This window comes from Chitinophaga lutea, assembly GCF_003813775.1.
GTDB lineage: Bacteria > Bacteroidota > Bacteroidia > Chitinophagales > Chitinophagaceae > Chitinophaga > Chitinophaga lutea.
Map to the genome: position 1 here is coordinate 634,388 of NZ_RPDH01000002.1, position 230,686 is coordinate 865,073.

A 230,686-nucleotide genomic window follows, 5' to 3' on the forward strand; every position below is an offset into this window, starting at 1 on the left:
CTGTACCTGTGCATTTCCATGCTGCTGAAAGGGCACACGAAATGGCAACTGCTGATTGGGCTGATATTGCTGGGACTTGCTCCATTGGTGAAAGACTATAGCACTTTTTACGATATCGCGTTGCACTATATTTTCTTTGCCATCGGCCAGGTCAGCTCAGCCTGGCTGCTGAATGCCGATGTCCAGGAAAAGTTGTCGCAGGGCCGGTTGCTGCTGATGCTGCTGCCCGTATTTGCAGCGTTGCAGTATTATTTTCTGCTGCACCAGGACATGAACCTCTATTTGTTTTTGATAGTGGCGGTTTTCGGAAGTCTCTTCGTGACCGTGCTCTCCCTTTTCCTGGTGAAGCACGGTTACCTGAAGTTCCTTCAGACCATCGGTAAGTATTCGCTTTATATCTACCTCCTGCATGTTTCCATTTCCTCTTTGCTCAGGCATATCCTGTACCGCACCGGGGCTTTTGGAAGCCTGACCACCAACACGCTGTTGCTGGTGTTGCTGATAGGTTTGTCCATTTATTTGTCCATTGTCGCTTACCGTTTGCTGATACGTCTGAAGTTCGGCTTCCTCTTCAAGGGGAGCCTGCCGGAACGCCGTTCAGCAAATCCAGCCAGTAATAAAGCCGATTGATGATGAAAAAAGAAAAAAAAGTAGTCAGCGAATCATTGCACCAGTTTCTCATTCTCCTGTTCATCGGGATGGTGATGATTTTTCTGGCTGTAAAAATCGTATTCCTGTAATATTCCGGGCATGCAACTGAGTAAAAAAAACATATTACCCGTACTGATCTTTTCCTTGCTGGCACTGCTGATACCGGCATTGACCTGGGTCGGTTCCATGGAACTGAAGTACAGCTTCATGGTACTGGGGGGCATCATGGGCGCCGCCACCTGCGTGGTATGCCTGACCAATTACCGCCTGGGATATTACATCGTCATCACGGTCTGCTTCACCATCCGGCTGCTGGAACGCATGGCCGGCGCTGAATTTCCGGTGGGGGTTATACAGGACGTGCTGCTGGGATGTACCCTGTTGGGCAGCATCTTCAGCAGGCGCCGCGACGAACTGGTGAAAGTTCCCCTGCTGCGTGATCCGCTGATCATCGTATTCACCATTTACGGCGCCTACCTGTTGCTGCAGTTCCTTAACCCGAACGCTATCACCACGGGTGGTACCCGGCTCTTTACGAGGGTTTACCTGCGCAATATGATCCTGGTGCTGCTTTCCATCAAAATGATCAATTCGATGCAGGACCTGCGCACCTTCTTTAAGTATTGGATCACCATGTGTACGCTGGCTGCCGTTTATGCATGTATCCAGGAATGGGTGGGACTGCTTCCGTTTGAAAGAAGGTATATATCCCTCTACCCGGACAAATTCAAGACCGTGGTCCTTTTAACGGGCACGCGTGTGTTCTCCTTTTTGTCGGACCCCGCTGTGCTCGGTATCATACTGGCCTGCTGCACAGCTATTATAGCGCCACTGCTCACGGCTTCCGCCAAAACCATTTCGGCCGGCAAAAAACTATTGCTTTTTGTGGCGCTGGTATTACAGATCCTGGCGCTCGGTTATTCCGGAACACGAACGGGGTACGTGATGGTGCCCATGGGGCTGCTGATCTTTTTCCTGGCCAACCTTCATAACCGTAATACGATCATCGGTGCAATGGTGTTCGGGCTTGCCTTCCTGGCTATCCTTTTCGGGCCCTTCCACAGCAACCCCACCATTGTGCGGGTGCGCACCGCATTTGTCGGTTCCAATTCCGACGAGTCGTTGAACGTGCGGGATGTGAACCGGCACCGCATACAACCTTACATCTACCAGCACCCCATCGGTGGCGGCCTGATGACCGCAGGTGTGGAGGGTGAAAAATACAACCCGGGGCACGTGCTGGCCGGCTTTCCGCCAGACAGCGGGTACCTCCGCACAGCCCTCGAACAAGGCTGGATAGGCCTCATCCTGACATGCCTCTATTTGTATATGATGCTCTGCTACGCCGTCAAGAACTATTTCAGGGCCAGGGAACAGATAGACAAATTGCTGCTCATCGGTGTGGCAGGTGCGCTGTTTGCCGGTGTGGTAGGGCAATACGCCCAGGAAACCACCGGGCTGTTCGAATCCGCCATCATGGTATATGCCTTTGCCGGCATTTCAATAAAAACCAAATATTTATTATCCACAAATACGAAAGCAACATGAAAAAAGTATGTTTCGTTCTGCTGCTCAGCGTTTGCGTTGGCAGCCTCGCACACGCACAACAAAAAAAGGACACCAGCATTCTGCTGGCGCTTCCCGCCGATGCACCTAATGTAGCCAGATTGAAAGTCCGTCTTGTAGAACTGGCGCTTGCCAACCCTGCCCTGCAGGAGCTCGATCTCCGGCAGGAACTGACCAAATACGAAGCCAACAGGGCCAAGGCCGCTTTGCTCGACATGGTGACCGCCGCAGGCAACCTGAATGAGTTCACGATTAACAGAAACGGCACCAACACCGGCAACAACAACCTGCTGTACCCCCGTTACAACTTCGGTATACTGGTACCGCTGGGCCGTTTCGTTTCAGTTCCCGCAGAGGTGAAGATCGCCAAGACCAACAAAAAGATCTTTGCCAAACAGAAAGAGCGTGAAGGACTGGAAATCAAAGCTGCCGTACTGCGCGCTTACGAAGAGTATTCCGCCAACAAGCAGATGCTGGAACTGCACCTCCCCTTGCTGGAAGATGCTTACACCAATTACAAAACAACGGAGGCCAAATTCTCCAAAGGCGAAACAGAGGCCACCGTGGAAGCCCTCAATGCTTCTTACCGCATTTACAACACCGAAATGGTGCGCAAGATCACGCTGGAACGCGACCTGCGCGAATCCAAACTGACGCTGGAAGGCATCATAGGCACCACTATGGAAGACGTTCTGATGAAATTATAAGCCGGACAAAAATGAAGCATTTCACAACTGCCCTCCTGCTACTGGCAGCGCAGGGAACAATGGCACAATCCAAAGCAAAAGCGGCCAAACAGGCCGCTCCGGTTACCCTGGCGCCTTTTCAGCGGATCGAGGTAAAAACGACGCCCTGGCACAAACGCCCGGCCGTGATTTATCTGCCGGAGGCAGCGAAGGGCGAAAGGTTACCCCTCATCCTTTGCATGCACGGCAAGAGTATTGCCGGCGACGACGTCAGCAAAGTATTCCGCCAGGGCGTTACCCGCCAGGTGCATGAAGGGAAAAAGATCGAAGCGGTGAACCCGAAAGACGGGAAGCGGTACAAGTTCATCATACTGGCGCCGCTCTCCGACAGCTGGGGGTTATCACCAGACCAGGTGAACAATGTGCTCGATGATGTGCTGAAACGGTACCCTATCGACTCCACCCGCATATATATTACCGGTTACAGCGCCGGCGGATGGGCTGTAGCGATGGCCGTAACAGACGCCAGGCTGTCCAAACGCCTGGCAGCGGCAGTGAATATGTCCCCTGCCGCAATTGAAGAGCCCAACATGAGCAGTTTCCGCAACACGGCCAAAGCCAATTTGCCTACCTGGTACTTTGCCGGCGCCCAGGAATCATTTTTTTACGACCGTACTAAAATGTACATCGACAGCACCAACAAATACAAACGCGGCCTTACAAGGCTGAGCGTTGGCGACCACGCGCATTGTTGCTGGGAAAAGTATTTCAACCCGGCCTTCCGCGAGAACGGGACCAGTATTTACGAATGGATGCTTCAATATAAACGATGAAACGTTTGCTCAGGCTTCTTCTTTACATATGCCTCGGCGCTGCCCTCACCGGCGCGGCTGTTTACTGGTATATTGCCCGTGGGCAGGAAACCGAGGAGCTGAATGCCGAAACGCGGAAAAACGCCCCAGGCAGCTTTTTACAGCTGGCCGAAGGTATGGTGCACTACCGCCTGATGGGGCCGGACACGGGCCAGCTCATCATCTTCGTTCATGGCGGCGGCACCACCGGGATGGAAGTATGGAAGTACACCGCGCCCTATTTCCTCGAGAGAGGCTACCGCATCCTTCTTTACGACCTGTATGGCAGGGGTTATTCCGACCGGCCGCGCGTGACCTATAACCCGGCCCTCTTCCGCCGCCAGCTGGAGCAATTGATCGACACCCTGCACATTAACACCCCCTTCGATGTGGTGGCCATGTCTATGGGGGGCTCCATTGCACTGGATTATGCGAATCTCCACCCTGGTAAGGTAAAAAGAATGGCGTTGCTGGCGCCCGCCGCCAGCGGTGACCTGCGGCCCAGTAAAGCGCTCGAAGTGCCCGTGCTCGCGCCGCTGCTGATGACAGGCTACTGGTATCCCCGCTCGGTCGAGAACCAGCGCAAAGAATTCGTAGACCAGTCCGCCTTCGATAAGTATGCCGAACGGCTGCGTTATTTCATGAACTTTGAAGGTTACAAATATATCACCCTCTCCACCTGGCAGCATATGCTGAACCAGGACCAGTTATTTCTGCTGGACAAGATAAGGCCGGATAATATTCTCCTTATTTACGGCAGGCAGGATCCCTTTTTCCCGGACGAAAATGTGCCGCGCTACCAGCAGCATTACCCCAGCTTGCTGGTGCAGACGGTAGACCGGGCCGGCCATATGCCGCATTACGAGCAACCGGCCCTCATTAATCCGATGGTGTACCGGTACCTCCGGAACGGCCGGGACAGTGTGGCGCAGTAGCATTATAACCTAACGTCAGCAACCTGACTAAAAATAATTAAAAAGGCCCCGGAGCAACTCCGGGGCCTTTTATGCGTTATATCTTGCCGGGCTTACAGACCGAAAGCCTGTTTCACTTTTTCTACGTAGTCGAGTTTCTCCCAGGTAAACAGTTCCACTTCCACTTTCTTCTCTGATTTTTTACCCGCGTTGAATACTTTGGTGATCACCTTGTTTTCGCGGCCCATGTGACCGTAAGCGGCCGTTTCAGCATACATCGGGTTGCGCAGTTTCAGGCGCTGTTCGATGGCGTACGGGCGGAGGTCGAAAATCGCTTCCACTTTGCGTGCGATCTCACCGTCGTTCAGTTTCACCTTGGCAGTACCGTAGGTATCCACGAACACGCCGCAGGGTTTCGCAACGCCGATGGCGTAAGATACCTGTACCAGCACTTCATCGCAAACACCGGCAGCTACCAGGTTTTTGGCAATGTGCCGGGTAGCGTATGCCGCAGAGCGGTCTACTTTGGAAGGATCTTTACCGGAAAATGCACCACCGCCGTGAGCGCCTTTACCACCGTAGGTATCTACGATGATCTTGCGGCCGGTGAGGCCGGTGTCGCCGTGCGGGCCACCGATCACGAATTTGCCGGTGGGGTTGATGTGGTAAGTGATTTTATCGGTGAACAGGGCCTGCAGTTCGGGCTTCAGGGAAGCTTTCACGCGGGGGATCAGGATGTTGATCATGTCCTGTTTGATTTTGTCGAGCATCTGCTGGTCGGCTGCGAAATCATCGTGCTGGGTGGAAATAACGATGGTATCGATGCGGATCGGCTGGTTGTCGTCAGAATATTCGATGGTTACCTGAGATTTCGCGTCGGGGCGCAAGTAAGTGATCTCTTTGTTCTCGCGGCGGAGTGCGGCCAGCTCAATGAGCAGCTTGTGCGCCAGGTCGAGCGCCAAAGGCATGTAGTTCTCGGTTTCTTTGGTAGCGTAACCGAACATCATCCCCTGGTCGCCGGCACCCTGTTCTTCCGGGTTCTTACGGTCAACACCCTGGTTGATGTCGGGCGATTGCTCGTGGATGGCGGAGAGGATACCGCAGGAATTCGCTTCAAACATGTATTCGCTCTTGGTGTAACCGATTTTACGGATTACTTCGCGGGCAATGTCCTGCACATCAAGGTAAGCATCTGATTTCACCTCACCTGCCAGTACTACCTGGCCGGTCGTTACCAGCGTTTCGCAGGCAACTTTCGAAGTCGTATCGTATGCCAGGAAGTTATCAATCAGCGCGTCGGAAATCTGGTCGGCAACTTTGTCGGGGTGTCCTTCTGAAACGGACTCGGACGTAAATAAATACGGCATAAGTAGAGAATTCTGATGATTATAGTTGAGTGTAAATGATTCTTAATTTCAGGTTGGCCGGCGGCACTGCATTGCCTCCACCCGCTTTAACTCTCCGCATGTCTATGTTGTACCTGTTAGAGAGCGGCTCCAGTTTCAGCACCGAATTCTCCAGCTTCTTATCCACGATGAACTGTAAATGCCGTGCAATATTAATCTTATATTGAACAACTTTTATGCCGCCTACGTCAGAAATGACGGTTCTATTACCACCGAAGTGAGCCAGGTCGGGCCTTTGCGGGTTACCGTAGTCGGCAATGAAACCAAGACTGTCGTGCGTCACATACCGGTACAGCATCAGCTGGGTCGGTTCTCCGAACAGATCGTCTTTCCCCTGCAACCCGCTCGATACTTCCGTAATGATCAGCTCAGCCGTATTGATCACGGCTTTGGGGAAGTTCTCCAGGCCCGGCAGCTGTACATTGGTGTAAGTACCGGGGGCTTCCTGCAGGAAGATGAGGCTGTCGCCTTCGGGTTTGTTGGTATTGAGGTATTTGGAAATCTCGGCGTTGTTGTGGTACCAGTTCCGCACGAAGTAGTTGCCGTGCGCGCTGCTGGACGCCTTGAAGGGGAATTCCGCCTTCAGGGAGTCGTTTTCGCTGTTCTTGTAATAAACCGTCAGGCGGGTCTGGCCATTGTTGAGGATGGGATACAGCATGGTGGTGCTGATCGTTGTATCTGGCACGATGGCCAGGCCGTTGAGAAATACCTTGAACGCGGAGTCGTTCAGGAAAGCCGCATCCGCCCGCTGTTGCAGCAGGGTATTACCGAACGCGTTGCTGAGCGGAATGCGCAGCACCGGCGGTTTCCGCTCCCCGTAAATATCCATCGAATCTTTCGGGTACACCGGGTAGGTGGAAAAATTCCCGATCATCTTGGTCTGATCGTAAGAAAGCGGTCTAGTATAAGTATAATAAGAGTCGATTTTGAAGTTGGGCTCGTTCATCTGGTACACCTTCAGGTTCATCAGCTTGTTCTCGCCGAACCAGGTGGTATCGGTACCCACGTAAAGCACCACGGAATCGAGGATGTGGCCGGTGCCGGCGAACGTGAACTTTTCTTCGGGAAGGCCCACCTGCAGGTACACAAGGCCGGATGATTTACCGAAAATGGGGTCGTTGGTGATGCTGCCCAGCGCTTTGGAATAGATATCGGCGCCGGTACGAAGGCCCGAATCCGCTTTGGCAATGTTGTGGGTGATCAGGCTGTTGATGGTGGTATCCTTAACATTCACTTTGTCCGGGCCGGGAATAAGGTCCTTCCCCAAAATGGTGGCCTCGTTACAACCCGTAAAAGCATATAATCCCGTAAAAACGGCTGCTGCGAAATAACCCAGGTTCCTGAAATTGATCTTCACGTGTTTGATTTGAATCGGTTTTGTTGTTGCGATGAAAGCACTGTTCCCAAAAAGAAAAAGTTAAAAATAAAAAGTTAATGGCCAATTCCCGCAGTTACTGACAATTTTAACTTTTCATTTTTAACGCTCCCGGTTATTTGGCGCCGAGTAACTGGTGATACAGTTGAAGGTAATCGGCCAGGTCGTCGTTATCCTTTTTATAAGGAATGATCACCTTGCCTTTCTCGGCTTTCAGTTCTTCCACCAGCTTTTTGTCTACCTTGTCGCTGCCCAGTACCACCGCATCGGCGTATTTGGCAGCGCCCCTGTTAAGGGCGGTGTTGGTGCCTTCTTTATATAATTCCAGGTCTTTTTCCTTAATCTGGTTGCTGATAATGGCTTTTTTCAGGAAGGAGGCGCCCAGTTTCTCTTTGAAAGAATTGGGTTCCAGTGAAAATACCGTTTTTGAATGGGCGAAAACGGGTTCTTTCTTATAAGCCGTTTTGAGGTATACGGGGATGAGGGAAGTCATCCAGCCGCTGCAATGAATAATGTCCGGAGGCCAGCCGAATTTCTTGACGGTCTCCAGCGCACCTTTGCAGAAAAATATCTCACGGGCTGCATTATCCTCGTAAAACTTGCCGTCGTCGTCCGCAAACACGGCCTTGCGCTTGAAATAATCTTCATTGTCCAGGAAATAAACCTGCAGCCTTGCATTCGGCAGCGATGCCACTTTGATGATCAGCGGGTAATCGTCCCCGTCAATCACAATATTGATACCCGAAAGGCGGACCACTTCATGAAGGCGGTGCCTTCTTTCATTGATATTGCCAAACCTCGGCATGATAACCCTTACTTCAAGACCGGCCTCGTTAGATTTGATCGCCATTTTATTCACCATTGCCGCATAATCACTCAACTCCAGGTACGGCGACATCTCTTGGGCAATAAAAAGAATTCTTTTCTTTGTGGACATTTAAAGCTGATTATTAATGCAGTTATTTTTAATTTGGCTTGCAAAACTACGAAATTTTTAGGTAAAAAGGGCCAATTTGTCACTTTTAACATCCTTTTAAGCAAAGGTTTATGTATCTATTCAAACAGCGTGTGGCGCTTCAGGACCACCTGGAGCAGGTAAAAAAGGCAGGGAAACGGGTTGGATTTGTACCCACGATGGGCGCCCTTCATGAAGGGCATATTTCACTGATAGAGACTGCCAGAGCGGCGGCGGATGTGGTGGTATGCAGCATTTTTGTCAACCCTACCCAGTTCAACGACCCGAAAGACTTCGAAAAGTATCCCATTACAATAAACGATGATATCATCAAACTGACGGCCGCCGGTACGGATATTCTTTTTTTACCCTCCGTGTCGGAAATGTACCCCGAAGGGGTGAACGGGCAACATCCTCATTACGACTTCGGGTATGTGGAAACGGTGCTCGAAGGCGCCCACCGCCCGAACCACTTTCAGGGTGTAGGCATCATCGTCCACAAACTGCTCGATATTGTACAGCCGGACTCCCTGTTTATGGGACAAAAGGATTTTCAGCAATGCATGATTATCAAGCGCCTCCTCGAAATCACCGGCATCCCTACCGCCCTGCACATCTGCCCCACCCTCCGGGAAACCGGCGGACTGGCCATGAGCAGCCGGAACATGCGCCTCAGCCCGGAACAAAGGCAAACCGCCATACAGATCAGCCGCACCCTCACGGAAATCAAAGAAAAGGCCCGGCTATTACCCTTCCCCGCGTTGAAGGAGAACGCCCGCAACCAACTCCAAAACGCTGGTTTCCAGGTGGATTATGTGGAAATAGCCGATGCAGGCAACCTGAAATTGCTTGAAACAGCCATTCCCGGGCAGATGGTGGCGCTGACCGCCGCCAAACTGGGGGAAATACGGCTGATCGACAATATGCTGATCTGATGCATGGCCTCCCGGTAGCAAAAGCATACCAAAAGCATAGATGAAGCATACCAAGAGCATACCAGGAGCATAGATACCCTCAGTTGCCGGGCGAATTGTCCCGGTCGGTAATTAGGACAACCTTCAGCCTGTTTATGCATTAAAACCTGGCTCATCCCAAGGTCATGGCAAGGTAACAACCATTTCGTCATAACAAATTCATAAAACTGGCCCGGTCTTCTTTCTAATATATAAAATTCCTCTACCTTTGCGGACTACACCAGAAATATGCTGATCGAAGTACTCAAATCCAAGATTCACAGAGCGGTTATTACGGAAGCCAATCTGAATTACGTAGGGAGCATCACCATCGATGAGGACCTGATGGACGCCGCCAACCTCATCACAAACGAAAAAGTGCAGGTGGTGAACGTAAACAACGGCGAACGTCTTGAAACCTACGTAATCAAAGGCAAGCGCGGCTCCGGCGTCATCTGCATGAACGGTCCCGCTGCCCGCCTCGTGGCAGTCGGCGATGTGGTGATTATCATCTCCTACGCCACCATGGATTTCGAAGAAGCTAAAAAATTCACGCCCATCGCCATCTTCCCGAAGGAAGGCAATAAATTGTAATTCTGTCAACAGTCCACATGCCCAAAGCGCTTAAAAACGTTCTCAAATTCCTGGCCTTTTTAAGCATCGGCTTGCTCATGATATGGCTGGCCCTGAAGGACATGACGCCGAAGGACTATGCGGACGTGAAGGACGCCTTCCTGAGCGGTAACTACTGGCTGGTGGTCCCTGCCTTCATCATCGGCATCGGCAGCCATCTTTCCCGCGCCCTGCGCTGGCGGATCCTTATCGACACCCAGCACTACAAACCAGGCGTGCTCAATACTTTTTTTGCCGTCATGGTGGGTTATCTCGTGAATATGGGGGTGCCCAGGCTGGGAGAAATCGCCCGGTGCGGGGTACTGGCCAATTACGAAAAAATCCCGGCCGACAAACTCATCGGCACCATGATCGCCGAACGGGCGCTGGACCTGGTGTGCCTGGCCATTGTATTCCTGCTGTGTTTTTTGCTCCAGCTCGACATCGTGTCCGCCTACCTCTCCGCCGAAGTATGGCCCGCCCTCGAACAGAAGATCGCCAATGCCAACGTCACCCAGCTGCTGGTGCTGCTGGGCATCGTACTGGTCGTTATCGGTGTGGTCATCTACCTGCTGAAGCGTTTCGCCGCCTCCAAAGCCGCTATCAAACTCCGGGCGCTGCTGCGCGGCGTGATGGACGGTTTTTTGTCGATCGGGAAAATGGACGGCAGAAAACTCGGCTGGTTCCTGTTCCATACCCTGATGATCTGGGCGCAATACCTGGCCATGCTGTACGTCGGTTTTCTTTGCCTGCCCGCTACGCAGGAGCTCGGCCTCACCGCCGCGCTGACCGTACTGGCGCTGGGCAGTGTAGCCATGATCGTTAGCCCCGGCGGCATCGGCGTATACCCCTTCCTCGTACAGAAAACCCTTCTGCTGTACAATGTTGCCGGCCCCATCGGCATGGCGTTCGGCTGGATCATATGGGGCGCGCAGACCGTGCTGATCTGCATCCTGGGCCTCGTTTCCTTTATCTGGCTGCCCATTCACAACAAGAAATCGGCCGGAAAGTCGTAATTTAATGGAAAGTTAATACTACCGCTATAGGCTGGCAAGTTGTTTATGCTAACTTTTGCAGTTAGCGTGGGCGCGTTGTCGCGTTCCGGTTTAAATCATGTGTTTATGAGTATGGATATGAACGCCATCCCTATGTTGCCGGTTAAACATAAAAAAGTCCCGGTGAAAAAGACAGAGAAAACAGACAAAACAGGCACTACTACATTCAAGAAAAGGAAAACGATCGTCCGCGATATCAGCTGGCTCTCATTCAACGCCCGTGTATTACAGGAAGCCGCCGACACCACGGTGCCCCTCCTGGAACGCATCCGTTTCCTCGGTATTTTTTCCAATAACCTCGACGAGTTTTTCCGCGTGCGCGTGGCTACCCTCAAGCGCATGGGCGTGGTGGGCCGCAGCGCCAAGATGCACCTCGAAGAAAATCCCGACCAGATACTGGACGAGATCCAGCGCACCGTGATCAGCCAGCAGCAGGAATTTAACCGCATCTGGAAAGAGATCGAGGAAGAACTGAAAAAGGAAAAGATCAGCCTCCATACCGATAAGCAGCTGAACCGCGACCAGCAGAAGTTCGTGACCAATTATTTCAACGAGGAGGTGCGCACCAACATCATCCCCCTCATGATCGAAGGCATTCCGCAAATGCCTTTCCTGCGGGATAAGTCCATCTACCTGGCCGTGCTGCTGGCGAGGGAAGACAATTCCATCCGCCAGAAATTCGCGCTGATCGAAATCCCCACCACCGTGCTGCCGCGTTTCCTCATCCTGCCGTCCAAAGAAGGCGAGCACAGCATCATTCTGCTGGAGGACGTGATCCGCTTCAACCTGCCGCATATCTTTTCATTCTTCGGGTACGACAAGTTCTCGTCCTGGATCATCAAGGTGACCCGCGACGCCGAACTGGATATCGATAACGACATTGCCACCAGCCTCATCCACCAGATCGAAAAAGGCATCAAGGCCCGGCGGAAAGGCAAACCCGTAAGATTTATCTACGACCAGCAGATCGACCCCATCATTCTCGAATACCTGATGCGCCGCCTCGGTTTGTCTAAAAAAGATAACCTGATACCCGGCGGGCGGATCCATAATTTCAAGGACTTTATGGACTTCCCCGAAAAGGTGTTCACCCGCGAACGCACGCGCCGCAAAACCTTCATCCACCCCCTGTTCCAGAATGCCCCCAGCGTGATGCAGGTGATCGCCATGCAGGATGTGATGCTGCACTTCCCCTATCATTCCTTCGATACCATCATCGACCTCCTGCGCGAGGCCGCGATGGACCCGAACGTGACCACCATCAAAATCACCGCCTACCGCCTCGCCCGCAACAGCCGCATCATCAACGCCCTCATCAACGCCGTGCGCAACGGCAAACAGGTGGTGGTAGTGCTGGAGCTGCGCGCCCGCTTCGACGAAGAGGCTAACCTGCAGTGGAAAGAGCGGCTGGAAGAAGAAGGCGTGAAAGTGCTGTACGGCATCCCCGGTATGAAGGTGCACGCCAAACTCTGCGTGATCAAAAAACGTATCGGTGCCAAAACCGTGCAGTGCGGTTTTGTGAGCACCGGCAACCTCAACGAAAAAACCGCGCGGGTATATGGCGACCATTGCCTGCTGACGGCCAACCGCGGCATCATGGCCGATATCAACCGTATTTTCGCCTACCTCGAAAAACAGAGCCACGACGAAAAGCTGCTGATGGCCTGCAAAACACTCATTGTGAGCCCCTTCAACATGCGCCGGTTTTTCCTCCGCATGCTCGACCGCGAGATCCGCAACGCGCGCCGCAAAAAGCCCGCGGGCGTGATCATAAAAATGAACTCTTTGTCGGACGACGAGCTCATCGCCAAACTGTACGACGCCGCCAAAGCCGGCGTGGAAGTCAGGATGGTGATCCGCGGTATCTGCTGCGCCTATACGGAAAATAAAAAGTGGAAAAAAAATATCGAGGCCGTGAGCATCGTGGACGAGTATCTCGAACATGCCCGGGTATTCATTTTCCATAACAACGGCCATGAGAAGACCTTCATCGCCTCGTCCGACTGGATGGTGCGCAACCTCGACCACCGCGTGGAAACCGCAGTGCCCATCGAAAACAAAGTCATTCAGCAGGAACTGAGCGAGATCCTCAACATCCAGCTCAACAGCAACGTGAAGGTACGCATCCTCGACAACGAACAGCAGAACGCCTACAAACATAACAGCGGCAAGAAGATCCGCGCACAGGTCGAAATATTCAAATACCTCCACGAAAAAACATACCTTTGAGCCGTTAGGAAGCTATTAACGGGATATGAAGCTGGCAGCAATCGACATAGGCTCAAACGCCGCACGTTTGTTGATATCGGAGGCCTCTCCGAAGGCAAACGGCGAGATGGATTTTACCAAGGTGAACCTGGTGCGGGTACCGCTGCGTTTAGGGATAGACGTATTTTCAGGCGGCACGATCTCCGAAAAGCGGGCAGACAGCCTCGTCAATACCATCAAGGCATACAAGCTGCTGCTCGACGTATACGAGGTGAAATACCTCAAAACCGCGGCCACCTCGGCCATGCGCGATGCCTCCAACGGCCCGCAGATACTGGAGCGCGTGCGCCAGGAAACGGGCATGGACATACGGCTGATCACCGGCCAGGAAGAAGCGTCCTATATTTACGAGAACCACATCGCCGAGAACCTCGATAAAACCAAGAGTTACCTGTACATCGACGTAGGCGGCGGCAGCACCGAGCTTACCTTCTTCAGCGGCAACCGCCTTATTTTCAAGGAATCTTTCAACATCGGCACCATCCGCCTGCTCCAGAACCAGGTGACGGACGCCCACTGGCAGCAGATGAAAGACTTCGTCCGCCAGCAAATCCGTACGTCCGGCAGCGTGATCGCCATCGGGTCCGGCGGCAACATCAACAAAATATTCTCCCTGTCCAAGCGCAAGGAAGGCAAGCCCCTCTCCCTCGACCTGCTGAAGGATTATTACAAGGAATTCGGCAACTTCACCGTGGAAGAAAGGATCCACCTCTATAACCTGCGGGAAGACCGTGCGGACGTGATTGTGCCCGCCCTCCAGATTTATGTGAACGTGATGCGCTGGGCAGACATCGAGGAAATCTTCGTGCCCAAGATCGGCCTGGCCGACGGCCTCGTGCGCTCCCTGTATAACGAGATCACCCGCGTCTAGCCCCCGCCCTTAAAAAATACTTCAGAAATCCGATTTATATTCCAAACTTTGTGGTTTGCCGGTTCTCAACGGCCGGATTTGAATACGTATAACCGATTAGTAATGTCAGCTGTAAACAAAGAGATCAAGCGCATCACCACCCACATCCTGCAGAAGATGAAAGCAGATGGCGAGAAGATTTCCATGCTCACCGCCTACGACTTTTCCATGGCCAGGATACTGGACGATGCCGGCATAGATATATTGCTGGTGGGCGATTCCGCCTCCAACGTGATGGCCGGGCACGAAACTACCCTGCCCATCACGCTCGACCAGATGATCTACCACGCCTCTTCCGTGGTGCGGGCCATCCGCCGCGCCTTTGTGGTGGTAGACCTGCCTTTCGGCTCCTACCAGGGCAACTCCAAGGAAGCGCTCATTTCCACCATCCGCATCATGAAGGAAACCGGCGCCCACGGCGTAAAGATCGAAGGCGGCGAAGAAATCATCGAATCGGTGAAAAGGATCATCAGTGCGGGCGTGCCCGTCATGGGCCACCTGGGCCTCACCCCCCAGAGCATCTACAAATTCGGCACCTACGCCGTACGCGCCACGGAAGACGCCGAAGCGCAGAAGCTACTCAAAGACGCCCTCCTGCTGCAGGAAGCCGGCGCCTTCGCCATCGTGCTTGAAAAAATCCCCGCCCTGCTGGCCAAACAGGTGGCGGAACAACTCACCATCCCCGTGATCGGCATCGGGGCGGGCAAGTATGTAGACGGGCAGGTGCTCGTGATGCACGACATGCTCGGCATCAACAAAGAGTTCAAGCCCCGCTTCCTCCGCCGCTACCTCAACCTCTACGACGATATCTTCAATGCTACCCAGCAGTACATCAGCGATATCAAAACCAAAAGTTTTCCCAACGACCAGGAACAATATTAAGCGTTACGGGTTACCACCGGCCTGTCGGCGGTAACCCGTAAATTTCTTATATTCGTCCTGTGAACGCATTGTTGAACATACAACTGGCCCTTCTCTCCTTCCTGCGCAGCACCTGCTCGCATGTGCCATGACGGTTGCACCCGCCGTTGCCCCCTTTGCATGATTTACAACATCTAAAACTCCGCTATAAACATGACAACACTGGAAACAGTATTGGATGGATTAATGAGCCGCTACCAGGAGCGTGTGCCCGACGTGAGCGCCATTATCGACGCCATGATCGCCGAAGGCATCATCCTCCGGGCGTCCGACATAGAGAACGATCACATCGCGTTCCGCACATTGGGTGTGGAGCACCTCGGCATCCAGTCGCTCGAAAAAATATTCCTTCACTACGGATATACGAAAAAAGACTATTACCACTTCCCTGAAAAGAAACTCGACGCATACTGGTACGCGCCTCCCGCCGAAAAATACCCGCGTATTTTCATCAGCGAGCTGCGCGTGAAAGACTTGAGCGAACCGGCGCAGACCATCATTAAAAGTTATACGGGGGAAGTGAAAAGCGACCCGGTGAATGCGCTTGACCTCAACGACGGCACGGCCGTGGATCACTTCCTGCACAGCGCGCTCTGGCGTACGCCTACGTTGAGCGACTACCAGGTGCTGGCGGCCGAAAGCGAGTACGCGGCCTGGGTGATTTACAACCGGTATTACCTGAACCACTTCACCATCAGCGTGCATAATCTGAAACCGGGATATAATACGGTAGCGGATTTTAACGCGTTCCTGGAAAAGCGGGGCTTCCGCCTGAATGATTCAGGAGGCAAGATCAAAACCAGTCCCGATAAAGGTTTGCTGCAAAGTTCCACCGTGGCCCGCATGATCGAGGCCACCTTCGCCGGCGATGAAAAACATGCAATTGCGGGTTCTTACGTGGAATTTGCCGAAAGGCGTGTATTGCCGCAGTTCGCGCAGCTGCCGCCTTCCGAGATCCGCCGGGAGCACCGGCGCGAAGGGTTCGAGGCCAATAACGCCGACAAGATATTTGAGAGCACGTACGCGGCCCAAACGGGCAAACAATAACCCCGTACGGGATAGCGGTTTTCAGAAAGGGGGTATGATCCGGAAGGGTTATGCCCCCTGGCTTTTGTGGAATGAAAGGATGAAGCTCGTTCCCCGGCCCTCAATGGATTTCACGTTGATGCCCACGTTGTTCTCCCTCAGGATTTCGCAGGTGGTGGACAGGCCGATGCCCAACCCTCCAGGTTTATTCGTGAAGTAGGGCTCGAATATGTAAGACTGGATTGCTTTGCTGATCCCGCAGCCGTTATCTATGAACTGGACAATGAATTGATCGCCCGCTGATTTCGTAATGAGCTTCAATTCCCCTTTTTTTGTCCCCATCGCTTCAACGGCATTGATCACGATGTTCGTCATCGCTATTTTCATTCGCAGCCGGTCTGCATTCATCTTGAAATCATCCGGTGAATATTGCCTGCTGACGGTAATGTTTTTAAGGGTAAGCCGGTCGTCCGATATTTTAAGCACCTCCTCCAGCAACTGGTGAACGGAGTACTGCGCTTCCTGTTTTATTGCATGCCGGCCCTGCCGGAGGATCTCGGTGACCAGGTCGCTGATCCGGGCTGAGCTGCGCATAATGATATCCAGGTACATCTTAATATCTCCCTTGTCAACTGCCCCTTCCATCATACCGACCGATAGATTGATATCGGTCAGGGGGTTCCGGAGCTCATGCGCGAGAGCGGTCAACCGGCCGGTCTGGTCGTTTGATACGCGTGGTGCCGCCGGCGCCGGGGCCGGGTAATAGTTATTGTTGTTTACTGCGGAACTGACCTGCGAAGCAAAATCAATAAAGGATTCATGACAAGGAATACGGCGGGTGCCGCTGTAAACTGCAAGTGCTTTCATTGTAAGATTTTTGTGCGGGTATGGTCCATACGAAGTATGTATCATTCACGAAGGAGATATTACTCATATCCGCTTTTAATGACGGTCTGGATCATTTTGAAACGACCGTTCGGCCGGATGAAATTGGGTGAGTGTGCCGGTATGATGATTCCCTGACCGGACTCCAGGTAGTTGGATACATTGTCGATGACAATTTCTGCCCGGCCTTCGATAATCTGGGCGAAGGTGTCGAACGGGGAGGTTTTCTCCGTGAGCCCTTCCCCACTGTCGAACGACATGATGCTGATATTCCCGGTCGACTTCCGGATAATGGTTTTGATCACTACCGCATTGGCCATGTATTCGATGATTTCAACGATAATGTGCGTTTTGGCTTTTTCAAGGTCAGTGTTGCCTGCGCCTGTTGTTGTATGCCCGTTATCCATGATCTTTCGGTTTAGTGCGGCTGATGGGAATAACACAAAGATGCCGCTCTTTTAGCAGACCGGCATTACATCTCTCCGGCAAAAAGTTACATCATTCACACATCGTCGAGCATGGACCGTCTTTTCACCTTCAGCTGTTTGAAATGGGAAGGTGTGAGGCCCGTCACTTTCTTGAATTGATTGGAAAGGTGCGCCACACTGCTGTAGTGCATCAGGAACGCGATTTCGGTGAGATTCAGCTCGTTATACACGAGCAATTCCTTTACACGTTCGATTTTGTGGCTGATAATGAATTTTTCAATGGTAATTCCCTGCACCTCCGAGAAGAGGTTGGCAAGATAGGTATAGTCGTGGTTCAGTTTCTCGCTTAAAAAATCCGAAAAATTGATGTTTAACGGCTCTTCCGTATAATGCACCACTTCAACGATGACATTCTTTATTCGCTGAATGAGGATGCTCTTTTTATCGTCCATCACCTCAAGGCCCCATTTCAGCAGGCCCTGCCGGATGGCGGCGTATTGCGCGGCAGACAGTTCTTCCACAATATCCGCTTCTCCCAGTTCCACCGAGGTATAGTGCAATCCCAGCTTCGTCAGTTCCTCTTTCACCACCAACTTGCAGCGGATGCAAACCATATTTTTTATATACAGTTTCAAAGGTATTGTTCATCGGGGCGACGGATATTCTTCCACTTCATCATATTAAAAAGTATTCATACCTGGCGCCGGGTTTGCCGGCCACCACTGTCTAAATATACGTTATAATTGCCTACCGGAGCGCCGCATTAATGCGGGAGTTTCTCCCGGATCAGTCCGTACACCCAGGTGCCGGCAATCGCGCTGAGCAGGGTCACGATCACCACGGTGAATCCGCTCCCGACCTGGGCGAACAGCGGGCCCGGGCACGCGCCGGTGATGGCCCAGCCCAGCCCGAAGATGAGACCGCCGAAGATGTTGCCCTTCGTGAAAGGTTTTTTCGGTATCACGATGGTTTCGCCGGAGAGCGTGCGGATGCCCAGCTTGCGGATGAGCAGCACGCCCAGGATGCCCGTTATCACGGCACTGCCGATCACCCCGTACATGTGGAACGATTCGAGGCGGAACATTTCCTGGATGCGGAACCACGAAATCACTTCGGATTTGACGAGGATGATGCCGAAGAGCATGCCGATGAAAAGGTATTTCAGATTTTTCATGTTCGTTGTTGAGGATGATGATTAAAGCAGCAGCCAGCGCATGAGCGGCGGCAGGATGAGATTGATCATAGTAAAACCGCCCGCCATGAAACAAATGGTGGCCACTAACGACGGCCATTGCAGGGTAGACAGGCCCATGATGGAATGCCCGCTCGTGCAGCCGTTCGCATAACGGGTGCCGAAACCTACGAGGAATCCGCCGCAGATGAAGAAGATCAGCCCTACCGGGCTGGCGATGTTGCCCCAGTTAAAAATATCGCCCGGCATAAGTTCGTCGAACTCCTGGACGCCCTGCTGCTGTAGTGCGGCGATCGTATCGGGGTTCAGCTGCACCGGCTCGCCGTTGTGCAGAAAAAGCAGGGTGAACAGCGCGCCCAGTGCGATGCCGCCCACGAAAAATAAATTCCAGCTTTCTTTTTGCCAGTCATACTGAAAAAAAGGAATTTTGCCGGGAAAGCAGGCGGCGCAGATGTGCCGTAGCGACGATGAAATACCCAGCGCCTTGTTGCCGATGATCAGCAGCAGGGGCACCGTTAGCCCGATCAGCGGGCCAGCCACATACCAGGGCCAGGGTTGTTGGAACATACTCATATATTGAAATTACAAAATGCGAAGCAAACGATAAATTTATGCAAAAGATCTTAACCGGATTTAATATTCAGGCCGTGAACAGCGGCGTATCCACCGGCACTACCTGGCTGCCTGCCGCCGGAGAGCCCATCGTGTCTTCTTCGCCGGTAGACGGCAAAGACATCGCCACTGTAACCTCCGCCACCAGGGCCGATTACGACGCCGTGGTACAGAAAGCGGCGGAAGCCTTCGGGGCCTGGCGCCAGTGGCCGGCACCGCGCCGGGGCGAAGTGGTACGGCAGATCGGCGAGGCGCTCCGCACCCACAAAGAGGCCCTCGGCCGCCTTGTGAGCTATGAAATGGGCAAAAGCCTGCAGGAAGGTTATGGCGAGGTACAGGAAATGATCGACATCTGTGATTTTGCCGTAGGTCTTTCCCGCCAGCTGCACGGCCTCACTATGCACTCCGAAAGGCCCGGCCACCGGATGTACGAACAATGGCACCCCCTCGGCATCGCCGGCATTATTTCCGCGTTTAATTTCCCGGTAGCGGTGTGGAGCTGGAACTCCATGCTGGCATGGGTTTGCGGTGACGTGTGCATCTGGAAGCCTTCCGAAAAAACACCGCTTACGGCCCTCGCCTGCCAGCATATTGCCGCAACAGTATTCGCCGCCAACGGTGTGCCCGAAGGCGTATGCTGCCTGGTGACCGGCGGCCGCGAAGTGGGCGAATGGCTGGCCGCCGACACCCGCATACCGCTGGTATCCGCCACCGGCTCCACCCGCATGGGCAAAGCCGTGGGCGCCGCTGTAGGCGCACGTTTGGGCAGGGCCCTGCTCGAACTGGGCGGCAACAATGCCATCATCATCTCCAAAGACGCCGACCTCGATATGAGCCTCATCGGCTGCGTATTCGGCGCCGTGGGCACCGCCGGCCAACGCTGCACTTCCACCCGCCGCCTCATCATCCACGAAAGTGTGTACGAGACCTTCAAAACCAAGCTGGTGAACGCTTACAAACAGCTCCGCATCGGCGACCCGCTCGACGAACAACACCATGTAGGCCCGCTTATCGACCGCCAGGCGGTAGATATGTACCTGCAGGCCATCGAAAAATGCAAGGCCGAAGGCGGCAAATTCGTGGTGGAAGGTGGCGTGCTCGAAGGGAAAGGATATGAGTCCGGCTGCTACGTGAAACCCGCCATCGCAGAGGTGGAAAACGGCTTCAGCATCGTGCAGCACGAAACCTTCGCCCCCATCCTGTACCTCATCAAATACAGCCACATCGAAGAAGCCATCGCCTTGCAAAACGGCGTGCCGCAGGGGCTTTCGTCCGCCATCATGACGCTGAACCTCCGCGAGGCCGAACAGTTCCTCTCGCAGGCAGGCTCCGACTGCGGTATCGCGAACGTCAATATCGGCACATCCGGCGCCGAGATCGGCGGCGCGTTCGGCGGCGAAAAAGAAACCGGCGGTGGCCGCGAAAGCGGTTCCGATGCCTGGAAAGCCTATATGCGCAGGCAGACCAATACGATCAATTATACCGACAAACTGCCGCTGGCACAGGGTATTAAGTTCGATTTGTAAGGAAAAAAGAAGGAAGGATATTTTGAAAGTAGCGGGGTTGGAGAACCCCGCTTTTTCGTTAAACGGAAACCATGCTTATGAGAAAGAATACGTACAGAGAAGTACTGACTATTCTCTCCAGGTATAAATATTATACTTTTTTTTGAAAATTCATATTCAACTTTTGTGCTACTGCTTCACCTCCGTAAAAAACATTTACGATCAGAAGCTCCTCAAACAAGCCCAGACCGGGTTTCAGCTCTTTTTCCTTAATTCCAAGCAAGTTTGCCATTTTTAAAATACTTTTTGGCGGGGCGCAAATCACGATGGTTTTGCCCGTATGTTTCTTCAACATTTCCGATAATATGTGTTCCATCACGGCCGGATCGCTTTCGCAGGCATCCCTGAAATACCGCACTTCGGTGTTTTTGGAAGCCGCCAGCGGCGCTACCGTTTGTTTGAGGCAGCCCATGAACGGGGTATAGACCGCCTCCACCGGCTGGTCGCGCAGGAACTGAACGAGCTGATCGGCCTGGTCGTGCCCGGTACGGGTCAGCACCTGGCCGGCCGTTCCGTGCACCGTTTCGGCGCAATTCACAAATACGACCGTTGTGGCTGCGCCACCGGGCGGCTGCATGGAGCATACGATGCCCCAGAGCAGCATCAGGCATAAAGAAATTCGTAACATGGCGGAAAATTTAATTGGTAAAACAAATGTTAATGTCAATCCGGCATCCGGATTATTGGCAGATATTTGCCCCTTTTATCAAGGAAATGGGTAGCAGGGTTGACGATTAAAATTAGACCAAAAGGCAGGCAGGAAAAGGCCAAATGTGACGAAAGGGCCTGAATTTGCGATAAAACGGCAGAACAGGATAACTAAGGGGCTGAATTTTTCAAGTAAAAAAGGGACCAATAGTCAGGCGGGTTCACCACTCACCACATCCCAACCCTTGTTATAACGCATTTATCATATCTTTAACCAATTGTGGTATTTGAATTGTAATCTATAGGAAAATTGTATAAAATGAGATCTATCTGCAGAGAGCTGGCAATGGTAGCAAGTGTCATTTTGTTGATGTCTGCACAGGGTTTTAGCCAACAAAAAAGACCCGCTGTTCCGAAAAACTGGCAATTACTGGATTATGCAACCGACAGTGTATACGGCATAGGCGCTGAAAAAGCATATAAAGAACTGCTGAAAGACAGAAAAAGCAAAACAGTGATCGTAGCCGTGGTGGATTCCGGGATCGACACCACCCACGAAGACCTGAAGCCCATCCTCTGGCGCAACCCCAAAGAAATTCCCGGTAATAATATCGACGACGACGGCAACGGTTATGTGGACGATGTGTATGGCTGGAACTTCCTGGGCGCCAAAGATGGCGGCTCCGTAAAAGAGGATTCCGATGAAGCCACCCGCGAGTACTACCGTTACCTGAAATTATACAGCAATCCTGATTCGGCCCTCAAACCCGACAGCAAGGAATTCGCGTACTGGAAACGGCTGAAAGACCGTACCCAGCGCCCTTCCACCCAGGCCAAAACGGATTACAAAATGATGCTCAAAGTACAGGAAAACCTCCTGCGTTGCGAAAACATCCTCTCCGAATACTTCAAAACCACCGACTTCAGCAAACAGCAGCTCGATACCCTGCGCAGCGCCGACCAGGACCTGATGCTGGCCCGCAGTTTCGCCCTGCGCCTGCTCAGCAGCGCCGGTGATGAAACCATGACGTACCAGGGGCTCAAGGAAGACCTGAACGAGTATGTGAAAGAGCTGAAAAAGAAAGCCGAAAACACCGGCGGTGAGCCCAAAGATGCGCGTAACACCATCGTCGGCGACAACCTCGACGATATCAACGATAAATATTACGGCAACGGCGACGTGATGGGCCAGTTCGCCTTCCACGGCACCCACGTGGCGGGCATTATCGGCGCCATTCGCGGCAACAGCACCGGCATGGACGGTGTGGCCGACAACGTGCGCATTATGGCCGTAAAAGTGGTGCCTGAAGGCGATGAGCGCGATAAAGACGTGGCCCTCGGCATCCGCTACGCGGTAGACAACGGCGCCCAGATCATCAACATGAGCTTCGGCAAGGGTTTCTCCCCGCAGAAACAATGGGTCGACGACGCCATCCGTTACGCACAGTCCAAAGGCGTACTGCTCATACACGCAGCCGGCAACGACGGCGCCAATAACGACGAAACCGAAAACTACCCGAAAGACACGTATAACGACGGCTCCGAAGCCGACAACATGATCACCGTAGGGGCGCTCGGCAACGGCCGTACCGGTTCCAAAGTAGCCGGCTTCTCCAACTTCGGTAAAAAAGAAGTGGACGTGTTCGCCCCCGGCGTGCAGATCTACTCTACCGCCCCCGGCGGCAACAAATACCAGAGCGCCAGCGGCACCAGCATGGCATCGCCAGTAGTAGCCGGCGTAGCAGCGATGATCCTCTCCTACTACCCCGACCTGAGCGCCCGCCAGCTGAAAGCCATCATCGAAAAAACAGCCAGCCCCCTGCCCGATATGGAAGTGAACAAACCCGGCGCAAAAGATGAAACCATCAACTTCGCCGAACTGTCAAAATCCGGCGGCCTGGTGAATGCATACGAAGCGATCAAACTGGCGGCAAAAACCAAAGGCGAGAACGCGAAGAAAAATAAAGAGAAGATGAAGATGATGCCTTTGACGAAGGATTGATGTTTGATGGAACGATATAACCGGAAAGCCGCATCTGTTCGATGCGGCTTTTTTATTATTACGGGCGTTCCGGATATTAAAGCTTACCTTACAAGATGCCGGTGTTCCCGGCGGTTGATCTTTGATAATGCCGTTGAAGATTTAAGGAGGAGCGATTATGTGTTTTTCTGCAGAAGCCAGTTTTGGCGCCGGAGCCGTTCTCCTGGGAATTGGTATTATTTCCCTTGTAAAAGCGAAATCCATTCCATACAAAGTACTGGCATGTATCCCCCTGCTGTTTTCCATACAACAATTCGATGAAGGCATCATCTGGCTGTCGTTTGCGGACGCCGCATTCTCCCGATGGCAACCATACGCCATCTTCATATTCCTGCTGTTCGCACAGGTGATCTGGCCTGTTTTCCTGCCTTTCAGCATCCTGCAGATCGAAACCTCGCCATACCGGAAAAGGCTCCTCCGCATCATACTGGGCGCGGGTGTTTTATTGGCTGCCTACCTGCTCTACAGCATGTTCGCATATGATATCACCGCATCGGTAGCTGGCCAGCATATCCGGTACGACTTTTCATACCCCTATACGCAGAAGTGGTACAGCGGGCTGCTTTACCTGTTGCCGACCGTACTGGCGCCGCTGGCTTCCACACACTGGAAAATACGCGTGATCGGGGCGCTCATCCTGTTAACCTACCTGATCTCACGCCTCTTTTTCGGAGAATACCTCATATCGGTCTGGTGCTATTTTGCCACCATCATCAGTGTAGTGGTGCTGCTGGTCGTTATCGAATCAGACAACAGGGCCGGTGCTGAGGCCAGGTAAGCTGCCTCCTCCGCTGTCCAAATCCCCCCGCCTGAATGTCCACATAACGCCCGCCCTGCTATCCGGCAGCACGGTACCTTTACAGTAAAACAAGCCATATGACACCACAGGACTTCACTACAACCATACTGGTTGACCAAACGCCCCGACAGGCATTCGACGCCATCAACAACGTGCGCGGCTGGTGGTCTGAAAGCATCGACGGCAGTACGGACCGGCTTCACAGTGTTTTCAACTATAATTACAAAGACGTGCACCTCACCAAATTCGAAATCATCGAACTGGTGCCCGGCAAACGGGTGGTGTGGCTCGTGCTGGACAACTACTTCAATTTCACGGAAGACAAACACGAATGGAAAGGTACCAACGTGATATTCGACATCAGCAAGAAAAACGGCAAAACGGAAGTGTGCTTCACCCACCGGGGCCTCGTGCCGCAATATGAATGTTACAATGTATGTAACGAAGCATGGACACATTATATACAGGACAGCCTGCGCAGCCTGATCACCACCGGCAAAGGCGAACCCAACCCGCTGGAAACAGAAGGCTTCAACGCAACGATGGTTGAAAAATGGAAGCTGGCAAAATAAAATCAACGCCTGCATACCCGCAAAGCCTGCGTCCCGCCAAGGATGCAGGCTTTTTTGATGGCACTCTTCATATAATAATCTCTATTGCTGGTACTTTTTTATCCTTCGGGTAAGATTTCTTTGATCTTTTTGAGAATATATCTACTTTAGTTGAAGCGTCTTTATTGTTATTGATTGTTGTTGAAATTCCGTCGTTATTAAGTGCAGATTATTGTCCCGAGGCATTGGATTGAAGCGCGTCTATAGAAGCACCGTCTGACCAAAATCATATTTGTTTCACCATTAACTCTTTTTTGAATTCCGACGTTTAACAGACACTAGCTGAACGAAGAACATTTGTTTCACTGAATTTTTTATTGTTCACCAAATTCCAAATCCTTTTCAAAAGGCTGTTGCTGTATTGCTGTAAAGTAATACACCTGCCCTGCGCATGCATGGCCGGCATGGCGGAGCCATCGTTAAAACCAAAGTAAACAGTTCAACCAGATCACCTTTGCTGTATGGCCGTGGCTCACTGCATCCACGAGCAGTCCCCCGTATGCCCTGCAGTCATCGCTCATCTTTAACAAACCAATTTCTAACTCCTAACACGTTGTAGTATGCTAAAAAAGCTATGCTTCGGCTTTGCATTCTCCTGTATGCTCCTTTCTTTATGCCTCGTGTCTTCGTTAGCCCGTGCACAGAATAAAACTGCTGTGATCGGTAACGTTACAGACTCCGCGGGCATGCCGTTACCAGGCGTAAGTGTGATGCTGAGCACGAACAAATCGGTAGGCACCGCCACCGATGTGAACGGTAAATTTGTGCTGGAAGTACCAGCCGGCGCAGTATTGATTTTCCGGTACGTAGGGTTCAAAGACCAGTCCGTGACCGTTTCCGATCCGAAAAAAGTCATCAGCGTTGTACTGCTGTCGAGCGAAACAGTGCTGAAGGATTTTGTGGTGACGGCCTTCGGTAAAAAGCAGGTGAAGGAGGCTGTGGTAGGCTCTGTAGCCACCATTACGCCGGACAATCTGCGCACGTCCGCCAGTAACCTCACCAACGCGCTCGCAGGCCAGGTGGCGGGCATTATCGGTTATCAGCAAAGCGGGCAGCCGGGGTTGGACAACTCCAACTTTTTTATCCGCGGCGTCACGACGTTCGGATACCGGCAGAACCCGCTCATCCTGATAGACAACGTGGAGCTCACGGCCAACGACCTCGCCCGTCTGCAGGTAAACGACATCGCCAGTTTCTCTATCCTGAAAGACGCCAGCGCCACCGCGCTGTACGGCGCCAGGGGGGCAAACGGCGTAATCCTCGTAACCACCAAGGAGGGCAAGGCCGGGAAAACAAAGCTGAACCTGGTACTGGAAACCGCCATCTCGCAGCCCACCAAAACCCTCAAGCTGGCCGACCCCATCACGTACATGAAATTATACAACGAGGCCAGCACTACCCGCGATCCGCTTTCTCCCATCGTATTTGATGCGGATAAAATATACAACACGGAACAAACCCTCAAAAATGCGCCCGGCAGCAACCCGTATGTGTATCCGGCGGTGGATTGGCTGGACATGCTGTTCAAGAAAAACACCAACACACAAAGAGGGCACCTCAATATCAGCGGCGGCGGCGACGTGGCCCGCTATTCAGTATCCGGCTCTTTCAGCAACGACAACGGGATGCTCAAGAAAAGCCCGGCCAATAATTTCAACAACAACGTAAAATTCCGCAACTACCAGCTTCGCTCCAATGTGAACGTGAAACTGACGAAATCCACCGAACTGGTATTGCGCCTTTGGGGGAACTTCAACGATTACAGCGGCCCCCTTACGAACGATGCTTCTTTTTCTTCCGACCTGTACAGTGCAGCCGTACATACCAGCCCGGTGCTGTTCCCGGCATATTATGCGCCCGATACGGCTAACCGGCTGGTGCAGCACATCCTGTTCGGCAACTCCAGCCAGGGCGGCAGTACAGGCCCCTCTTCCGGCGTCGGGTATGCAAACCCCTATGCACAGATGCTGAGGGGATACAAACGGTTTTCCGAGTCCCGCATGTCCGCTACTGTGGAGCTGAACCAGGACTTTGAATCCATCATTCCGGGGTTGAAGTTCAACGGTTTCTTCAGCACGAACCGCTATTCGTACTTCGACAACACCATGGCCTACAACCCGTTTTATTATACGGTATCGCCGCAGGATTATAACCGCGCCACCAACACATACCGGCTCACCTGGCTGAATTCGCTGCCCGGCGGCGTATTCCAGGGCGGTCCCGGCTCCGGCAACAGCGGCGCGGCCACCGAATACCTCGTGTATTCGCCGGGCGGCAAAGACGCCAATACGTTTATCCATCTCCAGGCCATGCTGGATTACAACAAACAACTCGGCGATCACAGCATCCAGGCCTCGCTGATCGGTGTACGGCAGCAAAGGCTGGTGGCCAATGGCATAGATCCGGTAACGCGCGAGGCCAGCCTGCAGTATTCGCTGCCATACCGCAACCTCAACCTCGCAGGCAGGGCGGGCTATAACTACAAGAGCCGCTACTTCGCCGAGTTTAACTTCGGGTACAACGGCTCCGAACGTTTCGATGAAAACCATCGTTTCGGTTTCTTCCCCACCATCGGGGCTTCGTGGATGGTTTCGCGTGAAAAGTTCTGGACCGGCGGCCTCGCCAACGTGATCAGTTCCCTGAAATTAAGGGCCAGTTATGGCCTTAGCGGCAACGACGACATTGGCCAGCAACGGTTCTTTTACCTGTCAGACGTGAACCTCACCGGCGGTAACGGCGCTTCTTTCGGTGTCAACAACGAGTATAGCAGAAGCGGCGTGAGAATACGCAACTATGAAAACAAAAGCGTGACCTGGGAAACCGCCCGCATCCTGAACACCGGTATCGAAATGGATCTGTTCAAGGACATTCAGCTCATCGCCGAGTACTGGCAGCAAGACCGGCGCAACATCCTGATGGCCAGGAATATCCCGTCCAGCATGGGCCTGGAAGCAAGCATTCTCACCAATGTGGGCACCGTGAAAGTCAACGGGCTCGACCTGACGGCCAACTACAACCGGAGTTTTTCCCGCGACTTCAGGGTTGAGTTCATGTCCAACTTCACCTATTCGAAGGGAACATTCGGCACCTATGAAGAACCCGCATATGCTGAACCCTGGCGTTATGTTTCGGGTACCATGCTGCGGCAGCGGTTCGGCTACATCGCCGAGCGATTGTTTGTGGACGACAAGGAGGCCCAATCCTCTCCCACCCAGCAATTTGGCGGTAATGCCGTACGGGGTGGCGACATCAAGTACCGCGACCTGAATGGAGACGGCCGCATCACGGTAGCTGACATGGCGCCCATCGGGCTGCCCACCGTTCCACAGGTCATGTACGGTTTCGGTATTTCCCTTAATTACAAGGGAATTGAGCTGAACGCGCGTTTCCAGGGCCAGTCGAGGGTATCGCTCTTCATGGATCCCCGCTCGGTAAGCCCTTTCGTGGTTCCGCCCTCACCGCAAATCCAGAGCCAGTCGCAGGTGTTGCAGGCCTTTGCGGATAACCACTGGTCCGAAGACAACCAGGATCTGTACGCCCTCTATCCCCGGATGGGCGTGAGCGCGCAGGCCATAGAAAACAACCTGCAGTCGAGCACCTGGTGGATGCGCGATGGCAGCTTTCTGCGGCTGAAAACGGCGGAGATCGGTTACGCGCTGCCCGTAAAGCTGACCAAACGGCTGGGGCTCGGTTATACGCGCGTATACGTCAATGGTATGAACCTCTTTAATATCACCAAATTCGATCTCTGGGATCCGGAACTGGGCGGCAACGGCTTCAGCTACCCTATCCAGCGGGCTTACAATATTGGTATTAATGTCAACTTATAAACCGGGAAAAATGAAGATATCCAAAAAATATACGACCGCTAAGGCCATATGCGCATTGATGCTGTGCCTTGGTTCCGCAACGCTTTACAGTTGCAAAAAATACCTGGATGTTACACCGGAAAACGTCGGCACGATCGACTACGCTTTCCGCAACCGCAATGAAGCGGAAAACTACCTGTTTACGTGTTATAATACCCTGCAGGGAATGAGCAATGTGCTGAACGACCCCGGCTTTACAACGTCCGCGGAAATCGTTTATCCCAACGACCTCAGCGAAAGGCCCATCAACGACATCGGCTTCCAGCTGATCAGGGGCACGGTGCAGAACGTTTCCAGCCCGGCACTGAACGTGTGGGACGGCGGCTATTTCCAGGCCATCAGGCGCTGCAACATCATGCTCGAGAACATCGACAAGCCCATCGACCTGAGCGAAGGCGAAAAAGCGCAATGGATTGCCGAAACCAAATTCCTGAAAGCTTATTATCATTTTTCACTGGCAAAAATGTACGGGCCCATTCCCATCTACAGGGTCAACCAGCCGGTAACAGCGCCCATAGAAGAGATCAGGGTGAAAAGACAACCGGTGGATTCCGTTTTTGATTATGCGGTACAGCTGCTGGACGAGGCCATCCCCAACCTTCCCACGCAAATCGGGAACATACAGCAGGAGCTCGGCAGGGTCACCCGGTTGATCGCTCTTTCCGTGAAGGCGGAAATCCTGGCCACACAGGCCAGTCCCCTGTTCAACGGCAACCCGGACTATGCAAGGTTTAAAAACAAGGACGGACAGGCGCTCTTTTCCCAAACAGCCGACCCCGCCAAGTGGCAACGCGCGGCGGCAGCCTGCAAAGCCGCTATCGACGAAGCTGCCGGCCTGAACATGAAACTGTACACATTCATTCCGCCCGCCAATCTGCCGGCCGTCAACGATTCTATCAGGAAGGTGCTGACCATTCAGAATGCCGTTACGGAAAAGTGGGACCTCAACGCAGAACTGATCTGGGCGCTCAATCCCACCTTCGGTTACCAGAGTTACTGCATTCCGCGGCTGACCACCAAAGCAGTGGAAAACTCCACCGCAGCGGCAGGCAGCTTCACCGTCCCGATGTTCACCACCGATCTGTTCTATTCAGACAACGGCGTGCCCATCAACGAAGATAAAGTCTGGGATTACGCCCATCGGTTCGAATTACGGACGGGCGACAACGCCAACAGGTACTATGTCAAGAGCGGTTACACCACCATCAAAAACAACTTTTCCAGGGAACCGCGTTATTATGCCAACATCGGGTTCGACGGCGGCGTATGGTTCGGCAACGGCGTAACCGATCAGAACAATCCCCTCTACATCGAGGCCAAAGGCCCGGATTCAAAGGCCGGCCCTAAAGACCGGGTGCGTATCAACATGCTGGCCATCTGGCCCAAAAAACTGGTGAGCTACCAGACCGTTTTCAACGAAGGCGTGCAGCAGAACGCCTACCGCCTGCCCCGCATGCGCCTGGCGGATCTATACCTTCTGTACGCGGAATGCCTCAACGAGGCATCCGGCCCCGGCCCGGAGGTGTATCAATACATCGACCTGGTGCGGCAAAGAGCCGGCCTCAAGGGCGTGGTGGAATCCTGGGCGCAATATAGCTTCGCACCAGCCAAACCAACCACCAAGGACGGCCTCCGCGAAATCATCCACCGAGAGCGCCGCATCGAATTATGTTTTGAAGCAAAAGCCGGATGGGACCTCCGCCGCTGGAAAGAAATGCTGACGGTACTGGCAACCCCCATACAGGGCTGGAGCATCTTCCAGAAAACCAGCGAGAACTTCTATTCGCTGCAAACACTATTCATTCCGGCCATGACAGTAAGGGATTATTTCTGGCCGCTCTCGGACGGAGCGCTGTCGAACAACCCGAACCTTGTTCAAACCCTGTACTGGTAACTTCAAATCTTAACATTAAACCTGAATGGTTATGCATAGCAATCATATTTTCCGGCAGCCCCTCCCGTTATTGGTAGTGGCCGTATGCATGCTCTTTGCCTGCAGCAAAGTGGTAGACTACCGCGAGCCGGTATCGAACGATTTTACAAAGCCCGGCGTTATTTCCAATATCAAGGTGACGAACTTCAACGGCGGCGCGTACATCACGTATAATCTCCCCCAGTCGGCCAATATTCTCTACGTCAAGGCAGACTACCTGATCGACACGAAAACGGGTAAAAAAAGGCAGACCAAATCCAGCTATTACAGCGATACGATTACGGTGGAAGGATTTGCAGAAAAAAGTGAGTACGAAGTGAGCCTGCGGACGGTCAGCCGCTCCAACGTGGAATCCGACGCTGTGACCGTCAAGGTGTTCCCCGACACGCCGGTGTACAGGGTAGTTTCGAAAACCATCCGCATGCAGCCGGACTTCGGTGGCGTCAACGTACAAACCAGCAACGTCAATAAAAAACCGGTGGGCGCCATCCTGCTGTACAAACCGGCTGGTGCGGACAAGTATTCGATCTACGAGCAGAAGTTCAGCGATTTTGCTTTTAACAGTTTTTCTTCCCGTGGTTTCGATACCCTCCCCAAAAATTTCGCGGTATACATCACGGATCAATGGGGCAATAATTCCGACACCCTTTTTCAGACCATCAAGCCGTTGTTTGAAGAACAGCTGAGCAAAAGCAAGTTTTTCGAGAACCTGTTGCCCAGCGATGGTAAAATCGGTTTCGGCTGGGTGTTGAGCAATTTGTGGAACGGCAGAACAGACGGCAGCGGCTGGCACACCGTGCAGCAAAACATGCCGATGCCAATCAGTTGCACCTTCGGCCTCGGCGTATCCGCCAAGCTGAGCCGGTTCAAGCTCGATGGCCGCGCCGGCTACGAATTCGCGCACGGCAACCCGAAAGTGTTTTCCATATGGGGCTCCGATAAAGCTGCACCCGCGGACGCCGTGCTGCCACTCTCTGCGGAAGAAGGCGCACAACTGGGCGATTGGGTGAATATGGGCAATTATGTATGGCCCGGCCCGCCGTCAGGCGCCCTCGCCAGCGCGCCCACGGCTACAGACCGGGACGTGTTTAAGAGGGGCATGGAATTCAATTTCCCTTTTACCGCGCCAAGAGTAAGGTTCCTGCGGCTGTCGGTTTCCGAATCCTGGTCGGGCGCCACATTTGCGCATGCCATGGAAATCACGCTATTCGGCAACACGAAATAAATGCCCCCGGCACATCCGAAAACACGGTGCCTTTAAGGCCTGCCGCTATCTGCAGGCCCTCAAAGGCCCCACCACAAAACCAAACAGATGAAACAAACTATCATCCTGCTGCTATGCATGTCGTGCCTGTGCACCGCCTGCATGAAAGACGCCACCAAATACAAAGACCTGTTGCATAACAAGGAAATTGTTTACCCGGGTACGGTCAACAAATTCCGCGCATTCCCGGGAAACCTGCGGGTACGGCTGCAATGGCAGCCCAGCCCCGATCCCAGCATCACAAAATATCTCATCTACTGGAACAACAACGACGACTCTCTGTTGCTCGACGTATCCAACCGCAATACCGCGGATTCCGTGAATACCGTATTGACCGGTTTGGGGGAATACGTACAGAACTTCATACTGTATACGCTCGACGATAAGGGAAACAGGTCGATCGGCCAGTCCATTTCCGGCGTAAGGGTTTTCGGGCCTTTATTCATTTCCTCGCTGGTAAACCGGCAGATCGACGCTTCCAGGCCGCCGAAGGCGCTGAATAAATACACCTACCGGCTGTACCTCGCCAAAGCGGATACCGTTCTGAACATCAATACGCAGATCAGCTATCTCGACAGCCTCCAGCAGCCGCAAACGTTATGGGTGACTGCGAAAACCGATTCCGTACAGCTGGAGCTTGCAAAGGCAGGCACGAAAGTGGCGCTGCGCTCCTCTTATGTGCCCGTTCACCGGGCCATCGATACCTTCAGGGTAACGTATTCAGACACGGTGACGTTGAAATAGGCGCACCGGTGCCACAAAAAAAGGCTGCATCCTCTAAATGGATGCAGCCTTTTTTGACTGATACGAATTTTATTGCTTCACCTGCCCTGTCCGCCTTCAAGGCGAACAACCATCGGCCGGGTATGTTGCCTGTCAAAAACGGTAAAACCACCTGGTACAGCCTGTAAGCCGGATTCTGTGAACGTTTTGCAACGAACCGCTATCATTTATCTGCGGCGCCCATCACTGAGCGCCTGTATCTGCCTACCCTCGGTCTCGGGCGGGCAGCCCTCGAACGACCGTATACATGGCATTTCAGCACGCAAGGTTTACCCGTAATGCCGGTTACCCGGCCTTACCGTGGGCTCTTACCCCACATTTTCACCCTTTCCCCGGCTTGCGCCCGGGTGGTTATTTTCTGTGGCACTGTCTGTTCCCCCGCCTGCGCGGAGGCCCCACCCGTTAGGTGGTGCGTTGCCCTGTGCTGTCCGGACTTTCCTACCGCCTCCGTTGCCGGAAGCAGTCGATAGCACCGCTGTACCAGGTGGCTTTACCGGATGGCAAAATTACTTAAAATAAATTTCAGTAGCCCCGTAACCATAGAAAGGATGGTACTGGTTCACGAAAAACTTCACTTCCGGCGTGGTTTTGAGGATTTCATGCACCTCATCGCGGAGTTTGCCCGTACCGATGCCGTGGATGACGATGAGTTTGTCCTGCCGTTGTGTAATCGCCAGGTCCAGCTGGTGCTGGAACTCGTTCAGCTGGATGGCCAGCATTTCGAGGTTGCTGAGGCCCTTCCATTCGCTGGTAAGTTTGTCGATATGAAGGTCTACTTCCAGTTTGGCCGTTACGGGCGTGGTGTTTTTCACCGACTGTACGGAGGTAAGGGTGCTGAGTTTTTTCTTCTCCACCGGGCTGAAGCCATAGGCGTCGGTTTCCGCGCGCAGCGGGTATTTGTCGAACAGGGTGTAATTGATCGTGGCCTGCTGTTTCTGCTGCAATTCCCCCAGCTGCTGGAACAGCTGTTTCGCCTTCACCTTCCAGGTTTTCTGGTAGGTGGCGGCCAGGGTAAGGTCGCCGTCTTTGGGCGTGAACGTGAACTCGAACCGGGGGTTGTCGTTCAGCTGGTCAAAATCCAGGTCGGCCAGGTAGGTATGCTGGAAAGGATGGATTTCCTGTTTCAGCTCCAGGAACAGGGTGTTGTTCAGCCAGATTTCGAAATGGAAGCCGAATATTTTGTTGGTTTCGTTGAGCAGGTGGAATTTGAGGGTAGACACCACTTCGTCGTAGCCGTCCGATTCGAAAACCGGCAGCATGGTCAGGAACATGCCTTTTTCGGGCCTTTGCGGACCGGAAGGTCGTTCCCGGCGTATTTCCTCACCCGGCGTCCTTTGTTTGGGCAAAGGGGCCTTTTTCTGGGTAAAGCGGTGAAAATAAGGGAAATCAATCTGGTCGAGGTACACCGGGAAGCTGGTGCCGCCCACTTCCACCATCACCATTTTATCGTTGATGATATCCACCACCGTTCCTTCTTCCTTGGAATGGAGCATCAGGATCTTATCGCCTACTGTATATTTCATAGCAGGCAAAATTAGTATTAATTGGAGTATGTTATACCGGCGCGCCGCCGGGAATTTTGGGAACGGAAGCGGCTATGCTTCTTTTTTCTCCGGGTGCCGCCGCATGTATTCATCCACGGAAATGGGCCCGCTGCCTTCCACGAGGAAGAAACACAGCAGGAACAATACGACCAGCGATAGTATCATTTCGGAATGTACGGCAAAAAGATTGGTGGAAGAACCTACAAAAAATACCGCCCCGATCAGGATGGGCAGGTTGGCGATCACGCCTACACGGGTGAGCAGCCCCAGGGTGATAAAAAGACCGCCTACGAAGTGGGCGAAAACGATGATATGAGCCAGCCAGAAAGACATTGCCGTGAGGAAGGGATACCGGTCGATTTGCGCCGTCAGCAGGTCAATGTTATTGACGAACTGTACACCTTTCCATATAAGAACGAGGCCCAGCAAGATTCTCAAGCCATCGATCCATTTAGGATGATGCGTATCACCCCAGCGTTCTATACGATTCACGAGGTTCATAACGGTAGTTTTTAAGTTATCAAAGAGCGGTGTTACTGTAAGTTACGAAGATTTTCCCCCAACAAAAAATCCCGGTTGCCCGGGATTTTCGTGTATCTGGTCAGGATTGTTTCGCGAGTTTGCTCTTCCAGTAACCGTAGAGGAAATAAACGATCAGCCCCGCTCCCATCCATCCGAAGAACACCACCCAGCTGCGCACGGGAATTTCGATCATCAGGTACAAACAGCAGAGCATGCCCAGCACGGGAATGAGGGAATACCGCTTCACCGCCGTAGCCACGGTAATGAGGGCCGTCAGTATCAAAAAGATGAGGAACAGGACGCGCTCATGGGCGATGGTAGAGATGTTGACGAAGGTATCGCTGATCTTGTCGCGGAAAAAAAAGCAGAATATCAGGAACAGCGCCGGTACGATGAAACGCCCGTCGACGTACGGGAGGTTGAACTTCTTGGTGCCGGGCTCTGCCTTCGGCAGCAGCAATACGCCGCCGCATACCAGCACAAAGGCGAACAGGGTGCCGATGCTGGTGAGGTCGGTCACAATGCCGCTTTCCACGAACAGCGAGGGAATGGCCACGATGAAACCGGTCACGATGGTGGAAAATCCGGGCGTGTGGTATTTGGGATGCACTTTGGCGAACTTCTTCGGCAGCAGCCCGTCGCGGCTCATGCTCATCCAGATGCGGGGCTGCCCGATCTGGAACACGAGGATCACGCTGGTAGCGGCTACCACGGCGCTGATGGAGATCACATAGCCTATCTTTTCCATCTGCAGCTTATCGAATACGTATGCCAGCGGATCGGAAATGTGATTGAACTCGGAATAGTTCACCATGCCCGTGATCACGAGCGTCACCACAACATAGATCACGGTACAGATGATCAGGGAGTAGATCATGGCGCGGGGCATGTCGCGCTGCGGGTTGGCGCTTTCCTCCGCGGTGGTGGAAATCGCATCAAACCCGATATACGCAAAAAACACCGACGATACGCCTTTGAGCACGCCTTCGAATTTATTGGGCATGAAGGGCGTCCAGTTATCGGTATTGATATAAAACACGCCGATGAGTATCACCACCAGCAGCACCACGATCTTCAGGCCCACCATGGCGTTGGCGCTGCGCTTGCTTTCGCTGATGCCCACGTACGCCACGATGGTGATGAGCACCACGATGAGGAATGCGGGCACGTTCAGGATCACACGCCAGTTACCGAGCATGGGCGCGGTGGCGTAGGCCATCTGATCCACGGCCGTATTGTTTTTCACCGCCAGTTCGTAGGCGGCTTTGGCGGTCTGGTAGTCCGTAGTGAGCCAGGCGGGCAGATGCACGTTCATCCCCTCCAGCACGTTGTTAAAATAACTGCTCCAGGAAATAGCCACCACGATGTTGCCGATGGAATATTCGAGGATGAGCGCCCAGCCGATGATCCAGGCGGCCAGCTCCCCGAAGGTCACGTACGAATACGTATAGGCGCTGCCGGCTACGGGCACCCGCGAAGCGAACTCGGCATAACAGAGCGCGGTAAAGCCGCAGGTGACGGCGGTCAGAATAAAGAGGAAAATCACCCCTGGGCCGCCGTTGTAAGCAGCCTGGCCGATCGTCGAAAAGATACCGGCGCCGATCACGGCCGCCACCCCCATTAACGTGAGGTCGCGCACGTTCAGCACCTTTCTCAGCCCGCCGCCGTGCGCGTCGGAAGCACCCTCCCGGGCGTCGTTCATGATAGCGGCCAGTGACTTTTTCCTGAAAAGCGAATTAGACATCAGTCGTAGTTATAGGTTGATATTAAACAGGTTGATATTGCAATTAAATATAAGACTTCTATCGGATCAATGCTGCCGGGTTAAAAGAAAACCGGCGAGATCCTTGAGCGGTTCCTTGCGGGCGGACAATACGGCGATGGCGTCGAGGTGCTCGTAGGCGGCCTGGCTGAAACGTTCTTTTTCTTTTTCAGCCCATTCGTCCACACGGCAGTCGTGGAACACCTGCAGCACTTCCGCCACTTTATTGTCCGGGTTGGTATCCATCAGCTGGTGCAGGTGCGCTTTCTGTGCGGGGGAGCACAGTTCCAGCGCCTTGAGCAGCAGGAATGTTTTTTTGTTGATGAGGATGTCGCCGCCCTGCTGTTTGCCGAATTTCTCCGGGTCGCCGAAGGCGTCGAGGTAATCGTCCTGTATCTGGAAAGCGATACCGACGTTTTTACCGAACTCGTACAGATGATGCTGGTTGCCTTCGCTGCCCCCGCCGATGATGGCGCCGAGCTGGAGACTGGCGGCCAGCAGCACGGAGGTTTTCAGGGCGATCATGTTCACATAGTCCGCATAGTTCACCTGCTCCGGCAGCATCTGCTCCAGGTCCATATCCAGCTGCTGCCCTTCGCATACTTCGCGGGCGGCTTTGTTGAATACGTTCACGAGTTTCTGGCGGGTTTTGCTGTTGATTTTGTTCAGGTATTCGTAGCAGTGGATCAGCATCACGTCGCCGGCCAGGATGGCGGCGGCATCATTATATTTGGTATGCACGGTAGGCATGCCCCTGCGGAGGGGCGCCTTGTCCATGATATCGTCGTGTATCAAGGTAAAATTATGGAACAGCTCGATGGCGTTGGCGGCATTGTAAGCGTCGGGATGCAGCTCATCAAACAGTTCATTGCCCAGCAGGCACAATACGGGTCTCACCCTTTTACCACCGATGCCCAGGATGTATTGCGCCGGGTCGTATAAGTTGGCAGGTTTTTCCGGGAATTGTCTTTTTCCAAATTGTTGTTCGAACTTTTCCAGTAACTCTTTAAATGAATGCATGATAGCGGCTTATGGTTTACTTCTTTTTCTTCTTCCCTTTTGATTTGTCTGTTTTCGCCCCTTCGCGGCTGCCGGCCGGTTTGCGGCTTCCCTTTTTCGCGGCCCCGCCCCTGCGGTCCTCGCCGCGGGCTTTTGTTTTGGGCCGCGCGGCCGGTTTACGGACGGTGGTGGTATCATCGAGATCTTCTATCAGGTCGTAATCGAGCTGGCGTTTGGCCAGGTTGCCGGCTACCACGCGGATGGTCACCTTGTCGCCGATACGGATCTTGCGGCCGGTCTGCTGGCCCACGAGCGCATAGTCGGTCTCCGAATGCCGGAACTCTTCGTTCATGTTATGGATGCTCACCAGGCCTTCGCACTTGGTATCCACGGTTTCCACCCAGAACCCGAAATGCGCCACGCCGCTCACCACACCGTCGAACGTATCGCCGATGAACTGCTGCATGTATTCCACCTGCTTGTATTTGTTGCCCGCCCGTTCGGCTTCCATGGCCTTGCGTTCCATGTCTGACGAGTGTTTGCAGCGTTTCTCGAGCAGCTTGTCCGGCTTCACCTCACCGGCAAGGCACTGTTCCAGGATGCGATGCACCAGTACGTCAGGGTACCGGCGGATGGGCGATGTAAAGTGGCAATAATACGTAAAACCCAAACCATAGTGCCCGATATTTTCGGTGGTGTATACGGCCTTGGCCATGGTGCGGATGCCCAGCGTTTCCAGCACGTGCTGTTCGGGCTTGCCCTGCACCAGCTGCAGCATTTTATTGAAAGAGGTCGCAATGCTCTCGGGCGTGTTCACATCGAACTTGTACCCGAACTTGTTGGCGAACACGGCGAACACGTGCATCTTTTCTTCGTCCGGCGTATCATGCACGCGGTACGGGAACGGCACGGGCTGTTTATTGACTTTCTGTTTGCTGACATACTCCGCAACGGTGCGGTTGGCCAGCAGCATGAATTCCTCGATCAGTTGATGCGCTTCCTTGCTTTCCTTCACCACAACGCCGATGGGCTTGCCGTGTTCGTCGAGGCGGAAGCGTACTTCCTGCGACGAAAAGTTGATGGCCCCTTCCTTGAAGCGTTTTTTGCGCATGGTCTGCGCCAGGTTGTTGAGCAGCAGCACCTCGCCGTCGTACGGGCCTTCGCCGCTTTCGATGATGTCCTGCACCTCTTCATAAGTGAAGCGGTGCGCGGAATGGATCACGGTGCGGCCGAGCCAGAACTGTTTCACCACCGCCTTTTCGTCCATCTGGAACACGGCGGAGAAAGTGAGTTTGTCTTCATGCGGGCGGAGCGAACAAAGCTCGTTCGATATTTTTTCGGGGAGCATGGGCAACACCCTGTCCGGCAGGTACACGGAGGTAGCGCGGCGGTCCGCTTCCTTGTCGAGCGCGGTGCCGGGCAGCACGTACTGGCTTACATCGGCGATGTGCACCCCTATTTCGTACAAACCGTTTTTGAGTTTGCGGATAGAAAGGGCATCGTCGAAGTCTTTGGCGTCTACCGGGTCGATGGTGAAGGTGAGGATTTTGCGGAAATCTTTCCGCTGGCTGATTTCCTTCTCGGTGATCTCCTCCTTGATGGCGGCCAGTTCTTCCAGCACTTCGTCGGGGAATTGGAGCGGGAATCCGCTTTCGATGAGGATTTCCTTCATGGCCAGGTCGTTCGTATCGCTGGCGTCGAGGATTTCCACGATCTCGCCCACCGGCTTGCGTGTTTTTTCGCCCCAGGCCACGATGCGGACCACGGCTTTATCGCCGTCTTTGGCGCCTTTAAGGGAGTTTTCTGGGATATAGATATCGGGCAGGAAGGCCCCTTTTTCAGGCACCAGGAAAGCAAAGGTTTTGCTGAGCTGGATGGTGCCGGTGAATTCCGTTTTTTTGCGTTTCAGCACGTCTGTCACAAATCCTTCCATGCGGCCGACGTTTCTGCCCTGGTGGATAACGTCCACCAGCACCTCGTCGCCGTCCAGCGCCGTGTTGAGATTTTTCTGTTTTACCAGGATGTCGCTGGTGAGCCCTTCGACGGCCACAAACGCCATCCCGGAGCGGGTTACGTCTACAATGCCTTTATATGTTTTTTTCTGGCTGCTGTCTTTCTTCGGTTTTTTCTTCTTTGTCATTGATATGATTTTAGGGTGCTGCACCAGCCGCAATTGCTTCCGCTACATAATCAAAAATATGACTATTAAACGAACCGGCCGCGTCGAACAGGAAGCCGACCTCCACGGGCAGCACCATAAAAGGCAGCTGCATCGCCGTTATCCGTTCCTGCAACAGCTGCAGGCGAACGGCGTCTTTTTCCGTGGTGATGATCACTTTCCGTGCGCCGTCCAGTTGCTCCAGCTCCAGTTTCATTTTATCCAGGTCTTTCTGGGTATAGTAATAATGATCCGGGAATGCGAGCAGGTGCACGTTTGAATGCTTTTGCAGCAAATGCTGTACCATCGGCTCCGGCCGGGCGATGCCGCAGGCCACGAGCATGGCTGTATCCCGCGCCGGCTGCACCGGGCCGCCGGGCAGCAGGGGGTACGGTTCGCCGTACTGCAAAGTGGTGAAATAGACCTGCTGGTGTGGCAGCGGGGCTATTTCGCGTTCTATCGTTTCTTTTTCGGCCCGGGCCAGTGTGGCCGGGCATTTGGATACGATGATGATATCGGCCCGGTGATAGCCCTTCCTGCCCTCGCGCAGGCGCCCGACGGGCACCACATGATCGCGGGTGAACAGGCGGCTGTAATCGGTGACCATAATGTTCAGGCCGGGTTTGATGGAGCGGTGCTGAAAGGCGTCGTCGAGCAATATAACGGCCGTTTCGGGCTCGTCGCCCAGCAGTTGCGGCACGGCCAGCATGCGCTCTTCCCCCACGCACACCTTCACGTCCGGGAACTTCCGGTGGAACTGCATGGGCTCGTCGCCGATGTCGGCCGCCGTGCTTTGCGGCCCGGCCAGCAGATAACCTTTCGTTTTACGGTTGTACCCGCGGCTGAGGGTGGCCGTTTTATAGTGGTCTTTCAGCAGGCGGATAAGATATTCCACGTGGGGGGTTTTACCGGTGCCGCCTACCGACAGGTTGCCGACGGCGATCACGGGGAGGTCGAATTCCACCGACGTCAGCACCCCGTTATCGTACAGGCGGTTCCGTATCCACAACACCAGGCCGTACAGGAGGGAAAAAGGGTATAAAAGATAACTGAGATATTGCCACACAGGGTTTGTCTTTTGTTGTTAATCCTGGAAATAATATACCTGCGTCGGGGTCACCACGATGTTCATCGGCACGTCCCCTTCGTAGGCGTCTTCTATCAGCTCCGGCAGCGGCGGGAACAGGCTCAGGCCGATGGCCTTCACGTCTTTCCGGCACTGCTGCAAAAATTCGTCATACATGCCTTTGCCGTACCCGACGCGGTGGCCGGCCTCATCAAACGCCAGCATCGGCACAAACACCACATCTATTTCTTTCGGCGCCACGATGCGGCCGCTCTCCGGCTCCGGGATGCCGTAGGCGTTATGCACCAGGCGCGTCCGTTCGTCCCACAGGTAATGCTGCATGTTGCCGGTGGCGAGGTACGACCGTGAAAGCACCAGCTGTACGCCGGGATAGGTGCTGCGCAGCCATTCGGCCAGCGGGTAAGTGTCCACTTCCTTTTTGGCCGTGATGGGCAGAAAGAGATGCACGTACACCGGGCTGCCCAGGTGTAGTTCCCTGCAATGCCGCAGCAGTGCGGCGTTGAGGCGGGCCGCTTCTTCGTCCGCCAGTTCCAGCCGGCGTGCAAGATACGCCTTTCGTATATCCTTTTTGGTGAACGTCATGCCGTGAGCAGTGTTTGCAGATGCGGCCTCATCAACTCCGCCTGTACCTGTACAAAATCCCGGTTGAGCTTGCGCGCGCGCGGAATGCGGGTGATGCGGGGGTAATGGCTCCATTCCACCACATCGTCTTCGTTGGTATGATGATCGCCGTTAAAAATCCATCCTACGACCGGTATCCCGGCCTGTTTGAGCGCCATGGCCGTGAGCAGGCAATGGTTGATGCTGCCCAGGTAGTTCTGCGCCACCACGATCACTTTGGCTTCCAGCTTTTTGATCAGGTCGAGCATAAACACTTCGCCGTTCAGCGGCACCATCAGGCCGCCGGCCCCTTCCACCACCAGCGGATGGGCGGGGTCCTGGAGCTTGCGGGCCTGCTCCGCGATCCGGTCTTCAAAAATGGTGATGCCTTCGCGCCGCGCCGCCAGGTGCGGGGAAGCAGGCATCCGCAGCCGGTACAGTTCATCCCGCACCAGGGAAGGATTGCTCAGCAATGCCCGCACGGTTTGCGTATCGGTAGTGTCCTGAAGGCCCGCCTGTACGGGTTTCCAGTACTGCGCGCCCAGGGCTTCGGCCACACAGGCGGCCGCCACCGTTTTGCCCACGCCGGTACCTATACCGGTGATGAAGATGTTGTTCATAAAAGCAAATATAAACCATCATTCAACCAATTACCTTAATTTCGTTCATAAGCATCAAGATTATGAAGTACTGTGAAAATATACTGGAAACGATCGGCCACACGCCCCTCGTGAAGTTGCATCGTGTAACGGCCGAACTGCCCTGTACCGTGCTGGCCAAAGTGGAATTCTTCAACCCCGGCAACTCCATCAAAGACCGTATGGCGCTGAAAATGGTGGAAGAAGCGGAAAAGAAAGGCTACCTCAAACCCGGCGGCACCATCATCGAAGGCACGTCCGGCAATACCGGGATGGGCCTCGCGCTGGCGGCCGTGATCAAAGGGTACAAATGTATTTTCACCACCACCGATAAACAGTCGAAAGAAAAAGTGGACATCCTCAAAGCCGTTGGCGCCGAAGTGATCGTGTGCCCCACCAACGTGCTGCCGGACGATCCGAAATCATATTACTCCGTATCACGGCGGCTGAGCACCGAAGTGCCCAATTCGTTTTATGTGAACCAGTACGACAATCTCGCCAACCGCGACGCGCATTACGAGCAGACCGGCCCGGAGATCTGGGAACAGACCGGCGGGAAGATCACCCACCTCGTTGTGGCCACCGGCACCGGCGGCACCATCACCGGCACGGGCAAGTTCCTCAAAGAAAAGAACCCCGACATCCAGGTGTGGGCAATCGACAGCTACGGTTCGCTGCTGAAGAAGTTTTTCGAAACCGGCGAGCTGGACATGAATGAAGTATATCCTTACATCACCGAAGGCATCGGCGAAGATTTTGTGCCGCAGAACTACGATATGAGCGTGATCGATCACTTCGAAAAGGTGACCGATAAAGACGGCGCCGTGATGGCCCGCCGCATCGCCAAGGAAGAAGGCATTTTTGTGGGCTACTCCGCCGGCTCCGCCATCGCAGGGCTTGTACAGCTGAAAAGCCGCCTGAAGCCCGATGCCGTGGTGGTGGTGATTTTCCACGACCACGGCAGCCGTTATGTGGGCAAAGTGTATAACGACCAGTGGATGATGGAACGCGGGTTCCTGGATGTAAAAACGGTGAAAGACATCGTGAACAGCCGCCGCAACCTCCCGCTGGTGACCATTGCGCCCGACGAAAAAGTGACCGGTGCCATCGCCAAAATGAAAAAATTCGACATCGAGCACCTGCCGGTGATCAAGGACGATAAATTCGTGGGCGCCATCTCCGAAGGCGGCCTGTTCAGCAAACTGATCGACCAGCCCGACCTGAAGGAAGCGGCCGTTGAAACCGTGATGCACAAGGCATTCCCGGTAGTCAGCATGGAAACGCCGATCGAAAAACTCTCCGTGTATATCAACAAAGAAAACGGCGCCGTGCTCACGCACGACGAAAGCGGCAACTATCACATCGTCACCAAATACGACATCATCCAGGCGCTGGGCAGCTAATATGTTGTACAAAGACCAATTAGGCCGGGAGGTGGAGATCCCCTCTCCTCCCCAACGCATCATTTCGGTGGTACCGTCGCAAACGGAGCTGCTGTACGACCTCGGCGCGCAGGTGCTGGGCATCACCAAATTCTGCGTGCATCCCGACGCCTGGTTCCGCAGCATCACCCGCGTGGGCGGCACCAAACAGCTCAACCTGGAGCTGATCGCCTCCCTGCAGCCCGATCTCATCATTGCCAACAAGGAAGAAAACGAAAAGGCCCAGATCGAGGCCCTGGCGGCCCGTTTCCCGGTATGGACGAGCGACATCCGTCACCTCGCGGATGCCTGCGCGATGATCACCAGCCTCGGTGAGATACTTGAGCGCCGGCACTCCGCACAGCTCATCCGCCAGCGAATCGAAGAAGGCTTCGAGGCGTTGACGCCGCTTCCCGTAGCGGTGCCCACGGCCTATTTCATCTGGCGCGATCCCTGGATGGTGGCCGGAGGCGATACGTTCATCCACGAAATGATGGCGCGCTGCGGTTTCAGGAACGTGTTTGAGGACCTGCCCCGTTACCCCTCCATTTCCCTGCCGCAGCTGGCGGCCAGCGCCTGTAAACTCGTGCTGTTATCCAGCGAGCCCTACCCCTTTAAGGAAAAACACATCGCCGAAATACGGGAATACGTTCCCGATGCCGATGTGAGGTTGGTGGACGGTGAGATGTTCTCCTGGTATGGCAGCCGGCTGATGCATGCGCCGGCGTATTTTGAGGCGCTGATCAGGCAGGATGGTCAATGACTGGATTTAGCAGTATCCGGCCCCGGTTTGCACTGAAAACGCCGTTTAAAGGCTTCATAACCGGCTTCGAACTTCCTGCGTTTTGCCGTTCCGGGTTACCGGCAAACCTGTCTTTAAACTGGTCCGGCGTGGTGAAATCGTTGTTAGCTCTTTTCATGATTTTATAAGACCACAGTTCCCTTATAAAAATAACGTAAAGCTCCGTACGTCACTGGCTGAAACAACCGAAATTCTTCAATTTTTTTTCCAAAAAAGCAACCCGCCCGCCATATGCCCCGTACCCTATTCTGAAAAACGGGTTTCCTGTCAAATCTGAGTTAAAAACTAAACCACTCAATTATGGAAAGAAGAAACTTTTTGTCCAGCATGGGCATTACGATTGCTATTGCCTGTACGGGCGGGTTGGCAGCCTGCGGCGGAAAAGGAGACGACCCGGCGCCGAACCCCAATCCGAACCCGAACCCGGGCGGTGGCGCCAGGCTTACGGCGAACCTCTCCACCCAGATCCCGAACGTGGGCGATTCCATAATCAGCGGCGGTGTAGTACTGATCCGTATCGCCACAGGCAATGTGCCCGCTTCGTTTTCGGCTGTCACCAGCACCTGTACCCACCAGGGCTGCACCCTTTCCGGGGTGTCGGGCGGTAAAATCGAATGCGCCAGCGCATGCGGGCACGGCAGTAAGTTCAATTTCGACGGCACGGTCAGCAACGGCCCGGCCACTTCAGCATTAACCAAATACACCGTAGAGATCAGCGGCACAACGTTAACAGTGAAATAAGCGTTTGAATGGACAAAACCGCCGCGGCAACCATGCCGGGCGGTTTTTTTATGCGGTGAACGGGATGCGGTAGCGCCCTGCAAATGTTACCCGGCACCGAAGGCGGCGGGACAACCGGGCCGCGGGGCACAGGGCGTTTTTCCGTTGCCGGCGGCCCCCCGGCCGCACAAACCCGGCGGCGGAACGCAGGTTAAATAATTAAAATATTATAAAAACAACCCGAAATCTTGCAAAAAAGCAAATTTATTAATGCCTATATTTGCTTTCCTTTAAAAATAAAACATTTTAACGTCTATGGGAAAGTACAAAGCCGGCGTATTATTCGGTGAAGAGCTGGAAGCGCTCTATAAAGATGCCAAGGAAAATGAATTTGCCATGCCCGCTGTAAACGTGGTAGGCACGAACTCAGTGAACGCGGTACTGGAAACGGCTGCCAAGGTGAATTCACCGGTGATCATCCAGTTTTCTAACGGCGGCGCCCAATTCTTTGCCGGTAAAGGTATGCCCAACGATAAACTGCAGGCGAACATCGCAGGCGGTATCTCCGGCGCCAAACACGTACATGAGGTGGCCCAGTACTACGGTGTACCCGTGGTGTTGCACACCGACCATGCCGCCAAAAAATGGCTGCCCTGGATCGACGGCCTGCTCACTGCCGGCGAAAAATTCATGAAAGAGAACGGCCAGCCCCTCTACAGCTCGCATATGCTCGACCTGTCCGAGGAGCCCATCCACGAAAACATCGAAATCTCCAAAGCTTATTTCCAGCGTATGAATAAACTGGGGATGTCTATCGAAATCGAGCTCGGCGTAACAGGCGGCGAGGAAGACGGCGTAGACAACTCCGGCGTGGAAAACTCCCTGCTCTACACCCAGCCTGAAGACGTAGCCTATGCCTACGAACAGCTGAGCGAAGTAGGCCCCCGCTTCACCGTAGCCGCTGCCTTCGGCAACGTGCACGGCGTTTACAGCCCGGGCAACGTGGAGCTCCGCCCCGAAATCCTGAAAAACAGCCAGGATTTCATTCAGAAAAAACATAATACCGGCACCAAACCCGTTTACTACGTGTTCCACGGCGGTTCCGGCTCTCCCAAACACCAGATCAACGAAACCCTCGGCTACGGTGTGATCAAAATGAACATCGATACCGATATGCAGTGGGCTTTCTGGGAAGGCGTACTGGATTACTACAAAGCCAAAGAAGGCTATCTGCAGGCCCAGCTGGGCAACCCCGACGGGGCGGACAAGCCGAACAAAAAATACTACGATCCGCGCGTATGGCTGCGGAAAGGCGAAGAAACCTTCGTGAAACGCCTTGAAGAAGCCTTTACGGACCTGAATTGCATCAACCGAAACGCCTGATCCTAAAAAAATGTTAAAAGCCCCGGCCGCAACGCCGGGGCTTTTGATTTACGGAAAAGTTTAATTTTATCGTATCTTGCACCACTATTCTTTAATCTAATTTTAGTACAAAATCTAGTATGAGCTGGTTTAAGCGAATTAAACAGGGTATTTCCACCACTACCAGTGAGAAGAAAGAGGCGCCGGACGGTTTATGGCACAAATGCCCGAATTGTAAGAAAACGACCACCATGAAAGACCTGAAAGAACATTTGTACGTATGCGACAAGTGTAACTTTCATAACCGCATCAATTCACCTGAGTATTTTGAGATCATCTTTGATAATAACCAATTCGAAGAACTGTTTTCCAACATCTACCCGAAGGACCTCCTGGGTTTCAGCGATCTGAAACCTTACGATGCCAGGCTGAAGGAAGCGCAAAAGAAATCAGGTCTGACCGACGCGATGCGGGTAGGCTTCGGTGAAGTGAACGGCAACGGCCTTGTGGTGGCCTGTATGGATTTTAACTTCATCGGCGGTTCCATGGGTTCCGTGGTGGGTGAAAAAATCGCGCGGAGCATCGATCATTGCATCGCCAACAAGGTGCCCCTGCTGATCATTTCCAAATCCGGCGGCGCACGTATGATGGAAAGCGCCTTCTCACTGATGCAGATGGCCAAAACGTCCGCCAAGCTCACCCAGCTGGCCGATGCCGGCCTTCCCTATATTTCTTTGATGACTGACCCCACCACGGGCGGCGTTACCGCGTCGTATGCCATGCTGGGCGATATCAACACCGCCGAACCGGGTGCCCTCATCGGGTTTGCCGGCCCGCGCGTGATCAAGGAAACCATTAAAAAAGACCTTCCGGAAGGTTTCCAGAGCGCTGAGTTCCTGCTCGAGCACGGCTTCCTCGATTTCATCCTGGACCGTAAAGAGCTGAAAAACAGGCTGAGCACACTGCTGGAACTTTTCAAGAAATAAAGAACCTCTTCCGGGGCTGACTGAAAAAGGAGGTACCGGCCGCTTCACGCAGGCCCCGCCTCCCGGATTTTGGTCAGCCCCTTATATTTGTGCGAAATGGCAGAATTAAAAAACAGATCGGCTTATTACGAATTTGCGATAGAAGATAAATATATCGCCGGCATGGTATTGACAGGTACGGAAATCAAATCCATCCGTGGCGGTAAAGTGAGCTTTAACGATAGTTTCTGTTATTTCTCGAAAGGCGAACTGTACGTGAAAAGCCTGCACATCTCCGAATACTCCCACGGCACCTACGCCAATCATGATCCCCTCCGCGAACGCAAGCTCCTGCTGCAGAAAAAAGAGCTCCGCAAAATGGAGAAAAAGCTCCAGGAAAGAGGGTACACCATCGTGCCGCTGCGTATATTCATCAACGAAAAAGGCCTCGCCAAAATGGAAGTAGGCCTCGGCAAGGGTAAAAAACTGCACGACAAACGCGACAGTATCAAACAGCGCGAAGCCGACCGCGAACTGAGAAGGAATTTCAAATTATAAGCCCTGCAAAGGCGGCCTCCGGCCGCCTTTGCATTTTATTTATATTTCTGGCCCTACATTTGCCTGTACCATATTACAATCTATGAATATGTTCCGATACCTGCCCCTCCTGCTCATGCTTGTGCTCTTTTCCTGCAAGTCAGGAGAAAAACTCTACAACAAAGGCCGCTATGGCGAAGCCGTGGAAGCTTTCGTGAAGAAACTGCAACGCCGCCCGTCAGACGCCACCGCGCTGCAACTACTCCCACGGGCATACGAAGCCGCCATGGAGTACCACGAGGGCCGGGCCAAACAGGCCCTCGCAAGTAACAACGATCTGAAATGGGAATCCGTGCGGCTCGAATACCGCGCCATGCAGTCGCTCTACAACACCATCCGCAGCTCCCCCGCCGCCCTGGGCGTGGTGAAACCGAAAGACTATTCCGCCGCCATCACCGGCGCCCAGGAAAACGCCTCGGAAGCCCGCTATGCCAGAGGGGTGCAATTGCTCGAAGAAGGCAACAAACAGGCAGCCCGCGCGGCCTTCGAGGAATTCGACGCCGCCCTCCGCCTCACACCGAATTATAAAGACGCCGCCCGGCTCCGCGATCAGGCCTACCAGATCGGACTGATCAACGTGGTTGTCAGCGAAATAGACGTACGCTCACCCTACTTCCAGTTTTCGGCCGACCAGTTCCGGGACGCCCTCGTCCGCAACCTCGAAAACCGCCAGATCAACACCTTCGTGAAGTTTTACGACGAACGCAGGGTGCGCGGCGAACGGGATTTCCGCCCGGACCAGTACATGGAACTCCGGTTTATGGACTTCATGGTGGGCCAGACGTACGTAGACCGCTACCAGCGCGATGTATCGAAAGTGATTTCCGTACCGGGCAACCAGAAAGACTCCACCGGTAAAGTCATCATGGTCGACATCACCGTGCGGGCCACCCTCTTCATCACCAAAAAAACGGTCGCCTCCAGCGGCCTGCTCGATTATCGCATCACCGACGTGAACGATAGCCGGGTGCTGCGGCAGGACAGGGTGCCGGGCTCCTTCACCTGGCAGAACCAGTACGGCACATTCCGCGGCGACGAACGCGCGCTGAGCGATGCGGACCGGGCGCTGCTCGGCGGCCGCGACATCCCTCCGCCCCCGCCGCAGGACCTGTTCATGGAGCTTACACGCCCCATTTACGACCGGTTCGCCAGCGACCTCAGAAGTTTTTACAGCCAGTATTAACATTCCGGCATCCATATTGTTATAATGGAACTAAAACAATGAACATGAAAAAATACCTGGCCTTTTTTACCGCCCTTGCATTCGCAGCCGCCTGTAATGCCCCCAAACAGGCCGCCAGCAGCAACGAAGCCGACCTGTACAAAACCTGGCGGCTCGTGGAAGTGCAGGGCCAAGCGGTAGATACCACCAAACTGCAACGCCCCGCCGAATTCACCTTCGACAAAACGGAGCAGCGCATCAGCGGTTCCGCCGGCTGTAACAACATTTTCGGCAAGTTCACCGTAGCGGCCGACAAACTCACCTTCTCGCCCCTCGCCGCCACCAAAATGGCCTGCCAGGATATGAGCGTGGAATCAAAGTTCCTGTCGATCACAGACAAGGTGAACAACTGGAAAGTAACGGAAGGATTTCTGGTATTGAGCCAGGACGGCACGGCCCTGGCGAAGTTTATCGCGAAATAGGCTCACTCCTCATATGATTCGAATGAAAAAGGTGTAACAATATGTTACACCTTTTTTCTGCCCGTGTAGTCTGAATAAAAGCAGCATCCCCTGTAACTGATGCTGCACGAAGTTTATAACGGCATCGCCTGGTGGTGTTGCCAGAGTTTGGAATATACGGCGTTGTTGCCCAGCAGTTCCGGGTGAGTGCCTTCTTCGACGATCAGACCGTCCTGCAGCACTACGATCTTGTCTGCATGCATCACCGTGCTGAGGCGGTGGGCGATCACGATGATCGTTTTACCATCGTCGCGGAGCTGCTGCATGGTTTCCTGCACATACTGGTCGGACACGGAGTCGAGCGAGGAAGTAGCCTCGTCGAGAATGAGAATGTCCGGGTTGCGGTACAGTGCCCTCGCGATGGCGATACGCTGGCGCTGGCCACCGGAGAGGTTTACGCCGTGCTCGCCGAGCAGGGTATTGAATCCTTCCGGCAGTTTTTCGATGAAATGCAGAATGCCGAGCTGTGCGGAGATGCGGAGTATTTTCTGCATGTCCGGCTCAAACTCGCCGACCGCGATGTTTTCCAGCACCGTAGCGGCAAACAGGTCGATCTGCTGGGGCACCACGCTCACGCGGCGGCGCAGGCTTTCGTGATCGATATACCGGATGTCTACATTCCCGATCTGTATGCTGCCGGCCTGCAACGGGTAAATATTCTGCAGCAGCGCCATGAGCGTTGTTTTGCCCGAGCCGCTTTCTCCTACCACGGCCGTAATGCGGCCCTTGGGTATGCGCAGGGTGAAATTCCTGAACACTTCCACGCGTGTGCCGTAACGGAACGACACGTTGGTGAATTGTATATCCCCCACCTGCTCCGCTTCCAGCTTCACTTTATTGCCGGTTTCCTCCTGTTCGAGGTCCATGATTTCAAAAAGACGGTCGGCCGCGATGAGCGCGTCCTGCATGCTGCGGTTGGCCCCGATCAGCGACATGGCCGGGCCGGTGAAATAACCGATCAGCGCGTAAAAACTCAGCAGTTCGCCCGGGCTCAGCTGCCGGTCCATCACAAAATAGGAGCCCGCCCAGAGTAAAATCACCACGAACGCGCTGGTAAAAAAGCTGCCGGCAGTGCCGATGTAGAGATTGCTGATGGATGCCGAAAAAATGGATTTCAGCAGGCGGATGAAACGGGTCTCGGTTTTCAGGTTGGCGTATTCTTCCAGCCCGAAACGTTTGATGGTGGCCACGGAGTTCAGTGATTCCACCAGCTGGCTGCCCAGTTCCGCATTATCCTCCATCAGTTTGCGCTGCATCTTTTTGTTCACCTGGTTGCTGACCCAGTAAATCAGCGCGTAGATGGGCAATATGCTCAGCACGATCAGCGCGAGTTTCCAGTAATAGGTGAACATCAGGCAGAAAGAAAACAGCACGATGAATACGTTCACCACCAGCCCGATGGCCACATCGTTGATGAATATCCGGATCTTGACGGCGTCGTTGATGCGGGAGGTGATCTCCCCTACGCGCATGGTATCGAAAAACTGCTGCGGCAGGCGCAGGAGATGTTTGTAATACCCGAGTATCAGCTGCGCGTCTATCTGCTGGCCGGTTTTAAGGGCAAACACGCTTTTCAGCTGGCCGATGAACATCTGTAAAACGAGGATGAGCAGCATGATGATGCCCAGTAGGTTGAGGAGGTTTTTGTTGCCTTCCACCAGTACGTTATCGACGATTTTCTGCACATAAATGGAAGTGGAAAGGCCCAGCACGGTATAGATGATCGCGCCGAAAAGCGCCTGCAATACCACGCTCCGGTGCGGGCGCAGCAGGTACCAGAAACGCTGCAGGTGGGATACTTTTTCGTTGCCGGCGCGGAATTCATCGCCGGGCATCAGCAGCACCAGCACGTTGGTCCAGATGGATTTGAAGGCGGCGTGCGTGAGGTGATGGAACTGCCCGTCGGCCGGGTCCATTACCACTACATGCGTTTTGGTCACGCGGTAGATCACCACGAAGTGATGGAGTTTTTCCTGGATGATGACGTGGGCGATGGCGGGCTTGGGAATGTTGAAAAGCGCTTCGAACGGACCTTTCACGCCTTTGGCCTGGAAACCGATCTTGCCCGCGGCTTCCACCACGCCCAGCACGTTGGTGCCTTTGCTGTCGGTAGCGGCCAGCTGCCGGATGCGGGCAACAGGCAGCTGCAGGTTGTAATAGGCGGCCACGGATGCCAGGCAGGCGGCCCCGCAATCGCTGATGTCCCGCTGGCGGATGCGGGCGCTCTTTTTCAATCTGGCGGTGTGAGTGGACATGGTTTATTTTTTTCCGGCGGTATTAGGGTTCATCCAATCGTCTGTTTTATCATAGAGCAGCTGAAAGAGGCTGCGTTTGGTCAGGATAAAGCGGGCCTGCAGCGTCATGCCCTTTTTCAGCGTGCCTTTCACGCCACCGGCGGTATGCAGTTCCGTCGCATCAAACCGGCATTTCACCTTGAACACCGGCTGGTTCTCCACCAGGGTGAAATCGTTGTCCACGCTCTGCACCACCCCGTCTACCGTGCCCCATTCGTTATAGTTGAACGCGTCCACCTGGAACTTAACGGGCATGCCTGCACGCAGGTAGCCGATGTCTTTGGGCGATACGAGGCATTCGGCCACCAGGTTGGAATCCGGCGAAATGATCCCGATCATCTCCCCTACCTGGATGTAGCTGCCGGCGTAACGGCCGCTGAACTGCTGCAGGGTGCCGCTCACGGGCGCCTTGATGAGGTTCCATTCCTTCTGTTTTTCCAGCTGGTCGGCGTCTGCCTGGAGGCGGTTGCTTTCGAGGCGGTAGCGGCTCAGCTCTTCGGCCCATGCGCTGCGCTGCTGCTGTACGGCGAGGCTGTAAGAGGCTTTGGCTTTGTCGTATTCATATTGTTTGTCGCGCAGTTCTTTTTCGGCAATGACTTTATCGGCGAATAGTTTTTTATACATCTCCAGGTCGCTTTCCAGCTTGCGCATGGTGGCCTGCTGTTCGTTGAGGGTAGACACGAAGCGGCTGTATTGCTGCTGGTAAAGAGCCGATTGCAGGCCGCCGCCCCCGCCGCCGGATGCGAGCCGGGCCAGGTCGCTCACATAGGCTTCGCGCTGCCGAAGCTCGAAGGATGTCTGCATCAGTTTGCTGTTGCTGATATCTTCCTGCAGGCGCATGATGAGCTGGCCTTTTTCCACGTGCTGGCCTTCGGTGGCCGTCACTTCCGCGATGGTACCGGCCACGAAGCTGCGCAGCTCGTTCTTTTCCGTAACAGGGCGAACGATGCCGGCCGATTTTACCGAAACATCCACTTTAATGAAAGGCAGTGCGATGAGGCTGAGCAGCACTGCTACAAGAACCGTTGTGTAGATCACCTGTGTGCGCACCCGCACCCGTGGCAGCCACGTGAATGCAGATTGCTCGATGACCTCTACTGGAAATAGCTGAGGCATGAACAAATTTCAAAAATGAAAAATGATGCTTAACGGTTCAAATGGTTAACAATCAAATTGCTTAAAGACGTACAGCAATTTACAACTTATTATTCAATAATACCATATGGAATTTTTCAGCTACCGGCATTTTGTTCGTAGCCCACATCCTGCAACAGGTGGCCGCCGTCGGCCGCTTCCGTGGCCAGCTGGTCGCAGCGGTTGTTCTCGGGGTTGGTGGCATGCCCCTTCACCCACTGGAAACGGATGCGGTGACGTTTGAACAGGGGAATGAAACGCTCCCACAGGTCGCGGTTCTTTTTGTCTTTGAACCCGGTTTTCACCCAGTTCCACAACCAGCCTTTTTCAACGGAGTTCACCACGTACTGGCTGTCTGTATAAATGGTGATGGTAAGCCCTTCTTTGGTCAGCGCCTCGAGCGCAACGATCACGGCCAGCAGCTCCATCCGGTTGTTGGTGGTCATGCGGTAGCCCTGCGACAGTTCCTTGCGCACCGGCCCCCATATCAATACCACACCGTAACCGCCTCTTCCGGGATTTCCTCTTGCCGAACCGTCCGTATAAATGATCAATTGCTGATTTGCTGCCAATGCTGTCGATTTTAAGGCTGCAAAAATAAGGGAATAAAGCAGGAAAACTATACCTGTATCACGCCGGTGCGGAATACTTCATCCACGGGCGCCTGGTTGGCGGCTTTGAGGCATTCCGCCACGATCTGCCGCGTTTGCACGGGATCGATGATGGCGTCTACCCACAACCGCGCCGCGGCATAGTAAGGCGTGGTTTGCGCGTTGTATTTGTCGGTGATGTCTTTCAGGAGTTTTGTTTCATCTTCGGGCAAGATGGTTTCGCCTTTCGCCTTCAGCGACGCGACCTGTATCTGCAACAGGGTTTTGGCGGCCTGCTCGCCGCCCATCACCGCGATCTTCGCATTGGGCCAGGCGAAAATGAAACGCGGGTCGTACGCCTTGCCGCACATGGCGTAATTGCCGGCGCCGTAGGAGTTGCCGATGATCACAGTGATTTTGGGCACCACGGAATTGGCGACGGCATTCACCAGTTTGGCGCCGTCTTTAATGATGCCGGCGTGCTCGCTGCGGCTGCCGACCATAAAACCGGTCACGTCCTGCAAAAACAGCAGGGGTATCTTTTTCTGGTTGCAGTTCATGATGAAACGGGCGGCCTTGTCCGCACTGTCGTTGTAGATCACGCCGCCCATCTGCATCTCGCCTTTTTTGCTTTTGACGATCTTGCGCTGGTTGGCCACGATGCCCACGGCCCAGCCTTCGATGCGGGCGTAGCCGCAAAGGATGGTTTTGCCGTAATCGGGTTTGTATTCGTCGAACACGCTGCCGTCCGCAAGGCGGGCAATAACCTCATGCACGTCGTACGACTTGCTGCCGTCTGCCGGCACGATGCCGTAAAGGTCGTCCGCCGGTTTCAGCGGCGCCACCGGGTCGATATGGTCAAAACCCGCATCCGCCGGGCGTCCCAGCCGGGCCACGATGTCCCGGATGCGGTCGAGGCATGCCTGGTCGGTTTTGAATTTATAATCCGCGATACCGGAAATTTCCGTGTGGGTAACGGCGCCGCCGAGCGTGTCGGCATCCACGTCTTCCCCGATCGCCGCTTTCACCAGGTATGGCCCGGCGAGGAAAATGGAGCCGTTGCCTTCCACCATCAGCACTTCATCGCTCATGATGGGCAGGTAGGCGCCGCCGGCCACGCAGCTGCCCATTACGGCGGCGATCTGCGTGATGCCCATGGCGCTCATGCGGGCGTTGTTCCGGAAAATGCGGCCGAAGTGCTCCTTGTCGGGGAAAATCTCGTCCTGCATCGGCAGGTACACCCCCGCACTGTCTACCAGGTAAATCACCGGCAGCCGGTTTTCCATGGCCATTTCCTGCAGGCGCAGGTTCTTTTTCCCTGTGAGCGGGAACCAGGCCCCGGCTTTTACGGTCATATCGTTGGCCACGATGATGCACTGGCGGCCGCTTACATAACCAATGCCCGCCACGGTGCCGCCCGCGGGGCAGCCGCCGTGCTCGGTGTACATTTCATAGGCCGTAAAGGCCCCTATTTCAGTAAAAGTGCTGTTTTTGTCTATCAGGTAACTGATTCTTTCCCGGGCGCTCAGTTTACCCCGCTGCCTGAGTTTTTCCAGGCTTTTTTTCCCGCCACCCTGCTCGATTACGGCCAACCGCTGCTTCATTGTACTGATCAGCCTGCGCATGGTATCTTCATTTTTGTTAAATTCCAGTTGCTGTTGCTCCATAAAGTGGTATTTAATTTGACTAAAAATAAGGGAAAATGGGGGAATGGCCTGCTAATTGTGAAATGAACAACAAGACACTAAACCGATAGCGCATGTCCACACTCGTTGTTTTATCCGAATCGCTCCAGCACATTTATCATGGTGATCCCTGGCTGGATGTAACCCTTCTCGAACATCTGCAGGAAACGGACGCAGAACAGGCCACCCGCCGCGTGGGGGCCTCGCATAACATATGGGAACTGGTGAACCACCTCATTTTCTGGCACCAGAACGTTATCCGCAAGCTGAAAGGCGAAAAACCGGAGCAGGACGGCGACCTCCCCGACTTCTACATGCCGGAGAACCACGGCGAAAACAACTGGCAGGCCACCCTGCAGCGCCTCGAACATTCCATTACGCAAATGGTGGAAACAATTCGTAACTTCCCTGAAGAGAAGCTGTTTACGCCGGTCCCCGAAACGCAACACAACGCCTATTACTATATACAGGGGATTTTGCAGCATGCAGCCTATCATCTTGGTCAGATCGTGCTGATCAGGAAGCATGTCATTCAATAATCAACAGTTCCATATGCCGGCAACAGCCCCACTGGCCCGTGCGCGTGTGTATAGTGTGGATGTGTTAAGAGGCCTCATCATGATCATCATGGCGTTAGATCACGTCCGTGATTTTTTTCACCAGCCCGCGATGACGGAAGATCCCCTCAACCCGGCCACCACCACGCCAGCCCTGTACTTCACCCGCTGGATCACCCACTTCTGCGCCCCGTTGTTCGTACTGCTTTCGGGCCTTTCCGTACGCCTGATGCACCAGCGCAAAAGCACGGCGGAGATCAGCCGTTTCCTGTTCACGCGGGGCCTCTGGCTGATCGTCATGGAAGTCACCATCGTCTCGTTCGGGCTCACGTTCAACCCCCACCTGAACCTGATGATCCTCCAGGTGATATGGGCCATCGGCGTCAGTTTCCTCTTCCTGGCATTGCTCGTGTTCCTGCCCTGGCAGGCGGTGCTGGCGATCGGCATCCTCATCACCTGCGGACATAACCTGCTCGACTATACACAGGCGCAACCGGATTTCAAGCCTGGCGTGCTCTGGGAATTCGCGCACCAGACGCGGTACACCTATTATCCGCTGTTCGGCGGGCACGGGGTGATCGTATTCTACCCCTTTCTGCCATGGGTGGGCATTATGCTGATGGGTTACGGCTTGGGCAGGTTGCTCCAGGCAGACGTGGCGCCAGCGCAGCGGCGCAAAGTGCTGGTGGGCACAGGCCTGGGGATGCTCGTGCTGTTCGGGGTCCTGCGGGGATGGAATATCTATGGTGACCCGCAGCCCTGGGCAGGCTCGTTCTATTCATTCATGGACGTGGAGAAATACCCGCCGTCGCTGCTCTATTCCTGCGCCACCATCGGCCCGGGGTTATTGATGCTGGCGGCCCTGGAGCATGTGCGCAACCGCGTCACCGAAATCGCGAAAGTATACGGCAGCGTGCCGTTCTTCTATTATATCCTTCATTTTTATCTCATTCACCTGCTCTGCGTGGCGGCCTTTTTTATCAGCGGGCGCGGCACGCACGAGATCGTGGATCCCAATGTGCCCTTCCTGTTCAGGCCGCAGGATTTCGGCTACCCGCTCTGGGCGGCGTACCTGATCTGGATCGCCGTGGTGGCGGTATTGTACCGGCCCTGCAAATGGTACTCGCAGTATAAGCAGACGCACAAACACTGGTGGCTCAGTTACCTGTAGCCAGCTTCAGTTCGTACCGTTCTTCGTACAGATCCTGCCCCCAGAGGTGCACCGGTTCCGAGCCCGTTTTCACGAAACCCGCCTTCAGGTAAATACCGGCGGCCGTTTGCTGCTGGTTGGTGGTGAGCAGGTACACTTCCCTGAACCGCTGCTGCCGGCAGAAATCCATCGCCTCTTTCATCAGGGCGCGGCCCAGGCCAATGCCCCTGCATTCGGGTTTGATCAGGAACCAGCGCAATTGCGCCCGGCCCCGGCCCTTGTGGATGATGGCGATCATGCCCACGAGTTCCCCGAAACACGACGCCAGCCATACCCGGTCTTTCACCGGGTCGTACGTGGGCAGGAATTCATGCAGCGTTTGCGTAACGTATTGCTCGAACCGCAGGTCGTAATTATATTCCGCCGCATACAACCGGCCATGGAGGCTGATGATCTCGCCCACGTCCCCCGGCTGCAGGCCGTGCCGGATATGAACGTCGGCCAGGCTCAGCGCGCTGCCCGGAGCCTTGAGCAGGTGCCGCACCGTGCTCATGGCATGCGCTATTTTACAGCGCTGCTCCGGGTCGAGGTCTTCCAGCATGCGGCTGATCTGCCCGTCAGACAATTCATTGAACGTTGTCATGATCTTTTTGCCGCGCGCCGTGAGCTGCAGGTAATTCGAACGGCCGTCTTCCGGCAGGGGATGTTTGATGACGAGCCCCTTCTTCTCGAAGTTCCGCAACAGGCGGCTCAGGTAACCCGCGTCGATGTTGAGGGCTTCGCGTATGCCCGTGGCCGTGGTCTGCTGGTTGAAGTTGATTTCGTACAGCACCCTTACTTCCGTGAGCGAAAACTCACTGTCGAAAATATGCTGCTGCAACAGGCCCAGCTGCATCGTGTAAAAACGGTTGAACTGGCGGATGTTGGCGATCAGCTGCGATTCGTTGGTCATATACCGGATTTGCCGTAAAGATAATAAATAGTTGATTTTGTCAACTATTTTAATTGACTTTAGCAATTAATCCGGGGCGGGCACGTCCGGCATTCCGGGTACCGGAAACAACATTTCAGATATGGGAATATGAACATATCATTCCCCTGTATTAATTTGCGGCCCATGCAACGTGTCCCTTTCCTTGTACTGCTGCTTTGCAGTGTGGCGGCATCCTCTCTCCGCGCCCAGACCTTCCCGAAAAGAACATTCCGTATTCAGTTAGGAGTCCCAATCGTTCCGGCGCTGAACGTGCAGCTGGAAAACCGGCTGGGCAGCCAGTTCTCGCTGGTCGCCAAAGCCGAGGCGCTGACACTGTTCGGCTTCTCCTCCGCACTGGGCACCACCGGCAGCGTCGCCTACGCGCCTTCCGCGGAGCTGCGCTGGTATTACAACGTCAACCGGCGGCTGGAGCGAGGCAAGTCCATCGACCGTTTTTCGGGTAACTTTTTCTCCGTGGAACCGTTCGTCAAAGCGGCGCAAAGCAAATTCGGCAACTACCTCGAATACCTGCCGCCCATCTATCCGGACGCGGGCCTGCTCCTCAGTTACGGCATGCAGCGGGGCTTCGGGCGGCACGGGCATTGGGGCCTTTGCGGAGGCATCGCGCCCATTGCTGTTCTGGACGGCGGTTACACTACTGTTGTTAAGTTAAATTTCCAGATCGGGCTACAGTGGTGATAACCCTTTTTTCGTTACTTTAGTGCCGACGGGAAATCCATTATGCGCTTGCCGCCGCTGTGCACTAAAACCATGTTATGCCTGAACAGTTTCCGATAGACACGAACGCTACTCCAGAAGACATCAGCCGATCGATCAAAGCTATCAGGGAATCCATCACCGACAGCGATAGCCTTTACCAGCAACTGGTGAAGACGCTGCCTGCCGCCATTTATTTCTGCGATGCCGATGGCGTCATTACTTTTTACAATAGCGCCGCCGCGCGTTTGTGGGGCCGAGAGCCCGTGATCGGGGTAGACCGCTGGTGCGGTTCCTGGAAAATCTTTCATACGGACGGCACGCCCATGCCACTGGAGGAATGCCCCATGGCGGTTACCCTCCGCGACAGAAAGGCGGTCTCCGGCGCTGAAATCATTGTGGAGAAACCCGACGGCACCCGCCGTTTCGTGAAACCGTTTCCGCAACCCACTTTCGACGGCAAGGGGCATTTCAACGGCGCTACCAACCTGCTGATCGACGTAACCGACCATAAAAACGCCGAGGAACAAAGCGCCTACCTGGCGGCCATCGTCAATTCGTCGGACGACGCCATTATCAGCAAAACGCTCGACGGTATCGTGATCAGCTGGAACACCAGCGCGGAACGCATTTTCGGATATACCGCCGCCGAAATGATCGGGCAGCACATTACCCGCATCATTCCCCCGGACCGGCACAACGAAGAGCCCAATATCCTCGCGCAACTGAAGCAGGGCAAGCGCGTGGATCACTTCGAAACGAAACGCCTCACCAAATACGGGGAACTGCGTGATATTTCAGTCACCATCTCCCCCATTTTCAATTCGGCGGGCAAGATCATAGGCGCGTCCAAAATCGCGCGGGACGTCACTATCCAGCGGGAAGCGGAAAAAATAATACGGGAGCGCGACGATCAGTTCCGGTACATGCTGGAAGAAATCCTCCAGGAACGCACGCATGAGCTGGTGCAACTGAACAAACGGCTGGAAAAGTCCAATCACGACCTGGAACAGTTCGCCTACATCGCCAGCCACGACCTCCAGGAGCCGCTGCGGAAAATCCTCACCTTTTCGGAAATGATCCAGGACAACCCCAACGGCATGTCCGGGGAACAGTTGCGCTACCTCGGCAAGGTGCGGACGTCTGCCCTGCAGATGACGAGCCTCATCAAAGACGTGCTGCACTACTCCCGCCTCTCGTCGCTCCACGAAGAACATGTACCGGTAGAGCTCGACGGGCTGTTCAGGGAAGTGCTGTCGGAATTCGACCTGATGACAGAACAGAAAAAAGCGAAGGTGCACCACGATGCGCTGCCGACCATTCACGGCATCCCGGCGCAAATGAAACAACTGTTCCGCAACCTGCTCAGCAACTCGCTGAAGTTCTGCGAGGGGCCGCCCGTTATTAACGTACAGGCCCATACGAACAACGGTCAGGCGCTGATACAGTTCAGGGATAACGGGATCGGGTTTGAGCAGGTGTATGCGGACAAGATCTTCCACATTTTCAACCGCCTCAACAACAGGGGAAAATACAACGGCACGGGCGTGGGCCTTGCGCTGTGCAAAAAGATCGTGGAAAACCACAACGGCAGCATCCGCGCGGAAAGCACCCCGGGGCTGGGCACCACCTTCTATATTCAGTTGCCGCTGCCGGCCTGAGGCACGGGATGGCGCCGGAACCAGGCGCGGAACATACCGGCATACTGGTGTTTGCCGGCCGTATGATCGAGCTGCTGCAGCCGCAATATCCGTAAAGCTTCTTCCCGCAAAACCGGTTCTTCTTCCGGGAATAACGCCACTACATCGTACAACGCCTTCACTACGCTGAGCATCTCCGCGCGGTGCTGGGTGAGTTCTGTTCTGTCGAGCCGCAAACCTTCGATGGTGGCCCTTCCCCGCTCGCTGTTGCCGGCGGGTACGATGTTTTCATGATCGAACGTCAGGTGCTGCGCCGGGTCATCGTGCTCGGGATGGATGAACAGCGGGTCTTCCCCTGCTACATCGTGCAGATGCGACAAGGCCCTGCTACCGGGCGTTTGCAGGGGGAACAGGTTGCCCTTATGCCGCTGGTTGCACTTGGTGCAGGCCAGGAACAGGTTATCCCAGTGATAAGCCAGCCAGTAATAACCGGGCTGTATGAAAGGCGCGCCGGCGGCCTGCCGCGAAGCGGCTTTCGGCCGGAAGTGCTCCACATCCCCGTCGTCGATATGACCGATCTTGGATTCGCAGAAGCAGCATTTGTAATGCTGGATGCTGATAAGCGTCTGTTTCACTTCAGCGTCCGCATAAATATTTTTCCGGAAGGTGAAACTGCGGCAGCCTTCGTCGTACGCGGCTTCCATCGCCTGCTTTTCGGTAAGGCCGGCGGTTTGCAGGGTGTCGGGAACGGGGAACAAAGCTTTCGAAATACGGATCATAGGATCATTTTTTTGCCTGCCTGGCCTGCAGGATGGCGGCGGCTTCCCTCACGATGTTGCGGGCCCTGATGTCGAGCTCCGATTCGGCATACGGCAGGCTTTCCGCGAATGCGTTGAGGTGGTCCAGCTCCTGCTGCTCGGTGTCGGTCAGTTTTTTTTGCCCGATCAGCTGCCTTCTTCTTTCCAGCTTGTCTTCCACCTCCTGGTTGCGGGCAGGCAGTTCGAACAATTCGCTGGAGAGTATCTGGTCGATGCGCCAGTTGCGCACGTTGTCTGTATTCTGGTCGATCACCACCTCGTTGCCCTGTTTTTTCAGCAGCACGAGGTTGGCGTTATAGGGGGCCGACTGTACGATCAGCGGTGAATGCGCGGTGACGATGAACTGGGTGGCGGGGAATGTTTTGCCGAGGAAGTCGAAAATGCTCCGCTGCCATTTGGGGTGCAGGTGGAGGTCTATTTCATCGATGAGCACGATGGCCGGCTCTTCCAGCGGGTTGGGCGAATCCGGGTAGCGTTCGAACATGCGGAAGGCGAAATCCGCCATCCAGGCCACCATGCAGCGGTATCCCAGGCTCAGCTGGTGCAGCGTCACCCAGCCCGTATGGGTTAAAAATTCAACGCCCGGCAGCAGCTTTTCGAGTGTCGGTTCGGTGAAGCGGATGTCTTCCACATCGGGCAGCAGGCTGATCAGGATCTGCCGCACCTTTTCGCGGCGCACGGCGCTGACGGCCTGTATCTCCGAGGGGCGGCTGGCGGCATAATCGAGCTGCAGCAGCCACTCTTCGGCATTGACCAGCTGTACGTATTCGTTGAACAGGGAATCGGCGTTGCCGGGGATCGTTTCAGAAAGGGCGGCCTGGCCTATCATGCGGCTGGCGCCGTAACCGAAACATCTGATGGTTTTGTAGCAAGGGTCGTCGTGCCAGCTCATGCCCATCTGCACAAAACCTTTCATCAGCATCACGGCATCGTCCTGCACATACGCGTTGTGATTGAACAGGAAGCGGGCGGTCACCAGCGTGGCGGTTTCCCGGAATTTCGACGATACGAAATCTTTCTGCGGCATGCCCACCGGCGAATAGCCGGACTGGTTCTGCAGCTCGTCGGCCGTCATTTCAAAGGCGGCCAGCAATTGCAGCAGCGTGGTTTTACCGGTGCCGTTGTCGCCCAGGATAACGGTCCATTGTTTCCAGTTTCCCTTCCCGTCGCTCAGCCGCAACAGGGAGTTTTTCCCGAAGCAGCACACTTTGTTGATGTGCAGGGAATGGAAATATGCACCGGGCGTCAAATCAAATAAGAATTATGGGTAAAGAAGGGGAAGATATATCAGGGCCATTTGATAGTGGCGCGAAGCGACTCAACGGCGGCAGGGTTGAAAATGCGGTACTTTCTGCCGTTAATCTCCACAGCAACGCCCTTCTTCCGGTTGACCGGTACGAGCGTCCTGTTTTTAACTTTAAAGCTTTTATCAAGTGGCCTGATCGTCATGATAACTCAAAATTAAGGCTTTTCCGGGAAATTTACCAACTCTCCGGGGCCGTGGTAATAAATTAACAACCAGTTAAATATACGTTTTTTCCCGGTAACGGCCATACAATACGGCGATATCCTGCCCGCCAGACCACTTGCAAAAAGGGCCGCCTTCTGCAAGGCGGCCCGGTATAACGATCCATCCGAAAAAATCTTTAGTCTGCCTTCAGGCTTTTGACCGGGTTTTGCCGGGCGGCCTTCAGCACCTGCCCGCTCACCGTTAAAAGCGCCACCAGCATCACCGCCGCGCCCGGCAGCACATAGAGCCACCAGGTCATGCCCACGTGAAAAGCGAACCCGCTGAGCCAGTTCCGCAGCAGGTAACTGCCCAGCGGCAGGCTGATGCAGAAGGCCAGCAGCAGCAAACGCATATATTCGCTCGAGAGCAGCAGGAGGATGTTGGCCACCGACGCGCCGTGCACCTTGCGGATACCGATCTCCCGGCTTTTCTTTTCCGCGAGGAACGATACGAGCCCGAACAGCCCCAGGCACGCGATAAAGAGCGCAAAGGCGCTGAACCAGTTGAAGATCACGCCCATCCTTTTTTCGGATTCATACAGGTTGGCGTAATCGTTGTTCACGAAATGATAGGCGAACGGGTAACCGGGGTTGTATTTGTTCCAGGTGCGTTCTATCAGTTTGAGCGAAGCTTCGGTATCGCCGCCTTTCAGGCGCACGAAATAATAGTTGTCCCAATTGGGATTGATCCGTATCACCAGCGGTTCGATGCGCTGGTGCAGCGATTTGAAATTAAAGTCCTTCAGCACCCCGATAATGGTGCCCTTGTTGTCCCATACGGAAAACTGCTTGCCCACCGGGTCTTTCAGCCCGATCAGTTTCACCGCGGCTTCGTTCAGCATGTAATTGAAACTGTCTGCCGGGTGCTGCACGGAAAAACTGCGCCCTTCCTTCACGGTGAAGCCCATCGTTTCCACGAAATCGAAACCGGTGGTGTAGCAGTAGAGCTGGACGTTGTTGTCTTTCGGCGCACCCTCCCAGCTCATGCCGCCCCAGTTATGCACGGTGTACGTCGGTATGTCCGACGAGGTGGTGACGCCCGCAATGCCCGGGTGCTGCATCAGTTCCTGCCTGAAAGCGTTGGCATGTTTGCTGATGTCTCCCTGGCGCGGCATATAAACGAGCTGGTCTTTCGCGTAACCCAGGTTCTTGTTCATAAAATACCGGAACTGCTGGTACACGACCAGTGTGCCGAGTATCAGTATCACCGTCACCGCGAACTGCACCACCACCAGCGTGCGCCGGAAATAAGCGCCGCCTTTGGCGGGATTGAAGGTGCCCTTCAGCACCCTGATGGGCTGGAAGCTGCTCAGCACCAGTGCGGGGTAACTGCCCGCCAGCAGGCCGATGGCCACCGCCCCGCCGAGGAATGCCAGCAGGATGGGCCATTGCTGGGGCCCCAGTACCAGCTGCTTATCCACCACCCTGTTGAACGAAGGCAGTATCAGGTACAGCGCGCATAAAGCCAGTACATACGCCAGCAACGCGAACAGCACGGATTCCATGAGCAGCTGGCCCACGATGCTGCCGCGGTTGGCGCCGATGGTTTTGCGCAGCCCGATTTCCTTGGCCCGCTTTTCGGATCGGGCGGTAGACAGGTTCATGAAGTTGATGCAGGCGATAAAAACGATCAGGATGCCCACTATCCAGAAAACGCGCACGTATGGCGCCCTTTCCGTGGAGCTGCCGTAAAGGTCTATGTCGAGGGCGGAATGCAGGTGAATGTCTTTCACGGCCTGCAGGAAAAAGATGTCCGCGATGTCGTCGTTCTTTTTGGCGTATTCCCCGATGCGCGCGGAAAGCCCCGCCACATCGGCATTCGGCGCCAGCCTGAAGTAGCCGTAATAAAAATTATTGCCCCAGTCCATTCCCCAGTTTTTGATGTACAGGTTCCGGAAAGGCAACAGGATATTGAATTTGAAGTGGGTATTGGAAGGCAGGTCGGCCAGCACGCCGGTGACCTTGTAAGCCTCCCGCCCGTCGTACAGCAGCGTTTTGCCGACAGGGTCTTCCTTCCCGAAGTATTTTTCCGCGGTAGTTTTGGTCAGCACCACCGAATTGGGCTCGTTCAGCGCCGTGGCCGCATTACCCGCCACCATGGGGAAAGGGAACACGCTGAAAAAGGTGGAATCCACGTAGGTGGCGTTTTCATATAACTTCACTTCTTCGTACGAAAACATATGCTTCGAACCATCCGGCCGCACGCGGGTGAATTCCTCGATACCGCTGAAGTTTTCCTTCAGGTAGGCCGGCATCGGCGCGGGCGAGGCGGAAGATTTGAAGTACGAGCCGTTTTCGAGGTCCTGGTGTTGCACGAGGCGGTACGCCCGGTCGGCCCCGGGAAGGAAATCATCATAGCTGCGCTCGTCCATGATCCAGAGGAAAATCAGCATGGAACAGATCATGCTCAGGGTGAGCCCGGCAATATTCACCAGGGAAAAGACCTTGTTCTTGCGGAGGTTCCTCCAGGCTATTTTCAGGTAGTTCGTCAACATGGCGCGCGATATTTTAAGCTGTTGCATTACAAGAAGGCTGCCATTTCCCGGAACCCGCTACAGGCAAGGGGACCGTAAATCCGGGAAGGCCGCTTTTGTCCGGAAACGGACAGTTCCCGTCCGGAATTGGCCGCCATGCGGAAAATGCAAAGCCAATTTTATATTTTTAGGCCCAAATGAACAAACCCATTCTTGTAATCAAGTTCGGCACGGCGTCTATCACGCAGCCGAACGGGGAGCTGGACGAAAATGTGATCTCGGCCATCGCGGCGCAGGTAGCCGCCGTCCACCACGACTATAACGTAGTGCTCGTTTCGAGCGGGGCCGTAGCCGCCGGCAAAAAACACCTGAAAGCCTACAACGGCACCATCAGCGAGCGCAAGGCCGCCGCCGCCATCGGCAACCCGGTACTGCTCAACCGTTATTCGCATTATTTCGCCCAATACGGCATTCCCATTGCGCAAAGCCTCTGCGAGCGCACCCACTTTTCGAACCGCAACCAGTTCCTCCAGCTGAAAAAAACCTACGAGGAACTCTGGGCTTCCGGCATCATCCCCATCGCCAATGAAAACGACGTGGTGAGCGACCTGGAGCTGAAGTTTTCGGACAACGACGAACTGGCCACTCTCATTGCCGTGGGTTTCGGCGCTTCCCTCCTGCTTTTCAGCACTTCCGTAGCCGGTGTGCTGGATAAAGATGGGAAGATCGTACCGCAGATCGATGTGATCGACGAGGCCGCACTGGGCCTGGCGGATAAAAAGAAATCGTCGCTCGGCCTGGGCGGCATGGTATCGAAGCTCACGTTCGCCCGCCTGGCCACCCGGATGGGCATCAAGGTGGTGATATTCGGGATCAGCACGCCGGACGGTATTCCGCTGGCCGTAGCGGGCAAAACCGGTACCTTGTGCCTGCCGCAGCCCTGCAGCATGCCCGCCCGCAAAAAATGGCTCGCCAGCGGCAGCCTCGTAACCGGCCGCGTGCTTGTGGACGCCGGCGCGCAGCAGGCCCTGCTCAAACGCCACAGCCTCCTGGCAGTTGGCGTTACCGCCGTGCAGGAGAAATTCGAGCGCGGTGAAGTGGTGGAAATTGCAGATGAAAACGGCCAGGTGATCGCCGTAGGCCGCGCCAAAGTATCGTCTGATATGCTCAGCGGGCCCGACCGCGCAAAAAAACTCGAAGTGGCGCACGCCGATGAAATCGTACTGTTATAACTGAAGCACATGGAATCAATCGTACCGCTGCTGGAAGCCGCACAGCTCGCCAGCCGCTCCATAAAAGCCCTCCCGGACGCTGAAAAACAGGCCCTGCTGCATACGCTGGCCGCCAGCCTGGAGGAAAACGCCAATGACATCATCCGGGAAAACAAAAAGGACCTGGACCAGATGCCGGACGCCGATCCCAAAAAAGACCGGCTGCTGCTAAATGCCGACCGTATCCGCGGCCTGGCGGAAAGCCTCCGCGACATTGCCGCCCTCCCCGACCCCGCCAACCAGGTGCTGTCTGAAAAAAAACTCGACAACGGCCTGCTGGTGCGCAAACTCACCGTGCCCCTGGGCGTGGTGGGCGTCATCTACGAATCGCGCCCCAACGTAACGGTGGACGTGGCCGCCCTCTGCCTCCGCTCCGGCAACGCCTGCGTACTGCGCGGCGGCACAGATGCCTTTTACACCAATACGTGCCTGGTGGCGCTCATCAAACAGGCCCTGCTCGGCGCCGGTGTGGACCCCGCGGCCGTGCAGCTGCTGCCGGTAGACCGCGCCCACGTAGGTGAGCTGCTGACGGCGGTGAAGTACATCGACATTCTCATCCCCCGCGGCTCACAGCAGCTGATCGACTATGTACGCGCACAATCGCGGGTGCCGGTGATCGAAACCGGGGCGGGCGTATGCCACACGTATGTGGAACAGACCGCCGATCTCGAAAAAGCCGGGCAGATCGTTACCAACGCCAAAGTGTCCCGCCCGTCCGTCTGCAACGCGCTCGACACCGTGCTGGTGGACCGTGCCGTGGCCGGTAAATTCCTGCCACTGCTGGCCCCCTCGCTGGCGGCTTACAACGTGGAGATATTCGCCGACGGGGAAGCGTACGATATCCTGCAGCAGGCGGCCTACCCGCAGCTGCAAAAGGCCAGCGCCGAAGATTTCGGGCGCGAGTTCCTGGATTTTAAATGTTCCGTGAAAGTAGTAGGCGGATTGGATGAGGCGCTCGAACATATCCGCGTATATTCTTCCAAACATTCCGAAGCCATCGTATCGAACAACGCCGTGGCCAGCGAACGTTTCCTCAACGAAGTGGATGCCGCGGCCGTATATGTGAATGCCTCCACCCGTTTCACCGACGGCGGCGTGTTCGGCCTCGGTGCGGAAATCGGCATCTCCACGCAAAAACTGCATGCGCGCGGCCCCTTTGCGCTGGAAAAACTGGTGACGGAGAAATGGGTGGTGTATGGAGACGGGCAGGTGCGGTAGGATGCAGGCTTTGAATAAGAATACCACAGGCTGACAGACATGATCAGATGCGCTTCGATGAAAAGATACTTCAGGTTAACGAAGACGGCAGATATGGTGGCATGCATGTTTTGAATAAAAAAGTCTCAGGTTGACTGAGACGACCAAATTCGGTAGCATGGTACTCCGATGAAAAGACACCTCTGGTTAACGGGGACGAACAGATGCGGTACATGATACTCCGATGAAGATGCCCTTCCGGCTAAAATAATACAAACGCCTTCCGCATGGAGGGCGTTTTTCATTACCCTTCGATCTGCGCCACGCGGCCGATCTGGCCGTCTTCCAGCCTTACTTTGATGCCGCGTGAGTGATACGGCGCCGAGGTGAGAATATCTTTCACAACGCCGTAGGTAAGTTTCCCGCTGCGCTGGTCTTTTTTGAGAATGATGGCCACTTCGAGGCCCGGGTAAATATCGCTTCTGGTTCTGCCGTTCATGCTGTACGTTTTCTACGGCCGCAAAATTACGTTTTTCAGTCCAGAATCCGCATGCGGTAGGCGTTCATGGCCGTATCGCCCAGTCGCGTCACGAGGCGGTAGTTCACCACCAGCCCGACGGCCGCGCCCACGATGGGCAGCAACTGGCCGATCTTGGCGAGGTCGATATGGTCGCGGTACTCGATCTGGAAGCTCTGCCAGTCGAACGCATGGATATCGTCCGGCAGCAGTTTGCTCTTTTCTTCCCAGCCGTCGATCTGTTCGAACACCTTGCGCCGGTGCTGCTGGCTGCTGAAGGCCAGCTGGAAAATATGGAGGATGTAAATGCGCTCTTTGTAATCTTTCACATCGAAGCCGTAATAGGTGGCGATATCGAACAGGAGCTTCAGTTTCATGCCCAGCAGGATGGGAAAATCCGCGAGGCCCAGGAGAATCCCGCCCGCGCCTGTGATGCCGCCTTCCGCCGCCGCCGTTTTACGGTAAAAATCGATGCGCCGGAGCACCGCTTCCTCCAGGTCGAAAAGGGAAGCGAATTCAGGCTTTTTCGGCACCGTGTATTGCGAGCCGTACAGCACGCCCCGCACCATCTGTTTGATCGTAGCCGTTACGGCACTGTGCACTTTATCCGGGATGATGCGGTTGATGCGGCCCTGCACGGCTTTGGAGAGCCGGTCGGTGATCGACGGGCGCTTCTGCATTTTGTATCGCCATATTTCCAGTTCCGCGCGCATGCGCTGCTCGTGCATCATGATGTGAAATATACACTAACTATGCCATAGTTCCCGGGTTTACAAAAAACGCTATCCTCCTTCATTTTTAGAAAACATTCAAAAAAGCGACTGTGCCCCTTCGTCATCCGCTAACCCGGATCGAAGTGACATTCGACAATCTTCAAATCCCGCCCTGCCGGTATGCGCAATTGTCTAATCCCTCTCGCGGAACTGGTATTGAATTTGAGTTAACTTCCGGAAAACGTCATTATTATGGCAACACAAACAGGTATTATCAATTTCACGGGGCGGCTGGGCAACGTTATCGGCTACCGGGTGGGCGACAAATACCACCTGCGTTCCATGCCGGAACAGGTGCGCCAGAGCCCCCGCAGTAAAATCAGCGGCCGCCAGTTCGGGAAGGCCAGCAGACTGGGCGCGGCGATGCGGCATGCCCTGCAGGGCCTGATGGACTCCGGCCGCGAAAGCGCCACGGTGAACCAGCTGAACAAAACCCTGCTGGCCGTATTGCGGGCGGACGATCTCCATCGCACCAAACGCTTCATCCCCCGGCATTTCCAGACGCTGAAAGGTTTCAGTTTCAACCCGCATGCCTCGCTGGAGAACCTGCTCCCGGTTACGCCCGACGTTACACGCAGGGCCGACGGTTCCATCGAAGTGACCGTTCCCCCCATGGACAGGGTGAAAGGCAACCCGAGGGCCACACACGTGTGTATCAAAGCGGTGGCGGTATCCGTAGGCAAACATTTCACATCCGCCACCGGCGCGCAATCGGAACCGGTATTGCTGCCGGTACGCAAGCCGTCGGAAGCCTTCACCCTCGTGGTACCCGCGGCGCCTGACGCCCTCTGCTGCGTGATGCTGGAGGTGACCTCCCTGGTGATGGAAAACGGGCGCATCCACCTGCTGCAGAACAGGAAGTACACCGCTGCCGAAGTGATCGCCGTATTGCCGCCTCTCGCAACGCCGCACGCTGGGCATCATACCCGGCATTCTGAAAGCATGCGGCGTGATGAGGCGTTGGTGCCTTACGTGCCTGGCCTGATCATTCATTCGCCGCAACGGGAATAGACAGCGCATCCATCGTCGTTACAGCATGCCGGCTATCCCCCTCCGCCACCCCTGCCGGTCATCCCGCTATGTCCACCGGTATCAAAAATGCGCCTGACCACCTCTGTTTTGCTGTTACAGCCTCACTTCCCCGCTAAAAATCTCGTTCACCGACGCCTCATTTTACCGCCACCGCGCCGATAAACCGGGCCGCCCTCAATTTAACGTCATCTCCAGCCCCTTTCCACACCATCTCCGCAGCAAGTCCACCTAACCCGTATTATTCCCCCGTTGTTCCCTGTGTGTTCCTTTAGTGTTCCTTCGGGGTTCCCTGTATGAAACACCTGGAAACATCCACGCACGGCACACATCCGCCGCGGTGTGGCTTGTTTGTTCCTGCCGGCTTGCTTGAAGATTCCCTTTGTTGAACACCTGCCGACATTCCCGCGCGGAACATATCTTCCTTGGTGTGGCTTGTTTATTCCTGTTGGCATCCTTGCGGCTTCCCTCTGTGAGCGCCCTGCTGACATTCACGCATGGAACATATTTTCCTCGATATGGCATGTCTGTTCCTGCTGGCTTTCTTGCGGCTTCCCTCTGCGGAACGCCCGCCGGCATCCCCGCGGATTGTACCCGATCAACCCCTTTGGATAAATACCGGATGTTCACAGTCGCCCTTCTCGTTTCTTTTATCAGTGGCCGCCTCGCTTTTGATGACCGGGGATTGGCCATCATTCCGCCATCACCAGGGGCTCTATTTTCTCCCCTGCAGTTGCTTCCACCGGCTCTTTCTTCTCCAGTGACACAAAGCTGATCGCCCATGTTACCGCAAGCAATGCTATACTCATCCAAACCACATGGTGCACACCGTAGCGGGCTATTACAAAGCCGCCCAATGTAGCGCCCAGCGATATGCCGATGTTATAGCTGGAAGTCAGAAGACTGTTTACAAATTCCAGTGCGCTGTGCGGAACGGAACCGGTGGTACGGATATTGGGCACCAGGAAACCACCGGTGTGTATCAGTCCCCATAGTGACAGCACAATGATCATCGGAACAAAAATGGCCCCGAAGAAATACGCCAGCAGCTGTACGCCGATCAGCAGGACAAAGAAAAACCTGGAGGAAAGCATTACATTTCTGCTCAGTGCAATGCCCGCAATCCAGTTACCCAAAATACCCATGCCGCCGAACAACAGCAGCATGATGCTGATCTGGGCGCCGTTCATGCGGGTGATGTTTTCAAGAAAAGCCGCCAGGTACCCGTAGCTGGAGAACATGGCCGCCAGCGTGAGGATGGTTGAAACGAGATTGAGCCACAATTGCGGGTTCTTCAGCACGTAGGAATGGTTCTGCGATGCGCCCCCCTTTTCGGCAGGCAGGGAGGGAACGAAGAAAAACAATCCCAGGAAGGCAATCAGACTGATGGCGCTCGACAGGAAAAACGAGGCCTGCCAGTTCCCGAAGAAATCCGCCGCGTAGGTGGTAATGGGAACTCCCAGTACCGTAGCGATGCTGAGCCCCGTCATGACCGTAGACACCGCCTTTGCGCCCCCTTCCTTGAACGCTATCGCCAGCGAGATGTTCCAGAACAGGGGATGCAGGAATGCGGGCAGCACCCGTGCGATCATCAGCATTGTAAAGTTGGGCGAAAAAGCAGACAGCAGATTGGACAGTACAAATACGCCCAACACCAGGCACATCAGCAGCTTACGGTTGATGCGGGCCGTGAAGGCGGTGATGAAGGGCGAGGATACCGCCACCGTTAATGCGAACGCACTCAGCAGCCACCCTGCGGTATCAACGGAAACATTAAACTCATTTGCCAGCACGGGCAGAATACCGATAACGCCGAATTCGGTTGTGATAATGCCGAATGCTCCGAAAGCCAATGCGTAAATCCAAGTTTTCATCGTTCAATAGATTTGAATATTTAAATGTATCAATTATTTAGAGCCGGAATCGGCCGGCCATCCGGTGTGGTGCTTAGTCCATCAAAGTTTCGAGGAACTTGAGATAATCGTTCAGGACCTTCTCATTCAAGGTGTATTTGGTTTCCCGTCCTTCTTTTTCCGAAATCAGGAGATCGGCGTCCACCAGCTGTTTCAGGTGGTGCGAAACGGAAGGCTGCGTAAGGTTGTTCAGCATTTCAGTTACTTCCGAGCAGTACAGACAGTCTTTGCGCTTCTTGAATTTCCGCAGGATGTTAATCCTGTTCGTATCGCTCAGCGCTTTTGATATTTTTTCAATTTTCCTGTTATCCATGTGATGGCATTATAACGGGAACAAAGGTAGGGAAATACATCGAAACATGTAAATGTTTTTATTTTTCGATGTTTTTTCCTGGGAGGGTGCTTTGGTTTGCTGCATGAGCGGAGCAATTTTAGCAGGAGGCTTCGGAACAGCCCCGGATTCCTTACTCCTCCCAGGCCCCTCGGGCGTTTGAAAATACGCCCCAATATGTTTAAGTTTAAGGATATCAAACCACCCGCTTCATATGCTCAGAATAACAGGATTGGCGGTATTGCTCCTGGCATCCACCTATAGCCTTGCCGGAACGCCGGGAACAGACACTACCGTTGCGCCGCTCGTTGACCTCGATGCAGACCGGCTGATAACGGCCGACGATGCGGGGCGCGTGGAGAAATGGGGCAACAGTGCGCCCTTTGCCCCCGTGCGGGAATTTATAAAGCAGGACAAAGGCCGGAAAGAAAAAGGAGCCGGCAGGCCGCTGCTGGTAAAAAACGTGGCCGCCCTGAACGGCCATCACACCATCGTATTCCACAAGCAGGAACTGGTGGCCCACCACGAGGATGCGTTCGACCACCTTATCAGGGGCAGCGGCTACACCTGGCTGTGCGTCATCAAACCCGGCCGGCAATACGGCGAGCTGAAAGACGTGCATTCCTTTTTCGGGAACCTGAAAAACGGCGGGCATTATGAAGGCCTCTGGGCGGGCCTGTCGGACGACAACGCGTTCTGGGCGGGCAGCCGGAACGGCCGCACCTTCGGGCGTTGGGATGAGAATAATCCCTATATCGTGACTGCCCAAAGGCTGGATACCGGCCGGTACTACCTGCTGGCCGGAAGGATGGACGCCGGAACCGATACGGTCGCCATTCGCCTCTATATCGGCGGCATGCTCACGCCGGCAGCCACCGGGAAATTCCCCGTCAATCCCGGCTCCGATGCGTCCAGGATGGCCATCGGGCAGGAACGGGACGCCATCGAACATCCAGGCGTGGAATCGTTCACAGGGGAAATCGCGAGGTTTATTTTGTTTGACAGGGCACTGTCCGATAAAGCGCTGGGGGAACTGCAAAGGAAATTGATCAAGCGATACCGGCTCCGGTAACCAGCATCGTCAGCCCGTCTTTCTCAATTCCCTATAAGCTAATGTAATGCAGGTGATAGATGCTCAATGAGCATTTCGCGCCATTTGTGCAGATCATTAACCCGGCAACGGCATTTCCAGCCTCGTCCTGTCATGTCCTTAAATTACACCGTCAACATGCTTTGACATCGTAACAAAACTAATCCCCAATCGCATCTACAGCCATCTTCTCAAGAACAACCTTTTCTAAAAAGGCCATAAATTCTTTCACTGACTTATTCGGTTCAATTCTATTTGAATATACACACTCATTCAACAAGTCAAGCAGCATTGTCGCGTTATTATCCGTTAATTTAGTATCCCCAACAAGTCCAGGCTTAGGCCGGTCTTCCTTTCCAAAAGGTCGACAGCAGGTTCAATAAGCTCATAAGTGGCTGTAGATAAGTGAAACAAAGAACCTTCTTTCGTTCTTGATCTATAAAAATGAATACCCATAATATCAGGTTAATCTTTTAACAGGAATGCATACTCCACTAATTCCTTGCAGAATCTACATTCAATCTCGTTGCAAACGGTAGGCCGCTTTACAAATCACTCGATCAGCTTTCCATCGCAAGTATACTGAAATGCAATTTTAAAAGAATCCACCCTGATCAATATAACCTCAGTTTTCCCCGAGTCCTTAACAAGGCGATCCCCAATCATTGCACTGTCATACAGGTCATAGTACCCAATTTCCATAAATGTGTCCGATCGATTTGCCGCGCTAACTCCGGCAAGATTGATATACCGCCCTTCAGATCTAAATTTTTCCGTTATTATGAAATCACAATGCTTATGGCGAAAAATAGTATCGCCATATTCTCTACAACTTATCGCGCATCCTCCTAAGAGGAGAGAAAATAAACTAAGAAACCGGCAGGCCATGGTTGACTTTTCAATGCAATTCAAGCTTTACTAAAAACCCTGTAATAGTGAAATTACTTTTCGTTCTTATAGCTTCACAACGCAGGATCAAGGCAAACAGTTCCCCGGCTGACCAGCATAGTTGTAACAGATCTTTTTCAGAATCATATTATTCTGATCCCGCACCAGTATCAACCTCCCAAAGCTGTCATACTCATAGTAGGTAGTGCGGTTATTGGCATCCGACTGACTCGTCATTCCAAGCAATGGAGAATAAGTATAGGTAGTTACACTTACATGCTGATTGCCGCTAAACCAGGTGCGTATCTTATTTAACTCATCCCGGATTTGCTGGTCGTTGTACTGGCCGTTCGCATTATCCAAAATACTTTGATTAATAATACCGGACACTGTTGTATAATCACTTCCGATAACTTTAGCAACAGGATATACTCCATTATACCCCCATAAATATACCTCCTTGGGATGATTGACTTTCTGCATTTCAGTAACGTTACCATTCGCATCATAGCTATTAAATAGTGCGCTGGGCTGATAACGTGTATCTGCGGCAAAGACGGAAGCATTCAGCGATGTGGGCAATTGACCGGAAGGCGCATTCGAAAACTTAAAGGACGAAAGGGGGATGGCGGTATTGGTCTCCAGCAGGCTAACTGACTGGATCTTGCCTCCACCTGTAGGATAATAATTGGTTAAAGTACCCCCTGTTATGGAAACACTTCCTGCCGGCTGTACTTTTAATTTTACCGTTTCAATTGGCACTGAAACGATATTCCTGTTCACCAGATTGTCAATAGCGGCATTCCCTGCGGCATACTCCTTCGGGTATGTATACTGTTCCTTTGACAGGGAGCCATCGCTTTTCGCAAAGGTTTTGCTGACTGGCAAGAGACTTTTGACACTGTTCTCTATTGTGGTGGTGGTTTTTATACTGGCACTACCATTATAAAGCGTTTCTTCGGTCTGCTCCAGGAAGATGGTTCCGGAGTAATGACTGTATTGTATCACAGTAAGATCATGTAAACCATTGCTAAGGTTCCTGGTTTGAACATTCACTTGTATGCCGTTACTGGCCGGTGCCAACGTCTTGTTGTAAACGTTCACTATTTTCCGAACGGGCGTGTAAGCCAGGTTTTTATATTCATAATCCTGCCGCTGCACTAAAAATCCCCGCAGCCAGTCCCGGCGATCCGCCGGCGGATTAGCCGCATCGTAATAAGTAAACCCGGAAGCCTCTCCCGTATTCCGGAAAAGCAAATCCGGCGATTCATTGGGCCCCGTGAATGAATATTCAGTTTTCCCCAGGGGCTCTCCCGAAGCGGAAACAGCCTGTTCTTCAACAAACTGATACCCGACATATGAATTATGTGTAGTACTCAATGAGTTCACAGAATTAAACGACACGCCAATATACTTACAAGGGTTACCCAAATTATTGTTGTCCTTGACATCGAATTCATACTTATAAACAGGTGCAGATAACAATTGACCCGAACTGCCATCCAGCACGTATTTATATGTTTTGTATAATGTCTGTTGGGATACCGGATCATATTGTTTCTCCTTTTTCACCCTGATCCCACCCACTTTAGGCGGTTGGCCTTGTGTTCCTTCCTCCGATGTAATTTCGTACAGGCCTGTTATCGTAGCAGTATGTTGCTTCTGCTGATCCGGATTCTGAGGGCTATTCAATAAAGCATAAGACGGACAATGATAGAGCCGGTAAACTCCTGCCGGGAGGTTCACGTTATAGGTCCCATCACTATACCCTCTCCATAATACACTATTACTGACAACATTCTCAATATAGAAATTCAAGCCACTGGAAGGGTAATAAGGAATATCCGCAAGCTGCACCTGCGCCGTACTTGTGCTATTCGTAGCGACAGAAAACTCTACATAGTAGTTCCGTACCGTATTTCCATTACCATCTGGTCTCATTACGTAATTATACTGGTCATACCAGCCATCTACATTATAATTATAATGGCTGATTCCGACTGAATGGATTGCCGGGCTCTTAGTAACCTTACGGGGAATAAAAGGACTCGGGCCGGCATCGTTTGATTCAAATTCATATTCGGTAGATCCTCCGGTAGAATGGTTGATCTTATAAAGACTTCCTTCTTTCGCATATTGAAAATCGACATTCTTCCCGCCAATATATACTTCCGGGCTCGGGCTTCCCATCTGGCTGGGATTGATTAACACATACGGTGCTTCAGACAGAGGCTCATCTGCTTTGTTGGCAAATCCCCAGTGGTCTGCAAATTCAGATGCCCTGTTGGGCAGTCCTATAGAAGTGTGGTAGTCAAAGCTCTGGCCATTATTTAACGCAACTCCGTTCGCATCCTGTTCTGTACATTTCATTAACATCAACCTCCGGTTAAAGGAAGGAGACGGCGTGAGTGTTGAAGCAACGAAAAAATTATTCTCACCTGCAGGATTAATACTCGTATAATCCATCAGACTGTTGCCAACCAGGTATTTATAGTCCAGCTTGAACTGCTTCTTAATATGCCCCTGCTTGTTCTCAATTATTATCTTATCCAGCGCATGATCGCCAACGAAATCAGCCCGCCCCATCGCCGTTGGGACAAATCTTATTTTACCGTCCGGAAACTCAATTGATGTCAGCCTCTTTGTGTTAATAAATTGTCGTTGAATGGAGGTATTAGCTGGATAATCACAAGTACCACTCAATCTAATATTGAATGTTTTACCCGGTGCAAGATCGTAGGACAAGTCGACAGTTGCATAATTAAACACTATCTTTTCTCCTGTAGGTGCTTCCATTTCCGTAAGATACCAGCTGTTAATGTTGCGGCTGGAAAAGCCACCGGCAGAACCGCCAATATTCCTGGAAGATGCTCCTGTCTTCTCGTAATCTTTAAACCGGTAAATGATGCCCTTATCATCCACGATCTCCCATTCTGAAATACAATAAGCATTGCCGGATGGTTCCGAAAACTGATAGCCGGCAATGCTCCCCTTGGTGATCTTGTAGTTCTTTTTAGGAATTAACTGTGGCGTCCCGGTTTTATCGAACACAAACCGGCCTGAACCGCCAGGCATGTTAAAGAAAAACAGATCCTGCTGGGAATCAATTCCACCATCTGCCATAGCTACATAGGCCGGCTGATTCTCATTCGTCATTGGAGGTACATTGTATTCTATATAACCAAATGTTGGCGTTTCATCCGGCAATCCCAGCACAGACCTTGTCACAACGCCGCCGGCATTCAAATTCCACCCCAATCCACACCAGGATGCCATATCGGCGACCTTTACGCCGCCAGACGTGTAACTGAGCGAGATGGGCAATTGCAATGCCCCGGCATTTACCGTCCACACAGGAATGGATATTTGCGGGGTACCGGTATAGAGACCCATCGATATTTCGGTATTGTATGCCAGGTTAACTGCATTAGGGGCTGGAGGGATAATTGGCTTCTCCTGGCCGAACGAGAAATTAGCAGAAATGAGTGCTAAACAGGTAAGTACTTTTCTCAACATAACTAACTATTATCGAGTATTTTTTTTATTTAAGGGTGTTGCCCGACTGACATTCAATGTGCGCCCCATGATAGCTTAGCTCAAGCGGGATAACGATATCGCGGCAGGCACCATTAAAAGGAGGCACTTTGATTTGCGGCACTCCGGAATACAGGCTAACCGGAACATTCCCGTATTTACTTAATGCGGCGGCATCCGGAGAAGAGAGAATCAAGGTTTCTGTTTGTTGGGCCATTGATTGAATTGCAATCAGCACAAACGGGATAAAACTGAATATCTTTTTCATTTTGGTATGGGCTATCGTTGCCTAATAATGTTAAACAAAAAAAGTGATCATCAATCATGAGCTCTGTTCCGACGAAATACGCGTTATTCGCCAGTCATTTAGCTTAAATAACTTTGAAGGACAAGCCGTCATTTTCTTTATTTCCTTACTTCCATAATTCCGAAGACTTCTCAAGCACTATGGCCCAAAGACTTGATTAGCCAAAGACATTAATGCTTGTTTCCTTTATATCTCTCCAATCTGACCTACCTAATCCGGCATTAATTTTCAGCACCCCTATTTCAATAATACCTAGGCCATTAGCAATCTCAAGCATTGTATAAGAGCCCTTATTTATTGCTAATAAAGTAGCTTTTGAGCGCCAAGACTCTTGTATTCCTAAATTAATCGAGTACCATCCCTTGCCCATAACCCCAGCACAATTACAACCATGTGCATACGATAAAAGTCCGGGATAATTAAACATATCCCCCCCCTCGGTAAAAAACTGACATTTTACTTTAGTTTCTTTCATCCCATACTTGATAAAATCCCTCAGCTGTAATTCTATCTGGGCAAATCTAAATCAAGCTAATCAAGGGGCTCTATGCGGCCTTTATTCTACGGAAACTTATATATTTTTTTTCTCTTTCGGATTGCTTCTATCAATTTCGTGATCTCCTTCTTTAATTTACTATCTACCGCCTCTAATTTATTCTGCAAGAAAACAATATCCTCCTCGTTAGCGTACTTTTTATATAGATCAAACATCCAATTCATCGGATACTTCTCAAAGATCAATTGCAGAAATTCCATCAACTCATGCGATGTTTTAAAGCCACCTTTTTTTCCAGGCCAGGAATAAGCCCTATTCGTTCTAAAGCATAGGGCTTATTAAGGAGTTGATCTCTGAGCCAATCGGAAATATCATTTGTTTTCGCGTATGATAACACGATAGCCATCCCACCCTTAATAGAAAAATTAAACTCCGGTCTCTCGATTAGATCAATTAAAAGGGTTGAGTCAAAAGGTTCTCCCGCAGCAATCAAGGACCGTACTAACTGATCTCCCGCTCCCAAATGGTCTGCATAAACGGACGGAAGCCATTTCAAAATAATTGCAACCGCTTCAGACGAGATTATCTTTTGCTTGAACATTTCGTTTATGTCACGGTACTTGTAACCAATGACCTCAAGCTCTTTTAACATAGCTTTTTCTGATCCTCCCATGTCAAATACTATTTACTTCCTGGAATTGTCTTTCTTCGTACTTCTCCTGTGTTAATTTTATCCTGCCGCATCCCAAGTCCTCCTACTAATTTGCCCCAATACAATTTCAGCGTCTTCCATACTTACAAATAGCGCTATTTTTAATCTCGCCTCTCTATGCCGGCCAACCTTAACCGCAACCAGGCACGAACTTTTAAAAGAACTCAATTTATGTATAGTCTCAGTCAGCTCGCGATCATACTAGTCTGAATTATCGTCATTAAAGTATCATTTGTCTAAAAAAGTAATGATTGATCCTGCCGGAGTAAGCTACCTTTGTTTATACTTAATTTTCGGGCCGTCACCTATGGTAAGGTTAATTGTTTGAAATAATTCAGCTATATTTTTCTGATAATAGTTGGCGATTTCAATTTTTTTAATGTCGTTATTAAGTTGAATGACCAGGTGTTTACGATCTCCATCCTCAATTAAATCATTAATATACCTATCATTCAATTTACCAAGATCAAGCTTGCCCAAAAAAAGCTGAATTCGCTCCTTTTCGCTGTCTTCTAAGCCCCTTCCAACCAGCCGTTTATCTGACTCTCCTTTTAAGCCCGAAATCAGTGTTATCACCAAACTATCGTTATCGATGTGATATTTGGTTGTTTGGGCCAGTGAATAATCCCTATCCCAGATATCTATTGTATATCGCAATTCTTTCATCCTGTCATTTTTCACACTGCCACAACTGGCTAAGCATAATACTATAAAACAAAGAAATTTCATCTTCTATTCTTTTTTATGGCAATCTTCTTGCCGGCAAATGATGTTCCGCACGTAGTCTGTTTTCCTCCCTTCTTGTATTTAGTTCCTCCTGTCTTAGTACAGTACCACTACCATCCGGGTCTACGCTATTTGACTGACGGGTACTTCTTTCTCCCCGAACCATATGCCTGGCATGCAGCAACTCATGCCCTAACCCTATTTTAGTTGGTCTATTTCTACTTCCATTTACATCAACGCCTCCAGCAGTTCTGTCTGGATTAAATTCAACCGTCACATCTGAACCCCTACCTCTGCTGCCGTCTTGGCGCAAATTGGCTTCCGCGCTCGACGGAGCAGCACTATTTCCATCAGAAGTTTCAACAATCGTTGTGACACGATCAGAATTTATTAGTTCAATAACCGTCGCTGTTCCTACAGGTTTTGGCGCTGGAGACGGTCGAGCTTCAACACTATTTGTCATTTCAACGACACCTGTCAATGCAACAGTGAATGGTTGTTGAACAGATCTTGCTTCTACAACTGTCCCATTGGAAAGCATGGCAAGCTTTACATTAGATAAGCTTTGTAAATCGTTAAACGCTTTCCTCTGGAATTCAGCACTTCCTCTTATAATTATGTCATCTGGCCCCATGCCATCCGGGTCTATAAACCGGATCGGATTGTCAAACACATAATTGTAAGGTGAGTGCCTGCGCATCTTTTCTGATAACGGATCAATCACATGCCACCGCCCAATCTGCTGATCATACATCCTCGCCACGTAATCATACCATTCCAGCCCACTGTTGTCTCCGAACTCCCCATTCTGCAATTCCTTCCCGTTATACCCGTACTTATTCTGCTCCAGCTTATTCATGGCCTTGGTCGACAACCCCGCCATCGTCAACCCAAACGGATAATAATGCGTCTCCTCCAGCACCGGCCCCGGGTTATTCAGCACGGTCAAATTATCAAAGAACACATCCTGCGGCGTCTCATTACTGGTATACACATACAGGAACCCGCCGCTCTTCATCACCATCTTATCCTGCGCCAGCGTCTGCAACTGGTCGGGCTCCGCTTTCACCTGCTTCACCCCGCTATTTTCCTCTACTAAGTTAAACTTATCGTCAAACAGCGCAAAATTCAGGTAGGCTTTCGGGCGGTTGGCCTGCGCCGGGTCGACCGGTTCTTTTTCCTTCATTCGCTGATAGCCGTCGTTGATGAACTGGTCGTTAAACGGGGTGCGGCCGGCGCCTTCCGTGGCCATCTCCTTCTGGCTGCTGCCCGGCTGGCCGCTGCCGAAGGCACGGATAAGGGAGGCGGCCATGTCGGCGGCGGGTATCAGCGATTTATCCTGTTTACCGCCGATGGATTTGTAAAATGCTTTGGCCCCGATGGAGATCGTGTCACCCGCCATCACCTTTAGCACCAGTGAAGGGCCTATCCTTTTGTCAGGGTGCTGGCCGTTGAGTTTGGCTACCTGCTTGTTTTCCGAACCGGCGGTAGCATCCTGCGGATAACCGGCTGGTTTGACGCTCCGGCTCGATTCGATGTTGCTGAACAGCGCATTCTCCGTAGCCGAGCGCTCCGGTTCCATGCTCGCCAGGTACAGCTGCTGCTCGGTGCCTTCCGTCAGCACCATCCGCACGTTGCCCAGGTGGTCTTTGACAAAGTAATCCACTGTGTATTGCACCGGCTGGCCGCTCTGTGCAGCATTCACCCGGAAGCGGCCTTCTTCATGGCCGATGAACTGCATCGTGTCGTTCTGGTAAACAGTGCTGCCGATGTAGTCGGTACGGGTGGTTTTGACCGTAGCGCCCGTTTGATCGGTCACCGTTTTGCGGTGTTTGGTGCCCCCGGCGTCGTACACATACCGTATCGTGCCCTTCCCGGGAATCGTAATTTCATTTGGAAGGTTCAGGTGGTTGTACGTGATACCTGTGATGCCTTTGTTGTCGTCTTTGGTCAGGTTGCCGTTAACGTCGTACAGGTAGTCGTTGACGCCCCCCACGGTAACTTCCTTGAAGTCCCCCAAAACGGAACCGGTGCTGTTCACGTCATCCTTCACCCCTTTCAGCTTGTTGCCGATGCCGAGGTATTCATACCGCAAATCATCCATCGGCCCGGTGCCGCCGGCCTGCTGCATCCGCAGGATGTTGCCGTTGGCATCGTAAGCCTCGCTGGCCTGGGTGCCGTTGCCCATTGTCACATTGTATAGTGCCTGGGCATTGGTGGCCCAGTTATACGACGTGCCGGAGCCTTGGGTGAACTCCGCCTTCAGCAAGCGGTTGGCCGCATCGTAGCCGTAGCCGTAGGCATGTTTGTAGGTGGCATTGTTGGTACCGCGCCAGCGGATGCCGGCGATGTTGCCGTTATACTGCGGGCTGTCGAAGCCATTGTCGTAGTTCAGCTCCTGCCCGAAAAAGTTGGCAGTGGCAGTGCCGTTGGCATAGGGTTTATTAATCCCCCGCAGCCAGCCACGGATGTTGTATTCGTAATCGAGCGTTTCCAGAACTTCCGGAGACGAGCCTGATGTTCTTTTGAAGGCCTTCTGTTTCAGCTGGCCCAGGGCATCGTACTCATTGGTGGCGATGTCCACATGCGGCCGGTTGTTCAGCCTTTTACGCACCAGCACCACCCGTCCGCCATGGTCGTACTGCATCATCGTCTGCACGGTGGTGGTGGGCGTTTGCGTGCTGCGGGGATTGCGGTGCACCAGTTTGGTGGACACCACCCGGTTGGTGAAGTCGTAGAGCGAGGTCATCACGTCCACACCGTCAGACGCATTGTCGGTCAGCACCTGCCGTACCCGGCCTTTGTCGTCGTAGTAAGTAGTGGTGGTCAGCCATTGGTTGCTGCCGTCGAGCAGCTTCACCTTACCGCCCGTCACCATGCCTTTCACCTGCAAACTGATGGGCAAGGCGTCCAGGTAAAGCCCCGCATGGCTGATGGATTCCACCGTCAGGTCTTCGGCGTTTCTTTTGCCGGCAAACTCATAGTTGTCGTAGTAGGTATAGGTCAGCGGTTCCAGCTGCGCGGTGTTCAGGCCGGGCAGCGGGTTGTTGGCCGTTGTGGTTTCGGTATACAGCGTGCCGTTAGGGTCGATGAAGGCATCGGTATTGCCCCCGCCCGTGTCGAAGCCGTCGGTAAATTCGATCGTCTCGCCTGCTTTGTATTCCGCGCGGCCGTCGTGGCTGTTGACCGTCAGCTTCATCGGCGGTTTGATCACATAGCTGACCGGTACGGCGCCCGAAGGCACCTTTAAGGCGTCCTGTAACTGGGAAGGTGTTTCCGAACTCGTATAGAGGCCCGTCATGATGGGGCGGTTCAGTTCATCGTAGAGCGTCACCAGCCACTTCCCCTGGCCTCGCAGGTTGCCGTCGCGGGTAAACACCAGCCGGTCGCGGGCATCATATACCATGTCCACCGCGGCGGCGCCCGGTACCTGTTTGACGATCATCCGCTTGCGCCCGTCGTACTCGTAGCGGAAACAAAGCTCATTACGCAGCTCGTCATCCGCCAGTGACCAGCCCCGGCCAGGCAGTAGCTCCACGGCTTTGGGGGGTATCACAAACCGGAGGTTGTTCAGATCGTCGTAAATATAGTAGGTGCACAGCCAGCCCGTATGGTCGTTACCCGGCGTGGCAGCAATCTGTACTTTCTTCAGCACCACCTGCCCTTCCTTATCCTTGTATTCCACCACGCTGTTGCCTGCCTCATCGGTGGTGACATTTTTAAAGAGCTGACCATCGCCGTAAATCGCGGACGTCACCGGGATGCCGTTAGCCGGAACATCCCAGATACGAACAGCGTCCGCACTGGTATTCACCAGGTATTGCTGCGCCACGGGTTTATTACCGCCCCGCTCCACGGTGGACAAATCCTCCTTCGCCCAGCTGTTGCCCGGCGCGTAAGCACGCAGTAGGCGGTTCAGGGGCGAGGCTTCATAATCCGTCTTCGAATAAAACACGGATTCCCCCACTGTGCCGGGGTTCAGGGTACCGTTTTCATAAAACGCCTTTTGTGTATTGAAAGGATCGGTTTTAAAATTGCCCGTCCCGCTCCCCTGATCGGCGTATGGGAGATACTTCAGCACCTCCCGCCCGAAAGCATCATAGATCACCGGCGCCACCAAATCCTTCTGCCCCGGGGCCATGCCCCGCTGTACCGTTTGTATCGGCCGGCCCAATCCGTCGACGTACTGGGTAGCCTGCCGGATATCAACAGGAGAGCTTCCGGAGGCTGAAACGGCGGCCGGATCGGTCAACGGTTTGTTGGGCTCCCAGGTACGGACATAATTGATCACCGGGTTGGTGTACGCTCCGGGAACAGCCACAGGTACCGCCGTCCGGACACTCTCATCTTTAGGCTTATTTTGCGCGAATGCGCCAACGGAAAAAAACAGAAAGGGCAAAACAAATAACCGGTGCTTCATAATAGCTGAATTCATTGGTATGGGTGATTCTGCTTAAATATATTGCAGGTATGCTACTAGAAAAATCGAACAGCCCTGCAATTCAGTATAGGTTAACTATGGGCGTCAGCCGGGGAACAATCACACAAACAACAAATCAATTCAGCTGCCGGTAGTTACAACTCGCTCAAATTTAAAACAAAATATTTAAATGAAAAGAAATTCTAATACCCTCTAACAGGTAACCCCCCAAACAAAAAGCCTCCCGGCATTACACCGGAAGGCTTCAGACGCGTCCGCGTCACAGTTTTCTTATATGGAACAGCCCGGTTAGGCGATACTAACCGAAGGCTTCCATGAATATCCTGTAGATTGCATGAATACCTCCTTTTTTTTGATGAAGATTAAATCTACACCATTTCACCTTAAAGAAAATGTTAAAATTCAGGGAGCAAAACAACCGTACGGCGCCATACCGGTTTCAGTAGCTTTTAATGGCGCCAGGGGCCGATAAATACTCATTTAAGTATTCTCCCCCTGGCCCCCAGCCAGTAATTTGCACGTATGTTGAAACACCTGCTCATAACCATATCCATCGCAGGGACCTGTATGCCCGTTTTTGCCCAGCAAGGCGGCTTCGCGGATTCCCTGCAGCTGCAGGCCGGCACCATGGGTACCATTGCCACTAAAGACTATCTGCCGCTATGGCTCGTTTCCAAACGGTTCGGCACCATCAGCGACCGCCGCTCCGATTTGTCCACCTACCTGCGCCTGCGCAATACACACCGCTTCGGGCAGCAGGAAGACTTCTACCTGCGTTACGGCGCCAGCCTCTACAATAACAATCACTTCAAAGACGTGTTTTTTGAAGAAGCCTTCGTAAAGGCAGGCTACCGCAAATGGGAAATCAGGGCGGGCCGCTACGAAGAACTGACCGGCGATATGGACCACGAACTATCCTCCGGCTCCTGGGGCATTAGCGGCAACGCGCTGCCCATTCCCAAAGTGGGCATCGCGCTGACGGAGTATGCGGACGTGCCTTTCACCAACGGCTGGCTGCAGGTGAAAGGCCAGTTCAGTCACGGGTGGATGGGCAACCGGCAGTTCATTAAAGACGCCTATCTCCACGAAAAAACATTTTACCTCCGCATCGGTAAAGAGCGGCTGCGTGTGTACGGCGGCATCCAGCACTTCGCGGTATGGGGCGGCAACCGGCCCGACCTGCCGAAGATCAAAAACTCGTTTGCCGATTACTGGAACATCGTGATCGGCAAGGAAGGCGACGACGGCACGGTGAACAGCGACGAAATAGCGCCCAACCGCCCCGGCGACCACCGCGGCGTGGTGGAAGGCGGCATCAGCTGGGAAAACGACAAACTCCGCCTGTTACTGTATAATCAATCGATGTTCGAAACGGGACAGAACATTTCCCTCAAAAACACCGACCGCCTGCTGGGCATCGGTTACGCCAACAAAAACCCCGACGGTATCCTCAACAAACTCACGCTGGAATTCATCAACACGAAAAAGATGAACAGCTGGCATCCGCTGAACCAGCGCGAAAGTTATTACAACAACGGGGTGTACCTCACCGGCTGGGAGTACCACGACCGCATAGTGGGTACACCGCTGTTCATCAACCGCCAGCGCGGGCAGCATTATTTCAGCGATATGAAACCGTTCGACTGGAACCAGCACCGCGACTCCACCGTAAACCGCGGCTGGAACATCATCAACAACCGCGTCACCGGCCTGCATGTGGGCGGGCTGTACACCATCGGCCAGGCGCTGAAAGCGAAAACGCTGATCACCTACACGAAGAATCACGGGAATTATAACGATAAAAATTTCTCCGAAGCGCTCACCCAATGGTACACATTACAGGAAGTACAATGGCTGACGCCGGTAAAAGGTTTTACGGTCAAAGGCGGGCTGGCGTTTGACTGGGGCAACCTGGGCAACAACACCGGCTTTATGCTCGGCGCACAATGGAGCCTGGGCTCAGAGTAATATTTTGCGGATGGTGGCGTGCAGGTTCCTGAACAGAAAAGGTTTGGTCACGTACCCTGCCGCGCCGTTCTTCATGGCCCTGTTCACTTCGTCGATGCCCGTTTTCGCGGTGAGCATGAGCACCGGGATGTTGCGCAACAGCTGGTCTTTCCGGAAAATATCCAGCAGTTCGTAGCCGTTCATCACCGGCATGTAAATGTCGCTGATCACCAGCTGCGGAAGGCTCTGGCGTGCCTGGCGCACACCGTCTTCCCCGTTCTCGGCCAGCAGCACATTGTATTCGTGCAGCTCCAGCAGTGTTTTCAAAGTGTCCGACAAACTGGTCTTATCTTCGATCAGGAGTATGGTGTTATTCATGTTTGTATCTGAATGTGATGGTGAATGTTGTTCCTTTGTTTTCTTCGCTGCTCACTGCTATTTCCCCCTGGTTCATTTCCACGAACGTTTTGACGATGGCCAGCCCGAGGCCCGTTCCTTCAATACCGTCCACGTTGCTGCCGCGGAAGAAGGAATTGAACAAATGCGGGATGTCTCTGGCCGGTATGCCGATGCCGTAATCGAATACTTTGATCACACATTTGTGCTTGTGGTACCGGAGTTTGATAGCAGGGTTTTTCTTAACGGAATATTTAAAGGCATTACCAATCAGGTTGGTCAGAATCTTCGACAGTTGGTCCTTGTCCAGCAAGACTTTCCGTGGTTCTCCCGAAATGTCCACCTCCAGCGATCTTTCATCTTTTCTTTCGGAAAAATACTGGTATTTCAGGTACTCGATCACCTTGCGGACATCTACAGGCTTTCTGTCGACTTCATAATTATTCGATACGATTTTGCTCAGCGTCAGGATCTCATCGAGCATCGTGTTGAGGTTGAAAACCTCGTGCGATATTTTCCCGATGTTGCGCGTGTAGAACTCATCCATTCTCCCCTCGCGCTGCAGGCGCGCCTCCAGCAGGTCTACCGCCGAAGCAATAGCCGTCAGCGGCGTTCTGAACTCGTGGGAGGTCATGGAAATAAAGTTGGCTTTCATCTCCTGCAAAGACCGTTCCTTTTCCAGGTGCAGGAGTTTCAGCTTCAGTTTCTGTTCTTTTTCGATGGGCTGCCCGATGGCCAGCAGATAGGCTTTCCGGTTAATGTGTATCCGGCTCGATTTAAAATCGATGTGCTGTTTACGGCCGTTGGCTACTGCCGTAAGGATGAACGAATCGTTCAGGGGAGTTGCCGCTAACGGGTTACCGGTGAGCTGATCGCCCAGTTGTGCGATCGCTGCGTCGTTGGCTTTTTCTACTATCATCGCCGAGGGGTTAATGATCAATACGGGCGACTTGATGCCATTGAGCAAATGGTTCACCTTGATATAGTGCATTGGCTTCATGCTTGTCTTAATGGTTTTCCTCAGGTTTTACAGGTCTCTTCTTGCGATAAGGTCGCCTGATCTGATATGGTTCCGGGTTTTCACGGTGTATAATGGATAAGTAAGATAGCAATTGTATTCCGCACTTTAACAGGAAACTTGAATTTTTATTGTAGATTGTGGATAAAATGAGATATAATTCTACAACTAATATGTTTTTCTCATATTACTTACTCAAGTAAGTAAAACAGCAGTAGCCCCGGTTTCGTTACTTATCAATTAAATTAAACAGCTGTTAGAGCTTTTGAAAAAAATTGGAATTAAATTTGATATACATGCAGCCTTGGACCATATCGCTATGACAACTGTATTAACGTCACCCGTAATATGATATCGATCGGAATTATTGAGGATAACCATTTCCAGCTGAATAATTACAAGGAGTTTCTAGAAGATTTCCAGGAATGCAAAGTCGTTTTTGCATGCCGTTCCATGGAAGAATTCAAGACATTGCCATACAAAGATCCGGATGTAAAAGCCATATTACTCGACATCTCGCTGCCGGGCGAATCCGGTATCAGCGGCATGGATGAACTCAAGCGCGTGTACCCGGAAGCGAAGATCATCATCCTTTCCGGGCACGACGGCAAACAGTATGTGATTGAATCCATCATGAAAGGCGCCAGCGGCTATATCATCAAAACCAGCCGCCTGATGGAAATCTATCATTCCATCATCGACGCCATCAACCAGGGCGGCACTTTATCTCCCCGCGCCGCTCACCTCCTCATCGATCATGTAAGCAAAGACCCGCTCGAAAGCGTGAAAGACAAACTCACCAAACGCGAGTACGAATTGCTGCACCTCCTCAAAGACGGACACACCTACAAGGAAATGGCCGAAAAGCTGTTCGTGACCGTATTCACCGTTAACCAGCACCTGAAAAAAATTTACCAGAAACTGAATGTCACTTCCAAGTCGGAGCTGATCTCGAAAATCTGGTCGAACAACCTTTACTGACTGCCATTGTATCACGTATCCGGCAGGGTGACGCATGTAATACAAAAGCCGGAGAAAACATCCGTGATGCTGCGATATGGTTGATCCGTGTCATACCGTTGTACTGGCTGCATGCCGTGCATGCACATGCAATGTTGTGGAACGATGAAACCTTGTACCCATAAGCATTCCGCCCGGAAACAAATACCCTGTTCCCGCATAAAAAAGCAGCTCCGCAGCGATAAAAAATGCATCGCGTAACATTGCGTTAACATGCCACACTGATCCACTACTTTAATGAGTAGGTACATTTCATCACGCGGCCCGATTTATACTCTTGTGAGTAGTTCCATAAAGATGCGTGTAGTTTAATATTGCATTGTAATTCTTATGATTCTTCATAGGGCTTTATCATCAAATACGATTAGATGTCATTGAACCGAAAACCATTCTTTAGAAGACAAACCTTTTTACTGGCCGTGTGCGGTTGCCTGTTCGCCTCATGTGTCAATACCAAAAAAGCCGCCTACTTTAACAACCTGAACGACACAACGCTGGCGTCCGTGAAAGTGGACTTTGAGCCCGTCATCCAAAAGAACGACATGTTGCAGATCAATGTGACCGCGGCCAACCCGACAGAGGCCGCCCTGTTCAACCTGCCCAACACGTATTCTGCCGGCGGCATGCCCACGGGCAACAATTCCGCGCAGGTCGTAACGGCAGGCGCCGCCAACCCGGCAGCGGGTTTCCTGGTGAACCAGCAGGGCAATATCCAGTACCCCGTACTGGGGCAGCTGAAAGCGGCCGGCCTGACGAAAAAGGCCCTCACGGACACGATCACCAACCAGCTGCTCAACCGCAAACTGCTGGTAGACCCCGTGGTGAGCATCCGCTTCCTCAATTACAGGGTAACGGTATTGGGCGAAGTGGCGCATCCCGCCGTCGTGAACGTCAGCAGTGAAAAAATATCCGTGCTCGAAGCATTGGGCATGGCGGGCGATATCACCATCTACGGTAAAAAAGAGAACGTGCTGCTCATCAGGGAAGAAGACGGCGTGCGCACCACCCGGCGGCTGAATCTGAACGACAAGGCCAGCCTCAGCTCCCCCTACTTCTACCTGAAGCCGAACGATATCGTATACGTGGAGCCCACCAAATCGAAAGTGGCCACCACCAGTAAAGCCAACACCGTGGTTCCGATCGTGCTGAGCGCACTGAGCCTGGTGGTGATTCTGGTAGACAGGCTGGTTGTGAACAATTAAAGGTTAAGACATGAACAACGTACACATTTCCCGTCCCAACGGGCAGCAACCGAACGCGCAGAAGCGTACGCAATCGCAGGATCAAACAGACCTGCTGGCGCTGATCAGGTATCGTTATCTGTCGCACTGGCCTTTATTTGTGCTCATCACCATCCTGGCCGTAGCCGGCGCGTTCGTGTACCTGCGGTATGCAACGCCCACCTACAAGGTGTCCGCTACCCTGCTCGTCAAGGAAGAGTCCAAAAAAATCGGCGAATCCGACCTGCTGTCGACCCTCGACCTGTTCGGTTCCGACAAGAATATCGAGAACGAAATGCAAATCCTCAGCTCCCGTACCCTCGCGGAGTCTGTCGCCAAAAACCTGCACCTCTACGGCGAAATATACCAGAAGGGCCAGGTGAGGGATTTGCTGGCATACGACTATGCCCCGCTGGAGTTCGTGTTTCTCCAGCCGGAAAAGATAAAGAGAGGCTATCCCGAGAAGGTGCCGATGGTGTATGACTCCACGCACCGCCGGGTGTTCCTGTACAACAAGGCTTATCCCCTGTTCGATACCGTGGCCACCCCATGGGGCAAGATGGTGATCAAACCCCGGACCGGTATAGCCGTTCCGCATATGCCCTGTTACCTGCAGATCACCGACGCACAGCAAACGGCGCAAACGCTGCTGAGCCGCCTGCAGGTATCGCCCGTGTCGAAAATGGCCACGGTCATTAAACTGGACTATGCCGACGTGGCGCCCTCCCGTGGCGAAGCTATCCTCAACGAACTGATACGCGTGTACAACGATGCGGCCATCGAGGACAAGAACCGCGTGGCCGCCAGCACCATGAGTTTCGTGGAAGAGCGCCTGCGCATCGTGACCAGGGAACTGAACCAGGTGGAGAAAGAAGTGGAACGTTTCAAAACGGCCGAAGGCATCGTGGATATCAGCGAACAGAGCAAACTGTTCCTCGAAAGCGTACAGGAAAACGATTCCAAGATGAGCGAGGCGAATATGCAGCTGTCCGTGCTGGAATCCATCGAGAACTACGTGACCGGCAAACACAGCAGCGAGAACATCGTGCCCGCTACCCTGGGCCTGACGGACCCGGTGCTGCTGGAACTGGTGAGCAAGCTCTACGAGGCCGATATGGAGCGCGAGAAGCTGGCCAAAACCACGGCGGAGAACAGCCCTGTTCTACAGGCGCTCGACCGCCAGATCGCCAAACTGCGCCCGAGCATCCTGGAGAACATCAAAAGCCTCCGCAGCAACCTCACGGCCGGTAAAAACCGGCTGGAAAGCGCCAACGGCCGCTTTATGGGCATGCTCCGCACCGTGCCCGGCAAGGAACGCGCTTTGCTGGAAGTAAGCCGCCAGCAGATCATCAAGAACGAAATTTACACTTTCCTGCTGCAGAAGCGGGAAGAAACGGCGCTGGCCTATGCCGCCGCCATATCGGACAGCCGCGTGGTAGACCCGGCCCAGAGCGCCGCCGTGCCTTTCAGCCCGCGCCGCCTCACCGTGATCGCCATCGCCATTGCCCTCGGCATTGCGTTCGTGGCTGCCCTGATCACCCTCAAAGACATCATGAACCGCGAAATAGCAGAGAAATCGGACATCGAGAAAGCGACCGATGCGCCGGTAGTGGCAGAGATCATGTTTGATGACAATAAGGAGTCCGTAGTGATCGCCGACGGCAAACGAAGCATGGTGGCAGAACAGTTCCGGTCGCTGCGGACCTCCCTGTCGTACATCGGCCTCAACGGCGACAATAAAACGCTCCTCGTCACCTCCTCCATTTCCGGGGAAGGCAAGAGTTTCATTTCCATCAACCTGGCCATCAGCCTTTCGCTGATACGTAAAAAAGTGGTATTGCTGGAGTTCGACCTCCGCAAGCCCATGATCAGCAAGATGCTGCATGTGGCCCGCGAACCGGGCATCACCAATTACCTCGTGGGCGGTACATCCCTGTCGGACATGCTCCGCCCCGTGCCCGGGAACGACCACCTGTTCATCCTGCCGGCCGGCGTGATTCCGCCGAACCCGACGGAGCTGATCCTGAACGGCCGCCTCGACGGGATGCTGGCCAAGCTGAAAACCATGTTCGATTATGTGATCATCGATACCGCGCCTGTGGGCCTGGTGACGGATGCACGCCTGCTCGCGCCGATGACCGACGCCTGCCTGTATGTGGTTCGCCAGGACGTAACGCCGAGGCTGCACCTGAAAATGATCGACGAGCTGTACCGCAACCGGGAAGTAGGCAAGCTGAACCTCGTGTTCAACGGCGTGAAACCCCGCGGTGTGGCGGCACATTCCTATGGCTACGGTTATGGGTATGTGGAAGAAAACAAAAACGGAAAAAGCAAGAGGTTCATCAAGAACATCTTCAACATCTAACATAACTATTGGAAAACCTGAAAACCATAGCCTGTGCCAACTCACTTTTTGTGACTGAGAGGGCGAAGCTGTGCCGATTTACCCCTTCCTGACTGCCGGTATTTATTCCACATTATGAAAACCCGTTAACCGTAAAATTAAAACCGTATGCAACAGGAATCACATGCTTGGTATGCCGTGTATACCAAATCCAGATGGGAGAAAAAAGTAGCGGCCACCCTGGAACGCAGGCAGATCGAATGTTACTGCCCGCTCAACCAGGTAAGCCGCCAGTGGAGCGACCGCCGCAAGGTGGTGTACGAACCGCTGTTCACTTCCTACGTATTCGTGCGTGTTCCCGAGAGTAAAAAACAGCTGGTGCGTGAAGTGGAAGGCATCGTCAATTTTGTGTACTGGCTGGGCAAGCCCGCCATGATACCCGACCATGAGATCGAGCTGATACAGCGCTTCCTCCGTCACTACAGGGAAGTATCGCTCGAAAAGTTCCCGCTGCGCCATAACGACCTGGTGGAGATCACCGCCGGGCCCCTGATGCATCAGCGCGGCCGCATTATAGAGCTGGGCAAAAACAGGGTGAAAGCCGTGCTCAACAGCCTCGGCTATGCCATGCTCGCCACCGTCAATGCAGACGAAGTAATGATGGTCACCGCATCCTGATTTCTAAACATAACCGATTTACCGAATGTATCATATCCTGCTATGCGGCGGGGCGGGCACCCGCTTGTGGCCCCTCTCGAACCGCCAGACGCCCAAACAGCTGCTGCCCCTCTTCGAAGGTAAAAGCCTGTTACAGATCACCTACCTGCGCAACACATTTGCCTGCACGGATGTTATGGCCATTGTGAACGAACAGCAGGCCTCCGTCATACAAACACAACTGGACGAAGCGGGTGCCGACTCTCCCACCCTGCTTGCCGAGCCTGTAGGTCGTAACACCGCTGCAGCCATTGCCCTGGCGGCGTTCGTCAGCGACCCCAACGAAATACTGCTCATCACGCCGGCCGACCACCTGATCGGCACGCCGGATATCTACGCACAAACCATCGAAACGGCGCACCGGCTGGCCAGCGAGAATTACCTCGTCACCATCGGCCTGCAGCCCACCTACCCGGAAACGGGATACGGTTACATCCAGTACCGCGATCAGCACGATGTGGTGCGTTTCGTGGAAAAACCCGATCACACCAACGCCGTGAAAATGATGGAAAGCGGCGGCTACCTCTGGAACAGCGGCATCTTCTGCTGCCGCGCCGCCGTGGTGCTCGACGAGCTGAAACAATACGCCCCCGCCATCTACGATGCCGCCGCGCTCGCCGCCAACGAATGGCTGCGCACCGGCGTGCTCAGCATGGAAAGCATGGAGCAAATCCCGGCAGACAGTATCGACTATGCCGTGATGGAAAAAAGCGACCGCGTGAAAGTGGTGCCCACCCGCATGCAGTGGAGCGATGTGGGCAGCTACGAAGCCCTCACCGAAGCCCTCATGCAGCATTACCAGTACCAGAACCAGCAGGCCGTGTTCATCAACAGCGACCCGCAGACCAGCATGGTGATCGGCAAGGAGAAACTGGTGGCCCTGGTGGGCGTGGAAAACATGGTGGTGGTAGATACCCCCGGCGCCCTGCTCGTGATGCAGAAAGGCAAAGGCCAGGAAATCAAACAACTGCACCAGTGGGTGAAAGAAAACCGCCCCGAACTGCTTTAATCCTCCGCAAAACACAGCATATGAAACTCACCGATAAAATTTACATCGCCGGCCACCGTGGAATGGTGGGCGGCGCCATTAAACGGAAACTGATCTCCCTGGGGTATCAGAACCTCCTGCTGCGCACCTCCGCGGAGCTGGACCTCCGCAACCAGCAGGCCGTCAACGAATTTTTCGCGGCGGAAAAACCCGACTACGTATTCCTCGCCGCCGCCAAAGTAGGCGGCATCCATGCCAACAATACGTACCGGGCCGATTTCCTGTACGACAACCTGGTGATTGCCGCCAACATCATTCATGCCGCCTATGTGAACCAGGTAACGAAACTGATGTTCCTCGGCAGCTCCTGCATTTACCCGCGCATGGCGCCGCAGCCCATCACGGAAAGCAGCCTGCTCACCGGTCCCCTCGAGGCCACCAACGAACCGTACGCCATCGCCAAAATCGCGGGCATCAAGCTCTGCGAAGCGTACCGCCAGCAGTACGGCTGCAACTTCATCAGCGTGATGCCGACCAACCTGTACGGCATCGGCGACAATTACCATCCCGAGAACTCGCATGTGCTGCCCGCGCTCATCCGCCGCTTCCACGAAGCGCGCACCAACCGGCAACCATCCGTGACCGTGTGGGGCACCGGCACGCCCAAACGCGAGTTCCTCTTCGCCGACGACCTCGCCGACGCCTGCGTGTACCTCATGCATCACTACGACGGCGAAGAACTGGTGAACATCGGCACCGGCGAAGACCTGAGCATCCGCGAGCTGGCGGAAACCGTGAAAGAGGTGGTGAACTATGAAGGCGATATCATTTTCGACAGCAGCAAACCGGACGGCACGCCCCGCAAACTGATGGACGTGTCCAAACTGCACGCCCTGGGCTGGCAGCACAGCATGGACCTGCGCACCGGCATTCACATGGCGTACAGCGACTTTGTGAAAAAACAGTTTTCCATGATCAACGCGATATAACCGGGCAACCCGGATAACCTTGAAACCTTTGAAGCCGAAGCGCTTCACCCGACACTAAAGACACAGCAACATGAAACGTAGCATGCAATGCGGCGTTCCATTTGACCACTTAAAAAACAAACATAACAAATGAAAGTAGCTTTAATTACCGGCGTAAACGGACAGGACGGAGCCTACCTGGCAGAACTGCTGCTGGAGAAAGGATACATGGTATACGGCGTAAAACGCCGCGCCTCCCTCATCAACACGGAAAGGATCGATCACCTGTACCAGGACCCGCATTCCGAAGACGTGCGTTTCCGCCTCCTGTACGGCGACATGACGGACAGCACCAACCTTATCCGCATCATCCAGGAAACGCAGCCCGACGAAATCTACAACCTCGCCGCCATGAGCCATGTGCGCGTGAGCTTCGATACGCCCGAGTACACCGCCAATGCGGACGGCATCGGCACTCTCCGCATCCTGGAAGCCCTGCGCATCCTGAAACTGGAGCAGAAAACCCGCGTGTACCAGGCCAGCACGTCCGAACTGTACGGGCTGGTGCAGGAAGTGCCCCAGCGCGAAACCACGCCGTTTTATCCCCGCAGCCCTTATGCGGTGGCCAAATTATACGCTTACTGGATTACCGTGAACTACCGCGAGGCGTACAACATGTTCGCCTGCAACGGCATCCTCTTCAACCACGAAAGCCCGCTGCGCGGTGAAACCTTCGTGACCCGCAAGATCACCCGCGCCGCCGCGGCCATCGTGCTGGGCCTGCAGGACAAACTGTTCCTCGGCAACCTCGACGCGCAGCGCGACTGGGGCCACGCCAAGGACTATGTGGAAGCCATGTGGCGCATCCTGCAACAGGATACGCCGGACGATTATGTGATCGCCACCGGCATCACCACCCGCGTGCGCGACTTTGTGAGAATGGCCTTCGACGAACTGGGCGTGGAACTTGAATTCACCGGCGAGGGCGTGAACGAAACCGCCGTGGTAGCCGCCTGCCGCAACAAGGAATACATCCTGCCCGTGGGCAAGGAAGTGGTGGCGGTAGACCCGCGGTATTTCCGCCCCACCGAGGTGGAACTGCTCATCGGAGACCCCACCAAGTCCAAAACCAAACTGGGCTGGGAACCGAAGTACGACCTGGCGGAGCTCGTGAAAGAAATGGTGGCGGCCGATGTGGAGCTGTTCCGCAAAAAAGACGTGGCACAATTAGAACACCTTATCGGATAATATGCAGGCAGCCAATAAAGTAGTGATCAATACAGGTTTTCTGTACGGCAAGATGCTGGTGACGATGTTTATCGCATTGTACGCCACGAGGCTTGTATTGAACGGACTGGGCGCCGAGGATTACGGGATATTTAACCTGGTAGCGGGGATTGTGGCCATGCTGTCTTTCCTCAATAGTTCCATGACCCTGTCTACCCAGCGTTATATGTCCTTTTTCCTCGGCTCAGGCGATCTGCTGCAATTAAAAAAAGCTTTTAACTCCGGCATCTGGCTGCACCTCTTCATCAGCGTACTCGTGGTCGGATTGCTGGAGTTATCAGGTATCTATTTGTTCGGCCATGTGCTGAACATTCCCGCGGAGCGCCTGCCCGCGGCGAAGATCATTTTTCACTGCATGACGGCCAGCGCCTTTTTCACGATCGTGTCCGTTCCGTACGACGCGCTCATCAACACCCGGGAGAACATGCTGCTGGTAGCCGTCACGGGCATCGTGGAGGCCGTGCTCAAGCTCGCGCTGGCCATCGGCCTCAGTTACATGAGCGGCGACAAACTGGTGTATTACGGCGCAGGCCTCGCCCTGCTGATGGTGATGATGCTCGTGTTCAAGATGCTGTACTGCGCCGCGCGTTATTCCGAGAGCAGCATCAACACCCGGTATTACGACGGCAAACTCCTCCGGGAGATGCTGGCTTATTCCGGCTGGGCGATGGTGGGCGCTTCCGGGGTGATCGCCAAAACGCAGGGCATCGCCGTGATCCTGAACGTATTTTTCGGGGCGGTGATCAATGCCGCGTTCGCCATCGCCAACCAGGTGAGCGCACAGCTCAGCTATTTCGCCGTAACCATGCTGCAGGCCCTGAACCCGCAGCTGGTGAAAAGCGAAGGCGGCGGCAACCGCGCGCGGATGCAGATGCTGAGCCTGATGGCCTGCAAATTTTCGTTTTTCCTGCTGGCTTTTTTCGCCATACCGGCGATGATTGAAATGCCTTACATCTTACAGCTCTGGCTCAAAAACACGCCGGAGCATACCGTTGCTTTTTGCCGGCTGATTGTTGCCGCTTCACTGGTGTACCAACTGTCTGCCGGCCTCCAGATGGCCGTGCAGGCGGTTGGCCGCATCGGCACGTTCCAGACGGTGCTGTGCGCCCTGCTGCTGCTCAACATTCCCGGCGCGTGGCTGCTGCTGCAGGCCGGTATGCCGCCCGCTTCCGTACTGGTGCTGAGTGTAGCGATAGAATGCCTCATCGGCCTGTACCGCCTGCTGGCGGCCCATCAGCTGACGGGCATCGCGGCCGGCAGTTTTATGAAAAACGTGGTATGGCAGTCGCTGCTGCCCGTAACGCTGGCCACGGCCATCTCACTAATCCCCTATTTCACCATGGAAGAAGGGTTTCTCCGTTTACTGGCTACCGGCGCAGTGTCTGTTGTGTCCGTTTCGCTGCTGGTGCGCGGAATGGGACTTACGCCTTACGAACAGCAAAAACTCGGGGAAATGGCCGGCAAGGCCCTCGCCCGGATAAACCGCAAACGGCCGGAATGGAAAACCCAGCCATAAAGAACATGTGAACATGAATATTTTATTCTTTACCCATATCTCTCCCTTCCCGCAAAACGGCGGCGAAAAAATCCGGAGCGCCTACCTGCTCAAGGCACTGGCGGGCCTCGGCCACCGGGTGTTCGCCATTATCGGCAACGAGGAAGATGAAAACCTGTCGGAATACCTCATTCCCGGTGTGGAATTTTATACCCACCACGAAAAACCGCTCAGCCTGGCCGACCGGCTCACCGGCAATTTTTATTTCCGCCAGAACCCGGCCGTGCTGAAACTGTTCCGCGACATCTGCGGCAGTCATCATATCGACGTGGCCGTGCTCGATTACGGTTTCATCGGCCAGTACATTCCCTGGTTCAGCGCCATGCGCATTCCCGTGGTGCTGGGCTCCCACAACTCGCAGGCCCTGCACACCCTGCAGAAACCCGCCGCCGGCCTCGTACAGAAGCTGCGCCGCTCCCAGCTCGTGAACCTCGAAAAAACGCACGAACGGCGGTATTTCCCGCAGGCCGCCGCGGTGATGGTGGTGAGCGAGCCCGACCGGCAATACCATGCGGAGTTTGTGGCCCCCGAAAAGATATTCACCATCCCCAACTTCCTCGACGAGCAGGAATATACGCTCCGGGAAGAACGGGTGCCGAACCTGCTGGTGATGACCGCCAATTTTTCCATGTACATGAACCACGAAGGCCTGAAGTGGCTGGTGGAACAGGTATGGAACGACGAACTGGCCGGCCGTTTCGAGCTGTGGCTGGTGGGCCGCCACTCCCGCGAGTCGCTGCAGCAGATCACCGGGGCGGAGCACTATAAAAACATTAAAGCGATCGGGAAAGTGCAGCATATCAAACCCTACATTTCTATGGCCAGCGGCGTGCTGATCCCGCTGCTGCACGGCAGCGGCACCCGGCTCAAGTGCCTGGAGGCCATGGCCCTGCGCACCCCCGTGATCGCCACGGCCAAAGGCGTGGAAGGCGTGCTCAGCGACCACTTCATTGTGGCCAATACCCCCGCGGCGTTCCGCCATGCCCTGCTCACCTTCAACGGTAAAGGGCAGCTGGGGCAGCTGCTGCACGACGATTTCATGAAAGAATACAGCGCCGGCGTAAACGCGGAGCGGCTGGAGCACATCCTCCGCTACGCGCTGCAGCAGGCGCCGGTTGTCACTCCTCAATTGGTAACGGAATGAATATCAAAAAAGCAGGCGTCGTTCTATATACCATGCTGAGCACCATCAAGGTGAACCTCATCGGGCAGCTTTGGCTGAACGAGCTGCTGGTATTGGCATCGGCGCCCTTCGCGTTCAAACCGGACGACCTGAAGGCCTACCCCTACCTGAAAAAGATACTGGCGGCGCTGGTAGTGCTGCTGCTCTTCCAGGTGGTGACCGACCTGCTGATCGTCCACAACTCACCGCAGAACTACCTCCGAGGATGGGCCGGCACCATCATCGCCATGCTGTCATTCATCGTGCTGTTCAAAATGCTGAACGAAACGCAGGCCATCCTGCTGTTCCTGTTCATGACCATGATCAAGAACATCATTTATACGGACGATATCGTGGATTCGGACATGAGCTTCTTCAAGTTCAAGATCGTACCCATCATCACCATGGCGCTGTACCTGGTGCTGTATTACCTCTATAAAAAAGGGGAAACCAAACTGATGATGATGGTGCTCATCGGCTGCAGCCTCCTCTGTTTCGCGTTCGACAGCCGCTCCACTGGGGTGATCTTCTTCCTGGGGGCTACCATCATCCACTTCATGAACAACCGGGTGCAGATCTCGCGCCAGAAGATCATCGTGTTTGCCGTACTGGCCGCCATCATCTTCCAGGTGGGATATATGTTTTACGTAAAATCCGTACTGAACCATGAAATAGGCGGCGAGCACTCCCATACGCAGATATCCAGGCTGGCCAATCCATACAATCCGCTGGAGCTGCTCATGACGGGCCGCGCCGAAACCTTCGCCGCCGGCACCGCCATCATGGACCAGCCCCTGTTCGGGCACGGTTCATGGGCGCAGGACAAAACCCTGAAGTATTACATGATACTCCTCATGTACCACGACGAGGACATGAACTTCCAGGCTGCCAAAGAAACCGAGCACCTCGTACCCAGCCACTCCGTGCTGCTGGGCGCCTGGGTCAACTGGGGCCTGGGCGGTTTCATCGCCGTGCTCTACCTCTTCCTCGTATTGATGAAGATGGGCTTCTACATCATCCGCAACGGCCAGGAGCTTGCGCTCTACCCCGTGCTGGTGCTGATGACCATCGGGCTCATCTGGATATTCCTGTTTTCACCCTTTCAGCAGCTGCGCCTGTATATCCCGGGCATCAGCGCCATCCTCCTCAACTCCTATTACGGCCTCGTGGCCGAAACGGCGGAAGAGGAAGATGAGCACTATGAACTACAAATGCAATAAAATGGTACCAGATCACCTGTTTGAAGAAAAGACAGACGCCCAGACGGGCCGTGTAAAAATGTACCGGGACAATCCCCTGTACTTCCTGAAGCGCTCCAACATTTCGCTGTACAAATCATTTCTGCTGTACCTCTACTACAGCATCGCCAACTGGCTGCCCGACCCGCCGAGGCCGATCGGCAGCCTGGCCATAAGTTTCCGTACCTGGCTGGCCTCCCGGATTTTCCAGAGCGCCGGCAAACACATCAAGATCGGCCGCAACGTCCACTTCGGCAGCGGTAAAAACGTGGTGATCGGCAACTACACCGGCATCAACCACAACTGCTGGATCGGCAACGACACCATCATCGGGGACGATGTGATGTTCGGGCCGGAAGTGACCATCCTGTCCGGCGGGCACAATTTCGACCGTACGGACATTCCCATGCGCGAGCAGGGCGCCACGCCACGCAAACCGGTGGTGATCGGCAACGACGTGTGGATAGGCACCCGCGTGATCATCCTTCCCGGCGTGCGCATCGGCGCGCATTCCATCCTCGCCGCCGGCGCGGTGGTGACCAAAGACGTGCCCGAATACGCCATCGTGGCGGGTAACCCCGCCGTGATCAAAAAATACAGAACCATCACCAGCAGATAACGATATGTCAAAACTTGTTTCAATCGTCATTCCCGTATACAACGGCCAGGAATTCATCCGTGAAACGCTGGAGAGCATTTTCGGGCAGACCTATCAGCACTTCGAGATCATCGTGGCCGACGGCGCGTCGACAGACCATACGCTGGCCATCGTGAACGAATACCGCGGGCTCATCGACGTGGTCTTCTCCGAAAAGGACGAAGGCATGTACGACGCGCTGCGCAAAGGCTTCGACCGGGCAACGGGCGACATTCTCTGTTACATCAACGCGGACGACCGGCTGCTGCCCTACGCGCTGGAGAAAGTAGTGGAGCAGTTCGAAAATAAACAGTGCGACCTCGTGTTCGGCGACGTCAACTACATCTCCGAAACGGGCGGCATCATTTTCCGGTACAAAGGCATCAACCTGCCCCACGGCGCCATCCGCAAACTGCGGCGGGTGCCGTTCGCGCAGCAAAGTTCTTTCTGGACGAGGGAAGTGTACGACCGTACGGGCGGTTTCGACAAAACACTCAAATACGTGGCGGACTCGAAATTCCTGCTGTCCGTTTGCCTCGACCCTTCCGTGCGCAAGGCCTACGTACCGCTGCCCCTCGGCGAATACCGCCTCCACGGCAGCTCGTTTTCCGTGTCAATGACAGAAAAGATGCGAATGGAACATTTCCGGATGATCGACGAGCTGCAGCTGCACGAACGGTCGGTGGGCACCTTTTTTATCGAACTGTTCACCAAACTCAAAAACCTGAAAGGGATCTATCAAAAGCTTACTTACAAAGGCCATAAGTTCTGACATGAATATTCTTTTTATAGTGCCGTCTTACAAACCGGCATATGTATACGGCGGGCCGGTGGTGTGCATCGCGAAGCTGGCCGAAAGGCTGGTGCAGCTGGGGCATTCCGTGACCGTCTACACCACCACCGCCAACGGCAAATCGGAGCTGGACGTGCCGCTGGAAAAACCCGTGATGATGAACGGGGTGAAGATCCTGTACTTCAAACGCATCACCGGCGACCATACCCACGTATCGCCCCGGCTCTGGAAAGCTACCTGGCGAACGGTGCGGCAATACGACGCCGTACACATGCACTCGTGGTGGAACCTGCTCATCATGGGCGCGTCCCTGATGTGCACCCTGCGCGGGGTGAAACCCGTACTCAGCCCCCACGGCATGCTCTGCGACTACGTGTTCGACAGCAGGAACCAGCTGAAGAAAAAAATACTGCACAATACCGTGGGCAAATTCCTGCTGAGCAAAACCCACCTGCACGTGAGCTCTCATATGGAATGGGACGAATGCCTGCGGGTGAACAGCGGCTGGAACGGCGCCATGATCTATAACCTGGTGGACCTGCCCGGCGAAGGCTATCCCAAAAGCCAGAACCAGGAATTCACCATCAGTTTCCTCTCGCGCATCGACCCCAAAAAGGGCCTCGACATCCTGCTGGCCGCGCTGGCGAAGGTCGATTTCCCTTTCCGCCTGCAGGTGGCGGGCTCGGGCGAAGAGAGCTACGTGGAGCAGATGAAACAAAAGGCCGGTGCGCTGGGGCTGACTGAAAAAGTGGACTGGGTGGGCTGGAAGAACAACGAAGAAAAATTCTCCTTCCTCGCCGGCTCCGACCTCTTCGCCCTCACCTCCCACAACGAAAATTTCGCCATCGTGGTGATCGAAAGCCTGGCGGTAGGTACGCCGGTGCTGGTGAGCGAGCACGTAGGCCTTTCGCGGTATGTGAACGACAACCGGCTGGGCTGGGTGACCGGCATCGGAAGCATCGACGAAGTAAAAAACAAACTCAACGCGGCGCATGCGGACTGGGAAGAAAGGAACCGCATCCACCAGTCGGCCGCCGCCATTATCCGCAACGACTTTAACGAAACCACCCTGGCCAACGGCTACCTGGGCATGTACCAGCACCTGCAGGCCAGCCGCGCCCAAAGCAATTAAGCCATGAAAATCTCAGTGATCATACTGACCTATAACGAATCCAAACACCTGGCCCGCTGCCTCGAAAGCATGCGGCAGGTGGCGGAAGAAATCTACGTCATCGACGCCTTTTCAACAGACGATACGCTGGAGATCGCCGCGCGGTACAATGCGAAAGTCCACCAGCGGAAATGGATCAACTACGCCGACCAGTTCCAGTGGGCGCTCGACAACTGCGACATCCGCACGCCCTGGGTGATGCGCATGGACGCCGACGAATACCTTGAACCGGCGCTGGTCAAAGAGATCAACAGCATCGAAATACCCGCCAAAGTAACCGGCATCTATATCCGCCGCAAGGTGCTGTTCAAGGAAAAATGGATCCGCTACGGCGGTTTCTACCCGCACACCCTGCTCCGCATCTGGCGCAACGCCGCCGGCAGCATCGAGCAGCGGTGGATGGACGAACATGTAGTGATTTCCGGCGGTGAAACAATGCAGCTCAAAGAGCACATCGTGGACCACAACCTCAATTCCATCCACTGGTGGGTGAACAAACATAACAACTACGCCATCCGCGAAATGGTGGACCTGCTTAATATCAAGTACCGCTTCCTGGAGGAGGACAAACGCCTGCTCGGCTCCGAAAGCTCGCAGGCCCGGCGGAAACGGTTCCTGAAAGAAAAGGTGTATTCCGCCCTTTCCCCCGGCGCGCGCGCCTCCCTCTATTTCTGTTTCCGCTATTTCCTGCGGTTCGGCTTTATGGACGGGTACCGCGGTTTTGTTTTCCACTTCATGCAGGGGTACTGGTACCGCCTGCTGGTGGACGTGAACCTGAAGGAGTTTGAAGACAAGCTCCAGGGAGACACCAGCCGCGAAAGGCTGATCGAATTATTAAGAAAAGATTACAACATCGCCATCTGATATGCGTACCGATCTATCTGCATTCAACACCGGCAATTATTCGCCCGGCCCGCGCTGGAAGGTGCTGGCCTGGTATTTTGTGAACTATTACATTTTCAACAGCGCCCTGCCCTGGCCGTACGGCTTCAAGCGCGGGCTGCTACGGCTCTTCGGCGCGAAGGTCGGCAAAGGGCTGGTCATCAAAACCAAGGTACGGATCAAGAATCCCTGGCGGCTGGAGATCGGGGAGCATTGCTGGATTGGTGAGTCCGTCTGGATCGACAACCTCGAGGACGTGACCATCGGCAACCACGTATGCATCTCGCAGGGCGCGCTGCTGCTCACCGGCAACCACGACTACACCCGCCGCGACTTCCCGTACCGCCTGGGCAGGATCACGCTCGACGACGGCGTGTGGATCGGCGCGCAGTCGGTCGTTTGCCCCGGTGTGCACTGCGGCACCCACGCCATCCTGACCGTCAGCTCCGTGGCTTCGCGCAACCTGGAGCCCTGGCAGATATACGCCGGCAACCCGGCGGCTGTTGTTAGAACTAGAACCATTCATGCCCATGCATAATAAAAGAGTCTTACTGATTGGCGGTAACTACGCCCCGGAGCAAACCGGTATCGGCAAATACAACGGTGAAATGATGCAATGGCTGGTCAATAACGGGTACGACTGCACGGTGATCACCTCCTACCCTTATTACCCGCAATGGCAGGTGCAGGAGCCGTACCGCAAAGGCAGCAAATGGTACACCACCGAAAAAGCCTTCGGCGGCAGGCTCACCATCTTCCGCTGCCCGCAATACGTGCCCGCCGAGCCTTCCGGTAAAAAGCGGATCCTGCTCGACGCCTCTTTCTGGCTGTCGGCGTTCTTCAAGCTGGTGCAGCTGCTGCCCGGCAAAAAGTACGACATCGTCATCTCCGTGGTGCCCGCCTTCCACCTCGGCCTGCTGGCCGTGCTGTACAAAAAACTGCGGGGCGCCCGCTTCCTCTACCACATCCAGGATTTGCAGATAGAGGCCGCCCGCGACCTGCAGATGATCAAATCAGGCCGCGTGATCAACATGCTGCTGGGCCTCGAAAAATACATCCTGAAAAGGGCCGACGTGGTGAGCAGTATTTCAGACGGCATGATGAAAAGGATACAGGAAAAAACCGGCAAAGACGTGCTGTTTTTCCCCAACTGGGTAGACACCGGCCTGTTCCATCCCCTCGACGGCAGGGCCGCGCTGAAACAGGAATACGGCTTCGCCCCCACGGATACTATCTTCCTGTATTCCGGCGCCATCGGGGAAAAACAGGGGCTCGAAGCCATCCTGTATGCGGCGCAGGCCAATACCGGCGTGCAGTTCCTGATCTGCGGCTCCGGGCCGTATAAAACGAACCTGCAGGCGAAGGCGGAAGAACTGCAATTGGCCAACGTGTATTTCATGCCCCTGCAGCCTTTCGAAACATTCAACCGTTTTCTCAATATGGCCGATGTGCACCTGGTGATACAGAAGGCCGGCGCCAGCGACCTGGTGATGCCCTCGAAGCTCACCACCATCCTGGCCGTGGGCGGCCTGGCCCTCATCACGGCCAACCCTGGTTCCGGCCTGTACGAGCTCGTGCACCGGCACCAGATGGGTATCCTCGTGGATGCCGAAAACCAGCAGGCCCTCAACGAAGGCGTCCGCCGGGCCGCAGAAGGCAACGTAGAAGCGCTGGTGCGCAACGCCAGGGCCTACGCCGCCAGCAACCTGGCCATCGGCGGCGTGATGGCCAGGTTCGAAGAAACCGTTGTTCAATCCAATTTAACACACTATGCTGAACCGATATCTTAAGATCTGCCTCATCCAGATCATTGTGGCGGATTTCGTTTTCCTGAACGCCATCTTCTTTATAGCCGGCTTCCAGGTAAGGCAGTACGACCTCCAGGAGCATACCGGCGCAGACGCTTTCCTGCTCGTATCGAACATCGCGTGGGCCGTTTCCCTGTATACCACCGGCATCTTTGCCGTGAGCCAGGGGCTTTCCTATGAAAGGATGGCCCGAAAAACCGTGCAGGCCATCGTGCTGTACCTGCTCGTCCTGCTCGGCTTCCTGTTCCTCTACGGCCATTTGTATTCCCGTTTTTTTGTGATGATGTACTGCGCCCTGTTCATTATCGCGGTCATCCTCAGCAGGCTCGTATTTTCCTGGATCACCAATTCCCTGCTCAAAAGCAAGAACATCGAGCGGAAGATGGTGATACTGGGATATAACGACATGTCGAAAAAACTGGCGGACAACCTGCTGGCCGAAAAAAGCAACCTGAAGTTCGAAGGGTACTTCGAAGAATACCATAAAGTACAGGAGCTGTCGTATTACCCGGTAATCGGCAACCTCCGCGACTGTGTGCCGTACGCCAAGTCCAACAACATCCGGGAGATCTATTCCACCCTGTCGCCCGAGCAGCATCCGTACCTGTACACGCTCGCGTATGAGGCGGAGCAGCATTTCATTCACTTCCGGTTTGTGCCGGACTTCAAGATGTTCGTGAACCGGCAGATCTACGTGGATTATCATAACGACATCCCCATCATTTCCCTGCGTTCCGAACCGCTCGACGACATCGCCAACCGCATCCGCAAAAGGCTGTTCGACCTGCTGTTCAGCTCGCTGGTGACGGTATTCCTCCTGAGCTGGCTCATTCCGCTGCTCGCGCTGCTGATCAAACTCGAATCCCGCGGGCCCGTGTTTTTCGTACAGCACCGCACCGGCCGCGACAATAAAACGTTCCGCTGCCTGAAGCTGCGCAGCATGTATGTGAACAGGGACGCGAACGAAAAGCAGGCCACGCGGAACGACAAACGGTTCACCCGCATCGGGCGCATCCTCCGTAAAACGAACCTCGACGAGATCCCCCAGTTCCTCAACGTGCTGGCGGGCGACATGTCCGTGATCGGCCCGCGCCCCCACATGCTGAAACATACCGAGGAATACTCCCGCATCATTCAGCAGTATATGATCCGCCACTACCTGAAACCGGGTATCAGCGGATGGGCGCAGGTAAACGGCTACCGCGGCGAGATCACCGAAGAAAGCCACCTGCGCAAAAGAGTGGAATACGACATCTGGTACATGGAGCACTGGTCGGTTTACCTCGACCTTCGTATCATATTTTTAACGGTGGCTAACACCATAAGAGGAGAAAAAAATGCGTTCTGACAATTTTGAGATCTACCGGCAGGATATGCATTCGCACCTGCTCCCCGGGCTCGACGACGGGGTGAAGACCACCGAAGACGCCCTCTCGTTCATCCGGCAGCTGGGCGCGCTGGGTTATACCAAACTGATCACCACGCCGCACATCATGTCCGGCTTATACAATAACGGCCCGGACACGATTCTGCCCGCGCTCGACCGGCTGCGGGCCGCCGCCCTGGAGGCCGGCATCACCACGGAACTGGACGCGGCGGCCGAATACCTGATGGACGATTATTTCGAATCGCTCCTCAACGGGCGGGAGCAGCTGCTCACCATCAACGGGCAGTACATCCTGGTGGAGTTTTCGTTTGTGGCGCTGCCGTTCAACTACCGCACCATTTTCTTCAACCTGAAAATGGCCGGCTACGAGCCGATACTCGCCCACCCGGAGCGGTACATGTACCTGCACCACGACCTCGACTTTTACCACGAGCTGCATGAGGCGGGCGTGCAGCTGCAGGTGAACATTCTGTCGCTTTACGGCTATTACGGCAGCCGGGTGCAGAAGATGGCCCTGCAGCTGCTGGATGCCGGGCTGGTGGCCTTTACCGGCACCGACCTGCACCACCAGCGCCATATGGACGTGCTCGGCGGCAAGCCGCTCGATGCCGGGCTCCGTGCAAAACTTGCCGGCGGCGTTATAAAAAATGAACTGTTATAATTAAAAAATTGTAATTTTAAAAAACACGTTAACACCGGCATAGCCGTGTCCTATTTAAAACTGAATACATAAACAAGGGTTGCATAATGATTTCTTCTTCAACGGGAGCAAGTAAATTTCCTGAAAACAAGGGGTTAATTGAAGATGTTTTCCATGAAATCAGGTCCATTCTCTCCGGGATTTTATCCAGTGTTGAGCTGATCGAACTATATGGTTCGGGGCAGGCCAGCACGGAAAAAAACGGTGAAAAGATCAACCGGCAGGCCGGTGCGATCAAGTCGCAGGTGATTGAACTGGAATTTCTTTTACAGAATGTGCGCATCATACAGCACATCCTGAATAACTCCCTCACTTCGAAAAGGGCGCCGACGAAAATTGCGCTGCTGCTGAAAAACGTGGTGGACGACGACCGGTATGCCCCGCTTTTTGCGGACTGGGTGAGCTATAACGTGAAAGATAACCGCGAGGTGGCGTATGTGGATGAGTTCCTGGTCAAACAGCTGCTGCTGAACATGCTGTTCCGCATGCAGCGCAACAGCGTGGCGCAGGACCGGCCGCAGCTCTCCATCACCTTTGAAAAAGATCTCGTGGAGCTCAAAGGCATTTATACCGCCAATGCCAACGACCACTCCCTTTCCTCTTCCATTAAAACGTTCCATTCAGACAGCCTCCAGGCCTACCTCGACCAGCGCATCTGCAGCCTCATCGCCTACGTGGCCGAGCTGCACGACGGGCGTTTCGACATCACCGCCCTTCCCGACGGCAAAATCGAAATGCTGGTGACCATTCCGTACGATGTGAATTGACGGTTCCGCTGAACATCTTTGCTTCCCATGCCGCGGTATGGGATGACGGGCTCCGAGTGCGGCGCCCTGTTCGGATTAATGAGCCCGGAAGCCCCGTACTGCTTCAGCACCGGCCAACTACATGGATGTCGGGCATATCAACCAAGCCCCATCAAAACTCATTTAATATTGTAAGCGCCTTTTCTGCGGCTTCATCGTTCAGCCCGATTGCTGGAGAAGTCTTTACCCAACGCCGCTTTACAGCAGCCGGCAACGCATCCAGCGAAGTATCGTCATCGATGATGACGTACCTGTTCTCTCCATACATGGCTAACCAGCCAACGACGTCACAAAACCTCGAATGCTCCCGTTTTTTTGATCCGGAGTCGATGCATGTCACCGTGCCCGGTTGAGGTATGAAGCTCTTACGGGCGATTACCTTTGGATATACATCGTCAATTGTTTGCACGTTGACGGCAAACTGAAAGCGTCTCCTGAATACCTCCCTCCACTCATCATTTTTATATCTGCCCCGGTGGGTAGTCGTTAAGATGACACTGGCCCCGGTTTCCATGAGAATCCTGCCCAGATTTTTCTGTGCCAGCCGATTAAACATATAAAAGCCGTCCGGATGCAATTCAACCGGCTTCCAGCCGGAGGCCGGCACCATCACCCCATCGATATCCAACAAGACATACTTCTGCATTAAATAAAATATTAATGCAAAGATAAATAGATTCCACAGTTCTTAACCGCGCCCTGCCGCCTTCAATTAATTTTGCCTCATCGCGGAAATCCGGTTACTTTGCGTATCCATGTCATTATTCATCGCATCACTTAATTCCGGCAGCAACGGAAACTGTTATTACGTAGGCAACGCCACCGAGGCGGTGCTGATCGACGCCGGCATTTCGTGCCGCGAAACGGAGCGCCGCATGCAGCGGATCGGTCTCGATATGGGGAAAGTGAAAGCCCTGTTCGTATCGCACGAGCACATCGACCACATCCGGGGCGTGCCGCAGCTGGCCAAAAAATACCAGCTGCCCGTGTATATCACCAACACCACCCTCCGGCACAGCGGTATGGCGCTGACGGGCCTTCCGTTCAGGGCGCTGGAACCGGTGACGGTCGGCAACCTGGAGGTAGTGCCCTTCACCAAATACCACGATGCGGCCGACCCGCATAGTTTTCTCATCAGTTGTAACGGCGTGCGCATTGGGGTGTTTACGGACATCGGCGCACCCTGCGATCAGCTGGTGCACCATTTCGGGAAATGCCACGCCGCTTTCCTGGAAGCCAATTACGACCCGCATATGCTCGATACCGGCCGGTACCCCATCTACCTGAAAAACCGCATCCGCGGCGGGCACGGCCATCTTTCCAATATCCAGGCGCTGGAACTGTTCAACACCTGCCGGCCGGAGACGCTGCAGTTGCTGCTGCTGGCCCACCTTTCGCGCGACAACAACTCGCCCGAACTGGTGCACGAGCTCTTCACCCGCCACGCGAACGGCGTGGAAATCGTAGTGGCATCGCGGTATGAGGAAACGAAAGTGTATGAAGTGAAAGCGGGTGTGGTTCCTTCCTCCGTTAATATGACGCTGCGCAAGGAAGTACTCTCTGTACTGGCGCCGGCGCGGAAAGTAAAAAAACGGCACGTGCCAGGCAGTATTCAGGGGATGTTGGGATTTCCGGAGTAGGTTCTTTCGGACAGGCTGTATAACAACAAATCAGTTGGTGTTTTCTTGCTTCGGTATTAGTATGCCTCCCGTGCAGATAAGCACAATTCCATTGCTCTTTGTATTCCCATCACAGATGATACGGTTCATTTATACGCCCGGCCGCTACTGTTCCACGATGAGATTAAACCCGCCATCGAGCGCCAGCTTCCCTTCCACCTCACCTTCCCCGGCTTTCAGGCCTTTGATCTTGCCGGTTTTACCCTTGGTCACCAGGTCGGTCACCTGTTTTTCACTCAGCTTTTTACCGAACACCTCAAACGGGACCTTGAACCCGCATACCGAGAAATTGGCGCAGCCATAGGCCGTGTTCCCTTTTTTGAGCAGCCGGGTCTTGCACTTGGGGCATTGCAGTTCCTCCACGGTTTTCTTCGGCGCTTTTTCCTTTTCTTCCTTTGCCGGGGCGGCGGGCTTCTCCGCCGCAATGGAAATGGTTCTGCCGGCATTGTTTTTCACCTCGTGGGTGAGCTCCACCACCATCTGCACCAGTTCCTGCTTGAACGTTTCCATCTGGTACTCCCCTTTTTCGATGAGGCGCAGCTTGCGTTCCCAGTTACCCGTCAGTTCGGGGCTTTTCAGCAGCTCGTTGTGGATGGTGTCGATCAGGTCGATGCCGGTTTGGGTGGCGAAAATGTTCTTCTTTTTCTTTTCTATATATTTTCTGCGGAACAGCGTTTCGATGATGTTGGCGCGGGTAGACGGGCGGCCGATGCCGTTGTCTTTCAACAGTTCGCGCATCTCTTCGTCCTCCACCTGCTTGCCGGCGGTTTCCATCGCGCGCAGTAAAGTGGCTTCGGTGAAGGGTTTGGGCGGCGTCGTTTTGCCCTTGTGGACGCGCGGCTCGTGCGGGCCGCTTTCGCCCACCTCGAACACGGGCAGGATCTTCTCCTTCTCTTCTTCCTCCTCGCCTTCTTTCTGCGCCGGGGCGTCGTTGGCGTACACTTCCTTCCAGCCCGGCTCCAGTATCTGTTTACCCGTGGCTTTGAATTCCACCTGGCCTACCTTGCCCAGTACCGTGGTGTTGGCGATTTTACATTCGGGATAAAAGGCCGCAATAAAACGGCGGGCCACCAGGTCGTACACCCGCTTCTCGTCGAGCGGCAGGTTTTCCGGGTACATACCGGTGGGAATGATGGCGTGGTGATCCGTCACCTTTTTATCGTCGAACACGGTTTTGAGCTTGGGAATGGGCTGCTGCAGCAGCGGGGCGATGAGCGCCTTGTAGGGCGTCATGTCCTGCAAAATGCCGGCTATTTTCGGATGCAGGTCTTCGGACAGGTACGTGGTGTCTACCCTGGGGTAGGTCACCAGTTTTTTTTCGTACAGGTTCTGGATATGTTTCAGCGTTTCGTCGGCCGAGAACGCGTATTTTTTATTTGCTTCCACCTGGAGGGCCGTCAGGTCGAACAGGCGCGGGTTACCTTCCTTTCCTTCCTTGCGCTCGAAGCTGGTGATCTCGAAGGGATGTTCCTTCAGGTACGCCAGCCCTTTGTTGGCGCGGTCGATCTGTTTGATGCGGTCGATGGTGGCCGTGAACTCCGTTTTCCGGTAGATGGTTTTCAGCTCCCAGTATTCTTCCGACACGAAGGCGTTGATCTCTTTCTGGCGGGCCACGATCATGGCGAGCGTGGGCGTTTGCACCCTGCCGATGGACAGCACGGCCTTGCCGTCGCCGAACTTCTTGGTGAACAGGCGGGTGGCGTTCATGCCCAGCAGCCAGTCGCCGATGGCGCGGGCGCTGCCGGCGGCATAAAGGTTATCGTACTGCGCCGCATCTTTCAGTTTATTGAATCCTTCCCGTATAGCCTCTTCCGTTAGCGAGGAAATCCAGAGCCGTTTCACCGGGGCCGGGCATTTTGCTTTCAGCAGCACCCAGCGCTGGATCAGTTCCCCCTCCTGCCCGGCGTCACCGCAGTTGATCACTTCTTCGCACTGGTGCACCAGGGTTTCGATCACTTTAAACTGTTTCTGCACACCCGAATTTTCGATCAGCTTGATGCCGAAATGGTTCGGGATGATGGGCAGGTCGCCCAGGCTCCAGGTTTTCCAGCCGGCCACATAATCGTGCGGCTCCTTGAGGGTGCAGAAATGCCCGAAGGTCCAGGTCACCTGGTACCCGTTCCCTTCATAATACCCGTCTTTCCGTTGCTTCGCACCCAGAATTTCGGCTATATCCCTTGCCACGCTTGGCTTTTCAGCAATGCATACTTTCATGTCCGATTGATCGCAAGGGCAAATGTAACAAAAAGCGGGGCGGTAAAAAATTGCGGGCGCACCGCCGCCAGAACATGATCGGGGGAGTAACATCGAGCAGGCCGGTGGCCGGACGCGTAATGAAACGGCTTTTCAATGCGGCGGGTGCGCGGGTATGGGACCACCGAAGCCGCCGGCCCGCAAAAGTTGTTTATGGAAAAAAGAAATATTCACATCTTTACAGCATGCACATCAGAACCGCCATCCTGATATCCATCGTATGCCTCGCCTGCAACGACAAAAAACCCGGCGCCCGCAAGGAGCCCCGCAGCGGCCCGCCCGCCGTTACCGCGCCGCCGCCCCTCAACGAAACGCGGCTGCGCAAAAAAGCGGTGGAACTGAAAAGGTTCGCCGCCACCGGCCGCTACAACACACGTTACGCATGTTTCATCGACTTCAGTGTATTTTCCGGCAGGCGCCGCTTTGTGCTGTACGACCTGCAGCGCGACAGCATCATTTCCCGCTCGCTGGTGGCGCATGGCCAGGGGCCGGATTTCCGTACCGAAGCAGTCGCGTTCTCCAATGAGCCCGGCAGCCGCTGCTCGTCGCCCGGCAAATACGCCATCGGCGCCAAATACAGCGGGCGCTTCGGCACCGCTTACAAACTGCACGGGCTCGATGCCAGCAATAACCAGGCGTATAAAAGATTCGTGGTGTTGCACGGGCACGACTGTGTGCCCTCTGTGGAAGTCAGCCACGGCATCTGCCGCAGCGACGGTTGCCCCACGCTCAACCCGGCCTATTTCTCCACCATACAGCCTTACCTCGACAGGAGCGCCAGGCCCATGCTGCTGTGGATTTACAGGTGATCGTGCACTACCAGGCGGCAGGGTAATTGCCTGCTGTGGTATTGTGTGGGCTCTTCCTCGTCCTTTTCCGACATCCGCTCAAACAAAATGCGCGCCGCTTCCTCCCCGATCTCGAACGAACTTTCTTCGATCGAGGCCAGCGGTTTATGATCGAGGTAATGCAGGATGGGCAGGTTGCCGAAACCGGTAAACCCGATCTTTTCCAGCAGTTCCGGCCGCTGCGTTTTCAGGTAATGCAGCGCTTCCAGCGTAATATAATTCTTGAAAGTAAAAATGCCCGTAGGTGGTTCAGCCAACTGCAGCAGCTCTTCCATCGCCCGGTAGGTGCCTTCGGGCGTAAGGTCCACCGCCTTCACCAGCTCTTCCCGGAACGGGATGCCGTTGGCCTCCAGCGCCGCTTTGTACCCTTCATAACGCGCGTGGCTGGTGCGCATGCCTTCCGGCCCCATCAGGTGCGCAATATGCCGGTGGCCTTTTTTGATGAGGAAATCCGTGGCGGCGAAACCGCCTTCATGGTTATCCGACGTCACAAAATCGAACATCCCCCCTTTCGGCTCGCGACCGATGCATACCACGGGAATGCCCATCTGCAGCAGCTTGCGGAACGGCTGCATGTCTACCGTGTTTTTGGTGACCGATACGATCACCCCGTCTACCCGGTGGCGCACCATCACATCCACGATCTTCTGCTCCGTGGCCACGTCTTCGTGCGACTGCGAAAGGATCACATGATATCCCCGCTGCTCCGCCACCGCCTCCACGCCGTTGATCGCGAAGGCATAATATTGATCCAGGATGTCAGGGATGATGAGCCCCAGCGTGAACGTCCTGCTCAGCTTGAAATGCCGCGCCGCCTCATTGGGCACGTAGTTCAGCTCCTGCGCCAGCGCCTTCACCCGCTCGCTCGTCAATGCACTGATCGACGGATCGTTGTTCAAGGCCTTCGACACCGTAGAAACCGACATATGCAGTTTCTTCGCTATATCCTTGATCGTTACCCCCTTTTTCATGGCTTCATATTACAAAAACTATTTCAAACGTTGTAAATGGATTTTAGTTATTTAAATCGATTGCAATTCATATATTGCTCCCGATAAATTTCACGTCATTTTTTAACCGTAACCATTCTTTAAAAAAACCGGCGCCGTGAACCCGGGCAACAGTGAAATATAGACAGCGCAAGTGTTTCACCATTTCTAAATCGAAAAAAATCACCGCATGACCACGTTCATCCGGAGAGCATGAATGATATGCTTTCCGCTGTTTAACACAATCCATACGTAGCAATCTATTCTCAAACCGTAAAACTGTTCTGCAAATGACGACTATTTCCGGTTGCGGGCATCCTGTGCCCGGCCCGGGCTGACACACGCTCATATCAATGCTGTATTTCAAAATGATGAATCGTAAAAACTGATCCGCCAACGGCTTTTTTTCCGGTAATGACCGGGCTATGCGCTTAAATTCCATTTATCAATCGTAAAACTGATCTCACAATGACTACTCTTATCAGGAACAGGCTGCTGTTGATGTATACGGCCTGTTTTACGCTGATCTTCATGCTCCTGGCGGGTTCCGCGGCACAGGCGCAGAACCGCAAAGTCAGCGGCACCGTCGTTGACCTGGGCGGCAAACCCGTACCCGGCGTAACGGTGGTGATCGAAGGCACCAACAAAGGCACCGCCACCGGCGCGGACGGAACGTTTACGCTCAACGATGTAGCGCCCGGGGCCACGTTATCTTTTTCTTTTATCGGTTACCAGACGCAGAAAGTCAAAGCCGGTTCGGGGCCGATGACCATCACCATCAGGGAGAACGCCACCGAGCTCGATCAACTGGTGGTAGTGGGTTACGGTACGCGGAAAAAAAGCGATGTGACCGGCGCCGTTTCGCAGGTGCAGGTGAGCAAACTTGAAAATGAAAATCCGGCCAGCGTGCAGGATGCGCTGCGCGGCAATATTTCCGGCCTCAGCGTGAGCACCAGCAATTCCGCCAAAGGCGGCGGCGACCTGGTGGTGCGCGGCCGTTCGTCCATTCACGCCAATCCTTCCCCGCTGATCGTGCTCGACGGGGTGATCTATCCCGGCGCGCTGAGCGACATTAACCCCAACGACATTCAGACCATCGACGTATTGAAAGACGCGAGCTCCGCCGCCGTATACGGCGCCAAATCGGCGAAAGGCGTGGTGCTCATCACCACTAAAAAAGGCAGCAAAAGCAAACCCACCATCACCCTGAACGCCAACACCGGCATTTCCACCCTCGCGATGGACCAGCCGCTGTACGACGGGCCCGGTTTCGTGCGCTGGCGCACCGATGTGATGAAAAGCATCAACGCCAGTGCGCAGCCTTACCGCTTCGACGACCCGCGCACGCTGCCGTCCAACATCACCATCGACCAGTGGAAGGCGTACGACAACTCACAGGGCGACCCGATCGACATCTGGATGACGCGCCTGAAAATATTCCCCGTGGAAGTGCGGAATTACAAAGCGGGCAAACAAACCGACTGGTACAGCCAGATGTGGCAGAGCGGCCTGCGGCAGGACTATACCGTGAGCATCTCCGGCCGGAAGGAAGACATCTCCTACTACATCAGCGCCGGCTATGTCAACAACGAAGGATTTATAGTAGGCGATAAATTCAAGACATTCCGGACCCGCATCAACGTGGAGGCCAAGGCCGCCAAATGGGCCGTGGTAGGCGTCAACATGCAGTTTGCGGACAGGGATGAAAGCCAGGTGCCGGTGGACTGGGGCCAGATGGTGAACGCCTCGCCCTGGGGAGAAAAATACAAAGACGACGGCGTGACGCTGCGCGACAGCCCGAACGACGACGTGGGCAACAACACCAACCCTTTTCTCAACAACGCCTACACCAACCGCCTCCAGAAATACAATACCCTCTTCGGCTCACTGTACCTGAAAGGCGACCTGCCGGCGGGTTTCTCTTACCAGGTGAACTTTACGCCCAACTTCGAGTTCGAGCGTTATTTCAACGCCAACTCCGCGAAAGACTTCCGGTATGCGGCCCGCAAGGGGTATGCCGTGAGAAGGGAGATGAACACCTACAACTGGCAGATCGATAACCTGCTGCGCTGGAACAAAACCTTCGGCGATCACGACTTCGATGTAACACTGCTGATGAATGCGGAGAAGTTCCAGTCGTGGCGCAACCAGATGGAAAACGAAGGTTTCGACCCGAACGATAACCTGAGCTGGCACAACATCGGCTCCGGCATCAAACCCGTGATCTCCAGCTTCGACTCCATCAGCACCGGCGACGCGCTGATGGCCCGTTTGAACTATGGTTTCCGGCAGAAATACCTGCTCACCGCCTCCATCCGCCGCGACGGCTACTCCGCGTTCGGGCAGCGCAACCCGCGCGCCAGCTTTCCGGCCATCGGCCTCGGCTGGGTGTTTACCAAAGAAAGTTTCGTGAACCTGCCCTGGCTCAACTTCGGTAAGCTGCGCGCTTCTTACGGCGTGAACGGCAACCGCGACATCGGCCGATACCTGGCCCTCTCCGACCTCAGCACGGGCAAGTACCAGTACGTAATGCCCAACGGCACCGTGGTGCTGGTATCGCAACTGTACGTAAACAGGATGGCCAACCCCAACCTCAAATGGGAAAAAGCCAATTCCTACAACCTCGGCCTCGACTTCTCGGCGCTGCGCGACCGTTTGAGCGGCTCCATCGAGGTGTATAACAAAATCACCAAAGACCTCCTGATCCTCCGCACCATCCCCGATGTGACCGGTTTCACGAACGTGATGGACAACCTCGGCGAGATACAGAACAAGGGCGTCGAGATCACCCTCAACAGCGTGAACGTGGAAACCAAAAGCGGCTTCCAGTGGCGCACCGGCTTCAACTTCACCCTCAACCGCAACAAGATCAACCACCTGTACGGCCCTGTAGACATCAAGGATGCCGACGGCAAGGTGATCGGCCGCGAGGAGCGCGACGATGTGGCTAACCGCCTCTTTATCGGGCACGATATGGATGAGATCTGGGACATGAAGATCCTCGGCATCTGGCAGCAGAGCGAAGCCGCCGAAGCCGCCAAATTCGGCGTGAAGCCGGGCGACTTCAAACTCCAGGATACCGATGGCGACGGCAAGTTTTCGGATAAAGACAAGATATTCCAGGGCTACCGTTCTCCCCGCTTCCGCTGGACGCTGCGCAACGACTTCTCGTACCGCAACTTCGAGCTCTCGTTCATGCTCTACTCCGCCTGGGGACAGAAAGAGATTTACAACGTCGCCAAAAACAACTCCGGTTTCATCGACCGTCAGAACTCTTACATCACGCCTTACTGGACGCCCGAGAACCCGATCAACGACCATGCCCGGCTGTTTTCCAACAACGGCAGCATTGCCTTCAACGTGTACCGCAAAGCTTCGTTCGTGCGCCTGAGCACCGTGGCGCTGGCTTACACCGTGCCGCGGAAACTGCTCGAACGCTTCGGCATCGAGTCGTTCAAACTGTACGGCAACGTGAGCAATGTGGCCATGTACCAGCCCGACTGGCATTTCTGGGACGCCGAGTACGCCTACACGGCCAATAACCCGCCGGCGCGGAATTATTCCCTGGGCTTAAATGTTACGTTCTAATCGTCAAAACTGATGCTGTTATGAAATTGATATTCAAATCTGCCCTGCTGGCAGTGACCATATGCGGAGCATCCGCCTGTAACAAGGACTGGCTGAAGCCCGAACCTTTATCTTTCTACGTACCCGATCTGACCTACACCGATCCCGCTTCCATGCGCGCCGCCCTTGTGGCATGCGCCCGCAACGCGCGGCTGGAGTACTACGGCGACAATCCGCCGATCCTCACCGAGATGCTTTTTTCCGAGGTGATCGTAGACGGCGTGACCGATAAATCAGGCCCGCCGCAGGATCTGAACCTGCTCATCACGCCCGACGGCGCGAACGAAAACAGCGCCGACCGCGCCCGTATCTATTATTACTGGAGCGAGGGCTACAAGGGCATCAAATACGCCAACACGGTGATACAGCGTATCGACGACGCAACGTACGCATCCCCTGCGGAACGCAATGCCATCCTCGGGTCCGCTTATTTCCACCGCGCGCTGCGCTACTACCGGCTCACGCACCAGTTCGGCGACGTACCGGCCATCATGAAAGAAATAAACGAACCGCAACTGGAATTCTACAGCACCAAACGCGACGTGATACTGGAATACATCAAAAAGGATCTCGATTCCGCCAAAAACTGGGTGTCCGACAACGTAAGCCGGGGCGAAGTGACCAAAGGCGCCGTGCTGCACCTGCTCACCAAGGTGAACCTGGCGCTGGGCAAATTCGACGAAGCCATCGCTTCCTCTACCGCACTGATCAACAGCGGCCCTTACGCCCTGATGAAACAGCCGTTCGGCGCCACCAAAAAGAACGTGATCTGGGATTTGCACCGGCCCGAGAACAAATCGCTCGGTGAAAATAAAGAAGGTGTGTTCATGATCATCGACCGGTTCGGCGACGGCGGTTATGAAACCGGGATGCGCATCATGCGCCAGGCCGTGCCGTACTGGGGCTCCAACATCAACACCCCTTCCGGTGTAAAAGGCACCAACGATAACGTGAACCCCGAGTTCGTGCAATCGAACCTCTACGGCCGCGGCATCGGGCGGTGCAGGCCCAGCAATTACAGCCAGTACGAAATCTGGACCGACCCCAACGACCTCCGGCATGCCAAAGGCAACTGGATGACCATGGAAGAGCTGCTGTACAATGAGCCGAACCTGAAAAAGAACAACGACCCTTATTATCTCAAGCCGCTCCAGCTGAAAAACAACAGCGGCGGCCTGTTGTGCACCGATACCATCCGCTGCTGGTACGGCTGGCCGCACTACAAGATCTTCGTGCCGGACACCGAAAACTCGCCCATGCAGGGCGGCCACACCGACTGGTATATGTTCCGCCTCGCCGAAACATACCTGCTCCGGGCCGAGGCGTATTACTGGAAAGGCGAGATGGGTCTTGCCGCGGCAGACGTCAACCAGGTGCGGCAGCGCGCACAATGCGCGCCCATCACCGCTGGCGATGTAAATATCGGCACCATTCTCGACGAGCGCGCACGGGAACTGTTTTTCGAAGAACCGCGTAAAACCGAGCTGACCCGCATCGCCTACATTTTCGCCCGCACCGGCAAACCGGCGTACAACGGCAAAGTGTACACGCTCGAGAACTTTTCGGACAACAACTTCTTTTACGACCGCGTGAAAGAAAAAAACAACTTCTACCGTGAAGGCATTGTGACCAATCACGGCGACAAATACACGATGAGCCCCTTCCACGTACTGTGGCCGGTGCCCACCAGATCGATACAGGCCAATTCGTACGGCGTCATCAACCAGAACAAAGGATATGTCGGTTATGAAGCCAACAGGCCCCCGCTGGATAAAATACCTGAATGATTGATACATGAGCGCTAACGTCACCGCCCCCAGTCTTTTCCAGACAACGGGGGCGGTCTTTTTTTCAGGTGAAACATTGATTTTTGATTTGTATTTTAGGGAACCAATTCCATGTCATGACACAGTTCAACATCAACCGCCGCCACTTTCTGAAAGGCGCCACCGCTTCCCTTGTTTTATCTGCTTTGGGCGCCGATGCGCTCGCGCTTGTCCATCCCGCCAAACCTTACCGTGTAGGGCTGATCGGCGCCGGCTGGTACGGCAAAAGCGACCTGTTCCGGCTCATACAGGTAGCGCCGGTGGAGGTGATCGCCCTCTGCGACGTGGACAAAAACATGCTGACGGAAGCCGGCAACATGGTGAGCCAGCGCCAGCCCTCCCGCAAAATACCGAAGCTCTACGGCGACTATCGCAAGATGCTGGCGGAAAACCAGCTCGACATTGTGCTGATCGGCAGCCCCGACCACTGGCATGCCCTCCAGGCCATCGAAGCCATGAAAGCGGGCGCGCACGTATATGTGCAGAAACCGATCAGTGTGGATGTGCTGGAAGGGGAAGCCATGGTAGCGGCAGCGCGTAAATACAAGCGGGTGGTGCAGGTAGGCACGCAGCGCAAAAGCACGCCCCACCTCATCGACGCGAAAAAGAACATCGTGGATGCGGGCCTGCTGGGCAAGGTATCGCACGTGGAAATGTGCTGCTATTATCACATGCGCGCCAACGGCAACCCGCCGGTACAGGCCGTGCCGGACTTCCTGGATTATGAAATGTGGACAGGGCCCGCTCCCCTGCGGCCTTACGACGGATTGCCGCACACCCGCTGGTGGCGCACGTTTTCCGAATACGGCAACGGCATCATGGGCGACATGTGCATCCACATGCTCGACACCGTGCGCTGGATGCTGCAGCTGGGCTGGCCTAAGCGCATCAGCTCCACCGGCGGCATTTATGTGCAGAAAGAAGGCAAATCCAATATAGCGGACACGCAAACCGCCATCTTCGAATACGACGGGCTCAACTGCGTGTGGCAGCACCGCACCTGGGGCACGCCCGTTGACCCGGATTATCCCTGGGCCTTCAAGATCTTCGGCGACAAAGGCACCCTCATGGCCAGCACCATGCGCTACGATTTTGTTCCGCAGGGCCAGGGAGAAAAGATCCATAAGGATGTGGTGTACGAAAAAGAAAAGTACCCCGAAGATGTGAACGAGCCCCGCATAGAGCTCAACGCCGCACCCGCCACGCGCCTGCATATGCTCGACTTCCTTGCGGCGATCGGCGCCAATGCCAGGCCTGTAGCAGATATTGAAGAAGGGCACATTTCAACCGCCAGCTGTATCATCGCCAACCTGTCGATGCAAACGGGCCGTCCGCTGGTCTACGATCCGGCACAGCGGATCATCGTGGGCGACCAGGAAGCGACTGCCTTGCTGAAGCGGCCCTACCGCCAGCCGTGGAAACATCCTTCGCTGACGCTTTGAGGAATTTCCAACGCAGCCTGAAGGGACGGCACCTGTTACCAGTAAACCCACCCGTTTTACGCTACCCTTCCCGTGGTTCAGGCATGTAATTGGCCTGGCAATGCCCGTTGCTGACATGAAGTTCCCGTTCACCTTTGATACAACGCCGGTGGTTGAAGCGCATGAATGACCGATCGGTTGCAGGCGTGTATTCCAGCTCACCTTTCGTACAACTCCAGCGGCAGCCCGTCCGGGTCGCTGAAGAACGTGAATTTCCTGCCGGTAAACTCGTCGATGCGCACCGGTTCGGTGATGACATCCTTTTGCCGGAGCGCTGCCGCGGCCGCTTCCACATCGTCCACCTCGAATGCAAGATGGCGCAGGCCACAGGCTTCCGGGCGGCTGGGGCGCGGCGGCGGATGGGGAAAGGAGAACAGTTCTATGATGTAATTATCCTGCAATGCCAGGTCGAGCTTGTAGGAATCCCGTTCCTGCCGGTATACTTCCCTGACGATCTTAAATCCCAGCACTTCCGTGTAGAACCGTTTCGAGGTTTCGTAGTGGCTGCAGATGATGGCGATATGATGCACTTTTTTGAGCGTAAGCATGTTCAAATGTAGCGGTAAAAAGTCAATGCCAGCAGGGTGTACCATTGAAGAAAATGGTGAATAAGGTCCTGAAATTCCCCGCAGATGTACGGACGGCGTTAACGTATAAGCGTTACCGTTCCCTTCCGGGAAAAGCGCCGGCCTTTGTAATCCACGCCCTGCACCATCCACACATAGGTGCCCGCATCCGCCGGCCGGCCTTTGAGCGTGCCATCCCAATACTGTTCCAGCGAACGGGCGCTGAATATTTCCTGACCCCAGCGATCCCATATCCTGAAAAATTCCAGTTGCGGCACGCCCGGCGCGTTCACCCTGAAGCGGTCGTTCACGCCGTCGTTATTGGGAGTAAAGGCGTTGGGCACATAAAACTCCGGGCCCTCGTACACTTTAACGGCCAGGTCGTCTTCATCGCGGCAGCCTTCCGGTGAAGTCACCACCAGGTGGTACTGCTGGTCTTTCTGCAGGATGGCCTGCGGATTGGGAATGTGCAGGTCGCTGAGGCCGGTGGAAGGCGTCCATGTGTAATACAGGTCTTCCCCGGTGGCGGTGGCGTTCAGCTGTAACGGCTGATTGCGCGCGATCACCGTATCGCGGCCGGCAAACAATTGCAGGTCTACCACAGCGGCCGTAACCGGGACTGCTGTGGCCACGCAGCCATCGCTGCTTACTGCATGGAGTTTCGCGGTGTGTTTGCCGCCGGCGGTATAAGTATATGACACGTTCTGATTGCGCAGGGTATCATTGGCCTCGAACGTCCAATACCACTGCCCCATGTTGACTGTCGGCGTTTCGTTCGTTCCTTTGAATTCAACTGGCTCGCCGATGCACACGTTTTTCGCCGTGGCGCTGATCACCGGCGTGGTAAAGACGTTCACGGGTTTGCTCACCTTATCGCCGCAACCTTCCTTGCTCACCACTTCCAGTTCTACCTGGTAGGTACCGGGCGTTGTATACGGCGCTATGGGCTGCTGGCCGCTGCCGGTTTGCCCGTTGCCCCAGTTCCATTTCCAGGTTTCGAGTGTGCCCACCGCCAGTTTGGAGCCGTCTTTCATTTGCAGCGGCTCGCCCAGGCACAGTTTGTCCGGGCTGAAATCGGCCTCCGGGTAGGAACCGATGGTGACGCTGCTTTTGAGGGTATCGGAAATACAGCCGCTGTTATCTTCTATCACCAGTTTTACATCGTATATCCCCGGCGCGGCATACAGGTGCGGCGGCGGCTGGATGCCGGTAAAAATGGTGCCGTCGCCCAGGTCCCAGCGGCGGCGGGTGATGGTGCCGAATGAACTGGAATTGTCGAGGAACTTCACCGGCGTGCCGTCGCACAGCACTTGCCCGCCGTCGAACGCATAGTCGGGCCGCAATGCCGCACAGAACTGCTGCACGTTGGACGAGCCGCCGGTAGAACCGGCAAACCCCCAGTATACCAACGGGTCGCCGCCGAAGATGTCGTTCACCAGATCTTTTGTGACGGACAACCGTAACTCCCCGTCCACGCTTACTTCCAGTGTTTGGGTGACCGCGTCCCATTTGACGCGGAAGAGGTGCCAGGTGCAGTCTTCGATATTCTCGCTGCTGGCGGTAACCGTAACGGGCCCGGCGAGGTTTTCAGGTTTGCTGTGATCGGAAATGCCGTTCATCTGAATGGCAAGATGGTCATAGGGCGGATCACTCTCGCTGCTGTTCTGGTAGGTATCGATCAGGATGCCCAGCGATGGCGATATACCGGCAAAGCCCAGCCCCTGCCCCGTTGCACCCAGATTGGTGCCTTTGGTTTGCAGGATGAACCCGATGCCGTCTGCCCCCGATCCGTCTTTACAACCGAGGTTGACGTCGAATACATAATTAAAGGATTGGGTGAGGTCGATCTTGTTTTTGTTCCAGACGGTGCCGCTGGCGTTCTGCACGTCCTGGGTGAGCACATAACAGTTACACGTCCGCTGAGTGGCAGCGCCATTCAGAATGTATGGCTGCTGCACCTGGGCGGTCGCGGTTCCGGAAAGGAGCAGGATGCAGATGAACGCGCATAAAACTTTTTTCATGATCCGTCGTGCAGGGCGTACGGACAAGATAAAACATCTTTCCCTGAATTCGGGTTATGATTTTAAAAAGTATAAATTCGCGATGGAAGGCTTTCCTGCCGTTTTTTTGCAGGCTGTCGCAAATAATACTCAAATGAGTATTTCATCTGCAGCCCTTACATACAAATGGTACTTGAATGAATATCCTGTATATCATGGGAAGCACCTCCATTACGATTTAAAAAATATACCAGCGAAATAAAATTTATGGAGTGGACGAACGCATCTACCTATCAGGCAGCACAGAAAGTATCGGGCGACATCGAGGCGCATTTCCTGCGGCATCTCGAATCCGCCCGTGAACAGGGAGAAGAAGAACTGGCGACGGCCCCGGGAAAGCTGCACATCGAATTGATGATCGATGTGGCTTTCTGGGCGAGCCTGCGGCGTGAAGAAGGATTGCCCACGCGTATCTCCATGGCTTTTTTACATCCGTCGCAGGCGGGGAAACCGCTGCTGTTCGAATACCGCATCCCGCTGTCGCCCAAAGCGCTTACCAAACTGGCGCCCGGTGTGGAGCGGGCGGGCGTGCACGTGGGTATCTGGTACGATGAGGAAGGATTGTACATCTGGGGCACCACCATCAAACTGCCCAATTTCTGTTTTGTGCTGGACGTATCCGAACCGGGGCTGCTGGTAGTCAAACACCGCCGTGCGGCGGGGTTGGGAAAATTCACCAATGTGGCGGTGCTGCGGGGCGACCAGGTGAAGGTGGTGGACGAAACCATCGGTGTGAACATGGACTGCCCCGGCATCCTGACATCGCTGCTGGGCATCAATGCCTCTCCTTTATGGAATCATCCCGTGAATGTGCTGATACAGATCGCCGTGTCGATGCGCGCGCACCGGCGGGGCGGCATCCTGCTGGTAGTGCCGGCGGGCGGCGACGGATGGAAGGAATCCATCATCCACCCGATGCAGTACCTCGTTTCTCCGGTGTTTTCGGGAGTGGCCGATCTCATCCGCAAAGACAGCAATATCGTCAGCGAAATATACTGGCAGAACGCCCTTCGCCGCGAAGTCGACAACATCACCGGCCTCACCGCGGTAGACGGCGCCACCATCATCAACAACCAGCACGAACTGCTGGCTTTCGGCGCCAAAATCACCCGCTCGTTCAACTCCACCGCCGTGGAAGAAGTATTGCTGACGGAACCGGTGATCGGCGGCAGCCCTGCCCTGCTCCACCCTTCCCGCATCGGCGGCACCCGGCATTTGTCTGCCGCCCAGTTCGTACACGACCAGAAAGACGCGCTGGCGCTGGTAGCTTCACAGGACGGGTATTTCACCGTGTTCTCCTGGTCCAAGCCCCGGCAGCTGATCATTGCGCACCGGATCGATATCCTGCTGATTTAGGGATGGGCCGCTGCTATCAGCCAAACGTGTTGATGGCCGCGGTACCTGCCGACGGCAGCTAAAAAGCATTACGGCGCCCTTGCGGGCGCCGCAGCAATATCGAATGCAAATACTCGTCCCTGTTCGCACTATTGAGCCGCCGCCGGGTCGCATCTGTCAATCTCCTCCCAGTTCTCCGGCAACCCTGCCCAGCCGCCGGATGCGCCGCAGCCACATATTGGTCTTCACGCCCAACTGAATGACCAGGATCAATATCGCACCCAGCAAGATCACCTGCTTTTCCATCGTGAAATCACTAACGCCGATACCCATGCTGAAGTACAGCAGAATAAAGACAGTGCTGACGCTCCGGAACAGGACGGACATCCAGGCATAGGTTTTTAATTCCTTCAGGCGGACGTTCAGCGCTTCCCGAAGGTTACCCGTACGGATAGCCCGACGGCTATTGAAATACCCGAATATGCTGTGCCCGATGACGAACAGCACGCCCACCACCAGCAATACATTGAACAGCACCGGCTTTCTGTCGCCATCGAATATGCTGTAATACATCAGCAGGAAAGCCGTAAAAAGCGACACCTCGATCACTACCTGCCTGCGCAATTGTCTGAGCACCGGGTGCCGGCCTTCGAGCAGCATTCCCTTCAGCTCTTCCTGCTTTTTGGGAGTAGCCGACATCGCCTGCCAGGCTGATTTTAATGGATCCATAATTTGGCAATTTTTTGTTTGATACGATTGAGTTTGACACCTACGTTGTTTTCGCTGATGCCGGTGATCTCCGCGATTTCACGGTAACTGAGGTCTTCGAGATACAGGGCAATGAGCGCCTTTTCCCCGTCGTTCAGCCGTTTCAGCGCCAGCATCAGCACCTCGGGCCCCAGGTTGTCCGGCGGGCCCGCGCTTTGTTCCGGCAGTACCTCCGGGTACACAATGCGGGGCTGTTTTTTGCGGTAGGCCGCAATGGCCGTGGTGAGCGCCACCCGGTACATCCAGGTGGTGAACGCCGCCTGCCCGGAAAAACCCGGCAGCGACTTCCACAGCTGGTAAACGATTTCCTGAAACAGGTCTTCCCGGTCTTCCTTCGAATCGCGGTACAGGCGGCATATCTTGTAGATGATACCCTGGTGCCGGTCGATCAGCTGTAAAAATTCCGATTCATGCATACGGAAACGTTAGTTGCACGAAATGTAAAAAACTTACAGCTGCCGGGAAGAAAGTTTTTGGGGCATCGCACCTGCCGGCTGAGGGGCTACCCGGATGAAATCATCACGTAGCCGGAAAATGCCACTCCAAAACAGCCTTGCCGCCCATCATTCCCGCCCCTGTTTCCCGCAACCGGAATAATTTTATTCTCTATCTTAGGCACAGATATGACACAAAGTACAATCGACAGCTTAAGGGAAGCCCTCCGGTTCTCGCCGGATAACGTGCCTTTGCGCCTTCACCTTGCGGAAACACTGCTGCACCTCGACCGGCTGGAAGAAGCGGAAAAAGAATTCAGGGAAGTACTGGCCAGGGAACAACAGGTAAAAGCCCTCGCCGGTCTCGCTCATGTATATTTCAAAAAGGCGGCCTACGCCACCTGCAACGTGATACTCGAAGACGTGCTCCGCCAGGACCCTGACAATCTCGACGTGCTGGTGCTCTACACCCGCTCGTCGCTGCGCGAAAACGCCTGGGACAATGCCCGGGAAACCTACCAGCACATCCTGCAGCTGCAGCCCGGCTTCACCGACGAGGAGCTCGACGGCAAGCTGCGTGTGAGAGGACAGGCCGGCCCCGCCGAAGAAGCGGACGAAGAAGAAATCTCCTACTTCATGCAAAAGCCCGGTGTGGATTTTTCGCATGTGAGCGGAATGGAGCAGGTGAAAAAGGAAATCGACTTCAAAATCATACAACCGCTCAAACACCCGGAGCTCTATAAAGCCTACGGCAAAAAAACCGGCGGCAGCATTCTGCTGTACGGTCCTCCCGGATGCGGTAAAACCATGATCGCCAGGGCTACGGCCGGCCAGGTGAACGCGCCTTTCATCAACGTGGGGCTGAGCGAGATACTGGATATGTGGATGGGCAACAGCGAAAAGAACCTGCACGGCATATTCGAATACGCCCGCCAGCATACGCCCTGTGTACTGTTTTTTGACGAGATCGACGCCCTGGGCGCCAGCCGCAGCGATATGAAACAAAGCGCCGGCCGCAATCTCATCAACCAGTTTTTGCAGGAGCTCGACGGGGTGGAAAACGACAACACCGGCATCCTCATCCTCGGCGCCACCAATCTTCCCTGGCACCTCGACCCGGCTTTCCGCCGGCCCGGGCGCTTCGACCGTATGATATTCGTGCCCCCGCCGGACCAGCCGGCCAGAACGGCCATGTTCCAAAGTAAATTAAAAGACCGCCCAACGGAAAATATTGATTTTGAGCAGCTTAGTAAAATTACGCCGGAGTTCTCCGGTGCGGATATCGAAGCGGTGATCGACATCGCCATTGAAGAAAAACTTGAAGCCGCCCTCAAGGAAGGCGTGCCGCAACCGATCAGGACGAAAGACCTGGTGAACGCCGCCAAAAAGCACAAGGCAAGCACCCGGGAATGGTTCGCCATCGCCAAAAACTTCGCCCTGTACGCCAACGATGCCGGTTTGTACGACGACATCCTTCATTACCTGAAAATCAAGAAATAGATGGACCCGATGCTGCAACGCGCCGCGCTGCTTTTGCGCCAGCATAAATACAAGGAGGCCGAAGCGATACTGGGCCGGCTGATGACAGAGCGGCCCGATGACGTAGAAGTGATGGCGTTTTATGTGGATGCGCTGATCATCATGGATCAGCACGAAAAAGCGATGAAACTGGTGCACACCGCCATGGGGCTGCGCCCGGATTTCGGGCACCTGTACTACCAGCGCGCCCGCATCCGCATGCACAACCAGGAGCCTTACGAAGGCATCGAACAGGACCTCGAACAGGCCATCGCCCTCGACCCGCTGGAGGCGGATTATTTCGCCATGTACGCATTGGTGAAGATGGACCGCAAGCAGTTCGCCAAAGCGCAGGAACTGGCGGAATCCGCCCTGGAAGTGGACCCCGAAAACATCATGGCCCTCAATGCCCGCAGCATGGCCTTGCTGAAACAGGGCCGCAAGGAAGAATCTTTCGATACCATCGAGGGCGCCTTCCGTCACGACCCGCAGAACGCGTTCACCCATGCCAACCACGGCTGGGGCCTCCTCGAAAAAGGCTCGGCCAGGGAAGCGCTGCATCATTTCAGTGAGGCGCTGCGCATCGATCCGAACATGGAGCTGGCGCAATCAGGCATGCTCGAAGCCCTGAAAGCGCGGTATTTCCTGTACCGCATTTTCATGAAATTCAACTTCTGGCTGGGCAACCTCACCGCCAAATACCAATGGGGCGTACTAATCGGTTTATACCTGGCAATCAGAGGATTACGGTCGGTTATTGCATCCTATCCTTCAGCCGAACCGTTCGCCTTCCCCGTGTTGATACTGTTGCTGGTATTTGCCTTCTCCACCTGGATCATCACGCCGGTGAGCAACCTTTTCCTGCGGCTGAACAGATACGGCAAACACCTCCTCGACGGCAAAGCCCGGCTGTCGTCGAACTTCGTCGGCATCAGCGTGCTGATCGCCCTCACCGGTGGCGCCGCATGGCTGGCGACGCAGTCGGAGCCCTGGCAGGCCGTGTTTTTCTTCGGCCTTACCATGATGATACCGCTGGGCACCATGCTGCTGCCGGAGCGCCGCGCGGCGGTACTGGTGGCCTACACGATCGGGATGGCGCTGATCGGCGTGGCGGCGATCGCCACGGCCTTCATCAGCGGCACGCTGTTCAATGCGTACACGGGCGTGTACATGGTGGCCTTATTCATTTACCAGTGGGTGGCCAACGCCATGATGATCAAACAAAGTAACCGTTAAAGAGATGAGTAATACAACACCGATATCTTTCCAGGAGTTGCCGTCGAGGCAGACCGTACCGGGCATGACCGGCCGTTTTATCCATGGCGAACAGCATACGCTGGCTTACTGGGAAGCGGAAGCCGGCACGGTACTGCCGGTGCACCAGCACCCGCACGAACAGATGACCTATGTACTGTCCGGCACGCTGGAAATGGAACTGAACGGCGTCAAACATACGCTGCAGGCGCACGATGTGGTGGTGATACCGCCCCACACGCCGCATGGCGGCTATGCCGTTACGGCGTGCAGGCTGATCGATTCATTCGCCCCCGTGAGGGAAGATTACAAATAAACTATGCGCACTTTACTCCACTGTCTGCTTTTTTGCTGCCTGCCGGTACTGGCCGCGGCGCAGGACACCCTATTCCGCTTCGCCCTGGTCACCGACACGCACGTAGGCGTGCAGACGGGCCAGGAAGACCTCGAACGCACGGTTGCCGATCTCAACAACCAGCCGCAGCTCGACTTCGTGATTTTCTCCGGCGATGTGACCGAGTTCGGCACCGACCAGGAACTACAACTGGCCAAAAGCATCATCAGCCGGCTGCAGAAACCCTGGTACATCATTCCCGGCAACCACGACACCAAATGGTCCGAAAGCGGCTGCAATTCGTTCCGTACCGTCTTCGGCGACGAAACCTTCAGCTTTGTGCACAAAGGATACTGGTTCATCGGCACCAACTGCGGCCCCAACATGCGGATGGGCCCCGGGCAGGTGCCGCGCGAAAACCTCGTGTGGCTCGACGAACAGCTGAAAAAACCGCAGTACAGACAATTGCCGGTGATCTATGTGAACCACTACCCGCAGGACGAAGGACTGAACAACTGGTTCGATGTGCTCGACCGCCTGCGCGGCCGCGACGTGAAAGTGATGCTCTGCGGGCACGGCCATGCGAACAAAGCTTATAACTGGGAAGGTAAACCCGGTGTGATGTGCCGCTCCAACCTGCGCGCGAAAGCGGACATCGGCGGGTACAACATCGTGTCGCTGACGGCGGATTCTATCTACTTCAACGAACGCCGGCCCGGCGTCCGCACGTTGCCCGCCTGGCACCGTGTAGCGCAGCAGGGCCATGCCTGGATGAAAAATCCGCCGCGCCCCTCCTACGCCGTGAACGATACCTTCCCGCAGGTGAAGGTGAAGTGGATGGTGCAGGAAGCCGGTGATATGGGCAGCGCCGTGGCCGTTAACGGCAACCAGGTGATCTATACCAACACCAATGGCGGCATCAGCGCGGTGCAGCTGTCTACCGGCAAAAAACAATGGACGTTCGCCACCGGCGGGAAAATATATGCCACGCCGTTAGTGCACGGGCAATATGTGGTAGTGCCTTCCACCGACGGCTACGTGTACTGCCTGCAAACGCGTAACGGCCGCCTGGCCTGGAAGCAGCCTACCGGCAAAGCCATGGTATCGTCTGCCACCCTGTACAACGGCGCCGCCATCGTGGCCGGGTCCGACGGGCATTGCAGGGCCTGGGACATTCCCACCGGCCGCCTCCGGTGGGATTTCGACAGCGTGAAAGGTTTCGTGGAAACACGGCCCATGGTGTATCGCGACAAAATATATTTCGGCTCCTGGGGCAATTATTTTTATGCGCTGGATGCCAATACCGGCGCTCTCAGCTGGCGCTGGACCAACGGCGCCTCCAGCCGGATGTTCTCCCCGGCGGCCTGCTGGCCGGTAGCGGCGGACGGCAAGGCGTTCCTCGTCAGCCCCGACCGGTACATGACGGTGCTCGATACCGACAGCGGCCGCGAGATCTGGCGCGTGCAGGACACGGCGAACAATGTGCGGGAATCGATGGGCATTTCGGCGGACAGCAGCCGCATCTATGCCAAAACCATGCAGGGCCGCGTGATTGCGCTGAACGCCCGCAGCGGACAAAGGGAGTTGCTGTGGAAATCGCCGCTGGAGCTGGGCTATGAAATCTGCCCTTCGCCCATCAACGAACTAAACGGCATCGTGTACATCGCCGGGCAATCCGGAGTGGTGACCGCACTGTCCGCCAAAGACGGCAGCCGGGTATGGCAGCATAAATTTTCCAATTGTCTTGTCAATACCGTGCAGCCGGTCAATGCCACCACAGTGATCGCCTCTTCGATGGACGGCCGGCTGATCTGCCTGGAAGTAAAAGGTAATTGACGTTACACCTGGTCGAACCCGGCCGGGTAGATCACCCTGCCGGAAACGCCCTCCAGTGCACCGGGCTGCAGTTCCAGCGCCATAAAATTCTCGTCCGGCACCTCGTAGGCGGTTGTGATGCCCCACCGGGAGGCCGGCGCGAAACCGAATTTCGGGTAGTATTGCGCATGGCCGAGCACGATCACCGAGCCATATCCCAGTTCCTTTGCGGCCTTTAACCCGTCGTGCATCAGCTGGCTGCCGATGCCGGAATATTGCAGTACCGGCAGCGCGGCCATCGGTGCGAGGGCGAGACTGCCGAACACCTGGCCGTTATCCGCCGCAATTTTCAGTTTCGTGAACAGGATATGTCCTACGATATCACCGTTCAGCTCCGCTACCAGCGAAAGCTCCGGGATGTAATGCTCACTTTCCCGCAGCAGGTCTACCAGCCTGCTTTCGTTCTCCTGCTCAAAAGCAGCGGCGTGGAGAGCGTACACGGCGGCTTTATCCGCCGCCTTTTCGGGACGTATCAACAATTTCATACAGGCAAAATAGGGATATTTGACGGCTTGTTCATACACAGAACGTGGTATGCCGACGAGCCGTAAAGGATTGTCAGGGCTCACTGCCATGACCCATAAACGGCGTATAAAAAAGGCCGCACCTTGCGGCACGGCCTTTCATTATTATAGCAGCATTTCCCGGCCCTTCTTTTCAGGCAACGGGGAAAGATGTTTACAGGTTCGCAATCACCTTATCCTTCGGATACTTCACCGAATAACTCAGCCGCACTTTTTTCGTTTCGCCGGGCGCAATGCTCAGTTTCCAGGTCAGTACGCCGTTTTCGGTGTTCACCGCGGCATCGGACGACTCCAGCAGTTCCACTTCCATGTTTTTGTCGGTGGAGATCGGGTACTGGTCTTTGAGCAGCATATTGATCGCTTCTTTTTTGGCGTTCCGCACCCGTATTTCGTAAGTGAACACCTGGCGCTTCTGGTTGCCGAAGAATTTCACACCCGCCACGTCGGTGATTTTTTCCCGTTTTACGATCACCTTTTTATCGCGGCCCACGCTCAGGTTGAGGGTGTCGCCGGTGGCGTTCGGGTCGATGTACGATTTGCCGGCGTACATGTTTTCGAAGATGATGTTCGCCTCACCCGGCAGCAGGTTCAGCCTTTCATACTCCGTGATCTCCGCCATGAGAAACGCATCGGGATCGAGTTTGGGCACTGCGTAATATTTGTATTTCGCGGGTTGGGTGAATTCCTTCAGCGTTACGCTGTGCTGTTTGTTGTTGGACGCGATGTCGTACGGGATATCGATGTCGAACGTAGCGCTCAGCTGGTTTTCGTTCTGGGTGGTGTACGCATCCACTCCGCCCGCCGCATCGGCAGCCACTGGCGGCGGCGGGGGCGCCATCATGGGGGCGCGGCTTTCCAGGCTCTGGATGGTGTTCTGGTAAGCCTGGCGTTTGGCCATCGCCATCTGCACCGGCAGCGCGTAACGCAGGAACCAGGCGGACATCACCGGCGCGGTGCCGTTCTGGGAAGGATTGCCGGTAGACAGGGTGAGCTTTACTTTCTTCCAGTCGATGCCCGTGCCCTGCATCACATTGGCCTTGTACACGATCTTCAGCGGGTCGGCGGCATTGTCTGCACGGAGGTCGTAATAAACCGTCCAGTGCGCGTTCGGCGTGAGGTAATTGATGGCAAAGTCGGTCGTTACCGCATTGTTCGCCAGCACCTGCAGAAGCAGCTGTCCACCGGAAGCATCCGGGTTATCGGCCAGTTCCTTGAGCTGCTGCGCCAGGCGGTCGACCTGCTTCTGCTGCCCGGCTTCTTTTTCCAGCAGCAGCGCCACGCTGTTTTTCAGTTCCACCTGTTTGTTTTTATAATATTCGGCCAGCTTCATCAGTTCCGACACGGAGGTGCCGGCCGTGCCGCTTTTGAGTTCCTGGTTTTTATCGAGCAGCGCCATCGTCCCTTCTTCCGAGGTACGCAGGTTCCGTGTTCTGGTCAGGTCCCGCTGCGCGGCCTTCAGGCTGTCTTCCAGCTTCAGGTACGCCGGGCTTTTGGCCTCATTGTTCAGAAAGTTGCGCGCAAAGGTCGCGGACATGATGGTGATGCCCGGTCCGGTAGCGATCTGTACGCTGTTTTCGTCCAGCGCATTGGCGACGTTGTTGATCACCACCTGGCTGGTGCCTTTGGGCAGGGTTACCCGGGCCTTGTGGGTCAGTTCCGCGCCCACCCTGAAAACAGTGGCGGATTCGAGGCCGGCATTGAACACCGCAGGGGCCTGTGCGGCGGCGCCCGAAGCGCACAAAACGGCAGCAGATAACAGTAAGTACTTCATAAAAAACGCTGTTTTTAGGGTAAGGATGCAATATTAGTTAAAATTGCATATGCCCCTCCCCGTAGCCCCTGCCTAAAGAATTGTTAAAGTTAAACGGGCGGGCGGCGTTCATGATAAATATCATCCCCAGCCCCACGGGATTCAGTAAATTTGCCCTACACCAAAACGAAAAGCGATGAAAAGATTAATCCTCTCACTATCCGTAGTTGGTATGGGCCTGTTCAGCACTGCGGCGTTTGCCCAAAACGGCGTATACCTCACCGCAGCCGATTTCGCCAGTAAAAAATTAAGCTACAACGACGTGAATGCCCACATTCCTTTCCGTTATGGCAAAGTGAAAGTGAACGACGGCAACCGGACGCTGCTGCTCGACAAAAAAGACGTGTACGGCTACCGCCAGGGAAACCAGGATTACCGCATCATCGGCAACCATTCCTATAAAGTGATGGACGCCGCCCACTTCCCGATTTACAGCCGCGTTGTGGAAACCTCCAAAGGCAAAGGCCGTATTTCCGAAACGCAGTATTTTTTCAGTGCGGCGCCCGGCAGCGAACTGCAGCCGCTCACCATCGCGAACCTGAAAAGAGCGTTCCCGGACAATGACCGTTTCCACCAGTTGCTCGACCTGCAGTTCCGCCACGACCAGGAACTGGTGTGGTACGACGACTTTTCGAAAGTTTACAAAGTGAAATCCATCTATACACAAGCGATCTAGTTGTTTTTAAGGTTATCAGTCGATGCGGGCGCCTGTACAGGCGCCCGTTTTTTATTGCACGGGCGGTCTTTTTTTTATATTTTGTACGCTTCACCCGGAAACTAACGACTGTGCGACTCATTCCATGTTTACTCATCTGCCTGTGCTGCCTCCAGCTGCAGGCCCAGAAAAAGAACGGCGCTTACCAGCTTCACATCCGAAAGGCCAGCTCCCCCATCAAAATCGACGGCGTTGCCGATGAGCAGGCCTGGCGCGATGCGGAAGCGGCCTCCGACTTTTTCATGATCCTGCCCATGGACACGAGTTTCGCCAAAGTACGCACCGACGTGCGGATGGCGTACGACCAGCAGAACATCTACCTGCTGGTGGAAAACTTCAACGGTGCGCCGGGCCCGTACATGGTGGAATCCCTCCGCCGCGACTTCGCCTTCCTCAAAAACGACAACTTCCTCCTGTTTATGGATCCCTTCGACGACCAGACCAACGGTTTCTCCTTCGGCGCCAATGCCGCCGGCGCGCAGTGGGACGGGCTGATGTACGACGGCGGCAAGGTGGATCTCAGCTGGGACAACAAATGGCATTCCGTGGTGAAGAACTATCCCGACAAATGGGTGTTCGAAGCCGTCATCCCTTTTAAATCCATCCGGTACAAAAAAGGGATTACGCAGTGGGGCATCAACTTCGGCCGCAACGATCTCAAAACCACCGAAAAAAGCAGCTGGGCGCCCGTGCCGCGGCAGTTCCCGTCCGCATCGCTGGCCTATACCGGCGTACTGGTGTGGGATGTGCCGCCGCCCGACCCCGGCGCCAACATCTCGCTGATTCCTTACCTGCTGGGTGGCATCAACAAAGACTACCAAAGCGGCAAGCCGGAAAAGTGGCGCGGAGACGCCGGGCTCGACGCCAAGATCGCCGTTACCTCGTCCCTCAATCTCGACCTGACGGTGAATCCCGATTTTTCGCAGGTGGACGTGGATAAACAGGTGACCAACCTCGACCGTTTCGAGCTGTTTTTCCCCGAGCGGCGCCAGTTTTTCCTCGAAAACGGCGACCAGTTCACCAACTTCGGCTACGCCGGCATCCGCCCTTTCTTTTCGCGGCGTATAGGCCTGGGCGTGCCCATTCATTTCGGTGCGAGGTTAAGCGGTAAACTGAATAAAGACTGGCGGCTGGGGGTGATGAACATGCAAACCGGCAGCCAGTCCGCCACGTCGCTGCCGGCCCAGAACTTCACCGTAGCCGCGTTGCAACGCAGGGTGTTCGCGCGCTCGAACGTGGGGTTCCTCGCCATCAACAAGGAATCGATCAATTACAATCCCGATAAGGCCGCGCCCGGCGCGCCGGTGTATTCCCGCTATAACCGCAACTTCGGCCTGGAATACAACCTTGCCTCCGCCAATAACTTCTGGACCGGCAAGGCCATGATGCTGAAGTCGTTCAGTCCGGGTAAATCCGGCGCCGACTGGGCCCACGCCGCCAACCTGCAATACACCAGCCGCCAGTGGAACATCAGCTGGCAGCACGAATACGTCGGGAAAAACTATACCGCCGAAGTGGGCTACGTGCCGCGTACCGGCTACATCAAACTGGTGCCGCAGATCACCCGCCTCTTTTTCCCGAAAAACGGGCCGGTGCTGAGCCACGGCCCGCAGATCACCTCCACCAGCTTCTTCGACGAAAAAATGCGGCGGACGGATAACGAACTGCTGACCTCCTACGGCCTCGTGTTCAGGAACCGGAACACGCTGACGCTCTGGGGCTCCAATACCTACATCAAGCTGCTGCAGCCTTTCGACCCTGTGAACATCCGGAAAGACAGCCTGGCCGCCGGTACGCAGCACAACTGGAACACGGTGGGCGCAGACTATGTTTCCAAACCGCAGAGTTTGTTCACTTATTCGCTCAGCGCGCGGTACGGTGGTTATTATGCAGACGGGAAGCGGCTGACGTTTACCGGCGAATTCGGGTACCGTTTTCAGCCTTTCGTGAGCATCGCCCTCAGCGCCAACTACAACAAACTGGATCTGCCACAGCCCTGGGGCCGCAACGACTTCTGGCTGGTAGGCCCCCGGCTCGACGTGACCATGACCAACACGCTTTTTTTCACCGGGTTCATGCAGTACAACGAACAGATGAAGAACATGAACCTGAACACCCGTTTTCAGTGGCGTTACAGGCCCGCCTCCGACCTGTTCATCGTGTATACAGACAACTACCTGCCCGAGCCTTTTTATGTCAAGAACCGGGCATTGGTGGTGAAGCTCGTGTACTGGCTGAATATTTAAACTGGAACGCCCAGTTGACCGGGTGCATGTCCGCCCCGTCATTCCGCAAAGTCGGCCTTCAACGAAGGATGAACGAAGCTTCCCTGGAGGAGTAACGAAGGAATACCCCGGAGTTGATCGTTCGTTGGAGGTTCGTTCATCCTTCGTTGAAGCTTCGTTGAACTCCCGGGTGGGGCGTATCGTTGCGTAACGGGTTTACGTCCGGAGAAACAGTCCGGACGAAGGTTTACATCGTTGTCATTCATCCGCATAGCGGTTTGCAGGATGGGCCATACCGCTGAAAATACAGGCTGATGAACGGTTTCTCCCGTAAAAACCCTATATTATAGTAAATTCCCCGCCATGAAAAGCTTTTTCCGGATAAAGACCAAGTTCAAGGTGTGTTGTCTGTTTATTGTGATTATAGTACTGGTGCTGCTCAACAACCTGCGGGAGCGGAAAAGCATCAACCGGCTCGACCATTCCATCTCCGCCATTTACCAGGACCGGTTGCTGCCGGCCACTTACCTCTACGGTATAGCCAACCACCTGTACGAACAGCGCCTGATGGGCAGCGACGGGCATCCTGCGGCCATCGACAGCCTCGTTACCGTCTATGAAAGAACGTACCTCACACCCGATGAAAAGAAACAGTGGGTATCGTTCAAAGATCACCTTGCCCGGTACCGCGCCACTGCCGCCGCCGGCGATACGCTGGCCATGATGCGGGAGTTCCAGCTCACCATCAACAACCTGAACGCCCTCAGCAGCATCCAGATCGGCGAAGGCAAGCTGCTGCAAACCGATTCCAAAAGCATCGTGAGCGGCTCTACCCTCAGCTCCAAACTGGAGCTCACCCTGCTCATCATCCTGGGCGTGCTGGCGATTGTACTGCTCGGGCTCACGGAGAAGGCGTTTAACCCGGCTGAACACCAGAGTCTGAACTAAAATCCCTTACCTTTATACCTCATTTTTCAAGAGGAAAAGCGTAGCGGATGACAAACATTAAACTGAGCATACTCGACCAGTCGCACGTACGGCTGGGGAGTACCACACGGGAAGCCCTGCTGGAAACACAAGCCCTTGCACAACTCGCCGATCAACTGGGATATTACCGCTTCTGGGTATCCGAACATCATAACATTACGAGCATTGCCGGCTCCACGCCGGAAGTACTGCTGGCTAACCTCGGCGCACACACGCAGCGCATCAGGCTGGGCGCGGCGGGCATCATGCTGCCCAATCACAGCGCGCTGAAAGTGGCGGAGAATTTCCGCATGCTGGAAGCCCTCCAGCCCGGCCGGATAGACCTCGGCGTGGGGCGCGCACCCGGCGGCGACCGGTTGACGGCACGATTGCTGAACCCGCAGAATACCTTCAGCGAAAAAGACTTTATCCAGCAGATCGTGGACCTGCAGCATTTTATGGCCGACGATGCGCCCGAAGGCAGCATCTACGAAAAAGTGAAAGCCATGCCGCAGGCGGAAACCATCCCGCCCATCTGGCTGCTCACGTCGAGCGGCGGCAGCGCCAACATCGCCGCGCATTTCGGAACGGCGCTGTCTTTCGCCCACTTCATCAACCCGAAGGGCGGCCCGGAAACCGTAGCGCAATACCGCGCGGATTTCAAACCCTCCGCGCAACTGAAAAAGCCCATGGCCAACTTCGGCATTTTCGCCTTTTGCCATGAAGATGAAAATGAAGTGTTCAGGTGGCAGGCGGAATTCGATTACCGGTTGCTCCACATCGAAAGAGGCCGCGACATGCCCCTGCCTTCTTACGAAGAAATCGCGGAAATGGAATACATGCCCGACGAACAGCTTCGCATCAACTTCAACCGCGGCCGGATGATCTGCGGCACGCCGGAACAGATGCGGCAACAAATCGAAAGGCTGACGGCGGCGTATGATGTGGACGAAATCGTGCTGTGCACCATCGCCGAAAACGCGGAGCACCGCTTCAATTCTTTCCGGTTGCTGGCCCGGGAATTCGGACTTTAACATTTTGATAAGGTTACCTTTTACGGGCGTTGCGTATAAACAGGAAATCCACCTTTATGCGCAGACCTTCTATCTATTGGGTAGCAATACCCCTTGTGACCCTTTTTGCCTGTGGGCAACAATACAACCGGGAGGCGACCACCGTGCAGGAAGTTACGCCCCTTCAATCCGAAGCCAGAAAAAGAATCAAAACCGCGGACCTGCGTTGCCGCGTCACCGACGTGTTCAAAGCCACCGCCGCCCTTGAAAAAATGGTGTATGGCGTTGAAGGCGTGGTAACGGAAAGCACGCTGGAAAACGAAGTGCTGGCGCAGCACACCCTTCCCTACTCCGCTGACTCGGTCAAACAGGTGAAACGCTACACACCCGTGGCCAGTCTTACGTTGCGCGTGCCCTCCGCACACCTCGATTCCGTGGTGACCACCCTCACGTCGATGGCGGCGTTCATCGAGCACCGGCGGTTGAAAGACCAGGACGTTTCGCTGGAGTACGAGCGCAACGCGATGAAAAATGAAGTGCTCGCACAGCAGCAGGAAACGCGGGAAACCACGCACACCAAAATGAACAAGGAACTGGAAGTGACGCAGTACCAGCACAACAAAACCAATGAGTATGTAGACCGTGCGATCAACAATCTCAGCATCCTCGAAAACACCGCGTTCAGCACCATCACCGTGCAACTGTTCCAGCCCGAAGTGGCGGACGTGCAGGTGATCGCCAACCCGGAACACTTATCCAGGGCGGGCTTCGGCACGGCCTCCGTGAATGCGCTGCGCACCGGCGTGGAAGTGTTCAGGGGCCTCGCGCTGTTCATTCTGCAGATCTGGCCGTTGTGGATCATCGCGATCATCGGCTGGGTATTGTACCGGAAGTACAGCAGGAAGTGGGCGACGAAAAAAACGACGCAGGCTTTGTAGGCGACAAAGTGGATCATCTCGATCATCGGCTGGGTGTTATACAGAAAGTACAACAGAAAGTGGGCGCCGAAGAAAACGACGCAGACAAAAATGCAGGTATATTGATGCGCCCCGGAAGTCCGGAAGGATCAATCATGCAATTCAACGGCTTGAGCCCGGTAAAGTACCGGGCTCAAGCTTTTTTATCTGGTCACAGCCGTTAGTGAAAACGGCACATGGCAGTGCATGAACTTCAGTAATGCGGGATTGTATTGAATGATCGATTTCCGTTCATGCTTTCATGCGATTATCCCTTCACCAGCCGCAGCTTTTCCCCGGCTTTTGTTTTGAGCGTAAACACATGTCCGCTCACCGTTTCCGCCTTTTTTCCATTCCTTATAACTTTGACGGGGTTTCCGTTCCAGGGGTTTTCCATTTCAAGGTTGCGGCCTTTTTCACTGACGATATCGACCTGCCGCACTGTTCCGCCGGATAATACACTGCTCACCACAAACGCGCCGTATGCCCGCAACTGGTGAAAAGATGCGTTGCGTTTGCGGTTCCAGTTCGGGAATACCCGCACGCGGCCTTCGTAGCTTTGCAGCAGCATTTCGTTGACCGTTAAAGGAACGGCGGCCAGTGTTTCGGTGCCTCCGCCTGATTGGGTAATCCAGCCGTTGGGTAATGACGACGCCCTGATGCGGTCTTTGAGCTGCTGCAGGATGTCGTCCGCATCATACCCAACCCGCACCGCGCCGGGGAAACAGGTCTCGATGCCGTTGCCGAGCGTATTGCCCCACTCCCCCGGCTGCTGCATCCTGTCTTTCCAGTGGCGCACATCGCTCAGTAAAATCGCATTAAACGCCGGATCCGTTACAGGGCCGCATACTTCACCCGGCAATATGAGCCCGTGAATGGAAACACGCGCCAGGCCCATGGCGCGGCTGTGCCATTCGGCAGGACTCCTTTCCACGCTTTTCAGCCGCACCCGGCCGTCTATCTCCTGCGTAGGGAATGGCGCGAGGTGGGTGACGATATGCCGCCACTTCTCGCGGCGCGCCGCATCCGTTTGTAAAACGGCGCTCACTTCCAGCATGCCTTTGAACAGCATTTTAACGAGGCCCAGGGACAGCGTGGAATTGTAATCCCCGAGCATATGCCGCCACTGGCCTTTATTGCGCAGGTTGGGCATCACTTCGCCGTAGTGATCGTTCTCGATCACGTACCGCCCGTTTTCCAGCTTCAGGTAGTCTTCCCAGAAATCGGCGCAGGCCAGCAGGAAAGGATAAACGCGGCGGGCGTACGTTTCATCGTAGGTGCTATAGAAACGCATCAGCATGTTGGCCGCCCCAAACACCGCGTTGATTTTCTGCCCGAGGAATTTGTACCCGCTGTCGATCGTGTTTTCGCGGGTGGCGTAGCGTTTTTCCATTTCGTCGGGCGTAAGCGGCCAGCGGGTGGTGCAGAGGCCTTTCGGGCCGATGCCTACGGGGTAATAGATACCGCGCATATTGAGCAGCGTGCGGGCGTGTACCCTTCCCCGGTCCATATAATCCAGCAGCGGCTGGTCGTAGTTATCGGTGAGGTCGGTGTAGTTGGAGGAAAAGGCCGCCCAATAAGGCGCCTGGTAATTGTAGTTGAGGTGATAGTCGCCGCCCCAGGCCGTAGAGTCTTTCGTGATGAAAGGCCCCCAGATGCCCGGCGCGAACTTGCCCGGGCGGGACGACGAGGCGAAAAGGTATTGTGAGGTGAAATAGTATTTCTCCAGCATGGGGTCGCTGATGCTGATGGAAGAGCGGTCCCAGAAATCCTTCCACCATTTCGCATGTGCCGCATATATCGCCTGTAAGCCGCTTTCGTTCATCCCCGCGGCCTCATTAACAGCCGCTTCCTTCCAGTCGGGCCGGTCGTGATTGGTATAGAGTGTAACCGTGACCGTTACAGGCTTACCCGGCTCCAGCCGGATGGCGCCCTGCGGGGCATTCATGGCCAGCGCCACATGGCTCGGCCACTCCAGCAGCGGTGTGTTTTCAAAAGAGCGCGTCACCCAGCTGACGTTGCCGCTCGTGCCCTGCTTCACCACACCGGTATTGCCGTCCGGCGCCCAGAGCCGCAGCTGTGCGGTGCAGCTTTTGGTGGAGGTAAGCCGCAGCACCACCGTGTTGTGCATCGCCGCTACCCAGGCCTCGGTGGCCACGCTGATGCCCGGTTTGGAAAAGGAGCCCCGGATCACGGCTTCCGTGGGCGACTGCGTTACTTTGTAATCCGCGCCGTCCAGTTCGCCGATCGTCACATCCAGCCCGCCCGGCAATGCAATGCCGCCGCCGGGATACACAGGATATGCCCGCCAGAAATCGTTTTTGCCGAAATAGAGTTTAAACTGTCCGGGTGAGCCGCCGAAGGTCAGCCCGATATCGCCGTTACCGGCCAGCGCGGCATCCGGCACTTTGGCGGTGGGCGTTTGAGCGGGCGGCGCCGTGAGCACAAACGGTTCCGGCGGCGCGGGTGAAGGATGGGCCACCTGTTGCGCGGTGGCTGCGTGAACACATAACAAGGCCATTAACCATAACGGTAGTTTCATAATCGGTGGAATTTCGTGACAAGAAATATACAAAAACACGCCAGCAATCCGCCCTGATTTTTGTTGAACGGAAAAATGAAAAAGGGGAACCGTGGATGGTTCCCCTTTTGGGTGTTATGCTTTTATTCGAAATATCCGGATTGACGGATGCGTTGCCGGTTGTCCGGCAGCATTCAAACAGCCGGTGCTTTTTACAGCCTGCCGGTTATTTGTAATTCGGGTTCTGCTCCAGCACGCCACGGCTCCTGTCTACCTCCGCCTGCGGCAGCGGGAAATAGTAATGCTTCGGCTTCTGGAAGGTGCGCGCAGGTACCAGTACACCGGCCGGGCCCGTTTTCGGTTTGCTGTACATCGCCGCGATGTTCACGATGCCGGCTTTGTCCCAGCGCATCAAATCCTGGTGGCGTTCGTTTTCGCCGCTCAGCTCCACCCTTCTTTCATGAATCACCGCCGCCATGCCGCCACCAACAACCGGCGGTAACAACACGGATGCCCTGCGCCTCACCGCGTTGATTTCCGCATCGCCGGCGCCTGCGCCGTTTTTCCTGATCTTGGCTTCCGCCAGCAGCAGGTATATGTCGGCCGTGCGCAGCAGCGGCGTTTTTAAGGAATAATCCAGGCCGCCGTTGCTTTTCCAGTTGGTGAATTTCCTGAAATGGTACCCGGTGTTGGACATGGAGGCATTATATCTTTTTACGTCGTTGCCCACGTTGATCATGTCGCCGTCCTGCATCACGGATACCGCTTTCCGCGGATCGTTCGGCTCAAACTCATTCACCAGTTCCTTCAAAGGCTGGTGGAAATTCCAGCCGCCCCATTCACGCGGCGTATGGTAGGTGGTGAAGTCGGAATACCCCCAGCCGTCCATCGTCTGGATATTGAACAGCATCTCCGGGTTGTTGCTGGTGGCGGTGGTGAAGTTGTCCGCGTAGTTCGCCGCCAGCCGGTAATCGTTGTTGCCCACTACTTTCGAACCGAATTCAATCGCTTTGTCGAGTTTGTCCCAATAGAGATACAACTTGGTCAGCAGGCCCCATGCGGAGCCTTTATGCACCCTCCCGGCCTGGGATTCATCGTATTTGGCGGGCAGCAGTTCGGCGGCCTTCAGCAGGTCCGCCTCGATCTGCGTGCGGAGCGCTTCCACGGTGGCTTTGGGATGGTTGTACGCCCCTTTCTTCACATCTTCTTCCGTCACCATCGGTACTTCGCCATAAATGAGCGTCAGGCGCCAGTAGGCGAATGCGCGGAGGAAGTGCGCTTCACCGAGGCTGCGGTCGCGGATGGCGGCATCCATGCCCGGCACGTTGGGAATGTACGTCAGCGCGTTGTTGGCACGGTTGATCATTTCATATTTCCACTTCCAGGAAAAGTTCACCTGCGGGTTGCCGGCGTCGTACGTGAATGTTTCGATGGCCGCATCCTCGGCGTGGTCGCCGGCGCGGAACTCGTCGTCGGAACAGATGTCGAAAGTGAATTCGGCATGCCCGGTGAAATCCTCTTCGAGCAGGATATTGTAGATACCGCTGATACCGTCTATCACATCGGCCTGGTTACGCCAGTAGTTGCCCGTGGTATAACTGCCTTTCGGTTTTACGTCGAGCACGCTGTTACAGGCGGTGAAACCCAGCAGCAGGGTGGCGGCGAACCATATATTGATCTTTTTCATGTCGTTACTTTTTTAGAATCAGAAATTAAGCGAAGCGCCGAATGTAAAGGTGCGCGCAGCCGGGTAAGTGGCCACATCCACACCGCGCTGCCGGTTGCCGTCGGTATATCCCAGCTCGGGGTTCAGGCCGGAGTAATCGGTGAGGATGAACAGGTTCTGGCAGGCTACGTACACGCGGATGCCGGTAATGCCCGAATTCCCCCAGAGCGATGGCGGGATGGTATATCCCAGCGCCACATTGCGGAGCGAGAGATAATTCCCGTTCTCCACGAAGCGGTCGGACGTACGGTAATTGCCGTTGTTGTTCAGCGTGGTCATGCGCGGCATGGTGTTGCTCGTACCCGGGCCGTGCCAGCGGTTGAGCGCTTCTGCATAATAATTGAAAGGGAAAGTGGGATCGAGGCCCTGCATTTTGTCTGCATTGTACAGCTTCACGCCTGCAACGCCGGAAAATGAGGCGCTGAAATCGAAACCTTTGTACTCCGCACCCAGCTGCAATCCATACACCACATCGGGGTTAGGGCTGCCCAGGTACACACGGTCGCCTTCGTCTATTTTGCCGTCGTTGTTCTGATCCACGAACCGCACGTCGCCCGGCGCGATGTTGGTTTTGCGGGAATCATTGGCCAGCGCCGGGTCGCGGTTGATCTCGTCCTGCGTCTGGTAAATGCCGTTGGTCCTCCAGCCGAAGAACGAGGCGATCGGCTGCCCTTCGTAGGTACGCGAAATCTCCTGCTGCTGACGGCCGTAAGAGGCGGAGCCGATGTAGGTGCCCGGTTCGTACAGCCTGGTGACAGTGTTTTTGATGAAAGAGGCGTTGGCGCTGATATTGTAGGTAAAGGCGCCCGCATTGCCGCGGTAACCGGCTTCCACTTCCCAGCCCGTATTCTTCAGTTCGCCGATGTTACGGTCGGGAATGCCCGCGCGGCCGTGCACGTCCATTTCGGGGGCAGGTACGAGCATGTCGGTGGTATTTTTAACGAACCAGGTAACGGTGGTGGTGAGGCGATTCTCGAGGAAACCTGCTTCGAGGCTTACGTTGGTCATCTTCGCCTTTTCCCAGGTAATGTCCGGGTTGGCGAGGCGGGAATTCCAGATGCCCGTAACGGCTGTGCCGCCGAAGCTGTAACGCCGGTCTTTGTTGATGGGCGCCAGGTACTGGAAGTCGGCCACATTCGAGTTCCCCAGCACGCCCCAGCCGCCGGTGAGCTTCAGATTACTGATGAAGGCCAGGTTATCCTTCATGAACTTTTCTTCCGATATGCGCCAGCCGGCGGAGAAAGCGGGGAAATAACCCCAGCGGTTGTCTGGCGAAAACCTGGATGAACCGTCCGCCCGGAACGTCAGCGTCAGCAGGTATTTTCCTTTATACCCGTAAAAGGCGCGCACGAAGCCGGAGGCCAGCGCCCGGTCGGGGTCGAAGTTACCGTTGATGTTGGCGAGGATGTCGCCGTTGTCGAGCACGCGCTGGTCGGGGCTCTCATCATTATACCCCCTGCGTTCCGCGCGGTAATAATCGCCTTTGAAGGTCTGTACGGAATAACCGCCGGTCACATCGATATCATGCGCCGCGGCAAACGTGCGTTTGAAGTTCAGGAAGATCTCTCCCAGCAGCGAACTGTTCGATCTGCTTTCGCGGGATAACTCCGCCCGGTCGCGCACACGCGTCTGGTCGAGCACCTGGGGGTTGAAATAATAATTATCGGTGAGCCCGCCGTCGAAAGCGCCATTGGCGCGCAGCTTCAGGCCATTGATGATTTCCAGTTCACCATAGATGTTGGCCAGCATACGGTAGTATTTATTCCGGCTGTCGGACGTTTCCAGCGTGAACACGGGATTGTTGATGTCTCCCAGTTCGCTGCTGGCTTTGCCGGTGCCGTAAGAGCCGTCTTCATTCCGCACCGGGATGGCCGGGTTGAAACGCAGCGTACTGAACAGCAGGCCCGTCTGGGAAGAATATGTATCGAAGCCCTGGTTCTGGCGGAGCGATAACTGGAGGTTCTCTCCTATCTTCACCCGTTTACCCAGTTTGTGCTCCGAGTTGATGCGGGCCGTGTACCGTTTGAAGTAACTGTTCTCGATGATCCCTTTTTCATCATAGTAACCAAGACTGAACAGGTAATTGGATGCTGCATTGCCACCACGGATCTGCGCGTCCGCATTCGTCACGTGCCCTGTGCCCAGCACGGCTTTCTGCCAGTCGGTGCGCTGCACGCTGTAATACGGGTCATTCCATACCGGGTTGGGCGCGATGCCGTCGTTGGCATACCGCTCTTTTTTCAGCATCACCAGGTCGGGCGCCGTCAGCAGGTCTACATATCTGAGCGCATCGCTCACGCCGCGGTACACGTTCACGCTGGCGCGCAGCTTCTCCCCGAAGTTGCCCTTGCGGGTGGTGATGAGCACCACGCCGTTGGCCGCGCGCGTACCGTAGATGGCCGAAGCCGATGCGTCTTTGAGGATTTCCATGGAGGCGATGTCGTTCGGGTTCACATCGCTGAGGCCGCCCGCGGGTACACCGTCGATCACGATGAGCGGCTCCGCGTCGTTGATGGTGCCCGTACCGCGTATGCGGATGCTGGGCGTGGTGCCGGGCGATGCGTCCGACCGGACGATGTTCACGCCCGTTACGCGGCCCTGGATGGCCTGTGCCGGGTCGCTCACCGGCAGGTTGCGGATATCGGCTCCTTTTACCTGCGATACGGTGCCCGTCAGATCGCGGCGCGTTTGCGTGCCGTAACCAACCACTACCACTTCGCCCAGGCCTTTGGAGGCCGCCTGCAGCCGTACGTTAATGGTGGTTTGTGCGCCGACGGCCACCGTCTGCGCGTCGTACCCTACAAAGGAAAAGCGCAGCGAAGCGGCGCCGGCGGGTAAGGTGATGGAGAAATTGCCGTTTGCGTCCGTGGCGGCGCCGGCCTGCGTGCCCGGCACGGTTACGTTCACCCCGGGAAGTGCGGCGCCGTCTGCGGCGTCCGTTACCTTGCCTTTAACGGCCTGCTGCGCCGTGGCAGTGATGGCAGACAGGCAAAGGAAGAGGAACAGGAAGGCCCGCCTCCATTGAAAGCATCTTTTCATAATGTGCGAATTAAGTTGATCAATAAGATGTAATACTAAATCGATTTAGCGTTAGGTCCGATGATGAGCGGTTTTTCGTTTACTTTTTTTGTCGTGTTGAGTTGTCAGGATTTTTTTGGTGAGAAGATTCTGATTGACTGTCGGTATCAAATATAACAATAGCTACGGAAAATGCAATCGGTTGTAGAAAGATTTAATATTTGGGTGCAGCGCTCCCTTTCCATCAAAACAAAACGTCAGCCGGCAATTTGCGCCCGGCTCCAGAGCCATTCTTTTGTTCGCGTTTCAGGCAACATACGGGAATGGGTCCCGTTATCCATGCAACAGCCCGCAAAATCGCGGGCCGTTGTATGAACGATCGTTTTACCGGTCATGATTGTTCCTCTACGATCAGGGTGTTCAGGAACGATTGGCTGCCATATGTTCCTGAAGTTATCCTGTATACCGCCACCCTGATCCTGCGCGGAGCGTCCGGCCAACATTGTTCACGACGAGCTGGCTGGCGGTATTCATGTACGCATTGAGCGTGGGTGCAACTCCGGGAGAACGTGATACGACGAATTGCAGGGTATATTCGAGCAGGATTCAATCCGTGATTGAATGCTTCCATTAAAACGGTATGGGCATGAAAAAGCCGCTCCCGCGGATAGCAGGAGCGGCTTTTTGTCTGGATATCATTATTTCAGTGAATTGATCCAGCCGGCAATCTTCAAAGCATCGCTTTTCGGAACCTGCGGCATGGGCGGCATTTCTGTCGCGTAGCCCGGCCAGTTTTCCGGATTGGGGTTGTAGATCAGTTTCACCATGATCTCGTTGGAATAGTTCTTTTTGGCAATATCCCTGAACGCAGGCCCAACCTGTTTTTTGTCTGCATTGTGGCAGGCATTGCAGGTGTATTTGGCGAGCAGCGGTTTTACTTCTTCATACGTCGCCACTTTGGGAGCGGCCGGCTTCGTAGCGGCAGCAGCGGTTTTGGCGGCATCCGTTTTCTTCACCGCAGCCGTTTTGGCGGCCGCTTTTTCTTCCGCGGCCTTCGCAGCGGCGGCGGCTTTGGCGGAGTTTTTAGTGCTCACCTCGCTCATGGCCAGTTTGGCGCCTTCAGGAATGTTGTTGAGCGTGTAATAACCGGTAGGGTGCACCAGCGAATAAAAATGATCGCGGGAACGCACGCCTTCCAGGGTGATGTTGTGAATATAGTATTGACGGAGATTGTCGACGATCAGGCGCACTTTAAGGCCGTCGTCAGACACTTTCACGCCTTTCACTTCACAGGGGCCGTTGTTCACGGTTGGACTGCCGTACACCGGGTGGTATTTGTAGATGAAACTCTCCACGGAATAAGACGCGATGTCTTCCGCGGATTTTTTATCTACCGGCAGGGTGAACTCGATTTCAAAACCGTCGGGCATGGCTTTCACGGTCTGCATTTCGAAGGGGATGCGGTTGTTCCAGACGAGGCGTTGCAGGCCTTCGTTGGCATCGCCGGCCGAGCCCCAGCCGCGGTTGGTTTCACCTACGAAGAGGGAACCGTCTTTCCCCCAGGCCAGGCGCAGTACGCCGCTCTGGAAGCCACCGCGGAAGTCGAACGCAACGCCCTGGTATTCGCCTTTCACTTTTTCCATCACCACGCGCATGATTTTACTCTGGCCCTGGTCGCCGATCAGTACCTGGCCGGCAAACGGCCCGAAGGTACCTTCGGGGATGGGCACGATTTCCGAGTTGGAAATACCCAGCACCCCGTGCGGCAGCCAAACGGCGGGTGTACGCAGGGAAGGCAGCGTCTGTTTCATTTCAAACATGGTTTTGAACTGTTCGTTCACGACGTTCTCCGGTTTGATGAAGCGGCCGTTGGCGTTTTTCACGCGGCGTTCGTCCATGCTGGCAACGAACTGCGCATTGGTGAGCTTCACCGGGGAATTCGGTTCCTGTGCCCAGCGCAGCCCTGCAGGATGGCCTACGAAGTCCCCTTTTTTCACCTGCCAGATACCGCCGGAGCCCATCCAGTCGCCCTGGTTCTCGGAATAGAACAGTTCGCCGTTGATCATGCCCAAACCGCAGGGAGAGCGCATGCCGGTAGCCCAGGGCTCAAGCGTGGAGCCGTCTGCCGAGATGTGCATCATCCATCCGCGCCAGGGCACGCGGCTTTCACCGCGCCACCATTCCTCATCACCGAAGGCTACGTTGCCTGACACGAAAAATGAACCGTCGGGCGCCAGTTTGGGGCCGAAGGAATATTCATGATAGTGCCCGCTGATCGGCCATGCGTATACCGTTTCGTATACGTCGGCCTTGCCGTCCATGTTGGTGTCGGTGAGTTTGGTCAGTTCCCCGCGCTGTGCGCAGTAGAGCGAACCGTCTTTATACGCGAGGCCGAGAATTTCATGCAGGCCGCTCGCGAATTTGCGGAAGAAAGGCCTTCTGCCGGAAGGGTTCTCCACGATAAACACATCGCCGCGGCGGGTAGCCACGCCGAGGTCACCATTGGGCAACACGGCCAGGCCACCTACCTCCAGCAGCGTACCTTCCGGCGCGCTCATTTTCATGATGCGGAAGTAGTCTTCTTCCTTGGGCGTTTCCTGCGCGGCGGCAGGCAGTTGCGCAACCAGCGGCAACAGGTAAAGCGCCGCCTTCTTTAATATATTTTTCATCAGTATTGTCATTGGTCGTTTAGAAAAGGATGGAATAAGTCAGTTTGCCGCGCACGGGCACCACCAGCTCTTTACCTTTGGCGCCGTTGCGCACCACCGGTTTGGCGCCGCCGGCATCCTGCAGCTGCAGGTACCAGGCCTTGCCGTCGATCACATAAAAATCCTTTTCGATCATTTCGATCTGCTCCCCTTCCGCCAGTTTGGCGTAGAGGTCCACCGCCGGTGAAGCCACCGTGATCTCACGATAGATGCCGTGCCCGTTGTCGGTTACGCGGATCACATCGGTCACGGCGCTGCCGTAGATCTGGTAGCGGAAGGTGGGCCTGTCCTGCGCATCGAGCACATACCCTTTGGGGCGGTAACCGGTACCGGCCGAATCGGCCACCCAGGCCGCCGCTTCGCCACTGAGTTTGCCCAGCGTGAAGAACGGGGTGCCGAAACGCTGCAATGCGCCGAGGGGCCGGGCGGTGCCGTTGCCTCTTTCGTGCCACATAGGCGTCGTTTCCAGGAAGTTGCCGCGCCATACCTGCACCAGCATCCCTTTATCGAGATCGTACGTGTAATGCACCTTTTCGGGGCTGCCAACGGATACCGCATGGGTCACCTTCGGCTGGCCGGGCACATCCATGAAACTGCGCAGGATGGTATTGGCCGCGGCATCCACGAGGATGGGATCCGTCTGGTCCGGCGTTACCGCATCGCCCAGGTAAAACTCGCGGATACCGGGGCCTGCAATGGCCAGCCCAAGCGCCGGAGAGCCCCAGTCGCCGGTTCTGGCATAGAGGATTTCCACCGGCAGGTCGCCCGCGGGCAGCTGGAGTTTGCCGCGCACGTTGTTGCCGCCGTTGCCGACAGACTGGTTGTTCACTTTCAGCCGGCCGCCGCCACCGGGCGTATTCAGCGCCAGGTTGTACTCACCGGCCTGCTGCACGCGCAGGGTGCCTTTGTACAGGATGGCATATTCTTTCGACAGCGGGCCTGCATTGGCCGTGAGCTGAGCAGCGTTGCCGCTGGCTTCCGCTTTTTCTTTTGAAAAATCAGTACCCGGTTTAAAGCCGTCTTTCAATTTGAATACGTTGTATTGAAGACCAGTAAGTTGAGGACGTGGTTGTGAGAATTCGCGGATACTGATATTTTTAAAAGCTACGGCGCCATGGTCGCCCTGGATACGGAGGGGGCCCAGCGGTTTTTCAGCTGCGCCGCCACGGGTGGGGCCCATCAGCTCTACGTTTTCATGAATCATCACGCCATTCAGTTCGGCACGGATGATCCGGGCATTTTCGATTTTCTTGCCGGCGGCATCGAAACGGGGCGCCTGGAAAGAAACTTTCAGGTGCTGCCACAGGCCGGGCGCCTTGCTGGCGTTCTGCCGCGGAGCGTAGCCCTGGTAACCTTTCTGGCCTTCGGGCATGTCATCGTTCCAGCGTTCATAAATACCGCCGTTGTCGCCGGAGCGCGGGGCAGTCACCCCCCAGCTGTCGAGCAGCTGCAGCTCATAACTCCCCTGGAGGTAAATGCCGGAGTTGGAACCTTCGGCCATCATGTAGTCCAGCTCGAGGTCGATATCCCCGTGTTCCATCCCGGAAAAGAGATCGGCGCCGTGATGTTTTTTACCCGGCAGGTTCACCAGTACGCCGGTGCCTTTGGTGGTCCTGAGCGTGTTGGGTTTGCCCAGTACGGCGCTTACATCGCCGGCCACCTGCCAGGTGCTGCCCGCGTTCTTGAAAGCGGACAGGTCGTGCAGCGGCAGCGGCCCTTGCTGGGCAAACGCCGGGCGGCCGAGTACCAGGCCGGCACCGCACACACATAAAAAGCCGATCCACGACCGGCTCCGTAAAGAATTGTTCGATTGTAGTACCATAGTGTCGCTAAAATAGAAAACTTTTGACGTGTTTTTGATTTTTTTGTTGAGCGGTAAATGGCCTGCTAAAAGGATTTAGACGCGGGTTTCAGCGAAGAACGGCATGCAGCCCGATTTGCTGCATGCCGTTCAGGGTTTCCACGGCTTCCATTCTGTGATCAGATTTTTTACAATGGCTTCCGTTTTGTTTCATATTCCTTTAAAGGTAGGAAATACGCTTTTCGGGTTTCTTTTGCCGCCAGGACAAACGCAGGTGATTGCGTCTGACGATCCAAGGAATAAAAAGTGCTGTTTGTTAACCAGTCTGGAAACAGTTCAAAGAAGGAAAGACTTTATACCCGCAACAGAACGAAAAAGCCCCCGTGAACACGCATCTGAACGTTGGGCCAAACCGTCAACCGGTAACAGGATTTTCCGGCATCTGGTGTGGAAAGGCCTTTAAGCCTGTAACAGGACAAAAAGCCCACCCTAAACACGCATCTGAACGTTGAGCCAAACCGTCAACCGATAACACGATTTTCCGGCATCTGGAGCAGAAAAGGACTTTAAACCTATGGCAGGGCAAGGCCTCCCCCGAGGGAAAATCAGTCGTTTCTCTTATCCAGCCTATCTTTCAGCATAGATAAAGTACCTATGAAGTACCTGTTAAGTACGTATGAAGTACCCATAAGGTACCTGACAAGGGAGGTACTTTATGGGTAGCTTATCCATGGTTCAGGTAAGCCCTTGGCCTGCTGTTCCCGGCATTACCTGCAAAATCCAGTTTACAGGCCCTCCGGGAGGCCGGCGCTACCCTTGCCGGGGGATTTACCCGCCAGGGCCGCCAAAAGGCTTAAAAACGCCTCTCTACCACCCTTCGTTTTGTTTCAGGTTGGGATTCCGCAGCGTTTCGTCGGTTGTGATAGGGATCACGTACATGGCATTTCTCCACAGGCGGTCTTCCACCTTGAAGCGTTCGTACCGGAAACCATCAGGCGCGGCTGCGTCGATGATGGGCCGCATGCCCCAGAGCTCTTTCTGCGTTTCTTCCGCGATTTTCCAGCGGCGTACGTCCCAGAAGCGGTGGTTCTCGAAACAAAGTTCTATCCGCCGCTCGTTCTGGATGCGCGTGCGCATATCGGCCTGGGAAAGCCCTCCGGGCAGCGGCTGCTGGCCTGCGCGGGTGCGAATCAGGTTCACATATTTGAGCACATCGGCGTTGGCTGGCTCGCACTCGTTAAGCGCTTCCGCATAGCTCAGGTACATTTCCGCCAGCCGGTAATTGATGCCGTGAATGAAGCGGCTGCCGCTCTGGCCGGGCGTAATGGCCTCATCGGCCAGCTTGCGGGTAAAATAGCCGGTGCGTGTATAATCGGTTTCCGTGCTCTGGCGGTCGCGGCCGGTGGCGTAGGTTTCCACTTTCCGGCCTTTCCAGTTGGCGCCGTTATAGAGAATGTCCGAATAAAAACGCGGGTCGCGGTTCAGGTAAGGACGCTTTTCGTCGTAGCCGGAAAGCGGGTCTTTAATGGGCAGGCCGTTGTTCATTTCATAATCGTCCACCAGGTTCTGCGCAGGCGCACAACCGCTCCAGCCGCCGTACCCTTTGGGAAAAATGTACCGGTCGTAATCCTGGTTGGCTTCGCGCATCCGCACAAAGATCACCTCCTTGCTTTGCAGGGTCCTGTTCTTGAACATTTCGCCCCGGGCCGCCAGCGTAGGCTCCAGTGCGTACACGGGGTTGCCGCCGTCTTTAAGATCGATCACGGCCTTGGCCGCATCGGCCGCCTTTTTCCATTTGGCGGGGTCGGAAGGTTTGCTGCCCGCCGTGATATCGGCCAGGAATCCCGTTTTCCCGGCATTGGCCCACAACGGGCTGGCGGAAAACAGCAGCACGCGCGCTTTGAGCGCCAGGCAGGCGCCTTTCGTCACACGGCCCACATGGGTATTGGGATCGTAGGCATATTGCACGCGCTTGAAAGCCTCGTCGCAATCGGCCACCACCTGCGCCACACATTCGTCGTAGGTATTGCGGGGTTTGTTGAGCGCGGCCTCATCGGTCTGATCGATGGATTTGGTGACGATGATCACACCGCCGAACTGCCGCATCTGCTCCCATAAAAAGTACGCGCGCAGGAAGTACACCTCCCCCAGCCTGTTTTCCAGCGTGCCGGGATTGTTCGGGTCGTCGGGCGTTTTGAACTTCGCCACGTTTTCAAGGATGGTGTTGGCCTGGCGTATCGCCACGTAATTGTCGCGCCACGTATTGCCGATGGGGTTCGAGTTGCCCGACCAGGATCCGTTGTTGAAGCGCATGGACGCCATCCAGTTGGAAGCGTCCTTCGCCTCATCGGTGGCAGATCCCATGTTGTACCCGCTGAGATAGGTGTAAGTGCCGCGCATCCTGCTGTACAGGTTGTTCACCACCTGGTCCGTCATGGCGAAACTGGTGAAGATATCCACGTCCTGCTGCTGCGTGGTGGCCGCCCTGTCGAGAAAGCCCTTTTTGCAATGCGGCAGCAGGGCGATGCAGAGCGACAGGAGTATGATGGTTTGAATATTCCGTTTCATCTGATTCAGCTTAATTGTTAGTGGTTAAAATTTCACGTCTATCCCGAAGTTCCAGATACGCTGAATGGGATACATGGCGCCGTTGCCGTCCCCGATTTCCGGGTCAACCTGGTAGTCGCCCAGTTTGTCCCAGGTATAAAGGTTCATGCCGTTGAAATACACGCGGAAATAAGACAGCGCCAGCGGGGCGATCCAGCGTTTGGGAAGCGTATACCCCACTTCTGCGTTTTTCAGGCGCAGGTAGTCGGCGCTGCGGATCCAGAAAGTGGACGCGCGGTGGTTGTTGTTATGGGTATTGCTGTGCAGCCTCGGGTACGTGGCGGTGGCAGCCGTTTCGGGCGTCCAGCGGCCGAGGTGGAAAGGTTTCACTTTACCGCTCTGGAAAAATTCGTACACGGCCTCGTTGTTCAGCATCACATCCGCATGCGCGGCGCCCTGGAAGAGCACGCTGAAATCGATGTTGCGGAAACCCATCGACAGCGTGGCGCCATACATGATTTCCGGCGTGCGGGAATACCCGATGCGGGTTTCGTCGAAGGCTTCCTGTATGTAGTCGTACTCCTTGCCGGTGAGTTTTTTGTATTTGATATCGCCGGGGCCGTACGCGGAAAAGTTCTGGAATGGGCTGCTGGCCACGTCGTTCGCATCTTTGAAGAAACCTTCCGCGATCAGGCCGAACTTGGTGTCGATGGGATGACCGGTGCGGCGCATCCAGGGATAACGGCGGGCCACTTCGTCGCGGTAAATGATTTTGTTGCGGGCAAAGGTAAAGTTAGGTTTGAACTGGTAGCGGAATTCGCCGATGGTGTTGCGGTGCGAAATCTCGAATTCGATGCCTTTGTTGTCAACGGCGCCGATGTTCTGCGCCTTGATGTTCTGCCCGAACACGTCTGAAAGGGTGCTGCGCGAAATGAGGATCTGCCGCCTTTGCTGTGAGAACACATCGAGGGTCAGGTCAAATAACCCGTTCCACAATTGCAGGTCGATGCCGAGGTCGATCTGTTTGCCGCGCTCCCAGGTAACACCGGGGTTGCCGATGGCGCCCTGTCCCCAGCCGTTGGCCTGGTTGGCGGCGGTACCGAAGTAATAAGGGTCCGCGCCGCCCCAGGAAGTGAACCAGAGAAAGCGGTCGGAGCCGCCCCGGTCGTTCCCCACCTCTCCATAGGAAGCACGCAGTTTGAGGAAACGGATGAAAGACACGTTGTCTTTGATAAAGGGCTCTTCAGACAGTACCCATCCACCAGATACGGAGGGAAAAAAACCGAAGCGGCTTTCTTTGGGGAAGTTTTCGGACCCCTGGTAAGAAGCGCTCAGTTCCAGCAGATACTTCTGGTTATAGTTATACGTGCTGCGGAATAACAGCGACTGGTAAGCATTGGGAATGGAAGAACCGCTTTCGAGCAAACGCCTGTTCCACAGCAGAATGGCGGTGGCGGCGTGTTTCTTGAAGGTGCGGTTCCAGTTGGCGGTTGCTTCCACGTAGGTCTGCCGCGTTGCGCCGCCGCCGCTGAAGCCGCCGTTGGGATCTATGCGGGTATCGTTGCCGAATTGTTTGTAGCCGGTGATTTGGCCCTGCGCATTCCGCAGCGGCTCGAATACCGCGTAGTTGCGGCCATAACTGGCGTTGGGCGTATTGGTGTTGTCATAGGAAAATGAAAGTTTGGCGCTCAGGTTCTTGGTGAGGAAATCAAGTTTGCGCGTGAGTGAAAAGGTACCCTGCGTGGTATTGTTGTACCAGCGGCGGTAGCCTTTCTGCGACAGTTCCCCGTAGATATTGCTCTGGAAGGTGCCGTTGCCCCACATGCTGCCGTCTTCGTTAAAAATCGGGTAGATGGGCGCCATGCGGTTGGCGAGGTTCATGATGGTGCTGGCGGAGTTGTTGCCATCGCGCCGGTCGGTAAGGATACCGGCCAGGTCGAGGCGGGCCGTTAACGTGGGCGTTATGTCCACATCTACGTTTGCGCGCAGGTTGTACCGCTTCATGATGTTGTTGCCGTTGTAGCCTTCCTTGTTGGTTTTGGTGTGGCGGTAGTTGCCTTCGGCGATGTTGTACCCCGCGGAAATGAAATAGCGCGCCACGTTGCCGCCGCCGCTCACATTGAGATTGGCCTGGCCAACGTGGGAGGTTTTCATGATGAACTTGTAATAGTCGGTGTTGGGGCCGATGCCGTTTTTGTAATTATCGAGCTGCTGCTGGGTAAAAGCAGGCTGTGCGCCGTCGTTCACCAGCGCCTCGTTCAGCAGGCGGGCATAGTCGTAGGAACCGAGGTATTTGGGGAGCCTGGTGGCTTCCTGCATCCCAGTGGAGGCGCGGAAGTTAACGGACGGAGCGCCCGATTTACCGCGGCGGGTGGTGATGAGCACCGCGCCGTTGGCGCCGCGCATACCGAGCACGGCGGTGGCCGCGGCATCTTTCAGGATGGTGAGGCTTTCAATATCGTTGGGATCCACGTAATCGATACTACGCTCCACACCATCCACCATAAAAATCGGCGTGGCGCCGTTGAGCGTGCCGATGCCGCGGATATACAGCGTGCTGGCGTCCACGCCGGGCTCGCCGCTTCTTTGCGTGGTGATCAGGCCCGGCAGACGGCCGGCCAGCGCATTGGTAAGGTTCGACACCGGGCTCTGCTGCAGTTCTTTTGTAGACAGCGAAGCCACCGCACCGGTCACCGTTTGTTTTTTCTGTTCGCCGTACGCCACCACCACTACCTCATCCAGCCCGGTGTTGGAAGGATCGAGCGCCACATGCAGCTGGTTGGAGGAAGTAAGCTCCACTTCCTTCTGCGCGTACCCGATATAACTGAACAGCAAAGCGGTGGAACCGGCCGGCACCTGCAGGCTGTAAGTACCGTCGGCCTGGCTTTGCGTGCCTTTATTGGTGCCTTTGATCATCACGGTCACACCCGGCAGCGACACGTTGGTGCGCGCTTCCGTAACCGACCCGATGATGGTTCGCTGCTTCGCCTGCTGCGGCGGCGCGGCCGGCGCGGCAGTGGTGTCCGTTACCGCTTTTTCATCTTCCTGCCGGAAAATGACGATGATATCGTCCTGCTGCCGGAACTGCAAAGGCGTTCTCAACAACAGCAGGTTGATGGTTTCTTTGACGGTGCGGGTGCCTTTGGGAAGACTGATGTTTTTGTACCGCGCCACCTGCTCGGGAGGATAGGCAATGCGGAAGCCCGAGAGCGCCTCCACTTTGTCGAGCGCATTGCGCAGGCTTTCCTTCGCCAGGGAGAGCGTGATTTTTTTAGTGGACATGTCCTGCGCATTGCCGGAAGCAGAGAGGAACAGGGGCAGCACTAAAAAAGCGGAGATCAGTACAGGCAACAGGAAGCCCCTCAGCTGTTTCTGGACAGCTACGTTTTTTTTCATAACTAGATTAAGTTTAGTTTGTTACAAATAATTCTGGTTGAGCGCCAGGCATAGGATGGCCTGCTAGGGCAATACCATTGCCCGTTTCATGTTTGCATCATGGGTTCAGTTCAGCTTTGCGTGTGTATGCGCAAAGAGGATCCTATACAGGCAAAACAATAGCCCATTTCATGTTCGACACGCAGTTTTAGGTGAATGAATAGTGTTGCTGACTTGACTTTCTGGTTCTCTATTAAATCTGGTTGTTTATGTTACAGTTACTGTTGACATCCATTTCCAGTGATGACGACATTGAAGTCGTCATCGATCGTATACGACGCATTGCGAATAGTACATACCACGGATAATACAACGTCGAGCGGCTCCGTTCCGCTGAAGGAGGCCCTGATGGGGCAGTTTTCCAGTTCCGGGTTCTCAAACCGGATATTGACGCGGTAGCGGCTGCCCAGTATTTTGGCGACGTCCCCGAACGTCTGGTTATCGAATACCATATCGTTCCGAATCCAGTCGGCCGCAGCTTCTGCCGCTACCGGCTGCTTGACCGCCGCAGCGGCCGTGCTCGTGTACACCACCTGCTGGTCAGGGGTGAGCACTGCCAGCAGTTTGCCTTCCTGTTCCGTTTCCACTTTTACTTTCCCCCGTGTAACCGACACCGTTATTTCAGGCGAATTTTCATAGGCTTTGATATTGAAGGCGGTGCCGAGCACGGTGGTGCGGAGGCTGCCGCTGTGGATGATGAAGGGTTTGGCCGTATCGCGGCGGATATCGAAATAAGCTTCACCCACCAGCGTCACTTCCCGGGTGCCGTTTTCGAACAAAGCGGGATACTCCAGCCTGCTGCCGGCATGCAACACCACGGTACTGCCGTCGGGCAGGGTGATATAGCGGCTGAACGTCGCCGGTTCACGGTGCTCCCGGGCCAGCATTTCCTGCCTGGGCAGGGGGCGTGTAAAATAGTAGATGCCTCCTGCGAGCGCAGCCATCCCGGCTACCACCGCCGCCCAGCGCCCGGCCCGCTTCCAGAGCGGCATCCGCACAACCGGTGTCTGTTTCTGCGGCAGCCGGCTTCTCAGTTCGTCGAGTTTCAGGCGTGTGAGCGCGGCGGCCGCTTCGCTGCCTTCTTCCAGCAGCTGACCGGTGCGCCCTCCGCCGAGCGACGCGTACCATTGATTAAGCTGTTCCAGCTCTTCAGGCGTACATTTGCCGAGACGGTACTTTTCCAGGAGTTCATATAAAGCCAATGCTTCCATAAGTGTTACAATGATAAAAACACGGTTTTCACGTGTTGCCGTTAGTGTCCGGGGTATTTTTTTTAAAGTTTCCGTCGCTTTGTTTTCTAACTAATTGATTCTGTATACAGTATAAGGAAAATTAATTTTTTGCTGAATCGATTCAGCAAAGCAGGAAAAAAGTACGGAATATTATTAAATTTGAACAAACTTTATCGGTATCATACAGTTTGCAGACCATACTGACCCTGAACTTTTCGCGTTATGGCGGCTGGGAGACGAGAAGGCCTTTAACACCCTGTACGAACGGCACTTCATCCGCCTGGTCAACCTGGCCTATAAAAAGACCGGTGATTCCGCGGCCGCAGAAGAACTGGTGCAGGATGTATTCCTGTCTTTTTACCGGCAGAAGCACCAGTTGCGCGACGATACCCTTCCTGAAAGTTACCTTTTCATTGCACTGAAAAACCGTGTATTCAATTATCACCGGCAGTTACTGGCGCAACTGCGGAAAGATGCGGCGTTGTGGAAACAGGCGTCGATGCAGCCGCGTGAAGTAAATGTGCAGCTGGAGCTGAAAGAACTGCAGGCCTATGTAAAAGCGCGGATACAGGAACTGCCGCCGCAATGCAGGGCGGTGTTTCTGCTGAGCCGGGAAGACCAGCTGTCGAACAAAGAAGTGGCGGAGCGGCTGAACATTTCCGTCAATACCGTGGAGCAGCATATGCGCAAGGCCTTGCGCATCCTGCGGGCATCGCTGGGGAACGATGTGGCGCTGATAGCGCTCGCATGGCTGGTGATCTAAAAACTACGCACTTCTCTCCGTGGCAATCATCCGTTTTTTCGCACTCGCCAATACCAGCAAAGTAATCGCCAGCCCGAAAAAAGCCATCAAACCAAAGGCCCACCTGAGCCCTGCCGCTTCGGCCAGGAAACCGATCATCGGCGGTACAAGCAGAAATCCGAGATATCCTACGGTAGATACTGCGGCAATAGCCGGTCCGTTAGCCATGGTGGCAGACTTTCCCGCCATGCTGAACACCAGCGGCACCACACACGAAACACCCACGCCGGTCATCATAAAACCCAAGCCCGCGATGAGCGGATAAGGCAGCAGCGCGGCCAGCATCAACCCCGTGAATACCAGCAGGCCGCTGTATTTGATCATCGTCACCACACCGAGTCTGTTCACCAGTTTATCGCCGCTGAAACGGCCCGCGGCCATGGCGATCATATACGCCACAAAACCGGCCGTCACTACTTCTTTGGATGCCTGTACGGCTTTCTGGAAATAAATCCCGCTCCAGTCGTACATCGTGCCTTCGCAGCTCATCACCGCAAAACAGATGAGGCCGTATTTCAGCAGGTGTTTATCGGGCCAGGCGAACCGGCGCTTTCCCGTGCCCGCAGCGGGCTGCTCCAGTACGCCGGGATAGGCGAAGAAACCGAGTATCACAAGTAATACGCCCACTACGAGAAAATGGATGGCGGGCGAAATATGGAAATACACCATCACGCCGCCTACTGCAGCGCCGCTGAAACCGGCCACGCTCCAGATGCCGTGAAAGGTGGTGATGATGGAACGGTCGTACAGCGCCTGTATGCCCACCGATTGTGCGTTCATGGAAATATTCAGGAGGTTGCGCGACGCGCCGAAAAGGAAAAGGCCCGCTACCAGCTGCCACGCCGCGCCGGCAAATCCCAGGCAGCTCAGCATGGCGTTAAAGGCGAGGGAACCGGCGAACATGATCACGTTACTGCTGAAGCGCTGCAACAACATCCCGGTTACCGGCATGGTAAACATCAGGCCCAACGGCAATGCAAACAATACGCTGCCCAGCTGCGCCTCATTCAAACCGAGGCTGTGCTGGATATCGGGAATACGGGAGGCCCAGGTGGAAAACCCGAAACCCGAGATGAAAAAAAAGAATGTTATTGCGATACGCCCCTTCTGGCTTTATTCATGTCAATGCGATTGCCGGCCGTTATGCGGCCGGCATGATGGATTTGACGCGCCCACTGTCAGGCGCACCGCAGCCATACAATGCTATGGCTCTTCAAACTTCTTCAGGCTGCCGGCCAGCAAGGTGGTACCTAACCCCAGCACGGCGATGAGCGTAAACGACCAGCGCAGGCCATACCCTTCCGCCACAAAACCGATCAGCGGCGGGCCCAGCAAAAATCCCAGGAAGCCGATGGACGATACCATCGCCAGCGCCACGCCGGGCTGGATGGTTTTGGAACGCCCGGCCAGGCTGTAGCTCATCGGCACCACCGAGGCCACGCCCATTCCCACCAGCAGGAAACCGATGGTACTGGTCACCATATACGGGAAAATAACGGCCAGCAGCAAACCGGTCAGGATGATCAGCCCGCTGCACTGCAAAATGCGCTGCGTCCCGAACCTGGTGATAAAATAGTCGGCCACAAAACGCCCGCCGGCCATGGTGCTCATGAAAGCGATGAATCCCAGCCGGCTCCAGGTCACAGGCGCATGCACCACCTGCTCGAAATACACGCCGCTCCAGTCGAACATCGTGCCCTCGCAGATCATACAGGCAAAAGTGATCAGGCCCAGCACCACGATGTTTTTATCGGGCTTCACAAAAATCCGCCCCGTTTTATCTTTTTTCGATACGTCCCTCGGCAGCAGATAGGCGCCGGCAACAATGGCCAGTACGATAGACACGCTGAAGATGATCAGGTAATGCACAAAAGGCGTCTGGTGATGCGCCACCATCAGGCCACCGACGAGACCGCCGGTAAAACCCGCGAGGCTCCACAGCCCGTGAAAACTGGCGAGGATACTGCGGCGGTACAACATTTCCACCCCCACGGCCTGGGTATTGGCCGCGATGTTCATCAGGTTGGCGCAAAGGCCGAAAACCACAAGCGCCGCAGCCAGCAGCATCACGGAAGGCGCCGCCCCCAACAGCAGCAGCGACCCGGGATAGAGGAATGCAGCGATCAGCATGATGTTCCGGCTCCCGAAACGGGCCACCAGGTAGCCCGACAGCCCCATCCCGGCCAGCTGGCCGGCGGGCAAAGCGAGCAGCAGGCCGCCCAGTGCGGCGTCGCTCAGACCAAGGCTGGTCTTGATATCGGGAATACGGCTTGCCCAGCTGGCAAATACGATGCCCTGTACAAAAAAGAAAATGCTCAGTGCAATGCGGTAAACCCTGGTAATCCGTATGGGAAGTGAATAAGCGAAATGCATGATGCAAAATTATTTCAGCCGCCGCCTCCCGCCTACGCCTGTAATGACCATTATTTGCACTGTATTGATTTCAAAAAGTCTTAATTTCGCAGGATACTGGTAAAATCATGCATAAAATAGAACTGGAAGAAATCCGGCCAGACACGGGCAAATCCTTCCGGCTGAACACGTCCTGCACCAAAAAAAGCTTCTACTGGCACTTTCACCCGGAGTACGAGATCGTGTACGTGGAAGGAGGCTCGGGCACCCGCCACGTGGGGCAGCATTTAAGCACGTACCACGACAGCGACCTGATTTTCATCGGGCCCGATGTGCCGCACCTGAATTTCGACTACGGGCTGAGCCACGAGGTGAACCAGATCGTCATACAGCTGCGGGAAGATTTCCTCGGCGCGCAGTTCCTGCAGGCGCCCGAAATGTCGGCCATCCACAACTTGTTCCGGCAGGCGCGGTACGGGCTCTGTTTCAGCGGGGAAACGAAACGGCTGGTAGCGGAAAAACTGAAGCAGATGCCGGCGATGGAACATTTCGCCCAGCTCATCTGCCTGCTGGAGATTTTTCAGCTGATGGCCACCAGCAAGGAAGTGATGCGCCTCAACGACGAGGTGAACAGTTACAACCAGCAGCAGAAGGATAAAGACAAAGACCGGATGTCGGTGATTTACGATTATGTGGACGCGCATTACCACCTGAAGCCCGACGTGAACTACATCGCCGCACAGGTGCATATGACCACGGCCGCATTCTGCCGGTATTTCAAAAAACAGACGGGCATGACCTTCACCGATTTTGTGAACCATTGCCGCATCAACCAGGCCAAAAACCTGCTGCTGCAAGACAAAACGGTGGGCGAAGCCTGCTTCAGCACGGGTTTCGACCAGCTCTCCTACTTCAACAAAGTATTCAAAAAGCTGAACGGGGAAAACCCCACTGCTTTTAAAAAACGGTACATGATCAAATAGCCTTGTTACTTCGTAATCGTAAAAATCATAAACTCCTTCTGCATCCCTTCCGGCCCCGGCTCGAAATAAAACTCCGTTTTTTCCACCGTGAGGCCCTGCGCCCGAATCAGCGCCTCTACCTCCGGCTCATTGTAAAGCCTGAATTCGAACGCCGTAAAAGGCAGGTTTTCCATGAATCTTTTGCTGCCCATCGACAGTATGAAACGGCCGCCGGGGCGCAGCACCCTTTTGATTTCCGCCAGCTGCTGCGAGGGATCCGCCCAGAAATAAAAAGTATTGACGGTGAAAATGTTATGAAACCGCCCGTCTTCAAAAGGCAGGGTTACGCCATCGCCTAAACGAAAGGAAGCCTGCTTGAGAAGGGAGGCATTCAGGGCATGCGCCTGCTCTATCATCGTTTCGGAAATATCGATGCCGGTATAGGTGATGCCGCCGGCGAGCGCCAGCACCTGTTTCAGGTGCGAGGCATTGCCCGGGCCGATCTCCAGTACCTGGGCGTGTTTTGCCGGCTGCAGGCGCTGCAGCGTTTCACGGATAATGCCGGCATTGTTTTCATTCATTTTTTTAGCTGTCAGCAGGCCGTCGTCGCCGGAAGGGCATTTCAGCTGCGCAGCGATCTTTTGGGGGTCAGGTGTCTGTTCCATGCCCAAATCTACAAAAAGCGCCGCTTATTACCCGGAGGTTTTACCCGGGTAGATCATCAATTTATACCCCGAACGCCTTATATTGTATCTATGCGAAAAACATGCTTCTTCCTGCTCCTGCTGATTTCTTCTTTCGCCCACGCGCAAAAACTCCGTGTAGCCGTGGCCGGTATCAGTCACGGGCACACCGGCTGGATATTGGGCCGGGGCGATAAAGGCGACCTGGAACTGTGCGGCATTTATGAGCCAGATACGGCACTGGCCCGCCAAACGGCCCGGCGTTACGGTTTCCCCGACAAGCTGTTCCATACCAGCCTCTCCGCCATGCTCGACGCAGTGAAACCCGAAGCCGTATTGGGTTTCGGCTCGGTATTCAGCCACCTCTCCGTGGTAGAAGCCTGCGCGCCGCGCGGCATTCACGTCATGGTGGAAAAACCGCTGGCCGTGAGCCTCGATCATGCGCTCAAAATGCAGGCGCTGGCGAGTAAACACCGCATCCACCTGCTCACCAACTTCGAAACCAGCTGGTACCCGTCCGTCGAAAAAACGTTCCAGCTGTGCCTCGACAGTAACTATACCGGCGCCATCCGCAAAGTGGTGATACACGATGGCCACCAGGGACCGAAAGAGATCGGCTGCAGCCCGGAATTCCTCGCCTGGCTGACAGACCCGGTAGGCAATGGCGGCGGCGCGCTGATAGACTTCGGCTGCTACGGCGCCAACCTCATGACCCGCCTGATGCGCGGCCGGCAGCCCCTTGCGGTCACCGCCGTCACCCGGCAATTCAAACCGCAGGTATACCCGAAAGTAGACGACGATGCCACCATCGTGGTGGATTACGGCGATGCGCAATGCATCATCCAGGCGTCGTGGAACTGGCCTTTTTCGAGAAAGGACATGGAAGTGTACGGCAACAAAGGCTACGTGTTCGCACCGGATAAAAACACCCTGCTGCTGCGCAACCATGAAAAACTCCCGGCCATAAAAAAACAGGTAACGGCTGCAGACATCCCCGTGTATGAGGATCCTTTCCGTTACCTGTTCGATGTGGTGAGAGGAAAAATAAAAGTGGCGGACGACGGCCTGTATGCCTTATCCAACAACGTCACCGTAGTGCGCATCCTGGAAGCCGCCAGAACATCCGCTAAAACCGGCAAAACGGTGCGGCTGCGATAGCGGCTGCATATCAGCCTTTTTCCATGATGGCCTCGGCCTCTTTATCGTCGTATGTTTTGATCAGTTCGCGCAATTGCTGCTTCAGCCCGGCCGTAATTTTTTCATATCCTTTTGCACCGTAGAGGTTTTTCACCTGCTGCGGGTCTTTCTGCAGATCATACAGCTCCCAGGTTTCCGCCTGGCCGTAAAACCGCACGAGCGTGTACCGCGCCGTACGCAGCCCGAAATGCGGGTATACATGATGCGGCTCGGGGAACTCATAATAGTGGTAATAAGCGCCTTTGCGCCAGTTGGCCTTGTTGCCGCCCTGTTTCACCAGCGGCATGAACGACGTGCCCTGCATCTCCGCCGGCGCGGCTACGCCTGCAATGTCGAGGATGGTCGGCGCCCAGTCGACGTTCGTCATCAGCTCGTTCACCACCGTACCGGGTTTGATCACGCCGGGGTAACGCACCACGAAGGGCGTTTTGAGCGACTCCTCGTAAATGAAACGTTTATCGAACCAGCCGTGCTCGCCCAGGTAAAAACCCTGGTCGGAGGCATACACCACAACGGTATTTTCAGCCAGCCCCGACTTGTCGAGGTATTCGAGTAAACGGCCGATGTTACGGTCGAGGGAGTTAGCGGTGGACAGGTAATCTTTCAGATAACGCTGGTATTTCCATTCCGTGAGGGCTTTGCCGCTGAGTTTCTTTTCGTCGAACTCCCTGCTCACCTTGTCGTAATAACCACGGAAGGTTTCTTTTTCTTTAGGCGTGAAGCGGTTGTAGACGAAGCGGTCGTAATCGGCATGCACCTTCAGGTCTTCTTTGAGGCGCATCGTTTTTTCGATGCTCATATCCTGGTTCTGGGCCGCTTTCCGGTTGGCGTAATTGTCGTGGAAGTTCGGGGGCAGCGGGAACGTTACGTTATCATATGCACCGAGGTCCTGCAAATCGGGCAGCCACTCGCGGTGCGTGGCTTTGTGGCCCACCACCAGCATGAAGGGTTTGGAGGTATCGCGCTTTTCGAGCCAGTTGATGGAAAAATCGGTCACGAGGTTGGTCACATAGCCCGGCACCTGTTCTTTTTTCTCGCCGATCTCGATAAAGTCGGGATTGAAATAATGCCCCTGGCCCGGCAGGATGCGCCAGTAATCGAAGCCTTCCGGCATGCTGCCCAGGTGCCACTTCCCTATCCAGGCGGTCTGGTACTGGTTCTGCCGCAACACCTTGGGAAACAGCATCTGCGTCACGTCGAATTTCTTCTCGTTCAGCGTGTAGCCGTTCTTGTGGCTGTATTTGCCCGTGAGCAGTGTTGCCCTGCTCGGCCCGCAGATGGAATTGGTGACGAGGGCGTTTTTGAATATCGCCCCTTCCCGCGCGATGCGGTCGATGTTGGGCGTTTTCGCCAGTTTGCCGCCATAGGCGCTGATGGCCTGGAAGGCATGGTCGTCGGAAAAAATAAAAATCACGTTCGGTTTGCGGGTCTGCGCGAAACCGCTGGTAGCGGCCAGCAACAGCAACACTGTCAGGAATCTCATTGTTCTTTTGTTTTAAATGGGTTTGCTCAGGCGTTGTTTATCTTTCAGTAATTGTGCTTTCAGTTTTTCGTAATCGATGTCCTGCACGGCCTTCCGGCTGTCGATCGCCTGCACCGCCGCCGTGGCCGCGCTTTGCCCCAGTATCATAAACACAGGCTCCATGCGGATGGAACCGTACGCGATGTGGGAGCTCGATACGCAAACGGGCACCAGCAGGTTGCTGCAATCCTCTTTCTTCGGGATGATGGCGCCGTATTCGATTTTATAAGGCTCTTCGGCATGCACGCCGATGTCTCCTTCGTTCTGTACGAATCCTTCGGGCGTCACGTAACGTTGGGCATGGTGGGCGTCGAGCGTGTAGGAACCCATACCTACCGGCTGCAGCACCGGTTTTTTGCTGAGCGTTTCATGCTCCGTCATCACCGCCTGGCCGATCATGCGCCGGGCTTCGCGGATGTAGAGCTGGTGCGGCCAGCCGCCGTTGTCTTTGAACTCGTCTTTCGGCAGGCCCCACTGCCGCATTTTCTGTTGCACATCGGCCGGCATGCGCGGGTCGTTGCTCATGAAATACAGCAGCCCTTTCTGGTAACGCTCGTGCTCGGCGATAATCTCTTTGCGGCGGGCGTACGACGCTTCGGGATAATCGTAGTTCATGCCGATATTGTCCGTGCTGAAAGGGCCGTGGTTATTGGTATCCGTTTTCCGGTTGGGAATGGGATCGTACTTGGAAAAGGTTTCGCGCCAGCCGCTGTCGAACACCCGCAGCAGCAGTTCGTACTGCGCCGGGTCGTAGCCTGCGGGTTTGGGGAAAGGTATGCGGTTGTCAGGGTGATTGCTCAGGCACATCCGGAAACAATAGGCCTGGATGCGTTTGTCGCCTTCGCCTTTCACGCCGGGCGGCTGGTTGGAGATCTTCGGCAGCAGTCCGCTTTTCGGGTCGCCGGGCACTTTATAGGGGCTGATCTTCATGGCGAAGTGATGGCCGTGATGGAATACGCCCGTCTGGATACCGTTGAAAGTTTCGTTGTATACGCTGTTGGCTTCACGGCCCACGTGATATTTCACGCCGGCGGCGGCCATCAGGTCGCCCTCATACGTGGCGTCGATGAACATTTTGCCTGTGAAGGTTTTTCCGCTGAGGGTAGTAATGGAAACCACGGCGCCGTTCTTTTTCACCACGCCGTTGTCCCGGTTCAGCCATTCGTTGCGCAGTACGGTAATGTTATGTTCTTTCACAAAATCCTCGAACACCTTTTCGGCCACATGCGGTTCGAATATCCACATGGTGCGCTCGGAGCCGTCCATGGCCGGCGTGCCCTGCCCCTTGTTGCCGTACTCCGTCTGTTTCTGCCATTGCCAGGCGCCGGGCTGCTGGTAATGCATGTATACACGGTGGTAAAACTCCCGGGCCAGCCCGCCGATCACGGATTTGTCGCCCGTGTCCGTGAAACCCAGGCCCCCGGCCGACAAGCCGCCCAGGTGCGTATCGGGCGATACCACGATCACGGATTTACCCATCTGCTTCACCTGTACGGCGGCGGTAATGGCGGCGGAAGTGCCGCCGTAGATGATCACATCGGCCTGTTGTGCGAACGAAGCCTGTGCCAGTAATAAAAAGAATACAAATACCTTTTTCATAATAAGACGTGGAGATGAAAATCCCCAATATAATAATTTTCCATCAGGGATGCATGTTATTTCAGCACCTGCGGGATGAGCGGCATCATGGCTTTGCGGCCACTTTCGGCTCGAGGAATTCCCATTCCCTGATATGGGCCGGCCGGTGCTCTTTTTTCACGATTGCGTCGAACTGCTGCAACAACGCCGGGTGTTGCGCCGCGATGTTTTTTTCTTCCGCCGGATCGGCCGCCAGGTCGTACAGTTCCCAGGGGCTGTTGCGGTTCGCTTTCAGCCCGGTTTTGATCGCCTTCCAGTTGCCCATGCGGATGGCCACCTGCCCGCCTTTTTCGGGGTATTCGAAATATACGTACGGCCGCTGCGCCTGTTGCCGGGTGTTGCCCGTCATCGCCGGCAGCAGCGAAATACCGTCGTTCGGAGGCGCCTTGATACCCGCTATCGCGGCGATAGTCGCCATCATATCATACTGCACCGATAACAGCGACGTGGTGGTGCCGGCGGGGATCTTCCCCGGCCAGCGGGCGATCAGCGGTTCGCGGATGCCGCCTTCGTAGAGGTCCATTTTCAGGCCCCGCAGGCCGCTGACGCTGTTGAAGAATTTTGCGTTCACCCCGCCGTTGAAAGTAGCGCCGTTATCGCTCGAAAACATGATCACCGTATTGTCGTCCAGCCCGAGTTTTTTAACCTGTTCCATGATGATGCCCACCTGCGCATCGAGATAGGTGATCATGGCCGCGTACGTGCTGAGCGGATACCTGGCGGGCGCATAACCGTCCTGGCCGTAATACGGTTTTTCGTCAAACTGTCCGACATAGGCCTGCACCGCCGCACCCGGCGCCTGCAGCGATACGTGCGGGAGGGTGTAAGGCAGGTAGAGGAAAAACGGGGTTTTACCCTGCTGCTGCATAAAACGCAGCGCCTTGCCGGTCATCACATCGATCGCGTATTCCTGCCCGTTGTACGCTGCAAAATCCGCGTCGGTGGCCTTGCCGGGGTCGAGCCGTTTGTGCACGTCCATCGGCGGGTTCCGCAACGAATCCCAGCGCCCGTTTTCCCAGAGATGGCTGGGGTAGAAATTATGCGACTGCTTCTGGCAGAGGTAGCCGTAAAAATAATCGAAGCCCTGCGCGTTGGGGCTGCCGGTGGTGTTGTGCATGCCCAGGCCCCACTTGCCTACGGCGGCGGTATGGTAGCCCGCCTCCTGCAGCATTTTTGCGACGGTGAGGGTGCCTTCGGGGAGGGGCATCTGCCCGCCTTCCAGCGAATCGGCGAAACCACCCAGCTCATAGTTGCCGCGGATGTAAGAATGCCCGCCATGGCGGCCCGTCAGCAGCATACACCGGGCGGGAGCGCATACCGGCGTGCTGGTATAAAAATTCGTGAACCGGACACCTTCCTTCGCCAGCCGGTCGAGGTACGGGGTTTTGATTTTCTGCTGGCCGTAAGCGCCCAGCTCCCCTACCCCTAAATCGTCTGCATAAATAAAAATGATATTGGGCGCGCGTTTTTGCGCAAATGCCGCCGAAGCGGCTAACAAGAGCCCGCAACTGAACAGAATAGCTTTTTTCATACAAACATTTTAGGCGAATACGCCCGTCAGGAATCGCACTAAAATAATACAGAAACATTATCTTATTTTCACAAAATGCTGAACATCCAATTCACCCCCTTCCCGGAACTGGCCACCGAGCGCCTCGTGCTGCGCAGGATGCGGCCCGCGGACGCCCCGCAACTTTTTGTGCTCCGTTCCGACCCGGAAATGATGCAGTTCATTCCCCGCCCGCTGCACCAGACCGAAGCGGACTCCCTGGCGCTGATCGACCTTTGTAACGATACGGCCGATAAAAACGATGGCATCAGCTGGGCCGTCACGGAAAAAGGGAAAGACGTGCTCATCGGCACTATCGGTTTCGTGAAAATCCAAAAAGAACATTTCCGCGCCGAAGTGGGCTATATCCTCCACCCCGCCATGCAGGGCAAGGGCATCATGAAAGAAGCGCTGGCCACCGTTATCGATTACGGTTTCCGGGAAATGAAACTGCACTCCATAGCAGCCATCGTCGACCCCGCCAACACCGCTTCCGCCATGCTCCTCGAAAAATCGGGCTTCATGAAAGAAGGGCACTTAAGAGAACACGAATTCCTGCTGGGGCGGTTCTGGGATTCGGTGATTTATTCGAAGCTGAAGTATTCCTTTGAACTGTAATAAAGATTGGCCAAAAATGGATCCCATCACATTATACCGGCCGGTTGGCCTGAAGGAACTGGAATTGATCCTGGACACCGGCGCAACAGCATTCCCGCCACGATTACATTGGCAACCGATCTTCTACCCGGTTATGAACCAGCCGTATGCAGAACAGATTGCCCTGGAATGGAACACCCGGGATGAATTTTCCGGCTACTGCGGCGCTGTTACCGCTTTTGATCTGCCTTCCGGGTTCCTTAGCCGCTACGACGTTCAGAATGTAGGTGGCGAAATACATAACGAATTGTGGGTACCCGCGGAAGAACTCAGCGAATTCAACCAACAGATATCCGGAGGTATCAGGGTCGTGAAAGTGTTTTTCGGCGACCGCTTCAAAATGCCGGAACATCCCGCAACCGCCGCACTGCTGCGGCGGTTCCGATAAAGCATTATGGCGCGGAGAAACGATCCCCCCAACGAAAAGAGATACCATGAACGAAAAAGAAAAAAAACACATCAGTAAATTCCTCAGCCTGGTGCTGCGCCATCAACCCGAAACCATTTCAATTCACCTGGACGAAAACGGCTGGACCGATGTGGAAACGCTCATTCACCAAGCTGCGCTCCATGGTGTCCGTTTTACAAAAGAGGAACTGGATGAAGTGGTGACAACGAATGACAAACAGCGATTCGCGTTTGACGATACACATACCCGCATCCGCGCCAGCCAGGGGCACTCCGTTCACGTCGACCTGGCGCTTACACCCGCCATCCCGCCGGATGTATTATATCACGGCACCGGCAGGCAACTGCTCCCGCTCATCCGCGAACAGGGCCTCCTCAAAATGGAACGCCAACACGTACACCTGAGCATCGCGCAGGAAACAGCGCTGCAGGTAGGCAGGCGAAAAGGCGACGCGGTAATATTGACGATACTGGCAGGCCGGATGCATGCGGCCGGCACTACGTTCTTCCTCTCTGAAAACAATGTTTGGCTTACAGACCATGTGCCGCCGCAATACATAGAATTTAATTAAATTCACCGCATGCCCAGAACCATCGTGATCGGCGATATACACGGCGCGCTCAGGGCGCTGGAACAACTGCTCGGCAAAATCGGCCCGCGTGAAGACGACCGCTTCATTTTTGTGGGCGACTATGTGGACGGATGGTCACAGTCTGCCCAGGTCATCGCCTATCTCATCGAATTCGAAAAACAACACGACTGCATTTTCCTGCGCGGCAATCACGACGACTGGTGCGAAACATGGCTCAGCGGCCGCGAGGCCGACCCGGCATGGTTGTTTCATGGCGGGCAGTCGACCGTAGAAAGCTATGCAGCCATCACACGGGAAGAAAGGCAAACACATCTCCGCTTCTTTTATAAACTCCGCAATTATTACGAAGACGAGCAGAACCGCCTCTACATTCACGCCGGCTTCACATCGATGCACGGGCCCGGCAAGGAGCGCGATAAAACGGACTTCATGTGGGACCGCACCCTCTGGGAAATGGCCCTCAGCATGAATAAACGGCTTTCAAAAAATTCACTCCTCTATCCCAAGCGCCTGAAGCTGTTCAGGGAAATCTACATCGGCCACACGCCTACCATCAACTACGACCAGGATGTGCCGATGAACGGCTGCAACGTATGGAACGTAGATACCGGCGCCGCCTTCACCGGCCGGCTCTCCGCCATGGACGCCGATACCAAAAAGGTACTGCAATCGGATGTAGTGCAACGGCTGTATCCTTTCGAAAGAGGCCGGAACGGCGGATGATTTTGCAGGGCATGCAATTTTTCCCGCCAGTTATACGCTCATTCATACCAGATACCAGATATGCCTTTCTCATGAACTTAAATGGGCCTAGTTTGCGGCCCGATTTAATTGTTAACACCCCAAACCGAGTTTTATGAAATCCATTTTTCTCGCCGTGGTGGCAGCGCTCTGCTGCTCATACGCCGGCGCACAGCAGATTCCGCAGGAAGAAGAGAATGCACAGGAAGTCCTGTATCAACGTGTAAAAAAATTGCAGACGCCGCAGCCGCAGGGCCCCGATGGCGATGAAGCCACCAATCGCCCGAAGGTAGGCGCATTGAAGAAAATCACAGCTACCCGCAGCATCCAGCCCGTGCAGCAACAGGTATTCACCGAAGCCGATGCGCCCGGTGTGGCCAAAATGATGCGTGCCGCCGTATGCGCGGCGCCCGTTGTGGAAGCCGACCTGGAGCCCGTGTACAGCTCCGTGAAAGCGCATATGCCGCTGTACCTGCCGTATAAAAACAGCAGTACCGGCGTGTGGCAGGGCTTTTATTACAGCTGGGACAATGATAACGATGGCGCGAACGACGCGCACCGCGCCGTTGACTACGGCAAAACTTCGGTGGCGGCCGGAGAAGATCCCACTTTCGGCGTGTATGCCATTGCGCCCGGCAAGGTGATCGACGTGAAATGGTCCGACGGCGGCGGCAACATCATAACGGTGGAGCACACGGCCCCCGACGGTTACAAGTACCGGAGCACCTACCTCCATCTTCGCAACGGCTACGATAACGACCGCGCCAAAGCAAAAGCCACCAGCGGCAAATACAAGGCGTTTGCCACCAACGGCACCACCAGCGCGCTTTGCTGGGGCACCAACAGCCAGAAGATCGCCGTGAAGGTGAACGACCTGGTGAAGGCCGGGCAGTTCCTGGCGTATGCCGGCAACACCGGCTCCGGCGGCATCGGCGTGATCCTGAACGACGACGGCACCCTCAAAAACCCCGATACACGCTCATTCAACGTGCACCTGCATTTCGAAGTACGCGTGCAGGACACCAGAGCAGGGCACAGTGGCGAATGGGTGCGCATCGACCCTTACGGCTCGTACAATCATGCGGGCGTGGATTGCTACGATCTCGAAGCCACCACCCCGTACGCAAGATTGTTTGCCCCCTTCTACCCCAGCTTCCATAACGTGCCGCTCGACCTCGTGAACAAATTCTGGGGTTACTACACCGGCATGGGCATGGCCCTGCAAACGGTGAGCGTAGACAGGAACGGCGGCACCCTGTACGCGGCCGGCTCTTTCCAGTGGGGCCTGCCCGGCGCCTGGTACGCCCGTTTTTACATGACCGGCAGCACCTACCAGAGTTACTTCAACAGCTACGACCAGCAGGGCTACCGCCCCCGGCAGCTGTCCGTCACGAAAGACGCCGGCGGCAACCCGCGCTTCTCCGCCATCTGGGAAAAGAAACCCGCCGGCCAGAGCGCCGCATCGGTGCATAACCGCGACGACGCCAATTTCGACGCTCTCTGGAAAGACTATGTGGTCAACAAAAAATGGCATGTGCAGGAACACGTGGACTATACCGTGAACGGCAAGCGCTACCATGCCGCCGTGTTCGTGAACAAGCCGAACGACAACGGTTTTTACCTCTACTATGGCATGAAGGGAGCCGATTTCGACAAAAAGTTCGACGAACTGTACCCCAACTGGGAACTGCGCAGCATCAACGTCAACGGCAGCACCGTAGGCGGCGTATGGCGCCCGAAAAAGAGCAATTATGCCGCCTATTACGGCATGACCTCCGCCGGGTACCAGAGCAAATTCAATCAGTTCAGCTCCGAAGGGCTGCGCCTCATCAAAGTACAGAACTACGATAATAATGGCCGTTTCAGCGCCATCTGGGCCAAATAAGCGCCCCTTACCCCCAAAAACTGCAGGGTGTCCGTCAAAACGGGCATCCTGCTTTATTTTTTACCGTATTTTTGCAGCCGCAAATGGTAAAGATTGATCAGATAACGCTGCCGGATTTCCCGCTGCTGCTGGCGCCCATGGAAGATGTGAGCGACCCGCCGTTCCGTGTGGTATGTAAAGCCAACGGGGTCGACCTCGTGTACACCGAGTTCATTTCCAGCGAGGGCCTCATCCGCGACGCCATCAAATGCCGCAAAAAGCTCGATATTTTCGACGAGGAAAGGCCCACCGGCATCCAGATATTCGGGGGCGACGAAGAACGCATGGCGATGGCCGCGAAGATCGTGGACGTGACCCAGCCGGAGCTGCTCGACATCAATTTCGGCTGCCCCGTGAAAGGCATTGTAGCCAAAGGCGCCGGTTCCGGCGTGCTGAAAGACGTGCCCCTGATGGTGCGCCTCACGGAAGCCTGCGTCAAATCCACCCACCTGCCCGTAACGGTGAAAACCCGCCTGGGCTGGGACGATGCTACCAAAAACATCGAAGAAGTGGCTGAACGCCTCCAGGACGTGGGCGTAAAAGCCCTTACCATCCACGGCCGCACCCGCTGCCAGATGTACAAGGGCGAGGCCGACTGGAGCCTGATCGCCAAAGTGAAGAACAATCCCCGCATCCATATCCCCATTTTCGGGAACGGCGATATCGACAGCCCGCAAAAAGCGCTCGAATACAAAAACCGCTACGGCGTAGACGGTATCATGATCGGTCGCGCGGCCATCGGTTACCCCTGGATATTCCGGGAAATCCGCCATTTCCTGCAAACCGGCGAAGAACTGCCCGCGCCCACCGTGGCGGAACGGGTAGACGTGTGCCGCCGGCACCTCCACAAATCCCTGCAATGGAAAGGCCCCGTGGCCGGCATTTACGCCATGCGCCGCCACTACCTCAGCTACCTGAAAGGGTTGCCGGGCATCAAAGAATTCCGTACGCGCCTGGTAACGCTCAATGAGCCCGAGGAAATCAATGCCGTGCTCGATGAGGTGTTACGGACGTATGAAGGATTTGAAATGGAAAAAACGCCTATCCAGCTGATAGACTATCACACCAATTGCCAGTTGTAAAACTCCTTACTGGCAGGCCTGTTTTTTATAAGGGACCGGGTCGAATTTCAACGCCGCGTCACTCGGGGTGAAGATGGGATTTCCGTCGGCGTCCGCACTGTCTGCCAGCCCCTCGTACGCCTGGTCGCCCATCAGCTTGAACACCACGTTCCGCGTGCTTTTGGTGCCTTCGGAAGTATAACTGTAAGAAGCCCGCAGGATATTATCGGTCAGCCGGCCTTCCAGGATGCCGCTGCTCTGGTCTTTTTCGAAGAAATTATAATCCAGCACGCCGTTCACCTTCCTGTCGTCTACCAGTATCTGCAGCAGGAAGGTATCTTTCCCCACGGTTTTCATAAAACAGGATGCGCTGGTATTGGTGAGTTCGGGATTGGTAACGGCCGAATCCCTTTCTTTTTTGGAAGGGGCCGAATTGCAGGACAGCAATACGCCTGCTAATACACACGTGGATAGTAAGGCAGTTTTCATCATGAACTAAATCTACTAAAAAAAATCTGAATGCTGCTGACATAGGGCTGTCATACCCCGGGTGGAACTTTGATGCAACAAACCAAAAAACTTACCATCATGGCTATCATTCCCACCCTGCTCAAAGAAATGGCGCAAGAAGCGCAAACCACCCGCAAAATGCTGGCGATCGTTCCGGCCGATCAATTCGACTGGCAACCGCACCCCAAAAGCATGACGCTGCGGGCGCTCACCGGCCATATTGCCGAAATTCCTTCCTGGGTCAGCCTCGTATGCAATACGGCCGAACTGGATTTCGCCAAGGAACCCTACAAAGCCCCTGTGCTCAATACCACGGATGATCTGATGGCGTTGTTCGAAAAATCATATGAAGAAGGCCGTTCCGAACTGGAAAAAGCGGACGAAGCCATCCTGGCCGACCATTGGGTGATGCGTTCCGGCGAAGAGATTTACAGCGACCAGCCCAAGTCCGAAGTGCTGCGCATGTGTTTCTGCCAGATCGTGCACCACCGCGCGCAGCTGGGCGTTTACCTGCGCCTGCTCAACATCCCCATCCCCGGCAGCTACGGGCCGAGCGCGGATGAAATGGGGAATTAAGGATTGCCCGGGGTAGATAAATACTGCGGTTGCAGCGGCTGGCTGATGTTGTAGAAAGATACGCCGTTGGTCAGCTGCGCAATCAGCAATCCCTGGCAGGAGAATTTATTCCGGGCGGTGAATCCACCTGTTATTGATAAAAAACGTGCCGAAAGGCAGGATGGAAGCCCCCAGGGCGATGGCCGTCTTTCTGATGCTCCAGTTCAGCGCGATCTTCACTTCTATCACGAGGATCACATACAGCACAAACAGCACGCCATGCGCCATGCCCACCTGTTTGTTCAGCCACGGCTCGTCCGCGAAATACTTCATCGGCATGGCGATAAATAACAAAACAAGAAAGGAAATGCCTTCCAGCCAGGCAACGATCCGTAATCTTTTAGTTGCGTTCATGCGGCAATACTACACCTCAAAAAAGAAACAGACAATGATCCTCGTCAGGAAACCCCGGCTTCCCACCCCTCTTGCGGCGAGCAAAAGCAGTTTTAGCGGTAGCCCTGCGCCTGGAGATGGAACAGTTCAGCATAACGCCCTCCTTTTGCCAGCAGCTCCTCGTGGCTGCCGATCTCGATCAGCTGACCCTGCTCCAGCACCAGGATACGGTCGGCCATCCGCACCGTGGAAAACCGGTGCGATATCAGTACGGCGGATTTGCCTTTGGTGAGGTCCGCAAAACGGAGGAACACCTCGTATTCCGCCCGGGCGTCGAGCGCGGCGGTAGGTTCGTCGAGGATGAGCAACTGGGCGTTTTTCATGTACGCGCGGGCCAGGGCGATCTTCTGCCACTCGCCGCCAGAAAGCTCTATGCCGTTGTTGAAGCGGCGGCCGAGCATCTGGCCGTACCGGCCGGGCAATCGTTCCGTGAGCTCGTTGGCCATGCTCTTGTAGGCGGCGTTTTCGATCATCACCTGGTTGTTCAGTTCCTCGATATTGCCCACGGCGATGTTTTGCTGAAGCGTCATCTGGTAACGCTGGAAGTCCTGGAAAATAACGCCTACCTGTTTCCGCAGTTCCTTCAGGTTATACTCCCGCAGGTCGTGCCCGTCGAGCAGGATGCGGCCTTCCGTGGGGTCGTACAGCCTTGCCAGCAATTTCACCAGCGTGGTTTTCCCGGCCCCGTTCTCCCCTACCAGCGCCAGCTTTTCGCCGGCATGCAGCGTAAAATTCAGGTGGCGGTTGGCCCAGCGTTCCGAATGCAGGTAACGGAACCCGACGTTCTCGAACACAAAACCTTCGCGGATGGGATTGGGAAACGGCCGGGCATTGGGCTGCTCGGTAATGCGCGGCGCAATTTCAAAAAACTCGAACAGGTCGCGCAGGTAAATGGCGCCTTGCGTCACGCTGGTAAAACGCATCAGCACCCCCTCCAGCAAACCGCGCAACTGGCGGAACGATCCGCCGAGAAACGCCAGGTCGCCGATGGTGAGCTGGCCTTTGACGGTTTGCAGGATGATGATGACGTACGCCGTGTAGTACCCCGCGCTGCCGATGATGGCGAACAGCACCGCCCAGATGTTGTAGCGGATCGAGAGCTGTTTTTTATCGTTGTAAAATTTGTCGGACAGTGTGCGGAAGCGCTGCACGAGATAATCGGACAGGTTGAAGATTTTCACCTCCTTCACCGATTCGTCGCTCGCGCCGAGGAAACGGATATAGTCGAGCTCCCGGCGGTCGGACGTCTGCCCCCAGGCCAGCGCATAGAAGCGGTCGTTGAAATGGGTTTCGGCAAGGAATGCGGGCAGCACGGAGATCAGCAGCAACAAGATCAGCCAGGGGCTGAAGCTGACCAGCCCCGCGGCAAGAAACACCATGGTAATGACGTCCTGCACCTGTGAAAGCACCTGCGACAATAAAATGGTGCGGCCCATCGTCTGCTGACGGGCGCGCTCCAGCTTGTCGTAAAAGGTGGAATCCTCGAACTGGTCGAGGTCGAGCGTGGCGGCATGCTGCATGATGCGCACGGAGGTATAGTTGGCCACCTGTTCGCCCAGCATGCCGTCGAGCAGCGAAATGGCCCGGCCCAGGGCGCCGCTGGCGATCACCAGCGCAAACTCCAGCGCCACCAGTTCCCAGAGGTACTGGTAACTCAGATCGCCCTTCAGCTGCGTCATCCGCACCACCTCGTCGATGATCAGCTTGCCCACATACAGCAGGGCCAGCGGGATGGCGGATTGCAGGCCCCTCAAAACGATGTTGCTGATGGTCAGCGCCGGGCTCGTTTGCCATACCAGTTTAAAAAAAGCGGGCAGGTTACGCAGCGCCACCATCCTCTCCCGGAAACTTACATCGGGCTCTCCGGGTTTTCTGCCGGGTCTTTTCATGTTGTGCGGGTTATATTTTCACGCAAATATCTGCTGACGGGTATCGAATACGGGATTAAATATACGACTTATGCCGCCGATGCCGCTTCTGCCGGACCGGCATACATTCATTCCGGGCATTTCGCACATCGACAGCTGAAAACGGGCGGACTTTCCATACGAAGCAACCGGGCCGCCGGCTTTTCATAAATGTTCATTTCCGGACACGTCCTTACATAAAACCGGACATTACAAGGCCACGAAACATTCATAACGAGCTGAATCACAAACGCTTTCAGGAATGGCATATTTTTGGGCGGCATCAACCCGTCAAAACCCTCCGCATGCTTAAAAACTACTTCAGTATAGCCTGGCGCAACATCCGCAAAAACGGTTTGTATTCCGTCGTGAACATCACCGGCCTTTCCATCGGTATCGCCTTCACCCTGCTGATCGCGGTTTATATCTGGAGTGAAACGAAAGTGAACGGCGGCCTTCGGGAGGCTGGCCAGCAGTACATCCTGCAAAGCAAATGGAAAGACGCCAGCCAGGGTTACAAAGAAGCCACCATGGGGCCATTGCCCAGGATGCTGAAAGAACAGTACCCCCACCTCGTGAAAAATTACTTCCGGATCGACGGGGTCACCACGAATGTATCCAAAGGCGAAAAGAGCTTCCGGCAGGAGGTGGCCATCTGCGACACCACGCTGCTCGACATGTATGGCTTCAAACTGCTGCACGGCCATCCCGCCACCGCTTTTTCCGCGCCGTTCTCCACGGTGGTCACGGCGGAATGCGCGCAGAAATATTTCGGCAAAACCGATGTCATCGGAGAATCCCTGACGGTGGAAAGCTTTTCGGGCACGCGGCAGGAATTCCAGATCACCGGCGTAATGGCGCCCACCGCCAAAAATACCGTCACCCATTGGGCCGATGCGCCGCAGCAACTGTTTATTCCCCTGGCCAACCAGCCTTATTTCAACAGGATGCCGCTCGATGACTGGAACAACCAGTATACGCTCGGCTTTATAGAGCTTCAGCCCGGCGTACAGCCGTCCGCGCTCGATAAACCCCTGCGGGACATCCTCCGGGCGCATGCATCGCCGGCGATCGTCAGCGCGCTGCAGCCGTACATGGTGGGACTGAAAGAATATTACCTTGTGTACAACAACGGCATGGTTAAAAAGATGCTGTACGCGCTTTCCCTCATTGCCCTCTTTATCCTGCTCATGGCGATGATCAACTTCGTGAACATGTCCATAAGCCGCTCCGCATCCCGCATGAAAGAAATCGGCATTCGTAAAGTGATGGGCGGGCTGAAGCGGCAGCTGATCATACAGTTCCTTACCGAATCCGTACTGCTGGTGTTTTTCGCCACAGTGCTCGCCTTAGCGATCTGTATACCGCTGGGTAGCTTCTTCGGCAGCATCGTCGGTTCCAAATTGCCGGCGGCCGGTACGCTTCCGCTCTACTTTTTTGTGCTGCCCTTTGTGCTCGCCGTCTTAACAGGCGTGATCGCGGGCCTTTACCCGGCGCTGGTGCTCACGTCCCTGCGGTCGGTAGACTCCCTGAAAGGCAAACTCACCGGGGTCAAAGACCATGTTCTGCTACGGAAGTCGCTGGTGGCTTTCCAGTTCGGCACCGCCATCGTGGTGCTCGTGTCCGCCATCCTCGTATCCAAACAAACCGACCTGTTTTTCAGCGACCACCTGGGGTACGACAAGGATATGATCGTGGCCGCGCAGGTGCCGCGCGACTGGACGCCGCAGGGCGTACGGCGCATGGAAAATGTGCGCAACCAGCTCGCTGCTATGCCCGAAGTACAGTCCGTAACGCTCGCCTTTGAATTGCCCAACGGCAACAACTCCGGCAGCTTCTCCATGTACCGCGCCGGTACCGATTCCACTACCGCGGTGCCGAGCAAGATCCTGATGACGGATGAACGTTACGCGGCCACCTACGCCATCCCCATGGCGGCCGGGCGTTTCTTCGGGGAGAACGATTCGATGAAGACCGTGATCAACCGCACACAGGCGGCGGCGCTGGGCTGGAAAGATCCCGCCGAAGCCGTAGGCCGGCAGGTACGTGTGCCCGGCGATCCCTTCGTATACACCGTTTCCGGCGTAACCGAAGATTTCCATTTCAGTTCCATGCAGGAGGCCATTTCGCCCATCTCGTTCCTGCACGTGAAACGCACCTCCACCTACCGCTTCCTCGCCCTCAAAATGAAACCTGGCAATATCGGCCACACCATCGGCGCCATTGAAAAAAAATGGGCCGCCCTCATGCCGGGCGCGCCGTTTGAATATGTGTTCATCGATGATGCGCTGAAAAAACTCTATCGCACGGAGCTGCAAATGAAAAAAGCTTTTTATACCGCTACGGGCATTTCACTGATCATCGTGCTGCTCGGCGTACTGGGGCTGATTTCGCTGAGCGTGCAGAAACGCACCCGTGAAATCGGTATCCGGAAAGTGCTGGGCGCTTCGGTACAGGGGATCATCGCCCTCTTTATGAAAGAGTTCGCCGTGGTGATGGTGGCCGCCGTGGTGAGCGCCTGCCCCGTGGCATACTGGTTCATGAACAACTGGCTGAACGGATATGTGTACCGCATCGGCATCACCGCCCAGCCGTTTATCATCACCATCGGGCTGCTCGGTGCGTTAACGGCGTTGCTGATCGTTACGCAAACGGTCAAAACCGCACTGGCCAATCCCACCAAAAGCCTGCGGACGGATTGACACAAACGGATTCCATCCATCATATAAACAGCTACCTGTCTCCATCAGGTGCCCGAATGAAAAAGGGGGCTGTATCACATTTCGATACAACCCCCTTGTTATTTGGAGACAATGCTTTTCCTTATTCCGCGATGATCACCTTCACCCCGCGCTCCGTCAGCATCCGCACGGTTTCGTGCGGCACCAGGTTGTCGGTGATGATATAATCCACCTGCTCGAGGCTGCAGATGCGGCCGATGCCGCGGCGGTCGAACTTGGAGCTGTCGGCCATCACTACAACGGTTTGCGACAGGCCGATCATTTTCATGTTGAGGCTCGCTTCGGAGAGGTTCGTGATGGACAGCCCGAATTCCGGGTCGATGCCGTCTACCCCCACAAACAATACCCCGCAGGAAATATCGTCGAGCAGCCGCTCGGCGAACGAGCCCGCGGCGGCGGAAGAGCTCTGGTGGATCAGGCCGCCGATCTGGAGCACGTCTACATGCGGGCGGTTGCACAATTCCAGCGCCACTTTCAGCGCCGGCGTGATCACGGTGAGATGTTTGGCCGGATGCAGCGCACGGGCCAGCTCAAACACCGTGGTGCCCGAGCCGATAATGATCGAATCGTTCTGGCCGATGAGGCTCAAAGCCGCCTTGGCGATCTTTTTCTTTTCCTCCGACTTGATGAATTCCTTTTCGTTGATGGGGCGCTCGATAGTATAGGGGTTCTGGGTGGAACCGCCGCCCTTGGTACGGTACAACAGCTTTTTTTCTTCCAGCAGCTTCAGGTCTTTCCGGATGGTCACCCCTGAAACCTGCAATGATTCACTCAATTCCTGGATATCCACCCGGCCGTTCTCCTGCAGTTTCTGGAGGATCAGCTGGTGCCTGTCGGTAATATTCATATACGGACGATCTTCTTTTTGTTAAAATTCCTTTCACCAAAATTACACTTTTCTACCAAAAAACCCGGGCGACCTGTCTGGCTTAACCCGTTGTTAACCGGCATTCCCGTGCTTACAAAGGCGTTCGAATGGCTGTTTTGTTTGCTTTCACTCGGTTTATTTTATTTAAATTTTGTTAAATTAAGTTTAATTTCTACTTTGCAGGAACAAGATTTCCACGATCCATTTTCACCACACAACTGATACCACATGTCAACGTTTTATGAAAAAACAGGAATTCCTAAACAATTATTATGGGGGTATATCGGCATCATGATCTTCATGATGGGCGATGGTATCGAGCAGGGCTGGCTAAGCCCGTACCTGGTAGATCACGGCATGAGCGTGCAGCAAAGCGCCACCCTTTTTACCGTGTACGGCATCACCATCGCCATTTCCGCCTGGTTTTCGGGCGTACTGGCGGAAGGCTTCGGCGTCAAGCGTACCATGGCGGCGGGTTTGTTGCTCTATTGCCTGGGTACGGTCGGTTTTGTGGGCTTCGGCATGCCGGAGCTGAATTTCCCCGTGATGCTGCTCACCTATGCGCTCCGCGGTTTCGGCTATCCCCTGTTCGCCTATTCTTTCCTCGTCTGGATCGCTTACAGCAGCCCGCAGAAACAGCTGGGCCGCGCGGTGGGCTGGTTCTGGTTCGTATTCACCGGCGGGTTGAACGTGCTTGGCGCTTATTATTCCAGCTGGGCCATCACTCAATTCGGCCATCTCAATACTTTATGGACCTCGTTGTTCTGGGCATTGCTCGGCGCTTTCTTCGCCCTCGTGCTCAACAGGAACAGCGCGCAGAAAACGGCGGCGGCACCGGGCAACCGCGCCCAGGAACTGATCAAGGGGCTTACCATCGTCAGGGAAGAACCGAAAGTATTGCTGGGCGGCATCGTGCGCGTGATCAACACCACGGCGCAGTTCGCCTTCCCGGTGTTCCTTCCCATGTACATGGCGCGCCATGGTTTCGATACCACGCAGTGGCTCCAGATCTGGGGCACCATCTTCACGGCCAACATCATCTTTAACCTGATTTTCGGGTTCGTGGGCGACCGCCTCGGCTGGCGCAACACCATCATGTGGTTCGGCGGCGCAGGCTGCGCGGCCACCACCCTGCTGTTCTATTATTCCCCGCAGATCTGGGAAGGCAGTTTCTGGATGGTAATGACGGCCGGCGTACTCTGGGGCGCGTTCCTTGCAGGCTATGTGCCTTTAACGGCACTGGTGCCCTCGCTCGTACAAAAAGACAAAGGCGCCGCCATGGCTATCCTCAACCTGGGCGCCGGCCTGCCGGTGTTCGTGGGGCCCGCCATCGTGGGGCTTTTCATCGGCGTGGCGGGAGAAGAAGGCGTGATCTGGATACTGGCGGTGCTGTATGTGATCAGCGCCATCCTGGCCCGCTTCATCACCCTGCCGGACAATGCTAAAACGCTTCATCATCATACGATTAAAACAGAACAATACGCATGAGAATTTTGATCACAGCCCCGTATCACGATAAGGGCCTGAAAGAGATAGCACAACAGTTCGGAGATGTGGCGTACCGGTCGTGGAAACCCAACGGCCGCGCCTGGAACGAAGAAGAACTGCTGGCGCTGCTGGAGGAAACGAATGCGGACGCACTCATCACGGAACACGATCATGTCACCGAACGGGTGATCGCCGCCAACCCGCAACTGCAGTTCATCGGCGTATGCCGCGGCACACCGTCGAACGTGGCGGTACCGAAGGCCACCGAAATGGGCATTCCCGTATTTTTCACGCCGGCCCGCAACGCGCAGGCCGTGGCGGAAATGTTCATCTCCAACGTGATCATGCTGCTGCGCAACACCATCCCCGGCATCAACTGGCTGAAAGGCCGGCAGTGGCAGGAAGGGGCGCACGATTCGTACCTGCACTTCAAAGGCAACGAACTGGCGGGCAAAACCATCGGCATGGTGGGCTTCGGCGCCATCGGCCAGCTCATCGCCCGGATGGTGCGGGATTATCCCTGCAACATCCAGTTCTTTGATCCCTATGTGAAGGAACACGACCCGGCTTACCGCCAGCTGGGCATCGAAGAACTGTTCGCTACGAGCGATATCGTGTCCATTCACCTGCCGGTGACCGCGGAAACCAAAGGCATGATCAACGCGAGTTTGTTGACAAAGATGAAAAAAGACGCCATTTTTGTAAATACCGCCAGGGCGGCCGTTGTGAAACGGGAAGCCCTGCTGGATGTGCTGGAAAAAAACGCCATCCGCGGCGCCATACTCGATGTGTTCGACAACGAGCCGCCCGATGCGCTCGACTACCGCATCATCGATATGCCGCACGTGATCGCTACCCCGCACATTGCCGGCGCCACCTTCGAAGTGGAAGACCACCACGTGGAAATCCTCAACAGGGCGCTGCATCAGTGGTTCGGCAACGGCAATAAATCCATCGCGGAGCTTGCCAATAAAGAAATACGCTCAATTCACGTCAATGGCTAACGATCACGCATATATTATTGTAGATATCGGCACGGGGAACGTGCGCGTGGCCGCCGCCACACAAAAAGGCGAAGTGCTCGGCGTGGCGCGGGAAGACATCGTGTATGTCAACGACGAACTGTATCCCGATGCACTGTACTTCGACCCGCAACAGCTCTGGCAGCAGGTATTGCGCCTCGCCGCACAGGTGATCCCCAAAGAGAAGATAGTCAAAGCCATCACCGCCACCAGCCAGCGCGAAGGCATCGTGCTCCTGTCGGCTTCCGGGCAGCCGCTGATCGGCCTCCCCAACATCGACCACCGCGGCCGGGAATGGGAGCACATCATGGCCGATAAAAGCCGGGTGTACCAACTCACGGGCCGCTACCCCACCTCCCTGTTTTCCGCCATGAAACTGGTGGGCATCCGGGAGCGGCGGCCGGACGTCTGGGCGCAAACCGCCTCCTTCCTCAGCATCAGCAACTGGATAGAATACCAGCTCGGCGGCGTCAGCCGGTACGAGCATTCGCAGGCTTCCGAAACGCTGCTCTACGACGTGGCGCGGCAGCAATGGAGCCCCGAGCTCTGCCAGGTGTTCGGGCTGAGCGAATCCCTGCTCCCGCCTATCGCCGCCTCTGCATCCATCCTGGGTAACATACTCCCGGAAGTAGCGGACGCGCTGCAACTGGATAAAACCGTACAGATCGTGGTGGGCGGCGGCGATACGCAGCTGGCCATCAAAAGCACCCGGCCGGCGGTGGACGATATGGTGATCGTATCGGGCACCACCACACCCATCGTGAAACTAACGGGAACATATACACTCGATGAAGACGAAAGGACCTGGACGAGCCGCGACATCGAGAACGGCCGTTTTGTGTTCGAAGCCAACGCCGGCGTTACGGGCCTGAACTACCAGCGGCTGAAAGAAATTTTTTACCCGAACGAAGGTTACGATGTAATCGAGCAGGAACTGGCGGCCAATACGCACACTTTCTGCATGGCCTCCCTCGGTTCGCTGCTGGCGGATGAAGAAGTGTCGCTCACCCGCGGCGGTTTCATCTTCCCCACCCCGGTCAGCCACCTGCTTACCCGCGGTTCCTTCGTATGGGCCACCATTCTCGACATTGCCTGTTCCATTGTCCGCAACTACCGCATCCTCGCGGAAGTGGCCGGCCACGAGCCCGACTACATCTGGGGCTGCGGCGGCGGTTTGCAGAGCAGGGTGCTGCGCCAGCTCATCGCCAACCTCACCGGTAAAAAAGTGCAGATGCGGCATGAGTTCCAGCAATCGTCGGCCGTAGGCGGCGCGCTGCTCTGCAATGAAGCGCTGCAGCTGGACGTGGAAATGGAAGGGCGCACGGAAACGGTATACCCGCAGGACGAAGCGCATTATGCAACACTGTACGCGGAATGGGAAAAAACAAGGAACCATTTCAGGAACATGAATTGATATGGATTATTTTATAGGCATAGATGTAGGCACACAGGGCGCGCGCGTGCTCCTGGCCGACGAAACGGGCCGGCCGGTGGCGGCATTCGAAGAACAGTTCCCGCTGCACCGCGAGGAACAGGATCCCGAGCACTGGTGGGCGGCCTGCCTGCGCTGCCTCGAACAATTGCCAACCGGATATAACGTCAAAGCCATCGCCGTTACCTCCACCTCCGGCACCATCATTCCCCTGGGCCGCAACGGGCTGCCGCTGCACAACGCGATCATGTACAGCGACGGCAGGCAGGCCGAACAGGGCGCCCGCTGCCGGCAACTGGCGCTGGCGCATCACCCGGACGGCTATACGGGTTTCAACACCAGCAGCGGCCTCCCGAAAATGCTCTGGTTCATCGAACAGTACCCCCACAAAACGGAGCAGCTGTACAAGTTCATCCATGCCGCCGATTACATCACCGGCAAACTTTGCGGGCGGTTCGACCGCAGTGACTTTACCAATGTGTTAAAATCCGGTTACGATGTTGAAGGGCAACGCTGGCCGGAATATATTTGGGAAAAATTGCCGCTCCGCAGGGAGTGGCTCCAGGAGGCGGTGCCCTCCGGTACGCCGCTGGGCCCCGTTACCGCCCGCATCAAAGGGCTGCCGGATAATGTAATGGTGGTAGCCGGCATGACGGACGGCTGCGCCTCGCAGGTAGCCTCCGGCGCGGTGAACCCGGGCGACTGGAACACCACCATCGGCACCACCCTCGTTGTGAAGGGCGTTACCCTGGCTGCCGTGAAAGACCCGGAAGACCGGCTGTACAGCCACCGCCATCCCGAAGGATACTGGATGCCCGGCGGCGCCAGCAATACGGGAGCCGACTGGGTCACCAAACTGTTCGCCGGCCGCATCGATGCGCTCAATGAAGCCGCGGCGCAACTTTGCCCTACTCCGTACCTGGTATACCCGCTCCTGCAGCGCGGCGAACGTTTCCCGTTCGTGGCGCCGCAGGCGGAAGGTTTCGCCACTCCCGGCCTCAGCGACGAAGAACATTTCACCGCCGCCATGGAAGGTGTGGCCTATATTGAAAAACTGGCGTACGAGATGATCGAAAAGTTATCGGGCGAAAAAGTGAAGGCCGTATACACCGCCGGCGGAGCCAGCAACAGCAACGTATGGCTGCACATCCGCAGCAACGTGCTCAATCTGCCGCTGTATAAAATGCAGCAGGTGAGCGGCGCAGCCGGGGCGGCCATACTGGCGGCCTCTAAAACCCGCTACCGCTCCGTGATGGAAGCCGCGGCAGCCATGGCGCATACCGAAAGGATCGTGCGGCCGCAGGCCGGTATTACCGACCTGTATACCGCCACGTACCACCGGTTCAAACAGCAACTCACAGAAAAAGGATATATCCCGGAACAGACATATGCTTAATATATTTTTACTCCGCCACGGCCAGACGGCCTGGAACGCAGACAACAACCGCTACTGCGGCCGGTCAGACATATCGCTGACCGCCAGGGGCATCCAGCAGGCCGAAGCCGTGAAAGCGCAGCTGCGGCACATCACCTTCGATGGCGTGTACTCCTCCCCGTTAGAGCGGGCTTTCATGACGGCCAACATCGCTACGGGCGTACACGTGAAAAAAGACAACCGGCTCATCGAGGCGGATTTCGGGGAATGGGAACAAAAAACAAAAGAAGAATTCATCGCCGAAGACCCTTCGCTCTGGCATAACTGGATGGCCGACCCCGCATCGCACCGCGCCGGCGGCACCGGTGAAACCGGCATGGAAATCGTGACCCGCGTAGACGACTTCTTTAACGAGCTCCGCCGCAAACATACGTCCGGCAACATCCTGGTGGCAGCCCACAACGGCGTCAACCGGTTGTACCTGGCCTACAAGCTGGGCATGCCCCTGCGTAATTACCGCATGCTGGTGCAGGACAATGCGTCCATCACCATGTTCACCCTCGCGGCAGACGGCGCATTTACCTTGGAACACCTGAACTCAAAATTCTGATGATGCATAAAAAGATACTGGCCGCCAGCCTGGCCATTTGCAGCTTCCTGACCGCCGGCGCACAGTCCGGCCCCCTGCACGTGCTCGACATTAAAAACGCCGCCGCGCTAAGGGAGTTTTTCCATTACACCGGCAAAGACATTCCCTTCATCAGCGGCCACCGCGGCGGCATCAACAAAGGGTTCCCGGAAAACAGCATCGAGGCGCTCGACAACACGCTCCGCCACACCCATGCCACTTTCGAGATCGACCCGCGCCTGACGAAAGACAGCGTCATCGTGCTCATGCACGACGCCACGCTCGACCGTACCACCACCGGCAAAGGTAAAGTAGGCGACTACACCCTGGCCGAACTGAAACAACTGAAGCTGAAGGATATCGACGGCAACGTCACCGAATACCGCATCCCCACGCTCGAAGAAATGATCCGCTGGGCGAAAGGCAAAACCGTGCTCATCCTCGATAAAAAAGACGTGCCCTTCCAGATGACGGCCGACATCATCCGGCGCAACAAAGCCGAAGGACATGTGATGGTGACCGTGCATTCCGCCAAAGAAGCGAAATGGTACCACGAGCGGAACAGGGAAATCGTGTTCGAGGCGTTCGTCAAAACGCAGAAGGCCCTGGAAGAATATGAAGCGGAGAAAATCCCCTGGAGCCACATCATGGCTTATGTAGGGCCGGATAACAAACCCGAGCTGAAACCGCTTTACGAAAACCTGAACAAACGCGGCGTGATGTGCATGATTTCCACGGCGCCCACTTACGACAAACTGCCGGATGCGGCGGAGCGTACAAAAGCGTACCGGTCCATTATCGAAAAAGGCGCCAGCCTCATCGAAGCCGACCGCTCCATCGAAGCAGCGGAAGCTATCAAACCCCTGCTGCCGAAAAGCAGCGCGAAGTCGAAATTCTTTAAGCTGGCAAAAAAATAATACCCTATACCTGTAATTGTCATATCGTCGTAACACGAAAGCCTCCGTCAATGGAGGCTTTCGTATTTTATCAATCTGCTTTCAGGCTCTTTACCGGGTTTACCAGCGCGGCCTGCAAAGCCTTATAACCCACGGTGACCCAGCCGATGACCACAGAAAACACGATGGCCAGCACAAACACCATCCACCCGATCTGTATGTGGAACCGGAACCCGTCGAGCCAGCGGTTCATGAAGAAGTACGCCAGCGGTGCGGCGATCACGAACGCCACCGCGATCAGGATGGTGAACTCTCGGGAAAAGAGCAACACGATGCTTTGCACGGAAGCGCCTAGCACCTTGCGGATGCCCACTTCTTTTGTTTTCTGCAAAGCCATGAACGATACCAGGCCATACAGGCCGAGGCAGGAAATAAAGATGGCCAGCGCCGCGAATATCCTGAACAGCTGGCTCGTCAGCGCTTCGGAAGTATAATAATTCTCGATGCGTTTATCCATGTAGGTGAGATCGTACATGTACGTGGGATATACTTCGGCGAACACCTTTTCCACCTGCGCCAGCGCGGATTTCATTTCAGCGGGCTTCATGCGCAGCGCGATGTGCTCATAGGAGCGCCGGCGGGTGGAAATCGTGAGCGGGGCCGTTTCGTCGCGGAGCGACTGGTTGCTGTAATCCCTGACCACCCCTACAATCCGGCCATGCTCCCCATTCTCGTACCGGATCTCGCGGCCGAGTGCGTCAGCCGGTGCGGCGAGCCCCAGTTTTTTTACCAGCGTTTCATTTACGACCAGTTCATACAGCGTATCCGTCTGCAGATGTTTGCGGCCCGCCACCAGCCCGATGCGGAAGGTATTGTAATACCCGGTATCGGCATACTGCCGGGTCACCACAAATGATTCGTTTTCCGGCCGGTTGTCGAAGGCGAAGTTGCTCGTCCACATCCCGCCGCTGGACGGGCCGTCGAGGCACAAGCTCGTGGCCTCCACCCCATGTATCGCGCCCAGCCTGGTTTTAAGATGGCCATACCGCAACGCCAGTGCGCTGTCGCTCGGCAGGTTGATCAGCACGGCGGATTCTTTTTCAAAGCCCATCGGTTTTTCGCGGAAAAATTTCATCTGCTGCAGCACCACCAATGTACAGATCACGAGCAGCTGGGCGATCACGAACTGGAATACGACCAGGGCCCGCCGCAGCGAAATGCCGGCAGTGGAGCGGACCGTGATCCTGTTTTTGAGCGCGGCCAGCGGATTAAATCCCGAAACCACCACCGCGGGATAAAAACCCGCCAGGAAAGTGACGGCCAAACCGGTGAGCAGTAAGAAGAGCATTAAGGACGGATGGAAAAATACCAGCTCCCTGCCGGTCAGCCGCGCCAGCCAGGGGCAACAGAGCGCAGCGAGCAGCAAAGCAAGGCACAGGGATAAAAAGGTGACCACCGCGGTTTCGTACATGAACTGCATCCGCAACTGACCACGGTTGCTGCCCAACACCTTGCGCACACCGATTTCACGGGCGCGGCCGGACGACTGGGCGGTCGATAAATTGATGAAATTGATGCAGGCCACCAGTATCAGAAAACAACCGATCAGGGCCATCGACCACAACACCCTTTTCTCCAGCCGTGACGTGAACACCAGGCCGAAATCATCGTTGAGGTGGATGTCCGCCAGCGGCTGCAACCCCAGCACAGACACATTGCTGGTTTTCCGCTCGTCTTCTTTATAGTAGCGTTTTACAAAACCCTTTAACTGCCGCTCGAATGCCGCGGCGTCCTGGTTTTTACCGAGCGCTACAAGGCAGTTGAGCCCGCTGTTCACACCGTCCCATACCTCTCTCCCCCCGGGCTGGATGCCGACGGCATGGCGCAGCGTCATGTAAGAAGCAGCAATGCGTATGGGATAGTCGGTATTACCGGGTAAGTCGTCGAATACCCCGGTCACTTTCAGCGGAATGCGGAACGAAAAGAGCTCGATAGTTTTCCCCATGGCGTTCTCCGGGCTCCCGAAATAAGCGATCGCCGTACTTTTATCCAGCACAACCTGGTTCGGCAAGGCGAGGTCGTTCGCGTTGCCCTGCAGCCAGCGGAAATCCAGGATCCTGAAAACTTCCGGCTCCGACCACATCATGCCACGGGTTTCCATAAACCGCTTTTCAGACCCATTGCCCTGCGGCACATAAATCTGGCCCTTGCCGGTCGGCAACATCACACCGGCTGCCTCCAGTTGCGGATAGTCGCGGCGCAGCGCGTCCGGAAACGCAGGCGGCACGGCCGCCTTCCGCTCCTCCACCTGCCCGTTGCCGCGGGTGAGATAAGTAGTCGTAACCCGGTAAATACGGTCTTTCTTCGTATGATAGTCGTCGTAACTCAATTCATGCCGGATCACCACAAAAATCAGCAGGCCGGCGGCGATACCGATGGCCAGCCCCAGCATGTTGAGGAAGGTAAAAGACTTTTTCCTCCAGAGGGAACGGAAGGCGATTTTGAGATGGTTGTAGAACATTTGGCGGATTTTAATGCAACGGCATACCGCAAAAAACAGGTCAAAAATACAAGTGATTAATTTTCAATAAAATAACCGATCCGGGAAGACACCTGTTTGTCCGTTTACAACCAGCCTATGTCCGCTTTTGAACAAGACAAACTTTTTGCGGCACGGCAGCCGTTCTGAAAAAAAGCCCCTATATTCGGAAAAAATCACTCCATGACACCTGTCATCATGATCTTCGTCGGCCTCATCGCCCTGCTGCATTGTTACATCTTATGGCTGGAAATGTTTGCCTGGACCACCCGTGCGCCGAAGGTCTTCACGCAGATTCCGAAGGAATTATTCGGGCCCACCAAAGTACTGGCGGGCAACCAGGGGCTGTACAACGGTTTCCTCGCCGCGGGCCTCATCTGGAGTTTATTCATCCGTCAACCGGAATGGGCGGGGAATGTGGCGATTTTTTTCCTGGCATGCGTAGCGATTGCGGGTATCTATGGCGCGGCCACCGCCAGCCGGAGAATATTTTTCGTACAGGCGCTGCCCGCACTGCTGACGTTGGCGTTAATCGCGTTGTTGTAATTTCTTCCGCCTGAAATATACCATCGCCGCCACCGTTCCTACAATGCCCACCACCCCGGCGATCATCACCAGCTGCATATAAAACGCCAGCCAGTTCACTTTCTCCGCCATCAGCCCCGCTCCCACCATCACGGCAATGCTGCCGAGATAGCCATAGGCGTCCGCGATGTAAATCAGGAAACCGGCGTTGCCGGAAAAACGGAAAGCGGCAATGAAGCGGTCGAACAGGATGCTGTTGAACGGGATGTACACCATGTACAGCCCCAGCCCTACCAGCAGCATCCAGTTGTACATCGGCAGCTGGTGCTGGCGGAACAGCAACGTGGTCAGCAGGGCCATGCAGAAACCGGCCAGCATCATCCAGTGCGCCAGCATGAAGGCTTTAAAATTATCCCGCAGCCAGATCATCACGGCAATCAGCACGAGTATGATCAGCGAGATGGAAGTTTCCGTTTTGGCGAATACGCCGGGCATGAAGGTTTCCCCGGACGCGCGCCACATGTCGGCCATAAAACTGTCGCGTACCTCGCGTAAAACCGTCACCAGGATATAAATCACCGTGAGCATCACGATACCCGGGAGAAAGCCCCGCAGCAGGGCTTTCCGGTCTTCTTCCGACATCGGCTGCCGTTCCATCCGCTGCAGCCTGTCTTCCGCATCCGGCGGCGGGATCTTTTCCAGCAGCAGCACGAACAAAATCAGCGCGGGGGCGAAAATGGCGCCCACGGTGAAGGGCATCCAGTATTCGCTCACCTGCCAGGCGTTCATCACCCATTGCGCCGTTGTTTTGGCGAGCCCGGACGCGAAAATGAAACTCACGGCCAGCGCGGCGCTGATGAGATCGGTGGTGCGCCGCCCTTCCACGTAAGAAAACACGATGCCCCAGATCAGCCCCAGCGGAAAACCGTTGAGCAGCAGGCACCAGAAATTATACGGCGGCGGCAGCAGGGCAAACAGCAGCCAGGCCATCCAGGCGATGCCCACCAGCATAAAGATCAGCCAGTGACGGCGCACGCGCGGCAAAGCGGCGATGAAGCGGATGCCGTAGAATTTGCTCGCCATGTAACCGAGTATCTGGGTCACCACCAGCACTACTTTATAATCGGCTCCCAGCAGCGTATGGCCGCTGAAAGGCGCCACGTTAAAAGCCTTGCGGTAAGCGAATATCGCGGTGTATGCCGAAAAGCCGGTGATGGCGGCCAGTATGGCCACCCATATTTCGCGCCTGGTAAAACGGACTGCTGCCATATGTTACGGAAGATACATTGTTAATCCGGTAATAAAAACAAGGCCGCCTGCTTTCACAGGCGGCCCGTTCTATGTGTGAGCGGATGAATGAATGATCAGTGTTTTATTTTGATCACCCTGAGTATCTGACGTTTGGTGCCCTGGATGATCTCGATGTAATAGATGCCGCCCTCATACCCGTTGCCGATATACAGGGTGCTGTTCGGCGTAATGCCGCTGCGGCTTTCCACCAGCTGGCCGTTGCTGCCGTACACGTTGATGCTGATCGGCAGCGCGTCGGTACTTCTCATCAGCAGGGCGAACTGTGTGAACGTCGGGTTGGGCAGCGCGGTGACGGTGAGGCCGTCGCTGTGCGTCCATGGTTTGCTGCCCGGAACCAGTACGTTGGTGCTGGCCGTGCTCACATGCCCGGCACTGTCTGTGCCGGTCACCGTGATCGTGTAGACGCGGCCGTTACCCAGCGGCAAACGCTGCGCTCTCAGTTTCACCGTATGGCCATCCACCACCTCCCAATCAGGCGCGCCGTATACCGGTTCGTTGCTGGTAACGGTGATCACGCTCGTAACGGGGCTGCAATCGCTCACCGTGTAGTTCACGGTTACAGGCACCATCTTGTTGTTCGGGATGGCGATGAGCGACGGGCTGGTGCCCAGGCCGGCGATCTGCGGCGGCACGGTATCGCGCAGGTGAACGGCGAAGGTGCAGGTGTCTGACCGGCCACCCAGGTTGGTGGCGATGAGGCGCACCAGGTCGTTATGCGCTACCAGGGCCCCCGGCGCCGGCAGCTGGGTAATCGTGATGCCCGTGGTGTCGTTCACCAGGGCGAGCTGGCGGTAGTCCGGCAGGCTGGCGGTGCAATCCGCGTTCCCGTTCAGCTCCTGGGCACCCGGACAAATAATATCCGGGGCCAGGTTGGCGCTCAGGTTGGTGAGGCCGCTTTCGTTGTGGTAACGGTCGAGGGCCGTTACAGCATAGTAATAGGTCGTATTGGCAACGATGTTTTTATCGGTGAAGGAGGTTTCGCTGCCGGTGGTGATGGCGAGGATGTTATCCGCGGTGGTGGTGTCGATGTAGGGTGAGGTGGAGCGGTAAATCACGAACTGGCGGGCGCGGTTCATTTCATCGGTACCGGCCGTGTTCGTCCAGCTCAGGAGTACGGAATCCGTTCCCTGAGCGGCATTCAGCGACACGGGGGCTGAAGGCGCCACGTTGTCGCGCCAGGGCATGGCGGGCTGCAGCGCCGGTTTGTTATAAAACACGAGGCGCAGCGAATCGCGGAAGCGGTTCTTGTTGTTGCGCAGGCTGGTGGTGTTGTAAATCGACTGCCCGTAGATGTTCGGGTACAGGCTGTCGCGGTTCATCCTTACCTGCCGCGGTATCTGGGTGGAATCTTTTTTCCAGTTGTCGTTCGCATCGTCGAACACCTTGTAACCGGCCATGCCGATGTAGATGTGCCTTCCGGCGGCCTGGTTGTTCCACCAGGGTACGATGGCCGCATAGTTGGCGCCGGGCTGGCCTATCCACCAGTACACCTGCGGCATGATGTAATCCACCCAGCCTTCCTGCAGCCAGCGGCGCGTGTCGGCAAACAGCACGCTGTAGTGCTGAAGGCCGGTAGTGGGCGTGCCGATGTTGGGGTCGGTGCTGTTGCGGTAAATGCCGGAAGGCGATACCCCGAACTTCACCCAGGGTTTGATGGTGCGCACACTGTCGTACACCCGCTGAATGAGCAGGTTGACATTATCCCTCCGCCAGTCGGCCTTCACCGTAAACCCGCGGGGATAAGCGGCAAAGGTGGCATCGTCGTTATACGGCGTGGTGCCGGCCGGTGCCGAGGGCGGGTAAAAATAATCGTCGAAGTGAATGCCGTCCACATCATACCGTTTCACGATGTCTTCCACCACGCTCATGATATGGTCGCGCACCTGCGGCAGTCCCGGGTCGAGCACCTGCAGGGTGCCCTGGGTCAGCAGCCATTCAGGGTGCTGTTTGGCGACGTGGCTGGCGGCGAAGTTGGGCAGGTTATTGGTGTTGCCCACAGCGCGGTAAGGGTTCAGCCAGGCATGGAACTCCATGCCCCGTTTATGGCATTCCTCGATGGCAAAAGCCATCGGGTCCCAGGGCGTGGAAGGCGGAACGCCCTGCGTGCCGGTAAGGTCGTTGCTCCAGGGCTCGATGCTGCTGGGGTACAGGGCGTCGCACTGGCTGCGCATCTGTACATACAACACATTGATGCCGGTTGCTTTATGGTGATCGGCCAGGGCGATGAAGGCCGCCCTTTGCTGCGCCGGCGTCTGCGTTTTGTTCGGCCAGTCGATGCCGAAGTAGGAAGCGACCCACGCGCCGCGCAATTCCCTTTTGGGGGCTTTCTGGGCGTTGGAAACAATCGGTATAAGGCTGCAGAGCAGCAGGATACGTAGAAGTTTAGGCATTTTCCGGGGATTTTGGTTGATAATGGTTTTGTATATAATAAGAGCAACTGCCCCCCTTCAACCGTTATTCCCCCGGAAAAAATTTCCTGCCCTTTACCCGGCCGGTTTAAATGCCCCCTCGCGGGCGACCTTCAGCAGGATGTCCAGCATCTCCCGCGGCATGAAGGGTTTGTTCAGTACGTCATGAATGTTCATTTTAGCCAGCCGCACCCGCACATCGCTCATGATGTCGGCCGTAAAAATAATGATATGGGTATCGGGGTACTGCGCCATGATCGTTTCGGCCAGCGTATACCCGTCTATTTCGGGCATATGAAGGTCGAGCAGCGCAACATCGTAATGGTTTTGCCGGAGCAGCGCCATGGCCTCATGGGCGTTCTGCGCACAGTCCGGCTGAATACCGAAATATTCCAGCTGCCCCTTCGCCACCACCACGTTGATGTAGTTATCTTCCACGAAGAGCATCTTCAGGCCGGCGAATTTTTTTTCATATCCGGCCAGGGTTGCATCCTTGCCCGGCACAGGCAGTCTTTTCTGTACCGGCAGGTTGAAGGTGATGTCGAAATAAAACTCCGAGCCTTCACCCGGTGTACTTTTCAGGAAAATCTCACTGTTGTGCAGCCCCACCAGCCGTTTGGTAATGGCCAGGCCGAGGCCGGTGCCGGAATGTTTCCGCGTGGAGGCCGGCTGCACCTGCCTGAAACTCTCGAACACCGTTTCGTGCAGCTCGCGGGGGATGCCGATGCCGGTATCTTTGACCGAAAAATGGATCACGGCCGTTTCCTTCCCGGCCGATACCGGCCGCAGGGAAATGACCACCTCTCCTTCGTTGGTATAGGTGATGGCATTGCTCACGAGGTTGTTCAACACCTGGCTCAGCCGCAACGCGTCGCCCAGCACGATCAGGGGTACGCCGGGGTCTATCTCGCTCACGAGGCGGATGTTCCTCGCCGCGGCCACCGGCCTGAACTGGTTGACGATGTCGCGCACCAGCTCTGATAAAAACACGGTGGTGGTTTCCAGTTTCATGTTGCCGCTTTCGGCCTTGTGCAGGTCGAGAATGTCGTTGATCAGCTCAAGGAGGTGATTGGCGGAAAAGGCGAGGTTGCGGATATATTCTTCCTGCTGCGGCGTATGATCGAGCTGGAGCAATGAAGTTGTGCCGATGATGCCGTTGAGCGGCGTTCTGATCTCGTGGCTCATCACCGACAGGAATTCGGATTTCGCGTGCGACGCTTCCTCCGCCTTTTCCTTCGCCCGGATCAACGTGAGCTCGTTTTCTTTTTTCTCCGTAATGTCCATGATGGCGCCCCTCAGCACCACGTCGCCATTTTCCTTCTCGAACGGCACACCGATCACCTGTACCCACTTTCGTTCGTTGAGCACGTTGGTGGTGAACAGCTCCACCACGAACTCGGTTTTTTCGCGGGCCGATTCTTCGAGTATGGAAGCCACCCGCAACTGGTCGGCATCGCTGAGCATCAGCATGCTCAGGTCGAAGGTGGGCGTCTGGTCTTCCGGGACGCCGAAAATGGCATATGTCTGTTTGGTCCAGAATACTTCACCGGTATTGGGATTAAATTCCCAGCCGCCGGTCTTATTGAGCTCCTGGCTGATATCAAGCAATTGTTTGTTGAGGGTGAATGCTTCTTCCGTTTCCTTCAGCATCAGTTCATATTCCTTCCGGTCGGTAATATCCATCACCGCGCCGCGGAGCTTCACCACTTTATCGTCTTTCACCACGGGCACACCGATCACGCGGAGCCATTTTCCCTGCACGTGCCGTATTTCACAATCGTAAGGCTCCGCCCGGCTGATGGCTCTTTCCGCGCAGCCAGCCAGGATGGCGGCATAGGCGGGCTCGCAAAAGGTAACCAAATGATCGTAGGTGGGCGTGAAGCCGGATGGGGTTTCGTTGACCATGATCAGGTACGTCTGCGGCGTCCAGTATACTTCCCCGGTCACCACGTTGTATTCCCAACCGCCGGTTTTACTGATGCCCTGGCTTTCGTCGAGCAGGTGGTTCAGGCGCTCGAGGCTAAGCGCCAATGCCTGCAGCTGCATCGTGTTCTGCCGTTCTTCCGTAATGTCCTGTATATACCCGATGACATGCTCCGGTTGCCCGGCGTCGTCCATCGTCACGCGTGCTTTCACCAGCATGTAACGGATCCCTATCTTCGGATGTTTGATCCGGAAACGTTGATCCGGCACGATGAAAGGAGGCCGGAGGCATTTTTCCATGACGTCCTTCACGGCGGCCTGATCTTCTTCCACCAGCATGTTGAACCAGCCCCAGCCTATGGAGTCGTCATAACTGTTGCCCGACATCCGTTCCCATTCTTTGTTGACATAAAGACAATTGCCGTCCAAATTGCCCAGAAAAGCTCCCATCGGAGCCTGATCAAGCACTTCCCTGACATGCTGCTCATTCATACAGTTGTACGTTTCGTTACTGGAATGTTAATTTAATGCTATTACCTCCCCGGGCGTGTTCTTTACAAAACAGGCCCCGTCATGCTTACGGGATAAACAGGTGATACTGCTCGTTCATAAAATTCGGTTAACAGGGTTCGTTTCAAACCGATAGTAGCGAAGATGATGCGGAAAAGCTAGAATTTTTTTTTGTATTGGCCAAAACGATGACATATCATTAACCATTCAAAAATAAAAAAGGCCCCGTTTCCGGAGCCCTTTCGGTACGTGGTGATGCGACTATTTTTTTTGCAGGTATTGCCTCGCCGAATCCGCGGCCACCACCACGGCGCCGCCCATCATCACCAGGTCTTTCAGCACCATTCGCCCCGGCCCGGAGAGGTACGGAAAACCATGCTGCGCATCGCCGAGGGCCGGCACCCATGTTTCGGGCGTGGTGACCAGGAACGACAAAGTGCCGATAGCCATGATAAACGTCAGCACCCCGCCAGCCACGCCCAGCAAGGGATTCACGCCATTGAGCAGCAGCAGGAGGCCCATGCCCGTCAGCAGGGCGCCCAGGCCGTACGCGTACCCGTAGGTATTGTTCGTTTTGTGCCAGGCACGGTTTTCTGGCACCAGCTCGCCTTCTTTGTTCCTGTGTTGTTTGTATTCGTCCGGGTGATGGTAAAAGAAGCGCATGAACGGACTGTTGGATACAAAATGCGCGATGCCTTCCGCTTCATAAGGCGCCGCCTTCAGCGCGCCTATCCAGATGAGGATAACGGCAATCGCCATACGGAGAAATTTTACGCCGGCTTTGTCCAGCCGGCTGATGGCCTGTAACATTTTCATGGAACAAATTTACCCGCCCCGCCGCTGCGGGAGAATGGATAAACTTCGCCAATACCCGGACAAATATCGCTACGCCAGAATGACCACGCCCACCTGCTCCCGGAACTCTTTGGGCGATACGCCCGTGTGTTTTTTAAACAGGCGGCTGAAATAAAAAGGGTCCGAAAAACCGGTGTTGACGGCGATTTCCTTCACGCTGAGATGCGAGAAATGCAATGCCCGCTTCGCTTCCTGCACGATGCGCTCGGCGATGAGGGCCGACGGCGTTTTGAACAGGTATTTGCCGGTGAGGCGGGAAAGGGCTTTGACGGAGAGGTGGAGCGCCTCCGCATAATCCGCCGGCTTGTGCCACCGCGAGAAGTTGGACTCGATCAGGTGGTGGAGCTGCTGCAATTGCGGGGCGGCTTTTCCCGGCAGCCCCTCGCCTGCTTCGCCCGTCTGTTTGAGCTTGAGGCGCGTGGCGATGATCAGCAGGATTTTCAGGTGGGCGATCACCATATCGTTCCGCGCCACGTCCTGCGCACGCTGCATGTCCTCCCGGAGCAAACGCAGGTAATTGTCCGCCGCCGCCGCGTTCTCCGGATCGAGCAGCACGAACGGTGGCGCATACACGTTATTGAACAGGACGCCGTTGCAGGCTACCTCGTGCCGGTGTTTTTCGATACAGTAAAAGTCGCTGTGGAAATATAATTGCCGGCCTTCGAAAGGCGCTTCGGATTGCAGTGCGTATTGCTGGAATGGCGTAAAAAAAAGCAATGCAGGGCCTTCAAATGTATATGCGGAAAGGTCTGTCGTACACTGGTAAACGCCCTCCGGCACACTGATCAGCGTGTACATCGGTCTCCGTTCCCAGGATGTTTGATTGTTGATAGCCCTGCACTCCGCCAGCGGCTCCTCTCCGGGCCGGCGGTGAATGGTGTATGATTGCATATAACCAAAGATAGCGTTTAACGGCTTATGTAGGGAGCCGGTTAGCGCCCGCCGTTTTTACGGCTGCCGTATTCCGTCGAACGTCATCACCTGCAAAATCCCTCCTGCCTGTAGTTTTATTGCTTTCAGGTTCCCTGACAGGTTATGATTCATGCAAGCGAGAAAATATCTTTCATTTTTATTTGAAATTTCCGAAATTACAGATATCTTTGTATCAGCAAAGCGATATTACCATGAACACGCTGGCCTACATCATTTATCTCTGCCTCACTTACCTGATCACCGTACGGGTGGGTTTTCTCTTCTACCGCAACGGGCGGGTATTCATACTGGGGTTGCTGCACAACAATGTAAGCCTCACAGACGCCATCAACCGCATCCTGCTCACCGGTTATTACCTGCTCAACCTGGGATATGCCGCGCTGATGATCAGCACCTGGGACACCATTACCAGCTGGACGGCGCTGCTGGAGAGCATCACCGCCATGACAGCGCGTATCATGCTGACGCTGGCCCTGATACATTGCTGTAATATGCTCGTTATCTGGTTCATCAGTAAAAAACACCCGGTTACTCACATATAAATTGATATAACATGATGCAACCCTCTTACAACTTCCTCGCCTATCTGATTTATTTGCCCGTTGTGATCGTATTGACATGGTTCGTAGCGCACACCCTGTTCAAAAACAGCAAGGTGTTTATGATGGATATCTTTTCCGGCAAAGCGGACATCGCCCTTGCCACCAATAAACTGTTCGAGACGGGGTTTTATCTGCTGAACCTCGGATGCGCCCTGTACATCATGCAGATCAGCTCCGAGATCGTGGAAACGCGCACCATGCTGGAAAAACTCAGCACCAAGATCGGCGGTTTCTGCGTATACCTCGGCGTGATGTTGTTTTTTAACCTGTATCTCTTTTTCAGGGGGCGACGGATCAGCAAAATGCGGGGACGGCTGGCCGAAGCTGTTGCACAGCTTAATCCCTGATTTTCGAACACTCCCCGGGCCACCGGGGAGTTTTTTTTGGCCAGCCGGGTAATAAATTCCACAGCGATTTTCTTCTCTCCCATGGCTGTTCCGGCTGGCATGATTCTTTCCCTCCATACCCCTACACCCAAACCGTACATGATGGAACCCGGATTTTATTCAAGAAGGCAGTTCCTGCAACAGCTGTCTGTGAACGCAGGTATTACCATCATCGGCATGGAAGGCATCTCGATGTTTTCCACCCTTGAAATGGCGGAGGCCGCCGAACCCGCCGGTATCATTGAGTCCGCTCCGCAAGCGCTTGCCGCTGAAGTGCCCCGTAAACTCGGCATTGCGCTGGTGGGCCTCGGGCAGTATGCGGGCGGACAGCTGGCGCCGGCCCTGAAAGAAACGGAAGCCTGTTACCTGGCCGGCATCGTAACCGGCTCGCCCAATAAAGCCCGGCAATGGAAACGGCAATACAACATCCCGGACGGCAATATTTACAACTACGATAATTTCGATTCGATCAAAGACAATCCCGATATCGACATCGTGTACGTGGTGCTGCCCAACGCGCTACACGCCGAATATGTGGTGCGCGCCGCAAAGGCGGGCAAACACGTGATCTGCGAAAAACCCATGGCCATCACCGTGGAAGAATGCGACCGGATGATCGCCGCCTGCAAGGAAGCCGGCAAGATGCTTTCCATTGGTTACCGCCTGCACTTTGAGCCGCATAACCTGCAGATGAAACAACTCGGCCAGAACAAGGTATATGGCGAGATCAAAAAAATCAAAGCCTATAACGGCATGGGTGATGCGCAGGGCTGGCGCCTCGATAAAAAACTCGCCGGCGGCGGCCCGCTGATGGACGTGGGCATCTATTGCGTGCAGGGCGTGCGTTATACCAGCGGCCGCGAGCCCATTGCCGTCACCGCCAAAGAAGGCCCCAAAACCGATCCGGTGAAATTTGCCAGCGTGGAACAGTCCCTCACCTGGCAGATGGAATTTGCCGACGGCATGATCGCCGAATGCCGTACCTCCTACTCCGAAGAAATGAACCTGCTGCGGGCCGAGGCCGAAAGAGGCTGGTTTGAATTATCGCCCGCCTACCCCTATTCCGGCATCCGGGGCAAAACTTCCGATGGCCCGATGAAACTGCCGCAGGTGAACCAGCAGGCCCGCCAGATGGACGATTTCGCCATTGCCGTACGCTCCGACCGCCCGACGCCCGTGCCCGGTGAAATGGGACGGCAGGACGTAAAAATCCTCCAGGCGATTTACAAGGCGATGGAAACAGGGCAAAGAGTGGAGATTTAATGGTAGGTATAGTACCTGTAAGGTACCTTTAAAGTACGTATATAGTACCTATATAGTACCCCTTTATAGAGATACTATATAGGTACCTTATAGGTACTATATACCTGCCATGAAGGTACCTTCCCTCTTGGTGAAAAACGGATTTTCCCCTACATTCGTTTCACTGAAACCCGATTGTTAACACCTAAACCAATACACCAATGGCAATTTTTAACGGTATGCCGGAATTCTCCGGCAAGTTCGGCCCATTCTCGGCCTATAAACGAAAAGACTCCGACAAAACGATCATTCGCTCCAAAGGCGGCCCCTCCGCAGCCCAGGTAAAAGAGGGGCAAAGTTTCCAGCGCACCAGGGAGAACTACAGGGAATTCGCAGCCTGTACCACATTCACCGCTGCTCTCCGCCGTGCCACTTTTCCCATCAGGCACCTCGGCGATACCAAGTTCACCGGATCGCTTAACAGCCTCGGCAAAAAAATACAGGTGCTGGATGCAGAAGGCCTGCGCGGTGAAAGAAGCATTTTCCTGTCCAAGCACGCAGGGAAGATCACCGGCTTCAGCTTCAACACGGTGCATGCTTTCGACACAGTGGTTTGCAATCCTGTGGCCGTATCCGCCAACCGCAAAGAAGGACGGGCACAGGTTACCATTCCGCCGCTGCTCCCCGGCGTACAACTTCATCTTCCATGGGAGCAACAATTTTACCGCTTTGTGCTGTCGCTCGGAACAATGGGTGATGTCGTTTTTGAAAATGGGAAATACAGTGAGCCCGCTATGACGGACGTGCAGTTTTGTTTTACTGCATGGTATCATGTCACCGAGCCGATGCCGGAGACGATCATCGATGATCTCCGCATCCAGGGCGATATACCGGCATCAATGACCCTGCTGCTTTGCGTTGGCATAGAAATGGGCACCCCGGATCGTTTCAAGGAAATAACAACTGCCCGCGACGCGGGCACGGCCAAAATCCTGCTGGCATTTTAAGACGCCGCCGCCGGCCGGTTCATCACCTTCGTTTTCCTGCATATTATTTCCCGCAACCGGGAATCTTCGATGCAAAAAAATAATTTTGACCGTTTGGTATAAATTACTAGTTTTGTTCCATCAAACGAACAAACATGGCCGGAAGAAACCGAGAATTTGATGAAGACAAAGCCCTTGAAAGCGCTGCCGGCGTTTTCTGGATAAAAGGCTATGAAGGCGCTTCCACCGAAGACCTCCTCCAGGCCATGGCGCTCAACAAGGGCAGCATGTACAATGCCTTCGGCAATAAACGGGAACTGTTCCTGAAAGTGTTTCAGTTCGTCGCCGCACGCATCGTGCAGGATATCCAGGCCGTCTTCGGCAAACACCACAACCCGCTCAACGCCATTGAAGAGATTTTCTACGGCGTAGCCCGCAGCAAGGATCCCGAAGCCCGTAACAGGGGCTGCTTCTATTCCAACGTACTGACGGAAATGAGCGGCGTGGACGAAGAACTGGCCAAAATCGCCGCACAGCAATTCAGGGAAGTGGCGGCCATTTACGAAAAATACATCCGGCAAGGTACCAGCGACGGGTTCCTGCCCGCCTCCCTCGTGCCGGCAGACACGGCCCGGTATCTCATCAACTGCTGGTGCGGCCTCCACATCACCCGGCGGATGTACACACGCAAAGACCTGGAAACAATCGTCACCATGCACTTAAAAATCTTCGAAAAAAGCTAACGGCTTTTTTTTGTACAATATTTGACCAATTGGTATAAAATACAATCACTTAAAAAAACAAACATCATGACCAGGTACAAAAAAGTAAAGATCGACGGGCTGGATATATTTTACCGCGAAGCCGGCTCCCCCGCCAAACCGGCCATCCTGCTGCTGCATGGCTTTCCCACTTCATCGCACATGTTCCGGAACCTCCTCACGAGCCTCGAGGATAAATATTACCTCATCGCGCCGGACTACCCGGGGTTCGGGCAAAGCAGCATGCCGTCGGTAGATGAGTTCGAATACAGTTTCGACAACCTCGCGGCTGTTGTGGAAAAATTCATCGATGCGGTGGGGCTCAAAAAATTCAGTCTTTACCTGATGGATTACGGCGCCCCGGTAGGCTTCCGCATCGCGCAGCAGCACCCCGAACGGATACAGGCCCTGCTCATCCAGAATGGCAATGCTTACGAAGAAGGCCTGAAGGAATTCTGGGAGCCTATCCGGGCGTACTGGAGAAATCCGGGCGACAAAGACGCCATCGAAGGCGTGTCGAAACTGCTGACCATCGAGGCTACGCAGTGGCAATACACACATGGCGTGCAGGATCCGGAACGGATCAGTCCCGATACCTGGACGCACGACCAGGCCCTGCTCGACCGCCCCGGCAATAAAGACATCCAGCTGCGGCTCTTCCTCTCCTACGGCACCAATCCTGCCCTGTATCCCGGCTGGCAGGCGTATTTCCGGGAGCACCAGCCGCCGGCGCTCATCACCTGGGGCGAGCACGACTACATCTTCCCCGCAGACGGCGCGTATCCTTACCAAAGGGATCTGAAAAACGTGGAATTCCACCTGCTCAACGCTGGGCACTTCGCGCTCGAAGACCATGGTGCAGACATCGCGCAACTGATCGATGGGTTTCTGTCGAAAAATATTCGATAATTTCAGCAAAAATTAATGGCTTTATGGCAACGAATCTTGTAAATGGTATTGCGGACCTGTTGAACAGGGACATCGAAAAGTTAAAGGAAGAAATCAACGCCTACGAAGATGAAACCAAACTCTGGCAGTTAAGCGGCACCGTCGCCAATTCGGCGGGCACGCTCTGCCTGCACCTCACCGGCTCGCTGAATCACTTCATCGGCGCGGTGCTCGGCAAAACGGGGTTTGTGCGCGACCGCGAAAGCGAGTTCAGCCTCAGGAACATCCCGAAAGCAAAAATGCTGGCCGACCTGGAGCAAACCAGGGTAACGGTGGCCACCACGCTGGCGGGTTTGCAGGATGCGGATCTGTTCGAAACATTCCCGGTAAAATTTCAGAGCAAAGACGTGCAGACGTTCTGGTTCCTGTCCCACATCCTCACGCATGTCAGTTATCACCTGGGGCAGGTGAACTATCACCGCAGAATGAGTTAACCAGGCAGCATCGATCGCAGGATGAACGCTACCCTTTCTTCCACGCTGGTTTCCGGCAGGTAACTGAGCCGGTAGCCCAGACTGCGGTACGTACCGGCCATCATATCGAAGGTGGCCACTGCTTCTTCAAAAGATTGTTTCCGCTCCCTGTCGTTGCGGAAAATGTCCTCCCATGGCGGCGCGATGAATACCAGCGGATTGTACCGCAAGGTGTGATTCGCGGCCGCCATGTCCGGAGGTACCGTCAGCCCGCAGAGCTGCAAATAGCCCGTTATGTCGGGAATGCCCCGGTCGAAAAACACGGGAGCCTGGATGCCGAGGTGCGCGTCATAGTCCGTTACCGATTGCCGGAACATCCGGCGGGCAAAGGCGGACCGGTTGCCCCAGGGCAGCGCATCGCCACCGGCGGCCACCTGCTCCCGGATAACCGCTCTCCCTGTTTCCGGCACACAGGTATACCCCGAATGCCGCAGCGCGTCGATAATAACCGTCTTACCCATACCGGGGCCCCCGGTCAGGATGTAATAGTTTGTTTGCAACATGTGAAATGGATTGGATGCAGTATGCCCGTCAAATTCGAACGGGTTGCAATAAATCTGTGGAAAAACGTTTGTGAAGCAGTGTAAAGATAGGAAATTCCGCTGATATGAATTGTGACCGGTGGTTTGAATTTCTCCGGCCGAACGCCTAATTTGGCGATCTTACCATCACCACGTTATGAAAAGGAATTCAGTACTCCTGGCCGCCCTGCTGCTTGCAGCCGGCGCGCAGGCACAGGCTCCGTTGCCGCAAAGCGAATGGGTGCGCACAGGCGCCCGCAATAAACTTGTCTACAAAACACTCGAACGCGGCGACCGCATCATGGATTTTTCCTATGCCGGTTATGGCGGCGGCGGCGTCAGCCTTCCTTCCCCTCCCGTTAAAATCACACTCAGCCCTGTTGCCGGCGACAATACCGATGCCATCCAGCGCGCCATTGACGAAATTTCCGCCCTGCCGCCGGTAAACGGTTTCAGGGGAGCATTGCTGCTCAAACCGGGCACCTACGCGCTCGAGCGCGCCATCACCATCCGGACCGGCGGTGTGGTGCTGCGCGGCAGCGGTTCCGGCGAAAACGGCACCATACTGCAGCTGACGGGCAAACCGCATGCCTGCATCCTGGCAGGCGGCGCCGTACGCAGCTCAGGGACCGGCACACCGGCGAAAATCGCAGATGCCTATGTGGCTGCCGGAACTTTCACTTTTCAGGTAGAGTCGGCCACCGGCCTTGCTCCCGGCGACACCATCGTTATTTCCAAGCCGGTGACGCCGGCCTGGATAAAGTTGATGGATATGGCGGCACTGACGCGCGACGGTAAAAAACAGACCTGGATGACAGGCGTGATTCCCGTTACGCGCGCCATCAAAAAAATCGACGGCAACCGGATCACCGTCGACCTTCCCCTTACCGACAACTATGACGCGCACTACCTGCGCCCTCCCGGCGTGGAAGTACAGAAAGTCAGCAACAGCGGCATCATCGCCAACGTAGGCATCGAACATTTCCGCATTACCTGCGCATCACAAAGTGTGACCATCAACGAAGGGCACCACAAGGCTTTTTCGATGCGGGGGCTGACGGACGGATGGGCTTCGGACATCGCCGTATTCAATACCGTCAACAGCATCAGCGTGTCTGACGCATCGCGCGTAACGATCGATCAGGTAAGCATCATGCACGAAGTGCCGACCATCGGCGCGGCGAAGCCGGCGGACTTTAACGGCAGCGGTTCGCAGCTCCTCTTCAACCGCTGTACCATACAGGGCGATAATGTCTTTTTCTTTGCGACCGGTGCGAAAGTATCCGGCCCCGTGGTATTACTCCACTGCACCTTTCGCGGCAACGGCTGGATTCAGCCGCATCAGCGCTGGGCTACCGGCGTGCTGGTCGATAATTGCCATGTGCCCGACGGCGGTATCGATTTTATGAACCGCGGCATCATGGGCTCGGGGCACGGCTGGTCGGTCGGGTTTGCCGTGGCCTGGAACTGCAAAGCCAGATCATACCTCAACCAGATGCCGCCAGGTGCGGCCAACTGGGTGATCGGCTGCGAAGGGGAAAAAGCCCGCAGGGCCGTACCGTTCGATACGATCCCTTATGTAAAAGAAGGTATTTATGATGCCCACGGCACGCCGGTTACGCCGGGCAGCCTCTACCTGGCGCAGCTCTCGGAGCGGCTGGGGAAGCAGGCTTTAAAGAATATCGGCTATTAATAAAAAAGGGGTGACTGCATCACCCCTTTTTTGTACCTGTTCCTTAAAACAGGTTCCACCATGGCTTCCATTCCTTCAGCTTCTCCGCCGCCATGGGGTGTGCGGGATATTTGCGGATGATCAGTTTCAGTTGCTGCATCGCCTCTTTCAGCCGGCCCTCCTGCTTATAGGCATGCGCCAGCAGGTAACAGTAACCGGCGATGGATTCGTTCCAGATCCAGTTATTGCGGGTGGCGATGTGCATGCTTTTGGACAGGCGCTCAACGGCGGTCGGATAATCGCCGCGCTCCATCGCCACATCGCCCATATAACCGTGGAGGAAATGAAAATCATAATCCACGCTCGCAGGGTTGCGCTCGGTGAACTGCTCGCATTGCAGCAGGTCGTCCCAGGTTTTCTGCAGATGCCCCAGCGCACGGTTGGCTTTCGCGCGGAAGAAATAGGTTTTGACATAATCTTCTATATCGAGCGGGCCGGGCTCGCCGATAGAGAGGCGGCTGGTGGCGCTGCCGGCGCAGTGCTCGTATTGCCCGTTCTGGAAATAGAGCTGCATCAGGTTGAAATAGGCATTGGCGTCGTCCGGGAATTCTTCGAGGTGTTTTTCCATCATGCCGATGCGCGCCGCCAGGTCGTCGGTTTCGCCTTTCATCAGGCCGCGTGATGTTTTGATGCTGTTCACCACGGCCGTTACGCGTTCGCGCTCATCGTCCGGCAGCTGTTCGATGGCTGCTTCCATACCGCTGTCGTACACCTCCATAAAACGCTCGTACCAATGCAGCGCCCGCTGATGGTCGTGCAGGTTGCCGCCGCAGATGTAGATCAGGCGGTTGTAGATGCTGGCGGCCTGGTACGGGTCGAGCCCGTCGCCGAATTTTTCCAGCACTTCGCCCAGGTCGGTCACTGCGGGCTCAAACTGCCCTGCCTCGCAATGCGCCATGGCCCTGGCGTTGAGCTGTTCCCAGAACGGCACCAGGTTGTATCCGGTGGTATATATGTCGATGGCCGCATCATACGCGCCGAGGTCGTGCAGGGTCAGCCCGTAGTTCATGCAGCACATGGAAAAATGCAGCATGTGATGGGCGGTGCCGTTACCGCCGTTTTCGAACCAATAGGCCTTGTATTGCGCGATGGCTTTGGCGTACAGGAATTTATTCAGCACCAGGTGCTGTTCCCTGGCGGCGGGAGAAGCCGTTTCCCATTCGGAAGAAACAGCGGCAGACAGGTACCAGTCGTACGGGAAATAATATTCCGAATCCGGCCAGTTGTCCGGGAAGGCGCCTTCCAGTTTGTATTTGGCATAACACCAGCGCGCAATCGCCATGGGATGAGGGTTGTCGGTGGCGATGGCTTTTTCGAGGTAAGGCATGGCTTCTGCAAACTGCTGTACTTCGAAAAAAGTCTTGCCGGTATATTGCGCGAAATATTTTTCTTCCGGGAATTGCTGCATCATTTTTTTGCCGAGCGAAATCTGTTCCAGCACCACATCTTCCTCCTCCACGTCGAACATCACGGAAGGCACGCCGGCGGTGGCTTTACAATACATGACGGCCACATCCGGATTGTCCGGATGGGCGGCATAGGCTTCTTTCACCTGTTGCAGGAGGCTGCCGAAGGCGTCGTCCACCTGGCCCAGCACTACCGGCAGCACGTCCATCAGCTGTTCCGCCAACTCATAGGCGCCCATTTCGAGGGCAAGCGCGGCGGCCGTAATGTATTCACGTTTATAGGGCGAATGGCGGAATGCTTCGCGGTAGCTGTCGAGCGCGGCTTCGGGCTCGGCGAGGTGCTGCTGTTGAATTTCACCGATATTGTACCACATGCCGGCAGCTATTTCGTTGCGTTGTGCCGGTTCATCGGGAAAGGTCTGACCCGCCATGTCGATGATGGTGCGGAGATCGGCGATGGCCGCATCGTGCAGCCCGTCGCGCAGGTAAGCGGTGCTGCGCCATTGCATGTAACGCAGCCGGGAAACGTCGTCGCCGCTTTCGAGGAGCCGCTCGAGATCGGCCATTACGGCGTCTTCGCGGCCGGTGATATATTGGCTGCAGGCCCCGGTGTAGGCGCGGTATTCCAGCGCCTCGCGGTGCCCGCTGTTGGCGGCCAGCGCCTCGCTGAACCCTTCGTAGGCCTTGTTGATGAGCTCGGCGGCCTGTTCTTCGCTGTCTGGACGCAGGGAGCATTCAAATAAACTTCTTGCTTTCAGGTACAGGGCATCGGCGTCGGCCGGGTGAGTTTCCAGGTAGGTCTCGGCAGCACGGAGGGCGGCTTCGTAGGCGCCCTGCTCCAGTAAACTTTCAATATCCTTGATGGTCATGTCGGGTTCGATAACATTAACGGTTACACTTCAAATTTAATCACTTTGCACCACCCGGCAACTAAATTTGCGTGTTCAGCAGCCGTTGCAGGCATTTCAGCGGCAAACGGGCAGAAAAAGACGGCCGCGGCATATAGTATTGCAGGCTAATCCTGAAAATATGCAACAGATTATCCAGACACTCGAAATGCGCAAGGAACAGCTGCGCCGTTCCGCCCTGTGCGCTATGATCGCCGACAACTCCCTGCCCCCCGAATCACGCCTGAGCTTTACCCCTGTGATGCTGTTTTTTGTAATGGGTTTCAAAGACATCCTCCACACCCTCCAGGATGAAAAAAGCACCGACCCCATGCAGCAAAGCGTTAACATCCATTGTGAAGAAGATTCCTTTCACTGGCAATGGTACCTCAAAGACCTCGAGCGCCTCAGCCACGGTAAAAATTTCCTGAACCTCCCGCGGGCAAAAGCGTTCGAACTGGTATGGACGGACGAATACCGCCCCGTGCGCAACGTGGTGTATGAAAGCATCCATCTCGCACGGCTTTACTTCACGCCGTTTTATAAACTGGTGATGATCGAGGCGCTGGAAGCCACTTTCGAATGTTTTAACGAACCGGTGTTCCAGCTGGTGCACGACATGGGCAAAGCCGACGAGCTGGAATATTTCGGACAGCTGCACGCCCATTCGGAGGCCAATCACGCCATGGAAAAAACCAGCGAGGACCACGAAAGCGCGGCTTACAACAACTATCACCCCAGCGAGCACGAATCACGCACGGCGGTGCATATCATCCACCGCGTGTTCGATGCTTTCGAGAAGGTGTTCGACTGCTGGCAGCAGGCTGCCGTGCAACAAAACAACAAAATACCGGCATAAAAAGAGGCTGTATCAAAATCTGATACAGCCTCTTTTTTTCAGGCTGCCCGACGGAGTCAATTATCCGTTCATGCAGCTCCCGGGGCCGGTATTTGTTTTTGAGACGCCCTTTTCGTTTTAAAGTTTCAGGATACCCCTCACCGTTTTGTCCGTTCCATCCGTGACGTGCAGGAGATACAGATCGTGCCGCAACGCCGAGAGGTTCAGTGAAACGTAGGTATCCGCCTGCCCCTGCGGGATAATGGCGTAGGCCACCTGGTTGCCCGCCCGGTCGAATACCCGGAAGGTATAGGTCGCCTCCTTTTTGCTTTGCAGCTGCACCGTTAACGGGCCGCGCGTGGGATTGGGATATACTTTGATATCGATGGGATCTTTGATGACGCCCGGGCCCAGCACAAGGATGCTCTGATCCGCAGAAGCCGTATCATAGTTTTCATTTCCTGCCTGCGTGGCGCGCACCATCACCAGCCCTTCTTCGGTGAGTTTGATCTGGTTGTCCGTAATGATCCCGCCGCCGGACACGACCGAATACGTGACTGGCCATCCTGTGGATGCGGTAGCGCTCAGGGTCGCCGTTTGATGTTTCAGCCGCGGCGCGATCACGGGGAAAGTCACCGTTTGCGCGGCTTTGCTGACGTGAATGGTAATCTCCGCGGTAGCGGGAAAATACTGTTCGTTGCCAGCCTGCGAAGCGCGCACCACTACATCTCCCGCACCGCTGAACACGAGCGTGGAATCCACGAATGCGGCCGGCCCGCTGATCACTTCCATGGTAACGGGCAAACCCGCGTTGCTGCCGGCCAGCAGTTCAAAAGGCTCGTCGCCGTAAGTAATGGGCGGCACTTCGTTGAAGGTGATGCTTTGCAAACGCCGCTCCCACAGTTCCCATTCGGAAAACTGCGTGCCGGAATGCCCGTTGTTGGCGGTGATTTGCAGGCGGTAATACTGGAATGCCGTGGTATTGGTATCGAGCGGGAACGAGCGCGTGAGCCGCCGGCTGTCGAAAGCCTGGTTCAGCTGGCTGTCGAGCACCGCCCAGGTGCTGCCGTCGTTAGAGCCGAGCAGTTTCCAGTTTTTGGGATCGCGCTCCGGCACATCGTTTCCGGAGGTGATGGTGTACCGGCTGAGGATAGCCTTGCGGGGCGCTATATACTCCACCCAGAGCGCCTTGCGGCCGCTGGCGTAATATTTTGTGGTGATGAGGTTATCGATCAGGCTCGTGAAATTTTCAGACGGTTTGGCGGTGTTGGGATACTGCCCGTTGATGATGCCGCCGTTATCGGTGATATCGAAGGAATTCAGCGTATCGGTATCGAAATAAGGCACCTTCGGTTCCGCTGCGATACGGCGCGTTTGCGCCAGCAGGCTGTCCCAGATGCGCCCGGCGCGCTGTTCCGGCGTGGTGATGTTATTCACCGCCGCTTCGCCGAGCCGTTCCTGCAGCTGCGCCAGGTAAAGGCTGCGCGGGAGCACATGCGCGCCCCAGCTCTCCCAGTACCCTGCCCCGTTCCGGGCTTTGCCCACCGCGCCGATGCCCCAGTTGAGGCCGCCGATGGGGCTTTCCACCTTCACATCGCTCGTATAGGAATACACGTTCCAGAACATCGTTTGCACGCCCGCCCAGCCATGGCCGCTGCCGGAAGCGCCGCGGTTCTGCACGCGGATCTGCCCGCCGTACACGTTGTCGTACAGCTGGCCGGTAGACCAGCGGTGGTGAGGCCCGATGTCCGCGCGGGTATTGTCCGACAAACAATCGAGGAACACGTTGGGACCGGGCACTTTGGAACCGCTCACAAGATCGTGGCGGCCGCCCCAGGTTTTACAGCGCTGGTAGAGGTTGCTGGTGGAATTGCCTTCGAGGTTGAAGGAATATTTCCGGCCGCCGGTGGTTTGCGATTTCGGATCGATCATCGCGCAATCCTGCACGGTGATGAAGCGGCTCTGCCCGGAAATGCTCGCGGCGCCGTAACCGAAGTACTTGGCGATCACATCGCGCATCCAGCAGTTTTCGGCGCGGGTGAATACCACGGCAATCCAGCCATGGCTCTCGTCGTCGTTGTTGAGAAAATACGATTCGATGCGCAGGTTCTCCACGCCGCTTTCCTGTATGCGGCCGGTTATGTTGGATTTGAACACCTCGCCGCCGCCGAAGGCCGTTTCGATAGGGTCTACAACCGGGATGTCGATGGTGATGCTGTTGCCGCTGACCGCCACTACTTCGCGCTCGTAGGTAGTTTTGTAACCGCTGGCCGTCCAGCCGTACTGGCGCATTTGCAGCGTATCGATCCAGAGATCGTTGGGCGTTTTCTGCACCACGATTTTGTTACCGGGCTGGAAGGTGTGACCGGCAGCCACGGCGAACGTTTTGGCGCCGGTGCCTACAAACGGGGTGGTGATGCGCACTTTGCTGCCCGCCACTTCACCGTAACCGCTACCGGTGCCCTGTACGTACAGGAAGTTGTGATTCGTTTTCTGTGTGGCGATGAGCACGGTGCCTTCGCGGCCATTGCCTTCACCGCGTAACACCACGCCGTTGGCGCGGATGCGCAGCTGCCCGTCTACCGGGTACACGCCTGCTTTCAGCAGCAGGGCGCCGCGGAAACCGCTGGCATCGGGCGGAAGGGCGCTCACCCGGTCGATGGCCGCCTGGATGTGGGCCTGGTTGTTGCCTTCAACGGGCGCAATGCTGTCCACCACCGGAATGAAGGGCAGCGACACACCGCCGCCGCGGTAACCGGCGTTGGAGAAATCGGGCACCTGGTTGTCTGCATTGGTCTGGCCCTGGTTGGCGTATTTCAGATACACCAGCTGCCCGTTCTGGACAGACACCATCTGGGCACGGGCATGAAATACGAACAGGCATAAGAGTGCCAGTAGAAAGGGGGTAGATTTAGCTTTCATAAGTGGAATTTTGTTCTACCTAATTAACCACCTTTTCCCCACATTTCGTTATAGCAAATTACCTTTCTGTAATCCGATTTTCGCTTCTTACCATGCGTACGCACCCGTATCACCGATGGTGGTGACCTTGACTGGCAGCGGCTGCCCGTTGGCGCGGATGTACTCAAACGTACCGTCTTTTTTGCACAGCAGCGGCCAGCTGAATGTGAAGGTGCCGGCGTACCGGTTGATGGAAGCCGGCACGATATCGTCGTACTCACAGGGCACCGCCAGCCGGCCGTCTGCCAGCGCCATGCCGAAGCGGCGGTTCTGGCTGACGATGAAACCTTGCCCGGCCTCATCAAACAGCACGTTGTCATACACCGGCTCCAGCAGCACCCGGCCGCGCAGGTCGGCCACGCCGAGACGCACTTCGCCTTCGGCATTGTTGCGCCGCAGCAGCAGGTAGCGGCCGCGCTGGTAGTCGATGTCGTAAGCGGATCCGCTGTAGTCGTATTGCAGGGGAACGATCAGTTTGCCGGTGCTGTCGGCAACGCCATATTTGTCCCCTTTGCCGAGCAGGCACAGGCCGTGCTGCAGGTCCACCGCAAAATCGTATTCCAGCGGAAGCAGCACCTTGCCGCCCGCGCCGATCATGCCGGCTTTGTGGTTTTTTGTCACCAGCGCGGCGCCGCCGTCGAATCCCCCGATGTAACCGTACACCGGGGTGATGGCGGACCGGGTGCGGAGGTCGTACAGGTAGTTGCCTTCCGTTTGGCCGATTTGCAGCGTATGGGCGTCCACGATAATGACGGACGCCGTATCCGGCAGGGAGAAAATGTTTTTGGTGAAAATGTTCATCACAGCGCGCTGATCGCCTTTACCTAGCAGCAGGAGCGAATCGCTGATCACCCGCATATCGTCGTAGGCAACCGGCAGCACCACGGCCCCGGCGGTATCGATGATGCCGTAGCGGATATCGTCGTCCGATTCTTTCGACACCCGCAGCAGGGCGGTATTGGCCGGCCCCCTGCTGATGGAATGGTATTCCGCCGGTGTGACGCGCCGGCCGGCCCCATTAAACAGCCCGTATAATGAGCCTTTGCGTACCACCACAAGGCGGGCGCCGTCGTTGCCGGCGAGGCCGGTGAATTCTTCGTCGAACTGCGGCGGCACGATCTCCCGGCCGTCCGGATCCAGCAACCCGTTCCAGCCGTCTTTCACCACTTTCAGGCAGCTTTTCAGCCAGTCGCTGCCATAAAACACTTCGTTCACTTCCTCGTATGCGGGCGGCACCACGCGGCCCGTGGCGGCGTAATAAACGCCATACCGGCCGTTTTTCCGGAACGCGGCCGCCCCGGCATCGCGGAGGATTCGCAGGTCGGTGCAGCCCTGCGGCAACTGGCTTTTACCGGTTGCGCTCAGGAGTACATCGAGGCCGTCCTTCTGGGTGCGGAACAGGCTGTCGAACACCGTCGTAAAAAACTCCGTATACGTTGGCTGGATGAGAATGCGGCCGGTTGTATCCGCCAGGCCCCAGCGGCCGTTCCGCTGAATGCTCACATAACCGGTAACGGCGGCGAAATCCGGGTCGGGGCTGGCAATATCTTCGTACACGGGCGGCAGCACTTCCACGCCCGCCCCATTGATCATGCCCATGCCCTTTTGATCACCGCGGTACACCATCATGCCGTTACCCAGCACTTCGCCGGCCGGGTATTCCTTGCCGGTGCCGAGATGCAGCACTACGTTTTTTTTATTGCGCGTGAAGGCGGTCACCCATTCGTCGCTGCGCATGCGGTAATGATCATGGTCGTACACGAACGGCGCCAGTTGTTGCCGGTTAAAACCGATCACGCCCCATTTGCCGTTCTTCTTCGCCAGCACGTAATCCCCTTTACGGCCGCAGCCGCCGCAGTAGTCGAATCCTTCGTACTCCGCGGGTATCGCAAATTGTTCGGACTCCGAATCATAGATGCCCCAGCGGCCGTTCTGTTTCACGTCGAAATACCGGCCGTCGAGATACCCCGCTTCCTGGAAGCTGAGCGGCAGGAGGAGTTTGCCGGTAGAGTCGGCCCAGCTTTGCCGGCCGTCTTTCGAGACTTTCCAGATGTCGCCCCACTGGATATCGATCGTGTCGTATTCCGCCTGCAGCAGCCATTCGCCGCGGCGGCCCGTGATACCATAGCGGGCTCCTTTCTGCACCAGCTGTTTACCGGCGTTGTTACCGGTGAGCGGGGTGGCCGCATCAAATGCCTTATTCCCCAGCGTATCCATGTACCAGCTTTGCGCGCCCTGCGTAATGCGGGCGTAACCGTTCACAAATACGGTCCCGCTGTTGTCCTGCTGTGCAGCGACGGTCATGGGTATCAACAAAAAAGAAAAGAGAGAAAATCGTTTCATCGTTCCAGCATTTTTTGAGCGGTAACCGGCAGCAGTTGCCCGTTTTCGTTAAAGTAGCGCACGGTGTTGCCCTGCTTCACCATGACCGGCCAGCCTTTGGCATCATAGCCGTAATTCAGTTCAAGATCGTCGTATTCGGCGGGGATAAGTATTTTTCCTGTACGCGTGGCGAGGCCCTTTTTGGCGCCTTTCACCAGCATAAGCCCATTGATGGAAAGATTCGGGGCGATGTATGCATACACCGGCTGCAGCACGATGCGGCCGGTACTGTCTGCGAGGCCGGTCAGTTTTTCTTTCACGATCAGGAAATAACCCGGGCTGCTTTCCGTGATGCGGTCGTATTCCACCGGCAGCAACAGTTGGCCGCGACGGTCCATCAGGCCGGTTTTATCGTCGAGGGTTACTATTTTGTATGGCTTGGGCGGGGAGCCGGCATGCCGCACATCGTCCCACTGTACCGGGATGATTTCTTTTCCCGTGCTGTCGATAAACCCGATTTTTCTGCCTTTGTAGGCAACGGCCAGGCCATTGTAAAACGGGCTTACGTCCGTGTATCCTTCGAAGCGCACTTCCTGCCCGTCGCGGGTGATGAACAGGTTCGTTTCCCGGTAATCGCCGGCTTTCATGAGGCCGGCGTAAAAAAACGACGAATCGCCGATGTTGTTCTTCGCTTTGTTGTATTCCCAGTTTTTCAGATCATACAGCACTTTACCGTCCAGATCGGTCAGGCGCGTGCCGTTTTCGCCGGCTTCCACGATGCGATCGGGCGCCACCATGTAATAGTACCGGCGGTAGGCGGGTGGACGGATGATTTTCCCGTCCGCCGCCGCGATGGTGGTGGTGTCGCCGTTCTTCAGTTCCAGCAGGCCGTTGGATTCCCAGCGCAGGCTTTCATAGCGCACGGGCACGATGGTTTCGCCATCGAGGCCGATCAGGCCGTTGCGATCGCCGTTGATAGCGCGTACCATGGCGGAAGCGGCCGGCCGCGCCGCATCCGTGGCGTAATAGGTGAATCCCCTGTTGGCGTCGGTGGCCGGTATCAGCTCATCGTACAGCGCCGGGATCAACTCCTTCCCTTCCTGGCTGAACAGCGCGGTTTTACCGCCCTTTTGGGCGAACACATACGCGCGGCCGTTGAGCGTTTCCACTCCCACCGCGGTGTAATTCAGCGGCAGCAAAGGTTTCCCGTTCCAGGCCAGGAGACCGTACTTCCCCTGTTTTGTCACCACGTACGCGCGGAAGGTGTCTTTCAGTATGACTTTCTCAGCATAGTTGAGTATTTCGCGGCCGAGGGCGTCGGTAGTTTTTATCCCGTCGTATTCCAGGGGAACGATCTCGCGGCCGCTCTTATCCGTTACACCATACCTGCCGTTGAGCGACACCACTGCCTGACCGTTGGTGAACCGGCCGATGTCGGTATATTTTGCAGGGATCGACAGTTCGCCCGCCGGGCCGAGGAGGCCGGTTTTGCCGCCCAGTTTGGCGCGCACCACGCTGTCGTCGTAAGCATACACGAGGGATTCATACACCTGTTTACCGAGCGCATTGCCCTGCAAATCCATCATGCCCGCCTTGCCGTTCCCTTCATAAATGACGGTGCCCGGGTAGGCGGCGAAGATCATATCGTACCTGGCAGGGACAATGAGGTGGCCGTTTTGGTGGAGCAGGCCTTTCCGTTCGCCCTGTTCGATGTAGAACACCTCGGGGCTTACGTAACTCCGGGAGAGGCGGCCGGGTGAAGGATGCACGCTCCCGTCCGCCAGGCTTATCCAGCCGTACTGGCTGCCGCGTTTAAATGCCACGGCGCCGGCGCTGAGCGCGGTGATCTCGTCATATACCGGTTTTGCCCGCACCTGTCCGGTGCTGTCGGCAACGCCGGTTTTGCCGTTCTTTTTCAGGATCAGAAAGTGAAAGTCGTAGTCCTCGTCCACTTCATCGTATTCAAACGGGAGCATCACTTTACCGCCGGCATCGATGGCGCCGGCGAAGCCTGCTTTGCGCGCGATGTTGCCGCCGTTGCGGAGGCGGCTGAGCGGTTTATCCACCACGATGTTGCCTGAGCTGTGCAGGAATATTTTCCGGCCCTGGAGTACTGCGGGGGCAAACGCCCCGTCGAAGCGGCCGGCGGATTCGAGGGTTAATGAGGCCTGCTGCGCGTGGGTTTCCCGGAACGGGAGGATTAACAGGGCGCATACGGGCAGGTATAAACGAAAAAACTGCATAGTGCAAATTTAAGCACTATGCAGCAATTATAAACACGGCCGTTTAATATCTGAAGTTCCGGTTGTTCGTGAACGGCTTTTCAGAACGCTCCTTTGCGATGGCTACGCTAAGCGCCCTCCCGTCAATGATTTTACCGTTCAGTTCGTCGATGGCTGCTTTGCCTTCGGTGTCGCTGGACATTTCAACGAATGCGAACCCGCGTGATGCGCCGGTATATCGATCGATAATTACTTTGCATGAAGTCACTGCTCCGAAAGGTGCAAACAGGGTCTGCAGATCTTCGTCTTTCATATAATTCATGAGGTTAGATACATAAATGTTCATCTTGTATGATTTAAGTGTGAGAAAACTAATTGGCCTGCGCAACCCGCGGGATCCTGACGATCCGCAGCCAGCTCAGGAATTTGATGGCATAATACACCGGGTCTATTTCGTATTTCCGGATACCGAAATTCGGGGACGAGGGGTGTTTATGGTGATTGTTATGATACGACTCGCCCAGCATGAGCACGTCGGTGCACAACAGGTTAACGGAAGTATTTTTCAGCCGGAAATTCACGTAACCGTATTTGTGCGCGAACCAGTTGATGATGGCCCCGTGCACTGCGCCCATGGCGATAACGATGGGCAGGAGAATCCACAGGTACCATGCCGACGCGAAAAACACGAACAGCAGTGCGTAGGCTGCCACCCAGAGGAGGCGGCTGTAGCCGGAGCTGGCAAACCGGTCGAACGACCGCCAGTCGGGCAGGTTTTTGGTGAATTTTTCCTCCACGGCCATCTTGTTATGGAATATGCTGCGATAGAAGAGGCTGGTGCGCCACATCATCGCAAATACGTTTTTTGAGTAAGAAGGAGAATGCGGATCCAGCTCGGTATCTGTATAAGCATGGTGCATGCGGTGCATGATCGCGTAGGCGCGCGGGCTCATATAAGAAGAGCCCTGTGTGATGTATGCCACTATATAGAAAAATCTTTCCCAGAAACGGTTCATTTCAAAAGCCCCGTGAGAAGCATATCTGTGTTGCAGAAAGGTTTGAGAAAATAAAGACAGATACCATAAGGCAATAAAAAAAATGATGATAAACATGTGCAAGTGATCAGGTGAAAAATCGAAACGGGTAATAAATCGGCAAAGGGGAGACCAGATTGTAGAACCGGAAGAGGTGCCGTGGCAGCAACTAACAGCAGAATAAAGTAGTATCGACTTCTTATTACACTGGAAAGGTACGCTTTTCCATGTTAAGAAAATCACAAATAGGCGTTTTCTCCCTTACGGCTGTTGGCTGGTTACGGGAAATTTTTTAACTTTAAAACCCCGGTTTTCTAATCAAAATTCAAATCATATCTGCCATGAAACCCAGAGTTATACTCATTATTGATGACGATAACGACGACAGGGAGTTTCTGAAAGAAGCCATCTCCGAGTATGACCGGCATATCATCTTTCAGGAATTTAAAAACGGCGCGGAAGCCGTTGCCGCCCTGGAGAATCAGGCTACAGCAATACCCGATGTCATTTTTCTCGATCTGAACATGCCCCTGATGAACGGCAGGCAGTGCCTGCAGTGCCTTCGCGACATGCAGCACCTCAGCGGCACCCCCGTCGTGATCTACACCACCTCCCTCCACCCCGGCCCTTCCGGGGAGCTGGCCGGCCCCGGGAACGTGCATTTCCTGAGCAAACCCAGCCGTATGGCCGAGCTCCGCAATTCCGTCAGGAATATCCTGAACCAGAACTGGCACCTGATCGATCAATTATAATAAGGGCAGACATTCTGACCTAAAACCGTTATCTTTACACATTACCTATATTAAAAAAAAGTATATTTACCTTGTATTTTGATGAATTTGATTTCGACGACGATCTGCTGGATGGTATAGACGCAATGGGGTATACTACCGCCACCCCGGTTCAGGAACAGGTGATCCCCATCATTTTATCCGGCAGGGATTTGATAGCATCCGCACAAACGGGCACAGGCAAAACAGCCGCTTTTTTGCTGCCCACGATGCAGAACCTGCTCACCCATACCCACGACGCACACCAGATCAACTCCATGATAATTGTGCCCACCCGCGAGCTTGCCGTGCAGATTGCACAAACGCTCGAAGGGATGAGCTATTTTACCAATATCAGCTCCATTGCCGTTTACGGCGGGGGCGACGGCGCGTCTTTCGCCGTGGAGAAAAAAGCCCTCTCGACAGGGGCGGACATTGTGATTTGCACTCCCGGCCGCATGATCGCCCATCTCAACATGGGTTATGTGAAGCTCCAGGGGCTCAAATACCTGGTGCTGGATGAGGCCGACCGGATGCTCGACATGGGTTTTCATGACGATATTGAAAAGATCATTTCGTTCCTGCCCAAAGAGCGGCAAACCCTCCTGTTCTCGGCTACCATGCCGGACAAGATGCGTAAACTCGCCATGAAGATCCTGAAAGATCCCGCGCAGGTCAACATCGCCATTTCCAAACCGCCTGAGAAAATCAAGCAGGAAGCGTTTGTGGTGAATGAAGACCAGAAGGTGCCGCTGGTGAAACACATCCTCAGCAGCCGTAAAACGGAAAGCGTGATCGTGTTCTGCTCCCGCAAACAAAGTGTGAAGCAGCTCACCGCCGTGCTGAAACGCGCCAAATTCTCCGTGGAGGAAATCCATTCCGACCTGGAGCAGGACAAACGAGAGCAGGCGCTGCTCGACTTCCGCAACCACAAACTGAACGTGCTGGTGGCCACAGACATTCTGAGCCGCGGCATCGACATAGAAGACATTGACCTGGTGATCAACTTCGACGTACCCAACGACGGGGAAGATTACGTACACCGCATCGGGCGTACCGCCAGGGCCGCTTCAGACGGCACGGCCTACACCTTCATCGCTCCCAAGGAGCAGCACCGCTTCGCCCGTATCGAGCAGCTGCTGGGCCATGAAGTGACCAAAGCGCCCGTACCCGAAGAACTGGGGCCTGCCCCCGCATACCAGCCCAAAACCCGCAAAGGCGGAGGAGGCGGTGGCGGTGGCCAGCACGGCGGAGGTGGCGGCAAACGCCACAAACCCGGCGGCGGTAAAAAAAGAAATCATCACCCGGAAAGAACGAACCGCCCGGAACGAAAAAACAAGCCGTAAGCATTGCTTACGGCTTGTTTTTTTATGTATGCCGCTTGTGCGGCTTATTGATATTTCATCTTCACGATCCGGTTCGCCGAGCGGAAATCGAACTGTGTGAAACTGCCCACCATCAGCGCGGCTTTCTGGCCTACCATGGGTATCACCTGTTCCACAAAACCGTTGGTGATGCCCCCATTGGAGTTGTAAGACTTATGCACGGCGCCTTCCGCCGTCAATACCACGAAGTTGTTGCGGCTCACGCCGGCAAACTTGCGGAAAATACCTGCCACCAGGAGCTCTCCGCCCGGCAGCCGGTTGATTTTCAGGGCATACCCGTCGGCGCCATCCCCTACATTAAAAGTGGGATCGATCGCGCCGTTGGCTTCCAGCCGCACCAGGCCGATCGCCTTTGCGCCGTTAAAGCGGGTAAACCGGCCTGCGCAGATGATCTTGCCGTCCGGCTGCACCAGCATGTCAAAAATCACCAGGTCCGCGCCCGAGCCGGGATTAAAGGATTGATCCAGCGTACCGTCCGGGTTGAGGCGGGCGATATGCGGCGCCGGCTGGCCGCCATAGGTGGTGAAGTTACCCGCGATCAGCAACTTGTCGTCCGGCAACAGTACGGCACTGCTGATGGGCGCATTGACAGTCACTTTGCCCTGGTGATTGGCCAGGTCGTAGTGGTACGACGAGTCCAGTTCCCCGTCCGGATGCAGGCGGGCAATCTGGAACACCGCCGTGGAGTCGAGATGCATCGAATCGGTTTTCAGTTCAACCGTCTGCAGTTTGTAGTTCGGCTTCACGTAGAACTTGAAATCGCCCACGACCATTATTTTTCCGTCTTTCTGTAAAAATATCTCGCGAACGCCACCCCTGAAACCGCCTGCCAGGGCAGACGTGGCTACCGTGGCGCCGGAAGGCCGGAGTACAGACACGTTGTCCACTCCCCCGTTGGTGTTCACCTTGGCGATGCAGTGCACGTTCGTCACCTGGTCGTAGCCGGAGAAGCTGCCGCCTATCAGGTACTTTTTTTCGTCGGGCAGATAAACCATCGGCCGGATGTACCCGCCGGTGGGCCCGAGATTCTCCCCGTAAGTATAGGTACGGTCCAGCGTACCGTCTGCATTGATGCGCGCAAGGCGGTTCACGCCGCCTTTGATTGCGGAGTTGTCGTATTCGGTGAAGCTGCCGGCGATCATGTACTTGTCTCCCGGCACGGGCATCACGTTCAGGATTTGCCCATTGGCTCCCCTGAAACCGGGGTACACCGTATCCATCTGCAAGGGGCCGAGCACCGGGAAAAAGGGCCCGTAATAGAATTCCTGCCCTACCTGTGCGGACACCGCGCCGGTGCTGCCCAGTTCCGGTATACGCACTTTCACCGTGCTGTCGGTTACAGACACGATGGTGCCTGCCGTGCCGCCGAACTGAATAACCAGCCTGTCTTTCACCGCCAGGAAACCTTTTCCCTTGATGGTAATTTCATCGTTGGCGAAACCTTTCCCCGGCGTGAGCGCGCGTTCTTCTGCAAAGCTGATGGCAGGCAGTACGGGCTCCCCGTAGGGGCTTCCGCCGTCGCTGTTCACCGATTCCTTCTGGCAGGCGGCCAGCAGCGCCACAGCGGCGATGCTTCCTATAAAACCTTTGTGGATCGTTCTTCTCATCATTTGCATTAGTCTTTAGAATTTAAGTAATCGAGGGCGATGCGCAGGAAATCGTCTGTCCGGAAACCGAAATTGTGCTGTATGCTCAACACATGCACCACGCCGTTTTTCGGCTGTATGTCGGATGATACGACGCGTACCCTGGGGTTGTTGCGGAAGTTGGTGGGGTCGAAGGTAATATCCGTCACATACAGGATACGCGGCCCCACGGCCTCCACTCCATTGTAGGTGGTGTATTCCAGCCCGATGTTGAGGATATACCCGTCGAGCATCACGTAGTTGATGCCGGGGAAAGCGTTGATGTTATTGTAGCTCACGCGGGGGAAAGTACCCGCGGTATGTTTGCCCTTCATGACGTACATGCCGAGAAACTTGCGCCATACTTCCTGCCCGATATCGGATATTTTCACGGAATCTTTCCCGGCAATGAAGCGGTTTAAATTCACCAGGTTCATGGCGTCGCGGATCACGTCGTCCGAAGGCGCGAAAAAGGTGATCGTGTCCTTGGTCATCATGTCTTTCATCCCCGCCAGGTCTACGATCGCCTTGATGGTATCGAAGTACATGGTTTTTTCGGTGAGGTAATCATAGATGGTGCCGTTATAGATGGGGTTGGCCTTCCCCCCGTCCACGTAATAATCCTTTTTGCAGGACTGTGAGAACAGTACCAGGCAGCAAAGCGCCAGCGGCCATTGAAATATTTTCTTCATACAATCAGTTTTTTAAAAGTCTATTGAACCCAATAGGCCGTTTGAACAAGGAGCGGGTTGGTGCGCATGGCGGATGCCGGTATGGGCCACGTCCAGGCGCGGCGCTCAAACTGGTCGGGGCTCAGGTAATTATCGCATTCGCCCATTTCCATCACGCGGCCCGTTCTTACGAGGTCTGTCCACCGCTGTCCTTCTCCCATCAGTTCTTTCGTGCGTTCGCGGAAGATGGCGTCTTTCAGTTCGTCGCCACCGGCGCCGGTATATTCTTCCGTTTCGGCGCGGCGTCTGATCTCGTTCAGCAGGTCGATGGCCTCCGCATCGTGACCGCCCAGTTCAGCCAGTGCCTCCGCACGGAGCAGCAGCACGCCGGCGTACCGGATGTAGATCATGTTGAAGTCGAACGACCGGTTGGCCGGGTCCGGAATATCTGAATATTTGAGGAACATGGACGACTGCGGGTTGATGGTGGAGTACGGATCGTCGAACCAGAGCATAAACCGTGCGTCCTGTTTGCCGGGCGGGTAGAGATAATCGATGAACTGGCGTTTGATGGTCACTTCGCTGGCGAGGCCGCCGAAGAGCGTGGTGCTCGTAGCCAGGATAGGCTGATGGAGCACCCACTGCGCCATAAAGGCGCCGTTGGAGTTGCCGTAGTTGGCGTCCATGCTGATTTCCCAAACACCTTCATCCGAGCGGCCCTTGAAAATTTCCTTGAAGGCCTCGCGTGTGTAAGGCAGGAGGCGGTACATCCCCAGGTCCATCACTGCCTTGCACGACTCGGCGCATTTCTGCCACCATTCCGCGGCGCGGGGTTTGTCGAAGCCCGCTTTCCAGGCGTACATATTGGCCATCAGGCCGAAAGCAGCGCCCTTAGTGGCCTTTACGGCTTTGTTGGTGGGGTCGCTGTAACCATCTGGCAAATCCCTCGCCGCCAGCTGGAGGTCGGCGATGGCCGTGTCCAGCACCTGCAGCATGTTGGTACGTGCTTTCAGCTTTGAGTCGTACGGGTCCAGCTGCAGGGGCACATCGCCATAATGCGTAACGAGCAGGTAATAGCTGAACGCGCGGATAAAGCGGGCCTCGCCGAGCAGGCTCGCCCTGTAAGCCGTGCTCATCGTGTTATCCTGGATGGCCGGGATCTTGTCGAGGCAAAGGTTCGCCATCGCAACAGCCTGGTAAAAGGCAGCCCAGCTTTCGCGCAGCGCATGCGTGTTATCCGATGCGGACAAATCCGAGCTTTGCAGGAGATTCCTGGACAGTGCCTCGAAATTCCTCTTCAGCCAGAAGTTCCAGTTGCCCGGCCTGAAGTCGTTGTTGGTGTAGATAGAAGCGTTGCCCAGGCGGCCTCTCAAGATGCTGTACCCGGTGTTGACCCCGGCTTCCGCATCCGCCGCATTTTTCCAGAAATCCGCCCCCGTAAATTTGTCGGTAGGCTCCAGTTCCAGGAACTTTTTACAGGCGGACAGCCCGGAGGCCGCTGCCAGCACCATACACACCAGTATTATTCTGCAATAGTGTTTCATCTGTCAAAATTTTGATGATCGGCGGCACCGGCTCATCGGGCGCCGCTGATATTCGTGTTAATTTAGAACTCCGCGTTAAAGCCGATGGTGAAGCTCCTCGCCGCCGGGTAACCGTTGATATCGTCGCGGCCGAGCTGGCTCACGGTTTCAGGGTTAGGCCCGGAATATTTCGAGATGATGGCCAGGTTGTACAGCGTGGTGTACACCCTGAGCGTACGTATTTTGGCCCTTCTCATGAAGTCGAAATCCCTGAACTGGTAATTGAGCGTTACCTGGTTGATCTTGAAATACGAACCGTCTTCCATGAACATGGTCTGATCCAGCCTGAAGGGCTGTATCTGGCCGTTGCGGTAGAAGTAGTACACGTTGGGATACTTTGCACCTGCGTCTCCCTCTCCTTTCCAGTAATTGAGCTGGTCGAGGTCATAGATGTTCACCGAACCGCCGATACCGCCATCGTAGATGATATTGTTCGGCTGGGTGAGGCGCATCAGGCGGCCGGCCACTGCATTGTTCAGGATATCGCGCTTCCAGGTGAAGGAACAGAAAACGTTCAGCGAAAAATTCTTATAGCTGACGGTGTTGGAGATACCACCGGTGGCACGCGGCTCGGGGTTGCCGACGATCATGTTGTCTTCCTCATCGTCGAGCATGTAGTCTCCGTTCACGTCTTTCCAGATGGGGTCGCCTGCCAGGAAATATGACGGTGTGTTGCCTTTGCCGGTTTTATACCGGATACCGCGGATCGGATCTACCGGCACATCTCCGTTTCTGTCATAAAAGCCCTGCGTGTAATACAGGTAGTTGGAGATCGGGTTGCGGCCTACTTTCCGCGCCAGGTCCTGGTAATAAGGAGCACCGTCGTTATAGCGCATCGATTTCAGGCCACCGGGCAGTTCCGTCAGCACGCCGCGGGCGATCGCGCCATTGGCGGAGATCATCCACTGGAAGCCCGCAGGTTTCTTGGAAGCGATGGGCCGCACCGTAACGGACAATTCATGGCCGTAATTGACGATGGCGCCACCGTTCATCTGTATCCTGTTATAACCCGTAACGTCCGTGAGCGGCACTTCCATAACGAGGTTATACGAGCGTTTGTAGTAGGTATCGTAATTGAAGCTGAAGCGGCCTTTAAAGAGGCTCACATCCAAACCCACATCGTACTGGCGTGATTTTTCGGATTCCAGGAACGGGTTCGGCATCAGCCCGAATTCGGGGCCGATAGCGGTCTGGTTATTGTAATCCGCGAATACCTGGTAGATGCCGAGGGCGTTCACCTGGTTGGCCACCGGGCGGCTGTTGATACCGTAGCTGCCGCGTATGGACCCGTAATCGAGGAAATTGAGATCCTGGAACAGCGGTTCTTTGTTGAAGTTCCACCTTACGCCCAGCGCGGGGTTCACCGAATAGCGGCTGGCCAGCCCGGAACTGGAGTTACCGTCTGCGCGGTACGAGAGGTCCAGCACATACTTCGTTCTGAAGTTGTAGGAGATGAAACCGGCGTAAGACATGGCGTGATACGTACGGCTGACCGGCGTGCCATTGGTGTTGATGTTGCCGGCGTCATTCCAGGGGTTACCCGGGTAAAAACGCGGAGAGTACCCGCGGGGGCCCCAGTAAAAATCGCTCGGCCCGTTGCGCATTTCGCGGATGTGCTGTTCATTTTCCATGATATTGGCCTCCGTGAACGCGCTCACCAGGATGTTGTGCCCTGCCTCGGAATCGTCCGGGCGCGTGCTGAAATTATAGGCCAGGCCGTTACGCGTATTGAGCTCTCCCCTGCGGCCCACGAAGCCGTATGAAAGCGTCTGGTTATTGTTGGAGAACCCGCGGTTAAACCGGTCGCGGGTATCGGTGTAATAGTCGTACGAAGTGGTTGACGTGAGGCGCAGCCCGCGGAGCACTTCATAATCCACGCTCAGGAAGCTGCGGATGTTCACGGTGTTGTTATCATCCACATTCTCGAGGTAAGCCCTCAGTTCCGGGAACTCGAGGAAGTGCGAAGGGCCGGGCAGCAGTGAAGAGGTAAAGGCGTTGCCCGCGCCGTTGCCGGTAAGGCCGCCGCCGTTGCCGCGCTTCTTCTGGCCATAGCCGCCAAAGAGCTGGCCGCTTACGCGGAGCCGCGTATTCGGCTGCATGTTCAGCTGGAGGTTGAGGCTGTATTTGTTGAAGCCGGTGTTTTTGATCACACCCTGGTTCATCTGGTAGGCGAGGTTCGCCTTGTAGTTCATCTTGGAATTACCGCCGGTGATCTGGAGGTTGTTATTCGTGTTGAGGGTGGTCTGGTAAAAAAGCCCCTGCCAGTCGGTGCTGTTATTGAAAAACCCGTTAAGACTGTCTGACAGGAAGATGGCCCCATCCATATCATCCCTGGCCTTGCGTTCGCTCCGGTTGTAGTCCATGATGGCCTTGATACGGTAGTCTCTCTCCTTATTGCCGCCCCATACGCTGCGCAGCGCAGGTGGTACGTTCACGAACAGGGAGTTGTTGGTGCTGATGATGGGCACGGCGGAATTACCACGTTTGGTGGTGATCACGATCACCCCGTTGGCGCCGCGGGAACCGTACAGCGAAGCCGCCTGCGCGTCCTTGTAGATTTCGATGGACTCCACGTCTTCCGGCGGGATGAGCGACAGCGGGCCTGTTGCGGCGCCGGGCTGCAGCATCGACTGGTCTACGCCGCCGTCATATTCCACCGGCACGTTGTCTATCACCAGCAGCGGGTTGGAACTGGCCAGGAAGGCCTGGTCGCCGCTGCCCGAAATGTTCAGCTGGGAAATGCCGCGGATGGAAATGGTGCCGCCAAAACCGGGCGCGCCGGTGTTGACCTGGATGTTCATGCCCGCCACCTTGCCCTGGAGCAGCTGCTCCAGGTTAGGCACCGGCACGTTCTGTATGTCTTTTCCGCTGATGGAGCTGGAGGCCCCGGTCATCGTTTCTTTAGAACGTTTCTGGTAACCCACCACCACCTGTTCTTTGAGGCCCGTTTCCGCCGGCACCAGTACGATGCGCAGCGGCGCGCTGCCCGCCTTTACCGTTTTATCCTGGTACCCGATGAACCGGAACAGCAGGGATTTTCCTTCTTCGATGGTAAGGGTGAAATTGCCGTTTTGGTCCGTCACCGCAATCCCTTTCCTGGCGGCGACATCCATGATGCTCACCCCCGGTATGCCGGCGCCGGACGTACCGCCTTCGGTCACCTTGCCCGTTACCGTTATTTTTTGCTGGGCATACGCCTCGCCGCCGGCCAGAAGCGCCAGCACAAGACAGAGCCGTATGATGCCAGTGTATAATTTATGCATGATTTGCTGGTTTAAAAGTTGAGCATTAATCGTCACTGAATTTGGGATTGATCCGGTAACGGAATATCACCGTCCATTCCCCGGGCTCATGAATACTGAGTTTCAGGCCGATCGTCCCTATCCTGCGGGAACCGAAAGACACCCTGGTAAAGCGGAAATTATATTCCGCTTCCTCGTCGCCGGGAAATACCTCAGAGAGAATGGGAAACGGGTTGGTGATATCGTAGGTCACCGACATGCTGTCTTTCGGGATGCGGCCGTTAAAGCCGAATTTCACGTTGCGGTCGGCCATTTTGCTGTAATAGAACAGGCTGTCCCAGCGCTGGTAGTTAAAGACCGTGAGGGGGATGCCGATGCTGTCTTTGTCCACGAATTTGAAGGTGATCGTGTTGGCTGCGTTCCCCGTTTTCACGAAGTATACCTGCACGTTTTCCGCTTTGATTTCGCGTTGCTGCGCGTCCACATGGCCGGTAAGGGTGGTGGGGCGGATGATGCCGCCGGAATTATCCGGTTTCCGCAAACCGGTGATGTCGTCGAACTCGTAAGGGTCGTAGGGCCTGGGCCGGCGGAGATCGATCGTCAGACCGGTAAACAGGCGTTCTCCGGCGCCGTTCTTCACTTTCACGTCGAAATAATATTTGCCGTACCGCACTTTGTTCGAATCCACCGGCCAAACCACCAGCTGGCCGTTCTGGCTGTTCATGTCCACGATGGGCCGGCGCACCGTGATGCGCTTCGCTTCGATTTCGGCGATGGATTTTTCCGTACCGGTGTAATAGTCTTTCCACTGCCGGGTATCCACCAATTCCTGCAATACAGGGGCAGGTACTTTTCCTTCCACCCGGGGAGACATCAGCGTGAACTCCAGCGGTTGCGTGGAGTAGTCGGCGTTGAAGACATTGATAAACATATTCGTGCGACCCAGGTTGGACACAAAAACATCTTTCTTGAAGTTCATGTCTTTGCTCAGGTAGTCGGTTTCCACCGGCAGGGTGTCTTTATAACAGCCGGCCAGCGCAACCGCCAGCAAGCCTGCCGCGCAGGCCATCCGCTTCGTGCGCCGGGGTGTTTTTATATATTGGATAACTGGTTGCATGGTTGAATTTATTTAGCGACGAAAGTCAGTTTGGCAATGTTGAAACCGGCCGCGTCCATGAATACTTTGAGATCGTGCGTGCCGGCGGTGAGGGTCACGTCTTTTTTGATGAGGTCCGTATACGTGCCATAGGCGCCGGTTCTCGGCACCGTGAGCACGCCCGTCACGTTCGCGCCGTCTATTTCGGCGTGCACCTTGCCGGTCGTATTCGGTGAGCTGACGCGGAAAACGATGTCGTATTTGCCTGTTTTCTGCACGTTCACCGTGTACAGTGTCCATTCTCCCGCAGCGGTATAACCCAGGTTAAACCCTTTTTCCGGAGACGGCGCCTGTTCCACGTCCGGGCCTTCGAAGGCGCGCATCATCTGTTTGGCATTGCCCCTGTTCTGTGCGTCCACGTCTTTGTAGCCGATGCCTTCGCCGCCCCAGTCGAATTCCGCAATGGGCACCACGCCGGGGATGTTCAGCGGCAGTGCGTTGAAGGGTTTCCGGAACTTGGGCACAAAACCCAGGCGCGCCATATTAAAGCCCGCCGCGTCCACAAAGAAGGTGGCTACATGCTCTCCTTCGGTCAGGAAAACGTCCGCGCCCTGTATGGTCACCCAATCCTGGTAGCCGGTACCTTTCGGTATGTTCAGCAAGCCGGTCACGTTTTTGCCGTCTACTTCGAGGTGAAAAATGCAGTTGGAGTTGGGCGTAGCTACGCGTCCGTAAGAGCGGTACAGGCCGCTATGCTCCACCTTCACGGTATAATTCAGCCATTCGCCGGGGAAAGTAAACCCAACGTTATAGGGCCCTTCCGTACAGTTGTCCATGTCCACGCCTTCTTCGAAGCGGTATTTGCCGTTGCCGCGGTTGGCCGGCTCAAAATCGTGGTAGGCCACACCTTCGCCCCCTTTGTCGAAATAGGCGATGTCGATGCTACCTGCTCCCGGCACCAGAAAGGGATTGCCGAAGAACGGCATCATCTGCGCCGGATATGCCTGCGGGAGGAAAGAGGTAAATCCGAAAACATGTTTGGGCGTGAGCATGTGCACCATGCCGTTGGTGGTTTTCAGGTTGGTGGATTCCGTGGTGGTGGACACCCAGAATTTGGTGAGGCGCGAATTATTCTTGTCGCTGAACTCGATGATCATGGAGCTGCCGTTTTGGATACCGGCCGCCGCCGTGCCCACCGCCTTTCCGCTCATTTCATAGCCATAGGGCGTCATCAGCGTCACCCCGTCTCCGAACCGCAGCGAATCGAGGTTGTAAATCCCTTCCACGAGGTAGCGGTGCAGCAGCGTATCCCATACGCCGGTGCTCACACTGTCTACCGTCCAGTTGGGCAGCTCGCCGCGCTTCTTGCGCGTAAAGTTGAGATTCTCCATGGCGGAGTTGATGCTGAAATCCTGCGGCGCAAAAAAGGTATACCGGCCGCTCTTGAGTTTTTCAGCAACACCGGTTTTATCGAGCAGGTGCAACAGCGTATCGTACAATCCGCTTTTATTGGCTTGCCTGATAAAATCGTA

185 protein-coding genes and 1 other RNA gene (2 of these 186 cut by a window edge) are annotated in these 230,686 nt (G+C 55.2%); 102 read left to right on the forward strand and 84 right to left on the reverse strand.

Going from position 1 to position 230,686, the window contains the following annotated elements:
- From EGT74_RS14845 to EGT74_RS14865, 5 genes are all read left to right on the forward strand, one after another.
- Nucleotides 1-630, forward strand: partial view of an acyltransferase family protein gene (locus tag EGT74_RS14845; RefSeq protein WP_123847369.1) — the 3' portion only. Its footprint begins 441 nt before the window's first position; 630 of the gene's 1,071 nt are visible here — the last part of the coding sequence; its start codon lies beyond the left edge, outside the window; its stop codon occupies nucleotides 628-630.
- A gap of 120 nt (nucleotides 631-750) precedes the next feature.
- Nucleotides 751-2,199 carry an O-antigen ligase family protein gene (locus EGT74_RS14850; RefSeq protein ID WP_123847370.1) on the forward strand — a complete coding sequence of 483 codons (1,449 nt, stop codon included), beginning with the start codon at nucleotides 751-753 and terminating at the stop codon, nucleotides 2,197-2,199.
- Nucleotides 2,196-2,924 (forward strand): TolC family protein, encoded by a 729-nt coding sequence (locus EGT74_RS14855; RefSeq protein ID WP_158618166.1) that lies wholly within the window; start codon nucleotides 2,196-2,198, stop codon nucleotides 2,922-2,924. Before EGT74_RS14850 ends, EGT74_RS14855 begins: the two co-directional genes overlap by 4 nt.
- An 11-nt stretch (nucleotides 2,925-2,935) precedes the next feature.
- The gene (locus EGT74_RS14860) at nucleotides 2,936-3,736 is read left to right on the forward strand and encodes a carboxylesterase family protein (protein ID WP_123847372.1); all 801 of its coding nucleotides are present in this window, start codon (nucleotides 2,936-2,938) and stop codon (nucleotides 3,734-3,736) included.
- Complete coding sequence (locus EGT74_RS14865) at nucleotides 3,733-4,689, forward strand: alpha/beta fold hydrolase (RefSeq protein ID WP_123847373.1); 957 nt, start codon at nucleotides 3,733-3,735, stop codon at nucleotides 4,687-4,689. The genes EGT74_RS14860 and EGT74_RS14865 overlap by 4 nt, the downstream gene beginning before the upstream one ends.
- A 92-nt stretch (nucleotides 4,690-4,781) precedes the next feature.
- Here EGT74_RS14865 and metK read toward each other — a convergent pair whose 3' ends face one another.
- The 3 genes from metK to EGT74_RS14880 all read right to left on the reverse strand — a co-directional run bounded on the left by metK (nucleotide 4,782) and on the right by EGT74_RS14880 (nucleotide 8,386).
- Nucleotides 4,782-6,035, reverse strand: coding sequence for a methionine adenosyltransferase (metK, locus tag EGT74_RS14870; RefSeq protein WP_123847374.1), 1,254 nt, complete (start codon nucleotides 6,033-6,035; stop codon nucleotides 4,782-4,784).
- Between the two features lie 19 nt (nucleotides 6,036-6,054).
- A complete protein-coding gene (locus tag EGT74_RS14875; protein WP_158618167.1) occupies nucleotides 6,055-7,431 on the reverse strand; it encodes a DUF4270 family protein in 1,377 nt (458 codons plus the stop codon).
- A gap of 133 nt (nucleotides 7,432-7,564) precedes the next feature.
- Nucleotides 7,565-8,386: a glycogen/starch synthase gene (locus EGT74_RS14880; RefSeq protein WP_123847376.1), complete on the reverse strand. Its 822-nt coding sequence runs from the start codon at nucleotides 8,384-8,386 to the stop codon at nucleotides 7,565-7,567.
- Nucleotides 8,387-8,496: 110 nt separating this feature from the next.
- Here EGT74_RS14880 and panC point away from each other — a divergent pair, with 110 nt between their 5' ends.
- The 7 genes from panC to EGT74_RS14915 all read left to right on the forward strand — a co-directional run bounded on the left by panC (nucleotide 8,497) and on the right by EGT74_RS14915 (nucleotide 16,170).
- Nucleotides 8,497-9,339, forward strand: a complete 843-nt coding sequence (gene panC, locus EGT74_RS14885) for a pantoate--beta-alanine ligase (protein WP_123847377.1) — start codon at nucleotides 8,497-8,499, stop codon at nucleotides 9,337-9,339.
- A gap of 267 nt (nucleotides 9,340-9,606) precedes the next feature.
- Nucleotides 9,607-9,951 carry an aspartate 1-decarboxylase gene (panD, locus tag EGT74_RS14890; protein WP_123847378.1) on the forward strand — a complete coding sequence of 115 codons (345 nt, stop codon included), beginning with the start codon at nucleotides 9,607-9,609 and terminating at the stop codon, nucleotides 9,949-9,951.
- 17 nt (nucleotides 9,952-9,968) lie between these two features.
- On the forward strand, nucleotides 9,969-10,985 hold the full coding sequence (locus tag EGT74_RS14895) for a lysylphosphatidylglycerol synthase transmembrane domain-containing protein (protein WP_123847379.1): 1,017 nt from the start codon (nucleotides 9,969-9,971) through the stop codon (nucleotides 10,983-10,985).
- Nucleotides 10,986-11,147: 162 nt separating this feature from the next.
- Nucleotides 11,148-13,253 (forward strand): polyphosphate kinase 1, encoded by a 2,106-nt coding sequence (gene ppk1 / locus EGT74_RS14900; protein ID WP_246008222.1) that lies wholly within the window; start codon nucleotides 11,148-11,150, stop codon nucleotides 13,251-13,253.
- A gap of 25 nt (nucleotides 13,254-13,278) precedes the next feature.
- Nucleotides 13,279-14,163, forward strand: a complete 885-nt coding sequence (locus EGT74_RS14905; RefSeq protein WP_123847380.1) for a Ppx/GppA phosphatase family protein — start codon at nucleotides 13,279-13,281, stop codon at nucleotides 14,161-14,163.
- A 102-nt stretch (nucleotides 14,164-14,265) separates the two neighbouring features.
- Entirely contained in the window at nucleotides 14,266-15,084 is an 819-nt protein-coding gene (panB, locus tag EGT74_RS14910) for a 3-methyl-2-oxobutanoate hydroxymethyltransferase (RefSeq protein WP_123847381.1), read from the forward strand.
- 192 nt (nucleotides 15,085-15,276) lie between these two features.
- Nucleotides 15,277-16,170 (forward strand): DUF1338 domain-containing protein, encoded by an 894-nt coding sequence (locus EGT74_RS14915; protein WP_123847382.1) that lies wholly within the window; start codon nucleotides 15,277-15,279, stop codon nucleotides 16,168-16,170.
- A 48-nt stretch (nucleotides 16,171-16,218) separates the two neighbouring features.
- Here EGT74_RS14915 and EGT74_RS14920 read toward each other — a convergent pair whose 3' ends face one another.
- From EGT74_RS14920 to EGT74_RS14940, 5 genes are all read right to left on the reverse strand, one after another.
- Nucleotides 16,219-17,016 (reverse strand): ATP-binding protein, encoded by a 798-nt coding sequence (locus EGT74_RS14920; RefSeq protein ID WP_158618168.1) that lies wholly within the window; start codon nucleotides 17,014-17,016, stop codon nucleotides 16,219-16,221.
- A gap of 59 nt (nucleotides 17,017-17,075) precedes the next feature.
- Nucleotides 17,076-17,441 carry a cupin domain-containing protein gene (locus EGT74_RS14925; protein ID WP_123847384.1) on the reverse strand — a complete coding sequence of 122 codons (366 nt, stop codon included), beginning with the start codon at nucleotides 17,439-17,441 and terminating at the stop codon, nucleotides 17,076-17,078.
- Between the two features lie 95 nt (nucleotides 17,442-17,536).
- Entirely contained in the window at nucleotides 17,537-18,076 is a 540-nt protein-coding gene (locus EGT74_RS14930) for a helix-turn-helix domain-containing protein (protein ID WP_181954750.1), read from the reverse strand.
- Nucleotides 18,077-18,225: 149 nt separating this feature from the next.
- On the reverse strand, nucleotides 18,226-18,636 hold the full coding sequence (locus EGT74_RS14935; protein ID WP_123847386.1) for a DUF6691 family protein: 411 nt from the start codon (nucleotides 18,634-18,636) through the stop codon (nucleotides 18,226-18,228).
- 21 nt (nucleotides 18,637-18,657) lie between these two features.
- Nucleotides 18,658-19,227 (reverse strand): YeeE/YedE family protein, encoded by a 570-nt coding sequence (locus EGT74_RS14940; protein ID WP_123847387.1) that lies wholly within the window; start codon nucleotides 19,225-19,227, stop codon nucleotides 18,658-18,660.
- A gap of 38 nt (nucleotides 19,228-19,265) precedes the next feature.
- On the opposite strand from EGT74_RS14940, the gene amaB reads away from it, so the two are divergent.
- Entirely contained in the window at nucleotides 19,266-20,792 is a 1,527-nt protein-coding gene (gene amaB, locus EGT74_RS14945; protein WP_123847388.1) for an L-piperidine-6-carboxylate dehydrogenase, read from the forward strand.
- A 130-nt stretch (nucleotides 20,793-20,922) separates the two neighbouring features.
- On the opposite strand, the gene EGT74_RS14950 is transcribed toward amaB, so the two are convergent.
- Nucleotides 20,923-21,459, reverse strand: a complete 537-nt coding sequence (locus EGT74_RS14950; protein WP_123847389.1) for a histidine phosphatase family protein — start codon at nucleotides 21,457-21,459, stop codon at nucleotides 20,923-20,925.
- 339 nt (nucleotides 21,460-21,798) lie between these two features.
- Between EGT74_RS14950 and EGT74_RS14955 the strand changes: the two genes are divergently transcribed.
- The 7 genes from EGT74_RS14955 to EGT74_RS14985 all read left to right on the forward strand — a co-directional run bounded on the left by EGT74_RS14955 (nucleotide 21,799) and on the right by EGT74_RS14985 (nucleotide 32,740).
- Complete coding sequence (locus EGT74_RS14955) at nucleotides 21,799-23,481, forward strand: S8 family peptidase (protein WP_123847390.1); 1,683 nt, start codon at nucleotides 21,799-21,801, stop codon at nucleotides 23,479-23,481.
- 157 nt (nucleotides 23,482-23,638) lie between these two features.
- Nucleotides 23,639-24,298, forward strand: a complete 660-nt coding sequence (locus tag EGT74_RS14960) for a DUF6629 family protein (protein ID WP_123847391.1) — start codon at nucleotides 23,639-23,641, stop codon at nucleotides 24,296-24,298.
- 98 nt (nucleotides 24,299-24,396) lie between these two features.
- Nucleotides 24,397-24,891, forward strand: a complete 495-nt coding sequence (locus EGT74_RS14965; protein WP_123847392.1) for an SRPBCC family protein — start codon at nucleotides 24,397-24,399, stop codon at nucleotides 24,889-24,891.
- A gap of 599 nt (nucleotides 24,892-25,490) precedes the next feature.
- The gene (locus tag EGT74_RS14970; protein ID WP_123847393.1) at nucleotides 25,491-28,760 is read left to right on the forward strand and encodes a SusC/RagA family TonB-linked outer membrane protein; all 3,270 of its coding nucleotides are present in this window, start codon (nucleotides 25,491-25,493) and stop codon (nucleotides 28,758-28,760) included.
- A 10-nt stretch (nucleotides 28,761-28,770) separates the two neighbouring features.
- Nucleotides 28,771-30,693 (forward strand): RagB/SusD family nutrient uptake outer membrane protein, encoded by a 1,923-nt coding sequence (locus EGT74_RS14975; protein ID WP_246008223.1) that lies wholly within the window; start codon nucleotides 28,771-28,773, stop codon nucleotides 30,691-30,693.
- Nucleotides 30,694-30,724: 31 nt separating this feature from the next.
- Nucleotides 30,725-31,957, forward strand: a complete 1,233-nt coding sequence (locus tag EGT74_RS14980) for a DUF4959 domain-containing protein (RefSeq protein ID WP_123847394.1) — start codon at nucleotides 30,725-30,727, stop codon at nucleotides 31,955-31,957.
- A gap of 87 nt (nucleotides 31,958-32,044) precedes the next feature.
- On the forward strand, nucleotides 32,045-32,740 hold the full coding sequence (locus EGT74_RS14985) for a DUF4998 domain-containing protein (protein ID WP_123847395.1): 696 nt from the start codon (nucleotides 32,045-32,047) through the stop codon (nucleotides 32,738-32,740).
- A gap of 148 nt (nucleotides 32,741-32,888) precedes the next feature.
- Here EGT74_RS14985 and rnpB read toward each other — a convergent pair.
- From rnpB to bioD, 9 genes are all read right to left on the reverse strand, one after another.
- An RNA gene (gene rnpB / locus EGT74_RS14990) (RNase P RNA component class A) lies at nucleotides 32,889-33,262 on the reverse strand.
- Between the two features lie 23 nt (nucleotides 33,263-33,285).
- Nucleotides 33,286-34,302 carry a Smr/MutS family protein gene (locus tag EGT74_RS14995; RefSeq protein ID WP_123847396.1) on the reverse strand — a complete coding sequence of 339 codons (1,017 nt, stop codon included), beginning with the start codon at nucleotides 34,300-34,302 and terminating at the stop codon, nucleotides 33,286-33,288.
- A 72-nt stretch (nucleotides 34,303-34,374) separates the two neighbouring features.
- Nucleotides 34,375-34,824 (reverse strand): DoxX family protein, encoded by a 450-nt coding sequence (locus tag EGT74_RS15000; protein ID WP_123847397.1) that lies wholly within the window; start codon nucleotides 34,822-34,824, stop codon nucleotides 34,375-34,377.
- Nucleotides 34,825-34,924: 100 nt separating this feature from the next.
- Nucleotides 34,925-36,589, reverse strand: coding sequence for an amino acid permease (locus EGT74_RS15005; protein WP_123847398.1), 1,665 nt, complete (start codon nucleotides 36,587-36,589; stop codon nucleotides 34,925-34,927).
- A gap of 66 nt (nucleotides 36,590-36,655) precedes the next feature.
- Nucleotides 36,656-37,627, reverse strand: coding sequence for a polyprenyl synthetase family protein (locus EGT74_RS15010; RefSeq protein WP_123847399.1), 972 nt, complete (start codon nucleotides 37,625-37,627; stop codon nucleotides 36,656-36,658).
- A gap of 16 nt (nucleotides 37,628-37,643) precedes the next feature.
- Entirely contained in the window at nucleotides 37,644-39,746 is a 2,103-nt protein-coding gene (rnr, locus tag EGT74_RS15015) for a ribonuclease R (protein WP_123847400.1), read from the reverse strand.
- 10 nt (nucleotides 39,747-39,756) lie between these two features.
- Nucleotides 39,757-40,830, reverse strand: a complete 1,074-nt coding sequence (gene lpxK / locus EGT74_RS15020) for a tetraacyldisaccharide 4'-kinase (RefSeq protein ID WP_123847401.1) — start codon at nucleotides 40,828-40,830, stop codon at nucleotides 39,757-39,759.
- Between the two features lie 18 nt (nucleotides 40,831-40,848).
- Nucleotides 40,849-41,433 carry a 5-formyltetrahydrofolate cyclo-ligase gene (locus EGT74_RS15025; RefSeq protein WP_158618169.1) on the reverse strand — a complete coding sequence of 195 codons (585 nt, stop codon included), beginning with the start codon at nucleotides 41,431-41,433 and terminating at the stop codon, nucleotides 40,849-40,851.
- Nucleotides 41,430-42,071, reverse strand: a complete 642-nt coding sequence (gene bioD, locus EGT74_RS15030) for a dethiobiotin synthase (RefSeq protein WP_123847403.1) — start codon at nucleotides 42,069-42,071, stop codon at nucleotides 41,430-41,432. The genes EGT74_RS15025 and bioD overlap by 4 nt, the downstream gene beginning before the upstream one ends.
- 62 nt (nucleotides 42,072-42,133) lie before the next feature.
- Here bioD and EGT74_RS15035 point away from each other — a divergent pair, with 62 nt between their 5' ends.
- The 8 genes from EGT74_RS15035 to EGT74_RS15070 all read left to right on the forward strand — a co-directional run bounded on the left by EGT74_RS15035 (nucleotide 42,134) and on the right by EGT74_RS15070 (nucleotide 49,600).
- Complete coding sequence (locus EGT74_RS15035) at nucleotides 42,134-43,492, forward strand: pyridoxal-phosphate dependent enzyme (protein WP_123847404.1); 1,359 nt, start codon at nucleotides 42,134-42,136, stop codon at nucleotides 43,490-43,492.
- 1 nt (nucleotide 43,493) lies between these two features.
- A complete protein-coding gene (locus EGT74_RS15040; protein ID WP_123847405.1) occupies nucleotides 43,494-44,273 on the forward strand; it encodes a helical backbone metal receptor in 780 nt (259 codons plus the stop codon).
- A 339-nt stretch (nucleotides 44,274-44,612) separates the two neighbouring features.
- Entirely contained in the window at nucleotides 44,613-45,053 is a 441-nt protein-coding gene (locus EGT74_RS15045) for a QcrA and Rieske domain-containing protein (protein WP_123847406.1), read from the forward strand.
- 294 nt (nucleotides 45,054-45,347) lie between these two features.
- Entirely contained in the window at nucleotides 45,348-46,415 is a 1,068-nt protein-coding gene (fbaA, locus tag EGT74_RS15050; protein WP_123847407.1) for a class II fructose-bisphosphate aldolase, read from the forward strand.
- Between the two features lie 119 nt (nucleotides 46,416-46,534).
- Nucleotides 46,535-47,380 carry an acetyl-CoA carboxylase, carboxyltransferase subunit beta gene (gene accD / locus EGT74_RS15055; RefSeq protein WP_123847408.1) on the forward strand — a complete coding sequence of 282 codons (846 nt, stop codon included), beginning with the start codon at nucleotides 46,535-46,537 and terminating at the stop codon, nucleotides 47,378-47,380.
- Nucleotides 47,381-47,476: 96 nt separating this feature from the next.
- Nucleotides 47,477-47,917: an SsrA-binding protein gene (gene smpB, locus EGT74_RS15060; RefSeq protein WP_123847409.1), complete on the forward strand. Its 441-nt coding sequence runs from the start codon at nucleotides 47,477-47,479 to the stop codon at nucleotides 47,915-47,917.
- 82 nt (nucleotides 47,918-47,999) lie between these two features.
- Nucleotides 48,000-49,139, forward strand: a complete 1,140-nt coding sequence (locus EGT74_RS15065) for a tetratricopeptide repeat protein (protein WP_123847410.1) — start codon at nucleotides 48,000-48,002, stop codon at nucleotides 49,137-49,139.
- 44 nt (nucleotides 49,140-49,183) lie between these two features.
- A complete protein-coding gene (locus EGT74_RS15070) occupies nucleotides 49,184-49,600 on the forward strand; it encodes an META domain-containing protein (protein WP_158618170.1) in 417 nt (138 codons plus the stop codon).
- Between the two features lie 113 nt (nucleotides 49,601-49,713).
- On the opposite strand, the gene EGT74_RS15075 is transcribed toward EGT74_RS15070, so the two are convergent.
- The 4 genes from EGT74_RS15075 to EGT74_RS15090 form a co-directional block, all read right to left on the reverse strand.
- The gene (locus EGT74_RS15075; RefSeq protein WP_123847412.1) at nucleotides 49,714-51,894 is read right to left on the reverse strand and encodes a peptidase domain-containing ABC transporter; all 2,181 of its coding nucleotides are present in this window, start codon (nucleotides 51,892-51,894) and stop codon (nucleotides 49,714-49,716) included.
- A 3-nt stretch (nucleotides 51,895-51,897) separates the two neighbouring features.
- On the reverse strand, nucleotides 51,898-53,049 hold the full coding sequence (locus EGT74_RS15080) for an HlyD family secretion protein (RefSeq protein WP_123847413.1): 1,152 nt from the start codon (nucleotides 53,047-53,049) through the stop codon (nucleotides 51,898-51,900).
- Nucleotides 53,050-53,165: 116 nt separating this feature from the next.
- Nucleotides 53,166-53,639, reverse strand: a complete 474-nt coding sequence (gene rnhA / locus EGT74_RS15085) for a ribonuclease HI (protein ID WP_123847414.1) — start codon at nucleotides 53,637-53,639, stop codon at nucleotides 53,166-53,168.
- Between the two features lie 47 nt (nucleotides 53,640-53,686).
- Nucleotides 53,687-55,324, reverse strand: coding sequence for an acyl-CoA carboxylase subunit beta (locus EGT74_RS15090; RefSeq protein WP_123847415.1), 1,638 nt, complete (start codon nucleotides 55,322-55,324; stop codon nucleotides 53,687-53,689).
- Between the two features lie 92 nt (nucleotides 55,325-55,416).
- On the opposite strand from EGT74_RS15090, the gene EGT74_RS15095 reads away from it, so the two are divergent.
- Together EGT74_RS15095 and EGT74_RS15100 are read left to right on the forward strand one after the other, a co-directional pair.
- Nucleotides 55,417-55,881, forward strand: a complete 465-nt coding sequence (locus EGT74_RS15095) for a DinB family protein (protein WP_123847416.1) — start codon at nucleotides 55,417-55,419, stop codon at nucleotides 55,879-55,881.
- 13 nt (nucleotides 55,882-55,894) lie between these two features.
- Nucleotides 55,895-57,070 carry a DUF1624 domain-containing protein gene (locus tag EGT74_RS15100; protein ID WP_123847417.1) on the forward strand — a complete coding sequence of 392 codons (1,176 nt, stop codon included), beginning with the start codon at nucleotides 55,895-55,897 and terminating at the stop codon, nucleotides 57,068-57,070.
- Here the strand turns inward: EGT74_RS15100 and EGT74_RS15105 are convergent.
- The gene (locus EGT74_RS15105) at nucleotides 57,057-58,001 is read right to left on the reverse strand and encodes a bifunctional helix-turn-helix transcriptional regulator/GNAT family N-acetyltransferase (RefSeq protein ID WP_123847418.1); all 945 of its coding nucleotides are present in this window, start codon (nucleotides 57,999-58,001) and stop codon (nucleotides 57,057-57,059) included. The genes EGT74_RS15100 and EGT74_RS15105 overlap by 14 nt on opposite strands.
- Nucleotides 58,002-58,166: 165 nt before the next feature.
- On the opposite strand from EGT74_RS15105, the gene EGT74_RS15110 reads away from it, so the two are divergent.
- Both EGT74_RS15110 and EGT74_RS15115 read left to right on the forward strand, forming a co-directional pair.
- Nucleotides 58,167-58,721 (forward strand): hypothetical protein, encoded by a 555-nt coding sequence (locus EGT74_RS15110; protein ID WP_123847419.1) that lies wholly within the window; start codon nucleotides 58,167-58,169, stop codon nucleotides 58,719-58,721.
- A 77-nt stretch (nucleotides 58,722-58,798) separates the two neighbouring features.
- Nucleotides 58,799-60,400: a PAS domain-containing sensor histidine kinase gene (locus EGT74_RS15115; protein WP_123847420.1), complete on the forward strand. Its 1,602-nt coding sequence runs from the start codon at nucleotides 58,799-58,801 to the stop codon at nucleotides 60,398-60,400.
- On the opposite strand, the gene EGT74_RS15120 is transcribed toward EGT74_RS15115, so the two are convergent.
- Entirely contained in the window at nucleotides 60,379-61,158 is a 780-nt protein-coding gene (locus tag EGT74_RS15120) for an HNH endonuclease family protein (RefSeq protein ID WP_123847421.1), read from the reverse strand. The two genes, EGT74_RS15115 and EGT74_RS15120, sit on opposite strands and share 22 nt — an antisense overlap.
- Nucleotides 61,159-61,162: 4 nt before the next feature.
- Nucleotides 61,163-62,446, reverse strand: coding sequence for an AAA family ATPase (locus EGT74_RS15125; protein ID WP_123847422.1), 1,284 nt, complete (start codon nucleotides 62,444-62,446; stop codon nucleotides 61,163-61,165).
- Between the two features lie 14 nt (nucleotides 62,447-62,460).
- Between EGT74_RS15125 and EGT74_RS15130 the strand changes: the two genes are divergently transcribed.
- Nucleotides 62,461-62,712 carry a hypothetical protein gene (locus tag EGT74_RS15130; RefSeq protein ID WP_123847423.1) on the forward strand — a complete coding sequence of 84 codons (252 nt, stop codon included), beginning with the start codon at nucleotides 62,461-62,463 and terminating at the stop codon, nucleotides 62,710-62,712.
- 131 nt (nucleotides 62,713-62,843) lie between these two features.
- Here EGT74_RS15130 and EGT74_RS15135 read toward each other — a convergent pair whose 3' ends face one another.
- On the reverse strand, nucleotides 62,844-65,201 hold the full coding sequence (locus EGT74_RS15135; protein ID WP_158618171.1) for an ABC transporter permease: 2,358 nt from the start codon (nucleotides 65,199-65,201) through the stop codon (nucleotides 62,844-62,846).
- A 176-nt stretch (nucleotides 65,202-65,377) separates the two neighbouring features.
- Between EGT74_RS15135 and proB the strand changes: the two genes are divergently transcribed.
- A complete protein-coding gene (proB, locus tag EGT74_RS15140) occupies nucleotides 65,378-66,412 on the forward strand; it encodes a glutamate 5-kinase (RefSeq protein ID WP_123847425.1) in 1,035 nt (344 codons plus the stop codon).
- Between the two features lie 9 nt (nucleotides 66,413-66,421).
- The gene (locus EGT74_RS15145; protein ID WP_123847426.1) at nucleotides 66,422-67,669 is read left to right on the forward strand and encodes a glutamate-5-semialdehyde dehydrogenase; all 1,248 of its coding nucleotides are present in this window, start codon (nucleotides 66,422-66,424) and stop codon (nucleotides 67,667-67,669) included.
- Nucleotides 67,670-67,952: 283 nt separating this feature from the next.
- Here the strand turns inward: EGT74_RS15145 and EGT74_RS15150 are convergent, their stop codons facing one another.
- Together EGT74_RS15150 and EGT74_RS15155 are read right to left on the reverse strand one after the other, a co-directional pair.
- Nucleotides 67,953-68,147: a YwbE family protein gene (locus tag EGT74_RS15150; protein WP_123847427.1), complete on the reverse strand. Its 195-nt coding sequence runs from the start codon at nucleotides 68,145-68,147 to the stop codon at nucleotides 67,953-67,955.
- A gap of 35 nt (nucleotides 68,148-68,182) precedes the next feature.
- Nucleotides 68,183-68,896, reverse strand: a complete 714-nt coding sequence (locus tag EGT74_RS15155; RefSeq protein WP_246008224.1) for an EcsC family protein — start codon at nucleotides 68,894-68,896, stop codon at nucleotides 68,183-68,185.
- Between the two features lie 234 nt (nucleotides 68,897-69,130).
- Between EGT74_RS15155 and EGT74_RS15160 the strand changes: the two genes are divergently transcribed.
- Nucleotides 69,131-69,949 carry a hypothetical protein gene (locus tag EGT74_RS15160; RefSeq protein WP_123847429.1) on the forward strand — a complete coding sequence of 273 codons (819 nt, stop codon included), beginning with the start codon at nucleotides 69,131-69,133 and terminating at the stop codon, nucleotides 69,947-69,949.
- A 710-nt stretch (nucleotides 69,950-70,659) separates the two neighbouring features.
- On the opposite strand, the gene EGT74_RS15165 is transcribed toward EGT74_RS15160, so the two are convergent.
- Both EGT74_RS15165 and EGT74_RS15170 read right to left on the reverse strand, forming a co-directional pair.
- Nucleotides 70,660-71,841, reverse strand: coding sequence for an MFS transporter (locus EGT74_RS15165; protein WP_123847430.1), 1,182 nt, complete (start codon nucleotides 71,839-71,841; stop codon nucleotides 70,660-70,662).
- A 73-nt stretch (nucleotides 71,842-71,914) separates the two neighbouring features.
- Nucleotides 71,915-72,193 carry an ArsR/SmtB family transcription factor gene (locus EGT74_RS15170; protein ID WP_123847431.1) on the reverse strand — a complete coding sequence of 93 codons (279 nt, stop codon included), beginning with the start codon at nucleotides 72,191-72,193 and terminating at the stop codon, nucleotides 71,915-71,917.
- Nucleotides 72,194-72,425: 232 nt separating this feature from the next.
- Here EGT74_RS15170 and EGT74_RS15175 point away from each other — a divergent pair, with 232 nt between their 5' ends.
- Entirely contained in the window at nucleotides 72,426-73,283 is an 858-nt protein-coding gene (locus tag EGT74_RS15175; RefSeq protein ID WP_123847432.1) for a LamG-like jellyroll fold domain-containing protein, read from the forward strand.
- Between the two features lie 993 nt (nucleotides 73,284-74,276).
- Here the strand turns inward: EGT74_RS15175 and EGT74_RS15180 are convergent.
- The 6 genes from EGT74_RS15180 to EGT74_RS15205 form a co-directional block, all read right to left on the reverse strand.
- Nucleotides 74,277-77,705: an RHS repeat domain-containing protein gene (locus tag EGT74_RS15180; RefSeq protein ID WP_123847433.1), complete on the reverse strand. Its 3,429-nt coding sequence runs from the start codon at nucleotides 77,703-77,705 to the stop codon at nucleotides 74,277-74,279.
- 25 nt (nucleotides 77,706-77,730) lie between these two features.
- On the reverse strand, nucleotides 77,731-77,991 hold the full coding sequence (locus EGT74_RS15185) for a hypothetical protein (protein ID WP_123847434.1): 261 nt from the start codon (nucleotides 77,989-77,991) through the stop codon (nucleotides 77,731-77,733).
- A gap of 196 nt (nucleotides 77,992-78,187) precedes the next feature.
- Entirely contained in the window at nucleotides 78,188-78,505 is a 318-nt protein-coding gene (locus tag EGT74_RS15190; RefSeq protein WP_123847435.1) for a macro domain-containing protein, read from the reverse strand.
- A gap of 280 nt (nucleotides 78,506-78,785) precedes the next feature.
- Nucleotides 78,786-79,199 carry a hypothetical protein gene (locus EGT74_RS15195; protein ID WP_123847436.1) on the reverse strand — a complete coding sequence of 138 codons (414 nt, stop codon included), beginning with the start codon at nucleotides 79,197-79,199 and terminating at the stop codon, nucleotides 78,786-78,788.
- 309 nt (nucleotides 79,200-79,508) lie between these two features.
- On the reverse strand, nucleotides 79,509-79,967 hold the full coding sequence (locus tag EGT74_RS15200; RefSeq protein WP_123847437.1) for a hypothetical protein: 459 nt from the start codon (nucleotides 79,965-79,967) through the stop codon (nucleotides 79,509-79,511).
- 13 nt (nucleotides 79,968-79,980) lie between these two features.
- Entirely contained in the window at nucleotides 79,981-84,285 is a 4,305-nt protein-coding gene (locus EGT74_RS15205; protein WP_220392884.1) for a DUF6443 domain-containing protein, read from the reverse strand.
- A gap of 642 nt (nucleotides 84,286-84,927) precedes the next feature.
- On the opposite strand from EGT74_RS15205, the gene EGT74_RS15210 reads away from it, so the two are divergent.
- A complete protein-coding gene (locus EGT74_RS15210) occupies nucleotides 84,928-86,373 on the forward strand; it encodes a capsule assembly Wzi family protein (RefSeq protein ID WP_123847438.1) in 1,446 nt (481 codons plus the stop codon).
- Here the strand turns inward: EGT74_RS15210 and EGT74_RS15215 are convergent.
- Nucleotides 86,365-86,730 (reverse strand): response regulator, encoded by a 366-nt coding sequence (locus tag EGT74_RS15215; RefSeq protein ID WP_123847439.1) that lies wholly within the window; start codon nucleotides 86,728-86,730, stop codon nucleotides 86,365-86,367. The two genes, EGT74_RS15210 and EGT74_RS15215, sit on opposite strands and share 9 nt — an antisense overlap.
- Nucleotides 86,723-87,748, reverse strand: a complete 1,026-nt coding sequence (locus tag EGT74_RS15220; protein WP_123847440.1) for a sensor histidine kinase — start codon at nucleotides 87,746-87,748, stop codon at nucleotides 86,723-86,725. The genes EGT74_RS15215 and EGT74_RS15220 overlap by 8 nt, the downstream gene beginning before the upstream one ends.
- Nucleotides 87,749-88,114: 366 nt before the next feature.
- Here EGT74_RS15220 and EGT74_RS15225 point away from each other — a divergent pair, with 366 nt between their 5' ends.
- From EGT74_RS15225 to EGT74_RS15315, 19 genes are all read left to right on the forward strand, one after another.
- Nucleotides 88,115-88,747 carry a response regulator transcription factor gene (locus tag EGT74_RS15225; protein ID WP_123847441.1) on the forward strand — a complete coding sequence of 211 codons (633 nt, stop codon included), beginning with the start codon at nucleotides 88,115-88,117 and terminating at the stop codon, nucleotides 88,745-88,747.
- Nucleotides 88,748-89,154: 407 nt separating this feature from the next.
- Nucleotides 89,155-89,988, forward strand: coding sequence for a polysaccharide biosynthesis/export family protein (locus EGT74_RS15230; protein WP_123847442.1), 834 nt, complete (start codon nucleotides 89,155-89,157; stop codon nucleotides 89,986-89,988).
- A 10-nt stretch (nucleotides 89,989-89,998) separates the two neighbouring features.
- Entirely contained in the window at nucleotides 89,999-92,371 is a 2,373-nt protein-coding gene (locus EGT74_RS15235) for a GumC family protein (RefSeq protein ID WP_123847443.1), read from the forward strand.
- Between the two features lie 147 nt (nucleotides 92,372-92,518).
- On the forward strand, nucleotides 92,519-93,028 hold the full coding sequence (locus EGT74_RS15240) for a UpxY family transcription antiterminator (protein WP_123847444.1): 510 nt from the start codon (nucleotides 92,519-92,521) through the stop codon (nucleotides 93,026-93,028).
- A 25-nt stretch (nucleotides 93,029-93,053) separates the two neighbouring features.
- Nucleotides 93,054-94,076: a mannose-1-phosphate guanylyltransferase gene (locus EGT74_RS15245; protein ID WP_123847445.1), complete on the forward strand. Its 1,023-nt coding sequence runs from the start codon at nucleotides 93,054-93,056 to the stop codon at nucleotides 94,074-94,076.
- Between the two features lie 20 nt (nucleotides 94,077-94,096).
- The gene (gene fcl, locus EGT74_RS15250; protein WP_123847446.1) at nucleotides 94,097-95,044 is read left to right on the forward strand and encodes a GDP-L-fucose synthase; all 948 of its coding nucleotides are present in this window, start codon (nucleotides 94,097-94,099) and stop codon (nucleotides 95,042-95,044) included.
- A 129-nt stretch (nucleotides 95,045-95,173) separates the two neighbouring features.
- Nucleotides 95,174-96,271, forward strand: coding sequence for a GDP-mannose 4,6-dehydratase (gene gmd / locus EGT74_RS15255; protein WP_123847447.1), 1,098 nt, complete (start codon nucleotides 95,174-95,176; stop codon nucleotides 96,269-96,271).
- Between the two features lies 1 nt (nucleotide 96,272).
- A complete protein-coding gene (locus tag EGT74_RS15260) occupies nucleotides 96,273-97,826 on the forward strand; it encodes an MATE family efflux transporter (RefSeq protein ID WP_123847448.1) in 1,554 nt (517 codons plus the stop codon).
- A 13-nt stretch (nucleotides 97,827-97,839) separates the two neighbouring features.
- The gene (locus EGT74_RS15265; protein WP_123847449.1) at nucleotides 97,840-99,009 is read left to right on the forward strand and encodes a glycosyltransferase; all 1,170 of its coding nucleotides are present in this window, start codon (nucleotides 97,840-97,842) and stop codon (nucleotides 99,007-99,009) included.
- Nucleotides 99,006-100,247 (forward strand): O-antigen ligase family protein, encoded by a 1,242-nt coding sequence (locus EGT74_RS15270; RefSeq protein WP_123847450.1) that lies wholly within the window; start codon nucleotides 99,006-99,008, stop codon nucleotides 100,245-100,247. The genes EGT74_RS15265 and EGT74_RS15270 overlap by 4 nt, the downstream gene beginning before the upstream one ends.
- 1 nt (nucleotide 100,248) lies before the next feature.
- Nucleotides 100,249-100,884: an acyltransferase gene (locus EGT74_RS27265; protein ID WP_220392885.1), complete on the forward strand. Its 636-nt coding sequence runs from the start codon at nucleotides 100,249-100,251 to the stop codon at nucleotides 100,882-100,884.
- A gap of 4 nt (nucleotides 100,885-100,888) precedes the next feature.
- A complete protein-coding gene (locus EGT74_RS15280; RefSeq protein WP_123847451.1) occupies nucleotides 100,889-101,674 on the forward strand; it encodes a glycosyltransferase family 2 protein in 786 nt (261 codons plus the stop codon).
- A gap of 1 nt (nucleotide 101,675) precedes the next feature.
- Complete coding sequence (locus tag EGT74_RS15285; RefSeq protein WP_123847452.1) at nucleotides 101,676-102,827, forward strand: XrtY-associated glycosyltransferase XYAG1; 1,152 nt, start codon at nucleotides 101,676-101,678, stop codon at nucleotides 102,825-102,827.
- A 3-nt stretch (nucleotides 102,828-102,830) separates the two neighbouring features.
- Nucleotides 102,831-103,730: a glycosyltransferase family 2 protein gene (locus tag EGT74_RS15290; protein WP_123847453.1), complete on the forward strand. Its 900-nt coding sequence runs from the start codon at nucleotides 102,831-102,833 to the stop codon at nucleotides 103,728-103,730.
- Nucleotide 103,731: 1 nt separating this feature from the next.
- Nucleotides 103,732-104,286 carry a WcaF family extracellular polysaccharide biosynthesis acetyltransferase gene (locus EGT74_RS15295; protein ID WP_123847454.1) on the forward strand — a complete coding sequence of 185 codons (555 nt, stop codon included), beginning with the start codon at nucleotides 103,732-103,734 and terminating at the stop codon, nucleotides 104,284-104,286.
- On the forward strand, nucleotides 104,279-105,538 hold the full coding sequence (locus tag EGT74_RS15300) for a WcaI family glycosyltransferase (RefSeq protein WP_123847455.1): 1,260 nt from the start codon (nucleotides 104,279-104,281) through the stop codon (nucleotides 105,536-105,538). Before EGT74_RS15295 ends, EGT74_RS15300 begins: the two co-directional genes overlap by 8 nt.
- Nucleotides 105,519-106,904 carry an undecaprenyl-phosphate glucose phosphotransferase gene (locus EGT74_RS15305; RefSeq protein WP_123847456.1) on the forward strand — a complete coding sequence of 462 codons (1,386 nt, stop codon included), beginning with the start codon at nucleotides 105,519-105,521 and terminating at the stop codon, nucleotides 106,902-106,904. Before EGT74_RS15300 ends, EGT74_RS15305 begins: the two co-directional genes overlap by 20 nt.
- The gene (locus EGT74_RS15310) at nucleotides 106,894-107,604 is read left to right on the forward strand and encodes a tyrosine-protein phosphatase (RefSeq protein ID WP_123847457.1); all 711 of its coding nucleotides are present in this window, start codon (nucleotides 106,894-106,896) and stop codon (nucleotides 107,602-107,604) included. The genes EGT74_RS15305 and EGT74_RS15310 overlap by 11 nt, the downstream gene beginning before the upstream one ends.
- Before the next feature lie 86 nt (nucleotides 107,605-107,690).
- Entirely contained in the window at nucleotides 107,691-108,410 is a 720-nt protein-coding gene (locus tag EGT74_RS15315; protein ID WP_123847458.1) for an ATP-binding protein, read from the forward strand.
- A gap of 151 nt (nucleotides 108,411-108,561) precedes the next feature.
- Here EGT74_RS15315 and EGT74_RS15320 read toward each other — a convergent pair whose 3' ends face one another.
- Nucleotides 108,562-109,095 (reverse strand): HAD domain-containing protein, encoded by a 534-nt coding sequence (locus EGT74_RS15320; RefSeq protein ID WP_123847459.1) that lies wholly within the window; start codon nucleotides 109,093-109,095, stop codon nucleotides 108,562-108,564.
- 109 nt (nucleotides 109,096-109,204) lie between these two features.
- Between EGT74_RS15320 and EGT74_RS15325 the strand changes: the two genes are divergently transcribed.
- Nucleotides 109,205-110,089, forward strand: a complete 885-nt coding sequence (locus tag EGT74_RS15325; protein ID WP_123847460.1) for an MBL fold metallo-hydrolase — start codon at nucleotides 109,205-109,207, stop codon at nucleotides 110,087-110,089.
- A gap of 144 nt (nucleotides 110,090-110,233) precedes the next feature.
- On the opposite strand, the gene EGT74_RS15330 is transcribed toward EGT74_RS15325, so the two are convergent.
- Nucleotides 110,234-112,342: a type IA DNA topoisomerase gene (locus EGT74_RS15330; protein ID WP_123847461.1), complete on the reverse strand. Its 2,109-nt coding sequence runs from the start codon at nucleotides 112,340-112,342 to the stop codon at nucleotides 110,234-110,236.
- A 224-nt stretch (nucleotides 112,343-112,566) separates the two neighbouring features.
- Here EGT74_RS15330 and EGT74_RS15335 point away from each other — a divergent pair, with 224 nt between their 5' ends.
- Nucleotides 112,567-113,190, forward strand: coding sequence for a murein L,D-transpeptidase catalytic domain-containing protein (locus EGT74_RS15335; RefSeq protein WP_158618172.1), 624 nt, complete (start codon nucleotides 112,567-112,569; stop codon nucleotides 113,188-113,190).
- Here the strand turns inward: EGT74_RS15335 and EGT74_RS15340 are convergent.
- Nucleotides 113,181-114,200, reverse strand: a complete 1,020-nt coding sequence (locus EGT74_RS15340; protein ID WP_123847463.1) for a LacI family DNA-binding transcriptional regulator — start codon at nucleotides 114,198-114,200, stop codon at nucleotides 113,181-113,183. The genes EGT74_RS15335 and EGT74_RS15340 overlap by 10 nt on opposite strands.
- A 486-nt stretch (nucleotides 114,201-114,686) precedes the next feature.
- On the opposite strand from EGT74_RS15340, the gene EGT74_RS15345 reads away from it, so the two are divergent.
- The 3 genes from EGT74_RS15345 to EGT74_RS15355 all read left to right on the forward strand — a co-directional run bounded on the left by EGT74_RS15345 (nucleotide 114,687) and on the right by EGT74_RS15355 (nucleotide 121,113).
- A complete protein-coding gene (locus tag EGT74_RS15345; protein ID WP_220392886.1) occupies nucleotides 114,687-117,806 on the forward strand; it encodes a SusC/RagA family TonB-linked outer membrane protein in 3,120 nt (1,039 codons plus the stop codon).
- A 20-nt stretch (nucleotides 117,807-117,826) separates the two neighbouring features.
- Nucleotides 117,827-119,632, forward strand: a complete 1,806-nt coding sequence (locus EGT74_RS15350) for a RagB/SusD family nutrient uptake outer membrane protein (RefSeq protein ID WP_123847464.1) — start codon at nucleotides 117,827-117,829, stop codon at nucleotides 119,630-119,632.
- 116 nt (nucleotides 119,633-119,748) lie between these two features.
- Complete coding sequence (locus EGT74_RS15355) at nucleotides 119,749-121,113, forward strand: Gfo/Idh/MocA family oxidoreductase (RefSeq protein WP_123847465.1); 1,365 nt, start codon at nucleotides 119,749-119,751, stop codon at nucleotides 121,111-121,113.
- Nucleotides 121,114-121,310: 197 nt separating this feature from the next.
- On the opposite strand, the gene gloA2 is transcribed toward EGT74_RS15355, so the two are convergent.
- Entirely contained in the window at nucleotides 121,311-121,700 is a 390-nt protein-coding gene (gene gloA2, locus EGT74_RS15360) for an SMU1112c/YaeR family gloxylase I-like metalloprotein (protein WP_123847466.1), read from the reverse strand.
- A gap of 98 nt (nucleotides 121,701-121,798) precedes the next feature.
- On the reverse strand, nucleotides 121,799-123,739 hold the full coding sequence (locus EGT74_RS15365; RefSeq protein WP_123847467.1) for a lectin-like domain-containing protein: 1,941 nt from the start codon (nucleotides 123,737-123,739) through the stop codon (nucleotides 121,799-121,801).
- Between EGT74_RS15365 and EGT74_RS15370 the strand changes: the two genes are divergently transcribed.
- The gene (locus tag EGT74_RS15370) at nucleotides 123,738-123,980 is read left to right on the forward strand and encodes a hypothetical protein (protein WP_123847468.1); all 243 of its coding nucleotides are present in this window, start codon (nucleotides 123,738-123,740) and stop codon (nucleotides 123,978-123,980) included. The genes EGT74_RS15365 and EGT74_RS15370 overlap by 2 nt on opposite strands.
- 5 nt (nucleotides 123,981-123,985) lie before the next feature.
- Nucleotides 123,986-125,134, forward strand: a complete 1,149-nt coding sequence (locus tag EGT74_RS15375; protein ID WP_123847469.1) for a putative sensor domain DACNV-containing protein — start codon at nucleotides 123,986-123,988, stop codon at nucleotides 125,132-125,134.
- 156 nt (nucleotides 125,135-125,290) lie between these two features.
- Here the strand turns inward: EGT74_RS15375 and EGT74_RS15380 are convergent, their stop codons facing one another.
- Nucleotides 125,291-125,842: a hypothetical protein gene (locus EGT74_RS15380; RefSeq protein WP_123847470.1), complete on the reverse strand. Its 552-nt coding sequence runs from the start codon at nucleotides 125,840-125,842 to the stop codon at nucleotides 125,291-125,293.
- Entirely contained in the window at nucleotides 125,830-126,297 is a 468-nt protein-coding gene (locus EGT74_RS15385; RefSeq protein WP_123847471.1) for an RNA polymerase sigma factor, read from the reverse strand. Before EGT74_RS15385 ends, EGT74_RS15380 begins: the two co-directional genes overlap by 13 nt.
- Before the next feature lie 207 nt (nucleotides 126,298-126,504).
- Here EGT74_RS15385 and EGT74_RS15390 point away from each other — a divergent pair, with 207 nt between their 5' ends.
- The 4 genes from EGT74_RS15390 to EGT74_RS15405 are packed head-to-tail and all read left to right on the forward strand — an operon-like array spanning nucleotide 126,505 to nucleotide 131,257.
- The gene (locus EGT74_RS15390) at nucleotides 126,505-127,815 is read left to right on the forward strand and encodes an ATP-binding protein (RefSeq protein WP_123847472.1); all 1,311 of its coding nucleotides are present in this window, start codon (nucleotides 126,505-126,507) and stop codon (nucleotides 127,813-127,815) included.
- A complete protein-coding gene (locus EGT74_RS15395) occupies nucleotides 127,816-129,069 on the forward strand; it encodes a tetratricopeptide repeat protein (protein ID WP_123847473.1) in 1,254 nt (417 codons plus the stop codon).
- A 4-nt stretch (nucleotides 129,070-129,073) separates the two neighbouring features.
- On the forward strand, nucleotides 129,074-129,403 hold the full coding sequence (locus EGT74_RS15400; protein WP_123847474.1) for a cupin domain-containing protein: 330 nt from the start codon (nucleotides 129,074-129,076) through the stop codon (nucleotides 129,401-129,403).
- A 3-nt stretch (nucleotides 129,404-129,406) separates the two neighbouring features.
- Nucleotides 129,407-131,257 carry an outer membrane protein assembly factor BamB family protein gene (locus tag EGT74_RS15405; RefSeq protein WP_123847475.1) on the forward strand — a complete coding sequence of 617 codons (1,851 nt, stop codon included), beginning with the start codon at nucleotides 129,407-129,409 and terminating at the stop codon, nucleotides 131,255-131,257.
- A 2-nt stretch (nucleotides 131,258-131,259) separates the two neighbouring features.
- Here EGT74_RS15405 and EGT74_RS15410 read toward each other — a convergent pair whose 3' ends face one another.
- Nucleotides 131,260-131,781 (reverse strand): GNAT family N-acetyltransferase, encoded by a 522-nt coding sequence (locus tag EGT74_RS15410; RefSeq protein WP_123847476.1) that lies wholly within the window; start codon nucleotides 131,779-131,781, stop codon nucleotides 131,260-131,262.
- A gap of 193 nt (nucleotides 131,782-131,974) precedes the next feature.
- The gene (locus EGT74_RS15415) at nucleotides 131,975-133,591 is read right to left on the reverse strand and encodes a DUF4139 domain-containing protein (protein ID WP_123847477.1); all 1,617 of its coding nucleotides are present in this window, start codon (nucleotides 133,589-133,591) and stop codon (nucleotides 131,975-131,977) included.
- Between the two features lie 175 nt (nucleotides 133,592-133,766).
- Between EGT74_RS15415 and EGT74_RS15420 the strand changes: the two genes are divergently transcribed.
- From EGT74_RS15420 to EGT74_RS15440, 5 genes are all read left to right on the forward strand, one after another.
- Entirely contained in the window at nucleotides 133,767-134,306 is a 540-nt protein-coding gene (locus EGT74_RS15420; protein ID WP_123847478.1) for a hypothetical protein, read from the forward strand.
- Between the two features lie 110 nt (nucleotides 134,307-134,416).
- Nucleotides 134,417-136,591, forward strand: coding sequence for a DUF5916 domain-containing protein (locus tag EGT74_RS15425; protein ID WP_123847479.1), 2,175 nt, complete (start codon nucleotides 134,417-134,419; stop codon nucleotides 136,589-136,591).
- A 342-nt stretch (nucleotides 136,592-136,933) separates the two neighbouring features.
- Nucleotides 136,934-137,518, forward strand: coding sequence for an MCP four helix bundle domain-containing protein (locus tag EGT74_RS15430; protein WP_123847480.1), 585 nt, complete (start codon nucleotides 136,934-136,936; stop codon nucleotides 137,516-137,518).
- 47 nt (nucleotides 137,519-137,565) lie between these two features.
- Nucleotides 137,566-138,570, forward strand: a complete 1,005-nt coding sequence (locus tag EGT74_RS15435) for an LLM class flavin-dependent oxidoreductase (protein ID WP_123847481.1) — start codon at nucleotides 137,566-137,568, stop codon at nucleotides 138,568-138,570.
- A gap of 56 nt (nucleotides 138,571-138,626) precedes the next feature.
- Nucleotides 138,627-139,487 (forward strand): DUF4349 domain-containing protein, encoded by an 861-nt coding sequence (locus EGT74_RS15440; RefSeq protein ID WP_123847482.1) that lies wholly within the window; start codon nucleotides 138,627-138,629, stop codon nucleotides 139,485-139,487.
- 286 nt (nucleotides 139,488-139,773) lie between these two features.
- Here the strand turns inward: EGT74_RS15440 and EGT74_RS15445 are convergent, their stop codons facing one another.
- From EGT74_RS15445 to EGT74_RS15480, 8 genes are all read right to left on the reverse strand, one after another.
- Nucleotides 139,774-142,047, reverse strand: coding sequence for a glycosyl hydrolase family 95 catalytic domain-containing protein (locus EGT74_RS15445; RefSeq protein ID WP_123847483.1), 2,274 nt, complete (start codon nucleotides 142,045-142,047; stop codon nucleotides 139,774-139,776).
- A 205-nt stretch (nucleotides 142,048-142,252) separates the two neighbouring features.
- A complete protein-coding gene (locus EGT74_RS15450; protein WP_123847484.1) occupies nucleotides 142,253-143,713 on the reverse strand; it encodes a RagB/SusD family nutrient uptake outer membrane protein in 1,461 nt (486 codons plus the stop codon).
- An 18-nt stretch (nucleotides 143,714-143,731) separates the two neighbouring features.
- Nucleotides 143,732-146,791, reverse strand: a complete 3,060-nt coding sequence (locus tag EGT74_RS15455) for a SusC/RagA family TonB-linked outer membrane protein (RefSeq protein ID WP_123847485.1) — start codon at nucleotides 146,789-146,791, stop codon at nucleotides 143,732-143,734.
- A gap of 677 nt (nucleotides 146,792-147,468) precedes the next feature.
- A complete protein-coding gene (locus EGT74_RS15460) occupies nucleotides 147,469-149,439 on the reverse strand; it encodes a hypothetical protein (RefSeq protein ID WP_246008225.1) in 1,971 nt (656 codons plus the stop codon).
- 19 nt (nucleotides 149,440-149,458) lie between these two features.
- A complete protein-coding gene (locus EGT74_RS27200; RefSeq protein ID WP_123847486.1) occupies nucleotides 149,459-151,300 on the reverse strand; it encodes a 3-keto-disaccharide hydrolase in 1,842 nt (613 codons plus the stop codon).
- Nucleotides 151,301-152,146: 846 nt separating this feature from the next.
- A complete protein-coding gene (locus EGT74_RS15470) occupies nucleotides 152,147-153,847 on the reverse strand; it encodes a RagB/SusD family nutrient uptake outer membrane protein (RefSeq protein WP_123847487.1) in 1,701 nt (566 codons plus the stop codon).
- Nucleotides 153,848-153,871: 24 nt separating this feature from the next.
- Nucleotides 153,872-157,222 carry a TonB-dependent receptor gene (locus EGT74_RS15475; RefSeq protein ID WP_123847488.1) on the reverse strand — a complete coding sequence of 1,117 codons (3,351 nt, stop codon included), beginning with the start codon at nucleotides 157,220-157,222 and terminating at the stop codon, nucleotides 153,872-153,874.
- A gap of 257 nt (nucleotides 157,223-157,479) precedes the next feature.
- The gene (locus tag EGT74_RS15480; protein WP_123847489.1) at nucleotides 157,480-158,472 is read right to left on the reverse strand and encodes a FecR family protein; all 993 of its coding nucleotides are present in this window, start codon (nucleotides 158,470-158,472) and stop codon (nucleotides 157,480-157,482) included.
- A 250-nt stretch (nucleotides 158,473-158,722) separates the two neighbouring features.
- On the opposite strand from EGT74_RS15480, the gene EGT74_RS15485 reads away from it, so the two are divergent.
- Nucleotides 158,723-159,256: an RNA polymerase sigma-70 factor gene (locus EGT74_RS15485; RefSeq protein ID WP_262697166.1), complete on the forward strand. Its 534-nt coding sequence runs from the start codon at nucleotides 158,723-158,725 to the stop codon at nucleotides 159,254-159,256.
- Between the two features lie 3 nt (nucleotides 159,257-159,259).
- On the opposite strand, the gene EGT74_RS15490 is transcribed toward EGT74_RS15485, so the two are convergent.
- Nucleotides 159,260-160,393 (reverse strand): MFS transporter, encoded by a 1,134-nt coding sequence (locus tag EGT74_RS15490; protein ID WP_123847491.1) that lies wholly within the window; start codon nucleotides 160,391-160,393, stop codon nucleotides 159,260-159,262.
- Nucleotides 160,394-160,498: 105 nt separating this feature from the next.
- Nucleotides 160,499-161,668, reverse strand: a complete 1,170-nt coding sequence (locus EGT74_RS15495) for an MFS transporter (RefSeq protein ID WP_123847492.1) — start codon at nucleotides 161,666-161,668, stop codon at nucleotides 160,499-160,501.
- A gap of 107 nt (nucleotides 161,669-161,775) precedes the next feature.
- Here EGT74_RS15495 and EGT74_RS15500 point away from each other — a divergent pair, with 107 nt between their 5' ends.
- A complete protein-coding gene (locus EGT74_RS15500) occupies nucleotides 161,776-162,630 on the forward strand; it encodes a helix-turn-helix domain-containing protein (RefSeq protein ID WP_123847493.1) in 855 nt (284 codons plus the stop codon).
- Nucleotides 162,631-162,635: 5 nt separating this feature from the next.
- Here EGT74_RS15500 and EGT74_RS15505 read toward each other — a convergent pair whose 3' ends face one another.
- Complete coding sequence (locus tag EGT74_RS15505; protein ID WP_123847494.1) at nucleotides 162,636-163,274, reverse strand: class I SAM-dependent methyltransferase; 639 nt, start codon at nucleotides 163,272-163,274, stop codon at nucleotides 162,636-162,638.
- A 90-nt stretch (nucleotides 163,275-163,364) separates the two neighbouring features.
- Between EGT74_RS15505 and EGT74_RS15510 the strand changes: the two genes are divergently transcribed.
- Complete coding sequence (locus EGT74_RS15510; RefSeq protein WP_123847495.1) at nucleotides 163,365-164,450, forward strand: Gfo/Idh/MocA family protein; 1,086 nt, start codon at nucleotides 163,365-163,367, stop codon at nucleotides 164,448-164,450.
- Nucleotides 164,451-164,460: 10 nt separating this feature from the next.
- On the opposite strand, the gene EGT74_RS15515 is transcribed toward EGT74_RS15510, so the two are convergent.
- From EGT74_RS15515 to EGT74_RS15525, 3 genes are all read right to left on the reverse strand, one after another.
- Complete coding sequence (locus EGT74_RS15515; RefSeq protein WP_123847496.1) at nucleotides 164,461-165,972, reverse strand: sulfatase family protein; 1,512 nt, start codon at nucleotides 165,970-165,972, stop codon at nucleotides 164,461-164,463.
- A gap of 12 nt (nucleotides 165,973-165,984) precedes the next feature.
- The gene (locus tag EGT74_RS15520) at nucleotides 165,985-167,610 is read right to left on the reverse strand and encodes an FAD-dependent oxidoreductase (RefSeq protein ID WP_123847497.1); all 1,626 of its coding nucleotides are present in this window, start codon (nucleotides 167,608-167,610) and stop codon (nucleotides 165,985-165,987) included.
- An 85-nt stretch (nucleotides 167,611-167,695) separates the two neighbouring features.
- The gene (locus EGT74_RS15525) at nucleotides 167,696-169,180 is read right to left on the reverse strand and encodes an arylsulfatase (RefSeq protein ID WP_123847498.1); all 1,485 of its coding nucleotides are present in this window, start codon (nucleotides 169,178-169,180) and stop codon (nucleotides 167,696-167,698) included.
- A gap of 75 nt (nucleotides 169,181-169,255) precedes the next feature.
- On the opposite strand from EGT74_RS15525, the gene EGT74_RS15530 reads away from it, so the two are divergent.
- From EGT74_RS15530 to dusB, 6 genes are all read left to right on the forward strand, one after another.
- Nucleotides 169,256-169,816 carry a GNAT family N-acetyltransferase gene (locus EGT74_RS15530; protein ID WP_123847499.1) on the forward strand — a complete coding sequence of 187 codons (561 nt, stop codon included), beginning with the start codon at nucleotides 169,256-169,258 and terminating at the stop codon, nucleotides 169,814-169,816.
- Between the two features lie 16 nt (nucleotides 169,817-169,832).
- Nucleotides 169,833-170,243, forward strand: coding sequence for an ADP-ribosylation/crystallin J1 (locus EGT74_RS15535; RefSeq protein WP_123847500.1), 411 nt, complete (start codon nucleotides 169,833-169,835; stop codon nucleotides 170,241-170,243).
- Between the two features lie 46 nt (nucleotides 170,244-170,289).
- Nucleotides 170,290-170,835, forward strand: a complete 546-nt coding sequence (locus tag EGT74_RS15540; protein ID WP_123847501.1) for an RNA 2'-phosphotransferase — start codon at nucleotides 170,290-170,292, stop codon at nucleotides 170,833-170,835.
- Nucleotides 170,836-170,844: 9 nt separating this feature from the next.
- A complete protein-coding gene (locus EGT74_RS15545; protein WP_123847502.1) occupies nucleotides 170,845-171,579 on the forward strand; it encodes a metallophosphoesterase family protein in 735 nt (244 codons plus the stop codon).
- A gap of 133 nt (nucleotides 171,580-171,712) precedes the next feature.
- Nucleotides 171,713-173,482, forward strand: a complete 1,770-nt coding sequence (locus EGT74_RS15550) for a M23 family metallopeptidase (protein WP_123847503.1) — start codon at nucleotides 171,713-171,715, stop codon at nucleotides 173,480-173,482.
- Nucleotides 173,483-173,565: 83 nt separating this feature from the next.
- Nucleotides 173,566-174,603 carry a tRNA dihydrouridine synthase DusB gene (dusB, locus tag EGT74_RS15555; protein ID WP_123847504.1) on the forward strand — a complete coding sequence of 346 codons (1,038 nt, stop codon included), beginning with the start codon at nucleotides 173,566-173,568 and terminating at the stop codon, nucleotides 174,601-174,603.
- Nucleotides 174,604-174,609: 6 nt separating this feature from the next.
- On the opposite strand, the gene EGT74_RS15560 is transcribed toward dusB, so the two are convergent.
- Nucleotides 174,610-175,074 (reverse strand): hypothetical protein, encoded by a 465-nt coding sequence (locus tag EGT74_RS15560; RefSeq protein ID WP_158618173.1) that lies wholly within the window; start codon nucleotides 175,072-175,074, stop codon nucleotides 174,610-174,612.
- A gap of 69 nt (nucleotides 175,075-175,143) precedes the next feature.
- Here EGT74_RS15560 and EGT74_RS15565 point away from each other — a divergent pair, with 69 nt between their 5' ends.
- Nucleotides 175,144-175,668 (forward strand): DinB family protein, encoded by a 525-nt coding sequence (locus tag EGT74_RS15565; RefSeq protein ID WP_123847506.1) that lies wholly within the window; start codon nucleotides 175,144-175,146, stop codon nucleotides 175,666-175,668.
- Nucleotides 175,669-175,773: 105 nt separating this feature from the next.
- Here EGT74_RS15565 and EGT74_RS15570 read toward each other — a convergent pair whose 3' ends face one another.
- Together EGT74_RS15570 and EGT74_RS15575 are read right to left on the reverse strand one after the other, a co-directional pair.
- Nucleotides 175,774-176,061, reverse strand: coding sequence for a DUF3817 domain-containing protein (locus EGT74_RS15570; RefSeq protein ID WP_123847507.1), 288 nt, complete (start codon nucleotides 176,059-176,061; stop codon nucleotides 175,774-175,776).
- Between the two features lie 92 nt (nucleotides 176,062-176,153).
- The gene (locus tag EGT74_RS15575) at nucleotides 176,154-177,989 is read right to left on the reverse strand and encodes an ABC transporter ATP-binding protein (protein WP_123847508.1); all 1,836 of its coding nucleotides are present in this window, start codon (nucleotides 177,987-177,989) and stop codon (nucleotides 176,154-176,156) included.
- 323 nt (nucleotides 177,990-178,312) lie between these two features.
- Here EGT74_RS15575 and EGT74_RS15580 point away from each other — a divergent pair, with 323 nt between their 5' ends.
- Nucleotides 178,313-180,709 (forward strand): ABC transporter permease, encoded by a 2,397-nt coding sequence (locus EGT74_RS15580; protein ID WP_123847509.1) that lies wholly within the window; start codon nucleotides 178,313-178,315, stop codon nucleotides 180,707-180,709.
- A 121-nt stretch (nucleotides 180,710-180,830) separates the two neighbouring features.
- Here EGT74_RS15580 and EGT74_RS15585 read toward each other — a convergent pair whose 3' ends face one another.
- A complete protein-coding gene (locus tag EGT74_RS15585) occupies nucleotides 180,831-181,595 on the reverse strand; it encodes a DeoR/GlpR family DNA-binding transcription regulator (protein ID WP_123847510.1) in 765 nt (254 codons plus the stop codon).
- Nucleotides 181,596-181,844: 249 nt separating this feature from the next.
- On the opposite strand from EGT74_RS15585, the gene EGT74_RS15590 reads away from it, so the two are divergent.
- The 6 genes from EGT74_RS15590 to EGT74_RS15615 are packed head-to-tail and all read left to right on the forward strand — an operon-like array spanning nucleotide 181,845 to nucleotide 188,478.
- Nucleotides 181,845-183,104 (forward strand): MFS transporter, encoded by a 1,260-nt coding sequence (locus EGT74_RS15590; RefSeq protein WP_123847511.1) that lies wholly within the window; start codon nucleotides 181,845-181,847, stop codon nucleotides 183,102-183,104.
- Complete coding sequence (locus EGT74_RS15595) at nucleotides 183,101-184,108, forward strand: NAD(P)-dependent oxidoreductase (RefSeq protein WP_123847512.1); 1,008 nt, start codon at nucleotides 183,101-183,103, stop codon at nucleotides 184,106-184,108. Before EGT74_RS15590 ends, EGT74_RS15595 begins: the two co-directional genes overlap by 4 nt.
- Nucleotides 184,101-185,540, forward strand: a complete 1,440-nt coding sequence (locus tag EGT74_RS15600) for an FGGY-family carbohydrate kinase (protein ID WP_123847513.1) — start codon at nucleotides 184,101-184,103, stop codon at nucleotides 185,538-185,540. Before EGT74_RS15595 ends, EGT74_RS15600 begins: the two co-directional genes overlap by 8 nt.
- A gap of 1 nt (nucleotide 185,541) precedes the next feature.
- Nucleotides 185,542-186,954: an FGGY-family carbohydrate kinase gene (locus EGT74_RS15605; protein WP_123847514.1), complete on the forward strand. Its 1,413-nt coding sequence runs from the start codon at nucleotides 185,542-185,544 to the stop codon at nucleotides 186,952-186,954.
- On the forward strand, nucleotides 186,947-187,543 hold the full coding sequence (locus EGT74_RS15610; RefSeq protein ID WP_123847515.1) for a histidine phosphatase family protein: 597 nt from the start codon (nucleotides 186,947-186,949) through the stop codon (nucleotides 187,541-187,543). The genes EGT74_RS15605 and EGT74_RS15610 overlap by 8 nt, the downstream gene beginning before the upstream one ends.
- Before the next feature lie 2 nt (nucleotides 187,544-187,545).
- A complete protein-coding gene (locus EGT74_RS15615; RefSeq protein WP_123847516.1) occupies nucleotides 187,546-188,478 on the forward strand; it encodes a glycerophosphodiester phosphodiesterase family protein in 933 nt (310 codons plus the stop codon).
- 70 nt (nucleotides 188,479-188,548) lie between these two features.
- On the opposite strand, the gene EGT74_RS15620 is transcribed toward EGT74_RS15615, so the two are convergent.
- On the reverse strand, nucleotides 188,549-190,978 hold the full coding sequence (locus EGT74_RS15620) for an ABC transporter permease (protein WP_123847517.1): 2,430 nt from the start codon (nucleotides 190,976-190,978) through the stop codon (nucleotides 188,549-188,551).
- Nucleotides 190,979-191,179: 201 nt separating this feature from the next.
- Between EGT74_RS15620 and EGT74_RS15625 the strand changes: the two genes are divergently transcribed.
- Nucleotides 191,180-191,542, forward strand: a complete 363-nt coding sequence (locus EGT74_RS15625) for a DUF1304 domain-containing protein (protein ID WP_123847518.1) — start codon at nucleotides 191,180-191,182, stop codon at nucleotides 191,540-191,542.
- Here the strand turns inward: EGT74_RS15625 and EGT74_RS15630 are convergent.
- From EGT74_RS15630 to EGT74_RS15650, 5 genes are all read right to left on the reverse strand, one after another.
- Complete coding sequence (locus EGT74_RS15630; RefSeq protein ID WP_246008227.1) at nucleotides 191,525-192,790, reverse strand: DUF5690 family protein; 1,266 nt, start codon at nucleotides 192,788-192,790, stop codon at nucleotides 191,525-191,527. The genes EGT74_RS15625 and EGT74_RS15630 overlap by 18 nt on opposite strands.
- Nucleotides 192,791-192,885: 95 nt before the next feature.
- The gene (locus EGT74_RS15635; RefSeq protein WP_123847519.1) at nucleotides 192,886-195,222 is read right to left on the reverse strand and encodes a family 10 glycosylhydrolase; all 2,337 of its coding nucleotides are present in this window, start codon (nucleotides 195,220-195,222) and stop codon (nucleotides 192,886-192,888) included.
- Between the two features lie 93 nt (nucleotides 195,223-195,315).
- Entirely contained in the window at nucleotides 195,316-197,655 is a 2,340-nt protein-coding gene (locus EGT74_RS15640) for an ATP-binding protein (RefSeq protein WP_123847520.1), read from the reverse strand.
- Between the two features lie 279 nt (nucleotides 197,656-197,934).
- Nucleotides 197,935-198,489: a DUF417 family protein gene (locus EGT74_RS15645; protein ID WP_123847521.1), complete on the reverse strand. Its 555-nt coding sequence runs from the start codon at nucleotides 198,487-198,489 to the stop codon at nucleotides 197,935-197,937.
- A gap of 69 nt (nucleotides 198,490-198,558) precedes the next feature.
- Nucleotides 198,559-199,419 carry a helix-turn-helix domain-containing protein gene (locus EGT74_RS15650; protein ID WP_123847522.1) on the reverse strand — a complete coding sequence of 287 codons (861 nt, stop codon included), beginning with the start codon at nucleotides 199,417-199,419 and terminating at the stop codon, nucleotides 198,559-198,561.
- 209 nt (nucleotides 199,420-199,628) lie between these two features.
- On the opposite strand from EGT74_RS15650, the gene EGT74_RS15655 reads away from it, so the two are divergent.
- The 7 genes from EGT74_RS15655 to EGT74_RS15685 all read left to right on the forward strand — a co-directional run bounded on the left by EGT74_RS15655 (nucleotide 199,629) and on the right by EGT74_RS15685 (nucleotide 204,820).
- Nucleotides 199,629-200,003 (forward strand): hypothetical protein, encoded by a 375-nt coding sequence (locus EGT74_RS15655; RefSeq protein ID WP_123847523.1) that lies wholly within the window; start codon nucleotides 199,629-199,631, stop codon nucleotides 200,001-200,003.
- 11 nt (nucleotides 200,004-200,014) lie between these two features.
- Nucleotides 200,015-200,410, forward strand: coding sequence for a hypothetical protein (locus EGT74_RS15660; RefSeq protein WP_246008228.1), 396 nt, complete (start codon nucleotides 200,015-200,017; stop codon nucleotides 200,408-200,410).
- Between the two features lie 138 nt (nucleotides 200,411-200,548).
- Nucleotides 200,549-201,712, forward strand: coding sequence for a Gfo/Idh/MocA family protein (locus tag EGT74_RS15665; protein ID WP_220392888.1), 1,164 nt, complete (start codon nucleotides 200,549-200,551; stop codon nucleotides 201,710-201,712).
- Between the two features lie 200 nt (nucleotides 201,713-201,912).
- The gene (locus tag EGT74_RS15670) at nucleotides 201,913-202,698 is read left to right on the forward strand and encodes a hypothetical protein (protein ID WP_123847524.1); all 786 of its coding nucleotides are present in this window, start codon (nucleotides 201,913-201,915) and stop codon (nucleotides 202,696-202,698) included.
- Between the two features lie 134 nt (nucleotides 202,699-202,832).
- Nucleotides 202,833-203,420: a TetR/AcrR family transcriptional regulator gene (locus tag EGT74_RS15675; protein ID WP_123847525.1), complete on the forward strand. Its 588-nt coding sequence runs from the start codon at nucleotides 202,833-202,835 to the stop codon at nucleotides 203,418-203,420.
- 66 nt (nucleotides 203,421-203,486) lie between these two features.
- Nucleotides 203,487-204,347, forward strand: a complete 861-nt coding sequence (locus tag EGT74_RS15680; protein WP_123847526.1) for an alpha/beta fold hydrolase — start codon at nucleotides 203,487-203,489, stop codon at nucleotides 204,345-204,347.
- 23 nt (nucleotides 204,348-204,370) lie between these two features.
- Entirely contained in the window at nucleotides 204,371-204,820 is a 450-nt protein-coding gene (locus EGT74_RS15685) for a DinB family protein (protein WP_123847527.1), read from the forward strand.
- Here EGT74_RS15685 and EGT74_RS15690 read toward each other — a convergent pair.
- Nucleotides 204,817-205,362 (reverse strand): AAA family ATPase, encoded by a 546-nt coding sequence (locus tag EGT74_RS15690; RefSeq protein ID WP_123847528.1) that lies wholly within the window; start codon nucleotides 205,360-205,362, stop codon nucleotides 204,817-204,819. The two genes, EGT74_RS15685 and EGT74_RS15690, sit on opposite strands and share 4 nt — an antisense overlap.
- Before the next feature lie 175 nt (nucleotides 205,363-205,537).
- Between EGT74_RS15690 and EGT74_RS15695 the strand changes: the two genes are divergently transcribed.
- Nucleotides 205,538-207,073: a hypothetical protein gene (locus EGT74_RS15695; RefSeq protein WP_123847529.1), complete on the forward strand. Its 1,536-nt coding sequence runs from the start codon at nucleotides 205,538-205,540 to the stop codon at nucleotides 207,071-207,073.
- A 43-nt stretch (nucleotides 207,074-207,116) separates the two neighbouring features.
- On the opposite strand, the gene EGT74_RS15700 is transcribed toward EGT74_RS15695, so the two are convergent.
- A complete protein-coding gene (locus EGT74_RS15700; protein ID WP_123847530.1) occupies nucleotides 207,117-209,387 on the reverse strand; it encodes a tetratricopeptide repeat protein in 2,271 nt (756 codons plus the stop codon).
- 160 nt (nucleotides 209,388-209,547) lie between these two features.
- On the opposite strand from EGT74_RS15700, the gene EGT74_RS15705 reads away from it, so the two are divergent.
- Nucleotides 209,548-210,264: a hypothetical protein gene (locus EGT74_RS15705; RefSeq protein ID WP_123847531.1), complete on the forward strand. Its 717-nt coding sequence runs from the start codon at nucleotides 209,548-209,550 to the stop codon at nucleotides 210,262-210,264.
- A 117-nt stretch (nucleotides 210,265-210,381) separates the two neighbouring features.
- On the opposite strand, the gene EGT74_RS15710 is transcribed toward EGT74_RS15705, so the two are convergent.
- The 5 genes from EGT74_RS15710 to EGT74_RS15730 all read right to left on the reverse strand — a co-directional run bounded on the left by EGT74_RS15710 (nucleotide 210,382) and on the right by EGT74_RS15730 (nucleotide 218,860).
- The gene (locus EGT74_RS15710; protein WP_123847532.1) at nucleotides 210,382-213,165 is read right to left on the reverse strand and encodes a T9SS type A sorting domain-containing protein; all 2,784 of its coding nucleotides are present in this window, start codon (nucleotides 213,163-213,165) and stop codon (nucleotides 210,382-210,384) included.
- 87 nt (nucleotides 213,166-213,252) lie between these two features.
- A complete protein-coding gene (locus tag EGT74_RS15715) occupies nucleotides 213,253-215,547 on the reverse strand; it encodes a WG repeat-containing protein (RefSeq protein ID WP_123847533.1) in 2,295 nt (764 codons plus the stop codon).
- On the reverse strand, nucleotides 215,544-217,769 hold the full coding sequence (locus tag EGT74_RS15720) for a WG repeat-containing protein (protein WP_123847534.1): 2,226 nt from the start codon (nucleotides 217,767-217,769) through the stop codon (nucleotides 215,544-215,546). Before EGT74_RS15720 ends, EGT74_RS15715 begins: the two co-directional genes overlap by 4 nt.
- 43 nt (nucleotides 217,770-217,812) lie before the next feature.
- Nucleotides 217,813-218,094, reverse strand: a complete 282-nt coding sequence (locus EGT74_RS15725; RefSeq protein WP_123847535.1) for an RNA recognition motif domain-containing protein — start codon at nucleotides 218,092-218,094, stop codon at nucleotides 217,813-217,815.
- A gap of 25 nt (nucleotides 218,095-218,119) precedes the next feature.
- Nucleotides 218,120-218,860 carry an acyl-CoA desaturase gene (locus tag EGT74_RS15730; RefSeq protein ID WP_123847536.1) on the reverse strand — a complete coding sequence of 247 codons (741 nt, stop codon included), beginning with the start codon at nucleotides 218,858-218,860 and terminating at the stop codon, nucleotides 218,120-218,122.
- A 263-nt stretch (nucleotides 218,861-219,123) separates the two neighbouring features.
- On the opposite strand from EGT74_RS15730, the gene EGT74_RS15735 reads away from it, so the two are divergent.
- Together EGT74_RS15735 and EGT74_RS15740 are read left to right on the forward strand one after the other, a co-directional pair.
- A complete protein-coding gene (locus EGT74_RS15735; RefSeq protein WP_123847537.1) occupies nucleotides 219,124-219,534 on the forward strand; it encodes a response regulator in 411 nt (136 codons plus the stop codon).
- A 71-nt stretch (nucleotides 219,535-219,605) separates the two neighbouring features.
- The gene (locus tag EGT74_RS15740) at nucleotides 219,606-220,898 is read left to right on the forward strand and encodes a DEAD/DEAH box helicase (RefSeq protein ID WP_123847538.1); all 1,293 of its coding nucleotides are present in this window, start codon (nucleotides 219,606-219,608) and stop codon (nucleotides 220,896-220,898) included.
- A gap of 44 nt (nucleotides 220,899-220,942) precedes the next feature.
- Here EGT74_RS15740 and EGT74_RS15745 read toward each other — a convergent pair whose 3' ends face one another.
- The 6 genes from EGT74_RS15745 to EGT74_RS15770 form a co-directional block, all read right to left on the reverse strand.
- Nucleotides 220,943-222,547: an IPT/TIG domain-containing protein gene (locus EGT74_RS15745; protein WP_158618174.1), complete on the reverse strand. Its 1,605-nt coding sequence runs from the start codon at nucleotides 222,545-222,547 to the stop codon at nucleotides 220,943-220,945.
- 5 nt (nucleotides 222,548-222,552) lie between these two features.
- Nucleotides 222,553-223,254 carry a fasciclin domain-containing protein gene (locus EGT74_RS15750; protein WP_123847540.1) on the reverse strand — a complete coding sequence of 234 codons (702 nt, stop codon included), beginning with the start codon at nucleotides 223,252-223,254 and terminating at the stop codon, nucleotides 222,553-222,555.
- Nucleotides 223,255-223,274: 20 nt separating this feature from the next.
- Complete coding sequence (locus EGT74_RS15755) at nucleotides 223,275-224,777, reverse strand: RagB/SusD family nutrient uptake outer membrane protein (RefSeq protein ID WP_123847541.1); 1,503 nt, start codon at nucleotides 224,775-224,777, stop codon at nucleotides 223,275-223,277.
- Between the two features lie 62 nt (nucleotides 224,778-224,839).
- Nucleotides 224,840-228,079: a SusC/RagA family TonB-linked outer membrane protein gene (locus EGT74_RS15760; RefSeq protein ID WP_123847542.1), complete on the reverse strand. Its 3,240-nt coding sequence runs from the start codon at nucleotides 228,077-228,079 to the stop codon at nucleotides 224,840-224,842.
- Between the two features lie 25 nt (nucleotides 228,080-228,104).
- Complete coding sequence (locus EGT74_RS15765) at nucleotides 228,105-229,175, reverse strand: DUF5007 domain-containing protein (protein WP_123847543.1); 1,071 nt, start codon at nucleotides 229,173-229,175, stop codon at nucleotides 228,105-228,107.
- Nucleotides 229,176-229,183: 8 nt separating this feature from the next.
- Nucleotides 229,184-230,686, reverse strand: the 3' portion of a protein-coding gene (locus EGT74_RS15770) for a carbohydrate-binding protein (protein WP_123847544.1). Its footprint extends 129 nt past the window's final position; 1,503 of the gene's 1,632 nt are visible here — the last part of the coding sequence; its start codon lies off the right edge, out of view; the stop codon is at nucleotides 229,184-229,186.

What these genes read in the sequence shown, in the direction of transcription:
- EGT74_RS15005 (WP_123847398.1), bottom strand. Translation starts at nt 36,589, where the DNA reads ATGTCTAATTCGCTTTTCAGGAAAAAGTCACTGGCCGCTATCATGAAC.
- EGT74_RS15645 (WP_123847521.1), bottom strand. Translation starts at nt 198,489, where the DNA reads ATGAAAATGTTACAGGCCATCAGCCGGCTGGACAAAGCCGGCGTAAAA.
- EGT74_RS15395 (WP_123847473.1), top strand. Translation starts at nt 127,816, where the DNA reads ATGGACCCGATGCTGCAACGCGCCGCGCTGCTTTTGCGCCAGCATAAA.
- EGT74_RS15010 (WP_123847399.1), bottom strand. Translation starts at nt 37,627, where the DNA reads ATGCATTCATTTAAAGAGTTACTGGAAAAGTTCGAACAACAATTTGGA.
- EGT74_RS15675 (WP_123847525.1), top strand. Translation starts at nt 202,833, where the DNA reads ATGGCCGGAAGAAACCGAGAATTTGATGAAGACAAAGCCCTTGAAAGC.
- EGT74_RS15305 (WP_123847456.1), top strand. Translation starts at nt 105,519, where the DNA reads ATGCTGAACCGATATCTTAAGATCTGCCTCATCCAGATCATTGTGGCG.
- EGT74_RS15035 (WP_123847404.1), top strand. Translation starts at nt 42,134, where the DNA reads ATGAAGTACTGTGAAAATATACTGGAAACGATCGGCCACACGCCCCTC.
- gmd (WP_123847447.1), top strand. Translation starts at nt 95,174, where the DNA reads ATGAAAGTAGCTTTAATTACCGGCGTAAACGGACAGGACGGAGCCTAC.
- EGT74_RS15090 (WP_123847415.1), bottom strand. Translation starts at nt 55,324, where the DNA reads ATGGAGCAACAGCAACTGGAATTTAACAAAAATGAAGATACCATGCGC.
- metK (WP_123847374.1), bottom strand. Translation starts at nt 6,035, where the DNA reads ATGCCGTATTTATTTACGTCCGAGTCCGTTTCAGAAGGACACCCCGAC.
- EGT74_RS14950 (WP_123847389.1), bottom strand. Translation starts at nt 21,459, where the DNA reads ATGTTACGAATTTCTTTATGCCTGATGCTGCTCTGGGGCATCGTATGC.
- EGT74_RS15180 (WP_123847433.1), bottom strand. Translation starts at nt 77,705, where the DNA reads ATGTTGAGAAAAGTACTTACCTGTTTAGCACTCATTTCTGCTAATTTC.
- EGT74_RS15145 (WP_123847426.1), top strand. Translation starts at nt 66,422, where the DNA reads ATGGAATCAATCGTACCGCTGCTGGAAGCCGCACAGCTCGCCAGCCGC.
- EGT74_RS15730 (WP_123847536.1), bottom strand. Translation starts at nt 218,860, where the DNA reads ATGTTTATCATCATTTTTTTTATTGCCTTATGGTATCTGTCTTTATTT.
- EGT74_RS15690 (WP_123847528.1), bottom strand. Translation starts at nt 205,362, where the DNA reads ATGTTGCAAACAAACTATTACATCCTGACCGGGGGCCCCGGTATGGGT.
- EGT74_RS15525 (WP_123847498.1), bottom strand. Translation starts at nt 169,180, where the DNA reads ATGAAAAAAGCTATTCTGTTCAGTTGCGGGCTCTTGTTAGCCGCTTCG.
- EGT74_RS14855 (WP_158618166.1), top strand. Translation starts at nt 2,196, where the DNA reads ATGAAAAAAGTATGTTTCGTTCTGCTGCTCAGCGTTTGCGTTGGCAGC.
- panC (WP_123847377.1), top strand. Translation starts at nt 8,497, where the DNA reads ATGTATCTATTCAAACAGCGTGTGGCGCTTCAGGACCACCTGGAGCAG.
- EGT74_RS15265 (WP_123847449.1), top strand. Translation starts at nt 97,840, where the DNA reads ATGAATATTTTATTCTTTACCCATATCTCTCCCTTCCCGCAAAACGGC.
- EGT74_RS15345 (WP_220392886.1), top strand. Translation starts at nt 114,687, where the DNA reads ATGACTACTCTTATCAGGAACAGGCTGCTGTTGATGTATACGGCCTGT.
- EGT74_RS15615 (WP_123847516.1), top strand. Translation starts at nt 187,546, where the DNA reads ATGCATAAAAAGATACTGGCCGCCAGCCTGGCCATTTGCAGCTTCCTG.
- EGT74_RS15385 (WP_123847471.1), bottom strand. Translation starts at nt 126,297, where the DNA reads ATGCATGAATCGGAATTTTTACAGCTGATCGACCGGCACCAGGGTATC.
- EGT74_RS15445 (WP_123847483.1), bottom strand. Translation starts at nt 142,047, where the DNA reads ATGAAACTACCGTTATGGTTAATGGCCTTGTTATGTGTTCACGCAGCC.
- EGT74_RS15340 (WP_123847463.1), bottom strand. Translation starts at nt 114,200, where the DNA reads ATGAAAAAGGGGGTAACGATCAAGGATATAGCGAAGAAACTGCATATG.
- panB (WP_123847381.1), top strand. Translation starts at nt 14,266, where the DNA reads ATGTCAGCTGTAAACAAAGAGATCAAGCGCATCACCACCCACATCCTG.
- EGT74_RS14880 (WP_123847376.1), bottom strand. Translation starts at nt 8,386, where the DNA reads ATGTCCACAAAGAAAAGAATTCTTTTTATTGCCCAAGAGATGTCGCCG.
- EGT74_RS15225 (WP_123847441.1), top strand. Translation starts at nt 88,115, where the DNA reads ATGATATCGATCGGAATTATTGAGGATAACCATTTCCAGCTGAATAAT.
- EGT74_RS15040 (WP_123847405.1), top strand. Translation starts at nt 43,494, where the DNA reads ATGTTGTACAAAGACCAATTAGGCCGGGAGGTGGAGATCCCCTCTCCT.
- EGT74_RS15195 (WP_123847436.1), bottom strand. Translation starts at nt 79,199, where the DNA reads ATGGGAGGATCAGAAAAAGCTATGTTAAAAGAGCTTGAGGTCATTGGT.
- EGT74_RS15320 (WP_123847459.1), bottom strand. Translation starts at nt 109,095, where the DNA reads ATGCAGAAGTATGTCTTGTTGGATATCGATGGGGTGATGGTGCCGGCC.
- EGT74_RS15695 (WP_123847529.1), top strand. Translation starts at nt 205,538, where the DNA reads ATGAAAAGGAATTCAGTACTCCTGGCCGCCCTGCTGCTTGCAGCCGGC.
- EGT74_RS15260 (WP_123847448.1), top strand. Translation starts at nt 96,273, where the DNA reads ATGCAGGCAGCCAATAAAGTAGTGATCAATACAGGTTTTCTGTACGGC.
- EGT74_RS15640 (WP_123847520.1), bottom strand. Translation starts at nt 197,655, where the DNA reads ATGAATGAGCAGCATGTCAGGGAAGTGCTTGATCAGGCTCCGATGGGA.
- EGT74_RS15070 (WP_158618170.1), top strand. Translation starts at nt 49,184, where the DNA reads ATGAAAAAATACCTGGCCTTTTTTACCGCCCTTGCATTCGCAGCCGCC.
- EGT74_RS15410 (WP_123847476.1), bottom strand. Translation starts at nt 131,781, where the DNA reads ATGAAATTGTTGATACGTCCCGAAAAGGCGGCGGATAAAGCCGCCGTG.
- EGT74_RS15245 (WP_123847445.1), top strand. Translation starts at nt 93,054, where the DNA reads ATGTATCATATCCTGCTATGCGGCGGGGCGGGCACCCGCTTGTGGCCC.
- EGT74_RS15685 (WP_123847527.1), top strand. Translation starts at nt 204,371, where the DNA reads ATGGCAACGAATCTTGTAAATGGTATTGCGGACCTGTTGAACAGGGAC.
- EGT74_RS15315 (WP_123847458.1), top strand. Translation starts at nt 107,691, where the DNA reads ATGATTTCTTCTTCAACGGGAGCAAGTAAATTTCCTGAAAACAAGGGG.
- EGT74_RS15295 (WP_123847454.1), top strand. Translation starts at nt 103,732, where the DNA reads ATGCGTACCGATCTATCTGCATTCAACACCGGCAATTATTCGCCCGGC.
- EGT74_RS14860 (WP_123847372.1), top strand. Translation starts at nt 2,936, where the DNA reads ATGAAGCATTTCACAACTGCCCTCCTGCTACTGGCAGCGCAGGGAACA.
- EGT74_RS15650 (WP_123847522.1), bottom strand. Translation starts at nt 199,419, where the DNA reads ATGCAATCATACACCATTCACCGCCGGCCCGGAGAGGAGCCGCTGGCG.
- EGT74_RS15535 (WP_123847500.1), top strand. Translation starts at nt 169,833, where the DNA reads ATGGATCCCATCACATTATACCGGCCGGTTGGCCTGAAGGAACTGGAA.
- EGT74_RS15365 (WP_123847467.1), bottom strand. Translation starts at nt 123,739, where the DNA reads ATGAAAAAAGTTTTATGCGCGTTCATCTGCATCCTGCTCCTTTCCGGA.
- EGT74_RS15610 (WP_123847515.1), top strand. Translation starts at nt 186,947, where the DNA reads ATGCTTAATATATTTTTACTCCGCCACGGCCAGACGGCCTGGAACGCA.
- fbaA (WP_123847407.1), top strand. Translation starts at nt 45,348, where the DNA reads ATGGGAAAGTACAAAGCCGGCGTATTATTCGGTGAAGAGCTGGAAGCG.
- EGT74_RS15000 (WP_123847397.1), bottom strand. Translation starts at nt 34,824, where the DNA reads ATGAACCTCGTGAATCGTATAGAACGCTGGGGTGATACGCATCATCCT.
- bioD (WP_123847403.1), bottom strand. Translation starts at nt 42,071, where the DNA reads ATGAACAACATCTTCATCACCGGTATAGGTACCGGCGTGGGCAAAACG.
- EGT74_RS15755 (WP_123847541.1), bottom strand. Translation starts at nt 224,777, where the DNA reads ATGAAACACTATTGCAGAATAATACTGGTGTGTATGGTGCTGGCAGCG.
- EGT74_RS14850 (WP_123847370.1), top strand. Translation starts at nt 751, where the DNA reads ATGCAACTGAGTAAAAAAAACATATTACCCGTACTGATCTTTTCCTTG.
- EGT74_RS15330 (WP_123847461.1), bottom strand. Translation starts at nt 112,342, where the DNA reads ATGAAAGTATGCATTGCTGAAAAGCCAAGCGTGGCAAGGGATATAGCC.
- EGT74_RS15710 (WP_123847532.1), bottom strand. Translation starts at nt 213,165, where the DNA reads ATGAAAGCTAAATCTACCCCCTTTCTACTGGCACTCTTATGCCTGTTC.
- EGT74_RS15355 (WP_123847465.1), top strand. Translation starts at nt 119,749, where the DNA reads ATGACACAGTTCAACATCAACCGCCGCCACTTTCTGAAAGGCGCCACC.
- EGT74_RS15625 (WP_123847518.1), top strand. Translation starts at nt 191,180, where the DNA reads ATGACACCTGTCATCATGATCTTCGTCGGCCTCATCGCCCTGCTGCAT.
- accD (WP_123847408.1), top strand. Translation starts at nt 46,535, where the DNA reads ATGAGCTGGTTTAAGCGAATTAAACAGGGTATTTCCACCACTACCAGT.
- EGT74_RS15700 (WP_123847530.1), bottom strand. Translation starts at nt 209,387, where the DNA reads ATGACCATCAAGGATATTGAAAGTTTACTGGAGCAGGGCGCCTACGAA.
- EGT74_RS15455 (WP_123847485.1), bottom strand. Translation starts at nt 146,791, where the DNA reads ATGAAAAGATGCTTTCAATGGAGGCGGGCCTTCCTGTTCCTCTTCCTT.
- EGT74_RS15430 (WP_123847480.1), top strand. Translation starts at nt 136,934, where the DNA reads ATGAAAAGCTTTTTCCGGATAAAGACCAAGTTCAAGGTGTGTTGTCTG.
- EGT74_RS14970 (WP_123847393.1), top strand. Translation starts at nt 25,491, where the DNA reads ATGCTAAAAAAGCTATGCTTCGGCTTTGCATTCTCCTGTATGCTCCTT.
- EGT74_RS15200 (WP_123847437.1), bottom strand. Translation starts at nt 79,967, where the DNA reads ATGAAATTTCTTTGTTTTATAGTATTATGCTTAGCCAGTTGTGGCAGT.
- EGT74_RS15100 (WP_123847417.1), top strand. Translation starts at nt 55,895, where the DNA reads ATGCCGGCAACAGCCCCACTGGCCCGTGCGCGTGTGTATAGTGTGGAT.
- EGT74_RS14895 (WP_123847379.1), top strand. Translation starts at nt 9,969, where the DNA reads ATGCCCAAAGCGCTTAAAAACGTTCTCAAATTCCTGGCCTTTTTAAGC.
- EGT74_RS15300 (WP_123847455.1), top strand. Translation starts at nt 104,279, where the DNA reads ATGCATAATAAAAGAGTCTTACTGATTGGCGGTAACTACGCCCCGGAG.
- EGT74_RS15760 (WP_123847542.1), bottom strand. Translation starts at nt 228,079, where the DNA reads ATGCATAAATTATACACTGGCATCATACGGCTCTGTCTTGTGCTGGCG.
- EGT74_RS15420 (WP_123847478.1), top strand. Translation starts at nt 133,767, where the DNA reads ATGAAAAGATTAATCCTCTCACTATCCGTAGTTGGTATGGGCCTGTTC.
- EGT74_RS15075 (WP_123847412.1), bottom strand. Translation starts at nt 51,894, where the DNA reads ATGTCCACTCACACCGCCAGATTGAAAAAGAGCGCCCGCATCCGCCAG.
- EGT74_RS15660 (WP_246008228.1), top strand. Translation starts at nt 200,015, where the DNA reads ATGATGCAACCCTCTTACAACTTCCTCGCCTATCTGATTTATTTGCCC.
- EGT74_RS15630 (WP_246008227.1), bottom strand. Translation starts at nt 192,790, where the DNA reads ATGGCAGCAGTCCGTTTTACCAGGCGCGAAATATGGGTGGCCATACTG.
- EGT74_RS15215 (WP_123847439.1), bottom strand. Translation starts at nt 86,730, where the DNA reads ATGAATAACACCATACTCCTGATCGAAGATAAGACCAGTTTGTCGGAC.
- EGT74_RS15110 (WP_123847419.1), top strand. Translation starts at nt 58,167, where the DNA reads ATGCAACGTGTCCCTTTCCTTGTACTGCTGCTTTGCAGTGTGGCGGCA.
- EGT74_RS15325 (WP_123847460.1), top strand. Translation starts at nt 109,205, where the DNA reads ATGTCATTATTCATCGCATCACTTAATTCCGGCAGCAACGGAAACTGT.
- EGT74_RS14995 (WP_123847396.1), bottom strand. Translation starts at nt 34,302, where the DNA reads ATGAAATATACAGTAGGCGATAAGATCCTGATGCTCCATTCCAAGGAA.
- dusB (WP_123847504.1), top strand. Translation starts at nt 173,566, where the DNA reads ATGGTAAAGATTGATCAGATAACGCTGCCGGATTTCCCGCTGCTGCTG.
- EGT74_RS15240 (WP_123847444.1), top strand. Translation starts at nt 92,519, where the DNA reads ATGCAACAGGAATCACATGCTTGGTATGCCGTGTATACCAAATCCAGA.
- EGT74_RS14960 (WP_123847391.1), top strand. Translation starts at nt 23,639, where the DNA reads ATGTGTTTTTCTGCAGAAGCCAGTTTTGGCGCCGGAGCCGTTCTCCTG.
- EGT74_RS15095 (WP_123847416.1), top strand. Translation starts at nt 55,417, where the DNA reads ATGTCCACACTCGTTGTTTTATCCGAATCGCTCCAGCACATTTATCAT.
- EGT74_RS15105 (WP_123847418.1), bottom strand. Translation starts at nt 58,001, where the DNA reads ATGACCAACGAATCGCAGCTGATCGCCAACATCCGCCAGTTCAACCGT.
- EGT74_RS15400 (WP_123847474.1), top strand. Translation starts at nt 129,074, where the DNA reads ATGAGTAATACAACACCGATATCTTTCCAGGAGTTGCCGTCGAGGCAG.
- EGT74_RS14865 (WP_123847373.1), top strand. Translation starts at nt 3,733, where the DNA reads ATGAAACGTTTGCTCAGGCTTCTTCTTTACATATGCCTCGGCGCTGCC.
- EGT74_RS15160 (WP_123847429.1), top strand. Translation starts at nt 69,131, where the DNA reads ATGGCAACACAAACAGGTATTATCAATTTCACGGGGCGGCTGGGCAAC.
- EGT74_RS15750 (WP_123847540.1), bottom strand. Translation starts at nt 223,254, where the DNA reads ATGAAGAAAATATTTCAATGGCCGCTGGCGCTTTGCTGCCTGGTACTG.
- smpB (WP_123847409.1), top strand. Translation starts at nt 47,477, where the DNA reads ATGGCAGAATTAAAAAACAGATCGGCTTATTACGAATTTGCGATAGAA.
- EGT74_RS15495 (WP_123847492.1), bottom strand. Translation starts at nt 161,668, where the DNA reads ATGCATTTCGCTTATTCACTTCCCATACGGATTACCAGGGTTTACCGC.
- EGT74_RS15435 (WP_123847481.1), top strand. Translation starts at nt 137,566, where the DNA reads ATGACAAACATTAAACTGAGCATACTCGACCAGTCGCACGTACGGCTG.
- EGT74_RS15505 (WP_123847494.1), bottom strand. Translation starts at nt 163,274, where the DNA reads ATGGAACAGACACCTGACCCCCAAAAGATCGCTGCGCAGCTGAAATGC.
- EGT74_RS15560 (WP_158618173.1), bottom strand. Translation starts at nt 175,074, where the DNA reads ATGATGAAAACTGCCTTACTATCCACGTGTGTATTAGCAGGCGTATTG.
- gloA2 (WP_123847466.1), bottom strand. Translation starts at nt 121,700, where the DNA reads ATGCTTACGCTCAAAAAAGTGCATCATATCGCCATCATCTGCAGCCAC.
- EGT74_RS14920 (WP_158618168.1), bottom strand. Translation starts at nt 17,016, where the DNA reads ATGAAAGCACTTGCAGTTTACAGCGGCACCCGCCGTATTCCTTGTCAT.
- EGT74_RS15285 (WP_123847452.1), top strand. Translation starts at nt 101,676, where the DNA reads ATGAATATTCTTTTTATAGTGCCGTCTTACAAACCGGCATATGTATAC.
- EGT74_RS15025 (WP_158618169.1), bottom strand. Translation starts at nt 41,433, where the DNA reads ATGACGTTCACCAAAAAGGATATACGAAAGGCGTATCTTGCACGCCGG.
- EGT74_RS15150 (WP_123847427.1), bottom strand. Translation starts at nt 68,147, where the DNA reads ATGAACGGCAGAACCAGAAGCGATATTTACCCGGGCCTCGAAGTGGCC.
- EGT74_RS15585 (WP_123847510.1), bottom strand. Translation starts at nt 181,595, where the DNA reads ATGAATATTACCGACAGGCACCAGCTGATCCTCCAGAAACTGCAGGAG.
- EGT74_RS15235 (WP_123847443.1), top strand. Translation starts at nt 89,999, where the DNA reads ATGAACAACGTACACATTTCCCGTCCCAACGGGCAGCAACCGAACGCG.
- EGT74_RS15460 (WP_246008225.1), bottom strand. Translation starts at nt 149,439, where the DNA reads ATGAAAAATATATTAAAGAAGGCGGCGCTTTACCTGTTGCCGCTGGTT.
- EGT74_RS15665 (WP_220392888.1), top strand. Translation starts at nt 200,549, where the DNA reads ATGATGGAACCCGGATTTTATTCAAGAAGGCAGTTCCTGCAACAGCTG.
- EGT74_RS15475 (WP_123847488.1), bottom strand. Translation starts at nt 157,222, where the DNA reads ATGAAAAAAAACGTAGCTGTCCAGAAACAGCTGAGGGGCTTCCTGTTG.
- EGT74_RS15480 (WP_123847489.1), bottom strand. Translation starts at nt 158,472, where the DNA reads ATGGAAGCATTGGCTTTATATGAACTCCTGGAAAAGTACCGTCTCGGC.
- EGT74_RS14930 (WP_181954750.1), bottom strand. Translation starts at nt 18,076, where the DNA reads ATGGTTTGCATCCGCTGCAAGTTGGTGGTGAAAGAGGAACTGACGAAG.
- EGT74_RS15595 (WP_123847512.1), top strand. Translation starts at nt 183,101, where the DNA reads ATGAGAATTTTGATCACAGCCCCGTATCACGATAAGGGCCTGAAAGAG.
- EGT74_RS15720 (WP_123847534.1), bottom strand. Translation starts at nt 217,769, where the DNA reads ATGCAGTTTTTTCGTTTATACCTGCCCGTATGCGCCCTGTTAATCCTC.
- EGT74_RS15580 (WP_123847509.1), top strand. Translation starts at nt 178,313, where the DNA reads ATGCTTAAAAACTACTTCAGTATAGCCTGGCGCAACATCCGCAAAAAC.
- EGT74_RS15190 (WP_123847435.1), bottom strand. Translation starts at nt 78,505, where the DNA reads ATGAAAGAAACTAAAGTAAAATGTCAGTTTTTTACCGAGGGGGGGGAT.
- EGT74_RS27200 (WP_123847486.1), bottom strand. Translation starts at nt 151,300, where the DNA reads ATGGTACTACAATCGAACAATTCTTTACGGAGCCGGTCGTGGATCGGC.
- EGT74_RS15120 (WP_123847421.1), bottom strand. Translation starts at nt 61,158, where the DNA reads ATGATCCGTATTTCGAAAGCTTTGTTCCCCGTTCCCGACACCCTGCAA.
- EGT74_RS15335 (WP_158618172.1), top strand. Translation starts at nt 112,567, where the DNA reads ATGCACATCAGAACCGCCATCCTGATATCCATCGTATGCCTCGCCTGC.
- EGT74_RS15765 (WP_123847543.1), bottom strand. Translation starts at nt 229,175, where the DNA reads ATGCAACCAGTTATCCAATATATAAAAACACCCCGGCGCACGAAGCGG.
- EGT74_RS15520 (WP_123847497.1), bottom strand. Translation starts at nt 167,610, where the DNA reads ATGAAAAAGGTATTTGTATTCTTTTTATTACTGGCACAGGCTTCGTTC.
- EGT74_RS15680 (WP_123847526.1), top strand. Translation starts at nt 203,487, where the DNA reads ATGACCAGGTACAAAAAAGTAAAGATCGACGGGCTGGATATATTTTAC.
- EGT74_RS15590 (WP_123847511.1), top strand. Translation starts at nt 181,845, where the DNA reads ATGTCAACGTTTTATGAAAAAACAGGAATTCCTAAACAATTATTATGG.
- EGT74_RS15130 (WP_123847423.1), top strand. Translation starts at nt 62,461, where the DNA reads ATGGGTAAAGAAGGGGAAGATATATCAGGGCCATTTGATAGTGGCGCG.
- EGT74_RS15165 (WP_123847430.1), bottom strand. Translation starts at nt 71,841, where the DNA reads ATGAAAACTTGGATTTACGCATTGGCTTTCGGAGCATTCGGCATTATC.
- EGT74_RS15705 (WP_123847531.1), top strand. Translation starts at nt 209,548, where the DNA reads ATGCAACAGATTATCCAGACACTCGAAATGCGCAAGGAACAGCTGCGC.
- EGT74_RS15415 (WP_123847477.1), bottom strand. Translation starts at nt 133,591, where the DNA reads ATGAAGTACTTACTGTTATCTGCTGCCGTTTTGTGCGCTTCGGGCGCC.
- EGT74_RS14985 (WP_123847395.1), top strand. Translation starts at nt 32,045, where the DNA reads ATGAAACAAACTATCATCCTGCTGCTATGCATGTCGTGCCTGTGCACC.
- EGT74_RS15210 (WP_123847438.1), top strand. Translation starts at nt 84,928, where the DNA reads ATGTTGAAACACCTGCTCATAACCATATCCATCGCAGGGACCTGTATG.
- EGT74_RS15570 (WP_123847507.1), bottom strand. Translation starts at nt 176,061, where the DNA reads ATGAACGCAACTAAAAGATTACGGATCGTTGCCTGGCTGGAAGGCATT.
- EGT74_RS14940 (WP_123847387.1), bottom strand. Translation starts at nt 19,227, where the DNA reads ATGAGTATGTTCCAACAACCCTGGCCCTGGTATGTGGCTGGCCCGCTG.
- EGT74_RS15065 (WP_123847410.1), top strand. Translation starts at nt 48,000, where the DNA reads ATGAATATGTTCCGATACCTGCCCCTCCTGCTCATGCTTGTGCTCTTT.
- EGT74_RS15450 (WP_123847484.1), bottom strand. Translation starts at nt 143,713, where the DNA reads ATGAAAAAGATCAATATATGGTTCGCCGCCACCCTGCTGCTGGGTTTC.
- EGT74_RS15175 (WP_123847432.1), top strand. Translation starts at nt 72,426, where the DNA reads ATGCTCAGAATAACAGGATTGGCGGTATTGCTCCTGGCATCCACCTAT.
- EGT74_RS14955 (WP_123847390.1), top strand. Translation starts at nt 21,799, where the DNA reads ATGAGATCTATCTGCAGAGAGCTGGCAATGGTAGCAAGTGTCATTTTG.
- EGT74_RS15545 (WP_123847502.1), top strand. Translation starts at nt 170,845, where the DNA reads ATGCCCAGAACCATCGTGATCGGCGATATACACGGCGCGCTCAGGGCG.
- EGT74_RS15380 (WP_123847470.1), bottom strand. Translation starts at nt 125,842, where the DNA reads ATGGATCCATTAAAATCAGCCTGGCAGGCGATGTCGGCTACTCCCAAA.
- EGT74_RS15550 (WP_123847503.1), top strand. Translation starts at nt 171,713, where the DNA reads ATGAAATCCATTTTTCTCGCCGTGGTGGCAGCGCTCTGCTGCTCATAC.
- EGT74_RS14915 (WP_123847382.1), top strand. Translation starts at nt 15,277, where the DNA reads ATGACAACACTGGAAACAGTATTGGATGGATTAATGAGCCGCTACCAG.
- EGT74_RS15045 (WP_123847406.1), top strand. Translation starts at nt 44,613, where the DNA reads ATGGAAAGAAGAAACTTTTTGTCCAGCATGGGCATTACGATTGCTATT.
- EGT74_RS15575 (WP_123847508.1), bottom strand. Translation starts at nt 177,989, where the DNA reads ATGAAAAGACCCGGCAGAAAACCCGGAGAGCCCGATGTAAGTTTCCGG.
- fcl (WP_123847446.1), top strand. Translation starts at nt 94,097, where the DNA reads ATGAAACTCACCGATAAAATTTACATCGCCGGCCACCGTGGAATGGTG.
- rnr (WP_123847400.1), bottom strand. Translation starts at nt 39,746, where the DNA reads ATGACAAAGAAGAAAAAACCGAAGAAAGACAGCAGCCAGAAAAAAACA.
- EGT74_RS15350 (WP_123847464.1), top strand. Translation starts at nt 117,827, where the DNA reads ATGAAATTGATATTCAAATCTGCCCTGCTGGCAGTGACCATATGCGGA.
- EGT74_RS15635 (WP_123847519.1), bottom strand. Translation starts at nt 195,222, where the DNA reads ATGCCTAAACTTCTACGTATCCTGCTGCTCTGCAGCCTTATACCGATT.
- EGT74_RS15540 (WP_123847501.1), top strand. Translation starts at nt 170,290, where the DNA reads ATGAACGAAAAAGAAAAAAAACACATCAGTAAATTCCTCAGCCTGGTG.
- EGT74_RS15375 (WP_123847469.1), top strand. Translation starts at nt 123,986, where the DNA reads ATGGAGTGGACGAACGCATCTACCTATCAGGCAGCACAGAAAGTATCG.
- amaB (WP_123847388.1), top strand. Translation starts at nt 19,266, where the DNA reads ATGCAAAAGATCTTAACCGGATTTAATATTCAGGCCGTGAACAGCGGC.
- EGT74_RS15135 (WP_158618171.1), bottom strand. Translation starts at nt 65,201, where the DNA reads ATGTTGACGAACTACCTGAAAATAGCCTGGAGGAACCTCCGCAAGAAC.
- EGT74_RS14980 (WP_123847394.1), top strand. Translation starts at nt 30,725, where the DNA reads ATGCATAGCAATCATATTTTCCGGCAGCCCCTCCCGTTATTGGTAGTG.
- EGT74_RS15515 (WP_123847496.1), bottom strand. Translation starts at nt 165,972, where the DNA reads ATGAGATTCCTGACAGTGTTGCTGTTGCTGGCCGCTACCAGCGGTTTC.
- EGT74_RS14925 (WP_123847384.1), bottom strand. Translation starts at nt 17,441, where the DNA reads ATGGATAACGGGCATACAACAACAGGCGCAGGCAACACTGACCTTGAA.
- EGT74_RS15530 (WP_123847499.1), top strand. Translation starts at nt 169,256, where the DNA reads ATGCTGAACATCCAATTCACCCCCTTCCCGGAACTGGCCACCGAGCGC.
- EGT74_RS15715 (WP_123847533.1), bottom strand. Translation starts at nt 215,547, where the DNA reads ATGAAACGATTTTCTCTCTTTTCTTTTTTGTTGATACCCATGACCGTC.
- EGT74_RS15440 (WP_123847482.1), top strand. Translation starts at nt 138,627, where the DNA reads ATGCGCAGACCTTCTATCTATTGGGTAGCAATACCCCTTGTGACCCTT.
- EGT74_RS15280 (WP_123847451.1), top strand. Translation starts at nt 100,889, where the DNA reads ATGTCAAAACTTGTTTCAATCGTCATTCCCGTATACAACGGCCAGGAA.
- proB (WP_123847425.1), top strand. Translation starts at nt 65,378, where the DNA reads ATGAACAAACCCATTCTTGTAATCAAGTTCGGCACGGCGTCTATCACG.
- EGT74_RS15230 (WP_123847442.1), top strand. Translation starts at nt 89,155, where the DNA reads ATGTCATTGAACCGAAAACCATTCTTTAGAAGACAAACCTTTTTACTG.
- EGT74_RS15115 (WP_123847420.1), top strand. Translation starts at nt 58,799, where the DNA reads ATGCCTGAACAGTTTCCGATAGACACGAACGCTACTCCAGAAGACATC.
- EGT74_RS14975 (WP_246008223.1), top strand. Translation starts at nt 28,771, where the DNA reads ATGAAGATATCCAAAAAATATACGACCGCTAAGGCCATATGCGCATTG.
- EGT74_RS15510 (WP_123847495.1), top strand. Translation starts at nt 163,365, where the DNA reads ATGCGAAAAACATGCTTCTTCCTGCTCCTGCTGATTTCTTCTTTCGCC.
- EGT74_RS15080 (WP_123847413.1), bottom strand. Translation starts at nt 53,049, where the DNA reads ATGCCTCAGCTATTTCCAGTAGAGGTCATCGAGCAATCTGCATTCACG.
- EGT74_RS15725 (WP_123847535.1), bottom strand. Translation starts at nt 218,094, where the DNA reads ATGAACATTTATGTATCTAACCTCATGAATTATATGAAAGACGAAGAT.
- EGT74_RS27265 (WP_220392885.1), top strand. Translation starts at nt 100,249, where the DNA reads ATGGTACCAGATCACCTGTTTGAAGAAAAGACAGACGCCCAGACGGGC.
- EGT74_RS15600 (WP_123847513.1), top strand. Translation starts at nt 184,101, where the DNA reads ATGGCTAACGATCACGCATATATTATTGTAGATATCGGCACGGGGAAC.
- EGT74_RS15155 (WP_246008224.1), bottom strand. Translation starts at nt 68,896, where the DNA reads ATGATGCACGAGCAGCGCATGCGCGCGGAACTGGAAATATGGCGATAC.
- EGT74_RS15500 (WP_123847493.1), top strand. Translation starts at nt 161,776, where the DNA reads ATGCATAAAATAGAACTGGAAGAAATCCGGCCAGACACGGGCAAATCC.
- EGT74_RS15370 (WP_123847468.1), top strand. Translation starts at nt 123,738, where the DNA reads ATGATCCGTCGTGCAGGGCGTACGGACAAGATAAAACATCTTTCCCTG.
- EGT74_RS15310 (WP_123847457.1), top strand. Translation starts at nt 106,894, where the DNA reads ATGCGTTCTGACAATTTTGAGATCTACCGGCAGGATATGCATTCGCAC.
- EGT74_RS15220 (WP_123847440.1), bottom strand. Translation starts at nt 87,748, where the DNA reads ATGAAGCCAATGCACTATATCAAGGTGAACCATTTGCTCAATGGCATC.
- EGT74_RS15270 (WP_123847450.1), top strand. Translation starts at nt 99,006, where the DNA reads ATGAATATCAAAAAAGCAGGCGTCGTTCTATATACCATGCTGAGCACC.
- panD (WP_123847378.1), top strand. Translation starts at nt 9,607, where the DNA reads ATGCTGATCGAAGTACTCAAATCCAAGATTCACAGAGCGGTTATTACG.
- EGT74_RS15185 (WP_123847434.1), bottom strand. Translation starts at nt 77,991, where the DNA reads ATGAAAAAGATATTCAGTTTTATCCCGTTTGTGCTGATTGCAATTCAA.
- EGT74_RS14965 (WP_123847392.1), top strand. Translation starts at nt 24,397, where the DNA reads ATGACACCACAGGACTTCACTACAACCATACTGGTTGACCAAACGCCC.
- EGT74_RS15670 (WP_123847524.1), top strand. Translation starts at nt 201,913, where the DNA reads ATGGCAATTTTTAACGGTATGCCGGAATTCTCCGGCAAGTTCGGCCCA.
- EGT74_RS15620 (WP_123847517.1), bottom strand. Translation starts at nt 190,978, where the DNA reads ATGTTCTACAACCATCTCAAAATCGCCTTCCGTTCCCTCTGGAGGAAA.
- EGT74_RS15735 (WP_123847537.1), top strand. Translation starts at nt 219,124, where the DNA reads ATGAAACCCAGAGTTATACTCATTATTGATGACGATAACGACGACAGG.
- EGT74_RS15290 (WP_123847453.1), top strand. Translation starts at nt 102,831, where the DNA reads ATGAAAATCTCAGTGATCATACTGACCTATAACGAATCCAAACACCTG.
- EGT74_RS15565 (WP_123847506.1), top strand. Translation starts at nt 175,144, where the DNA reads ATGCAACAAACCAAAAAACTTACCATCATGGCTATCATTCCCACCCTG.
- EGT74_RS15405 (WP_123847475.1), top strand. Translation starts at nt 129,407, where the DNA reads ATGCGCACTTTACTCCACTGTCTGCTTTTTTGCTGCCTGCCGGTACTG.
- EGT74_RS15605 (WP_123847514.1), top strand. Translation starts at nt 185,542, where the DNA reads ATGGATTATTTTATAGGCATAGATGTAGGCACACAGGGCGCGCGCGTG.
- EGT74_RS15390 (WP_123847472.1), top strand. Translation starts at nt 126,505, where the DNA reads ATGACACAAAGTACAATCGACAGCTTAAGGGAAGCCCTCCGGTTCTCG.
- EGT74_RS15170 (WP_123847431.1), bottom strand. Translation starts at nt 72,193, where the DNA reads ATGGATAACAGGAAAATTGAAAAAATATCAAAAGCGCTGAGCGATACG.
- EGT74_RS15470 (WP_123847487.1), bottom strand. Translation starts at nt 153,847, where the DNA reads ATGAAACGGAATATTCAAACCATCATACTCCTGTCGCTCTGCATCGCC.
- EGT74_RS14905 (WP_123847380.1), top strand. Translation starts at nt 13,279, where the DNA reads ATGAAGCTGGCAGCAATCGACATAGGCTCAAACGCCGCACGTTTGTTG.
- EGT74_RS14935 (WP_123847386.1), bottom strand. Translation starts at nt 18,636, where the DNA reads ATGAAAAATCTGAAATACCTTTTCATCGGCATGCTCTTCGGCATCATC.
- EGT74_RS15745 (WP_158618174.1), bottom strand. Translation starts at nt 222,547, where the DNA reads ATGATGAGAAGAACGATCCACAAAGGTTTTATAGGAAGCATCGCCGCT.